The sequence below is a fragment of the Fulvimonas sp. R45 genome, assembly GCF_030504985.1.
Taxonomy (GTDB): domain Bacteria; phylum Pseudomonadota; class Gammaproteobacteria; order Xanthomonadales; family Rhodanobacteraceae; genus Rhodanobacter_A.
The window spans coordinates 111,616-342,301 of record NZ_JASERU010000001.1; the positions used below are offsets into that span (position 1 = coordinate 111,616).

186 protein-coding genes, 5 tRNA genes, 2 other RNA genes and 1 riboswitch (2 of these 194 running past the window's edge) are annotated in these 230,686 nt (G+C 69.4%); of the genes, 81 read left to right on the forward strand and 112 right to left on the reverse strand.

Annotated features, from left to right (window positions below):
* Positions 1–528, reverse strand: partial view of a 30S ribosomal protein S1 gene (gene rpsA / locus QMK61_RS00520; RefSeq protein ID WP_302069706.1) — the 5' end (the start) only. It extends 1,149 nt beyond the left edge of the window; 528 of the gene's 1,677 nt are visible here — the first part of the coding sequence; it begins with the start codon at positions 526–528; its stop codon lies off the left edge, out of view.
* 178 nt (positions 529–706) lie between these two features.
* Complete coding sequence (cmk, locus tag QMK61_RS00525) at positions 707–1,387, reverse strand: (d)CMP kinase (RefSeq protein WP_302069707.1); 681 nt, start codon at positions 1,385–1,387, stop codon at positions 707–709.
* A gap of 227 nt (positions 1,388–1,614) precedes the next feature.
* Between cmk and QMK61_RS00530 the strand changes: the two genes are divergently transcribed.
* From QMK61_RS00530 to ykgO, 3 genes are all read left to right on the forward strand, one after another.
* A complete protein-coding gene (locus tag QMK61_RS00530) occupies positions 1,615–3,633 on the forward strand; it encodes an FAD-dependent oxidoreductase (RefSeq protein ID WP_302069709.1) in 2,019 nt (672 codons plus the stop codon).
* Positions 3,634–3,905: 272 nt separating this feature from the next.
* Entirely contained in the window at positions 3,906–4,811 is a 906-nt protein-coding gene (locus QMK61_RS00535) for a LysR family transcriptional regulator (RefSeq protein WP_302069710.1), read from the forward strand.
* 85 nt (positions 4,812–4,896) lie between these two features.
* Positions 4,897–5,022 carry a type B 50S ribosomal protein L36 gene (gene ykgO / locus QMK61_RS00540; RefSeq protein WP_008215056.1) on the forward strand — a complete coding sequence of 42 codons (126 nt, stop codon included), beginning with the start codon at positions 4,897–4,899 and terminating at the stop codon, positions 5,020–5,022.
* A 108-nt stretch (positions 5,023–5,130) separates the two neighbouring features.
* On the opposite strand, the gene greA is transcribed toward ykgO, so the two are convergent.
* From greA to carA, 3 genes are read right to left on the reverse strand one after another with little or no spacing between them, the layout of a single operon-like run.
* Complete coding sequence (gene greA / locus QMK61_RS00545; protein ID WP_302069725.1) at positions 5,131–5,607, reverse strand: transcription elongation factor GreA; 477 nt, start codon at positions 5,605–5,607, stop codon at positions 5,131–5,133.
* Positions 5,604–8,831: a carbamoyl-phosphate synthase large subunit gene (gene carB, locus QMK61_RS00550; RefSeq protein ID WP_302069726.1), complete on the reverse strand. Its 3,228-nt coding sequence runs from the start codon at positions 8,829–8,831 to the stop codon at positions 5,604–5,606. Before carB ends, greA begins: the two co-directional genes overlap by 4 nt.
* 1 nt (position 8,832) lies before the next feature.
* Entirely contained in the window at positions 8,833–9,960 is a 1,128-nt protein-coding gene (carA, locus tag QMK61_RS00555) for a glutamine-hydrolyzing carbamoyl-phosphate synthase small subunit (RefSeq protein WP_302069727.1), read from the reverse strand.
* A gap of 226 nt (positions 9,961–10,186) precedes the next feature.
* Between carA and QMK61_RS00560 the strand changes: the two genes are divergently transcribed.
* On the forward strand, positions 10,187–10,882 hold the full coding sequence (locus QMK61_RS00560) for a 2OG-Fe(II) oxygenase (protein ID WP_302069728.1): 696 nt from the start codon (positions 10,187–10,189) through the stop codon (positions 10,880–10,882).
* Between the two features lies 1 nt (position 10,883).
* Here the strand turns inward: QMK61_RS00560 and QMK61_RS00565 are convergent, their stop codons facing one another.
* The 8 genes from QMK61_RS00565 to hrcA form a co-directional block, all read right to left on the reverse strand.
* Positions 10,884–11,885 (reverse strand): sodium:calcium antiporter, encoded by a 1,002-nt coding sequence (locus QMK61_RS00565; RefSeq protein ID WP_302069729.1) that lies wholly within the window; start codon positions 11,883–11,885, stop codon positions 10,884–10,886.
* 66 nt (positions 11,886–11,951) lie between these two features.
* Positions 11,952–12,112: riboswitch (yybP-ykoY riboswitch) on the reverse strand.
* Positions 12,113–12,150: 38 nt separating this feature from the next.
* Positions 12,151–13,059: a pyridoxal kinase gene (pdxY, locus tag QMK61_RS00570; RefSeq protein ID WP_302069730.1), complete on the reverse strand. Its 909-nt coding sequence runs from the start codon at positions 13,057–13,059 to the stop codon at positions 12,151–12,153.
* Positions 13,060–13,067: 8 nt separating this feature from the next.
* The gene (dapB, locus tag QMK61_RS00575; protein ID WP_302069731.1) at positions 13,068–13,865 is read right to left on the reverse strand and encodes a 4-hydroxy-tetrahydrodipicolinate reductase; all 798 of its coding nucleotides are present in this window, start codon (positions 13,863–13,865) and stop codon (positions 13,068–13,070) included.
* A 71-nt stretch (positions 13,866–13,936) separates the two neighbouring features.
* Positions 13,937–15,067 carry a molecular chaperone DnaJ gene (gene dnaJ, locus QMK61_RS00580; RefSeq protein WP_302069732.1) on the reverse strand — a complete coding sequence of 377 codons (1,131 nt, stop codon included), beginning with the start codon at positions 15,065–15,067 and terminating at the stop codon, positions 13,937–13,939.
* Positions 15,064–15,642, reverse strand: coding sequence for a TMEM175 family protein (locus QMK61_RS00585; RefSeq protein ID WP_302069734.1), 579 nt, complete (start codon positions 15,640–15,642; stop codon positions 15,064–15,066). Before QMK61_RS00585 ends, dnaJ begins: the two co-directional genes overlap by 4 nt.
* Positions 15,643–15,700: 58 nt before the next feature.
* Complete coding sequence (gene dnaK / locus QMK61_RS00590) at positions 15,701–17,617, reverse strand: molecular chaperone DnaK (protein ID WP_302069735.1); 1,917 nt, start codon at positions 17,615–17,617, stop codon at positions 15,701–15,703.
* 122 nt (positions 17,618–17,739) lie between these two features.
* Entirely contained in the window at positions 17,740–18,273 is a 534-nt protein-coding gene (gene grpE, locus QMK61_RS00595) for a nucleotide exchange factor GrpE (protein ID WP_302069736.1), read from the reverse strand.
* Positions 18,274–18,353: 80 nt separating this feature from the next.
* A complete protein-coding gene (hrcA, locus tag QMK61_RS00600; protein WP_302069737.1) occupies positions 18,354–19,415 on the reverse strand; it encodes a heat-inducible transcriptional repressor HrcA in 1,062 nt (353 codons plus the stop codon).
* A gap of 136 nt (positions 19,416–19,551) precedes the next feature.
* Here hrcA and recN point away from each other — a divergent pair, with 136 nt between their 5' ends.
* Positions 19,552–21,225 (forward strand): DNA repair protein RecN, encoded by a 1,674-nt coding sequence (gene recN, locus QMK61_RS00605; protein ID WP_302069738.1) that lies wholly within the window; start codon positions 19,552–19,554, stop codon positions 21,223–21,225.
* Here the strand turns inward: recN and QMK61_RS00610 are convergent, their stop codons facing one another.
* A complete protein-coding gene (locus QMK61_RS00610; RefSeq protein WP_302069739.1) occupies positions 21,226–21,864 on the reverse strand; it encodes a response regulator transcription factor in 639 nt (212 codons plus the stop codon).
* Between the two features lie 42 nt (positions 21,865–21,906).
* Here QMK61_RS00610 and QMK61_RS00615 point away from each other — a divergent pair, with 42 nt between their 5' ends.
* A complete protein-coding gene (locus tag QMK61_RS00615) occupies positions 21,907–23,529 on the forward strand; it encodes an MASE1 domain-containing protein (RefSeq protein WP_302069740.1) in 1,623 nt (540 codons plus the stop codon).
* A gap of 300 nt (positions 23,530–23,829) precedes the next feature.
* Here the strand turns inward: QMK61_RS00615 and fur are convergent, their stop codons facing one another.
* Complete coding sequence (gene fur / locus QMK61_RS00620; protein WP_302069741.1) at positions 23,830–24,246, reverse strand: ferric iron uptake transcriptional regulator; 417 nt, start codon at positions 24,244–24,246, stop codon at positions 23,830–23,832.
* A gap of 76 nt (positions 24,247–24,322) precedes the next feature.
* Here fur and bamE point away from each other — a divergent pair, with 76 nt between their 5' ends.
* Positions 24,323–24,811, forward strand: coding sequence for an outer membrane protein assembly factor BamE (gene bamE, locus QMK61_RS00625; RefSeq protein WP_302069742.1), 489 nt, complete (start codon positions 24,323–24,325; stop codon positions 24,809–24,811).
* Here the strand turns inward: bamE and QMK61_RS00630 are convergent, their stop codons facing one another.
* Together QMK61_RS00630 and QMK61_RS00635 are read right to left on the reverse strand one after the other, a co-directional pair.
* Positions 24,812–25,090 (reverse strand): RnfH family protein, encoded by a 279-nt coding sequence (locus QMK61_RS00630; RefSeq protein WP_302069743.1) that lies wholly within the window; start codon positions 25,088–25,090, stop codon positions 24,812–24,814.
* A complete protein-coding gene (locus QMK61_RS00635) occupies positions 25,083–25,514 on the reverse strand; it encodes a type II toxin-antitoxin system RatA family toxin (RefSeq protein WP_302069744.1) in 432 nt (143 codons plus the stop codon). Before QMK61_RS00635 ends, QMK61_RS00630 begins: the two co-directional genes overlap by 8 nt.
* Positions 25,515–25,651: 137 nt before the next feature.
* Between QMK61_RS00635 and smpB the strand changes: the two genes are divergently transcribed.
* The 8 genes from smpB (at position 25,652) to QMK61_RS00675 (ending at position 30,593) form a co-directional block, all read left to right on the forward strand.
* Positions 25,652–26,143, forward strand: coding sequence for an SsrA-binding protein SmpB (gene smpB, locus QMK61_RS00640; protein ID WP_302069745.1), 492 nt, complete (start codon positions 25,652–25,654; stop codon positions 26,141–26,143).
* 75 nt (positions 26,144–26,218) lie between these two features.
* Positions 26,219–26,572: a transfer-messenger RNA gene (gene ssrA, locus QMK61_RS00645) on the forward strand.
* A gap of 161 nt (positions 26,573–26,733) precedes the next feature.
* Positions 26,734–27,114, forward strand: coding sequence for a hypothetical protein (locus QMK61_RS00650; protein ID WP_302069746.1), 381 nt, complete (start codon positions 26,734–26,736; stop codon positions 27,112–27,114).
* Between the two features lie 3 nt (positions 27,115–27,117).
* Positions 27,118–27,492, forward strand: a complete 375-nt coding sequence (locus tag QMK61_RS00655; protein WP_302069747.1) for a GntR family transcriptional regulator — start codon at positions 27,118–27,120, stop codon at positions 27,490–27,492.
* Complete coding sequence (locus QMK61_RS00660; protein WP_302069748.1) at positions 27,489–28,346, forward strand: ABC transporter ATP-binding protein; 858 nt, start codon at positions 27,489–27,491, stop codon at positions 28,344–28,346. Before QMK61_RS00655 ends, QMK61_RS00660 begins: the two co-directional genes overlap by 4 nt.
* The gene (locus tag QMK61_RS00665) at positions 28,343–29,296 is read left to right on the forward strand and encodes a hypothetical protein (protein ID WP_302069749.1); all 954 of its coding nucleotides are present in this window, start codon (positions 28,343–28,345) and stop codon (positions 29,294–29,296) included. Before QMK61_RS00660 ends, QMK61_RS00665 begins: the two co-directional genes overlap by 4 nt.
* A 31-nt stretch (positions 29,297–29,327) precedes the next feature.
* Positions 29,328–30,023, forward strand: coding sequence for a hypothetical protein (locus QMK61_RS00670; protein WP_302069750.1), 696 nt, complete (start codon positions 29,328–29,330; stop codon positions 30,021–30,023).
* Between the two features lie 51 nt (positions 30,024–30,074).
* On the forward strand, positions 30,075–30,593 hold the full coding sequence (locus QMK61_RS00675) for a hypothetical protein (protein ID WP_302069751.1): 519 nt from the start codon (positions 30,075–30,077) through the stop codon (positions 30,591–30,593).
* 24 nt (positions 30,594–30,617) lie between these two features.
* Here QMK61_RS00675 and QMK61_RS00680 read toward each other — a convergent pair whose 3' ends face one another.
* The gene (locus tag QMK61_RS00680; protein WP_302069753.1) at positions 30,618–32,000 is read right to left on the reverse strand and encodes a class II fumarate hydratase; all 1,383 of its coding nucleotides are present in this window, start codon (positions 31,998–32,000) and stop codon (positions 30,618–30,620) included.
* A 193-nt stretch (positions 32,001–32,193) separates the two neighbouring features.
* Between QMK61_RS00680 and purB the strand changes: the two genes are divergently transcribed.
* Positions 32,194–33,561, forward strand: a complete 1,368-nt coding sequence (gene purB, locus QMK61_RS00685) for an adenylosuccinate lyase (protein ID WP_302069754.1) — start codon at positions 32,194–32,196, stop codon at positions 33,559–33,561.
* A 70-nt stretch (positions 33,562–33,631) separates the two neighbouring features.
* A complete protein-coding gene (locus tag QMK61_RS00690) occupies positions 33,632–34,390 on the forward strand; it encodes a sulfite exporter TauE/SafE family protein (protein WP_302069756.1) in 759 nt (252 codons plus the stop codon).
* A gap of 86 nt (positions 34,391–34,476) precedes the next feature.
* Here the strand turns inward: QMK61_RS00690 and gstA are convergent, their stop codons facing one another.
* The gene (gene gstA, locus QMK61_RS00695) at positions 34,477–35,097 is read right to left on the reverse strand and encodes a glutathione transferase GstA (protein ID WP_302069757.1); all 621 of its coding nucleotides are present in this window, start codon (positions 35,095–35,097) and stop codon (positions 34,477–34,479) included.
* Positions 35,098–35,257: 160 nt separating this feature from the next.
* Here gstA and QMK61_RS00700 point away from each other — a divergent pair, with 160 nt between their 5' ends.
* The 9 genes from QMK61_RS00700 to pilH all read left to right on the forward strand — a co-directional run bounded on the left by QMK61_RS00700 (position 35,258) and on the right by pilH (position 45,538).
* Complete coding sequence (locus tag QMK61_RS00700) at positions 35,258–35,662, forward strand: helix-turn-helix domain-containing protein (RefSeq protein ID WP_302069758.1); 405 nt, start codon at positions 35,258–35,260, stop codon at positions 35,660–35,662.
* A 52-nt stretch (positions 35,663–35,714) separates the two neighbouring features.
* On the forward strand, positions 35,715–36,920 hold the full coding sequence (locus QMK61_RS00705; RefSeq protein WP_302069759.1) for a cupin domain-containing protein: 1,206 nt from the start codon (positions 35,715–35,717) through the stop codon (positions 36,918–36,920).
* On the forward strand, positions 36,917–37,411 hold the full coding sequence (locus tag QMK61_RS00710; RefSeq protein WP_302069760.1) for a hypothetical protein: 495 nt from the start codon (positions 36,917–36,919) through the stop codon (positions 37,409–37,411). The genes QMK61_RS00705 and QMK61_RS00710 overlap by 4 nt, the downstream gene beginning before the upstream one ends.
* A gap of 171 nt (positions 37,412–37,582) precedes the next feature.
* Positions 37,583–40,423, forward strand: coding sequence for a 2-oxoglutarate dehydrogenase E1 component (locus QMK61_RS00715; RefSeq protein WP_302069761.1), 2,841 nt, complete (start codon positions 37,583–37,585; stop codon positions 40,421–40,423).
* A gap of 79 nt (positions 40,424–40,502) precedes the next feature.
* The gene (gene odhB, locus QMK61_RS00720) at positions 40,503–41,714 is read left to right on the forward strand and encodes a 2-oxoglutarate dehydrogenase complex dihydrolipoyllysine-residue succinyltransferase (protein ID WP_302069762.1); all 1,212 of its coding nucleotides are present in this window, start codon (positions 40,503–40,505) and stop codon (positions 41,712–41,714) included.
* A 139-nt stretch (positions 41,715–41,853) separates the two neighbouring features.
* Positions 41,854–43,278 (forward strand): dihydrolipoyl dehydrogenase, encoded by a 1,425-nt coding sequence (lpdA, locus tag QMK61_RS00725; protein ID WP_302069763.1) that lies wholly within the window; start codon positions 41,854–41,856, stop codon positions 43,276–43,278.
* 217 nt (positions 43,279–43,495) lie between these two features.
* Complete coding sequence (locus QMK61_RS00730; protein ID WP_302069764.1) at positions 43,496–44,092, forward strand: TIGR00730 family Rossman fold protein; 597 nt, start codon at positions 43,496–43,498, stop codon at positions 44,090–44,092.
* Positions 44,093–44,106: 14 nt separating this feature from the next.
* Positions 44,107–45,102, forward strand: a complete 996-nt coding sequence (locus tag QMK61_RS00735; RefSeq protein WP_302069765.1) for an acryloyl-CoA reductase — start codon at positions 44,107–44,109, stop codon at positions 45,100–45,102.
* Positions 45,103–45,172: 70 nt separating this feature from the next.
* Complete coding sequence (pilH, locus tag QMK61_RS00740; protein WP_302069766.1) at positions 45,173–45,538, forward strand: twitching motility response regulator PilH; 366 nt, start codon at positions 45,173–45,175, stop codon at positions 45,536–45,538.
* 70 nt (positions 45,539–45,608) lie between these two features.
* Here the strand turns inward: pilH and QMK61_RS00745 are convergent, their stop codons facing one another.
* Positions 45,609–46,499 carry a DnaJ C-terminal domain-containing protein gene (locus tag QMK61_RS00745; protein ID WP_302069767.1) on the reverse strand — a complete coding sequence of 297 codons (891 nt, stop codon included), beginning with the start codon at positions 46,497–46,499 and terminating at the stop codon, positions 45,609–45,611.
* A gap of 148 nt (positions 46,500–46,647) precedes the next feature.
* A complete protein-coding gene (locus tag QMK61_RS00750) occupies positions 46,648–47,097 on the reverse strand; it encodes an Hsp20/alpha crystallin family protein (protein WP_302069768.1) in 450 nt (149 codons plus the stop codon).
* Between the two features lie 266 nt (positions 47,098–47,363).
* Between QMK61_RS00750 and QMK61_RS00755 the strand changes: the two genes are divergently transcribed.
* The 3 genes from QMK61_RS00755 (at position 47,364) to QMK61_RS00765 (ending at position 48,761) form a co-directional block, all read left to right on the forward strand.
* Complete coding sequence (locus QMK61_RS00755; protein WP_302069769.1) at positions 47,364–47,726, forward strand: hypothetical protein; 363 nt, start codon at positions 47,364–47,366, stop codon at positions 47,724–47,726.
* Positions 47,727–47,769: 43 nt separating this feature from the next.
* Complete coding sequence (locus QMK61_RS00760) at positions 47,770–48,252, forward strand: peroxiredoxin (RefSeq protein ID WP_302069770.1); 483 nt, start codon at positions 47,770–47,772, stop codon at positions 48,250–48,252.
* 95 nt (positions 48,253–48,347) lie between these two features.
* A complete protein-coding gene (locus QMK61_RS00765; RefSeq protein WP_302069772.1) occupies positions 48,348–48,761 on the forward strand; it encodes a DoxX family protein in 414 nt (137 codons plus the stop codon).
* Positions 48,762–48,810: 49 nt separating this feature from the next.
* Here the strand turns inward: QMK61_RS00765 and gyrA are convergent, their stop codons facing one another.
* The 4 genes from gyrA to QMK61_RS00785 form a co-directional block, all read right to left on the reverse strand.
* The gene (gene gyrA, locus QMK61_RS00770; RefSeq protein WP_302069773.1) at positions 48,811–51,384 is read right to left on the reverse strand and encodes a DNA gyrase subunit A; all 2,574 of its coding nucleotides are present in this window, start codon (positions 51,382–51,384) and stop codon (positions 48,811–48,813) included.
* Positions 51,385–51,522: 138 nt separating this feature from the next.
* Positions 51,523–51,933, reverse strand: a complete 411-nt coding sequence (locus QMK61_RS00775; protein WP_302069775.1) for a GtrA family protein — start codon at positions 51,931–51,933, stop codon at positions 51,523–51,525.
* On the reverse strand, positions 51,930–52,943 hold the full coding sequence (mtnA, locus tag QMK61_RS00780) for an S-methyl-5-thioribose-1-phosphate isomerase (protein WP_302069776.1): 1,014 nt from the start codon (positions 52,941–52,943) through the stop codon (positions 51,930–51,932). The genes QMK61_RS00775 and mtnA overlap by 4 nt, the downstream gene beginning before the upstream one ends.
* 44 nt (positions 52,944–52,987) lie before the next feature.
* Positions 52,988–53,173: a PspC domain-containing protein gene (locus tag QMK61_RS00785; protein ID WP_302069777.1), complete on the reverse strand. Its 186-nt coding sequence runs from the start codon at positions 53,171–53,173 to the stop codon at positions 52,988–52,990.
* Between the two features lie 128 nt (positions 53,174–53,301).
* On the opposite strand from QMK61_RS00785, the gene QMK61_RS00790 reads away from it, so the two are divergent.
* Complete coding sequence (locus tag QMK61_RS00790; RefSeq protein ID WP_302069778.1) at positions 53,302–54,207, forward strand: hypothetical protein; 906 nt, start codon at positions 53,302–53,304, stop codon at positions 54,205–54,207.
* 57 nt (positions 54,208–54,264) lie between these two features.
* On the opposite strand, the gene phaC is transcribed toward QMK61_RS00790, so the two are convergent.
* The 38 genes from phaC to QMK61_RS00980 all read right to left on the reverse strand — a co-directional run bounded on the left by phaC (position 54,265) and on the right by QMK61_RS00980 (position 92,889).
* Entirely contained in the window at positions 54,265–55,329 is a 1,065-nt protein-coding gene (gene phaC / locus QMK61_RS00795) for a class III poly(R)-hydroxyalkanoic acid synthase subunit PhaC (protein ID WP_302069779.1), read from the reverse strand.
* A 9-nt stretch (positions 55,330–55,338) separates the two neighbouring features.
* Positions 55,339–56,310 carry a poly(R)-hydroxyalkanoic acid synthase subunit PhaE gene (locus tag QMK61_RS00800; protein WP_302069780.1) on the reverse strand — a complete coding sequence of 324 codons (972 nt, stop codon included), beginning with the start codon at positions 56,308–56,310 and terminating at the stop codon, positions 55,339–55,341.
* 122 nt (positions 56,311–56,432) lie between these two features.
* A complete protein-coding gene (gene pnp, locus QMK61_RS00805) occupies positions 56,433–58,538 on the reverse strand; it encodes a polyribonucleotide nucleotidyltransferase (RefSeq protein ID WP_302069781.1) in 2,106 nt (701 codons plus the stop codon).
* 136 nt (positions 58,539–58,674) lie between these two features.
* Positions 58,675–58,944, reverse strand: a complete 270-nt coding sequence (rpsO, locus tag QMK61_RS00810; RefSeq protein ID WP_302069782.1) for a 30S ribosomal protein S15 — start codon at positions 58,942–58,944, stop codon at positions 58,675–58,677.
* Positions 58,945–59,129: 185 nt separating this feature from the next.
* Entirely contained in the window at positions 59,130–60,056 is a 927-nt protein-coding gene (gene truB, locus QMK61_RS00815) for a tRNA pseudouridine(55) synthase TruB (RefSeq protein ID WP_302069783.1), read from the reverse strand.
* Positions 60,057–60,076: 20 nt separating this feature from the next.
* The gene (rbfA, locus tag QMK61_RS00820) at positions 60,077–60,445 is read right to left on the reverse strand and encodes a 30S ribosome-binding factor RbfA (RefSeq protein ID WP_302069785.1); all 369 of its coding nucleotides are present in this window, start codon (positions 60,443–60,445) and stop codon (positions 60,077–60,079) included.
* A gap of 220 nt (positions 60,446–60,665) precedes the next feature.
* Positions 60,666–63,431, reverse strand: coding sequence for a translation initiation factor IF-2 (gene infB, locus QMK61_RS00825; protein WP_302069786.1), 2,766 nt, complete (start codon positions 63,429–63,431; stop codon positions 60,666–60,668).
* A gap of 123 nt (positions 63,432–63,554) precedes the next feature.
* A complete protein-coding gene (gene nusA, locus QMK61_RS00830; protein ID WP_302069787.1) occupies positions 63,555–65,060 on the reverse strand; it encodes a transcription termination factor NusA in 1,506 nt (501 codons plus the stop codon).
* Between the two features lie 124 nt (positions 65,061–65,184).
* Positions 65,185–65,712 carry a ribosome maturation factor RimP gene (rimP, locus tag QMK61_RS00835; protein ID WP_302069789.1) on the reverse strand — a complete coding sequence of 176 codons (528 nt, stop codon included), beginning with the start codon at positions 65,710–65,712 and terminating at the stop codon, positions 65,185–65,187.
* Positions 65,713–65,918: 206 nt separating this feature from the next.
* A tRNA-Met gene (locus tag QMK61_RS00840) sits at positions 65,919–65,995 on the reverse strand.
* Positions 65,996–66,086: 91 nt separating this feature from the next.
* The gene (gene nuoN, locus QMK61_RS00845; protein ID WP_302069791.1) at positions 66,087–67,526 is read right to left on the reverse strand and encodes an NADH-quinone oxidoreductase subunit NuoN; all 1,440 of its coding nucleotides are present in this window, start codon (positions 67,524–67,526) and stop codon (positions 66,087–66,089) included.
* 15 nt (positions 67,527–67,541) lie between these two features.
* The gene (locus QMK61_RS00850; RefSeq protein ID WP_302069793.1) at positions 67,542–69,050 is read right to left on the reverse strand and encodes an NADH-quinone oxidoreductase subunit M; all 1,509 of its coding nucleotides are present in this window, start codon (positions 69,048–69,050) and stop codon (positions 67,542–67,544) included.
* Positions 69,051–69,065: 15 nt separating this feature from the next.
* Positions 69,066–71,093, reverse strand: a complete 2,028-nt coding sequence (gene nuoL / locus QMK61_RS00855) for an NADH-quinone oxidoreductase subunit L (protein ID WP_302069795.1) — start codon at positions 71,091–71,093, stop codon at positions 69,066–69,068.
* Between the two features lie 4 nt (positions 71,094–71,097).
* On the reverse strand, positions 71,098–71,403 hold the full coding sequence (gene nuoK / locus QMK61_RS00860; RefSeq protein WP_302069797.1) for an NADH-quinone oxidoreductase subunit NuoK: 306 nt from the start codon (positions 71,401–71,403) through the stop codon (positions 71,098–71,100).
* Positions 71,400–72,059, reverse strand: coding sequence for an NADH-quinone oxidoreductase subunit J (locus tag QMK61_RS00865; RefSeq protein WP_302069798.1), 660 nt, complete (start codon positions 72,057–72,059; stop codon positions 71,400–71,402). Before QMK61_RS00865 ends, nuoK begins: the two co-directional genes overlap by 4 nt.
* 12 nt (positions 72,060–72,071) lie before the next feature.
* The gene (gene nuoI / locus QMK61_RS00870) at positions 72,072–72,563 is read right to left on the reverse strand and encodes an NADH-quinone oxidoreductase subunit NuoI (protein WP_302069799.1); all 492 of its coding nucleotides are present in this window, start codon (positions 72,561–72,563) and stop codon (positions 72,072–72,074) included.
* Between the two features lie 96 nt (positions 72,564–72,659).
* On the reverse strand, positions 72,660–73,682 hold the full coding sequence (gene nuoH / locus QMK61_RS00875; RefSeq protein WP_302069800.1) for an NADH-quinone oxidoreductase subunit NuoH: 1,023 nt from the start codon (positions 73,680–73,682) through the stop codon (positions 72,660–72,662).
* A gap of 5 nt (positions 73,683–73,687) precedes the next feature.
* The gene (gene nuoG, locus QMK61_RS00880) at positions 73,688–76,015 is read right to left on the reverse strand and encodes an NADH-quinone oxidoreductase subunit NuoG (RefSeq protein ID WP_302069801.1); all 2,328 of its coding nucleotides are present in this window, start codon (positions 76,013–76,015) and stop codon (positions 73,688–73,690) included.
* Positions 76,015–77,352 (reverse strand): NADH-quinone oxidoreductase subunit NuoF, encoded by a 1,338-nt coding sequence (nuoF, locus tag QMK61_RS00885; RefSeq protein WP_302069802.1) that lies wholly within the window; start codon positions 77,350–77,352, stop codon positions 76,015–76,017. Before nuoF ends, nuoG begins: the two co-directional genes overlap by 1 nt.
* 7 nt (positions 77,353–77,359) lie before the next feature.
* On the reverse strand, positions 77,360–77,887 hold the full coding sequence (nuoE, locus tag QMK61_RS00890) for an NADH-quinone oxidoreductase subunit NuoE (RefSeq protein WP_302069803.1): 528 nt from the start codon (positions 77,885–77,887) through the stop codon (positions 77,360–77,362).
* A gap of 21 nt (positions 77,888–77,908) precedes the next feature.
* Positions 77,909–79,165, reverse strand: a complete 1,257-nt coding sequence (locus QMK61_RS00895; protein WP_302069804.1) for an NADH-quinone oxidoreductase subunit D — start codon at positions 79,163–79,165, stop codon at positions 77,909–77,911.
* 1 nt (position 79,166) lies between these two features.
* Positions 79,167–79,895 (reverse strand): NADH-quinone oxidoreductase subunit C, encoded by a 729-nt coding sequence (locus QMK61_RS00900; protein ID WP_302069806.1) that lies wholly within the window; start codon positions 79,893–79,895, stop codon positions 79,167–79,169.
* Between the two features lie 13 nt (positions 79,896–79,908).
* Positions 79,909–80,466 carry an NADH-quinone oxidoreductase subunit B gene (locus tag QMK61_RS00905; RefSeq protein ID WP_302069807.1) on the reverse strand — a complete coding sequence of 186 codons (558 nt, stop codon included), beginning with the start codon at positions 80,464–80,466 and terminating at the stop codon, positions 79,909–79,911.
* Complete coding sequence (locus QMK61_RS00910; RefSeq protein ID WP_302069808.1) at positions 80,457–80,813, reverse strand: NADH-quinone oxidoreductase subunit A; 357 nt, start codon at positions 80,811–80,813, stop codon at positions 80,457–80,459. The genes QMK61_RS00905 and QMK61_RS00910 overlap by 10 nt, the downstream gene beginning before the upstream one ends.
* A 346-nt stretch (positions 80,814–81,159) precedes the next feature.
* Positions 81,160–81,516, reverse strand: coding sequence for a PilZ domain-containing protein (locus QMK61_RS00915; protein WP_302069809.1), 357 nt, complete (start codon positions 81,514–81,516; stop codon positions 81,160–81,162).
* Between the two features lie 95 nt (positions 81,517–81,611).
* Positions 81,612–82,520: a PIG-L family deacetylase gene (locus QMK61_RS00920; protein ID WP_302069810.1), complete on the reverse strand. Its 909-nt coding sequence runs from the start codon at positions 82,518–82,520 to the stop codon at positions 81,612–81,614.
* Between the two features lie 58 nt (positions 82,521–82,578).
* Entirely contained in the window at positions 82,579–83,511 is a 933-nt protein-coding gene (gene holB / locus QMK61_RS00925) for a DNA polymerase III subunit delta' (RefSeq protein WP_302069812.1), read from the reverse strand.
* On the reverse strand, positions 83,508–84,146 hold the full coding sequence (gene tmk, locus QMK61_RS00930) for a dTMP kinase (protein ID WP_302069814.1): 639 nt from the start codon (positions 84,144–84,146) through the stop codon (positions 83,508–83,510). Before tmk ends, holB begins: the two co-directional genes overlap by 4 nt.
* Positions 84,143–85,183 carry an endolytic transglycosylase MltG gene (mltG, locus tag QMK61_RS00935; RefSeq protein ID WP_302069816.1) on the reverse strand — a complete coding sequence of 347 codons (1,041 nt, stop codon included), beginning with the start codon at positions 85,181–85,183 and terminating at the stop codon, positions 84,143–84,145. The genes tmk and mltG overlap by 4 nt, the downstream gene beginning before the upstream one ends.
* Entirely contained in the window at positions 85,180–85,995 is an 816-nt protein-coding gene (gene pabC / locus QMK61_RS00940; RefSeq protein ID WP_302069817.1) for an aminodeoxychorismate lyase, read from the reverse strand. Before pabC ends, mltG begins: the two co-directional genes overlap by 4 nt.
* Positions 85,992–87,341, reverse strand: a complete 1,350-nt coding sequence (locus QMK61_RS00945; protein ID WP_302069818.1) for an aminodeoxychorismate synthase component I — start codon at positions 87,339–87,341, stop codon at positions 85,992–85,994. The genes pabC and QMK61_RS00945 overlap by 4 nt, the downstream gene beginning before the upstream one ends.
* 1 nt (position 87,342) lies before the next feature.
* Positions 87,343–88,581 carry a beta-ketoacyl-ACP synthase II gene (gene fabF, locus QMK61_RS00950; RefSeq protein WP_302069819.1) on the reverse strand — a complete coding sequence of 413 codons (1,239 nt, stop codon included), beginning with the start codon at positions 88,579–88,581 and terminating at the stop codon, positions 87,343–87,345.
* 190 nt (positions 88,582–88,771) lie between these two features.
* Positions 88,772–89,011, reverse strand: coding sequence for an acyl carrier protein (acpP, locus tag QMK61_RS00955; RefSeq protein WP_038616856.1), 240 nt, complete (start codon positions 89,009–89,011; stop codon positions 88,772–88,774).
* Positions 89,012–89,221: 210 nt separating this feature from the next.
* Positions 89,222–89,965: a 3-oxoacyl-ACP reductase FabG gene (gene fabG / locus QMK61_RS00960; RefSeq protein ID WP_302069821.1), complete on the reverse strand. Its 744-nt coding sequence runs from the start codon at positions 89,963–89,965 to the stop codon at positions 89,222–89,224.
* 43 nt (positions 89,966–90,008) lie between these two features.
* Positions 90,009–90,956, reverse strand: coding sequence for an ACP S-malonyltransferase (gene fabD, locus QMK61_RS00965; protein WP_302069822.1), 948 nt, complete (start codon positions 90,954–90,956; stop codon positions 90,009–90,011).
* A 123-nt stretch (positions 90,957–91,079) separates the two neighbouring features.
* Positions 91,080–92,066 carry a beta-ketoacyl-ACP synthase III gene (locus tag QMK61_RS00970; RefSeq protein ID WP_302069823.1) on the reverse strand — a complete coding sequence of 329 codons (987 nt, stop codon included), beginning with the start codon at positions 92,064–92,066 and terminating at the stop codon, positions 91,080–91,082.
* Positions 92,067–92,196: 130 nt separating this feature from the next.
* The gene (rpmF, locus tag QMK61_RS00975; protein WP_302069824.1) at positions 92,197–92,391 is read right to left on the reverse strand and encodes a 50S ribosomal protein L32; all 195 of its coding nucleotides are present in this window, start codon (positions 92,389–92,391) and stop codon (positions 92,197–92,199) included.
* Between the two features lie 18 nt (positions 92,392–92,409).
* Positions 92,410–92,889, reverse strand: coding sequence for a YceD family protein (locus QMK61_RS00980; protein WP_302069971.1), 480 nt, complete (start codon positions 92,887–92,889; stop codon positions 92,410–92,412).
* Positions 92,890–93,060: 171 nt separating this feature from the next.
* Here QMK61_RS00980 and QMK61_RS00985 point away from each other — a divergent pair, with 171 nt between their 5' ends.
* Positions 93,061–93,516: a hypothetical protein gene (locus QMK61_RS00985; RefSeq protein WP_302069825.1), complete on the forward strand. Its 456-nt coding sequence runs from the start codon at positions 93,061–93,063 to the stop codon at positions 93,514–93,516.
* Positions 93,513–94,097 carry a Maf family nucleotide pyrophosphatase gene (locus tag QMK61_RS00990; RefSeq protein WP_302069826.1) on the forward strand — a complete coding sequence of 195 codons (585 nt, stop codon included), beginning with the start codon at positions 93,513–93,515 and terminating at the stop codon, positions 94,095–94,097. Before QMK61_RS00985 ends, QMK61_RS00990 begins: the two co-directional genes overlap by 4 nt.
* Here QMK61_RS00990 and QMK61_RS00995 read toward each other — a convergent pair.
* Positions 94,089–95,714: a glycosyltransferase family 39 protein gene (locus QMK61_RS00995; protein ID WP_302069827.1), complete on the reverse strand. Its 1,626-nt coding sequence runs from the start codon at positions 95,712–95,714 to the stop codon at positions 94,089–94,091. The two genes, QMK61_RS00990 and QMK61_RS00995, sit on opposite strands and share 9 nt — an antisense overlap.
* A gap of 41 nt (positions 95,715–95,755) precedes the next feature.
* On the opposite strand from QMK61_RS00995, the gene QMK61_RS01000 reads away from it, so the two are divergent.
* From QMK61_RS01000 to QMK61_RS01015, 4 genes are read left to right on the forward strand one after another with little or no spacing between them, the layout of a single operon-like run.
* Positions 95,756–96,697, forward strand: coding sequence for an AAA family ATPase (locus QMK61_RS01000; protein WP_302069828.1), 942 nt, complete (start codon positions 95,756–95,758; stop codon positions 96,695–96,697).
* Positions 96,697–97,653, forward strand: a complete 957-nt coding sequence (locus QMK61_RS01005; protein ID WP_302069830.1) for a DUF58 domain-containing protein — start codon at positions 96,697–96,699, stop codon at positions 97,651–97,653. The genes QMK61_RS01000 and QMK61_RS01005 overlap by 1 nt, the downstream gene beginning before the upstream one ends.
* Entirely contained in the window at positions 97,650–99,605 is a 1,956-nt protein-coding gene (locus QMK61_RS01010) for a DUF3488 and transglutaminase-like domain-containing protein (protein ID WP_302069831.1), read from the forward strand. Before QMK61_RS01005 ends, QMK61_RS01010 begins: the two co-directional genes overlap by 4 nt.
* A gap of 45 nt (positions 99,606–99,650) precedes the next feature.
* Positions 99,651–100,244: a Slp family lipoprotein gene (locus QMK61_RS01015; RefSeq protein WP_302069833.1), complete on the forward strand. Its 594-nt coding sequence runs from the start codon at positions 99,651–99,653 to the stop codon at positions 100,242–100,244.
* Between the two features lie 55 nt (positions 100,245–100,299).
* On the opposite strand, the gene QMK61_RS01020 is transcribed toward QMK61_RS01015, so the two are convergent.
* The 9 genes from QMK61_RS01020 to QMK61_RS01060 form a co-directional block, all read right to left on the reverse strand.
* Positions 100,300–100,644 carry a histidine triad nucleotide-binding protein gene (locus QMK61_RS01020; protein WP_302069834.1) on the reverse strand — a complete coding sequence of 115 codons (345 nt, stop codon included), beginning with the start codon at positions 100,642–100,644 and terminating at the stop codon, positions 100,300–100,302.
* Between the two features lie 17 nt (positions 100,645–100,661).
* Positions 100,662–101,078 carry a GNAT family N-acetyltransferase gene (locus QMK61_RS01025; RefSeq protein ID WP_302069836.1) on the reverse strand — a complete coding sequence of 139 codons (417 nt, stop codon included), beginning with the start codon at positions 101,076–101,078 and terminating at the stop codon, positions 100,662–100,664.
* A gap of 10 nt (positions 101,079–101,088) precedes the next feature.
* Positions 101,089–101,688 carry a recombination mediator RecR gene (gene recR, locus QMK61_RS01030; RefSeq protein WP_302069837.1) on the reverse strand — a complete coding sequence of 200 codons (600 nt, stop codon included), beginning with the start codon at positions 101,686–101,688 and terminating at the stop codon, positions 101,089–101,091.
* A 280-nt stretch (positions 101,689–101,968) separates the two neighbouring features.
* Positions 101,969–102,292: a YbaB/EbfC family nucleoid-associated protein gene (locus QMK61_RS01035; protein ID WP_302069838.1), complete on the reverse strand. Its 324-nt coding sequence runs from the start codon at positions 102,290–102,292 to the stop codon at positions 101,969–101,971.
* A gap of 19 nt (positions 102,293–102,311) precedes the next feature.
* A complete protein-coding gene (dnaX, locus tag QMK61_RS01040) occupies positions 102,312–103,982 on the reverse strand; it encodes a DNA polymerase III subunit gamma/tau (RefSeq protein ID WP_302069840.1) in 1,671 nt (556 codons plus the stop codon).
* A 324-nt stretch (positions 103,983–104,306) separates the two neighbouring features.
* Positions 104,307–104,403, reverse strand: an RNA gene (gene ffs / locus QMK61_RS01045) — signal recognition particle sRNA small type.
* Positions 104,404–104,468: 65 nt separating this feature from the next.
* Positions 104,469–104,561 (reverse strand) — tRNA-Ser (locus QMK61_RS01050).
* Between the two features lie 353 nt (positions 104,562–104,914).
* Complete coding sequence (locus QMK61_RS01055; RefSeq protein ID WP_302069842.1) at positions 104,915–105,673, reverse strand: MBL fold metallo-hydrolase; 759 nt, start codon at positions 105,671–105,673, stop codon at positions 104,915–104,917.
* A complete protein-coding gene (locus QMK61_RS01060) occupies positions 105,670–106,395 on the reverse strand; it encodes a 3-deoxy-D-manno-octulosonic acid kinase (protein WP_302069844.1) in 726 nt (241 codons plus the stop codon). The genes QMK61_RS01055 and QMK61_RS01060 overlap by 4 nt, the downstream gene beginning before the upstream one ends.
* Positions 106,396–106,438: 43 nt before the next feature.
* Between QMK61_RS01060 and QMK61_RS01065 the strand changes: the two genes are divergently transcribed.
* Positions 106,439–107,482, forward strand: a complete 1,044-nt coding sequence (locus tag QMK61_RS01065) for a glycosyltransferase family 9 protein (RefSeq protein WP_302069845.1) — start codon at positions 106,439–106,441, stop codon at positions 107,480–107,482.
* Positions 107,483–107,679: 197 nt separating this feature from the next.
* Here QMK61_RS01065 and QMK61_RS01070 read toward each other — a convergent pair whose 3' ends face one another.
* The 17 genes from QMK61_RS01070 to QMK61_RS01150 all read right to left on the reverse strand — a co-directional run bounded on the left by QMK61_RS01070 (position 107,680) and on the right by QMK61_RS01150 (position 124,637).
* A complete protein-coding gene (locus QMK61_RS01070) occupies positions 107,680–108,423 on the reverse strand; it encodes a DUF1080 domain-containing protein (RefSeq protein WP_302069846.1) in 744 nt (247 codons plus the stop codon).
* 38 nt (positions 108,424–108,461) lie between these two features.
* Positions 108,462–110,900, reverse strand: coding sequence for a GH92 family glycosyl hydrolase (locus QMK61_RS01075; RefSeq protein ID WP_302069848.1), 2,439 nt, complete (start codon positions 110,898–110,900; stop codon positions 108,462–108,464).
* A 358-nt stretch (positions 110,901–111,258) separates the two neighbouring features.
* Positions 111,259–111,660 carry a DUF6165 family protein gene (locus tag QMK61_RS01080; protein WP_302069849.1) on the reverse strand — a complete coding sequence of 134 codons (402 nt, stop codon included), beginning with the start codon at positions 111,658–111,660 and terminating at the stop codon, positions 111,259–111,261.
* Positions 111,661–111,718: 58 nt separating this feature from the next.
* Positions 111,719–112,696 carry a tetraacyldisaccharide 4'-kinase gene (lpxK, locus tag QMK61_RS01085; RefSeq protein ID WP_302069851.1) on the reverse strand — a complete coding sequence of 326 codons (978 nt, stop codon included), beginning with the start codon at positions 112,694–112,696 and terminating at the stop codon, positions 111,719–111,721.
* Positions 112,697–112,705: 9 nt separating this feature from the next.
* The gene (gene msbA, locus QMK61_RS01090; RefSeq protein ID WP_302069852.1) at positions 112,706–114,487 is read right to left on the reverse strand and encodes a lipid A export permease/ATP-binding protein MsbA; all 1,782 of its coding nucleotides are present in this window, start codon (positions 114,485–114,487) and stop codon (positions 112,706–112,708) included.
* A complete protein-coding gene (locus QMK61_RS01095; protein ID WP_302069853.1) occupies positions 114,484–114,915 on the reverse strand; it encodes a biopolymer transporter ExbD in 432 nt (143 codons plus the stop codon). The genes msbA and QMK61_RS01095 overlap by 4 nt, the downstream gene beginning before the upstream one ends.
* Before the next feature lie 13 nt (positions 114,916–114,928).
* Positions 114,929–115,570 carry a MotA/TolQ/ExbB proton channel family protein gene (locus QMK61_RS01100; protein ID WP_302069972.1) on the reverse strand — a complete coding sequence of 214 codons (642 nt, stop codon included), beginning with the start codon at positions 115,568–115,570 and terminating at the stop codon, positions 114,929–114,931.
* A 119-nt stretch (positions 115,571–115,689) separates the two neighbouring features.
* Complete coding sequence (locus QMK61_RS01105) at positions 115,690–118,002, reverse strand: DNA internalization-related competence protein ComEC/Rec2 (RefSeq protein WP_302069855.1); 2,313 nt, start codon at positions 118,000–118,002, stop codon at positions 115,690–115,692.
* Between the two features lie 100 nt (positions 118,003–118,102).
* Positions 118,103–118,801: a lipoprotein-releasing ABC transporter ATP-binding protein LolD gene (gene lolD / locus QMK61_RS01110; RefSeq protein WP_302069857.1), complete on the reverse strand. Its 699-nt coding sequence runs from the start codon at positions 118,799–118,801 to the stop codon at positions 118,103–118,105.
* Between the two features lie 4 nt (positions 118,802–118,805).
* The gene (locus QMK61_RS01115; protein WP_302069858.1) at positions 118,806–120,050 is read right to left on the reverse strand and encodes a lipoprotein-releasing ABC transporter permease subunit; all 1,245 of its coding nucleotides are present in this window, start codon (positions 120,048–120,050) and stop codon (positions 118,806–118,808) included.
* A 115-nt stretch (positions 120,051–120,165) separates the two neighbouring features.
* Positions 120,166–120,585, reverse strand: coding sequence for a protein YgfX (locus QMK61_RS01120; RefSeq protein WP_302069859.1), 420 nt, complete (start codon positions 120,583–120,585; stop codon positions 120,166–120,168).
* Positions 120,557–120,799, reverse strand: coding sequence for a succinate dehydrogenase assembly factor 2 (locus tag QMK61_RS01125; RefSeq protein ID WP_302069860.1), 243 nt, complete (start codon positions 120,797–120,799; stop codon positions 120,557–120,559). Before QMK61_RS01125 ends, QMK61_RS01120 begins: the two co-directional genes overlap by 29 nt.
* A gap of 203 nt (positions 120,800–121,002) precedes the next feature.
* The gene (locus QMK61_RS01130) at positions 121,003–121,782 is read right to left on the reverse strand and encodes a succinate dehydrogenase iron-sulfur subunit (RefSeq protein WP_302069861.1); all 780 of its coding nucleotides are present in this window, start codon (positions 121,780–121,782) and stop codon (positions 121,003–121,005) included.
* Positions 121,783–121,802: 20 nt separating this feature from the next.
* Positions 121,803–123,590 carry a succinate dehydrogenase flavoprotein subunit gene (gene sdhA, locus QMK61_RS01135; RefSeq protein WP_302069862.1) on the reverse strand — a complete coding sequence of 596 codons (1,788 nt, stop codon included), beginning with the start codon at positions 123,588–123,590 and terminating at the stop codon, positions 121,803–121,805.
* A 4-nt stretch (positions 123,591–123,594) separates the two neighbouring features.
* Positions 123,595–123,990: a succinate dehydrogenase, hydrophobic membrane anchor protein gene (gene sdhD / locus QMK61_RS01140; protein WP_302069863.1), complete on the reverse strand. Its 396-nt coding sequence runs from the start codon at positions 123,988–123,990 to the stop codon at positions 123,595–123,597.
* Complete coding sequence (gene sdhC, locus QMK61_RS01145; RefSeq protein ID WP_302069864.1) at positions 123,987–124,382, reverse strand: succinate dehydrogenase, cytochrome b556 subunit; 396 nt, start codon at positions 124,380–124,382, stop codon at positions 123,987–123,989. The genes sdhD and sdhC overlap by 4 nt, the downstream gene beginning before the upstream one ends.
* A gap of 87 nt (positions 124,383–124,469) precedes the next feature.
* Entirely contained in the window at positions 124,470–124,637 is a 168-nt protein-coding gene (locus tag QMK61_RS01150; RefSeq protein ID WP_302069865.1) for a DUF1674 domain-containing protein, read from the reverse strand.
* A 124-nt stretch (positions 124,638–124,761) separates the two neighbouring features.
* Between QMK61_RS01150 and QMK61_RS01155 the strand changes: the two genes are divergently transcribed.
* Both QMK61_RS01155 and QMK61_RS01160 read left to right on the forward strand, forming a co-directional pair.
* Positions 124,762–125,562, forward strand: coding sequence for a folate-binding protein (locus tag QMK61_RS01155; protein WP_302069866.1), 801 nt, complete (start codon positions 124,762–124,764; stop codon positions 125,560–125,562).
* A 456-nt stretch (positions 125,563–126,018) separates the two neighbouring features.
* Positions 126,019–126,453 (forward strand): cell wall hydrolase, encoded by a 435-nt coding sequence (locus tag QMK61_RS01160; protein WP_302069867.1) that lies wholly within the window; start codon positions 126,019–126,021, stop codon positions 126,451–126,453.
* A 90-nt stretch (positions 126,454–126,543) separates the two neighbouring features.
* Here QMK61_RS01160 and QMK61_RS01165 read toward each other — a convergent pair whose 3' ends face one another.
* Together QMK61_RS01165 and QMK61_RS01170 are read right to left on the reverse strand one after the other, a co-directional pair.
* Entirely contained in the window at positions 126,544–127,026 is a 483-nt protein-coding gene (locus tag QMK61_RS01165; protein ID WP_302069868.1) for a glycine zipper 2TM domain-containing protein, read from the reverse strand.
* Between the two features lie 56 nt (positions 127,027–127,082).
* Positions 127,083–127,670, reverse strand: coding sequence for a glycine zipper 2TM domain-containing protein (locus tag QMK61_RS01170; RefSeq protein ID WP_302069869.1), 588 nt, complete (start codon positions 127,668–127,670; stop codon positions 127,083–127,085).
* Between the two features lie 219 nt (positions 127,671–127,889).
* Between QMK61_RS01170 and QMK61_RS01175 the strand changes: the two genes are divergently transcribed.
* The 24 genes from QMK61_RS01175 to QMK61_RS01290 all read left to right on the forward strand — a co-directional run bounded on the left by QMK61_RS01175 (position 127,890) and on the right by QMK61_RS01290 (position 149,667).
* On the forward strand, positions 127,890–128,678 hold the full coding sequence (locus QMK61_RS01175; RefSeq protein WP_302069871.1) for a TatD family hydrolase: 789 nt from the start codon (positions 127,890–127,892) through the stop codon (positions 128,676–128,678).
* Positions 128,679–128,751: 73 nt separating this feature from the next.
* The gene (locus QMK61_RS01180; protein ID WP_302069872.1) at positions 128,752–129,276 is read left to right on the forward strand and encodes a MarR family transcriptional regulator; all 525 of its coding nucleotides are present in this window, start codon (positions 128,752–128,754) and stop codon (positions 129,274–129,276) included.
* A complete protein-coding gene (locus QMK61_RS01185; RefSeq protein ID WP_302069873.1) occupies positions 129,273–130,814 on the forward strand; it encodes an efflux transporter outer membrane subunit in 1,542 nt (513 codons plus the stop codon). The genes QMK61_RS01180 and QMK61_RS01185 overlap by 4 nt, the downstream gene beginning before the upstream one ends.
* Positions 130,811–132,007, forward strand: a complete 1,197-nt coding sequence (locus tag QMK61_RS01190; protein WP_302069874.1) for an efflux RND transporter periplasmic adaptor subunit — start codon at positions 130,811–130,813, stop codon at positions 132,005–132,007. The genes QMK61_RS01185 and QMK61_RS01190 overlap by 4 nt, the downstream gene beginning before the upstream one ends.
* Before the next feature lie 24 nt (positions 132,008–132,031).
* A complete protein-coding gene (locus tag QMK61_RS01195; protein ID WP_302069875.1) occupies positions 132,032–133,582 on the forward strand; it encodes a DHA2 family efflux MFS transporter permease subunit in 1,551 nt (516 codons plus the stop codon).
* 76 nt (positions 133,583–133,658) lie between these two features.
* Entirely contained in the window at positions 133,659–134,159 is a 501-nt protein-coding gene (gene phaR, locus QMK61_RS01200; RefSeq protein ID WP_302069876.1) for a polyhydroxyalkanoate synthesis repressor PhaR, read from the forward strand.
* A gap of 73 nt (positions 134,160–134,232) precedes the next feature.
* On the forward strand, positions 134,233–134,994 hold the full coding sequence (gene phbB / locus QMK61_RS01205; RefSeq protein WP_302069877.1) for an acetoacetyl-CoA reductase: 762 nt from the start codon (positions 134,233–134,235) through the stop codon (positions 134,992–134,994).
* Positions 134,995–135,223: 229 nt separating this feature from the next.
* Positions 135,224–135,994, forward strand: coding sequence for an ATP-binding cassette domain-containing protein (locus tag QMK61_RS01210; protein WP_302069878.1), 771 nt, complete (start codon positions 135,224–135,226; stop codon positions 135,992–135,994).
* Complete coding sequence (locus tag QMK61_RS01215) at positions 135,991–137,484, forward strand: glycine betaine ABC transporter substrate-binding protein (RefSeq protein ID WP_302069879.1); 1,494 nt, start codon at positions 135,991–135,993, stop codon at positions 137,482–137,484. The genes QMK61_RS01210 and QMK61_RS01215 overlap by 4 nt, the downstream gene beginning before the upstream one ends.
* A 111-nt stretch (positions 137,485–137,595) precedes the next feature.
* A complete protein-coding gene (locus QMK61_RS01220) occupies positions 137,596–138,966 on the forward strand; it encodes an NAD(P)/FAD-dependent oxidoreductase (protein ID WP_302069880.1) in 1,371 nt (456 codons plus the stop codon).
* On the forward strand, positions 138,959–139,369 hold the full coding sequence (locus tag QMK61_RS01225) for a DUF3293 domain-containing protein (protein WP_302069881.1): 411 nt from the start codon (positions 138,959–138,961) through the stop codon (positions 139,367–139,369). Before QMK61_RS01220 ends, QMK61_RS01225 begins: the two co-directional genes overlap by 8 nt.
* Positions 139,370–139,427: 58 nt before the next feature.
* The gene (gene ccmA / locus QMK61_RS01230) at positions 139,428–140,063 is read left to right on the forward strand and encodes a cytochrome c biogenesis heme-transporting ATPase CcmA (RefSeq protein WP_302069882.1); all 636 of its coding nucleotides are present in this window, start codon (positions 139,428–139,430) and stop codon (positions 140,061–140,063) included.
* A gap of 129 nt (positions 140,064–140,192) precedes the next feature.
* On the forward strand, positions 140,193–140,879 hold the full coding sequence (gene ccmB, locus QMK61_RS01235) for a heme exporter protein CcmB (protein WP_302069883.1): 687 nt from the start codon (positions 140,193–140,195) through the stop codon (positions 140,877–140,879).
* Between the two features lie 7 nt (positions 140,880–140,886).
* A complete protein-coding gene (locus QMK61_RS01240; protein WP_302069884.1) occupies positions 140,887–141,642 on the forward strand; it encodes a heme ABC transporter permease in 756 nt (251 codons plus the stop codon).
* A 5-nt stretch (positions 141,643–141,647) separates the two neighbouring features.
* Positions 141,648–141,854: a heme exporter protein CcmD gene (gene ccmD, locus QMK61_RS01245; RefSeq protein WP_302069973.1), complete on the forward strand. Its 207-nt coding sequence runs from the start codon at positions 141,648–141,650 to the stop codon at positions 141,852–141,854.
* 32 nt (positions 141,855–141,886) lie between these two features.
* Positions 141,887–142,354: a cytochrome c maturation protein CcmE gene (gene ccmE, locus QMK61_RS01250; RefSeq protein WP_302069885.1), complete on the forward strand. Its 468-nt coding sequence runs from the start codon at positions 141,887–141,889 to the stop codon at positions 142,352–142,354.
* Positions 142,351–144,330 carry a heme lyase CcmF/NrfE family subunit gene (locus QMK61_RS01255; protein ID WP_302069886.1) on the forward strand — a complete coding sequence of 660 codons (1,980 nt, stop codon included), beginning with the start codon at positions 142,351–142,353 and terminating at the stop codon, positions 144,328–144,330. The genes ccmE and QMK61_RS01255 overlap by 4 nt, the downstream gene beginning before the upstream one ends.
* Positions 144,327–144,869, forward strand: coding sequence for a DsbE family thiol:disulfide interchange protein (locus QMK61_RS01260; RefSeq protein ID WP_302069887.1), 543 nt, complete (start codon positions 144,327–144,329; stop codon positions 144,867–144,869). The genes QMK61_RS01255 and QMK61_RS01260 overlap by 4 nt, the downstream gene beginning before the upstream one ends.
* The gene (locus tag QMK61_RS01265) at positions 144,866–145,336 is read left to right on the forward strand and encodes a cytochrome c-type biogenesis protein (protein WP_302069889.1); all 471 of its coding nucleotides are present in this window, start codon (positions 144,866–144,868) and stop codon (positions 145,334–145,336) included. Before QMK61_RS01260 ends, QMK61_RS01265 begins: the two co-directional genes overlap by 4 nt.
* Positions 145,333–146,397, forward strand: a complete 1,065-nt coding sequence (locus tag QMK61_RS01270) for a tetratricopeptide repeat protein (protein ID WP_302069890.1) — start codon at positions 145,333–145,335, stop codon at positions 146,395–146,397. The genes QMK61_RS01265 and QMK61_RS01270 overlap by 4 nt, the downstream gene beginning before the upstream one ends.
* 10 nt (positions 146,398–146,407) lie before the next feature.
* Positions 146,408–147,532, forward strand: coding sequence for a homoserine O-acetyltransferase (locus tag QMK61_RS01275; RefSeq protein WP_302069891.1), 1,125 nt, complete (start codon positions 146,408–146,410; stop codon positions 147,530–147,532).
* A 58-nt stretch (positions 147,533–147,590) separates the two neighbouring features.
* The gene (locus tag QMK61_RS01280; RefSeq protein WP_302069892.1) at positions 147,591–148,172 is read left to right on the forward strand and encodes a cysteine dioxygenase family protein; all 582 of its coding nucleotides are present in this window, start codon (positions 147,591–147,593) and stop codon (positions 148,170–148,172) included.
* A gap of 25 nt (positions 148,173–148,197) precedes the next feature.
* Positions 148,198–148,283: transfer RNA gene (locus QMK61_RS01285), tRNA-Leu, on the forward strand.
* A gap of 163 nt (positions 148,284–148,446) precedes the next feature.
* On the forward strand, positions 148,447–149,667 hold the full coding sequence (locus QMK61_RS01290) for a PQQ-dependent sugar dehydrogenase (protein ID WP_302069894.1): 1,221 nt from the start codon (positions 148,447–148,449) through the stop codon (positions 149,665–149,667).
* A gap of 65 nt (positions 149,668–149,732) precedes the next feature.
* On the opposite strand, the gene QMK61_RS01295 is transcribed toward QMK61_RS01290, so the two are convergent.
* Positions 149,733–151,682, reverse strand: a complete 1,950-nt coding sequence (locus QMK61_RS01295; protein WP_302069895.1) for an SUMF1/EgtB/PvdO family nonheme iron enzyme — start codon at positions 151,680–151,682, stop codon at positions 149,733–149,735.
* Between the two features lie 101 nt (positions 151,683–151,783).
* On the opposite strand from QMK61_RS01295, the gene QMK61_RS01300 reads away from it, so the two are divergent.
* From QMK61_RS01300 to QMK61_RS01315, 4 genes are all read left to right on the forward strand, one after another.
* Positions 151,784–152,896 (forward strand): HRDC domain-containing protein, encoded by a 1,113-nt coding sequence (locus QMK61_RS01300; RefSeq protein ID WP_302069897.1) that lies wholly within the window; start codon positions 151,784–151,786, stop codon positions 152,894–152,896.
* Between the two features lie 59 nt (positions 152,897–152,955).
* Positions 152,956–153,031 (forward strand) — tRNA-Ala (locus QMK61_RS01305).
* A gap of 291 nt (positions 153,032–153,322) precedes the next feature.
* Positions 153,323–154,141, forward strand: coding sequence for an efflux RND transporter periplasmic adaptor subunit (locus tag QMK61_RS01310; protein ID WP_302069898.1), 819 nt, complete (start codon positions 153,323–153,325; stop codon positions 154,139–154,141).
* A 103-nt stretch (positions 154,142–154,244) separates the two neighbouring features.
* Entirely contained in the window at positions 154,245–191,396 is a 37,152-nt protein-coding gene (locus QMK61_RS01315; protein WP_302069900.1) for a tandem-95 repeat protein, read from the forward strand.
* Between the two features lie 149 nt (positions 191,397–191,545).
* Here the strand turns inward: QMK61_RS01315 and QMK61_RS01320 are convergent, their stop codons facing one another.
* Both QMK61_RS01320 and QMK61_RS01325 read right to left on the reverse strand, forming a co-directional pair.
* A complete protein-coding gene (locus QMK61_RS01320; protein WP_302069902.1) occupies positions 191,546–192,325 on the reverse strand; it encodes a glycosyltransferase family 9 protein in 780 nt (259 codons plus the stop codon).
* Positions 192,326–192,401: 76 nt separating this feature from the next.
* Positions 192,402–192,716: a hypothetical protein gene (locus QMK61_RS01325; protein WP_302069903.1), complete on the reverse strand. Its 315-nt coding sequence runs from the start codon at positions 192,714–192,716 to the stop codon at positions 192,402–192,404.
* A 302-nt stretch (positions 192,717–193,018) separates the two neighbouring features.
* Here QMK61_RS01325 and QMK61_RS01330 point away from each other — a divergent pair, with 302 nt between their 5' ends.
* From QMK61_RS01330 to QMK61_RS01345, 4 genes are read left to right on the forward strand one after another with little or no spacing between them, the layout of a single operon-like run.
* The gene (locus QMK61_RS01330; RefSeq protein ID WP_302069904.1) at positions 193,019–194,419 is read left to right on the forward strand and encodes a TolC family protein; all 1,401 of its coding nucleotides are present in this window, start codon (positions 193,019–193,021) and stop codon (positions 194,417–194,419) included.
* The gene (locus QMK61_RS01335) at positions 194,416–196,251 is read left to right on the forward strand and encodes an HlyD family efflux transporter periplasmic adaptor subunit (protein ID WP_302069905.1); all 1,836 of its coding nucleotides are present in this window, start codon (positions 194,416–194,418) and stop codon (positions 196,249–196,251) included. The genes QMK61_RS01330 and QMK61_RS01335 overlap by 4 nt, the downstream gene beginning before the upstream one ends.
* A gap of 13 nt (positions 196,252–196,264) precedes the next feature.
* A complete protein-coding gene (locus QMK61_RS01340) occupies positions 196,265–198,409 on the forward strand; it encodes a site-2 protease family protein (RefSeq protein ID WP_302069906.1) in 2,145 nt (714 codons plus the stop codon).
* Positions 198,402–200,390, forward strand: coding sequence for a hypothetical protein (locus tag QMK61_RS01345; protein WP_302069907.1), 1,989 nt, complete (start codon positions 198,402–198,404; stop codon positions 200,388–200,390). Before QMK61_RS01340 ends, QMK61_RS01345 begins: the two co-directional genes overlap by 8 nt.
* A gap of 55 nt (positions 200,391–200,445) precedes the next feature.
* Here QMK61_RS01345 and QMK61_RS01350 read toward each other — a convergent pair.
* A tRNA-Arg gene (locus tag QMK61_RS01350) sits at positions 200,446–200,522 on the reverse strand.
* A gap of 114 nt (positions 200,523–200,636) precedes the next feature.
* On the opposite strand from QMK61_RS01350, the gene QMK61_RS01355 reads away from it, so the two are divergent.
* The 5 genes from QMK61_RS01355 to murB all read left to right on the forward strand — a co-directional run bounded on the left by QMK61_RS01355 (position 200,637) and on the right by murB (position 206,126).
* Positions 200,637–202,172: an aldehyde dehydrogenase family protein gene (locus QMK61_RS01355; protein WP_302069909.1), complete on the forward strand. Its 1,536-nt coding sequence runs from the start codon at positions 200,637–200,639 to the stop codon at positions 202,170–202,172.
* A gap of 103 nt (positions 202,173–202,275) precedes the next feature.
* The gene (locus tag QMK61_RS01360) at positions 202,276–203,049 is read left to right on the forward strand and encodes an SDR family NAD(P)-dependent oxidoreductase (RefSeq protein WP_302069910.1); all 774 of its coding nucleotides are present in this window, start codon (positions 202,276–202,278) and stop codon (positions 203,047–203,049) included.
* Between the two features lie 4 nt (positions 203,050–203,053).
* Positions 203,054–203,818, forward strand: coding sequence for a class I SAM-dependent methyltransferase (locus tag QMK61_RS01365; RefSeq protein ID WP_302069912.1), 765 nt, complete (start codon positions 203,054–203,056; stop codon positions 203,816–203,818).
* Between the two features lie 234 nt (positions 203,819–204,052).
* A complete protein-coding gene (locus QMK61_RS01370) occupies positions 204,053–205,090 on the forward strand; it encodes a quinone-dependent dihydroorotate dehydrogenase (protein ID WP_302069974.1) in 1,038 nt (345 codons plus the stop codon).
* Positions 205,091–205,100: 10 nt separating this feature from the next.
* Positions 205,101–206,126, forward strand: a complete 1,026-nt coding sequence (gene murB, locus QMK61_RS01375) for a UDP-N-acetylmuramate dehydrogenase (RefSeq protein ID WP_302069975.1) — start codon at positions 205,101–205,103, stop codon at positions 206,124–206,126.
* Positions 206,127–206,282: 156 nt separating this feature from the next.
* Here the strand turns inward: murB and QMK61_RS01380 are convergent, their stop codons facing one another.
* From QMK61_RS01380 to QMK61_RS01395, 4 genes are all read right to left on the reverse strand, one after another.
* Positions 206,283–206,591 (reverse strand): hypothetical protein, encoded by a 309-nt coding sequence (locus tag QMK61_RS01380; protein ID WP_302069913.1) that lies wholly within the window; start codon positions 206,589–206,591, stop codon positions 206,283–206,285.
* 8 nt (positions 206,592–206,599) lie between these two features.
* Positions 206,600–206,929 carry a YbjQ family protein gene (locus tag QMK61_RS01385; RefSeq protein WP_302069914.1) on the reverse strand — a complete coding sequence of 110 codons (330 nt, stop codon included), beginning with the start codon at positions 206,927–206,929 and terminating at the stop codon, positions 206,600–206,602.
* Positions 206,930–206,960: 31 nt separating this feature from the next.
* A complete protein-coding gene (locus QMK61_RS01390) occupies positions 206,961–207,716 on the reverse strand; it encodes a Bax inhibitor-1/YccA family protein (protein WP_302069915.1) in 756 nt (251 codons plus the stop codon).
* 96 nt (positions 207,717–207,812) lie between these two features.
* Entirely contained in the window at positions 207,813–209,075 is a 1,263-nt protein-coding gene (locus QMK61_RS01395; protein WP_302069916.1) for an MFS transporter, read from the reverse strand.
* A gap of 120 nt (positions 209,076–209,195) precedes the next feature.
* On the opposite strand from QMK61_RS01395, the gene QMK61_RS01400 reads away from it, so the two are divergent.
* Positions 209,196–209,975 carry a helix-turn-helix transcriptional regulator gene (locus QMK61_RS01400; RefSeq protein WP_302069918.1) on the forward strand — a complete coding sequence of 260 codons (780 nt, stop codon included), beginning with the start codon at positions 209,196–209,198 and terminating at the stop codon, positions 209,973–209,975.
* A gap of 344 nt (positions 209,976–210,319) precedes the next feature.
* On the opposite strand, the gene QMK61_RS01405 is transcribed toward QMK61_RS01400, so the two are convergent.
* The 6 genes from QMK61_RS01405 to QMK61_RS01430 form a co-directional block, all read right to left on the reverse strand.
* On the reverse strand, positions 210,320–210,880 hold the full coding sequence (locus QMK61_RS01405; RefSeq protein ID WP_302069920.1) for an NADPH-dependent FMN reductase: 561 nt from the start codon (positions 210,878–210,880) through the stop codon (positions 210,320–210,322).
* Between the two features lie 98 nt (positions 210,881–210,978).
* Positions 210,979–211,518: an Ivy family c-type lysozyme inhibitor gene (locus tag QMK61_RS01410; RefSeq protein WP_302069921.1), complete on the reverse strand. Its 540-nt coding sequence runs from the start codon at positions 211,516–211,518 to the stop codon at positions 210,979–210,981.
* Between the two features lie 59 nt (positions 211,519–211,577).
* Entirely contained in the window at positions 211,578–213,839 is a 2,262-nt protein-coding gene (locus QMK61_RS01415) for a thiamine pyrophosphate-dependent enzyme (protein ID WP_302069922.1), read from the reverse strand.
* 49 nt (positions 213,840–213,888) lie between these two features.
* Entirely contained in the window at positions 213,889–214,374 is a 486-nt protein-coding gene (locus QMK61_RS01420; protein ID WP_302069923.1) for a hypothetical protein, read from the reverse strand.
* Positions 214,371–214,913: a GNAT family N-acetyltransferase gene (locus QMK61_RS01425; protein ID WP_302069924.1), complete on the reverse strand. Its 543-nt coding sequence runs from the start codon at positions 214,911–214,913 to the stop codon at positions 214,371–214,373. The genes QMK61_RS01420 and QMK61_RS01425 overlap by 4 nt, the downstream gene beginning before the upstream one ends.
* A 143-nt stretch (positions 214,914–215,056) precedes the next feature.
* Entirely contained in the window at positions 215,057–216,229 is a 1,173-nt protein-coding gene (locus QMK61_RS01430; protein WP_302069925.1) for an acyl-CoA dehydrogenase family protein, read from the reverse strand.
* Positions 216,230–216,358: 129 nt separating this feature from the next.
* Between QMK61_RS01430 and QMK61_RS01435 the strand changes: the two genes are divergently transcribed.
* Positions 216,359–217,234, forward strand: a complete 876-nt coding sequence (locus QMK61_RS01435) for a DMT family transporter (RefSeq protein WP_302069926.1) — start codon at positions 216,359–216,361, stop codon at positions 217,232–217,234.
* 5 nt (positions 217,235–217,239) lie between these two features.
* Here QMK61_RS01435 and QMK61_RS01440 read toward each other — a convergent pair whose 3' ends face one another.
* Positions 217,240–217,971, reverse strand: a complete 732-nt coding sequence (locus QMK61_RS01440; RefSeq protein ID WP_302069928.1) for a sulfite exporter TauE/SafE family protein — start codon at positions 217,969–217,971, stop codon at positions 217,240–217,242.
* 45 nt (positions 217,972–218,016) lie between these two features.
* On the reverse strand, positions 218,017–218,415 hold the full coding sequence (locus QMK61_RS01445; protein WP_302069929.1) for a hypothetical protein: 399 nt from the start codon (positions 218,413–218,415) through the stop codon (positions 218,017–218,019).
* 160 nt (positions 218,416–218,575) lie between these two features.
* Here QMK61_RS01445 and QMK61_RS01450 point away from each other — a divergent pair, with 160 nt between their 5' ends.
* Entirely contained in the window at positions 218,576–219,460 is an 885-nt protein-coding gene (locus tag QMK61_RS01450) for an aldo/keto reductase (RefSeq protein WP_302069930.1), read from the forward strand.
* A 14-nt stretch (positions 219,461–219,474) separates the two neighbouring features.
* Here the strand turns inward: QMK61_RS01450 and QMK61_RS01455 are convergent, their stop codons facing one another.
* The 4 genes from QMK61_RS01455 to QMK61_RS01470 form a co-directional block, all read right to left on the reverse strand.
* Positions 219,475–219,906 carry a hypothetical protein gene (locus QMK61_RS01455; protein ID WP_302069931.1) on the reverse strand — a complete coding sequence of 144 codons (432 nt, stop codon included), beginning with the start codon at positions 219,904–219,906 and terminating at the stop codon, positions 219,475–219,477.
* Positions 219,903–220,829 carry a 5'-nucleotidase gene (locus tag QMK61_RS01460; RefSeq protein ID WP_302069932.1) on the reverse strand — a complete coding sequence of 309 codons (927 nt, stop codon included), beginning with the start codon at positions 220,827–220,829 and terminating at the stop codon, positions 219,903–219,905. The genes QMK61_RS01455 and QMK61_RS01460 overlap by 4 nt, the downstream gene beginning before the upstream one ends.
* Before the next feature lie 125 nt (positions 220,830–220,954).
* A complete protein-coding gene (locus QMK61_RS01465; RefSeq protein WP_302069934.1) occupies positions 220,955–221,716 on the reverse strand; it encodes an NAD kinase in 762 nt (253 codons plus the stop codon).
* Between the two features lie 216 nt (positions 221,717–221,932).
* Complete coding sequence (locus tag QMK61_RS01470; protein WP_302069936.1) at positions 221,933–226,843, reverse strand: NAD-glutamate dehydrogenase domain-containing protein; 4,911 nt, start codon at positions 226,841–226,843, stop codon at positions 221,933–221,935.
* A gap of 518 nt (positions 226,844–227,361) precedes the next feature.
* On the opposite strand from QMK61_RS01470, the gene QMK61_RS01475 reads away from it, so the two are divergent.
* On the forward strand, positions 227,362–228,582 hold the full coding sequence (locus QMK61_RS01475; protein WP_302069937.1) for an efflux RND transporter periplasmic adaptor subunit: 1,221 nt from the start codon (positions 227,362–227,364) through the stop codon (positions 228,580–228,582).
* Between the two features lie 15 nt (positions 228,583–228,597).
* A protein-coding gene (locus tag QMK61_RS01480; RefSeq protein ID WP_302069938.1) for a multidrug efflux RND transporter permease subunit crosses the window boundary here: on the forward strand, positions 228,598–230,686 show its 5' portion. 1,091 nt of this gene lie beyond the right edge of the window; only the first 2,089 of its 3,180 coding nucleotides appear in the window; it begins with the start codon at positions 228,598–228,600; the stop codon falls past the right edge of the window.

Below are 230,686 nucleotides of genomic sequence, written 5' to 3' on the forward strand. Positions count from 1 at the left end.
CTCGACGACGGCGCGGCGGCTGACCACCACGTTGTTGCGCTTGCGGTCCAGCTTGATGATCTTGAACTCGAGCTCCTTGCCCTCGAGGTACACCGGGTCGCGCACCGGGCGCACGTCCACCAGCGAACCGGGCAGGAACGCGCGGACGTCCTTGATGTCGACGGTGAAGCCGCCCTTGACCTTGCCGGAGATCATGCCGGTCACGGTCTCTTCCTTGTCGAAGGCCTCCTCCAGGGTGTCCCACACCATGGAGCGCTTGGCCTTCTCGCGGGAGAGCTTGGTCTCGCCGAAGCCGTCTTCGAGGGCGTCGAGGGCAACCTTCACCTCGTCGCCGACCTGCACTTCCAGCTCGCCCTTCTCGTCCTTGAACTGCTCGATGGGGACGATGCCTTCGCTCTTGAGGCCCGCGTTGATCACGACGACGTCGTTGCGGATTTCCACCACGATGCCGGTGACGATGGCGCCGGGCTTCAGCTTGGCGATGGCCTGCTGGCTCTGTTCAAACAGTTCGGCAAAACTTTCAGTCATGTTGATTCCAGATGAGAAAAAGGCGGTTGCGATGTGCGCGCCGTCGGATGTAATGCGCACAGGCGGAACAGCCCACCGGTTGTGGGTGACTCGGCCAATCTCCCCGCAGGGAAACCCCTCGGCACCGTTGACCACCATCCCCCGCCGCGGCAGGGGCACGAAAGCCGCCGCGCAGCGTTCAGCGCTGCACGACGGCGAGAACCTTGGCGACCACGTCGGCGATGGGCATGCCGGTGGTATCCACCAGCACCGCATCGACGGCGGGCTTCAGCGGCGCGACCGCCCGCGACGCATCGCGTGCATCGCGCGCCTCGATTTCGCGCTGAAGGCCGCCTAGTGTAACGTTCAGCCCCTTTTCCTTCAACTGCTTATAGCGCCTTTTCGCCCGTTCGGCGGCACTGGCGGTGAGGAACACCTTGAACGGCGTGTCGGGGAAGATCACGGTGCCCATGTCGCGCCCGTCCGCGACCAGCCCGGGCAGCTTGCGGAAACCCAGCTGAAGATCCACAAGTGCCTGGCGCACCGAGGGAATCGAGGCGATCGCCGAGGCCGCCGCACCGCCGGTTTCGGTGCGCAGCTCGTCGGTGGCGTCGTGCCCGTTCACCAGCACCCGGGTGTCGCCGCCATCCGCGGCGGGGGCGAAGCGGATTTTCGTGGATTGCGCGCAGCGGGTCACCGCCTCGGCGTCGGACAGGTCCAGCCCCGCCGCGCCGGCCGCATAGCCCACCGCGCGGTACAGCGCGCCGGAATCCAGCAGCCGCCAGCCCAGGCGCTCGGCCACCAGGCGGCTGACCGTGCCCTTGCCCGAGCCGGAAGGTCCGTCGATGGTCAGTACCGGGGCGGACGGGTTCGGGCTCATGCGGGCACCAGGCGGCGGAAGAACGGCTATCTTAACCCGCCGCCTCCGTCAGGGCGCGCGCATGCCCCGCCGCTCCGGTCGGCAACGACCGCGCCGGAACTTCGAAGCGACGCCGTCGAGGCGCCGAGCCCCAGACATCCACGCCACGTGGCAGGCCGCACGGCCGGGCGCTTGCGTCCACGCCCGGCAACGGGCACATTCATACGGTCGTTTGAACCAGGCGCCCCATGAACTACCCCCACCTGTTCGCCCCGCTGGACCTGGGCCACGTCACCCTGCCCAACCGCATCCTGATGGGCTCGATGCACACCGGCCTGGAGGACCGGGCCGCGGACTACGACAAGCTGGCCGCGTACTTCGCCGAGCGTGCGCGCGGCGGCGTGGGGCTGATGGTCACCGGCGGCATCGCGCCCAGCATCCAGGGCTGGCTGAAACCCTTCGGCGGCCGCCTCACCATGCCCTGGCACAAGCCGCGCCACCGTCGGCTCACCGACGCGGTGCACGCCGAGGGCGGAAGGATCTGCATGCAGATCCTGCATGCCGGCCGCTATGGCTACCACCCGCTGTCGGTGGCGCCGTCGCGGATCAGGTCGCCGATCACCCCGTTCACGCCGCGGGCGCTCTCCGCACGGGGCGTCGAGCGCACCATCGGCGACTTCGTCCGCTGCGCCCGCCTGGCCCGCGAGGCCGGCTACGACGGCGTCGAGGTGATGGGCTCGGAGGGCTACCTGATCAACCAGTTCATCGCCGCCCGCACCAACCACCGCAGCGACGCCTGGGGCGGCGACGCGGCGCGGCGCATGCGCTTCCCGGTGGAGATCGTGCGCCGCACGCGCGAGGCGGTGGGGCGCGACTTCATCATCATCTACCGGCTGTCGATGCTGGACCTGGTCGAGGGCGGGCAGTCCTGGGACGAGATCGTCGCACTGGCCAAGGCCATCGAGGCCGCCGGCGCCAGCCTCATCAACACCGGCATCGGCTGGCACGAGGCGCGCGTGCCCACCATCGTCACCAGCGTGCCGCGCGCCGGTTTCGCCTGGGTGACCCGGAAGCTCAAGGGCGAAGTGTCGATCCCGCTGGTGACCACCAACCGCATCAACATGCCCGAGGTGGCCGAGCGCGTGCTGGCCGACGGGGACGCCGACATGGTCTCGATGGCGCGCCCGCTGCTGGCCGATCCGGACTGGGCCAACAAGGCGAAGGCCGGCCGCGGCGAGCGCATCAACACCTGCATCGCCTGCAACCAGGCCTGCCTGGACCACGTCTTCCTGAACCGGCGCGCGAGCTGCCTGGTCAACCCGCGCGCCTGCCACGAGACCGAGCTGGCGATCGAGCCGGCGACGCAGCGCAAGCGCATCGCCGTGGTGGGCGCCGGGCCGGCCGGCCTGGCCTGCGCCACCACCCTGGCCGTGCGCGGCCACGCGGTGACGCTGATCGACCGCGCTGGCGAGATCGGCGGCCAGTTCAACTATGCCAAGCGGATTCCGGGCAAGGAGGAATTCCACGAGACGCTGCGCTACTTCCGCCACCGGCTCGCCGACCTCGGCGTAACCGTGCAGTTGAACCAGGAGGCCGGTGCCGACGACCTGCAGGCCGCCGGCTACGACGAGGTGGTGGTGGCCACCGGCGTGGTACCGCGCCGGGCGGACTTCCCCGGCAGCGACCACCCGCGCGTGCTGGGCTACCTCGACGTACTGGCGCGCGACGTGCCGGTCGGCCCGCGCGTGGCCGTCATCGGCGCCGGCGGCATCGGCTTCGACGTGGCCGAATTCCTGGTCGAGCGGCCGCCCTCGCCCAGCACCGACGTGGCGCGCTGGACCCGCGCATGGGGCGTGGACACCACCCTGGCGCAACGTGGCGGCCTGCGCCCCGCCGCGCCGGAGCCGCCCGCCCGCCAGGTCTGGCTGCTGCAACGCAGCGAGGGACGCCCGGGCGCCCGCCTCAACAAGACCACCGGCTGGGTGCACCGCGCCACGCTCAAGCACAAGGGCGTCACCATGCTGGGCGGCGTCACCTACCGTCGCTTCGACGACGAGGGCCTGCACGTCACGGTGGACGGCCAGCCGCAGTCGCTGCCGGTGGATCATGTGGTGGTCTGCGCCGGCCAGGAACCCGCGCGTTCCCTGGCCGACGCGCTGGCGGCGCGTGGCGTGCGCGCGCACGTGATCGGCGGTGCCGACGTGGCCGCCGAGCTCGACGCCAAGCGCGCCATCGCCCAGGGCATGCGGCTGGCGGCCACGCTCTGAGAGCCTTTTGCCGCATGCACACGAATGCCACGGCACCTCAAGAAGGTCCGTGAGCTCATTGAAAGGAAAGAAGAAATAAAGCGCCCCGCGAGCGACGCGTCAGTATCGGCTCATGGGGAGAGAAGCCGGATACTGCATGAGTAGCGTCGCTGCGGGGCGAGGGCCACACCACCCGGGGGGAGGGGGTTGGTGGCGTGACGAGAGCTACTTTATGATCGACGCGATACAGAATCAAATATATATTTAGATCGATATTTATATGGATCGCATATATGTTTGACTTCCGCCAATTGCGCTACTTCGTCGCCGTGGCCGAGGAGCTGAGCTTCACCCGGGCCGCCCAGCGCCTGCACATCTCGCAGCCGCCGCTGTCGCAGCAGATCCAGGCGCTGGAACAGGACCTGGGCGCGCGCCTGCTGGAGCGCAACAAGCGCAACGTATCGCTGACCGAGCCCGGCCGGCTGTTCCTCGAGCAGGCGCGGCAGATCCTGGACCGCGCCGAGCAGGCGCGCCAGCGCGTCGCCGAGGCCGCCGCCGGCTTCAGCGGCGAATTGCGGCTGGCCTATACGGTGTCGGTCTCGTTTCATCCGGCGCTGCCGCAGATCCTGCTGCGCTTCGGCCGCAACGCGCCGAACGTGCGCGTGCGGCTCAGCGAAATGTACACCGAGCCGCAGTTCTCCGCGCTGCGCGCAGGCCAGATCGACGTGGGCTTCGTGCGCAGCGAGCCCGTCCACGAAGTGGACGCCCGTGCCCTGCGGCTGCAGGTGATCGACCGCGAACCGCTGCTGCTGGCCCTGCCCTCCGGCCACCCGCTGGCCACGCGCCGGCGCCTGCGCATAGGCGACGTGGCCGGCGAGGCCTTCGTGGCCCAGCCACGCGAACTGGCCGCCACGCTGTACGACCGCCTGGTCCAGCTGGCCGCCAAGTCGGACTTCCACCCGCAGATCCGCCAGCACGCCCAGCAGTTGAACGGCTTGCTGGCGCTGGTGGCCGCCGGCATCGGACTGGCGCTGGTGCCGGCCACGATGCGCGCGGTGCAGCTGGCCGGCGTCAGCTACGTGCCGCTGGAGGACCCGGACGCCTACCTGCTGCTGGCCGTGGCCTGCCGCGCGGACGACACCTCGCCCGTGCTGGCGCAATTCCTGGCCACGGTCGCCGGGCCCGAAGTCCGTTCATGATTCCGGGTCTCCATGGGCTTGTGACAAGCCCTTGGAATCGCTACAATTCCGTGCTTGATTTTTTCATCCGTTCCAGGAGCTGGCCGTGAAGGTGCTTTCCTCTCTGAAGTCCGCGAAGCAGCGGCACCGCGACTGCAAGGTCGTGCGCCGTCGCGGCAAGGTGTTCGTGATCTGCAAGAGCAACCCGCGTTTCAAGGCCCGTCAGCGCTGATCCCAGCCGCGACGCGTCGACGAAAAAGGCCGCTTCGAAGCGGCCTTTTTCGTGCCCGGCCTCCGTGGCCCCGCGCCCGTGCGCAGGGCGCGAAAGAGCCCGGCGGCGCTACTCGTAGCGCACGCCGGTGATCTCGTAGCGCTTCACCCCGTTGGGCGCGGTGAACTCGAAGCTGTCGCCCTCGTTCTTGCCGATCAGCGCGCGCGCGATCGGCGAGGACACCGCGATCAGGCGCTTCTTGATGTCGGCCTCGAGGTCGCCCACGATCTGGTAGGTCACCGCCTCGCCGGAGTCCTCGTCCTCCAGGTCCACGGTGGCGCCGAACACCACCTTGCTGCCCGCGCCCAGGCGCGACACGTCGATCACCTCGGCGGTGGACAGCGCCGCCTCCAGTTCCGCGATGCGGCCCTCGATGAAGCTCTGCAGCTCGCGCGCGGCGTGGTACTCGGCGTTCTCCTTCAGGTCGCCGTGCGCGCGAGCCTCGGCGATCGCCGCGATGATGCGCGGACGCTCCTCCGACTTCAGGCGGTCCAGCTCGGCGCGCAGGCGCTCCGAGCCGGTCTTGGTGATGGGGGCGCGGCTCATGCGCGGAGCTCCTTGTGCAGTTCCTGCAGGCTGTGCACTTCGCCGGCCCCGTGGAAATCCAGCGAGTGAACCAGCGCACGCGCGCCCGCAACGGTGGTGGAATAGGTAACGCGGTGCTGCAGGGCCTCGCGCCGGATCGAGAACGAGTCGGCGATCGCCTGCTTGCCCTCGGTGGTGTTGACGATGTAGACGATCTCGCCGTTCTTGATCAGGTCGACGATGTGCGGCCGCCCCTCGAGCACCTTGTTGATGCGCTCGCAGGCCACGCCGTGGCTGCTGAGGTAGGCCGCGGTGCCGTCGGTCGCCACCAGGCTGAAGCCGCGCCGCAGCACGTCCTGCGCCACCGGCAACAGGCGCTCCTTGTCGGCGTCACGCACCGAGACGAACACCTTGCCCTTGGGCGGCGTCCTGATGCCGGCCGCATCGTGGCCGCGCGCGAACGCGGCGCCGAAGTTGCGGCCCACGCCCATCACCTCGCCGGTGGAACGCATCTCCGGGCCGAGGATCGGGTCCACGTTCTGGAACTTCAGGAACGGGAAGATCGCCTCCTTCACCGAGTAGTACGACGGGATCACTTCCTTCGTGGCGCCCTGCTCCGCCAGCGACTTGCCGGCCATCGCGCGCGCGGCGATCTTGGCCAGCGGCATGCCGGTGGCCTTGGACACGAACGGCACCGTGCGCGAGGCGCGCGGGTTCACTTCCAGCACGTACACCGTGTCGCCCTGGATGGCGAACTGGGTGTTCATCAGGCCGATCACCTTCAGCTCCTTCGCCATCGCGGCGACCTGGCGGCGCAGCTCGTCCTGGATCGCCGGCGAAAGCGAATACGGCGGCAGCGAGCAGGACGAGTCGCCCGAGTGCACGCCCGCCTCCTCGATGTGCTCCATGATGCCGCCGATCAGCACGTTGCCGCCGGCGTCGGCGATGATGTCCACGTCCACCTCGACCGCGTGGTCGAGGAAGCGGTCCAGCAGCACCGGCGAGTCGTTCGACACCTGCACCGCCTCGCGGATGTAGCGCGCCAGGTCGGCGTCGTCGTAGACCACTTCCATCGCACGGCCGCCCAGCACGTAGCTCGGACGCACCACCAGCGGGTAGCCGATCTCGCGCGCCAGCGCCAGCGCCTCGTCGGCGTTGCGCGCGGTGCGGTTCGGCGGCTGGCGCAGGCCCAACTTGTGGATCATCTGCTGGAAGCGCTCGCGGTCCTCGGCCAGGTCGATGGAATCGGGCGTGGTGCCGATGATCGGCGCACCCGCCGCTTCCAGCGCGCGCGCCAGCTTCAGCGGGGTCTGGCCGCCGTACTGCACGATCACGCCCTTCGGCTTCTCCAGCTCGACGATCTCCAGCACGTCTTCCAGCGTCAGCGGCTCGAAGTACAGGCGGTCGGAGGTGTCGTAGTCGGTCGAGACGGTTTCCGGGTTGCAGTTGACCATGATGGTCTCGAACCCGTCCTCGCGCAGCGCCAACGCGGCGTGCACGCAGCAGTAGTCGAACTCGATGCCCTGGCCGATGCGGTTGGGGCCGCCGCCGAGCACCACGATCTTCTCGCGGCCGGACGGGTTGGCCTCGCACTCCTCCTCGTAGGTGGAATACATGTAGGCGGTGGTGGTGGCGAACTCGGCCGCGCAGGAATCCACGCGCTTGTATACCGGCCGCACGCCCAGCGTGTGGCGCAGGTGGCGCACCGCGGCTTCGTCGGTGCCGGTCAGCTCGGCGATGCGCGCATCGGAAAAGCCCATGCGCTTGAGTTCGCGCATGCGCGGCGCGTCCAGCGCGGAAAGGCCCTGCGCCTGCACGTCCCGCTCGGTCAGCACGATGTCCTCGAACGCGGCGAGGAACCACGGGTCGACGCGGCTGAGGCCGTACACCTCCTCCAGCGACAGGCCGGCGCGGAAGGCGTCGGCGAGGTGGAACACGCGGTCGGGCCGCGGCTCGCGCAGTTCGCGCTTCAGCCTGGCCAGCCCCTCGGCGCCGGACAGGTCCAGCCCGGTCGGGTTGAGGCCGGTCTTGCCGATCTCCAGCCCGCGCAGCGCCTTCTGCAACGATTCGTGGAAGCTGCGGCCGATCGCCATCACCTCGCCCACCGATTTCATCTGGGTGGTAAGGCGCGCGTCCGCCTGTGGGAACTTCTCGAACGCGAAGCGCGGGATCTTGGTGACCACGTAGTCGATGGTGGGCTCGAACGAGGCCGGCGTGAGGCCGCCGGTGATGTCGTTCTTCAGCTCGTCCAGCGTGTAGCCCACCGCCAGCTTGGCGGCGACCTTGGCGATCGGGAAGCCGGTGGCCTTGGACGCCAGCGCCGAGGAACGCGATACGCGCGGGTTCATCTCGATCACCACCACGCGGCCGTTCTCCGCGTTGATGCCGAACTGCACGTTGGAGCCGCCGGTGTCCACGCCGATCTTGCGCAGCACCGCGATGCTCGCGTCGCGCAGGCGCTGGTATTCCTTGTCGGTGAGGGTCTGCGCCGGCGCCACGGTGATCGAGTCGCCGGTGTGCACGCCCATCGGATCGAGGTTCTCGATCGAGCAGACGATGATGCAGTTGTCCGCGGTGTCGCGGACCACCTCCATCTCGAATTCCTTCCAGCCGAGCACCGATTCCTCGACCAGCACTTCGTGCACCGGCGAGAGCTCGAGGCCGCGCTTGACGATCTCCTCGAACTCCTCGACGTTGTAGGCGATGCCGCCGCCGGAGCCGCCCAGGGTAAAGCTGGGGCGGATGATGGTGGGGAAGCCGACCTTGGCCTGGATCTCCACCGCCTGCTCGTAGCTGCGCGCCACTTCCGCCTTCGGGCATTCCAGCCCGATGTCGGCCATCGCCTGCTTGAACAGCTCGCGGTCCTCGGCCATGCGGATGGCGTCGCGCGAGGCGCCGATCAGCTCGACGCCGTGCTTCTCGAGCACGCCGTGGTCGGCCAGGTCCAGCGCGCAGTTGAGTGCGGTCTGGCCGCCCATGGTCGGCAACACCGCGTCGGGCTTTTCCTTGGCGATGATGCGCTCGACCGTCTGCCAGTTGATCGGCTCGATGTAGACCGCGTCGGCCATTTCCGGGTCGGTCATGATCGTGGCGGGATTGGAGTTCACCAGGATCACCCGGTAGCCCTCCTCGCGCAGCGCCTTGCAGGCCTGGGCGCCGGAATAGTCGAACTCGCAGGCCTGGCCGATCACGATCGGGCCGGCGCCGATGATCAGGACGCTCTTGATGTCGGTGCGCTTGGGCATCTCAGCGGGTCTCCTGCATCAGCTGGGCGAAACGTTCGAACAGGTAGGCGATGTCGTGCGGCCCGGGGCTGGCCTCGGGGTGGCCCTGGAAGCAGAACGCCGGGCGGTCGGTCAGCGCGAAGCCCTGCAGCGAGCCGTCGAACAGCGAGCTGTGGGTGACCCGTACGTTGGCCGGCAGCGTCGCCGGGTCCACCGCGAAGCCGTGGTTCTGGCTGGTGATCAGCACGCGGCCGTCGTCGTGGTCCTTCACCGGGTGGTTGGCGCCATGATGGCCGTATTTCATCTTCAGCGTCTTCGCGCCCAGCGCCAGGCCCATGATCTGATGGCCCAGGCAGATGCCGAACAGCGGGATCCGCGCGTCGAGGAACTGCTTCGTGGCGGCGACCGCGTAGTCGCAGGCCGCCGGGTCGCCGGGCCCGTTGGAAAGGAACACGCCATCGGGCTTCATCGCCAGCGCCTCGGCGGCGGGCGTCTGCGCCGGCACCACGGTGATGTCGCAGCCCTGCTCGGCGAGCAGGCGCAGGATGTTGAACTTCACGCCGTAGTCGTAGGCCACCACCTTGAAACGCGCCAGCGGCTGCCGGAAGGCCATGCGGTCGAGATCATAGGTGCCCTCCTTCCACGGATAGGCCCTGGACACGCTGACCACCTTGGCCAGGTCCATGCCGTTCAGGCCCGGGAAGGCGCGCGCCTTGGCCAGCGCCGCGGCTTCGTCGACGGACTCGCCCGCCATGATGCAGCCGTTCAGCGCACCCTTCTCGCGCAGGATGCGGGTGAGGCGCCGGGTGTCGATGCCGGCGATCGCCACGGTGCCGTGGCGCTTGAGGTAGTCGGGCAGGCTCTCGGTGCTGCGCCAGTTGCTGGGGCGGCGCGGCACGTCGCGCACGATCAGGCCGGCGGCATGCACCGCGGCGGATTCGGCGTCCTCGGCATTGCAGCCGGTGTTGCCGATGTGGGGGTAGGTCAGGGTGACGATCTGGCGGGCATAGGAGGGATCCGTGAGGATCTCCTGGTAGCCCGTCATCGCCGTGTTGAACACCACCTCGCCGACGGTTTCGCCGGCGGCGCCCACGGCATGGCCGTGGAACACGCTGCCGTCTTCGAGGGCGAGCAGAGCGGGAATGGGCATGGGAAGGCCGCCTTTTTCGGATACAGCAAGATCCGCAAGCCGCATGAAGCAGGCTTGTGGATGCTGGGTGAAGAGAAGTCTCGGGCGGGTCGCAATGATAGGCCTGCGCAGCCGCACTGTCCACCGGAACGGCTCACGCCATGTGCGGCGACCGTATCGGCGACGTTGTCGCCCCGTCCACGCGCGCGGGCGTTAAACTGGTGTATCCAAGCCATCCGCCCGCCCCATGAACGCTGCCGTCCTGCTCGACCCCGCCCGCCTCGATCGCCCGGACACGCATGTCGGCACGCAGCCCTTCCCGTTCATGATCGCCCATGGGCAATTGCCGGACGAGGCGCGCGGCGACCTCGACCGCGACTTCCCGCGCTATGCCAGCGCCGGCTTCTTCCCCTACGACCCGGCCGATTGCGGCCCGATGGTCAATGCCCTGGTCGAGCGCCTGACCTCGCCCGAGTTCGCCAGCACGGTGGGCCAGCGGCTGGGCATCGACGACCTCGGCCAGTACCCCACCCTGGTCACGCTGTGCCGCTACCTCAACCGGCGCCACGGCACCATCCACACCGACAGCAAGTCCAAGGTCGCCACCGCCCTGCTCTACCTCAACGCGCAATGGCCGGACACCAGCGAAGGTTGCCTGCGCTTCCTCAACCGCATCGACAACATCGACGATCTCGCCGCGCCGGAGCTGATTCCGCTGTACGGCGAGTTCGCGGTGTTCAAGCGCTGCGACAACTCCTTCCACGGCCATCTGCCCTACGAGGGCGAGCGGCGGGTGATCCAGGTCGCCTGGCTGACCAGCGAAGAGGAAAAGCTGCGCAAGACCAGGCGCGGCAACTTCTCGCGCGCGTTCAAGAAGCTGGCCGGCGCGCTGGACCGCCGCTTCGGCGCCGGCCGCGACCGCAGCGCCGCGCACTGCGATTGAGCTACGCGGCGAAATACCCCGTCACGAACATCGCGAACACGCCGTACAGCAGCCCCACCGGCATCAGCCAGCGCGCGCTGGCGTGCCCGCGGCGGAACAGCCACCACAGGTAGCCCACCGCCACCACGGTGAGGGCGCCGGCCACCATCAGCGGCACGTCGAACAGCCATGGCGTGGCGAAGATCGCCAGCGCGCTGGGCACGGTGGCCTGGATCATCATTGCGCCGGAAATGTTCGCCAATGCCAGCCGCTCCTTGCCCTGGCGCACCCAGATCAGCGCGTTCACCGTCTCCGGCAGTTCGGTGGCCACCGGGCTGAGCAGCAGCGCCACCAGGTGCGGCGGCATGCCGAGGACCACGCCGATGACCTCCAGCTGGCCCACGAACACGCGCGAGGCCAGCGCAATCACCACCAGCGCCAGCACCGCCTGCAGCAGCACCCGCGCCATCGACGGCTCCGCCGCGCGCGGCTGGAACTTCAGCGGCTCCAGTTCCTCTTCCTCGGGCGCGGTATCGCCCTGCTTCACCTCGCGCCACACGTAGAGCGCGTACGCGGCGAGGAACAGCACGCCCAGCCACGGCTTCAGCGCGAACACCACCAGCCCCAGCGCGCACTTGGCCACGAAGATGGCGAGGAACCACGCCTGGTCGCGCGCCAGCCGGCGGTGATCGACGCGCACGCGGCCATCGTCGCGGCGCAGGCGGCGGCGGTTCGCCCACAACGCCAGCCCGACCACCGCATAGGCGATGGTGGCCAGCACCAGCGGACCACCCAGCGCCGCGCCCACGCCGATGTCGCGCGCCTGCGGGGTCTTGCCGAAGACCACCGCGACGAAGGTCACCGCACTTTCGGGCAGGGCGGTGCCGAAGGCGGCCAGCACGGTGCCGGTGGCGGTGGCGCCGAGGTCGAGCTTGCGACCCAGCCATTCAACGCCGTTGACGAAGTACTCGCAGGCGACATAGATCGCCCCGGCGGAAAGCAGGAACAACAGCGCAGTGGACATGCATGGGATCCGGGCCGGGCGAGCGGAAACCGATGGCGCAACGACGCCGCTCGCCCGGCCGCGGGTGAGCACGTCGTGGCCAAAGGTCTCGCCGGGCGCATGCGGCGCGGGCCGCGTGGCCATCCGCGCCATGAAGCCGACGGCTTCAAGTCTGTTGACGCGGATTCCTCGGGAATGGAAGCCGGAGCTTCCGGGAGCGAGGATGGCTACTCCCCAATGACAACGGCGCGCATGGTATCGGCAGCGGCCGGCGGCGGCAAGCGACCTACGCCGCGACGGCGGGGAAGCGCGCCCTGCCGGCCTGCCGTGCCACCGGCGCGGCGGCGTTGATGTCCAGTTCCTCGATGCCGGCCGCCAGCGTGGCCTCGAGCATCACGTGCACGGCCGACACGGCGCGCTCCAGCGCGTTCGGCAGGGCTTCGCCTTGCAGCATCAGCGCCACCAGCAGCGCGGTGAGCACGTCGCCGGTGCCGGCCACGTCGAGCGGCAGTTCGGGCGTGGCGACCTTCCAGCAGGCCTCGCGCCCCACCGCCAGGGTGAGCAGTCGCCCGCCGTCGCCGCGCACGCTGTGTGCGACCACCCAGGACGGTCCGCGCGCCAGCAGGCCACGCGCGGCCGCGATGGCCTCGCGCTCGCCACCGACGGAGCGTCCACCGAGGCGCTCCAGCTCGAACGCGTTGGGCGTGACCATCCAGGCGTGCGGCAGCAGGCGTTCGCGGAATACGCCTTCCAGCGCCGGCTCGACGTAGGGGCCGGTGTGGGTGTCACCGATCACCGGGTCCAGGCAGAAGCGCAGCTGCGGCGCCTGCGGCAGGGTCCCGTCAAGCCAGTCGGCGAAGGCCTCGCCGTTCGCCGCGCTGCCCAGGTAGCCCGACACCAGCATCCGCGCGCGCCGGTGCACGCCGCGTTCGCACAGGCCGCGCAGCAGGTCGGCGAACCAGTCCGCCGGCAGCACGCGGCCGCGCGTGGTGGGATAGAACGGCGCATTGCTGAGCAGGGTGGTCGGCACCTCGGCCACGCGCAGGCCGAGCTGGCGCAGCGGCGGCACTGCCGCGCTGTTGCCGGCATGCCCGTAGACCAGTTGGGATTGCACCGAAACGATATCCACCGGCGCGGGACCGTCCGGCCGCTGCCGGTGGCCGTGGATGATGCGTGGATCGAGGTCGTCGGTCACGCCGCCGCTCAGCCGCCGGTGCGCTCGGCCAGCATGGCGTCGAGGTCGTAGGCGCCTGGCGCACGTCCCGCCAGCCAATGGGCGGCTTCCAGCGCGCCGCGCGCGAAGATCGAGCGGTCGGTGGCGCGATGGCCCAGCTCGACCCGTTCGCCCTTGCCCAGCAGCAGGGCCTGGTGTTCGCCCACCACGTCGCCGCCGCGTACCACCGCGAAGCCGATCGAGCCGGCGCGGCGGGGACCCGGCCGCCCCTGGCGCGCATAGACCGCGGCGTCCGCCAGCACCACGCCGCGCGCCGCCGCGGCGGCCTCGCCCAGCGCCAGCGCGGTGCCGGAGGGCGCATCCTCCTTGCGGCCGTGATGCGCTTCGACGATCTCCAGGTCCCATTCTCGCAGCGCGGCCGCGGCCTGGCGCAGCAGCCGCGTCAGCACCGCCACGCCGAGGCTGAAGTTGGCCGCGCGCAGCAGCGGGATGCGCTGCGCGGCCTCGGCCAGGCGACGTTCCTGCGCGGCGTCGAGCCCGGTGGTGCCGGTGACCAGGGCGATCCGATGGGACAGGCAATGCGCCAGCGCGGTGCCGAGCCCGGCCGGGCTGCTGAAGTCGACCACCACGTCCAGCGCCGGCGCGGCCTGCCAGTCGTGCGTGCAGCGCAGGGACATGCCGGGCAGCGGCACGCCGTCGTGCTCCGAGCCGGGCGTCACCGCGGCATGCGCCAGCTCGAACCGTCGGTCCGCGCGCACCTGCTGCAGCAGTTCGCGGCCCATGCGGCCGGAGGCACCGTTGATGGCGAGGCGGAGGCTGGAGGTCATGCCGGTTCCCGGTGAAAACGCCAAGCGTAGCGCGTGCGCCGCGGGCCGGGCACGGCCGCGGCGGCCACGGATCAGGATACCTGCGAAGTCACGCGCGACCAGAACTGCTTCACGCCGTCGACCCAGGTCTTGGCCTGCGGCTGGTGCTTTTCCGCCTCGCCGTCGGCGAAGGTGGACTCGAGCTGCTCGAACAGCTCGCGCTGCGCCTTGGTGAGGCGCACCGGCGTCTCCACCACCACGCGGCAGATCAGGTCGCCGGCACGACCGCTGCGCACGGACTTCACGCCGCGCCCGCGCAGGCGGAACTGCTGGCCGGTCTGGGTCTCCGGCGGCACGGTGATCGATACCTCGCCGTCCAGCGTGGGCACCGGCAGTTCGGCGCCCAGCGCCGCCTGGGTGAAGCGGATCGGCAGTTCGCAATACAGGTCGTTGCCGTCGCGCTGGAAGATCTTGTGCTCACGCACCCGCACTTCCACGTACAGGTCGCCCGCGGGCGCGCCGCCGGGGCCGGCCTCGCCCTGCCCGTTCAGGCGGATGCGATCGCCGTTGTCCACGCCCTCGGGGATGCGCACCGACAGCGTGCGGCGCTCGTCCAGCATGCCTTCGCCGCGGCAGGCCTTGCAGGGCTTCTCGATCGCCCGGCCGCTGCCGCCGCAATGCGGGCAGGCCTGCTGGATCGAGAAGATGCCGTTCTGCATGCGCACGCGGCCATGGCCATGGCAGGTCTTGCAGGTCACGGTCTTGCCGTCGGCCGAGCCGGTGCCGTTGCAATGGTGGCAGCTGACCTGGGTGGGGATCTCGATGGTCTTCTCGACCCCGAACACCGCTTCCTCGAGATCGAGCTCCATGATGTAGCGCAGGTCGGCGCCGCGGCGCGGCTGGCGGCTGCGCCCTCCGCCGAAGATGTCGCCGAAGATGTCGCCGAAGATGTCGCCCATGTCGCCGAAGCCGCCGGCACGGCCGCCCCCCATGCCGCCTTCGAAGGCGGCATGGCCATACTGGTCGTACATGGAGCGCTTCTGCGCGTCGGACAGTACTTCGTAGGCCTCCTTGGCTTCCTTGAATTTCTCCTGCGCCTGCGGGTCGTCGGGGCAGCGGTCGGGGTGGTACTTCATCGCCAGGCGGCGGAAGGACTTCTTCAGCTCGACTTCGGTGACGGTGCGCTCGACACCCAGGACTTCGTAGTAATCACGCTTGCTCATTGCTTGATCCGCGATTCGATGCGCCGATCGGGGATGAACCAGATCGCTGCCACCGTGGCATAACACAGGCAGGACACCCACGGCGCCACGAAGGCCAGCAGGATGCCTGCCACATACATGGCGACGGCGAGCCAGCCTTTCCAGTCCGCTCCCACCGCCTGCGCCAGCAGCGAGGACTCCCCGCCATTGGCCGCGATCAGCAGGTGCTGGAACGGCTGCCAGGCCAGCGCGCACATCAGCAGCACCATGCCGTAGACCGCCACCGGCAGGGCCGCGAACTCGTTCTCGCCCATCCAGCCGGTCGCCACCGGCATCAGCGACAGCCAGAACAGCAGGAACAGGTTGGCCCACAGCACCTTCCCGTCCACCCGCTCCGCGGCGTGCAGGAAATGATGGTGGTTGTTCCAGTAGATGCCCACGTAGACGAAACTCAGCACGTAACTGAGGAACACCGGCCATTGCGCGGCCAGCACCTCCCAGCCGCTGCCGTGCGGCACCTTCAGCTCCAGCACCATGATGGTGATGATGATGGCCAGCACGCCGTCGCTGAAGGCTTCCAGGCGCCCCTTGTCCATGCTCCCCTCCAAAGGGCGCGAGCGCCCGTAGGCGCCCGCGCTCCGGCTACCGGCCCGGTCAGGCCGACTTGCCGTCGTTCTTCACTTCGGTGAACTCGGCATCCACCACGTCGTCGCCCGCGGACGGGCCCTCGCCCGGCGCCGGCGGCGGGGTAGCGCCGCCCTGCGCGGCAGCGTACAGCGCCTGGGCCACCTGCTCCAGCTTGCCGATCTTCGACTCGATGGCGTCCTTGTCGTCGCCGTCCTTGACCTTCTCCAGGTCGGACAGCGCGCCCTCGATGGTCGAGAGCTGGTCGGCCGGCACCTTGCCGCCGTGCTCCTTCAGCGCGCTGCGGGTCGCGTGCACCAGCTGGTCGGCCTTGTTGCGGGTGGCGACCAGCTCGTGGAACTTCCGGTCCTCTTCCTTGTTCGCCTCGGCATCCGCGACCATCCGCTGGATTTCCTCGTCGGACAGGCCCGAGCCGGCCTTGATCTCGATCTTCTGCTCCTTGCCGGTCTTCTTGTCCTTGGCCGACACGTGCAGGATGCCGTTGGCGTCGATGTCGAAGGTGACCTCGATCTGCGGCATGCCGCGCGGCGCCGGGTCGATGCCGGCAAGATCGAACTTGCCCAGCGACTTGTTCGCGCTGGCGCGCTCGCGCTCGCCCTGCAGCACGTGCACGGTCACCGCGGTCTGGTTGTCGTCGGCGGTGGAGAACACCTGCGAGGCCTTGGTCGGCACCGTGGTGTTCTTCTCGATCAGCTTGGTCATCACGCCGCCCATGGTCTCGATGCCCAGCGACAGCGGGGTCACGTCGAGCAGCAGCACGTCCTTCACCGAACCGCCCAGCACGCCGCCCTGGATCGCCGCGCCCACAGCCACGGCCTCGTCCGGGTTGACGTCCTTGCGCGGCTCCTTGCCGAAGAAGTCCTTCACCGATTCCTGCACCTTGGGCATGCGGGTCTGGCCACCGACCAGGATCACCTCGTCGATGTCGGACACGCGCAGGCCCGCATCATTGAGCGCGATGCGGCAGGGCTCGATGGTGCGCTTGACCAGGTCTTCCACCAGCGCCTCCAGCTTGGCGCGGGTCAGCTTGATGTTGAGGTGCTTCGGACCGGAGGCATCGGCCGTCACGTACGGCAGGTTCACCTCGGTCTGGTGGCTGGAGGACAGCTCGATCTTGGCGCGCTCGGCGGCGTCCTTCAGGCGCTGCAGCGCCAGCGGGTCCTTGCGCAGGTCGATGCCCTGGTCCTTCTTGAATTCCTCGATCAGGTAGTCGATGACGCGCATGTCGAAGTCTTCGCCACCGAGGAAGGTGTCGCCATTGGTGGCCAGCACCTCGAACTGCTTCTCGCCGTCGACCTCGGCGATCTCAATGATCGACACGTCGAAAGTGCCGCCGCCCAGGTCGTACACCGCGATCTTGCGGTCGCCGCCCTTCTTGTCGAGCCCGTAAGCCAATGCGGCCGCGGTCGGCTCGTTGATGATGCGCTTCACTTCCAGGCCGGCGATGCGGCCGGCGTCCTTGGTCGCCTGGCGCTGGCTGTCGTTGAAGTAGGCGGGCACCGTGATCACCGCCTCGGTGACCGGCTCGCCGAGGTAGTCCTCGGCGGTCTTCTTCATCTTCATCAGCACCTTGGCCGAGATCTCCTGCGGCGCCATCTTCTTGCCGTCGGAGGTCTGCACCCAGGCGTCGCCGTTGTCGTGCGCCACGATGCCGTAGGGCACGATGTGGAGGTCCTTCTGCACCTCGGCGTCGGTGAACTTGCGACCGATCAGGCGCTTCACCGCGTAGAAGGTGTTCTTCGGGTTGGTCACGCTCTGGCGCTTGGCCGGCGCGCCGACCAGCACTTCGCCGTCCTTGCTGAAGGCCACGATCGACGGCGTGGTGCGATCGCCTTCCGCGTTCTCGATGACCCTGGTGGTGGTGCCGTCCATCACGGATACGCAGGAATTGGTCGTACCCAGATCGATGCCGATGATCTTGCCCATGTGTTCTGCTCCGATGCTTGTGCGGCCCCCGCGGCCGCGATGTGTTCCAGATGGGGGTCTGGCCCCCCGATTCAATGCCGGCGCGGCTTTCGATGCCGCGCGTTCATCCGCGCGCCGCGCGCTCAGTCCTTCGCCACGGCGACCAGCGCCGGGCGCAGCAGGCGCTCGTTCAGCACGTAGCCCTTCTGCAGCACGCCGACCACGGTGCCTGCCGCGGCGCCGGGCGCCTCGACCATGCTCACGGCGTGGTGGCGCTCCGGATCGAGCGGCTGGCCGAGCGGATCGACCGGGGTCAGGCCGTGGTTCTCGCCCACCTTGAGCAGCGACTTCAGGGTGAGGCCCAGGCCTTCGCGCATCGCCGCCACGTCGGCGGTTTCCACCGCCAGGCCGCTTTCCAGGCCGTCGAACACCGGCAGCAATTCGTTCAGCAGCTTCTCGTTGGCGAAGCGGCGCGCCTGCTCCAGGTCGCGGTGCAGTCGGCGGCGCTGGTTCTCCAGCTCGGCCTTCTCGCGCAGCACGGTCTCGCGCAGCTCGGCGTTGCCGGCCTCCAGTTCGGCCACGCGGGCCTTCAGCGCCTCCAGGTCGGCATTCGGCTGCCCGGCCGCGCTCGCGTCGGCGGGCGCGCCCTGCGGCGCCTGCGGGTCAATGTTCTGCATGAATCGCTCCAAACCTCGTCCGTGGCCGGCACCCGTGCCGACCGTCCAAAAACCGCGGGGAACCCCGCCTCCCGTGGCCTCTATGAGGCCGTCGCCGCGCGATTCAAGGCATCGCTGAGCAGGCCGGCCGTGGCCTGCACCACCGGGATCACCCGCTCGTAGGCCATCCGCGTCGGCCCGATCACGCCCACCGCGCCCAGCACCCGGCCCTGGGCACCGTAGCTGGCGGTGACCACGCTGCAGCCGTCCAGCGCGGAGAACCCCGATTCCTCGCCGATGAACAGCCGCACGCCCGGCGCCCGAGCGCACACCTCCATCAGTTGCAGCAGCTCGTTCTTCTTCTGGAACGCCTCGAACAGCTCGCGCAGGCGGTCCAGGTCGGCGAGCTCGGCGCAGGCCATCAGGTTGGTCTGGCCGCTGACCAGCACGTCGTCGTCTTCCGTCTCCGGCGCGAACGACGCGGCGGCCAGCTCCATCGCGCTGGCCAGCAACCGGTTCAGCTCGCTGCCTGCCTCGCGCAGCTCGCTGCGCAGGTGGGCGCGGATGTCGTCGATGCGCAGGCCGATGAAATGGGTATTGATGTAGTTCGCTGCCTGCTCCAGCTCGCGCCCCTGCAGCGGGCGGTCCAGCTGCACGATGCGGTTCTGCACCTGGTTGTCGGCGTAGACCAGGATCACCAGCACGCGGGCCTCGGGCAGCGGCACGAAATCGATGTGGCGCAGCGGAAAGTCGGCCTGCCGCGGCACCGTCACCACGCCGGCGAAGCGGGTCATCGCCGAGAGCAGGGTCGAGACGTTGCCGAGCAGGTCGCGGGTGGTGGCGGGCCGTGGCGGCAGCTCGCGGCGCAGCCGCGCCATCTCCTCGCGCGGAAGCGGCTGCAGCTCGATCAGGCTGTCCACGAACAGGCGCAGGCCGCGCGGCGTGGGCACGCGCCCGGCGGAGGTATGCGGCGAGGCCACCAGGCCCGCGTCCTCCAGGTCGGACATGATGTTGCGGATGGTGGCCGGGCTCACGTCCAGCCCGGACGAGCGCGACAGCGTGCGCGAGCCGACCGGTTCCCCGTCGACCAGGTACTGCGCGATCAGCGTGCGCAGCAGCCGGCGCGCGCGGGCATCGAGTTCGTGGCTGGTCGGAAAGGACATGCGCTGTGGCGATCCGTGAGACGCACAAGAAATAAGGTCTGCGCGGCCGGCATGCAAGCGGCCACCGCTCGCATTGTAGCTGCCGGCCTGCCGCTACAATCGCCCCATCGATACCGGACTGCCTCCAGCCCAGCCCATGCTCACCTCGCTCTATGTCCGTCACCTCGCCGTCGTCGAGGCCGCCGAAATCGGCTTCGGCCCGGGCCTCACCGTGGTCAGCGGCGAAACCGGCGCCGGCAAGTCGCTGCTGGTCGACGCCCTGCTGCTGCTGGCCGGAAGCCGCGCCGACAGCGCCATGGTGCGCGCCGGCAGCGACCGCGCCGAACTGGCCGCCGAGTTCGACCTGGGCGAACTGCCCGAGGCCCGCGCCTGGCTGGCGCGCGAGGAACTGGACGAGGACGGCGCCTGCCAGCTGCGCCGGGTGATCCGGGCCGAGGGCAGCTCGCGCGCCTGGATCAACGGCCGCCCGGTCAGCGCCGGCCAGCTCGGCGAACTGGCCGGCCTGCTGGTGGAGATCCACGGCCAGCACGAACACCAGGCGCTGCTTTCCCGCAGCCACCAGCTCGCCCTGCTCGACGCCTACGCCGGCCACGAGGCGCTGGCCGCCCGGGTGCGCGAGCTGGCCACGCAGTGGCGCGAGCTGGGCGCGCGCATGCGCCGGCTCGGCGGCGGCGAGGACCGCGAACACCGGCTGGAACTGCTGCGCCATGAACTGGGCGAACTGGAGCAGTGGGCGCTGCCGCCGGACGCGCTGGCGGAACTGGAAGCCAGCCACCGGCGCCTGGCCAATGCCGGCCGCCTCGCCGAGGGCACCACCGGCGTGGTGGAACTGCTGGATGGCGACAGCGAATTCGCGCTGCAGCGCGCGCTGGGCCGCGCGCAGGCGGAACTGGGCAAACTGGCCGCGCTGGACGACCGCCTGGCGCCGCTGCTCGACCTGCTCGAAAACGCCCGCATCCAGCTCGACGAGGCCGCCGACGGGCTGGGCCGCTACGCCCAGGACGTGGACCTGGATCCCGAGCGCTTCGCCGAGGTCGACGCCCATCTGGCCCGCCTGCACGAACTGGGCCGCCGCCACCGCCTGGCCCCGGCCGAGCTGCACGGCCGCCTCGCCGAACTGCGCGCCGAACTGGAAGAACTGGAAGGCGCCGGCGACGCGCTGGAACAGCTCCTCGCCCAGCGCGGCCGCATCGAGGCCGACTACGCGCGCACCGCCGCCGAGCTCAGCCGCGCCCGCCGGGCCGCCGCCACCCGCCTCGGCCGCGAGGTCGGCGCGCTGATGGGCGAACTGGGCATGACCGGCGGCGTGCTGCAGGCCGAACTGGAACCGGCCGAGGGCGACGAGCCCGACGCCCAGGGCCGCGAACGCTGCGAGCTGCTGGTCAGCGCCAACCCCGGCCAGCCGCCGCGACCGCTGCGCAAGGTGGCCTCCGGCGGCGAGCTGGCGCGCATCAGCCTGGCCATCGAGGTCGCCACGCTGGGCAAGGACAGCGTGGGCACGATGGTGTTCGACGAGGTGGACACCGGCATCGGCGGCGCGGTGGCCGAGGTGGTCGGCCAGAAGCTGCGCGCGCTGGGCGCGAGGCGGCAGGTGCTGTGCGTCACCCACCTGCCGCAGGTGGCGGCGCAGGGCCACGCGCACCTGCGCGTGTCCAAGCACAGCGGGGACGCGTCCACCCGCACGCTCATCGAGTCGCTGGACGCCGCCGGGCGCCGCGACGAGCTGGCGCGCATGCTCGGCGGCGTCGAGATCACCCGCGAGACGCGGGCCCATGCGAAGAAGATGCTGGAGCAGGCGCAGGCCGGTTGATCAGCCGCGCGCGGCGCCCAACAATCCGCGCTCGCTGGCCATCCGGTAGAGGTCCAGTTCCGAACCCGCGCCCAGCTTGCCCATCAGGCTGGCGCGATGGATGTAGATGGTCTTCTGGCCAATGCCCAGTTCCGCCGCCACCTGCTTGGGCGTGCGGCCGGCGGCCAGCAACAGGAACACCTCGCGCTCGCGCGCGGTGAGGCGGTCGACCGGGTCCAGCGCCTCGTTCGGCCGTTCGGCGCGGCGCCGGCGCAGGTCCGAGCTGAGGAACTGCTCGCCCTGCATCACCGCGCGCAGGCCGGCCACCAGTTCCTCCGGCGCCACGCCCTTGGTCACGTAGCCGCTGGCGCCGCGGCGCAGCGCCTCGGACACGTAGGGTTCGCCGTCGTGCATGCTCAGCACCACGATGCGGGTGTCGGCGGCCACGCTTCGCAGGTGCTCGATCAGCGGCAGGCCGCTGCCGTCGGGCAGCGACAGGTCCAGCGCCACCAGGTCGGGACGATGCTGGGCGATCGCCTCCACCGCATCGTCCGCGTTGCGGCATTCGGCGATCACCTCCAGGTCCGGCTCCATTTCGATGAGCCGTTTGAATCCTTCGCGCACGATGGCGTGGTCGTCGACCAGAACGATGCTGTACATGCCGCCAATGTATCAGCATGGAGCCGCCGGATGCGGCGGCACATGTACCATCCGCGCATGCGCCTGTCCCTACCGCCCACGCTCGTCCGCGGCCCCCTGCTGGGACTGGGTTACGCCCTGCTGTGGGGCCTGCTCTGGCCCACCGCCGAGCCCTACTGGATGCTGCCGTTCGGCCTGCGCTTCGGCGCCCTGCTGCTGGCGCCGCTGCGCTACTGGCCCTGGCTGCTGGGCGGCGAGCTGGCCGCCACCGCGCTGATCGAGGTGCATGACGGACTGCCGCTGGGCTGGCTGGGCTTCGCCGCCGGCGACCTGCCGCAGCCGCTGGTGATCGCCCTGTGCCTGTGGCTGCTGCGTCGGGCCAGCCTGCGCCCCAGCCTGCGCGATCCCGAAGACGTGTCGCGGCTACTGCTGTCGGTGGCCTTCACCGTGCTCGCCGCGGCCGCCACCGACGCCATCGTGCTGGCCCTGCTGCACGCCTCGCCCTCCTCCGGCATGCTGCTGCGCGCGCTGGGCCAGGACCTGCTCGGCAACTACGTGGGCGTGCTGCTGGCGGCGCCGCCGTTGATCCTGCTGCTGCGCGCCCGGCCTTCGCGGCAGGCACTGCGCGGCCTGCTGATGGACGGCCTGCTGGTGATGCTGCCGTCGCTGCTGATCCTGCTGGCGCTGACCGAGCAGGCCGGCCCGCAGCGGGAATTCGCCCGGGCGCTGTCGCTGGCGCCGGTGTTGTTCTTCGCCTTCCGCCATGGCTGGCGCGGCGCCAGCCTGTCCATGCTGGTGGTCAGCCTGGGCATGGCCACCGTCGACCGCCTGGTGGCGCACGCCGTGCCGACCGCCTCGGCACAGCTGTTCCTGGCGGTGGCCGGCACCGGCGCGCTGATGCTGGGCTCGGCCACCGACGCCCTGCGCCGCAGCAGCGCCCGGGTGGCCGAGCAGAACGTGCACCTGGCCGCGGTCAACCGGCGCCTCGACCACCTCGCCCGCCAGTTGCGCGACGCCGCGCGCGGCAACCTGCAGGCCGAGGAGGACCAGCGCCGGCACATGGCCGCCGAGCTGCACGACGAGCTGGGCCAGAACCTCACCGCGATCCAGACCCACGTGAAACTGGCGCAGTCACGCCTGCAGCAGGCCGGGCTGGAGGACATCGGCACGTCGATCAACGGCATCCTCGACCACATGCGCCGCGCCCTGCACCGCCTGCTCGACGACCTGCGCCCGGCGGTGCTGGACGAGTTCGGCCTGATGCGCGCGCTGGACGAAGGCCCGATCCGCGACCTGCTCGGCACCGCCGGCATGGCCTACCACACCGACCTGCGCGGCGAGCCGCGCCTGCTGGAGGAGGACATCCGCACCGCGCTGTACCGGCTGGCCCAGGAAAGCGCCACCAATGCGGTAAAGCACGCCCAGGCCAGCGAGTTCCGGCTGCGCCTGCGCATCGGCGAGCGTCCCGGCGGCACGCTGGCACTGCTGGACATCCGCGACAACGGCGTGGGCCTGCCGGAACGGGTTTCCGGCGACGGGCGCGGCCTGCAGGGCATGCGCGACCGGGTCACCTCGCTGGGGGGGCTGTTCCGCCTGCGCACCGGCGGCGGTGGCGTCCACCTGCGCGTCCTGTTGCGCAGCAACACGCCGAACCGTGAGCCAGTTCGCCCGAATCCGGGCGACTAGGAAATTTTCCAATATCGCTTGCGTGAAGCCTTCGTTAGGATCGTCCCATCGATGTGGGGGAGCCGCCATCGCAAGATGGTGTGCCGAGCCAACCGTGGGGACGGTCGGCTCGAAGAGCGGCAGGATGCCGTTCCGCCGGAGTCGAAGGCGACAAGCACGTATCACGAGCAATTCGGGTACACCGCAGCGCCATGCGACAACGGATAAACCGCTGGGTGGACAGGAGTCCTCCCGCGGTTTTTTTTATGCCCGGCTTTCTGGCCTGCCCGGCGACACCCTGCACCCGAGGACGTGGGTGTCCTACTTCGCGCGCGCCTTGGGCCGCACGTACAGCACCAGGCTGTGATCCTCGATCACGTAGCCGTGGCGGGCGGCGATCTCGTGCTGCAGCTTCTCGATCTCCTCGCTGACGAACTCGATGACCTTTCCGCTGTCCACATCGATCATATGGTCGTGGTGCTGGCCGCGATCGAGTTCGTACACGGCCTGCCCGCCCTCGAAGTTGTGCTTGATGAGGATGCCGGCCGCCTCGAACTGGGTCAGCACCCGATACACCGTGGCCAGGCCGATGTCCTCCTGATGGGCAAGCAGCTTCTTGTAGACGTCCTCGGCAGTGAGGTGGCGTACGCCCCCTTCCTCGAAGATCTGCAGGATGCGCATCCGCGGGTGGGTGACCTTCAGGCCGGCGCGGCGCAGTTCCTGGCTTTCCTGTTCCATCGCTAGCTCCCCGATACACAGTGCGGTCAAGCCGTTAGTGTATCATCGACACCTTCACGATCCGGACGCAACACGCATGCACAAACTGATCCGCACGCTGGGTTTCGCCATGCTGGCCCTGCCACTGGCAAGCTGCCGCCTCGTGTACACACCCAACGTGCAGCAGGGCAACCTGTTCAACAAGTCGGTGGACCAGAAGGCCCTGGACCAGCTGAAGCCCGGCCTGACCAAGGAACAGGTGATCGCGCTGCTGGGCACGCCCTCGGTGGCCTCGCCGTTCGAGCATGACCGCTGGGACTACGTCTCGACCTATTCCTACCGCGGCGGCCCGATGCAGTTGCACACCATGAGCCTGTACTTCGACAACGACACCCTGGTGCGCACCGAAGGCGCCATGTTCGCCGAGAACACCAAGCAGCTCCTGAAGGAAAACCAGAAGTACCACGTGAACTACCCGGTCAACGAGACCGAGGGCGACAAGAGCGAGACCAAGAAGGACAAGCCCGCGATCAGCGTGAGCGGCACCAGCGGTCTGCCCGACAACGGCAAGAACGGCAAGCCCTGATCAACCGCCGGCCCGGCGCCGGCGGGCCTCTTTCGGATCCAGCGCCAGCGGCCGGTAGACTTCCACCCGGTCGCCGTCGTGCAGCACGTGATCCGCCGCCACCTGGCGACCGAACACCCCCAGTTGCACCGGGTCGATCGACAAGTCCGGCCAGTCCTGCGCCACCCCGGCGGCGACCACCGCCTGCCATGCGGTGGCGCCGGCTGCCAACTCCACGCGATACGTTTTCTGGCGGTCAGGCAGCGCGCAGGCCACCTCCACCATGATGCACTCAGCCATACTGGCGCTCGGCCTGGTGGCAGAAGTCGTCGACCATGCGGGTGGCCAGGCCCTGGAAGCCGAGCTTCAGCGCCATGCCGCCCAGCCGGCCGGCGTAGTCGAAGTCCAGCGCGAAGACGATCTTGCAACCCGCGTCGCCAAGCGCCACGAACTCCCACACGCCCTCCAGGCTGCGGAACGGCCCGTTGACCAGGCTGACCTGCAGGCGCCGCGGCCGGTCCATCGTGTTGCGCGTGGTGAAGCTGTGGTGCAGGCCCGCGAACTTGAGATCCAGCCTCGCCACCAGCATGTCCTCCCCGCGCTCCAGCACCTCGGCGGCGGAACACCAGGCGAAATGCTTTGGGTATGCTTCGACCTCGTTGACCAGGTCGAACATCTGCGCCGGCGAATACTTCACCAGGGCGGTGCGGCGGATCTCGATCACGGCAGCCTCGTCGGTTCCTGCATCCGTTCCCGGATGCGAAAATGCGGCATCCCATCACGGATGCCTTCAACCCAGGGTCTGGCCCGAAGGGGCCAAGCCGGCAACGTGGCCGCCCAGAGGCCCGAAGTTTAGCGGACATGGCCAAGAGCAAGGACAAAGACACCAAGGGCGGCGGCACCATCGCGCTGAACAAGCGCGCGCGGCACGAATACCACATCGACCAGCGCTTCGAGGCCGGCATCGCCCTGCAGGGCTGGGAGCTGAAGGCCCTGCGCGCCGGCCGCATCAACTTCGGCGACGGCTACGCCGTGGTGCTCAAGGGCGAGATCTTCCTGATCGGCGCCTCCATCCCGCCGCTGATCAGCGCCTCCACCCACGTCATCGCCGAGGACCGGCGCACCCGCAAGCTGCTGCTGCACCGGCAGGAGATCGACCAGCTGATCGGCGCCGTGGAGCGCAAGGGCTACACCCTGGTGCCGGTGGCGATGTACTGGAAAGGCAACAAGGTGAAGGTCGAGATCGGCCTGGCGCGCGGCAAGCAGGCGCACGACAAGCGCGAGAGCGAGAAGGAACGCGACTGGCAGCGCGAGAAGCAGCGCACCATGCGCGCCCACAACCGCGCCGCCTGAACCTTCCGCCGCGCATGCATTGATGCACCACGCGGCGCCCCCATATACTCCGCCGACCGACCTGATCTTTTCCCCGGGGGTGTTCTGGCTTCGACGGGGGTAGTGAGATGGCCAGGTGCATGCCGAGGGGGCAGCTTTCCTCGTTAATCCAGCCGCAAACTCATAGTTGCCAACGACGACAACTACGCTCTGGCCGCTTAAGGCCTAGCCCCGAACCCACTTGTGCCCGTGCTCGTGGATGTAGGGTCATCATCACGGGATCGCCGGGAATGGCCGTCTGCCAGTTTCCGGCTAACTCCTAGCAGACTGGTCCTTCGATGCGCTTCGCACGCCGTGCTGTCGCGGGACGAGATCCAACGGTGAGCTAAGCATGTAGTACCGGGCGTCAAGCGCCTTCGGACGCGGGTTCGACTCCCGCCACCTCCACCAATGCCAAGGCCATCCGGGCTCCCCGGATGGCCTTTTTCTTTTCCTGACAGGCACTTGGCAACCCCTGCCATCAGTCATGCCCACCGATGCTTGACCATCGAAAATCTAGTGTTATAGTCAACTACAACACCGGTTGACGACACCACCAAAGGAGCATCGTCATGAACACCCAGCCCGACAACGTCAACAGTCCCGTCGCCACCATGGACGACACCTTCGTTTCCGCGCCGATCCAGGCCACCTCGCTGGTCTCCCTGCTGGCCGCCCTGCTGATCACCGGCTTCGGCCTGTACGCACTGAGCCATGGCGCGCCCCGCTTCGAGCCGCACATGATCGACGGCATCAAGGTGACCGACCTGGCGCCGGTCGAAGTCCGCGCCGACGCCGCCGAACTGCGCGCCGCCACGCTGAGCGCCGGCACCGCGATCATGGCGCTGCCGCGCTCGGTGGAAACCGGCGCCGGCATGCTCGGGGCGCAGTTGGCCATGCCCTACTATTCGTTCGGCGACACCAAGGCCAGCTTCGCCAGCAGCAAGGAATAACCCATGACCATCACCTGGAACGACAGCGTCCCGATCTATCGCCAACTGCGCGAACGCGTGGTGGCGATGATCCTGGACGGCGCCTTGAACGAGGGCGACCCGCTGCCGTCGGTACGCCAGGTGGCCGCGGACTTCCAGATCAATCCGCTGACCGTGTCGAAGGCGTACCAGGAACTGGTCGACGACCAGCTGGTGGAAAAAAGGAGGGGATTGGGCATGTTTGTCATCGATGGAGCGCGCGAGGCCTTGCTCAAGTCCGAGCGCGAACGCTTCCTGCGCGAGGAGTGGCCGGCGCTGTTCGCACGCCTGCAGCGGCTCGGGCTGGACCTGAAGACCCTGATGCGCGAGGCCGAGAAGCCGGCCGGGGACACGCCATGAGCACCGTGATCGCCGCCACCGGCCTGACCAAGCGCTACAAGAACGCCACGGCGCTGGACGGTGCGAGCTTCCGCATCGAGTCCGGCCGCATCGTGGGCCTGATCGGCCCCAACGGCGCCGGCAAGACCACCGCGCTGAAGGCCATCCTGGGCCTCACCGACTTCCAGGGCGAACTGAGCGTGCTGGGCCTGGACCCGCGCAAGCAGCGCGGCAAGCTGATGGAACAGGTGTGCTTCATCGCCGACGTGGCGGTGCTGCCGCGCTGGATCCGCGTGCGTGAGGCCGTCGATTTCGTCGCCAACACGCACCCGCGCTTCGACCGCAGGAAGTGCGAAGCCTTTCTGGCCCGCACCAGGCTCACCCCGGGCCTGCGCGTCAAGCAGATGTCCAAGGGCATGATCGTGCAGCTGCACCTGGCGCTGGTGATGGCCATCGACGCGCGCCTGCTGGTGCTGGACGAGCCCACCCTTGGCCTGGACATCCTCTACCGCAAGCAGTTCTACCAGAACCTGCTGGAGGACTACTTCGACGAGGACAAGACGATCATCGTGACCACCCACCAGGTGGAGGAAGTGGAGCACATCCTCACCGACCTGATGTTCATCCGCGACGGCAAGATCGTGCTGGACGCCGACATGGACAGCGTGGGCGAGCGCTTCGCCGAAGTGATGGTGGGCGCCGACAAGGCCGCCGCCGCCCGCGCGCTGCGTCCGCTGGACGAGCGCCAGGTGTTCGGCAAGAGCATTTTCCTGTTCGACGGCGCCGACCGGGCCGTGCTGGAAGGGCTGGGCGAGGTCCGCCGCCCCTCCGTCAGCGACCTGTTCGTCGCCACCATGAAGGGTACCTACGCATGAAAACCTTCTACTGGCTCGTGAAGCGGGAATTCTGGGAACACCGCGGCGGCTTCCTGTGGGCGCCGGTGATCACCGGCGGCGTGTTCCTGTTGCTGAACCTGATGGGCATCATCGCCGGCGAGGCCATGGGCCACTTCGACGCCCATGCCGATTTCATCGGCAACAACATGGGCCTGTTCAACCACGCCCTCAATGAAGGCGACATCACCAAGGTCGGCCTTGGGCTGGACGTGATGATGTACTCCACCACGATGATCATCTGCATCGTGCTCGGCTTCGTGGTGTTCTTCTACTTCCTCGGCGCGCTCTACGACGACCGCCGCGACCGCAGCCTGCTGTTCTGGAAATCGCTGCCGCTGTCGGACTCCGCCACCGTGCTCTCCAAGGTCGCGGCCGGCACCTTGCTCGCCCCGCTGATCGCGGTGATCTGCGGCGTGCTCACCGGCATCGGGATGCTGCTGATGTATGCGATCACGCTGTCCTTCCATGGCGTGGGCGTGTGGCACCTGCTGACCTATGCCCATCCGTTCCGCGTCATCGCGAACCAGATCATCACCATTCCGCTGTATGCGCTGTGGGCACTGCCCTGCACGGGCTGGCTGCTGCTCTGCTCGGCCTGGGCGCGCAGCAAGCCGATCCGCTGGGCCCTGCTGCTGCCGGTGGCCGTAGGCATGATGCTGGGCTGGTTCAACCTGCTGGGCGCGCGCGTCATGGGCAACGGCTGGTATTGGGACATGTGCGGCCGCATCCTGCTCAGCGTGTTCCCCGGCAGTTGGCTCGGGCACAACTTCCAGTACGCGGGCAGTGGCTCGGAGCAGGCGCTGGACCTCCTCCGCGTCGGCAACGCCTACACCGTGATGGCCACGCCCGGCTTCTGGATCGGCGCGATTGCCGGCCTGGCCCTGCTCGCCGGTGCCATCTGGCTGCGCCGCTGGCGCGACGACACCTGATCTTCGATCCGACTGGATGGGGAGCATATCGATGAAAACCAACGCAATCGCCACCGGCATCCTGGCCTCCGCGCTGCTGCTGCCGCTGGCCGCCTGCAGCCAGTCCGAGCAAACCGGCACCGACGCCGGCAACGCCACGGCCCAGGCCATGAAGGAAGTCCGGGAACAGACATCCCCGTCGATAATCGCCGCGGAGGTCCGGAAAGGCATGCAAAAGGCCAAGCAGGAGCTGGTCACCAGGGACATCGACATCAACAGCGTCCATGTCGGCCACGGCCACCGCCGGGACGAAGACTCCCGACCCAAGGCCGTGATCACCCCCCAGGGCGACCTGGTCATCGCGGGCAGGAAGGTCGAAGCCACGCCGGAACAGCACGCGATGCTGCAGGACTATCGCCAGCAGATCATCGGCATCGCCGAGGCCGGCATGGACATCGGCGCGAACGGCGCCGACCTCGGCGTCAGCGCGGCCAAGGAAGCGATCTGGGGGGCGTTCACCGGCAAGAGCGACAAGGAGATCGAGGCCGCCATCAAGCCGCAGACCGACCAGATCCAGGCCGCCGCCGCCCAACTCTGCCAGCGCATGCCGGGCCTGCTGGCCTCGCAGCAGAAGCTGGCCGCGGCGATGCCCGAGTTCAAGCCGTACGCCACGATGACGCAAAAGGACGTGGACGACTGCGGCAAGGACGGGAACGGCAAGAAGGGCTTCGCCGTCTTCTCCGACTGATCCCGCCGCTGCGCCCTCCATCATCCTCTTGAGCCATCGACAGGACCATCCATGAAAGCCCCCGTCCGCTCCCTGCTGCTGACCGTGCTGGCGAGTTCCATCGCCGCCTGCCAGATACCCGACACCACCATGCAGAACGGCGCGATCACGCTGTACGGGAGCAAGGTGGTCCTGCGCGTCCTCGGTTCGCCGAAAGCCGCGATCGAGGCCGACGGCTCGCTGGCCATCGGCGACAAGGATGTCGCCGTCACGCCGGCCGAGCGCAACCTGCTGGTGCAGTACAACCAAAGCGTGCGTTCCGTGCACGAGACCGGGGTGGCCATGGGCAAGGCCGGCGGCGAGATGGCGCTCAAGGCCGTCGAGGCCAAGCTCGAGGCCAAGCCGGACAAGGCCGACCGGCAAGCCCAGGCCGGGGCCGGCCGGATGAAGAAGCTGAGCCTCGACATCTGCAAGGCCGAGGCCGGCATCAAGTCCGCCCAGGACCAACTCGCCGCGCAGCTGCCGGCCTTCAAGCCCTACGCGTCGATCGTCAGCGCCTCCGACGTGGCGAATTGCGCGAAGGACGATTGACGGTGCCGCCGCGGACGCCGCACGTCATCCTTCGCGGATGCCGCCCCGCGTCAACGCCAGTGGGTCGAGCAGCTTCTGCAGCTCGGCCTTCGACAATCCGGTGGTCTCCAGCGCCACGTCGATGATCGGCCGCTTCTCCTTGTACGCCCGCTTCGCGGTGGCGGCGCCCTGCTCGTAGCCGATCACCGGGTTCAGCGCGGTGACCAGGATCGGGTTCAGCGCCAGCGCCTGGTTCACCCGCGCCTTGTTGACCCGGAAGCCGGCGATGGCCTTGTCGGCCAGCAGGCGCGACACGTTGGCGAGCAGGTCGATGGACTGCAGCAGGTCGTAGGCGATCAGCGGCAGCATCACGTTGAGCTGGAAATTGCCGGACTGGCCGGCGACCGCGATCGCCGCGTCATTGCCGATTACCTGCGCCGCCACCATCGCCACGGCCTCCGGGATCACCGGGTTCACCTTGCCCGGCATGATCGACGAGCCCGGCTGCAGCGCCGGCAGTTCGATCTCGCCCAGCCCCGCCAGCGGACCGGAATTCATCCAGCGCAGGTCGTTGGCGATCTTCATCAGCGCCACCGCCAGCGTCTTCAGCGCGCCGGACAGCTCCACCGCATCGTCCTGCGCGGCCATGCCCTCGAAGGGGTTGGCCATCGCCTCGAAGCGCACGCCGGTGAGCTTCTTCAGCTCGCGCGCGATGGTGGCGCCGAACTTCGGATCGGCGTTGATGCCGGTGCCCACGGCGGTGCCGCCCTGCGGCAGGCGGCGCATGCGCTTCAGCGCGTCCTCGATGCGGCCGATGGCCGAGTCCAGCTGCGCCGCCCAGCCGGACAGTTCCTGCCCGAAGGTCACCGGCATCGCGTCCATCAGGTGGGTGCGGCCGGTCTTGGCCACGTTGCGCAATGCGCGGGCGCGACGCTCGATGGCCCGCTTCAGGTGTTTCAGCGCCGGCAGCAATTGCCCGTGCGCGGCGAGCGTGGCGCTGACGTGGATGGTGGTGGGGATCACGTCGTTCGAGCTCTGCCCGTAGTTGACGTGGTCGTTCGGGTGCACCGGCGTGCCCGTCTGCGCCGCGAGGTGGGCGATCACCTCGTTGGCGTTCATGTTGGTGCTGGTGCCCGAGCCGGTCTGGAACACGTCGATGGGAAATTGGTCGTCGTGCCGCCCCTCGGCCACCGCCAGCGCGGCCTTGCGGATCGCCGCGGCCTGCCCTTTCCTCAGATGCCCCAGCGCCAGGTTCGACTCGGCCGCCGCCGCCTTGACCAGCCCCAACGCGCGGATGAACCCGCGCGGCAGGCGCAGGCCGGAGATCGGGAAGTTGTCGATGGCGCGCTGGGTCTGCGCGCCGTACAGCGCGTCGGCGGGTACCTTCAGCTCGCCCATGCTGTCGTGCTCGATGCGGAACTGGCTCATGGAACGGTCCTTCGGGGAAGGGAACCCGGCCACTATAGGCCCGCGCCCGTGAGTGCTGCGACAAGCGCCCGGACATGCAGCCCGCGCCTGTCCGGTCAGATGGTGATGCGCGCACGGAATAAGCGCGCCGCCGCGGCCGGTCGGCCGCGCCATGTAAACTGGCGCCCTTTCCCGCTTCTCCGGAACCTCGTCGATGTCCACACACGCCCTCACCGCCCTGTCGCCGCTGGACGGCCGCTACGCCGCCAAGGCCGAAGCGCTGCGCCCGATCTTCAGCGAGTTCGGCCTGATGCACCGTCGCGTGCGGGTGGAGATCGAGTGGCTGCTGGCGTTGGCCGCCGAACCGGGCGTGGCCGAGCTGCCGCCGTTCTCCGGCGCCCAGGTCGACCGGCTCCGCGCCATCGCCGACGGTTTCTCCACCGCGGACGGCGATCGCATCAAGGCCATCGAGGCCACCACCAACCACGACGTCAAGGCGGTCGAGTACTTCATCAAGGAACGCATCGGCGGTGACGCCGACCTGGCCCGGGCCAGGGAATTCGTGCACTTCGCCTGCACCAGCGAGGACATCAACAACCTTTCCTACGCCCTGATGCTGCACGACGCGCGCAGGCAGGTGCTGTTGCCCGCGTTCGACCGCATCATCGCGAAGCTGCGGGAGATGGCGCACGCGCACGCCGACCTGCCGATGCTCTCGCGCACGCACGGCCAGACCGCCTCGCCCAGCACCCTGGGCAAGGAGCTGGCCAACGTGGTGGCCCGCCTGGAACGCCAGCGCAGGCAGCTGGCTGCGCTCGAAGTCCCCGGCAAGATCAACGGCGCGGTGGGCAACTACAACGCCCATGCCATCGCCTACCCGGAGGTGGACTGGCGCGGCTTCTCGCAGCGCTTCGTGGAAAGCCTCGGACTGGACTACAACCCCTACACCACCCAGATCGAGCCGCACGACGGCGTGGCCGAATACTGCGACGCCGTGCGCCGCGCCAACATCATCCTGATCGACCTGGCGCGCGACGTGTGGGGCTACATCTCGCTGGGCTACTTCAAGCAGACGCTGAAGGCCGGCGAGGTGGGTTCCTCGACCATGCCGCACAAGGTCAACCCGATCGACTTCGAGAACGCCGAAGGCAACTTCGGCCTGGCCAATGCCCTGCTCGGCCATTTCGCCGAGAAGCTGCCGATCAGCCGCTGGCAGCGCGACCTCACCGACTCCACCGTGCTGCGCGCGCTGGGCACCGCCTTCGGGCACACGCTGGTGGCGCTGGAGTCGCTGCAGAAGGGCCTGGGCAAGCTCACCGTGAACGCCGAGCGCCTCGCCGCCGACCTCGACGCCAGCTGGGAAGTGCTGGCCGAGGCCGTGCAGACGGTGATGCGGCGCTACGGCCTGCCCGAGCCCTACGAGCAGTTGAAGGCATTGACCCGCGGCCAGGGCATCACGCGCGAGTCGATGCGCGACTTCATCGACCGGCTGGAACTGCCGGCGGAAGCGAAGCGGCGACTGCTGGAACTGGCCCCGGCCGGCTATACCGGGCTGGCGGCCGACCTGGCACGGACGATCTGACCGGCTCGATGGAGGAAGGCCCGGCCAGCATTCCGCGCGGCGGGCACCCGCGCACGGCGGGAGTTCGCGCGTGATCCAGATCCAGCTCGCGGACTTTCTTGTCTACGCCGCCGTGGGCGCCGCCGCCCAGCTGGTGGACGGCGCCCTGGGCATGGCCTATGGCGTCACCTCGGCCGGCATGCTGATGAGCCTGGGCATGCCGCCGGCCATGGCCAGCGCCAGCGTGCACTACACCGAGACCTTCACCTGCGGCGCTTCGGGCCTCAGCCACCTGTGGGCCGGCAACGTGCGCCGCAGGCTGTTCCTGGCCCTGGCGATCACCGGCGTGGTCGGCGCGCTGGCCGGCGCCTTGCTGCTGGTGCACCTGCCCTCGCGCTGGGTGCGCATCGTGCTGACACCGTATCTGCTGCTGATCGGCGTGTTCCTGCTGCTGCGCACCGTGCGCCGCGAGGGCCCGCTGCGCACCGAACCGCCCGCCGGCACCGCGCCGCTGGGCCTGGTCGCCGGCTTCCTCGACGCCATCGGCGGCGGCGGCTGGAGCGCGATCACCGTGACCGCGCTGGTGGCGCGCGGCATGGAGCCACGTCGGGTGATCGGCAGCGTGCACCTGGCCAAATGCGTGGTGAGCCTGGTCGCCAGCATCAGCTTCCTGCTCACCCTCGGCATGGGCAAGCTCAGCGTCATCGCCGGGCTGATCGCCGGCGGCGTGGTCGCCGCCCCGTTCGGCGCGTTGCTGGTGCGGCGCATCCCGCCGCGCGTCACCACCCTGCTCGCCGGCCTCACCGTGCTGGCCCTGGGCGTGAACAACGCCATCGCGCTGCTGCGCTGACGGCGCACGCGCGGGACGGCGGGCCCGACACACGTCCGCCGTCCCAGGGCGCCCGGCCCGGCATGCGGTAAGCAGGCGATACCGCGTCAGGCCACCGCCTTCTTGACCAGCCCCTCGGCTTCCAGCGCGGCCTGCACCTTCGGCCTTGCCGCGACGCGCTGCTGGAAGGCCTGCAGCGCGGGGAACCCGGAGAGATCCAGGTCCACGTGCCTGGCCCAGTTGGTCACGGTGAACAGGTAGGCGTCGGCCGCGCTGAACTGCTCGCCCATCAACCATGGCTGGACGGCCAACCGCTGTTCCAGCAGCGCATAGCGCTTGTGCAGGTAGGCCTTGCGCTCCTCCCTGACCTCGTCCGGCGTCTCCGGCTTGAACAGCGGGCTGTAGGACTTGTGCAGCTCGGAATTGATGTAGCCCAGCATCTCCTGCAGCCGGTAGCGCGCCAGCGTGCCGTTGGCCGGCGCCAGTCCGCTTTCCGGCTTGAGGTCGGCCAGGTACTGCACGATCGCCGGACCCTCGGTGAGCAGTTCGCCGTCGTCCAGCGCCAGCGCCGGCACGTAGCCCTTCGGGTTGATCTGCCAGTAATCCTCGTCGTGTCCGGTGCGCTTGGCCTTGGTGTCCACCTTTTCCAGCTGCAGCGGAATGCCCGCCTCGAGTGCGACGATGTGCGGGGAAAGCGAACAGGCGCCGGGCGCGTAATAGAGCTTCATGGCATGTCTCCGGTGGGGGAAATCGATGGGAGAAAACCGCGCGGGGTGGCCCGCCGCGATGCGTGTCGCATGCTAGCCAGCGCGCCATGCCCTGCCTACCGCCCGGCCCCGGGTTCTCCGTAGAATCCGGTAACCGAACGGTTACCGGCCACGTCACCCCATGGGTCTGCCCCTACGCAAAAGCAAAGTCGCGCCGCCACCCGCGTGCCCGTTCTCCGAAGTGCTGGCCCTGCTGCGTGGCGCGTGGACCGCGAACATCGTCTGGCACCTGAGCCGGGATGCCCGACGCTTCGGTGAACTGCGCCACGACATGCCGCGCATTTCGGCGCGCGTGCTCAGCGCGAGGCTGCGCGAACTGGAGGCGCGCGGACTGATCGCCCGACACGCCCTGGACAGCTCGCCGCCCTCCGCCGAGTACGCGCTGACGGAACTCGGGCGCGAACTGCTGCCGGTCATCGGCGCCATGGCCCGCGTGGGGCAGAAGCTGCTCAGCGAATGGGGCAAGCATCCGGTGCATGCGCCCCGGCGCTCCGGCGAACTCCCGGCGTATGCCCGCGGGGGCTGATCCTGTCCAGGCTCTTCGCGGACCTGTCCGACCGCACGGTTACAATGCCCGGATGACCAACCTCGCTCCCTCCCGCAAGCCGCTGCCCATCGAGGTACGCGGTACATCCAGGCTCCCGCTGGGCATGACCCCCGCGCAGTTCCTGCGCGACTACTGGCAGAAACGCCCCCTGCTGATCCGCAACGCGTTCCCGCATTTCACGCCGCCGATCGCGCCCGAGGACCTGGCCGGCCTGGCCTGCGAGGAAGGGGTGCTGGCCCGGCTGATTCGCCACGACGAGGCGCGTCGGCGCTGGCAGGTGAAGACCGGCCCGCTGGCCGAGGCCGACTTCGCCAAGACCGGCAATGCCCACTGGACCCTGCTGGTGCAGGACGTGGACAAGTGGGACGCCGACGTCGCCGCCCTGCTCGAGCCGTTCGCCTTCCTGCCCAGCTGGCGCGTGGACGACATCATGGTCTCCTACGCCGAGCCCGGCGGCGGCGTGGGCGCCCACGTGGACCAGTACGACGTGTTCCTGCTGCAGGGCCTCGGCCAGCGCCACTGGGCGATCAGCACCGACCCGCACGCGCCGAAGGACTTCCGCCCCGACGTGGAGCTGAAGCAGCTCGCGCGGTTCGAACCCACCCACGAGTGGCTGCTGGAGCCGGGCGACATGCTGTATCTGCCACCCGGCGTGCCGCATGACGGCGTCGCCTTCGGGGGACCGTGCATGACCTTCTCGGTCGGCATGCGCGCGCCTTCGCGGGCGGAACTCACCGGCGACCTGGCCGACTACCTCGCCGAGCGCCTCGACGAAAACCAGCGCTACGCCGACCCCGACCTCGCCCCGGCGAAGGCCGCGGGCGAGATCGACCGCACCGCACTGGCGCGGCTGCGTGCCGCCCTGCCGTTCGCCGCGCCCCTGGACGAGGAAACCCTACGCGACTGGTTCGGCCGCTTCATCACCCGCTACCGCAATGCGCAGACGCCGGCACCGCCCGCCAAGCCGCTGGGCGAAACGGCCCTGCTCAAGCGCCTGCGGGACGGCGCGCAGCTGCTGCGCCATCCCTGGTCGCGCATGGCCTGGAGCCGCGGCAAGGCCACCGCCACGCTGTTCGCCAACGGGCAGGCCTGGCCGGCCCCGCCGGCACTGGCGCAGCGGCTGTGCGCGCAACGCGGTTTCACCCCCGACCTGCCGCTGGCGCAGGACGAACTGGCCCTGCTGCTGGCGCTGGTGAACGAGGGCCACCTGCTGCCGCACCGGCCGCGACACCGATGACCCCGGAGGAGGACGCCCCGTTCTCCTTCGACGGCCACGAGGCGCTGGCGCAGGCACGGCTGCGGCTGCTCGCCGGCGCACGGCGCCGGCTGTGCCTGCACCTGCCGCGCCTGTCGCCGGACGCCTGGGCCAGCGCGGCGGAGCTGGCCGAGCTGCGCCGCATCGCCACCGCCGGCCGCGGCGCGGAGATCCGCCTGCTGCTGCACGAGCCCGAGGCGGCGGCGCGCGACGGGCACCGCCTGCTGGAGCTGGCTCAGCGCCTGCCCAGCGTGTGGCGCCTGCGCACCCCGCTGGAAGCGGCCGACCGCACCTGCGCCTCGGCCTGGCTGCTTACCGACGCCGGCGGCTACCTGTTCCTGCCCGACCCCAGCCGGCCGCAGGGCCGCGCCGCCGGCCGCGACCGCGCCGCCCAGGTGCCGCTGCAGCAGCGGTTCGACGAGGTGTGGGAGCGCTCGGCTCGCGCCACCGGCCTGCTGCCGCTGGACCTGTAGCCCCGGCAGCCGTGGCGGACTGGCTGAATCGCGCCTCCATGCGAAGGGCATTCGACGATCCTCCGGGTTGTCGCGGCGCAGCAGCCGCGGGCTATAATTAACGGGATTTTTCGCCAGCGGCCTTTCCCCGAACCCGGCCGTTGCAAGCCTCCCTTCCCTGCCGGTGGTGACGTGAGCACACATCTGATCCGCGAGTTCTTCGAGTCGTCCCAACTCGCTGGCGGCAACGCCGATTACGTCGAATCCCTGTACGACACCTGGCTGGCCGATCCTGCGTCGGTCCCCGCCGAATGGGGCCGCTACTTCGAAACCTTCAAGGGCCGCGAGTCGGGGGACGTCTCCCATACCGCGGCCATTGCGCGCATAGAGGCCGCGCAGAAGCAGCGCCGCGGCCTCGTCGCGGCCGCGCCGGTCAGCGACGAGCATGCGCGCAAGCAGGCCGGCGTGCTGCGCCTGCTCACCGCCTACCGCTCGCGCGGCCACCTGGCCGCCGACCTCGACCCGCTCGGCCTCGTCGAGCGCCTGCCGCCACCCGACCTGGGCCTGGCCTTCCACGGTCTGTCCGACGCCGACCTGGACACCGAGTTCGACTGCGGCACCTACGCCGGCGGCGGCCAGCGCATGAAGCTGCGCGAACTGTGGGCGCGGCTGAAGAAGGTGTACACCGGCACGGTGGGCGCCGAGTTCATGCACATCAGCGACCACGCCCAGCGCAACTGGGTCTACAGCCGCCTCGAACAGGCCAACGGCAGCGCCGGCCTCGACGCCGCCGGCAAGAAGCGCGTGCTGGCCGAACTGACCGCGGCCGACGGCCTGGAACGCTACCTGCACACCAAGTACGTGGGCCAGAAGCGCTTCTCGCTGGAAGGCGGCGACAGCCTGATCCCGCTGATCGACGACGTGGTGCGCGCCGCCGGCGACAACGGCGTCAAGGAGCTGGTGATCGGCATGGCCCACCGCGGCCGCCTGAACGTGCTGGTCAACATCCTCGGCAAGCCGCCGAAGACCCTGTTCGACGAGTTCGAGGGCAAGTTCGAGCATCCCGACGATCCCGCCCATTCCGGCGACGTGAAGTACCACATGGGCTTCTCCGCCGACGTCAAGACGCCCAAGGGCGGCGTGCACGTGGCGCTGGCGTTCAACCCCTCGCACCTGGAGATCGTCAACCCGGTGGTGGCCGGCTCGGTGCATGCACGCCAGATGCGCCGCCACGACGCCGAGCGCCAGCAATCGCTGGCCGTGCTGGTGCACGGCGACGCCGCGCTGGCCGGCCAGGGCGTGAACATGGAACTGTTCCAGATGTCGCAGGCGCGCGGCTTCAAGATCGGCGGCACGCTGCACGTGGTGGTGAACAACCAGGTGGGCTTCACCACCTCGAACCCCCAGGACGCGCGCTCCACGATGTACTGCACCGACCTGGCCAAGATGGTCAACGCGCCGGTGTTCCACGTGAACGGCGACGACCCGGAAGCGGTGATCGAGGTCACCCGCCTCGCCTACGAGTTCCGCAAGACCTTCCGCAAGGACGTGGTGATCGACCTGGTCTGCTACCGCCGCCACGGCCACAACGAGGCCGACGAGCCGTCGGCCACCCAGCCGGTGATGTACCAGGTCATCAAGAAGCGCCCCACCGCGCGCGAGCTGTACGCGCAGCAGCTGGTGAAGGAAGGCGTGATCGCCGAAGGCGACGGCCAGAAGCTGTTCGACGCCTACCGCGACCGCCTCGAGGCCGGCAAGCCGATGACCGAGCTGGACCCGGCGCCGCAACGCGACATCCACATCGACTGGACGCGCTTCCTCAACGGCCGGCTGTCGGACAAGGTCGACACCGGCGTGCCGAAGAAGAAGCTGGTCGAACTGGCCAACAAACTGCTCGACCTGCCCGCCGACCTGACCCTGCAATCGCGCGTGGCGAAGATCTACGGCGACCGCGCCAAGATGGCCGCGGGCGAGCTGCCGGGCGACTGGGGCTTCGCCGAGAACCTGGCCTACGCCACCCTGGTCGACCAGGACTACAACCTGCGCCTGGTCGGCCAGGACTCCGGCCGCGGCACTTTCTTCCACCGCCACGCGGTGCTGCACGACCAGAAGGACGGCCACACCTTCATGCCGCTGGCCGCCGTGCGCGAGGGCGCCGACGTCGAGGTGATCGACTCGCTGCTCAGCGAGGAGGCGGTGATGGCGTTCGAGTACGGCCACTCCACCACCGATCCCGACACGCTCGACATCTGGGAAGGCCAGTTCGGCGACTTCGCCAACGGCGCCCAGGTGGTGATCGACCAGTTCATCAGCTCCGGCGAAGCCAAGTGGAACCGCCTGTGCGGCCTGGCGCTGTTCCTGCCGCACGGCTACGAGGGCCAGGGTCCGGAGCATTCCTCGGCCCGCCTCGAGCGCTTCCTGCAGCTGTGCGCGCTGGACAACATGCAGGTCTGCGTGCCGACCACGCCGGCACAGGCCTTCCACATGATCCGCCGCCAGATGCTGCGCGACGTGCGCAAGCCGCTGATCGTGATGACGCCGAAGTCGCTGCTGCGCCACAAGCTGGCGGTGTCCTCGCTGGACGAACTGGCCAGGGGCGGTTTCCAGCTGGTGATCGGCGAGCATCGCGAGTTGCCCGCCAAGAAGGTCAAGCGCGTGGTGCTGTGCTCCGGCAAGGTCTACTACGACTTGCTGGAGGATGCCGAGAAGCGCAGCCAGAGCGATGTCGCCATCGTGCGCGTGGAGCAGCTCTACCCGTTCCCGCGCCCCGAGGTCGCCGCCGAGCTGGAGAAGTACCCGGCCGCGAAGGAAGTGGTGTGGTGCCAGGAGGAGCCGATGAACCAGGGCGCCTGGTTCCAGATCCGCCACCACCTGCAGGCCTGCATCGGCAGCAAGCACAGCCTCTCCTACGCGGGGCGCGCGCGTTCGCCGGCGCCGGCGGCGGGCCACCTCAACACGCACAATGCCGAACAGGCGGCGCTGGTCGAGCAGGCGCTGGTCGCCCCGGTCGGCACCGACCACTCCGCCGAGTAAGCTTCCCGAATCACGCGGCCAGGACGGCCGCACCCCGATCCTTAGCGTTCAACGAGCGCGACAAACCCAAGGGCCATTTATGTCCACCGAAGTCAAAGTCCCTGTCCTGCCCGAGTCCGTCTCCGACGCCACCATCGCCACCTGGTACAAGAAGGTCGGCGACGCGGTGAAGCGCGACGAGAACCTGGTCGACCTCGAAACCGACAAGGTGGTGCTGGAAGTGCCGGCCCCGGTCGACGGCGTGATCAAGGAGATCAGGCACCAGACCGGCGACACGGTGAACAGCCAGCAGGTGATCGCGGTGATCGAGGAAGGCGCCGCCGCGCCGGCGCCCGCGCCGGCCGCGAAGGACGAGCCCAAGGCCGCCGCGCCCGCTCCCGCCAGGGCCGAGGCGCCCAAGGCCGCCGCCGGCGTGGACGAGCTGTCCCCGGCCGGCCGCCGCGTCGCCACCGAGGAGCACATCGACCCGTCCAAGGTCGCCGGCACCGGCCGCGACGGCCGCGTCACCAAGGAAGACCTGGTCAACTACGGCAAGGGCGGCAGCGCCCCGGCTCCCGCCGCCGCGCCGGCCGCGAAGCCGACCCCGGGCAGCCGCCCGGAAGAGCGCGTGCCGATGACCCGCATGCGCGCCCGCATCGCCGAGCGCCTGATGCAGTCGAAGAACTCCATCGCGATGCTCACCTCCTTCAACGAGGTGAACCTCGCCGAGGTGGTGAAGATGCGCAAGTCGCTGGGCGAGCAGTTCCAGAAGACCCATGGCATCAAGCTGGGCTTCATGAGCTTCTTCGTGAAGGCCACCGCCGAGGCGCTGAAGCGCCACCCGATCGTCAACGCCTCGGTCGACGGCAACGACATCATCTACCACGGCTACCAGGACATCTCGATCGCCGTGTCCACCGACAAGGGCCTGGTGACGCCGGTGCTGCGCGACGTGCAGGACATGAGCTTCGCCGACATCGAGCAGGGCATCGCCGACTACGCGAAGAAGGCGCGCGACGGCAAGCTGTCGCTGGACGACCTGCAGGGCGGCACCTTCACCATCACCAACGGCGGCACCTTCGGCTCGCTGCTCTCCACCCCGATCGTGAACCCGCCGCAGAGCGCCATCCTCGGCATGCACACGATCAAGGAACGCGCCGTGGTCGAGAACGGCCAGGTGGTTGCCGCGCCAATGATGTACATCGCGATCAGCTACGACCACCGCATCATCGACGGCAAGGACGCGGTGCTGTTCCTGGTCGACATCAAGGACCAGCTGGAGAACCCGCAACGCATGCTGCTGGGCCTGTAAGCGCCCGAGCCCCTCTCCCGCCGGGAGAGGGGTGGGGCGAGGGCCCGCCGGCACCGCCGCGACGCCTCGCTCCGCACGCACCCTCACCCGGCCTTCGGCCACCCTCTCCCGGCGGGAGAGGGACAAAGCGAGAAACGACATGAGCGACAAATTCGACGTCATCGTCATCGGCGCCGGCCCGGCCGGCTACGTGGCCGCGATCCGCGCCGCGCAGCTGGGCCTGAAGACCGCCTGCGTCGACGCCTTCGCCGGCAAGGACGGCAAGCAGGCGCTGGGCGGCACCTGCCTCAACGTGGGCTGCATCCCGTCCAAGGCGCTGCTGGATTCCTCGCGCCAGTACTGGAACATCGCGCACAACTTCCCGGTGCACGGCATCAGCGTGGAAGGCGCCAAGGTCGACATGGCCGCCTTCATCGGCCGCAAGGACAAGATCGTCAAGCAGTTCACCGGCGGCATCGGCCAGCTGTTCAAGGCCAACAAGGTCACCCCGTTCTTCGGCACCGGCAAGCTGCTGAAGGGCAACCAGGTGGAGATCACCGCGGCCGACGGCAGCAAGCAGACGATCAGCGCCACCAACGTGATCCTCGCCTCGGGTTCGGTGCCGATCGAGCTGCCGTTCGCCAAGTTCGACGGCAAGCACATCGTGGACAACGCCGGCGCGCTGGACTTCACCGAAGTGCCCAAGCGCCTCGGCGTGATCGGCGCGGGCGTGATCGGCCTGGAACTGGGCAGCGTGTGGAAGCGCATGGGCGCCGAGGTCACCATCCTCGAGGCGCTGCCCGATTTCCTCGCGGTGGCCGACGCCGACGTGGCCAAGATCGCCAAGAAGGAATTCGAGAAGCAGGGCCTCGCCATCAAGCTGGGCGCCAAGCTGACCAAGGCCGAGGTCAGGAAGAACGAAGTCGCGCTGACCTACGAGGACAAGGACGGCGCGCACGAGCTGGTGGTGGACAAGCTGCTGGTGGCCGTGGGCCGCCGCGCCTACACCACCGGCTTGCTGGCCGACGACACCGGCGTGAAGCTGGACGAGCGCGGCCGCATCGTGGTCGACGAGCACTGCCACACCGGCGTGGACGGCGTGTGGGCGATCGGCGACGCGGTGCGCGGCCCGATGCTGGCCCACAAGGGCTCCGAGGAAGGCGTGGCGGTGGCCGAGTGGATCGCCGGCAAGGCCGGCCACGTCAACTTCGACACCATCCCGTGGGTGATCTACACCGAGCCGGAGATCGCCTGGGCCGGCAAGACCGAGAAGCAGCTCAAGGACGAAGGCGTGCCCTACAAGGTCGGCACCTTCCCGTTCGCCGCCATCGGCCGCGCCGTGGCGATGAACGAGGCCGTGGGCCAGGTGAAGATGCTCGCCCATGCCGAAACCGACCGCATCCTCGGCGTGCACATGGTCGGCCCGGGCGTGTCCGAGCTGATCGCCGAGTGCGTGGTGGCGATGGAGTTCAAGGGTTCCTCCGAGGACCTCGCCCGCATCGTGCACGCCCATCCGACCCTGTCGGAAGCCGTGCACGAGGCGGCGCTGTCGGTGGACAAGCGCGCCATCCACAAGGGCAACTGACGCCCCTGGATGGCCATAACGGCCCGCTCGTGGCGACATGGGCGGGCCGTGCCGTTTGAACCACCCGGAACCTTCACCGCCGTCATTCCGGCGCAGGCCGGAATCCAGTTTCAATACGCCGTGCGAAGCACTCAAAAGGGTTTTGTGTCCTTCGGACGCATCACTCGAACTGGATTCCGGCCTGCGCCGGAATGACGAGCAAAAAGCGAGTCCCGACATGCCCCAACCCACCGCCCTCTGCGTCTACTGCGGCTCCAGCCCCGGCAGGCATCCCGAATACGCCGACCAGGCGCGCGCCTTCGGCGCCGGAATGGCGAAGCGCGGCATCGCGCTGGTCTACGGCGGCGGCAACGTGGGGTTGATGGGCATCGTCGCCGACGCGGTGCTGGCCGGCGGCGGCAGGGTCGTCGGCGTGATCCCCCGCCAGCTGGTCGAGCGCGAGGTGGCGCACGCCGGCCTCACCGAACTGGTGGTGGTGGACACCATGCACCAGCGCAAGACGCGCATGTTCGAGCTGTCCGACGCCTTCGTCGCCCTGCCCGGCGGCTTCGGCACCATGGACGAGATGTTCGAGATGCTGACCTGGGCCCAGCTCGGCCTGCACCGTTATCCCTGCGCCTTCCTCGACGTGCGCGGCTACTACCGCAACCTGCGCGCGATGATGGACCACATGGTCGCCGAGCGCTTCGTGCGCCCCGAGCAGCGCGAAAGCGTCTGGTTCGGCGAGGACGCCGGCGCGCTGTTCGACTGGATGCAGGCCTACGAGGGCAGCTACCAGCCCAAGTGGATCGACCGCGACAGCGTGCACGCCTGAGCAGGAGGAACCGCATGACCCGTTTCCGCGCCTTCCGCATCCACGACGACGACGCCGGCTATCGCGCCGGCATCGAGGAGATCGACGCCGACGCGCTGACGCCCGGCGAAGTGCTGGTGAAGGTCGCGTACTCCTCGGTCAACTACAAGGACGCGCTGGCCGGCACCGGCAAGGGCAGGATCCTGCGTCGGCATCCGCTCAACGGCGGCATCGACCTCGCCGGCCACGTGGTCGCCTCCACCGATCCGGCGTTCCGGGAAGGCGACGCGGTGCTGTGCACCGGCAGCGGGCTGTCCGAGACACGCGACGGCGGCTACGCCGAATACGCGCGGCTGGATGCGCGCTGGACGATCCCGCTGCCGCCCGGCCTGTCGCTGCGCGAGAGCATGTTCCTGGGCACCGCCGGCTTCACCGCCGCGCTGGCGCTGCTGCACATGCAGGACAACCGGCAGACGCCCGCGCTCGGCCCGGTCGCGGTCACCGGCGCCAGCGGCGGCGTGGGCCAGCTCGCCATCGACATCTTCAGCCGCGCCGGCTACGAGGTGCATGCGATCAGCGGCAAGGCCGACCACTTCGACCACCTGAAGTCGCTGGGCGCCGCCGCATGCATCGATCGCCACGCGCTGGTCTTCAGCGGCAAGCCGATGGATTCGGCCCGCTTCGGCGGCGCGCTGGACAACGTGGGCGGCGCGATGCTGGCCGGGCTGCTGCCGCTGGTCGCGCCCTACGGCAACGTGGCGATCTGCGGCAATGCCGGCGGCATCGGCTTTGAAAGCACCGTGATGCCCTTCATCATCCGCGGCGTGAACCTGCTCGGCGTGGCCTCGGCCGGCACCGCGCGCGACATCCGCGATCGCGTCTGGCGGCACCTGGCCGGCGACTGGAGGCCGCGCCACCTGGAGCGCATCGCCACCCGCGAGGTCACGCTGGACGGACTGCCCGGGGTGTTCGCGCGCATGCTGGCCGGAGATTCCTTCGGCCGCACCGTGGTGCGCGTGGCGGGCGGCTGAACCGCCGCGCTTGGAAGCGCCGTCCGGGCGGCTTAGAATCCATCTGAACAACAAGGGGACACCCAATCTTATGGCACGCATCCTGATCGTCGACGATTCCCCGTCGCAGCTCCTGGGCCTGAAGCGCATCGTCGAGAAGCTTGGCCATGAGACCCTGACCGCCGAGGACGGCGCCGCCGGCGTGGAAGTCGCCAAGCGCGAGCTGCCCGACCTGATCCTGATGGACGTGGTGATGCCGAACCTCAACGGCTTCCAGGCCACCCGCACGATCAGCAAGGACCCAAGCACCTCGCACATCCCGGTGGTGCTGGTGACCACCAAGGACCAGGAGACCGACAAGGTATGGGGCATGCGCCAGGGCGCCAAGGCCTACGTCACCAAGCCGATCAAGGAAGACGAGCTGGTCAGCACGCTGAAGGAACTGCTGCCGGCCTGACGGTCCGCGCTTCCCGCATGCAAACGGCGCCTGGAGGCGCCGTTTTCGTATCGGTCCGGCCGCGCACCGCTCAATGGCGCGGGTCGTAGCCCTCGAACCGCTGGCGCAACGCCTCGTAGGCCTCGCGCTGTGCATCAGTGTCCGCTGGCGGCGTGCGGATCGACAGTTCCACCAGTTGGTCGCCCGGCGGCGTACCAGGCATGCCGCGGCCCTTCAGGCGCAGCTTGCGGCCCGACTGCGAACCGGCCGGAATGCGCAGGTCCACCGCGCCGGCCAGGGTCGGTACCGGCACCGTGGCGCCCAGCGCCGCTTCCCACGGCGCCACCGGCAGCACGTGCAGCACGTTGCGCCCGTCCAGCCGGAAGCGCGCGTCGTCGCGCATGCCCACTTCCAGCAACAGGTCGCCGCTGGGGCCGCCGCCCATGCCGGGATGGCCCTGCCCCGCCAGGCGGATCACCTGCCCCGGCTGGATGCCGGCCGGGATCTTCACTTCCAGCACGCGCTCGCCGCCGCCGTCGTGCATGGCCAGCCGCGTGCGGCCACCATCGAAGGCGGTCTGCAGGTCGATCTCCACCCGCGCCTGCACGTCCTGCCCGCGGCGCGCGCGCGGTTGCCCGCGTGCGCCGCCGGCCGCGCGGCCGAACAGGCTCTCGAAGAAGTCGCTGAAATCGCCGCCCTCGCCGAACTCGAAGTGCTGGCCCTGCCCCCAGCCCGGCGGCGGCCGGAACTGCTCGCCGCCGCGGTAGCCGCCGGCGCGCAGCTGGTCGTAGGCGCGGCGCTTCTCGGGATCGAGCAGCACCTCCTGCGCCTCGTTGGCGGCCTTGAATTTTTCCTCGGCCCCGGCTTCCTTGTTCTTGTCCGGATGGTACTTGCGCGCCAGCTTGCGGTAGGCGGTCTTGATCTCCGCCTCGCTGGCCCCGGGCTTCACGCCCAGGATCTCGTAATAGTCTTTGAACTCCACAGCCACTCCTGACCGGAGACCGGAAAAGACAGTCGGCACCGCGTCCCCGTTGTGCGCGGACCGCGCAGGCATGCGCCTGCCGGCAGACGAAACGAACGCGCGGCCCACGGAGGATCATCGTCCGCCGTGGGCCGCGCCTGCAACCCGCTCAGTGCGCGGTATCGATCGCGATGCGGCGCGGCGTGGTTTCCGGCTTCTTCGGAATGGAGATTTCCAGCACACCATGACGGCCGCTGGCAGTGACGTTCTCCGCGTCGGCGCTGTCGGGCAGGCTGAAGCGGCGATGGAACACGCCATGCAGCCGCTCCTGCCGGGTGAAGCGGCCGACCTGCTCGCTCTGCTCCATCGTGCGCTCGCCCTTGATGGTGAGGATGCCCTTGTCCATGCTCACCTCGATCGAGGCCGGATCCACGCCGGGGATGTCGGCGAAGATCACGAAGCGCTTGTCTTCCTCCCTGATGTCCACCTGCGGCGCCCACTGGCTGGTCACCACGTTGGACTGGTCGCTCTCTTCCTGTCCCAGGAAGCGGTCGAAGGCCTGGCGGAACGCCTGGATCTCGCGGGGCATGCCCCAGCTCACGTGACGGGTCACGGTCATCTCGGATCTCCTCTGCAATAGGCGCGGCACCCAACGCCGCTTGCCTCCGAGATAGGTGTCCTGCGCCCCGATTCAAGGCGTCTGCCGGGTCCGCCGATACCCGTGCTGCAGCCGTCATTCACCTCTGCGGCAATCGCGGGCTGCTGGCAACGTGACGTTCCGCGCAGTTTCTTCACATGACCTTCACATAGACTGAAAACATGAGAAGAATCAGCACCTTTCTGGGAATATTCCTATCCGCTTCGACGCTTGCCGGCTGCGGTGGCGTGCCCGTTGCCAGCGCGCCCCGGCCCAGCCTCGCGCATGCGGATTTCGGCCGTTACCCGCCCGACTACAAGGCGCTGGTGCGCACGTGGAGCGAGAGCAACCTCAAGGGCGCCGGCGAACTGCAGTTCGGCCATGTCTCCCGGCCACGCCGCGATTGGGCGCCGGACGGCGCGGGCACGCTCTACGGCTGGTCGGTGTGCGCGATGATCAGCGCCCCCAACACCTACGGCGAGTACACCGGCCCGCAGACCTTCTGGTTCCTGATCCACGGCGACCGCGTGGTGACCATCCGCCAGAGCGACGTCATCTCGCCCGGCCACCGCGTCGACTGCAGCGACGGCCTGGCGCCCGCCACCGGTTGAGGCGGGCTGGCGCTACGATGCGCGTTCCCCCTCGGAGAACGCCATGAGCATCCAGCCCGGCCAGCCCCTGCCCGACGTCGAGATCCGCGTAATCGACGGCGATATCCAGACCGCACGCACCGGCGCCCTGTTCGCGGGGCGCCGGGCCGTGCTGTTCGCGGTGCCCGGCGCCTTCACGCCCACCTGCTCGAACCGGCACCTTCCCGGCTACGTGGCGCACCACGATGAATTCCGCGAGCGTGGCATCGAGGTGATGTGCCTGGCCGTCAACGATGCCTATGTGATGCAGGCCTGGGCCACCGCGCAACGGGTGCCGCCGGGCCTGAAGCTGCTCGCCGACGGCAACGCGGCCTTCGTCCGCGCATTGGGACTGGAACTGGACGGCAGCGCCTACGGCATGGGCCTGCGTTCGCGCCGCTTCGCGCTGTACGCCGAGGACGGTGTGGTACGCCAGCTGCACGTGGAGGCGCCGGGCGAATTCCGCGTTTCCAGCGCGGAGGCGATGCTGGCCGCCGTCCCTGCCTGAGCCGGGCGCGCGTCCGGCCGCTCGGCGTATAGTCGTCCCGTGGCGCCCGCTGCGGGTCGACGATACGGCCAACCCGGGCGCGGGAGGAGAACGCCATGCGCTACGCGCTGCTCGAAAGCCGCAGGAACGAGGTCCTGCTGCTGGCCCGCATCCTGCTGATGGTGCTGTTCGTGCTGTTCGGCTGGAACAAGCTGACCGACTTCCACGGCACCGCCGCCTACATGGGGGCGGAGGGCTTGCCGCTACCCGCCGTGGCGGCGATCGTCGTGATCCTGATGGAATTCGTGGTGGGCCTGGCGATCGTGCTCGGTTTCTGGACGCGCCCGTTGGCCCTGTTGATGGTGCTGTACACGCTGGGCACCGCGCTGGTGGGACACCACTACTGGAGCATGGACGGCGCCGAACGCATGGCCAACATGATCAATTTCTACAAGAACCTCGCCATCGCCGGCGGCCTGTTGCTGCTCTGCCTCACCGGTCCGGGCAGGTATTCGGTCGATCGCCGATAGGCTACAGACGAAAGCCCCGCCAGGCGGGGCTTTCGTCGTGACGGCAGACTCAGGCGGCGTCCGTCTCCGGCTCGGGCGCCGCGCCGTCGTCGCCGACGTCTTCGTCCGCCTCCAGCCGCACCACGCTGACCAGCGATTCCTCGGCCGGCAGCCGGATCAGGGTAACGCCCTGGGTGTTGCGGCCAAGCTGGGAGATTTCCGCCACGCGGGTGCGCACCAGGGTGCCTTGGTTGGAAATCAGCATCAGCTCGTGCCCCTCGGTGACCTGCACCGCGGCCACCAGCGCGCCGTTGCGTTCGGAGCACTGGATGCCGATCACGCCCTGGGTGCCGCGGCCTTTCTTCGGGAACTCGTCCAGCGCGGTGCGCTTGCCGTAGCCGCGCGCGGTGGCGGTGAGCACGTCGCCCTCGGCCGCCACGATCAGCGAGACCACTTCCTCGCCCTCGGCCAGGCGCATGCCGCGCACGCCGGTGGCGGTGCGGCCCATCGAGCGCACGGTGTTCTCGTCGAAGCGGTTCACCTTGCCGTTGGAGGCGAACAGCAGGATGTCGCTGTTGCCGTCGGTCAGCTCCACGTTGACCAGCGCGTCGCCCTCGTCGAGCTTGATCGCCTGCTTGCCCTTCTGCAGTTGGAAGGCGAACTCGGTGAGCGGGGTCTTCTTCACCGTGCCGTGCCGGGTGGCGAAGAACACGTAGCGGTCCCCGGCGTACTCGCGCACCGGCAGCACGGCCTGCACCTTCTCGCCCGCGGCCAGCGGCAGCAGGTTGATGATCGGCTTGCCGCGCGCGCCCGGGCCGGCCTCGGGCATCTGGTAGACCTTGAGCCAGTAGACGCGGCCGGTGCTGGTGAAGGTGAGCAGGGTGTCGTGGGTGTTGACCACCCACAGCTGCTCGACCACGTCCTCGTCCTTCAGCGCCGAGGCCGAGCGCCCCTTGCCGCCGCGCCGCTGTGCACGGTAGGCGCTGGCCGGCTGGCGCTTGATGTAGCCGGTGTGCGACAGCGTCACCACCATGTCCTCGGGCGCGATCAGGTCGAGCACGTCGAGGTCTTCCTGCGAATGCTGGATCTCGGTGCGGCGCGCGTCGCCGTACTCGGCCTTGATGGCTTCCAGTTCCTCGCGGATCACCTTGAGCAGCACGTCGGGGTTCTCGAGGATCTCGATCAGGCCGCGGATGGTGTCGAGGATCTGCCGGTACTCGTCGGACAGCTTTTCCTGCTCCAGCCCGGTCAGGCGGTGCAGGCGCATGGCGAGGATCTCCTGCGCCTGCGCGTCGGACAGCTGGTAGCCGTCCGGCTTGAGGCCGTCGCGCGGGTCCATGTCCTCGGGACGCGAGGCTTCCGCGCCGGCCGCGGCCAGCAGCGCGGCCACCATGCCGGGCTCCCACTTGCGCGCCAGCATGCGCTCGCGCGCCTCGGCCGGCGAGGCGGAATTGCGGATCAGCTCGATCATCGCGTCGATGTTGGCCAGCGCGACGGTCAAGCCTTCCAGGATGTGCGCCCGGGCGCGCGCCTTGCGCAGCTCGAAGATGGTGCGGCGGGTCACCACCTCGCGGCGGTGGCGGATGAAGGCCTCGAGGATCTCCTTGAGGTTGAGCAGGCGCGGCTGCCCGTCGACCAGCGCCACCATGTTCACGCCGAAGGTGACCTGCAGCTGGGTCTGCTGGAACAGGTTGTTGAGCACCACGTCGGCCATCGCGTCCTTGCGGATCTCGATGACGACGCGCATGCCGTCCTTGTCGGACTCGTCGCGCAGCTCGCTGATGCCCTCGATGCGCTTTTCCTTGACCAGCTCGGCGATCTTCTCGATCAGCCGCGCCTTGTTCACCTGGTACGGGATCTCGTGGACGATGATCGTCTCGCGGCCGTTCGGCTCGGTCTCGATCTCGGTCTTGGCGCGCACCAGGATGCGGCCGCGCCCGGTGCGGTAGGCCTCGACGATGCCGGCGGCGCCGTTGATGATGCCGGCGGTCGGGAAGTCCGGCCCGGGGATGTGCTGCATCAGGTCGTCGACCGAGAGCGCGGGCTCGTCGATCAGCGCAATGGTGGCCGCGATTACTTCGTTGAGGTTGTGCGGCGGCACGTTGGTGGCCATGCCGACCGCGATGCCGGCCGAGCCGTTGATCAGCAGGTTCGGCACGCGCGTGGGCAGGACCAGCGGCTCCTGCTCCGACTCGTCGTAGTTCGGCCCGAAGTCGACCGTCTCCTTGTCGATGTCCGCCAGCAGCTCGTGGGTGAGGCGCGACATGCGCACCTCGGTGTAACGCATCGCCGCCGCGTTGTCGCCGTCGACCGAGCCGAAGTTGCCCTGGCCGTCGACCAGCATGTAGCGCAGCGAGAACGGCTGCGCCATGCGCACGATGGCGTCGTACACGGACGCGTCGCCGTGCGGGTGGTACTTACCGATCACGTCGCCGACCACGCGGGCCGACTTCTTGTAGGGCTTGTTCCAGGCGTTGCCCAGTTCGTTCATCGCGAACAGCACGCGGCGGTGCACGGGCTTGAGGCCGTCGCGCACGTCCGGGAGGGCGCGGCCCACGATCACGCTCATGGCGTAGTCGAGGTAGCTCTGGCGCATCTCGTCTTCGATGTTGACGCGGATGACTTCTTTGGCGAGTTCTGCCATCAATCGGCTTCCCTGGGGATGGAAAAAGACCGCCTAGCGCGCGCCTCGTGCATGCGCGCAAGCGGGCTGGAGGCAATTGCGGAAGGGTACCACGAACGGCGTCAAATTGACAGTCTTTGCGCCTTGAGAATCAACGACTTACGCGCCACTTTCCGGATGCCGGAAAAGCACTCCCCGCGCGGTGCCGAAGTTCACTGCCGCGGCCACCAGCGAACCGGCGGCCACCGCCGCGGCCGGCCAGCGGTGCGCAAACGGGAAACCCAGCAGCAGGGCCGCGTATACCCCGTAATTGACCAGCGCGCCCAGGCTCATCAGGCCCAGCCAGTGCAGCCATTCCGAGCCCGCGGAACGGCCGCTGCTGCGTCCGGCGAAGGTGTGCCGGCGGTTCCACCACCAGGTGGCGCTGGCCGCGCACATGAAGGACAGCACGCGTGCCAGGTACGGGTTCCAGCCGGCCAGCGAGACCAGCGCCTGCACCACGCCGGCGTCCACCACCAGCCCGATCGCGCCGCCGAGCGCGAACAGCGCGATCTCGCGGCGCAGCCTCACCGGCCGAACATCGCCTGCATGGCGGCCGCGTTCGGCCGCTCGATCACGCCGCGCTCGGTGACGATGGCATCGATCAGTTCCGCCGGCGTCACGTCGAACACCGGGTTCCACGCCTCCGCGCCCTCCACCACCGTGCGGCGCCCCGCGGTCGAGAGCAGTTCGGCCGGGTCGCGCAGCTCGATCTCGATGGCCTCGCCGTCGGGCGTGGCCATGTCCACCGTGGACGACGGCGCCGCCACCATGAACTTCACGCCGTGGTGACGCGCGGCGATGGCCAGCTGGTAGGTGCCGATCTTGTTGGCGGTGTCGCCGTTGGCGGCGATGCGGTCGGCGCCCACGATCACCCATTGCACCTCGCCCGCACGCATCAGGTGCGCCGCCGCCGAGTCGGCGATCAACTTCGCCGGGATGCCGTCGCGCACCAGTTCATACATGGTCAGCCGCGCGCCCTGCTGCCAGGGGCGCGTCTCGCCGGCGTACACCCGCGCGATGCGACCGGACGCCACGCCGGCGCGGATCACGCCCAGCGCGGTGCCGAAGCCGGCGGTGGCCAGCGAGCCGGTGTTGCAGTGGGTGAGCACGCCCGCGCCCGGCTCGATCAGCGACGCGCCGAGTTCGCCCATGTGGCGGTTGGCGGCGAGGTCCTCGTCCTGGATCGCCTGCGCCTCGCGCGCCAGCGCGGCGGCATCGGCGCCGGCGGCGATGCGCGCCTTCATGCGGTCCAGCGCCCACATCAGGTTCACCGCGGTGGGCCGCGCGGCGCGCAACATCGCCAGCGCGGGCTCCAGCGGCTCGCCTGCCCGCGCGGCCAGCACCACGCCCCAGGCGGCGGCGATGCCGATGGCCGGGGCGCCGCGCACCACCAGGTCGCGGATCGCCTGCGTCACCGCGGCGGCGTCGCGGCAGTCGATCCAGTGTTCCTGCTGGGGCAGCAGGCGCTGGTCCAGCAGGCGCAGGCGGTCGCCGTGCCATTGCACGGCACGGACGCGGTCGTAGCGGTCGTAATCCATCGAGTGGTTCGTGCTCGTCGGGGCGGGAAGGCGTCGCGGCGGAATCAATGCTGCGGCATCACCAGCCACAGGATCAGGTAGATCAGGATGCCCGAGCCGCCCAGCAAGGTGAGGATGATCCAGCCGATCCGCACCATGGTGGGATCCCAGCCGAGATAGTCGGCGATGCCGCCGCACACGCCGGCCAGCATCCGATCGCTCGAACGGCAAAGTCGCTTCTGGACGTTCATCGCCCCTCCGGATCGGGCCATGGCGCGCTGCGCGCCTCCGCTCGCAAGCCTAGCATGCGGCCGGCACATCCGCCCGCTCGATCGCTGGCTTAGAGTGCGCTTTCACCCGCCACGCCATGGAGTACGCCATGCCACCACGCGCCCGCGGAAAAGCCCGCCGACACGGCCTCGCCACGCTCGTCGCCGTCGGTGCGGCGGCCTGTTCCGTCACGCACGCCGCTGCGCCCGGATCGGTGCGCCACTGGGCGCCGCCCGGCATCTCCACGCCGATGTTCGAATCGCACGGCGCCTTCGACCCGCGCCACGGCGATTTCTACTTCGTGCGCAGCTCGCCCGCGTTCAGGGGCTGGCGGATCATGGTGAGCCATTGCGGCAAGCACGGCTGGGGCACGCCGGTGGATGCCAGTTTTGCCGGCGACGGTGTCGAAGCCGACCCCTTCCTCACGCCGGATGGCAGATGGCTCTACTTCATCTCCACCCGCTCCACCGATGGCGCCCGGCACAAGGATCTCGACCTCTGGCGCGTGGAGCGCGGGGCCGACGGCCACTGGGGCGAACCGCAGCGCCTGCCCGCACCGGTGAACTCCCGCGCCCAGGAATGGTTTCCGCGTCCGGCGACGGACGGCTGGCTGTACTTCGGCTCGGACCGCCCCGGCGGACTGGGGCGCACCGACATCTGGCGCGCGCGTCCGGACGCCGCCGGCCACTGGCAGGTGGAAAACCTGGGGTCGGCGATCAACGCGGCCGGCGACGAGTACGAGGCCCTGCCCTCCCCCGACGGCAAGCGGCTGGTCGTGATGGCGTCCGACGGGCTCTACCTGAGCCGGCGCCAGCCGGACGGCCGCTGGGGGCCGAAGCAGAGGCTGGGCCCCGAGGTGGACGCCAACGGCAGCGAGATCGGCGCGGCCTTCTCGCCCAGCGGCAAGTCGCTGCTGTTCGCGCGCGACACGAAGGGACCGTTGTCCGGCGAGTTCTTCGTGTGGCAGCCGGAAGGCGCGGAGGACTGGCCGCCCTCCTGCCCGGCAAAGGGATGATGAGAGCGCGCGCAAACAGCTCCCGGCGCGGGCCACGGGGAGACTTTGAACAGGCTCTCAGCGCTGCGCCAGCCAGCGATGGATGGCCGGCGCCACCTCGCGCTGGGCGCGGCCGGAGACGTAGATGCCGATGTGGCCGCCCTTGAACGGCAGCTCGGTGTAGTCGGTGCTGCCCACGTGGCGGGCCAGCGCACGCGAGGCGTCGGGCGGCACCAGGTGGTCCTGCTCGGCATAGATGTTCAGCACCGGCTGGGTGACCATGCCGAGGTCCACCGGCCGGCCACCGATCTCCAGCGTGCCCTTCACCAGCTTGTTGCCCTGGTAGAAATCCTTGATGAACTGGCGGAACGCCTCGCCGGCCTGGTCGGGCGAGTCGAAGATCCAGCGCTCCATGCGCAGGAAATTCTCCAGCTCCGCCGGCTTGTCCAGGATGTCGACCATGGCCACGTACTTCTGCTGCAGCAGGCGCACCGGCTTCAGCGTGAGGTAGACCCAGTTCATCAGCGCCGCCGGCACGTTGCCCAGGGTGTCGACGAACAGGTCCGCGTCCACGTCCTGCACCCAGTGCGAGAGCATGTTGTCCGGCGTGCGGAAATCCACCGGCGTGACCATGGTGACGAGGTTCCTGACCTTCTCCGGGTGCATCGCGGTGTAGCACAGCGAGAATGCCCCGCCCTGGCAGATGCCGAGCAGGTTGACCGCGTCCAGGCCGTGGCGGGCGCGCACCGCGTCCACGCAGCGGTCAAGGTAGCCGTTGAGGTAGTCGTCGAGCGTGAGCCAGCGGTCGGCGCCGTCCGGGTAGCCCCAGTCGATCAGGTAGACGTCCTCGCCCTGCGCCAGCAGGTTGCGCACCAGCGAGCGGTCGGGCTGCAGGTCGGTCATCCACACCGTGTTGACCAGGGCGTACACGATCAGCGTGGGCGTCTTCGCCGTGGGTTCGCGTTCGCCCAGCATGTGCCAGACGGTGAGCTTGTCCTCGCGGTAAACGGCTTCGCGCGGCGTATCGGCGTAACCGGGCTCGGACAGGCCGCGCAGCCGCGGCAGGCCGGCGGCGAGACGGCGCTGGAACTCGGCCATTTCCTGCAGCGCGCGGGCGGGGTCGATGCGCAAGGGACTGGACATGACGGCTCCTTACTTGCGACCGCGCGGCGCGGGCCGCTTTGCGGGGGGCGCAGCGCGCCTCGCGGCGGGCGGTGCCTTCGCCCGTTTCGCCACCGGGCGGCTGGCCGTCTTTACGGCCATGTCGCGGCGGCCTTCCAGCGCGTCCAGGCGCCGGGCCAGCGCATCCAGTTCGGCGCGCACGGCAGCCAGTGCACCGGTGCCGGCATCGCCGCGGACAGTACGCAGTTCGCGACGCACCTGCTGCAGTCGCTGCCCCAGGCTGTCCACCTCGCCGCGCGTGGGCACGCCGAGTTCGCGGCTGCACTGCTCGACCAGTTGGCGCTGCAGGCGGCGCAGCTTCATCTGCGCGTTGGACATCGCGCCGTAGGCTTCGCGGAATTCGTCGGTGAGCGCGATCTCGGCATAGGCGTCCTCGGCGGCGTCCACCCACAGGTCGTACAGCGCCTTCAGCGAATCCACCGCCTGTCCTGCCGCGGCCATGTCCGCCAGCTTCGCCTGCAGGCGCGCGACGCCCTGGCTGCCGGCACGCTGCAGCAGGGCCTGGTAGCGCGCGCCGGTTTCCCGGCATTCCGCCATCGCCGCGGCCAAGGCCTGCTGCTGCAGTTGCTGTTCGCGGGTGTAGCCGAAGGCGGCCACCGGGGCGGCGCCGGCCGGCTGCGCCAGCGCCTGCTGCCACCAGGCCAGCCATGCCGCGCCCGGATCGGCGCCAGGCGGAGGCACGGCGAACGCCGGCCCGCCCGGGAAGGAAGCGTGCGGAAACGGGCCGCCCTGCGCCGGCCAGGCCGGTGCGGCATGGGTCGTGCCCGCGGCCATGCCCTGCAGCCAGTCCAGGTAGGGTTTCAGGCTCGCCATGTGCGGAAGCGGTTCGTCCGCGGCGCCGCCCGCCGGCGCCGGCGGCTGCAGGCCGCGCAGCCACGCGTCCCACGAATCCCGGGCCAGCGCCTGCCAGCCCTGCAGGAATTCGTCCGCCTGTCCGGCCATGCCGGTCTCCTCGATGCGTGGGTGCGACGGACATCGTAGCAAATGCGCCCCCGTACAAACGCGCGGGGCCCGGTCATGCCGGGCCCCGCATGGAACGTTTCGCCGCCGCGGCGGCGCGCCGGTCAGGCGCCGGCGGCCTCGTCCTCGGCCACCGCCTTCATGGACAGGCGGATGCGGCCCTGCTTGTCCACTTCCAGCACCTTGACCTTGACGATGTCGCCTTCCTTGAGCTTGTCGGACACCTTCTCGACGCGCTCGTTGGAGATCTGCGACACGTGCACCAGGCCGTCCTTGCCCGGCATGATGGTGACGAACGCGCCGAAGTCCATCAGCTTGGCGACCTTGCCTTCGTAGATGCGGCCCGGCTCGACGTCGGACACGATCTGCTCGATGCGCTTCTTCGCTGCCTCGCCCGCGCCGCGGTTGACCGAGGCGATGATCACGGTGCCGTCGTCGTTGATGTCGATGGTGGCGCCGGTCTCCTCGGTGATCGAGCGGATCGTGGCGCCGCCCTTGCCGATGACCTCGCGGATCTTGTCGGGGTGGATCTTGATGGTGATCAGACGCGGCGCGTACTCGCTCATCTCGGTGCGCGCGGTGCTGAGGGCCTTGGCCATCTCACCGAGGATGTGCAGCCGGCCGCGCTTGGCCTGGGCCAGCGCCACCTTCATGATCTCCTCGGTGATGCCGTCGATCTTGATGTCCATCTGCAGGGCGCTGATGCCCTCGGACGAACCGGCCACCTTGAAGTCCATGTCGCCGAGATGGTCCTCGTCGCCCAGGATGTCGGACAGCACGACGAAATCGTCGCCTTCCTTCACCAGGCCCATCGCAATGCCGGCCACCGGCGCCTTCAGCGGCACGCCGGCGTCCATCATCGCCAGCGAGGAGCCGCACACCGAGGCCATCGACGAGGAGCCGTTGGATTCGGTGATTTCCGACACCACGCGCAGCACGTAGGGGAACTCCTCGACCGAGGGCTTCACCGCCTGCACGCCGCGCTTGGCGAGGCGACCGTGGCCGATCTCGCGCCGCTTCGGCGCGCCGAAGCGGCCGGCCTCGCCCACCGAGAACGGCGGGAAGTTGTAGTGGAACAGGAACGGATCCTTGGACTCGCCGGCCGGCGCGTCGATGATCTGCGCGTCGCGGGTGGTGCCGAGGGTGACCGTGACCAGCGCCTGGGTCTCGCCGCGGGTGAACAGCGCCGAGCCATGGGTGCGCGGCAGCACGCCCACGCGGGCGGTGATCGCACGGATGTCGTCCAGCTGGCGGCCGTCGATGCGCACCTTGCTCTTCAGCACGCCGTCGCGCAGGGTGCGGTACTCGATTTCCTCGAACGCATCGGAGATCTCCAGCGCGCTCCAGCCACCGGCCTCGGCCTGGGCCGCCACGGCGGCCTTGACGTCGGACTTCAGCGCGGCGATGGCGTCGCGGCGCTCCAGCTTGTCGCGGATCGCGAAGGCTTCGACCAGGCGGTTGCCGATGGCGCCGTTCAGCGCGGCGAACAACGCCTCGTTGCGCGCCGGGGCTTCCCACTTGAACGGCTTGCGGCCGGCCTCGGCCACGAACTCGTTGATGGCCTTGATGGCGGCCTGCATCTGCTGGTGGCCGAACATCACCGCGCCCAGCATCACGTCCTCGGAGAGCAGCTCGGCCTCGGACTCCACCATCAGCACCGCGCTGGCGGTGCCGGCGACCACCAGGTCCAGCTGCGAGCCGGCCAGGGCGGACGTGTCGGGGTTCAGCAGGTACTGGCCGTTGGCGTAGCCCACGCGGGCGGCGCCGATCGGGCCCTTGAACGGGATGCCGGCCAGGCACAGCGCGGCGGAGGCGCCGAGCAGCGCCGGGATGTCGCCGTCGACCTCGGGGTTGAGCGAGACGACCTGGGCGATCACCTGCACTTCGTTCTTGAAGCCGTCAGGGAACAGCGGGCGCACCGGGCGGTCGATCAGGCGCGAGGTGAGCGTTTCCTTCTCGGTGGGACGACCCTCGCGCTTGAAGAAGCCGCCGGGGATGCGGCCGGCGGAGTAGAACTTTTCCACATAGTCGACGGTGAGCGGGAAGAAGTCCTGCCCCTCCTTCGCCTTGGCCGCCGCCACCGCGGTGACCAGCACGACGGTACCGCCCATGCTGACCATGACCGCGCCGGAGGCCTGGCGGGCGATTTCGCCCGTCTCCAGCGTGACTTCGTGATTACCGTACTGGAATGACCTGGTTACTTTCGCCACGATGATTTCCTATTGAAGAGTGCGGCCACGGATGGCCGCTTTTTGATCTCCGCGTTCATGCACGAACGCATAAATCAAACAGTGCGGCCATGGATGGCCGCTTCTCGATCCTCGCGTTCATGGACGAACGCAGAAATCACCTACGCAGGCCGAGGCGCTCGATCAGGCTCTGGTAGCGAGCCAGGTCGTTGTCCTTCAGGTAGGCCAGCAGGCTCTTGCGGCGGTTCACCAGCTGCAGCAGGCCGCGGCGGGAGTGGTGGTCCTGCTTGTGGGTCTTGAAGTGGTCGGTCAGGTGGTCGATGCGGGCGGACAGCAGGGCCACCTGCACTTCCGGCGAACCGGTATCGTTCGGCACGCGGCCGTAATCAGCAATGATCTTGCTGGTCTGTTCTACAGTGAGAGACATGGTTACTTTTCCTCGAAAGCGACACGAAGCTTGCGCAACATCACCACAGCGATGCCGTTGCGCAAGCTTCGTCCAGTTGATGAAACGCGACAATACAAGCGGCATATTCTAGCTAGAGCGGGCGCACCGCAACAAGACCGCGGCCCGGCGGCGCCCGCTCCGGGGCCGGAAACGTGGACTGCCGCTCATGCGGGGGGCAGGTTGAAGCCGCGCAGGATCTGCATCCGCCCCCCCTCGTCCAGCTCGCCCAGCGCCAGCAGGCGGCCGTCGCTGGCGAAGGCGGCGCAGCGGCCCGGCGCCCGGCCCGGCAGCTCGATCCGGCGCCCCTGCACCACCGCCAGGCTCTGGGCCGCGTCCAGGTGCAGCGCGGGCAGGTCCGCCACCGCGACGTCGATCGGCAGCAGCAGCCCCTGCAGCGCCTGGTCGCCCTGCGCCATGGCCTGTTCCAGCTGCTCCAGGGTGGTCATCGACGGTTCGCGGAACGGCTCCACCCACAGCCGGCGCAGGGAGGCCAGGTGGGCGCCGCAGCCCAGCGCCTCGCCCAGGTCCACCGCCAGGCTGCGGATGTAGGTGCCCGAGCCGCATTCCACGTACAGGTCCAGGCGGTCCGCGGCGTGGCCGCGCGCCTCCAGGCGGAAGATATCCACCTCGCGGGGCGGCACGTCCACCGCCTCGCCGCGGCGTGCCTTCACGTACAGCGGCTCGCCGCCCTGTTTCAGCGCCGAATACGCCGGCGGCACCTGCACGATGCGCCCGCGGAAGCGCGCCAGGGCGGCCTCGACCCGGGCCTCGTCCAGCACCGGGACCGGGCGCTCGGCGACGATGTCCCCCTCGCGGTCCGCCGTGGTGGTGGTGATGCCGAGGCGGCATTCCGCCAGGTAGGCCTTGCGCGAGCCCAGCAGGCCATGGGCCAGCTTGGTCGCCTCGCCGAAGCACAGCGGCAGCAGGCCGGTGGCCAGGGGGTCCAGCGCGCCGGCGTGGCCACCCTTGGCGGCGCGCAGCGTGCGGCGCGCCGACTGCAGCGCCTGGCTGGAGCTCAGCCCCTCGGGCTTGTCCAGCAGCACGATGCCGTGCAGCTCGCGGAAACGGATGCGATGACGGTACTGGCCCACGGTGTAGCGGTATCCGGCGCTCAGGCGCCTTCGTCGTCGCGCGGGGGCGTGCCCTCGCGCAGCAGGGCGTCGATGCGTTCGCCCTTGTCCATCGAGTCGTCGTACTTGAAGCGCAGTTCGGGCACCCGGCGCAGGCGCATGCCGCGTGACAGCGCACGGCGGAACTCGCCGGCGAGGCCGTTGAGCGCCTTCACCGCCTCGGCCGACTGCTGCGGCAGCAGCGCGATGACCCACACCGTGGCCCAGTCCAGATCGCGGGTGACCTCCACGTCGGACACGCTGCACGACGGCAGCCCGTGGTCGCGCACGGCCGCATGCACCAGCAGGCCGAGCTCGCGGCGGAGCTCGGCGCCTACACGGTCAGTGCGTTTGAAGTCGCGGGAGGGCATCAGAAACTCCGAAAGACGAAATCCCTTCTCCCTCGGGAGAAGGTGCCCCGACCTGCAAACGCCTGGAGCGTTTGCGGAACGGCGAAAGCCGGCCCCGCCAGGGGTAAGCACCGTGGATGGTGCGAATAAGGGTGGATGAGGGTTCACGGCCCATGCGAAGTTCCACGCAAGCCCGGAACCCTCGACCCAACCCCTCTCCCGGGGGAGAGGGGCCCGAACATCACAAGGTGCGGGCGACTTCGATCCTTTCGAAGCACTCGATCTGGTCGCCGACCTTGACGTCATTGTATTGCTTCACGGCGATGCCGCATTCCATGCCGTTGCGCACCTCGTCCACGAGTTCCTTGAAGCGGCGCAGCGATTCCAGCTCGCCCTCGAAGATCACCGTGTTGTCGCGCAGCACGCGGATCGGCTTGCTGCGCTTGACGTGGCCCTCGGTGACCATGCAGCCGGCGACCGCACCGAACTTGGAACTGCGGAACACTTCGCGCACCTGCGCGATGCCCAGGATCTCCTCGCGCACTTCCACGCCCAGCAGGCCGGAAGCCGCCTGCTTCACCTGGTCGATCACGTCGTAGATGATCGAGAAGTAGCGCACGTCCAGGCCGGCGGTGTCGATCACCTTGCGCGCCGAGGCGTCGGCACGCACGTTGAAGCCGATCACCAGTGCCTTGGAGGCCGCGGCCAGCGTCGCGTCGGACTCGGTGATGCCACCGACGCCGGCGGAAATCACATTGACCTTCACGTTCTCGTTGCCGATCGCGCTGAGCGAATCGCGCAGCGCCTGCACCGAACCCTGCACGTCGGCCTTGACCAGGATGTTGAGCGTCTGCTGCTCGTTGCCCTGGCCCATCTGCGCCATGATGTCCTCGAGGCGGTTGGCCTTGCTGACCAGGCGCGTCTCGCGGCGCTTCTGCTGGCGCTCGGCGGCCACTTCGCGGGCCAGCCGCTCGTCGGCCACCACCACGAAGTCGTCGCCCGCCTCGGGCACGCCGGACAGGCCCAGCACCTGCACCGGGATCGACGGACCGGCCTCCTGCACGGTCTTGCCGGTCTCGTCGACCAGCGCGCGCATGCGGCCGTACTCCACGCCGCAGACCACGAAGTCGCCGCGCTTCAGCGTGCCCTGCTGCACCAGCACCGTGGCCACCGGGCCGCGGCCCTTGTCCAGGCTGGATTCGATCACCACGCCCGAGGCCGGGCCGTCGTGCACGGCGGTCAGCTCCAGCACCTCGGCCTGCACCGAGATCGCGTCGAGCAGCTCGTCGATGCCCATGCCGGTCTTGGCCGACACCGGCACGAACATGGTGTCGCCGCCCCAGTCCTCCGGGATGACCTCGAGGTTGGCCAGGCCCTGCTTGACGTGGTCCGGGTTGGCGTCGGACTTGTCCATCTTGTTCAAGGCCACGATCAGCGGCACCTTGGCGGCGCGCGCGTGCTGCACGGCCTCGGCCGTCTGCGGCATCACGCCGTCGTCGGCGGCGACCACCAGCACCACGATGTCGGTGGACTGCGCGCCGCGGGCGCGCATCGCGGTGAACGCGGCGTGGCCCGGGGTGTCGAGGAAGGTGATCACGCCCTTCGGCGTTTCGACATGGTACGCGCCGATGTGCTGGGTGATGCCGCCGGCCTCGCCCGCCGCCACCTTGGTGCGGCGGATGTAATCCAGCAGCGAGGTCTTGCCGTGGTCGACGTGGCCCATGATGGTGACCACCGGCGGACGCGATTCCTTCTCGCCCTCCAGTTCCACGCTCTGGGTGTGCGCGGCCAGCGCGGCCTCGGCGTTGTTTTCGGTGGCGTCGACCGGCGTGTGGCCCAGCTCTTCCACCACCAGGGTGGCGGTGTCGCGGTCGATGGTCTGGTTGATGGTGGCCATCACGCCCATCTTGAACAGGGTCTTGACCACCTCCGAGCCCTTGACCGCCATCTTCTGCGCCAGCTCGGCGACCACGTTGGCCTCGCCGATCGCCACCTCGCGCACCACCGCGGCGGTGGGACGGGTGAAGCCGTGCGGACCGGACGACGAGGCGCCGCGCGACACTTCGCGCGCCGCGCCACGCCCCGGCTTGCCGCGGCGGTTGGAGCGACGTGCGCGATCGGCGTCGGACAGGTGCAGCTCGCCGCCGGCGAAACGCTTGCCGCCGGGGCCTTCGTCGCGGTCCCGGCCATGGCGGGCCTTGCCGTCGCGGCCGCCACCCGCCGACGGGGCCGGCGCCGGCGCGGGAGCCGGCGCGGGCGCCGGCGCCACCACTTTCTTCTCGCGTTTGCGCGGCTCGTGGATGCGCGGCACGATCAGGCCGAAGCTGCTGTGGTCGGTGCTGCCCGAGGCCGGTTCGGCCTTGGTCTCGGCAGCGGCAGGAACCGCCGGAGCCGGTGCCGCGGCCGGCACATCGGGCTCGGCGACCTCGGCCGGTGCGGCGGAGGCCTGCTGTGCCTCGTGGGCGGCGCGCTCGGCGGCGAGGCGCTCGCGCTCCTGGCGCGCGGCTTCCTCGGCCTGGCGCCGCGCTTCCTGTTCGTGCGCTTCCTGCTGGCGACGCTGCTCGGCCTCGTGCCGCTCGCGCTCTTCCTGCTCGCGCTGCTGCTGCGACTCGGCGAGGCGGCGTACGGCCTCCTCGCGCTCGGGCTCGGCGCTGGCCTCCTCGGCGATCACGCTGCGCTTGACGTAGGTGCGCTTGGCGCGCACTTCCACGTTCACCGTCTTGGCGCCGCCGGTGGCTCCGCGGCCGCCGGGCGTGGCGACCTTCAGCTCGCTGACCTTGCGGCGTCGCAGGGTGATCTGGCGCGGCGCGCTGTCCTCGACCTCGGCCACGGCGTCGCCCTTGCCGTGCGTGCGGCGCAGGAAGCCCAGCAGCTTCACCTTCTCGGTGCTGCTGATCACCTGCTCCGGATCGGAGAATTTCATGCCGGCCTCGCCAAGCTGGCCGAGCAGCTTGTCCACCGGCATGCCCAGTACCTGGGCGAGTTGTTTGATCGTGACTTCCGACATCGTGTTCGTTCTCCGCCGTTCCCGCGCTCATCGCCCATGCGGATCTCCGCATGGCCACCACCCTCCCTGGCGGGAGGCTCCCGCCTCCCCCGGCGCGCCCGTCCCGGGCGCTGCCGCCCGCGGTTAGCCGCCCTTCTCCAGGCGCGCGATCATCGGGGCGCGCGCCGCCATGATCAGCGCCGCCGCCCGTTCCTCGTCCATGCCCTCGATGTCGATCAGGTCGTCGACCGCCTGGTCGGCCAGATCGTCCACCGTGGACACGCCTCGGCCGGCCAGCGCATAGGCCGTGCCTTCGTCCATGCCCTCGAGCGCCAGCAGCTCCTCGCTCGGCTGGTGCTCGTCGATGTCCTCTTCCACCGCCAGCGCCTCGGTGAGCAGCGCATCGCGGGCGCGGGCGCGCAGCTCCTCGACGATGTCCTCGTCGAAGCCTTCCACCGCCAGCAGCTCGCCGCTGGGCACGTAGGCGATTTCCTCGACGCTGGAGAAGCCTTCCTGCACCAGGATGTTGGCGATCTCCTGGTCAACCTCGAGCTTGTCCATGAACAGCTGGCGCGCGGCCTCCTGCTCGGCCTCGCTCTTGGCGGCGACCTGGTCCTGCGTCATCACGTTGAGCTGCCAGCCGGTGAGCTTGCTGGCCAGGCGCACGTTCTGGCCGCCGCGGCCGATCGCCTGGGACAGCTTGTCCTCGGCCACCGCGATGTCCATCGAGTGCTTTTCCTCGTCCATGATGATGGACTGCACCTCGGCCGGCGCCATCGCGTTGATCACGAACTGCGCCTGGTTCTCGTGCCACAGGATGATGTCGACGCGCTCGCCGTTGAGCTCGTTGGACACCGCCTGCACGCGCGAGCCGCGCATGCCGATGCAGGCGCCGATCGGATCGGTGCGGCTGTCGTGCGCGATCACCGCGATCTTGGCGCGGTCGCCCGGGTCGCGGGCACAACCCTTGATCTCGACCAGGCCCTGGCCGACTTCAGGCACCTCGAGCTTGAACAGCTCGATCATGAATTCCGGCGCGGCGCGCGACACGAACAGCTGCGGGCCGCGCACTTCCGAGCGCACCTCGTACAGGTAGCCGCGCACGCGGTCGCCGACGCGGGCCGATTCGCGCGGGATGGACTTGTCGCGCGGGATGAAGGCCTCGGCGTTGCCGCCCAGGTCGAGGTAGACGTTGCCGCGCTCGACGCGCTTGACGATGCCGGTGATCAGCTCGCCGATGCGATCCTTGTAGGCATCGACCACCTGCTGGCGCTCGGCCTCGCGCACGCGCTGCACGATCACCTGCTTGGCGGCCTGCGCCGCGATGCGGCCGAACTCCGCGTTCTCGATCTGCTGCTCGATGTACTCGCCGACCTGGGCGTCCTCGCGCTCGTCCAGCGCGTCCATCAGGCGCAGCTGCCAGAACGGGGATTCCATCTCGCCGTCGTCGGCGATGATTTCCCAGCGGCGGAAGGTCTCGTAGTCGCCGCTGTCGCGGTCGATCGCCACGCGGATGTCCGGGTCCTCGTCGGGGTAGCGCTTCTTCGCCGCGGAAGCCAGCGCGGCCTCCATCGCCTCGAAGATCACTTCGCGCGGCACGCCCTTCTCGTTGGCCACCGCGTCAACCACCAGCAGAAGTTCTTTGCTCATTGCTGCCACTCCAGCGTTTGTGCATCCATCCATGCATGCAAGAGAGTCAAAAAGCGGCCATCCGTGGCCGCACTCTTCAATTCTTCCGGCTTCTGCTCCGTCTTCCGGCCGCCGGCCTGTATGCTTACTTCCTGCCGCCCTTGGCGTTCTTGCCGCCGGGCTTCGGCCGCGGCACGTAGCCCAGCGCGGCCCAGTCCGGCACCACGCGCGCACTCTCGACGTCGGCATGCGCGAAGTCGAACGTGCGACCCTCGGCCTCCAGCGCGATGCGCCCGTCGTCCGCCGAGACGAGCTTGCCGCGCAGGCGGCGACGGCCCTCGACCGGCGCCTTCAGCAGGACCTTCACGTCCTGCCCGACGACCCGGGCGAACTGCTCCGCGGTGAACAGCGGCCGGTCCAGGCCCGGCGAGGAGACTTCCAGCACGTAGTGGCCGGGAATCGGATCGTCCACGTCGAGCAGTGCCGAAAGCTCGCGGCTGGCCGCCTCGCAGTCGTCGAGGGTGACCTCGCGGCCTTCCGCCCGGTCCAGCACGTCCAGGTAGACGCGCAGGGTACTCTGCCCCTGCGCCGGGGTGAACTCCAGGCCGAGGCATTCCAGGCCGAGATCGCCCAGTGCCGCGCTGAAACGTTGTGCCAATGCTTGCGTGTCCATGGGCTCCGCCTTGGATGCCTTCCGTCAATCGTCGCCAGAAACAAAAAATGGGCTCGAACGGCCCATTTCCCTGTTCCGCCGATGTCCCGACTCCAGCCAGCGCCGTTCCGGCATCCGGCGCGACCTGGGTCGCGCCCGTCGATGCGACGCATCCTTGCGCCCAACAAAAAAGCCTCACGAGGAGGCTTTCTTGTCCAAGAAAGACCTGGTAGCGGGGGCAGGATTCGAACCTGCGACCTTCGGGTTATGAGCCCGACGAGCTGCCAGACTGCTCCACCCCGCATCAGAGTCCGCAAAGTTTAACGGGGTAACCGGTTTACTGCAAGCCCGCCGTCGCACTTTATCTTCATGGAAGCATCCACGCGGCGTGAAGCTCAGCCCGCGAACGCCTGCCGGCACCAGCCCAGCAGCGGCCCCCAGTACAGGCCCAGCGCCACCAGCACCAGCGCGTTCAGCGACAGCACCACGCGCAGGCCGGCATCCGGCTGCACCACGACATGCGTGCCCTCTTCCGGCTTGTCGAAGTACATCACCTTCACCACGCGCAGGTAGTAGTACAGGCCGATGATGGCGAACACCACGCCGACGACGGCCAGCCACAGCATGTTGGCGTCGATCGCCGCCTGCAGCACCAGGTACTTCGCGAAGAAGCCGTACAGCGGCGGCACGCCGGCCAGCGAGAACATCGCCAGCATCATCAGGAAGGCCATCCACGGCGAGCGCTGGTTGAGGCCCTTGAAGTCGTCGATCTCCTCGCACTCGAAGCCCGCGCGCGCCAGCGCCAGGATCACGCCGAACGCGGCCGTGCCCATCAGGGCGTAGCTGATCGCGTAGAACATGGCCGAGGCGTAGCCTTCCGGCCCGGCGTTGACCAGGCCGATCAACAGGTAGCCCATGTGCGAGATGGTCGAATAGGCCAGCATGCGCTTCAGGTTGCTCTGCACGATGGCGACCAGGTTGCCGATCGCCAGCGACAGCACCGCGATCGCGGCCAGCATCGGCTGCCAGTAGTGCGACAGGTCGCCCAGCCCCGCTTCCAGCAGGCGATAGGCCATGCCGAACGCGGCCAGCTTGGAGGCCGAGGCGATGAAGGTGGTGACCGGTGTGGTGGCGCCCTGGTAGACGTCCGGGATCCACATGTGGAACGGAGCGGCGCCCAGCTTGAAGGCGATGCCCACCAGCATGAAGATCAGGCCGAACAGCATCAGGTGCGGCAGGCCGCTGTGCGACGCGGCGCCGTGCAGCGCGGCCAGGTCCAGCGTGCCGGCGGCGCCGTACACCATCGACATGCCGTACAGCAGCATGCCCGAGGACAGCGCGCCCAGCACGAAGTACTTCATCGCCGCCTCGGACGACAACGGCGAGTCGCGGTTCAGCGCCACCAGGCCGTAGGACGACAGCGTGAGCAGCTCCAGGCCCAGGTAGACCATCACCAGGTTGCCGGCCGAGACCAGCAGCATCACGCCGATCACCGCGAACAGCATCAGCGTGTAGAACTCGCCCTGGAACTGCTTGCGGTCCACCAGGTAGGGGCGCGCGTAGACGAACACCAATGCCACGCACAACAGCGCGAACACCTTGAGGATCTCGGCCGCGCGGTCGCGCACGAACATGCCGTCGAAGGCGGTGACGGTGCCCTGCGGCTGCCCGGCGACCACCAGGTAGATCGCCACCAGCAGCACGATGATGGACAGCCAGTGCAGCGCGCCGCGCTGCTCGGGCTTCATGAAGGCGTCCACCAGCAACAGCAGGCACGCCGCGGCCACCAAGTAGAACTCCGGCAGCAGGACAAGGATGTCGTTCAAAGTCGGCATGTGTGTCGCTCTCGATCAGATCTTGTGGGTGCCCAACTGCTGCACCAGCTGCGCCACCGAGCTGTCCATCAGGTGCACCAGCGGCTCGGGCCAGATGCCGATCAGCAGCACCAGCGCGGCGAACGCCGCCAGCACGAAGGTCTCGCGGCCGTTGATGTCCTTCATCTCGGCCACGTGGGCGTTGCCCACCTCGCCCCACAGCACGCGCTTGACCATCCACAGCGTGTAGGCCGCGCCGATGATCAGGGTGAACGCGGCGAACAGCGCGATCCACGGGTTGGCGCTGAAGCTGGCCAGGATCACCATGAACTCGCCCACGAAGCCGCTGGTGCCCGGCAGGCCGCAGTTGGCCATCGCGAACAGCACATAGAAGAAGCCGAACCAGGGCATCACGTTGATCACGCCGCCGTAGTCCTTGATCAGGCGGGTGTGCAGGCGGTCGTACATCACGCCGATGCAGGAGAACATCGCGCCGGAGACGAAGCCGTGCGAGATCATCTGCACCATCGCGCCCTGCATGCCCAGCTTGGCGGCGTCGACGTTGCCCGCGTCGCGCACCAGCAGGTAGCCGACGAAGATGCCCAGCGTCACGAAGCCCATGTGGGCCACCGAGGAATACGCCACCAGCTTCTTCATGTCCTCCTGCACCAGCGCCACGTAGCCGATGTAGACCACCGCGACCAGGCTCAGCACCACGATCAGCCACACGTAGTGGGCGGCCGCGTCGGGCACGATCGGCAGGGTGAAGCGCAGGAAGCCGTAGGCGCCCACCTTCAGCATCACCGCCGCCAGCACCACCGAGCCGCCGGTCGGCGCCTCCACGTGGGCGTCCGGCAGCCAGGTGTGCACCGGCACCATCGGCACCTTGATCGCGAAGGCGATCAGGAAGGCGAAGAACAGCCAGCTCTGCTCCTTCAACGACAGCGGCAGCGCCGCCAGCGCGTGCAGGTCGAAGGTGCCCGCCTTGTGGTACAGGTACAGCAGGCCAATCAGCATGAACACCGAGCCGAAGAACGTGTAGATGAAGAACTTCAGCGTGGCGTACACGCGCCGCGGGCCACCCCAGACGCCGATCAGGATGAACATCGGGATCAGCATCGCCTCGAAGAACACGTAGAACAGCAACGCGTCCGTGGCGCAGAACACGCCGATCATCAGGCCCTCGAGCACCAGCATCGCGGCCATGTACTGGTGCGGCCGGTTCTGGATCACCTCCCACGCGCCGACCACCACCAGGATGCCGACGAAGGTGGTGAGCAGGATCAGCGCGACCGAGATGCCGTCCACGGCCAGGCCGTAGTGCACGCCGAGCGAGGCGATCCAGACGTGGCTTTCCACCAGCTGCAGCCCGCCCGCCGCCGCGTCGTACCGGGGCAGCAGGAACAGGCTCGCCGCGAAGGTGAGCACCATGAACAGCAGGGCGAGCCAGCGCGCCGCGTTGGGCCGGCTGGAGCCGGCCAGCAGCACCGGCACGGCGCCGACGATGGGTAGCCAGATCAGCAGGCTGAGCAAGTGATTGAACATGTGTGCTTGCTTCCCTTATTGCCCGATCAACCAGTACCCGCCCAGCAGCAGGATCAGGCCGACAATCATCGCGAAGGCGTAGTGATAGAGATACCCGGACTGCAGCCGGCGCACGCCGGCGGCGACGCGGTCGACCAGTCGCGCCGAGCCGTTGACCAGCACGCCGTCCACCACCGCGGCATCGCCCGCCTTCCAGAACAGCCGGCCCAGCTTGACGCCGCCCCTGGCGAACAGCGCGAAGTACACGTCGTCCACCCAGTACTTGCGGTCCAGCACCGTCCACAGCGGCTTCAACGCGGACTTGATGCGGCCGGCCAGCGCCGGGTTGAACAGGTAGATGTAGGTCTGGATCGCGAAGGCCAGCAGCACCAGACCGAACGGCACGCTCCAGAAGCCGTGCAGCGCCATCCCCACCGCGCCCTCGAAGTGCGCGCCCATCTCGCCGAGCACGTTGTTCGCCTCGTCCACGTGGATGGCCGTGCCGAACCAGCCGCCGAACAGCATCGAACCCACGGTGAAGAAGCCCACCAGCAGCGACGGGATCGCCAGCAGCACCAGCGGCAGCGTCACCACCCACGGCGACTCGTGCGGCGCGTGCGCCAGTTCGCCCGGCTTGTGGTGACCGTGGTCGTCATGGTCGTGATGGCCATGGCCATGGTGTTCCACCACCGTGAAGCGTTCCTTGCCGTGGAAGGTCAGGTACATCTGGCGGAAGGTGTACAGCGCGGTGACGAAGGCGCCGGCCATCACGCAGAAATAGGCATAGCCCGAACCCCAGCGGTGCGATTCGCCCACCGCCTCGATGATCGCATCCTTCGAATAGAAGCCCGAGGTGAACGGCACCGCCACCAGCGCCAGCGAGCCGATCCACATGGTGATCCAGGTGACCGGCATGTACTTGCGCAGGCCGCCCATGTAGCGCATGTCCTGCTCGTGGTGCATGGCGATGATCACCGAGCCCGCGCCCAGGAACAGCAGGGCCTTGAAGAAGGCGTGGGTCATCAGGTGGAACACCGCGCCGGCGTAGGCCGACACGCCCAGCGCCACCGTCATGTAGCCCAGCTGCGACAGCGTGGAATACGCCACCACGCGCTTGATGTCGTTCTGCACGATGCCGATCAGGCCGGTGAACAGCGCGCCGGTGGCGCCGATGACCATCACGAAGCTGAGCGCGCCCTGCGACAGCTCGAAGATCGGCGACATGCGCGCCACCATGAAGATGCCCGCGGTCACCATGGTCGCCGCATGGATCAGCGCGGAGATCGGCGTGGGGCCTTCCATCGAGTCGGGCAGCCATACGTGCAGCGGCACCTGGGCGCTCTTGCCCATCGCGCCGATGAACAGCAGGATGCAGATCACCGTGGCGGCGTCCCAGTGCGTGCCCTGGGTGATCGCCAGCGTCTTGCCGGCCAGGGTCGGCGCCGCCGCGAACGCGGTGGCGTAGTCCAGCGTGCCGAGGAAGTACAGCACCGCGGCGATGCCCAGCAGGAAGCCGAAATCGCCCACGCGGTTGACCAGGAACGCCTTGAGGTTGGCGAAGATCGCGGTCGGCCGCTTGAACCAGAAGCCGATCAGCAGGTACGACACCAGGCCCACCGCCTCCCAGCCGAAGAACAGCTGCAGGAAGTTGTTCGCCATCACCAGCATCAGCATGGAGAAGGTGAACAGCGAGATGTAGCTGAAGAAGCGCTGGTAGCCCGGGTCGTCCGCCATGTAGCCGATGGTGTAGACGTGCACCAGCAGCGACACGAAGGTCACCACCACCATCATCATCGCGGTGAGGCGGTCGACCATGAAGCCGACGCTGGCGTGCAGGCGGCCGATCTCGAACCAGGTGTACAGGTCGTGGTTGTAGGCCGGCGCGCCGGCGAAGGCGATCTGGTACAGCACGTAGAACGACAGCGCGCAGGAGATCACCAGGCCGAGGATGGTCGCGCTGTGCGCGCCCGCCCGGCCGATCTGCCGGCCGAGGAAGCCGGCCAGCAGGCAGCCGGCCAGCGGCGCCAGCGCGATCGTCAACAGAATGGAGGTGGACAATTCCATCGGATCAACCCTTCATGCTGTCGATTTCGGCGACGTTGACCGTGCTGCGGTTGCGGAACAGCAGCACCAGGATCGCCAGGCCGATGGCGGATTCCGCCGCGGCCACGGTGAGGATGAAGAACACGAACACCTGCCCCGCCACGTCGTGGTTGAAGCGGGAGAACGCCACGAAGTTGATGTTCACCGCCAGCAGCATCAGCTCGATCGCCATCAGCAGCACGATCACGTTCTTGCGGTTGATGAACAGGCCGGCGACGGCGATGCAGAACAGAACCGCGCCGAGCACGATGAAGTGCGAGAGGGTGATCATGGCTTGGTCTCCTGGGCCGGCTGTTCGGTCGCCTGCGGCTCGACGGGGCGCACGGCCTCCATCTTCAGCACGCGGATGCGGTCGCGCGGGTTCACCCTGACCTGCTCGCTCGCCGACTGGTACTTGGCGCCGCGGCGATGGCGCAGCGTCAGCGCCACCGCGACGACCACGCCCACGGTGAGGATCAGCGCGGCGATCTCGAACGGCAGCAGGTAGTGCGTGTACAGCGCCGTGCCCAGCCAGGCGGTGTTGGACTGGTCGGCGGCGGTGGCCGGGTTCGCGCCCATCGTCTGCGCGTGCATCGCGCGCACGCCGATCAGCGCAAGCATCTCCACCAGCATCACCAGGGCCACGATCAGGCCCACCGGCAGGAACTTCACGAAGCCCTCGCGCACCCGTTCGAGGTCGATGTCCAGCATCATCACCACGAACAGGAACAGCACCATCACCGCGCCCACGTAGACCACGATCAGCGCGATGGCGAGGAACTCGGCCTCCGCCAGCATCCAGATGCAGGCCGTGCTGAAGAAGGTCAGCACCAGCGCCAGCACCGCGTGCACGGTGTTGCGCAGGGTGATCACCGCCAGCGCGGCCCCCACCGTGACGATGCCGAAGGCGTAGAAGCAGACGAGTTGGAACAGGTTCGGATCAATCATGACGTTCCATCCTCAGCGGTACGCCGCGTCCTGCGCGCGGGCGGCGGCGACCTCGGCCTCGAAGCGGTCGCCGATGGCGAGCAGCTGCGGCTTGGTCACCACGTTCTCGCCGCGCTGCTCGAAGTGGTACTCGTGCACGTGCGTCTCCACGATCGAGTCGACCGGGCAGCTTTCCTCGCAGAAGCCGCAGAAGATGCACTTGAACAGGTCGATGTCGTAGCGCGTGGTGCGGCGCTGGCCGTCGCTCTCGCGCGGCGCCGAATCGATGGTGATCGCCAGCGCCGGGCACACCGCCTCGCACAGCTTGCAGGCGATGCAGCGCTCCTCGCCGTTCGCGTAGCGGCGCAGCGCGTGCAGGCCGCGGAAACGATTCGACTTGGGGATGTGCTCCATCGGGTAGCGCATCGTGTACTTCGGGCTGAACATGTAGCGCAGGGTCAGGCCCATGCCCTTGAGCAGTTCGGCCAGCAGCAGGCTGTTGAAATAGCTGATTATGCGTTTCATCAAAAAGCTCTCGGCATACTGCCCTTCTCCCCTGCGGGGAGAAGGTGGCCCCGAAGGGGTCGGATGAGGGGCGGGTGCTCGCGGCGAGTTCTCATCTCAGGCCCCTGCGACCACCAGGCCGTAGTACTTCAGGCACCCGGCCACCAGCACCCAGACGATGGCGATGGGGATGAACACCTTCCAGCCCAGCCGCATGATCTGGTCGTAGCGGTAGCGCGGGAAGGTGGCGCGGAACCACAGGAACATGAAGGCGAACACGAAGGCCTTGACGAACAGCCACAGGAAGCTGCCGTGGCCGATGAAGCCCCAGGTTTCCGGGAACGGGCTGAGCCAGCCGCCCAGGAACAGGATCGAGGCGAGGAAGCTCACCAGGATCATGTTGGCGTACTCGGCCAGGAAGAAGATGGCGAACGCCGAGCCGGAGTACTCCACGTGGAAGCCGGCAACGATCTCCGACTCGCCCTCCGCCACGTCGAACGGTGCGCGGTTGGTCTCGGCCACGCCGGAGATGAAGTAGATCACGAACACCGGCAGCAGCGGCAGCCAGAACCAGTCGAACAGGCCCTTGTGGCCGGCCTGCGCGTGCACGATGTCGGTGAGGTTGAGCGAGCCGGCCAGCACCAGCACGCAGACCAGGCACAGGCCCATCGCCAGCTCGTAGGAGATCACCTGCGCCGCCGAGCGCATCGCGCCGAGCAGCGCGTAGCGCGAGTTCGAGGCCCAGCCGGCGAGGATGATGCCGTACACGCCCAGCGAGGTCATCGCCAGCAGGTACAGCAGGCCGGCGTTGGCGTTGGACAGCACCAGCTTGTCGTTGAACGGGATCACCGCCCACGCCGCGAACGCCGGCACCAGCGCCAGCATCGGCGCGAGGTAGTACAGGAACCGGTTCGCGTTGGTCGGCAGGATCACCTCCTTGACCAGCAGCTTGACCACATCGGCGAAGGCCTGCAGCAGGCCCAGCGGGCCGACCTTGTTCGGCCCCATGCGCACGTGCATCCAGCCGATGACCTTGCGCTCCCAGTACACGAACATCGCCACCGCGAGGATCACCGGGACGGCGATGCACAGGATGTAGATGACCGGCCAGATGACCTGGTTGAGGATCTGTTCGCCCATGGGCCTTATGCCTTGCTCAGGGTGATGGCTGCGCCGTAGGGCGGCAGCGTGGCGGTGGAGTCCTGCGCGGCCTCGATCCACGCGGCGCCGTCGGGCAACGCGCGGTCGACGACCACCGGCAGCGTCGCGTCGCCGACGCGCACCTGTGCGCCGTCGGCGAGGCCCTGCCGGGCGGCTTCGGCGGCATTGATGCGCACGGCCGGCGCCCGGTTCAACGGATGCGCGTTGAGCGCGGCGGCCCGGCGCAGCACCGCGTCGCTGCGGTAGATCGGCCAAGTGGCGAGGCGGACCAGGCCAGCCGCCGGCGACCGGACGGCCAGGCCCTCGCGGCTCGCTACCGGGCGGGCCGCGATGCCGTCGCGCAAGCCGGCCAGGTCGTTGAACTCGAAACCGGCCAGGTTCATCGCGCCGCCCAGCGCGCGCAGCACCTTCCAGCCCGGGCGCGCCTCGGCCGGCGCCTTGGCGCCGGCCAGCACTTCCTGCGCCAGACCGTCCACGTTCACCAGCGTGCCGTCCATCTCGGGCAGCAGCGCGATCGGCAGGATCACGTCCGCCACCTCGCGCAGCGCGGCGCTGGCGTAGGCGCTGAACGCCACCACCTGCCGGGCGCCACGCAGCGCGGCCAGCGCCTGGGCGCCGTCGGCGAAGTCGTGCGGCGGCTCCACGCCGTAGAGCACGTAGCCCTGGCGCGGCTGCGCCAGCATCGCCTGCGCGTCCAGGCCGCCGTTGCCCGGCGCCACGCCGAGCTGGGCCAGGCCCACAGCATTGGCGCCCACCGGCAGCTCGTCGTAACCGGCGCCGGTGGCTTCGGCGACGAAACGGGCGAGCGCGCGCAGCCAGGACGCCTGCGGGTGGGTGACCGCCGCCTCGCCGAGAATCACCACCGCCTTGCCGGCCTTCAGCGCGGCGATGGCGTCGCTGTCGCCCTGGTCGCCGGATGCGCCGGCGATGGCGTCGGCCAGCGCCGCCGGGGCCGCGGCCCCGGACGCCACGGCGGCCTTGGCCAGCGCCAGCAGCGCGTCGACCATGCCCTGCGGCGGCACGATCTCGGCACCGGCCAGCGCGTAGTTGAACTCGAAGTCGGCCGGGTTGACCGCGAACACCCTGGCGCCCTTCTTCACCGCCTGGTGCAGGCGATGGTTGAGCAGCGGCATCTCGCGGCGCAGGTCGGAGCCGACCAGCAGCGCGGCGCGCACCTGCGACACCTCGGCCACCGGCACGCCGAAACGCACGGCCGCGGCGTTGTCGGCGAAGTCGAGCTGGCGCAGGCGGTGGTCGACGTGGGCGCTGCCCAGGCCGCGCGCGAGGCGCAGCAGCAGGTCAGCCTCCTCGTTGGTGGTGGCCGGATGCACCAGCACGCCCAGCTCGCTGCCCGGCACGCTCTTCAACGCTTCGGCGGCGGTGCCCAGCGCGTCCTCCCAGGTGGTCGGCTGCCACTGGCCGTTGCGCTTCACTTCCGGCACGCCGGCACGGTCGGCCGCGTACATGCCCTGGTGGCTGTAGCGGTCGCGGTCGGACAGCCAGCACTCGTTGATCGCTTCGTTGTCGCGCGGCACCGTGCGCAGCACCTCGCCACGGCGGGTGTGCAGCCACAGGTTCGAGCCCAGCGCGTCGTGCCAGGCGACCGACGGTTTGGCGATCAGCTCCCAGGCCCGCGCCTTGAACTGGAACGGCTTGTTGGTGAGCGCGCCCACCGGGCAGACGTCGATGATGTTGCCCGACAGCTCGGTCTCCACCGTCTTGCCGATGTAGGTGCCGATCTGCAGGTTCTCGCCGCGGCTCATGCCGCCCAGCTCGTAGCTGCCGGCGATCTCGCTGGTGAAGCGCACGCAACGCGTGCACTGGATGCAGCGGGTCATCTCGGTGGCGACCAGCGGCCCGAGGTTCTCGTCGGCAATGGTGCGCTTGCGCTCGGTGTAGCGCGACACGCTGCGTCCGTAGCCCAGCGCCACGTCCTGCAGCTCGCACTCGCCGCCCTGGTCGCAGATCGGGCAATCCAGCGGGTGGTTGATCAGAAGGAACTCCATCACGTCCTTCTGGAACTTCAGCGCCTTGTCCGAACGCGTGGTGACCTTCATGCCCTCGCCCACCGGCGTGGCGCAGGCCGGCTGCGGCTTGGGCATCGGGCGGCCGCCCATCTCCACGTCGACCAGGCACATGCGGCAGTTGGCGGCGATCGGCAGCTTGCGGTGGTAGCAGAAGCGCGGGATGGCGACGCCGATGGCGTCGGCCGCCTCGATGATCATCGCGCCCTTGCGGACCTGCGTGGGCTTGCCGTCGATCTCGATGTTGACGAGGTCGGGCGCGGCATTGCTGGTTGGCTGCGCACTCATCAGGCAGCGACTCCACGGTTGGCGGCGAGCCGGTCCTCGGTCATCGAGCGACCATGCTGCACGTAGTATTCGAATTCGTTCCAGAACTTGGCGAGGAAGCCCTGCACCGGCCACGCGGCGGCTTCGCCGAACGCACAGATGGTGTGGCCTTCGATCTGGCCGGCGATGGCCTTGAGGCGGTGCAGGTCGTCCTGCGTGCCCTTGCCTTCCACGATGCGCGTGAGCACGCGGTACATCCAGCCGGTGCCTTCGCGGCACGGCGTGCACTGGCCGCAGGACTCGGCCTTGTAGAAGCGCGCGATGCGATGGCAGGCCTTGACCATGCAGGTGGTCTCGTCCATCACGATCACCGCGCCGGACCCCAGGCCCGAGCCCGCCTTCTGCAGGCAGTCGTAGTCCATGGTGGCCGCCAGCATTTCCTCGGCGTTGAGCACCTTCATCGAGGAGCCGCCGGGGATCACCGCCTTCAGTGCGTGCCCATTGCGCACGCCGCCGGCCATCTCCAGCAGATCCTTGAACGGGGTGCCGAGGCGGATCTCGAAGTTGCCGGGCTTGTTGACGTGGCCGGAGACCGAGAAGATCTTCGGGCCGCCGTTGTTCGGCTTGCCGAGGTTGAGGAACCAGTCGGCGCCGTTGCGCAGGATCGCCGGCACCGAGGCGTAGGTCTCGGTGTTGTTGATCGTGGTGGGCTTGCCGTACAGGCCGAAGTTGGCCGGGAACGGCGGCTTGAAGCGCGGCTGGCCCTTCTTGCCTTCCAGCGACTCCATCAGCGCGGTTTCCTCGCCGCAGATGTAGGCGCCGGCGCCGAGCGCGCCGTAGATGTCCACGTCGATGCCGCTGCCCTGCACGTTCTTGCCGAGCAGGCCGGCCGCGTAGGCTTCCTTCAGCGCTTCCTCGAAGTGCTCGAACGGCTCGTGGTGGAACTCGCCGCGCAGGTAGTTGTAGGCCACGGTGGAACCGGTGCAGTAGCAGGCGATCGCCAGGCCCTCGATCACCGCGTGCGGGTTGTAGCGCAGGATGTCGCGGTCCTTGGCGGTGCCTGGCTCGGATTCGTCCGAGTTGCACAGGATGTACTTCTGCATGTCGCCCTTCGGCATGAAGGACCACTTCAGGCCGGTGGGGAAGCCCGCGCCGCCGCGGCCGCGCAGGCTGGATTTCTTGACTTCCTCGACCAGGCCGGCGGGATCGGGCTTCTCGGCGAGGATCTTGCGCCACGCCTTGTAGCCGTCCACCTGCTCGTAGCTGGCCATCGCCCACGGCTTGTCGAAATGCAGCGTGGTGTAGACGACCTGGTGGTCCTGGGGGGCGGGTCCGACCGGACCGGTAGTGCTTGCCATGTCGCGCTTACTCCAGGCCGTCCAGAATCTGGTCGAGCTTCTCGGGGGTGATCCGCTCGTGGTAGTGGCCGTTCACCGTCATCGCCGGCGCGTACACGCAGGCGGCGATGCATTCCTCCTCCTGCTTGAGGTAGACGCGGCCGTCCGGGGTGCTCTCGCCGAGCTTGATGCCCAGCTTCTTCTCGCAGTGCCTCACCAGGTCCTCGGCGCCGTTGAGCCAGCACGAGATGTTGGTGCAGATCGCCACGTTGTTGCGGCCCACCGGCTTCGTCTCCAGCATCGAATAGAAGCTGGCCACCTCGTAGGCCCACACCGCGGGCAGGTCGAGGTACTTCGCCACCGCCGTGATCAGCTCGTCGGTGAGGAAGCCCTTGTTCTGCTCCTGCGCGGCGAACAGCGCCTGGATCAGCGCCGAGCGCCTGCGGTCCGGCGGGAACTTGGTCAGCCAGTGGTCGATGTGCTGGCGCGTGTGCTCGTCGAGCACGACGAGCGGATCGACGTTCTTGACCTGGTCGTAATGTCCGGTGGCTTTCATGCGTTTCTCCGTCGTGCCGGCTCAGCGATCGACTTCGCCGAACACGAGGTCATAAGTGCCGATCATCGCCACCACGTCGGCCAGCAGGTGGCCGCGCACGATGGCGTCGATCGAGGACAGGTGGGCGAAGCCCGGCGCGCGCAGGTGCACGCGGAACGGCTTGTTGGCGCCGTCGGAGACCAGGTAGCAGCCGAACTCGCCCTTCGGCGCCTCGACCGCGCAGTAGGTCTCGCCGGCCGGCACGCCGTAGCCCTCGGTGAACAGCTTGAAGTGGTGGATGAGCGCTTCCATGCTCTCCTTCATCTCCTCGCGCTTCGGCGGGGCGACCTTGTAGTTCTCCACCATCACCGGCCCGGGGTTGGTCTTCAGCCACTGCACGCACTGCCGGATGATGCGGTTGGACTGGCGCATCTCCTCGACGCGCACCAGGTAGCGGTCGTAGCAGTCGCCGTTGACGCCCACCGGGATGTCGAAGTCCATCTCGGCGTACTTGGCGTAGGGCTGCTTCTTGCGCAGGTCCCACGCCACGCCGGAGCCGCGCAGCATCGCGCCGGTCATGCCCCACTGCTGGGCGACTTCCGGCGGGATCACGCCGATGCCCACCGTGCGCTGCTTCCAGATGCGGTTGGTGGTGAGCAGTTCCTCGTACTCGTCCACCTTGGTCGGGAAGTCGGCGGTGAAGGCCTCGAGGTAGTCGAGCATGGAACCCTCGCGCCAGCGGTTCAGGCGCTTCAGGTCGTTGCCCTTGTGCCAGGGCGACTCGCGGTACTGCGGCATCTGCGCCGGCAGGTCGCGGTAGACGCCGCCGGGGCGGTAGTAGGTGGCGTGCATGCGCGCGCCGGAGACCGCCTCGTAGCAGTCCATCAGCTCCTCGCGCTCGCGGAAGGCGTACAGGAACACCGCCATCGCGCCGAGGTCGAGCGCGTTCGAGCCGATCCACATCAGGTGGTTGAGGATGCGGGTGATCTCGTCGAACATCGTGCGGATGTACTGCGCGCGCTCGGGCGCCTCGATGCCCAGCAGGGTCTCGATCGCGCGCACGTAGGCGTGCTCGTTGCACATCATCGACACGTAGTCGAGGCGGTCCATGTAGCCGATCGACTGGTTGAACGGCTTGGACTCGGCCAGCTTCTCGGTGCCGCGGTGGAGCAGGCCGATGTGCGGGTCGGCGCGGACGATGGTCTCGCCGTCCATCTCCAGCACCAGGCGCAGCACGCCGTGCGCGGCCGGGTGCTGCGGGCCGAAGTTCATCGTGTAGTTGCGGATTTCCTGGGCCATCTCAATTCTCCCGCCAGTGGTCGGCGGCTTCGGCCTTGGCCTGGGCGAGGTCGGCGTCGTCGCGGATGGTGCGCGGCACCAGCACGCGCGGCTCGATCGACACGGGTTCGTAGATGACGCGCTTCTGCTCGGGGTCGTAGCGCACTTCCACGTTGCCGATCAGCGGGAAATCCTTGCGGAACGGATGCCCCACGAAGCCGTAGTCGGTGAGGATGCGGCGCAGGTCCGGATGGCCTTCGAAGATGATGCCGTACATGTCGAACGCCTCGCGCTCGAACCAGTTGACGCCCGGCCAGATGCCAGTGACCGAGGGCACCACCGGCAGCGCGTCGTCGGCGCAGAACACGCGCAGGCGCAGGCGCCGGTTGTTCTCCACCGACAGCAGGTGGATCACCGCGGCGTAGCGGCGCGGCTGGCCCACGTCGCGCGGGCGGTCGTCCCAGCGGAAGCGGCCCACCGCCTCGCCTTCCACGCCGCGCGAGAAGCCGGTCCAGGAGACGTCGCTGGTGTCCCACTCGGTCTGGCCGTAGCCCAGGTAGTCGACGCCGCACAGATCGATCAGCTCGCCGAAGCGGAACTCCGGCTCGTCGCGCAGCGCCGCGGCCACCGCGAGCAGGTCGGCGGCCGCCAGCTCGGCGGTGGTCTCGTTGCGGACGACGCTGATCTTCAGCGTGTCGCCGAACCGCGCGGCGAGGCGCCCGGCCAGCGAGGTCTTGGAAGTATCGGTCATGATGGCTCGTGCCTCAGCCGCGGGCGATGGTGCTGGTGCGGCGGATCTTCTTCTGCAGCTGCAGGATGCCGTGGATCAGCGCCTCGGCCGTGGGCGGGCAGCCTGGCACGTAGATGTCCACCGGCACGATGCGGTCGCAGCCGCGCACCACCGAATAGGAGTAGTGGTAGTAGCCGCCGCCGTTGGCGCAGCTGCCCATCGAGATCACCCACTTGGGGTCGGGCATCTGGTCGTAGACCTTGCGCAGCGCGGGCGCCATCTTGTTGACCAGGGTGCCGGCCACGATCATCACGTCGGACTGGCGCGGCGATGGGCGGAAGATCACGCCGTAGCGGTCGAGGTCCAGGCGCGCGGCGCCGGCGTGCATCATTTCAACGGCGCAGCAGGCCAGGCCGAAGGTCATCGGCCACATCGAGCCGGTGCGCGCCCAGTTCATCAGCGCGTCCACGCTGGTGGTGACGAAGCCGCGCTGCACCACGGGATTGTCCCCGGCCGGACGCAGGATGTCGTCCACCAGGTTCAGCGGCTGCGGGTTGTGCATCACCCGATCGATGGCGGACATCACTCCCATTCGAGCGCTCCCTTCTTCCAGACGTAGGCGAAGCCGATCACCAGCAGCAGCAGGAACAGCGCCATCTCGATCAGCGCCACGATGCCGATCTGCTTGAACACCACCGCCCACGGGAACAGGAAGGCGATTTCCAGGTCGAAGATGATGAACAGGATCGCCAGCAGGTAGTAGCGCACGTCGAAGCGCATGCGGGCATCCTCGAACGCCTCGAAGCCGCACTCGTACGGCGAGAGCTTTTCCGACTCGGGACGACGCGGACCGGCAAGCATGCCGATCACCAGCAGCGCGATGCCGAGGCCGGCGGCGACGAGGATGAACAGGAGAACTGGCCAGTATTCGGCAAGCACGATGAAACTTACCTCCGCGCCGCGGGGCGCATCAGCGACCGTCGGGGAAACGGTCCGGAACCTCGGGACAGGCCTTGCGGCCACGATCGTCCGCACGCGCCGCGGCGGACATCCGGAATTCCACGATACAAATTCGGGAATCCCGGCATTGTACCAGCGCGTATAGGTATGCCGACAAGCCTTGACTGTCGTGGCAGCGTGACGGATGCGCCGCGGCGGCCGAGGCCGCGGGCCCGCCGCAACCCCTGTCCACGGATGCGCCGCACTGCCGGGCGCGCAAGTGCCTGATCGGCTGACGCGAATTCCTTCCGGGGCCGGGACGAGCGCGGGCGACGGCCGCGGACGGCTACATGGTGAGCGTGGGTCGCTCCGAGCCCAGCAGGCCGGCCAGCAGCGCCTCGATGCGGCTGCGCGCGGCCTCGCCGTCGGGCGATTCGTTGAACTGCACGCCGATGCCGGCCACGCGGCCATTGCCCTGCGCGCTGGGCGGCGTCACCCACGCCACCTTGCCCGCCACCGACAGGCGCTCGCCCGCGCTTTCCAGGTTGACCAGCAGCACCACCTCGTCGCCCAGCGCATAGCTCTGCGTGGTGGCCGCGAACAGGCCGCCCTGCTTGAGGAACGGCATGTAGGCGCCGTACAGCGCGTAGGTGTCCTTGAATTTCAGCGAGATGATGCCCTGGCGGGCAACGGCGGGATTCATGCCTGTTCCTGTGCGTGGCGGCGAGGGCCTGCCGGCATCCTAGCGACGCCCCGCGTCCCGCGCAAAGACGCGTGCGCCGCGGTGCGAACGGCGGCTCACAAGCGGCACCAGCCCCAGTGGTCGAAGATCCACGGCGAACGGGCGTCCAGGTACAGCTTGGCGAAGCGCGGCCCGTCCGCCGGCGGCAGTTCCAGCCGGTAGCCGCCGGCGTCGCGGCGCAACGGAGCGGCGCGCCAGGCCAGGTCGCGCACGCCGCCGGCCTCGGCCACCAGCAGGCGGAGGAACGGGTGCAGCAGGACCGGCGGTCGCCATGGCAGCCGGCCGTCGCCGGCCGCCGGCGCGGCATCCACCGGCTCGTGGCGTTCCGGCCGCATCGCCAGGCGGCGCAGGCGGCCGCCGCTCAGCGCGGTCTGGCTGGCGTGCTCGGCCAGCGCGGCCAGCTTGCGCCGCTGCTGCGGCGCGCCGCCCGCCCCGTCTCCGCCGGGCGACGCGGCACGCGGCGCGTGCACGGGATAGGCCAGCAACTCGGGCATGGCCGCCCGGCCGGCCAGCGCCAGCCGGCACAGCACGTGCGCCGCGCCGTGGTCGGGATGGCGGTCGTCCAGCGCGGGCAGCAGCAACAGGCCGGGCGCGAAGGCCCCGATGGCCGCGCCCAGCGACGCCAGCGCCTCCGGCGCCCGCTCGCGCAGCAGCCCGGTCAGGCCCATGTCGGGCCAGCCCATGGCCTCGAGCGCGTCCACCCGCACGCCCAGCCGCGCCAGCGCACGGACGGCCTCGCCCCGGCGCCGCAAGCCCCAGCGCTGGCGGTCTCCGGCACGGATCCGCCAGCGCCGTTCCAGCCAGCGCTGCGGCCAGGGATTGTCATCGCCGTCGGTGAGCAGCAGCACGCGCACCGCGCCGCCGGCCGCCAGCACCTGCTGGATCAGCAGGCCGGCGGCCAGCGTCTCGTCGTCGGGGTGCGGTGCCACCACCAGCAGGCGGGTTTGCGGGGAGAAGGCAGGCATCGGCATCAAGGTAAGCGCCGGAGCATCCCGAAAGCGTGACGGCCGTGCGCCTGGGTGCTCAGCGCCAGTCGCCGAGCAGTTCCAGCAGCAGCAGGTCGCCGCGCAGCGGACCGCGCAGGGCGTCGCGGGTGCGGTTGGCGCGGTCGTACCAGTGGCCCAGCGCCTCCGCGTCGAGCGCGCTGGCCAGCGGCCCGGTCCCGCCGCCGGCACGCGCGCGCAGTTCGTCGGCCACCGCCTGGGCGGCGAACCACAGCCGCTGTGCCGGTTCGCCTTCCAGCCAGCGCCGGACCACGTCCATCGCTTCGCCGCGACCGGCCGCCAGCGCGGCCAGGTCCTTGCGCACGTCCTGTCGCCGCGCCAGCGCACCTTCCTGCGCCCAGGCGCAGGCCAGGCCCGGGTTGCCGCCGGCCGCGTCCAGCGCCGCCGCGGCGTCCTGCACGCCTCCGGCCTGCAGCCAGTCCAGCGCCTGCGCCCGCGGCGGCAGGTTGAACTCGATGCGCTGGCAGCGGCTGCGGATGGTCTGCGGCAGGCGCCACGGCGCGTCGGCGACCAGCACCAGCAGGGTCTGCCGCGCCGGCTCCTCCAGCGTCTTGAGCAAGGCGTTGGCGGCGGCGGCGTTCATCGCGTCGGCGGGGTCGATGCTGGCCACCTGCCAGCCGCCGAACTGGCTCGACGTGGCCAGCCGCGCGGACAGTTCGCGGATCTGGTCGACCACGATCTCGCTTCGCTGCACGCCGTCCTTGCGCAGGCCATAACCCAGTTCCACCCGGTCGGGATGGGTGCCGGCATCCAGCAGCAGGCAACTGCGGCAGCGCCCGCAGGCGTCGCCGTCGACCGGCCGTTCGCACAGCAGGCCGCGCACGAAGCGTTGCAGGAAATCGCGCTTGCCCAGCCCCGCCGGCCCGGCCAGCAGCAGCGCGTGCGGCAGCGCATCGCGCGTGCGGCGCGCCTGCAGCCGCGCCCAGGCGTCGGCATGCCAGGGCGGCGTCATCGCGGAGTCTCCAGCAGGGGCGCCACCGCATCCCGCGCCGCCTGCAGCACCGCCGCCGGCGGCAGGCCGGCGTCGAGTACGCGGAAGCGTCCCGGCTCGGCGGCGGCGCGGGCGCGGTAGGCCGCACGCACGCGCTCGAAGAAGGCGTCGGCCTCGGTCTCGATTCGGTCCGCCTCGCCGCGGCCCGCGGCGCGGGCGCGGCCGGTGGCCACCGGCAGGTCCAGCAGCAGGGTGAGGTCGGGCCGCAGGCCCGCGCAGGCCCATTGTTCCAGCGCGGCGATGCGTTCGGCCGGCTGGCCGCGCCCGCCGCCCTGGTAGGCGTAGCTGGCGTCCACGTAGCGGTCGCACAGCACCCAGCGACCCGCCGCCAGGGCCGGCAGGATCGCCTCGCGCACCAGCTGCGCGCGCGAGGCGAACATCAGCAGCAGCTCGCTCTCGGCGCACAGGCCGCGATGCGCGGGGTCGAGCACGATGCCGCGCACCGCCTCGCCCAGCGGGGTGCCGCCCGGCTCGCGGGTCAGCAGCAGGTCGACGCCGGCCGCCGCGAAGTGCTCGCGCAGGCCGGCCAGCAGGGTGCTCTTGCCGGCGCCTTCGCCGCCCTCGAGGGTGATGAACTTGCCGCGTGCGAGGGTCATGGGCAGCGCTTCAGCTGGTAGCAGGCCACGTTGCGGTTCTGCTGGTCGAGGGTGTCGGCGAACACGTGCGTGCCGTCGCCGCGCGCCACGAAGTACAGCGCGGTGCCCGCCGCCGGATGCAGCGCCGCCTCGATCGCCGCCCTGCCCGGCAGCGCGATCGGCGTGGGCGGCAGGCCCGGCCGGACGTAGGTGTTGTACGGCGTGTCGGTGGTGAGGTCGCTCCTGCGGATGTTGCCGTGGTAGCTATCGCCCATGCCGTAGATCACGCTGGGGTCGGTCTGCAGCAGCATGTGCTTTTCCAGCCGGCGCACGAACACGCCGGCGATCTTCGCCCGCTCGTCGGCGCGGCCGGTTTCCTTTTCCACGACGGACGCGAGGATCAGCGCGTCGTAGGGCGTGGCCAGCGGCAGGTCCTTGTCGCGCTGCGGCCACAGCTCGGCCAGCGTCTTCGCCATCGCGGCGTGCGCGCGCCGGAGGATGTCGAGGTCGCTGTCCCCCTTCACGTAGGCGTAGGTCTCGGGCAGGAAGCGGCCCTCGGCGCGTTCGCCGGGCGCGCCGATGCGCTGCATGATCGCCGCCTCGTCCAGCCCCGTCGTGTCGTGCTTCAGCTTGGGCGCCTGGCGCAGCAGGTCGAGCATCTGGCGGAAGGTCCAGCCGTCGACGATGGTGAAGTCGTGCTGCAGCACCTTGCCGCGCGCCATGTCGTCGAGCAGCTGGCGCGGCGTGATGCCGGGCGGCAGCGCGTACTCGCCCGCATGCAGGCGGCCGGCCACGTGCATGCGCTCGGCCTGCAGCCGCCAGACGAACGGCGCGGCGCGCGTGAAGCCGCGGCGGCGCAGCTCGCGCACGATCTCCTTGAAGCTGGCGCCACGGCCGATGTCGATGCTCTGCCCCGCCGCGCTCACCTGCAGCGGCGCGACGGCGAAGCGCTGCAGCGCGAACCAGCCCCAGCCCAGCGCGCCGGCCAGCGCCAGCAGCAGGAGCAGCACGACGGCCCCTGCCCGCACCCTGCCCCGGTTTGTCTTGCGACCCGTCATGCCTGCTCCGTCGGAAAGCCCAGCGCCGCCCAGTGCGCCTGCAGGGCGCGCGCGACAGGACCGGGAACATACACGTTATCGCCCACGGCCTGAACCGGCAGGATGCCGCGCACGCTGGAGGTCAGGAACAGCTCCCCGGCGCGCAGGCATTCGTCCAGCGGCAGGTCGCGCACCTGCGCCCGCGGCAGCGCGTCCAGCACCTCGGCGCGCGCCACGCCGGCCACGCCGCAGCGATCCAGCGCCGGCGTCGCCGGTACGCCGTCGACCACCGCGAACAGGTTGGCCGAGACCGCCGAGACGACGCGCCCGCGCGCGTCGCACAGCAGGCCCTCGGCGACCGCCGGATCGTCCCACTCGGCGCGCGCCAGCACCTGCTCCAGCCGGTTGAGGTGCTTGAGCCCGGCCAACGCCGGCTGTTCGGCCAGGCGCGTCGCGCACAGGTGCAGCCGGATGCCGTCGCGGTACGCCGACGCGTCCAGCGCCGGCATCGGGAAGGCGGCCACGACGCGGGTGGCGTGCGGCGTGGCCGGCATCGCGTAGCCGCGCGCGCCCGTGCCGCGGGTGAGCGTGATGCGCACCACCGCCTGCGCCATGCCCTCGCCCGCCGCCAGCGCCTCGCGCCACAGCAGCGCAGGATCGGGCATCGGCAATCGCAGGCGCTCGCAGCCATGCGCCAGCCGCCGCATGTGCCGCGGCCACAGCGGCGCGGCGCGGCCCACGAGGCGGACCGTCTCGAACAGGCCGTCGCCGTACAGCAGGCCGCGGTCCTGCGCGGACACGCGGTCCTGCGGCTGGCCGTCGACCAGGATCATGCGTCCGCCGCCCCCAGCGCGCGCAGCAGGCCGCGCGCCTTGGCGCGGGTCTCGGCCAGCTCGAGCTCGGCCACCGAGTCGGCCACGATGCCCGCGCCGGCGCGCAGCGATACCCCGCCACCGGTGAGGGTCAGCGTGCGGATCAGGATGTTGAGGTCCATGTCGCCGTTGCGGTCGAGGTAGCCCAGCGCGCCGGTGTAGGCGCCGCGGGGGGCATTCTCCAGCGCGGCCACGATTTCCATGCAGCGCACCTTGGGGCAGCCGGTGATGGTGCCGCCGGGGAACACCGCGGCGATCGCCTCGCCCGGCGTCACGTCCGGACGCAGGCGACCGCGCACGTTGGAGACGATGTGGTGCACGTGGGCGTAGCTCTCCACCGTCATCAGCTCGTCCACCGCCACCGTGCCGGGCACGCAGACGCGGCCGAGGTCGTTGCGCTCCAGGTCGATCAGCATCACGTGCTCGGCGCGCTCCTTGGGATGCGCGGCGAGCTCGCGGATGCGCGCGGCCTCGTCGTCGCCCGCCACGCGCGGGCGCGTGCCGGCGATCGGGCGCGTCTGCGCCACGCCACCGCGCACCTCCACCAGCCGTTCCGGCGAGGAACTGACCACGGCCCAGCCCGGCTGCTGCAGCAGGCCGGCGAACGGTGCCGGATTGGCCCGGCGCAATGTCGCATGCAGCGCGGCTGGCATTGGCGGCTCGGCGTAGCGGGCGCGCCAGGCGCGCGACAGGTTGGCCTGGAAAATGTCGCCCGCGCGCAGGTGTCCGTGGATGCGCGCGACGCCGTCGAGGAAGCGTTGCGGTTCGTCCTCCTCGATGGCGACGGGTGCCGGCGGCGAAGGCGGCGGCGCCGCGACGGCGAGGTCGGCCTCCAGCAGGTCGAGCAGGTGTTCGCTGCCGGCCTCGGCTACCAGCACGGTGCAATCGCGCGCGTGGTCGACGATGGCGGCCGCGGGACAGCGCAGCGCCAGCGCCAGCGGCAACCCGTCCGGCGGCGGCAGGCGCAGCGAAGGCTCGACCTCGCCCGCCAGTTCGTAGCACAGCAGCAGGGCCCAGCCACCGTGGAACGGCAGGCCGTCGTCTTCCCGCGGCAGCTGCTCGGCGCACCAGGCCGCATCCAGCGCGTCGAGGAAACGGGCACCGGCGATGCGGCCGCCGCCGTCTCGCACGCGCCCGTCGGCATCCAGCCGCAGGCTGGCGCCGGGAAACGCGAACAGGATGTCGTGGCGTGCCTGCGGTGTGCCGCGCACCACGCTTTCCAGCAAGGCGGGATAGCGCTGCGGAAACGCGGCGGCCGGCGCGAGCAGGTCGCGCCGGCCGCCCAGGGTGCGGCGATGCGGCGTCACGTCAGAGGCGACGGAACGCCAGCGTGCCGTTGGTGCCGCCGAAGCCGAAGGAGTTGGAGATCGCCACGTCGATCTTCGACTCGCGCGCCACGTTCGGCACGAAGTCGAGGTCGCAGCCCTCGCCCGGTTCGTCCAGGTTGATGGTCGGCGGCAACACCTGGTCGCGCATGGCCAGGATGGTGAAGATCGCCTCCACGCCGCCGGCGGCGCCGAGCAGGTGGCCGGTGACCGACTTGGTCGAGCTGACCGCCAGCTTGTACGCGTGGTCGCCGAACACGCGCTTGGCGGCCAGCACCTCGCCAAGGTCGCCCAGCGGCGTCGAGGTGCCGTGCGCGTTGATGTACTGCACCTCGGCCGGGTTGATGCCGCCGTCCTTCAGCGCGCTCTCCATGCAGCGCGCCGCACCCTCGCCGCCCTCGCTGGGCGCGGTGATGTGGTAGGCGTCGCCGCTCATGCCGAAGCCGACCAGCTCGGCGTGGATGTGCGCGCCGCGCGCCTTCGCATGCTCGTACTCCTCCAGCACCAGCACGCCGGCACCGTCGGACAGCACGAAGCCGTCGCGGTCCTTGTCCCACGGACGGCTGGCCCGGGCGGGCTCGTCGTTGCGGGTGGACATCGCCTTGGCCGAGCAGAAGCCCGCCATCGCGGTGCCGGTGGTGGCGAACTCGGCGCCGCCGGCGATCATCGCGTCGGCGTCGCCGTACTGGATCATCCGCGCGGCCAGGCCGATGTTGTGCGTGGCCGTGGTGCAGGCGGTGACGCAGGCGATGTTCGGGCCCTTCAGGCCGAACATGATCGACAGGTAGCCCGAGACCATGTTGATGATGGAGCTGGGCACGAAGAACGGCGACACGCGGCGCGGGCCCTTCTCGTGCAGCTCGATCGAGGTGTCCTCGATGGTGTTGAGACCGCCGATGCCGGCGCCCACCGCCACGCCGATGCGCGGCGCGTTGGCCTCGGTGATCTCCAGCCCGGAATCGCGCAGCGCCTGGGTGCCGGCGGCGATGCCGTACTGGATGAAGTGGTCCATCTTCTTGACGTCCTTGGGCGACACCCAATCGGTCGGCTCGAAGCCCTTCACCTGGCCGGCGATGCGGGTGGCATAGGCGCTGGCGTCGAAATGGGTCACCGGGCCGATGCCGCTCTCGCCCTTGAGGATGTTGCCCCAGGCGGTGGCGATATCGTTGCCGACCGGCGAGATGATGCCCATGCCGGTCACTACCACGCGTCGCTTGCTCATGCTGTTTTCCTTCGTGTTCCGGGGAAGCGCCGGCCCGCGGCCGCCTCCCGCAATTCGCGGATGCCCGCCGCCGCATACCATACGGGTTCGGACGTTGCAGATTGCAGAAACGAAAACTGCGCCGTGTCGGCGCAGCTTCCGGTATCGCCACGTGGGCGGCAGCGCAAGGCGCCGTCCCGCCCTCGCCCGATCACTCCTTGGTGTGGGCCTTGATGTAGTCCACGGCCTGCTGCACGGTGGTGATCTTCTCGGCTTCCTCGTCCGGGATCTCGGTCTCGAACTCTTCCTCGAGGGCCATCACCAGCTCGACCGTGTCCAGCGAATCGGCGCCCAGATCGTCCACGAACGACGCATTCGCCGTGACTTCATCCTCCTTCACGCCCAGCTGCTCGACGACGATTTTCTTGACGCGCTCTTCGATGGTGCTCATGTTGCCAAACCTCCCACGGGGAATTTGCTTGATCGGCACCGGCCATCGGCCGGCGTAGGACCGGCGGATTGTAGTGGCTAAGCCGTGAGGCCGCCACGTTCCGCCGGCGAGAATCGTGGCGCCGGCCCTGTGGCCGACGCGAAGGGTCAATTGTCGCCCAAAACGCAGCCGCTGGCGACAACCGTTTGAATACGCTCCCGAATGGCCCGCTCAGGGCATGTACATGCCGCCGTTGACGTGCAGCGTCTCGCCGGTGATGTAGGACGCCGCCGGCGACGCGAGGAAGGCCACCGCCCTGGCGATGTCCGCCGCCTCGCCCAGGCGGCCCAGCGCGATCTGCCCGAGCAGCGCCTGCCTGGACTCCTCCGGCAACGCACGCGTCATGTCGGTGTCGATGAAGCCCGGCGCCACCACGTTCACCGTGATGCCGCGCGAACCGATCTCGCGCGCCAGCGACTTGGAGAACGCGATGATGCCGGCCTTGGCCGCCGCGTAGTTGGCCTGGCCCGGGTTGCCGGTGAGGCCGATCACCGAGGCGATCGAGACGATGCGGCCCTTGCGCGCCTTCATCATGCCGCGCATCACCGCCTTGCTGGCGCGGTACACCGAGGTGAGGTTGGTGTCGAGGATGGCCTGCCAGTCCTCGTCCCGCATGCGCATCAGCAGCTGGTCGCGGGTGATGCCGGCGTTGTTGACCAGGATCGACACCGCGCCGAACTCCCTGGCGATGCCGTCCACCAGCGCCTCGATGGCGCCGGCGGCGGTGACGTCCAGCACGCGGCCGTGGCCGCCGTGCGCGGCCAGGCGCTCGCCGATGGCCCTGGCGCCGTTCTCGCTGGTGGCGGTGCCGACCACGGTGGCGCCCTGCGCCGCCAGCTCGTCGGCGATCGCCGCGCCGATGCCGCGGCTGGCGCCGGTGACCAGCGCGACCTCGCCCTGCAGTGGGTTGCTCATGGAAGCGTTTCCTCGGGTGTCGGGGATCGTGGGATGGGCGGGCTCAGGCCCACTCGGCCAGGGCGGCGTCCAGCTCGGCCGGCGCGCCGATGGCGCGGGCCTCCAGGCCCTTGTCGATGCGCTTGGCGAGGCCGGCCAGCACCTTGCCGGGACCGCACTCGGCGAGGCGGCTGGCGCCGCCGGCGGCCAGCGCCTGCACGCACTGGGCCCAGCGCACCGGCAGGTAGAGCTGGCGCTGCAGCGCGCCGCGGATTTCGTCCAGCGTGCCGTAGCTCGCCGCCTCGGCGTTCTGCACCACCGGGATCGACGGCAGTTGCCATGCGATCGAGGCCATGCGTTCGCCCAGCCGGTCGGCCGCCTCGCGCATCAGCGCGCAATGCGACGGCACCGACACGGCCAGCTTCACCGCTTTCTTCACGCCCAGCTCGGCCAGCCGCGCCAGCGCACGGTCGACCGCCTCGGCGTGGCCGGCGATCACCAGCTGGCCCGGCGAGTTGTAGTTGGCCGGCGCCACCACCTGGCCTTGCGCGACCTCGGCGCAGACCTGCGCGATCTGCGCGTCGTCGCCGCCCAGGATCGCCGCCATCGCGCCCGTGCCCGCCGGCACCGCGGCCTGCATCAGCCGGCCGCGCTCGGCCACCAGCGCGGCCGCATCGTGCAGCGACAGCGCGCCGGCGCAGACCAGCGCGCTGTACTCGCCCAGGCTGTGCCCGGCGAGCTGCGCCGGCCGCGCGCCGCCGAGCTTCCGCCACACGCGCCACGTCGCCACGCTGGCGGCCAGCAGCGCGGGCTGGGTGTTCTCGGTGCGGTTGAGCCGCTCGTCCGGCCCCTGCTGGCTGAGCACCCACAGGTCCGTGCCGGCGCCCTGCGAGGCCTCGTCGAACGTGGCCTTCACCTCGGCGTGCGCGGCGGCCAGGTCGGCCAGCATGCCCACCGACTGCGAGCCCTGGCCGGGGAAGACGAAAGCGAGCGAGGCGACGGTGTCGGTCATCGATGGAAATCCGTGGATGCGAAAGGACAATGATGCCAGCAGCACGCGGCGTACGCAGCCGTATCCGCGCGCCGGAAACGACGATGCCGCCCGCAGGCGGCATCGCGCGGCACGCGCGGAAACTCAGTAGCGCAGCAGCGCCGAGGCCCAGGTGAAGCCGCCGCCGAAGGCCTCCAGCAGCAGGTTCTGGCCGCGCTGCACCTTGCCCGAGCGCACCGCGTAGTCCAGCGCCAGCGGCACCGAGCCGGACGAGGTGTTGGCGTGCTTGTCGACGGTCACGATCACCTGCTCCATCGACATGTTCAGCCGCTTGGCGGTGGCCTCGATGATGCGCAGGTTGGCCTGGTGCGGGATCAGCCAGTCCAGTTGCGAAGCCTCCAGGCCGGCGGCCGTGAGGGTCTGCTCGACCAGCGAGTCCAGCGTCTTCACCGCGACCTTGAACACCTCGCGGCCGGCCATCTTGATGCGCACGCCGTGGTTGGGCTCGTCGCGGAAGCCGGCGGACACGCCGACCGGGTTCCACAGCAGCTCCTTGTAGCCGCCGTCGGCATGCAGGCAGGTGGCGTAGATGCCCGGCTCACTGGCGGCTTCCAGCACCACCGCACCGGCGCCGTCGCCGAACAGCACGCAGGTCTCGCGCTCGCTCCAGTCGATCATGCGGGTCAGCGTCTCGGCGCCGATCACCAGCACCTTCTTCGACTGGCCGCTGCGGATGAACTTGTCGGCGATGCCCAGCGCGTAGACGAAGCCCGAGCAGGCGGCGTTGACGTCGAACGCGGCACAGCCGTTGGCGCCCAGGCGCGCCTGCACCAGGCAGGCAGTGGACGGAAAGATGATGTCGGGCGTGGTGGTGCCCAGCACGATCAGGTCCAGCTCGGAGGCCTTGACGCCGGCCGCCTCCAGCGCGCGCTGCGCCGCGAGGAAGGCGAGGTCGCCGGTGGTCTGCCCTTCCGCCGCCACGTGGCGCTGGCGGATGCCGGTGCGGGTGCGAATCCATTCGTCGCTGGTGTCGACGATCTTTTCCAGATCGGCGTTGCTCAGCACGCGCTCGGGCAGCGCGCTGCCGGTGGCGATGATACGGGAGTAGATCGGGGCCATTCGCCTTTCCATCAGCTGGGTCGGTGATCGACGCGCCGCCTGCGGCGCGCACGGGAACGCCAACGGTACGGGCTCGGCCCCTGCAAACGCAAAGCGGCGCGTCGCCGCGCCGCCTGCGGTACGAGCCTGGCCCGGACCGGGATCAGTCCTCGTCGACCACCGCCGAACCGGTGTCGATCACCTTCTTGCCGCGGTAGTAGCCGTCGGCGGTGACGTGATGGCGCAGGTGCACCTCGCCGCTGGTCGGGTCGGTCGCCAGCTGCACGGTCTTCAGCTTGTCGTGGGCACGGCGCATGCCGCGGGTGGACGGGGTACGGCGGCTCTTGGCAACGGCCATGATGGTTCTCCGGGTGAATCAATGGTTCTTCAGTTCGCGCAATACCGCGAACGGGTTGTCTTCGCGCTCCGCGGCGGGCGTTTCGTCCGCCGCGGAACCGGTCGCTTCGTCGGGCAGGCGGCTGTCCGGGTTCACCGGCACCAGCGGCAGCGCCAACAGCAGTTCGTCCTCGATCACGTCGGCCAGGCCCAGCTTGCCGTCGCCGGCCACCAGCAGGGGCTCGCAGCCGGCAGGCAACGCCGCCTCCTCGCGCTCGTGGCGGATCAGGCCCAACCGGGTCTCGACCCGCACCGGCAGCACGAACGGCTCGAGCGTGCGCTGGCAGGTCAGCGTCAGCGGCGCCTGCACACGCACGTCCAGATAAGCCGTATCGAAGCCGTCGCGGCCGAAATCCAGCTCGTAGCCGGCCTCGCCCGCATCCGACGCCAGCACCTCGCACAGGCGCGGCATGGCGGAAACGGGCATGGCCCCTGCGAAGGAACGCCGCGCCGAGACCATGCGCCAAGCGTCCACGGACTCTGGCAGTGTCACGGACATAACCGGGAAATAGTAGGAGTGCGGGCATTCCAAAGTCAAGCCGCGCGCGGCCTGCGCCGGAACGCGACAGCCTTTGCCTCCGGCCGCCGCATGCGTCAGACTGCCTTCCCCGCCGACTGCCCCGGGATGCCCGTGGATGCCTACCTGACGATCGGCGTGGCCGTCCTGCTCGCGTTGCTGGTCGCCGCGGCCATGCTGGGGCTGCTGCTGCGCCGGCGGTTGTCGCGCCGCGCCGCCAGCATGCGCCGCCTGCTGGACCTGGCCGACCGCCTGGAAGCCGACCTGAAGACCTGCCGCAGCGAACTGCGTCAGGCGCACGCGGTGATGTCGCTGAACCCCGACCTGCCCGCCGCCGGCGAGCAGGAAGCCGCCCAGGCCATCGATGCGGGACTACGCTCATTGTTGCAGCAGCGCATCTGGATCCGCGATCGCGCCCCGCGCGCCGGCCAGGCCGAGCTGGACGACGCCATCCGCACCATGGACGCCACCCGCGAGCGCCTGCGCCCGCTGCTGCTGGCGCTGGGCCAGGCCCAGCGCGAGCTCGACAGCGCGATGCGCGAGCACATCCGCCGCGAGCCCGAGGCGTGAACACGCCGCGGCTGCTGCTCGGCTCCACCTCGCGCTACCGCGCCGAACTGCTGCGCCGGCTGGCCGTCGAGTTCGACACCTGCGCCCCGGACACCGACGAGACCCCGCGGCCGGGCGAGGCGCCGGCGGCGCGCGCGTTGCGGCTGGCGGTCGCCAAGGCTACCGCGGCGGCCGGCGACCGCCGCGACGTGCTGGTGATCGGCTCCGACCAGGTGGCCGAACTGGGCGGCGAACTCCTGCGCAAGCCCGGCGACGCCGCACGCGCCCGCGCCCAGCTCGCGGCCAGCGCCGGGCGCGAAGTGCGCTTCCATACCGCGCTGTGCCTGCTCGACACCCGCAGCGGGCTCGCGCGCACCCACGTCGACCACACGCGGGTCGCGTTCCGCCCGCTCGACGCCGGCGAGATCGCCCGCTACGTCGAGCGCGAGCAACCGCTGGACTGCGCCGGCAGCTTCAAGTGCGAGGGCCTGGGCATCAGCCTGTTCGAGCGCATCGACAGCGAGGACCCCACCGCCCTGGTCGGCCTGCCGCTGATCGCGCTGGCGCGGCTGCTGCGCGAGGCCGGCGTCGTCCTACCCTGATCCGCCGGCTTCGGCTGCATGGGCCCGCCGCCAGACCGGGCAGGCGTCGCGCACTGCCACCGCGGGCGGCGCTTCCGGCGGCGCCTGCGCCGGCACCCGGCCCAGGTAGAACGCCACGCGCTTGCGCCCCCGGTACATATCCAGCCGGCGCAGCGGGCGCGGCTCGTCGATGCGCTCGCAGAGGCCGCCGAGCCAGTCGGGACGATCCCTCACGCGCATGGCATCCTCGCCCACCGCCAGCAGCATCGGCGCGCCCGCATGCGCGGCGCGCAGGCCGGCGCCGTCCAGGCGCCACACGGCCAGTTGCGGGGCGCGGCCATGGAAGATGTTGCGCGGGCTGTCCAGCGCGTACACCGGCACCTGGCCGCCGAGCTGGAAGTCCAGTTCCGCCGCGAGCATGAAATTGTCCGCCACCAGCACGGTGCCTGGCGGCGCGGCGCGCAACAGGTCGCGCGCGGCCGCGCCGCTCTCGCGCCAGCCCACGAAGTTGTACGGGAACGCCTTCGCTCCGGCCAGCACGCCGGCGCCGCCCGGCACCGCCGCCAGCCCCAGGTAGGCCAGCCCGGCCGCCTGGCCCAGCGCGGCCAGCATGAAGGCGAGCCACGCGAACAACCGCCAGCCCCGCCGCCGCGCCAGCGGTCGCCACAACACCGGCAGCGTCGCCAGCAACGGCAGGTAGCCCGGCAGCGGCCAATGCGCGCGGAAGCGCAGGTCGTCGGCGAACAGCCCGGCGACGAAATACACGGCGATGAAGGTAGCCGGCACCACGGCGAGCACGTCCCATGGCGCGCCGTCGCCACGACGCCGCCAGCAGCGCCACGCGGTCCACAGCAGCATGCCGTACAGCAGCGGCGTGCAGGCCAGCGCCTGTTCCAGCGGCTGCACCAGCGCGTCGGCATGGAAGCGCCACGGGTTGCGCTCCACCAGTTGGAAGGCCAGCCCCGCGCCATGCTGCTGCCAGTTCGACACCAGCAACGGCAGCAGCCCCGACGTCGCCACCGCCAGCGCCAGCCAGAAGCCGCCGCGACGCCACAGCGCGCGACCGCGCGGCGTCAGCACGCACAGAAGCAGGCCGGCCAGCATCGGCATCGCGGCGCGGTAGTGGGTCAGCCAGCCCACGGCCAGCGCGACGCCCAACAGCAGCCAGTCGCGCCGGCGGTCCGCGTCCATCGCACGCACCAGCGCGAGCAGCGCCAGCATGATCGCCACCGTCAGCGGCACGTCCGGCAGGGCCAGCACGCCGAGGCTGCCGGCCAGCGGCAGCGCCAGGCACAGCAGGCCGGCCTGCCAGCCGGCGCGGGCATCGAACAGCCGCCGCGCGAAGGCCACCACCAGCCACGGCAACGCGGCGCCGAGCAGCAGGAACGGCCAGCGCATGCCCAGCAGGCCATGCCCCGCCACGCCCTCGCCCAGCCGGATCAGCCAGGCGGTGAGCGGCGGCAGGTCGCTGTAGCCCCAGGCGAGGTGCCGGCTCTCCTGCCAGTAGAACGCCTCGTCGCCGAACGGCGACAGCGCGGCGGCGATCGCCAGCTTGGCCGCCTGCTCGATCGCGAAGCCCGTGACGAAGGCCGCTCGCCAGCGCGCGAGCGGCGTCGCTACACTGCCGCGGTCAGGCATGGGCCACCGGCCGCGCCGTCCACTTCCGCTCCCAGGGAACCATGTCCGCCACCACTCCGCTCCGCGACGAGATCCTGCACCAGCGCCTGGAAGCCGCCCTGGCCCAGGTCAACCGCGTGCTGCTGGGCAAGCCACGCCAGGTGAAGCTGGCCTTCGCCTGCCTGATCGCCGGCGGCCACCTGCTGCTGGAGGACGTGCCCGGCGTGGGCAAGACCACCCTGGCGCGCGCGCTGGCGGCCAGCTTCGCGCTGGAATTCCAGCGCGTGCAGTTCACCAGCGACCTGCTGCCCTCGGACATTATCGGGGTCGGCGTGTACGAGCGCGAGACCGCGCAGTTCCGTTTCCACCCCGGCCCTATCTTCTGCGGCCTGCTGCTGGCCGACGAGATCAACCGCGCCACGCCGAAGACGCAGAGCGCCCTGCTGGAGGCGATGGCCGAGGGCCAGGTCACCGTGGACGGCCAGACCCGCGCGCTGCCGCGGCCGTTCTTCGTGGTCGCGACGCAGAACCCGCTGGACCTGGCCGGTACCTTCCCGCTGCCCGATTCGCAACTCGACCGCTTCATGCTGCGGCTGTCGTTGGACTACCCCGACGCGGCCGCCGAACGCGCCCTGCTCGCCGGCGACGACCGCCGCGACCTGCTCGACCAGCTCGCGCCGCAGCTCGACGCCGCCGCGCTCGCGGCGCTGAACCGGCAGGCGCAGGGCGTGGTCGCCAGCAACGCCCTGCTCGACTACCTGCAGGCGCTGCTCGCCGCCAGCCGCCGGCACGCCGACATCCGCACCGGGCTGTCGCCGCGCGCGGGCCTGGCCCTGCTCGCGGCGGCGCGCGCCTGGGCGCTGCTCGGCGGGCGCGCCTACGTGCTGCCGGAAGACCTGCAGGCGCTGTTCGTGCCGCTGGCCGCGCACCGGCTGGTGCCGTCGCGCGGCGCCAGCGGCGACAGCCTGGCGCGTGCCCTGCTGGCCGAGGTGGCCGTCGACTGATGCGCGACGCCCTGCGCCGGGCCCAGGAGTACGCCGAGCGCCGGCTGCCTGCGCTGACCCGCTACCGCCGCCCCGAGCCGCTGCCGGTGGCGCTGCACCGGCGCCGCATCTACATCGTGCCCACCCGCTTCGGACTGGGCTTCACCGTGCTGTTGCTGGTGATGCTGGCCGGCGCGCTGAACTATTCCAACAACGCGGCGCTGCTGCTCACCTGCCTGCTCGGCGCCGCCGGCGCCGCCAGCATGCTGGTGGCGTTCCGCACGCTCGACGGGTTGCGCCTGGAGGACATCCGCGCCGGCCATGCCGTGGCCGGCGAGGCGCTGCCGCTCGGCTTCCGCTTCACCTCGCGGCGCACGCGCTGCGCGGTGCGGCTGGACCTCGGCGACGCCAGCGCCGCCTTCCTGCTGGAAGCCGCCCGCGGCGAAGTCATGGTGGCGATGCCCCTGCCCACCGAGGCGCGCGGCTGGCAGGCGCTGTCGCGGGTGCGCGTGTGGACCACCTGGCCGCTGGGCCTGTTCCGCGCCTGGAGCTGGCTGCACCCGGCCCAGTCCGTGCTGGTATGGCCGCGACCCGAGGCCGGCGGCCCGCCGCCGGGCGGCCACGCCGACGACGAACGGCGCCAGCGCCTGCACCGCGGCGAGGATCCGGCCGCCCTGCGCGACTACCGCCGCGGCGATCCGCTGCGCCACGTCGCCTGGAAGGCCAGCGCGCGCCACCACGACCTGCTGGTGAAGGACTTCGAGGAGCCGGAAGCCCGCCGCGACTGGCAACTGGACTGGCGCCAGCTCGGCCGCATGGAGCACGAGCGCCGCATCGCCCGCCTGGCCCGCTGGCTGGGCGAGGCACAGGCGCAGGATCGCCGCTGCAGCCTGTGGCTGCCGGACGAACGCATCGAGGCCGGCAGCGGGCCGGCCCACTACGCGCGCTGCATGGACGCGCTGGCGAAGCTGCCGTGAGCGCCGCCCGCACCGACGCCCCGCTCGACGCGCGCGCCTTCGGCCTGCTCTGCCTCAGCGTGGCCGCGGTGCTGGCGCTGCACGCGCCACATCTGCCGTGGTGGCTCAGCGCCGCGCTGGCGCCGCTGCTGTTCTGGCGCTGGCGGCAACGGCGGCGCCGGCCGGAGCGCGTGCCGGCCTGGCTCAAGCTGCCCCTGCTCGGCGCGCTGGCGCTGGCCATCGTGGCGTACTACGGCAGCCTGTTCGGCCGCGAGGCCGGCGCCGCGCTGGCGGTGGGCCTGCTGGTGCTGAAGATGCTGGAAAGCGAACGCCCCCGCGACGCGCGCGTGGGCGTGGGCTTCGCCTGCTTCGCGCTGATGGCGGCGCTGCTGTTCGGCCAGGGCATGGCCGCCACTTTCGCGGTCGCGCTGGGCCTGCTGCCGGCGCTGGCCACGCTGCGTGCGCTGGAGCCGGCGCAGCCGGTGCCGGCGGCCGGGCCACGCCTGCTGCTGCCCGGCCTGGCCCTGCTCGGCGCAGCGCTGCCGCTGGCGCTGCTCGCCTTCCTGTTCGTGCCGCGGCTGGGCTCGCCGCTATGGGGCGCCCCCAATACACACGAGCAGCGCACCGGCCTCGACGACACCATGTCGCCCGGCGGCTTCACCCAGTTGCTGCTGGACGACAGCCCGGCGATGCGGGTGAGCTTCGCCGGGCCGCCGCCGCCCCCCGGCCGGCGCTATTTCCGCGCCTACGTGATGAGCGACTACGACGGCACGACATGGCGATACCGCGACGTCGCCGCGGCGCCGGCCCCGCTGGAGGCCGTCGACACCGTCCGTTACCGGATCGACCTGGAACCCAGCCACCAGCGCGTGCTGCCGATGCTGGACGTGCCGCTGCACGCGCCGCCCGGCGCGCAACTGCTGCGCGACCGCGTGGCGATGGCCGGCAAGCCGGTGAACGATCCCTTCGGCTACGATGCCGTGTCGGCCACCCGCTACCGCCTGGAACCGCAGCCGATCCGCCACCGCCGGCGCTGGCTGCAACTGCCCGACGGCTACGACCCGCGCACGCTGGCGCTGGGCCGCGCGTGGCGCCAGGGCCACGGCACCGACGACGCGGCCATCGTGCAGGCCGCGCTGGCGCTGTTCCACGACGGCGGCTTCCGCTACACGCTGGCGCCCGCGCCGCTGGGCCGCGACGCGATGGACGATTTCCTGTTCCACACCCGCGAGGGCTTCTGCGAGCACTATGCCTCCGCCTTCACCGTGCTGATGCGCGCGGCCGGCATCCCCGCGCGGGTGGTCACCGGCTACCAGGGCGGCTACTGGAACGCGCTGGGCGGCTACCTGCTGGTGCGCCATTCCGACGCCCACGCCTGGAGCGAAGTGTGGCTGGCCGGGCGCGGCTGGGTGCGCGTCGATCCCACCGCCGCGGTGCGCCCGCAGCGCGTGGACCTGGGCGCCGCGGCCGCCGCCGGCGACCAGTTGCCATGGACCCAGCGCAGCTGGCTGCAGTCGCTGCGCAACCGCTGGGACATCGTCAACCGCTGGTGGAACGAAGGCGTTATAGGGTTCGATACGCTGCGCCAGCGCGGCCTGCTGACGCCGTTCGGCATCCGCCAGGCCGATCCGGCGCTGCTGGGCGCGTTGCTGGCGGCGAGTTGCGTGCTGTCCGGCGCGGTGGGCCTGTTCTGGGCGCTGCGCCGGCGCGACGGTGCCGATCCGGCCCGCGATGCGCTGCGCGAGCTGGAGCGACGGCTGGCGCGCCGCGGCCTGACGCGCCGGCGAGGCGAAGGGCCGCGGAACTACCTGCGCCGCGCCGCCCGCGCCCTGCCGGCGCAACGGGCAGAACTGGAACGACTGACGGATTGCTATCTTGAATTGCGCTACGCCTGCCGTGAACCGTCTCCTGAACTGCTGCGTCGCTTTCGACGCGCGGTGCGGGATTTTCGGGCCGCCCGCGTGGTCAAATGAACGTGCGGCGCACGACGCCCTTGACCTCCCACAGGAGAAACCGCGATGTCTCCCCGTTACCGACTACTGATCCTGGCCGCGGCCAGCGCCGCGCTCGGCGCCTGCGCCACCATGCCGCAGCCCCTGCAGGGCAATTACGCCAACGTGTCCACGATGTCCGCCCAGCAGGGCGGCGCCGGCGGCACGCAGGTGCGCTGGGGCGGCGAGATCATCAAGACCGAGCCGGGCCCGCAGGACACCTGTTTCTACGTGCTGGCTCGCCCACTGGACAGTCAGGCGCGCCCGAAGCTGGGCAACTCGGGCGAGACCCTGGGCCGCTTCGTGGCCTGCCACGCCGGTTTTTATGACCCCGAGGTGTTCACCCGCGGCCGCGAGCTGACCGTCACCGGCACGCTGCACGGCACGGTCACGCGCAAGGTCGGCGAGTACGAGTACGCCTATCCGCGCGTGGAGGCCAACGTGGTGTACCTGTGGCCCAAGCGCCCGGTCTACGTGAACACCCCCTACCCGCCGGGCTTCTACGACCCGTTCTGGGGGCCGGGCTGGGGCCCGTGGGGTTACGGCTATCCGGGTTACTGGGGTGGCCCGCGCGTGATCGTGGTGCGCCGCCCGCCGCCGCCCCCGCCGCCGCACAAGTGAGCGGACAGGAAAACGCCGGCCCGAAGCCGGCGTTTTCCTTTGCGGGGCGGGTCGCTCAGCCCGGTGGCCATTGCATCGTGCGCCCGGCCAGCAGGTGCACGTGGAGGTGGAACACGGTCTGGCCGCCGTGCTCGTTGCAGTTGACCACCGTGCGGTAGCCCTGCTCGGCGAAGCCTTCCTGCTTCGCGTAGGCGGCGCAGGCCAGCAGCAGCCGGCCCAGCAGCGCCGCATCCGCCGGGGTGGCGTCGTTCAGGGTGGCGATCGGCTGCTTCGGGATGAACAGCACATGCACCGGCGCCTGCGGGTTCACGTCGCGAAAGCCGAGGATGTCGTCGTCCTCATAGACGATTTCCGCGGGAATCTCGCGCCGGATGATCTTGCCGAAAAGGGTGTCGCCCATGGATGGTCTCCTCCGTGTCAGAGGCGCAGCAGCATGCCGTGCGCGCCCGGCGCCGTCAGCCTGAAGCCGAACTGTTCGTAGAGGCGGGAGGCGGTGCCGTCGGCGATCAGCCCCACCATCGTGCGCGGGCAGGCGCGCGCATGCACCTGCTCCATCAGCGCCGCCATGATGCGCCTGCCCCAGCCGCGCCCTTGCCACGCGGGCGCGACCGCGATATCGACCACGAACAGGAACAGGCCGCCGTCGCCGACCACGCGGCCCATGCCGACCAGTTCGTCGCCCGCGCGCACGCAGACCGAGCACCAGCTCGCCGGAAGGCCCGCCGCGGCGCCTTCCGGGCTCATCGCGCTGAGCCCCGCGGCGACGCGCAGGGCGCGGTATTCGTCCGCGGCCGGGATTTCCAGGCGCAACACGGGCTCGGCGACGGCGCTCATCGCGGCATCCTCATTCCACCGCCGAGCGGCTGCCGAAGGCGTGCGCCAGCGTGCCGCGGTCCACGTATTCCAGTTCGCCGCCCAGCGGCACGCCATGCGCCAGCCGGGTGGGCCGGATGCCCGCGGCGCGCGCCAGCTGCGCCAGGTAGTGCGCGGTGGCCTCGCCTTCGACCGTGGGATTGGTGGCGAGGATCAGCTCCTCCACCTCGCCTTCGGCCAGCCGCTCGCCCAGCCGGTCCAGCCCCAGTTCCTGCGGACCCAGCCCGTCCAGCGGCGACAGCCGCCCCATCAGCACGAAATACTGGCCGCGGTAGCCGGTGGCCTGCTCGATCGCGGCCAGGTCCACCGGCGATTCCACCACGCACAGCAGGTGGCGGTCGCGGCTGGCGCTGGCGCAGATCGTGCACACCGGCTCTTCGCTGAAATTGCGGCAGCGCGAGCAATGACCGATGCGCTGCATCGCCTCGCGCAGCGCGTCGGCCAGCTTCAGGCCGCGCTCGCGCTCGCGTTCGAGCAGGTGGAAGGCCATCCGCTGCGCACTCTTGCCGCCCACGCCGGGCAGGCAGCGCAGCGCCTCGATGAGGTTGGCGAGAAGCGGCGATCCGGTCATTGGGAAAGCCTGAAGAACACCTTGGCGTCGTTCCCGCGAAAGCGCACTGCTGTCCGGGATGATTTCGAACACCCGCAAGCTGTGCGGCACCTATCCGCCTTGCGCATTTGCTCGTCATCCCGGCGCAGGCCGGACAAGCGCGCAGCGCGCAGAACGCCCGCAGGTCGACCCCGAAGGGGCGAGCGCAGCGAGTCATCCAGTAGCGACCACGACGCAGGCAATGGATTCCCGCCTTCGCGGGAACGACGGCTCTTGCGAGGATGCAGGAAAAACCTTTCCATCAAAACGGCATCTTGAAACCGGGCGGCAGGCTCATGCCGGCGGTGACATTGCCCATCTTCGCCTTGCTGGCCTCGGCCACCTTGTTCACCGCGTCGTTCACCGCGGCGGCGACCAGGTCCTCGGCCATCTCCGGATCGTCGGCGAACAGCTTGCGGTCGATGTTCACGCGGCGCACCTCGTGGCTGCCGCTCATCACCACGCTGACCAGGCCGCCGCCGGCGCTGCCGGTGACTTCCAGCCGGGCGATCTCCTCCTGCGCACGCTTCATGTCTTCCTGCATGCGCTGCGCCTGCTGCATCAACTGGCCGATCTGACCTCTCATCTCGCGTACTCCGGGGTTCTCAATGTTCGACGGGCTTGATCGAGCCGGGCACCACGCGCGCGCCGAAATCGCGCTTCAGCGCCTGCACCAGCGGATCGTCCTCGATGGCTTGTTCCGCGGCGGACTGCGCCGCGCTGCGCGCGCTGGCGGCGCGGGCGGCCGGCGTATGCGCACTGCCTGCGGCGTCGCTGACGAAGCGCAGCCGCACCGGTTCGCCCAGCGCCTCGCCGATGCGGTCGGCCATCTGCCCCACCATCGGCTCCACTGCCAGGTGCATGTGCGCCGGTTGCAGGGCCAGTACCAGGGTGTTGCCCTCGCGACCGCACAGCGCCGAATTCTGCGCCAGCTGGCCCAGCGGACCGCGCAGGTTGGCCTGCTCGATCATCGCCTCCCAGTCCGGCAGGCCGTCTGCGCGCAGGGCGACCGGCGCACGGGCCGGCGCGGGCGCAGGTGCCGCCGGCCGGGGCGGCGGCGCGGCGGGCGAAGATGCCGCGCGCGGGGCGGCCACAGGCGCCGCCGCCGGCGATGGCGGTGCGGCGCGCGATGGCGACGGCATGGGCGCCGCGGCGGCCGGTGGCCGGGCCGGACGCGAAGCCGCCGCGCCCTCGCCGTCGTCCGGGCGGAACGCCAGCATGCGCAGCAGGGCCATCTCGAAGCCGGTGCGCGCGTCCGGCGCCAGCGCGAGGTCGCGCCGGCCGGTGGTGGCGATCTGGTAGTAGAGCTGCACGTCCTCGGGCGCCAATCGTTCCGCCAGCGCGGCCAGCGCGTCGTCGCCCTCGTCCGGGCGGTAGCCGGGCACCAGCTGGACCAATTGCACCCGGTGCAGCACGCCGGACAGGTCGTCCAGCACGCCGCCGAAGTCGGGCGAGAACGAGGCAATGCGTTCGCACTCGGCCAGCAGCCGCGCGCCGTCGCCGTCGGCCAGCGCGTCGAGCACGCCAAGCACCTGGCCGCGTTCCACGCTGCCCAGCATCGCGCGCACGTCCTCGGCCTTCAGCGCACCGCCGCCGTAGGCGATGGCCTGGTCGAGCAGCGACAGGCCGTCGCGCAACGAGCCGTCGGCCGCATGCGCCAGTTCGCCGATCGCGGCATCCTCGAACTCGATGCCCTCGGCGCCCAGGATGTGCCGCATCTGGCCAGCGATCTGCTCCGGCAGCAGGCGCTTGAGGTTGAACTTCAGGCAGCGCGACAGCACCGTCACCGGCAGCTTCTGCGGGTCGGTGGTGGCGAGCAGGAACTTCACGTGCGGCGGCGGCTCCTCCAGCGTCTTCAGCAGCGCGTTGAAGGCCGGCTTGGAGAGCATGTGCACCTCGTCCACCAGGTACACCTTGAAGCGGCCGCGCGACGGCGCGTACTGCGCGTTCTCGATCACCTCGCGCACGTCGTCCACGCCGGTGTTGCTGGCCGCGTCGATCTCCAGCAGATCCACGAAGCGGCCCGCGTCCACCGCGGTGCACACCGGGCACTCGCCACAGGGATCGGCCGACTCGCCGCGCTCGCAGTTCAGCGACTTGGCGAAGATGCGCGCGATGGTGGTCTTGCCCACGCCGCGCGTGCCGGTGAACAGGTAGGCATGGTGCATGCGCCCGCTGTCGAGCGCGTTGGTGAGCGCGCGCACCACGTGTTCCTGCCCCACCAGCTCGGCGAACTTGCGGGGGCGCCATTTGCGCGCGAGGACCTGATAGGACATGGGCGACTACCTTGGGGCGAAGTCCGATTGTGCCAAGGCGGGGGCTGCAAGTCAGTAAAGGCGCTCCGGATCCGCGCAGCTTTGGCTTCCTCTCCCCGCCGGGGAGAGGACCGAGGTGAGGGGTGGGTGCTCGCGATGGCGCTGATCGAGGCGCACTTCGATGCTGGACTGGGGCGAGATTGGCCCCTCATCCCAACCTTCTCCCCGGAGGGGAGAAGGGGCGAAGTGCCAGGCGGGTTCGTTCCTGCCAGCGATTGGCAACCGGAATATTTCAGGCTGCAGTACAAGGCTGGTTCCAGACGGGCTGGTCGCAAATGGCGGCGGCCCCGCCAGCCACACCCCGGCACCCGAATCATCCGCTACCGTTGCTCCCTTCCGGGCCTGGCGGGGTTTGCGGACTATCGTCGCGGGGGGACCGACGGGGCCACCATGGACGTTGGGCTTCAAGCCCCGCGCCGGCCGAAGCCGTCGCGTCTTTCAATCAACTGGCGGAGAGGGCGGGATTCGAACCCGCGATACGGGGATAAGCCGTATACACACTTTCCAGGCGTGCTCCTTCAACCACTCGGACACCTCTCCGCACGCAAAACCTTTGTCGCATCCATCCGCGCCGGGCGGGATGGTTCGGCTCCTCCTGAGCCTCACCCCTCACTTTCGTTCGGGGCCAGCCTGGCGGCTGTCCAAATTCGTTCCAGACGAATTTGTCGAACCCGCGATACGGGGATAAGCCGTATACACACTTTCCAGGCGTGCTCCTTCAACCACTCGGACACCTCTCCGCACGCAAAACACCTTCACCGGCCAAACCGCTCCGGTCAAGAGGCGAAAGGATAACGGCCGGCACGGGAACTGACAAGGGATCGGAAGCCTTCCGACCGTTCGTGTTGAGCGTAGCTCGCGCCAGCGAGCGGAGTCGAAACGCCGCGCGGACCTCAGCCAGCATCCTCGCGCGGCGCCGAAGGCGCCTCCAGGGCGATGCGCTGGCCCGCGACGGCGATGCGATAGCCGCGCGCGGCCAGCGCGGCGCCGTCCGCGGCGCTGCCGTAGTGATACAGCAGCAGGCGGGCGCGCAGGGCCGCATCGTATTCGCGCTCGATGTCCTCGATGCCGGTGTGCGACGGGTTGCCGTGCAGGCCGCAATCGTGCGCCACCAGCTCGTCGCCGCCCGCATGGCGGCCCAGGACCTCGGGGATCGGCCGGGTGTCGCCGGTGAAGGCGAAGCTGCCGGCCAGCGCAAGCCCGAACGAGGTGTCGGGACGGTGGTGGCGGGTGGCGAACACGTCGAACCACAGCCCGTCCAGCCAGAAGCCGCGCGCGCACGGCACCAGCCGGAACGCCTCCCAGTAATTGGCGCCGCCCTCGGCCAGCACGCCGGGATAGTCCGCCACGCGCGCCTGCAGCCACGGCACCAGTGCGGCATGGCAGAACACCCGGATGCGCCCGCGCAGCGCCTCGTCGAACCACACCCGGGTGAACAGCCGCTCCATGCCGCCCACGTGGTCCAGGTGCGTATGCGTGATGTACAGCGCCCGCGGCAGGTCGCCGTAGGCGGCGCGGTAGCGGTCCAGCGTGTCCGGGCCGCAGTCGATCAACAGCAACGGTTCGCCGTCGCGTTCCAGCACCGCTGCCGACGAACCCAGCTCCGCCGCGTGCGCGGCGCCGGCGCCGAGGAAATGCAGATGCCAGTTCATGCCTGCCATGCCCGTTCATAGCCGCGTTGCAGCGGCGCCCAGATCGACGACTCGAAGGCCGCCTCGCCCTGTGCCGCCGCACCCAGCTTGAGCAGCGAGCGGCGCAGCCGTCGCAGGTTGCCCTGCCGCCAGCCTTCGGCCGGCGCGCGAAAACGGCCGCGATCGAAATCGATCAGGTGCAGCCCCGAAGGCGCCACCAGCACGTTGTGCGCGTTGAGGTCGGCATGCCAGACGCCGGCGCGGTGGAAGCGCGCGACCAGCGCCCCGGTCGCCTCCGCCACCGCGGCGTCGAGCGTCCCGGCGGCGAGGCATTCGGCCAGCGTGCGTGCGTCGGCGATGCGGCGGGTGATCAGGTCGGCGGCGTAGAACGCGCCGTGCCGCACGTAGCGCGCCGCCACCGGCGGCGGTCCGGGCAGGCCGCGGCGCGCGATCCCGGCCAGCAGGCGGAACTCGGCGAACGGCCGCGTGCGCGCCGCGCCGCGCCACAGGTAGCGATCGCCCATCAACCGCGCGACCATGCCGCCGCGGCGATAGTGCCGCAGCACGCATTCGCCCGCCGGCGTGTCGATCACCGCGACGCCGCCGCGGCCGCCCGCCTGCGCACGCAGCGCGCCCTGCCCGCGCCAGTGGTCCGGCGCGAACCAGTCCGCATCGACTTGTGGCGAGGCCGCGGCGTCGAACAGAATCGCGCCATCGGTCGCTTCGCGCAGTTGCTCTCGCATCGGTGCTTCGGCGGCTCCGTCATTCATTGCCAGGCGATTCTACATGTCCGCTCCCGCTTCGATCTGCCTGCTGCGCACGTCCGCCATCGGCGACGTCACCCACGTGGTGCCGCTGGTGCGCACGCTGCAGGCGGCGCTGCCTGCCGCGGCGCTGACCTGGGTGGTGGGCACGCTGGAACGCCGGCTGGTCGGCGACCTGCCCGGCGTGGAGTTCGTCACCTTCGACAAGGCCGCCGGCCGGGCCGGCATGCAGGCGGTGTGGAAGGCGTTGCGCGGCCGCCGCTTCGACGCGCTGCTGCAGATGCAGGTGGCGATGCGTTCCAACCTGCTCAGCCTGGGCATCCGCGCCGACCGGCGCATCGGCTACGACCGCGCGCGCTCGAAGGACCTGCACGGGCTGGTCGTCAACGAGCGCATTCCCGCGCGCAGCGGCGAGCACGTGCTGGACGCCATCGGCAGCTTCTGCGAACCGCTGGGACTGGAGCAGACCGAGGTGCGCTGGGATATCCCCATTCCCGACGAGGCGCACGAATGGGCCGCCACGCAGCTGCCCGGCGACGCCCCCACGCTGCTGGTCAGCCCCGCTTCCAGCCACGCGCTGCGCAGCTGGCGGCCGGAGCGCTACGCCGCGGTGATCGACCACGCCGCCGGGCGCGGCTGGCGCGTGGCGCTGGTCGGCGGCCCCTCGCCCGGCGAGCGCGCGCTGGCCGACGCCGTGCTGGCCGCCTGCCGCAGCGCGCCGCTCGACCTCACCGGCAAGGACACGCTGAAGAAGCTGCTCGCCATGCTGGCGCGCGCGCAGCTGCTGCTGACGCCGGATTCCGGCCCGATGCACATGGCCAACGCGGTCGGCACGAAGGTGCTGGGCCTGCATGCCGCCAGCAACCCGGACCGCTCCGGTCCCTACTCCGACCGTCGCTGGTGCGTGGACCGGTACGACGAGGCCGCGCGCACGTACCTGCACAGGCCGGCCAGCGAGCTCGCCTGGGGCCGCAAGATCGAATACCCCGGCGTGATGGACCTGATCGGGATTGATGACGTGGTGGAGCGTTTCGAGGCCGCCAGCGCCCATCTCGGGATCGGCTGACGCCGCGGGCATTACTCGGGCCTGTTCTCCCGTCGTTCCCGCATAAGCACACGCTCGTCATTCCGGCGCAGGCCGGAATCCAGTAACCGTATGGCCTGAACGAGCGTGGTCTGCCGGATGAACAGACCTTCGTCTGTTGAAAAGCGCCTCCGGCCTACGCCGGGATGACGAGCTGCCTGGAAGCCGCGAACAGACCCCTACAGCTCCCGCAACTTGATGTCGCGGAACTGCAGCCGGATCGGCGTCTCGCCCTTGTCCTCCGTGCCCTGCAGGGAAATATGCCCCCTGCGGAAGCTGCCGAAGTCCGGCCACGCCTTGAACTTGGTGGTGGCGACCCGCTGCTTCCATTCGTCCGTCCACAGCATGGTGTCGAGCACCTTGTGGCCGTTCTGGAAGAACTGCAAATGGCCGTGGTCGGCGACGATCTCGAAGCGGTTCCACTGCGGCGCCTGCTCGACCCATTCCACCGGCGAGGAGATCAGGTCAAACAGGTCGCCCGAGCGCTCGTTCAGCACGCGGCTGTCCGGCTTGGTGCAGGCCAGGTCGGCGATCTGCATCTCCGGTCCGGTCTCGTAGGGCTGCGCGTACTTCGGCGACTCGTTCACGCGGAACATCACCCCGCTGTCGGCGCACGGCGTCATCCGCCATTCCAGCTTCAGGTCGAAATTGGCGTATTCGCCGTCGGTGACGAGGTCGGCGAAATCCTCCGCGCGACCGGTGCGCCCGCGCTGCAACTGGATAGTGCCGTCGTGCACCGACCAGTCCTTGCCGGGCGCCTTCTGCAGGTAGGAATGCCAGCCGTCGAGGTTGCGGCCGTTGAACAGCAGGTGCCAGCCCTGCGCCTTTTCCCGGGGCGTGAGCGTATTGGGTGCCTGTGCGTTTGCCATCCCGCAGGCCAGGCAGGCCAAGGCCGCGGACAGCATGCGTTGCTTCGTGGACATCAGGTGGTTTCCCAGGTGGAGATCGCGTGTGGCGCCGCTCAGGAGCCGGCGTGCCCGGCACCGGGCGGGAAGGACGGTGGCGCGTCGCGCAGGTCGCTGCCCCAGGCCGTGTCGGGCGTCGCCTGCAGCGAGAAGCGCAGCGTGCCGCCACGGGTGGCGAACGTCGCCGGCAACCACGGGCGAGCGTACGGCTGGCCGTCGACCCGCAGGGCATGCACGTAGGGCGTGCCGGCCGACGCGCCCGGCGCGTCGATCACCACGTCGCCGCCGCTGCGGTGGACGACGGCGTGGTCGAACAGCGGGCTGCCCACGACCAGTTCCGCGCGGCCGGGAATCTCCGGGTACAGGCCCAGCGCCGACCACACGTACCAGGACGACATCTCGCCCAGGTCGTCGTTGCCCGGGATGCCGTCGGGCGCGTTCTTCCACAACGCGTTCACCACCGCGCGCACGGTCGCCTGGGTCTTGTACGGCTGGCCGGCGAAATCGTAGAGCCAGGGTGTTTCCACCGACGGCTCGTTGTTGAGCTCCGCATGCAGCGGTCCGGCGTTGGTGAAGGCCCAGTGCCCATCGGCGTCATGGAAGAAGCGGTCCAGCCGCGCGATCGCCTTGTCGTAGCCGCCCATCGCGTCGAACAGGCCGTGCAGGTCGAACGGCACCATCCACACGTAGACCGCCGCGCTGGCCTCGACGAAACCGTCGTCGGTCGACGGCGTGAAGGCCGGCCAGCTGCCGTCGGCATTGCGGTTCTGGATGTAGCCGCCGTCGGGCGCGGCCTTCGGATTGAACAGGTTGCGCCAGTAGCCGGCGCGGGCGAGGAAGCGCTGTTGCCCCGCCCGGTCGCCCGCGTCGGCGGCGAGTTCGGACAGCGCGAAATCGGCCGTGGCGTCCTCCAGCGTCTCGGCGGCGCCGCCCCAGGCGTGGGATTTCGTGGCGATGTAGTGCAGCTTCAGCCACTGGTCGAGCGAGGGCCGCTCGCCCACGCATTCCACGTTGCAGCCGGCGTCGGACTCGTCGTGCGCGGTCGGCACGGTGGCGGCGCGGACCAGCGAGGCGTAGGCGCCGTGCAGGTCGAAGTCGCGCCCGCCGAAGGCGTGGATGGCCGCCAGCGCCGGCACCGCGGGATCGCCGCTCATCACGTGGGTGCCGCCATTGTTGTGCGTCCAGCGGTCCCACTCGCCATTGTTCTGCCGCGCCTGGTTGAAGAGCGACTGCGCAATGTCGCTGCCCACCTTCGGCATCAGCCAGGTCACCAGCTGCAGTTGCGAGCGGTACACGTCCCAGCCGGAGAAGTTGGCGTACTGCGCCTGCTGGCCGCCCTGCACGCGGTGGATCTTCCCGTCGAAGCCGCGGTATTCGCCGTCGACGTCGCTGAACACGTTCGGATGCAGCAGGCTGTGGTACAGCGCGGTGTAGAACACCGTGCGCTGGTCGGCGCTGCCGCCATGGACCTGGATGCGACCCAGCGCCCGGTTCCAGGCGTCGCGCGCCTTGGTGCGCACCTGGGCCAGCGTGGCGTCCTGCGGGATCTCGGCGTCGAGGTTGGCGCGCGCGTTCGCCAGGCTCACGTAGGAAATGCCCACGCGCATCACGACCGGACCCTTGGCCGGGTCGAACGACACCCATACGCCCGAGCCCCTGCCCGCGGTCGGGAAGCCCTTGGCGTCGTAGCCGGTGCCACCCTCTGCGGCGGTGGCGCCAGCGTGCACCGCGGCGTCCCGCCAGGCGCCGGTAGCAGCGAACGGCCGGTCGAAGCGGGCCACGAAGTAGAGCGTGTAGTAGCTACGCTGGTCGGCCTTGGCCAGGTAGCCGCAGAAGTTGCCGCTGGTGACCGAGCCGCTGATCGTGCGCTGCGCGGGGTCGATCCGGGCCTCGGCCGCGCTGCTGCCCACTTCCGAATCGGAGGTGCGCACCAGCAGGTTCGCCGGCTGGCCCGCGGGAAAGGCGAAGCTTGCGATGCCGCTGTGCATCGCCGCCGCCAGTTCCAGCCGCACGCCGTTGGCCAGCGCCAGCGTGTAGTCGCCCGGCGCCGCGTGCTCGTCGGCGTGGCGGAAGTCGACGGCGTAGCGCGTGTCGTCGGTGTCCGCCGAGGGCGAGCTCGTGACCGGACCGGTGACCGGCATCACCGGGATGTCGCCGCTCGCCCCCGCGCAGCCCGCGCCCGACAAGTGGGTGAGGCTGAAGCCGCGGATGCGCCGTGCGTCGTACTGGTAGCCGCTGGGCGAGGCGGTGCGCACGTGGTGCCCGCGCGTGTTCTCCGGGCTCCACTGCAGCATGCCGAACGGCACGACGGCGCCGGGATAGGTGTTGCCGCCGTTGCGGCTGCCGATCAGGGGATTGACCGCGTCGGCCGGCGCGGTGTCCGCCGCCGTCGCGCACGCCGCGGCCAGGGCCAGCAGGCTGCCCGATACGAGCACGCAGACGCGGGACAGGAGTTTCGGGCCGCTGGCGTTCCGCTTCCGCTTGCGATTGGACATGGTGACGGCATCCCTTAGGTAGTTTTAGATCGATCTAAATAGAGACCGGAAATCTATCCCAAGGACTGCGGGGAATCCAGTTGCAGAGCAGCATCGCAGCCGCATCGTGGGATCGAAAGCGATCGGGACCGCCATGACTCGACATCGGCGATGTCTCGAAAGTCCCTCCCTGCTTGCGGAAGAGGGGTTGGGAAAGGCACGGCGACGTCGCCATGCCGCTCCGCACAGGCCCTCTCCCGGCTGCCGCCACCCTCTCCCGCAAGCGGGAGAGGGATTCATCGGCGACATCGCGGTGACCCGTTATCCCGGCCTTCGACGAATGGCGAGGCCATCCCGGGCGCAAGGGTCGAAACAGGCGTCAGGCGCCGGCGCGGTAATCCTGGTACGACTTCTCCTCGACCAGCTGCGAGCCGAGCTTGAGGTTGATCTCGCGCTTCACCGCCGCGCGCTCGTCGTTGCGGAAGTACACCGAGCGCGCCAGCTCGACGAACTCGGCATCGAAGGCCTGCGCCTTTTCCTTCAGGCGGATGCGGTCCTCGATGTCCCACAGCGCCTCGTTCACCGCCAGCAGGCGCGCGCGCTCGTCCGCGATGTCGACCTGCGCGGCGGCGTCGTTGGTCCAGGTGGCGTTGAGCAGGTCCAGCTCGTTGCGCACGTTGGCCAGCTTGGCCGCGTCGGCGATGCGCCGCGACTTGATCTCCAGGATGGTGATCTTGTCGATCAGCTCGCCGTGGGACACCGGTACCTGGATCAGGCTCATGGAAACTCCGCAATGGACGACATGGTGCCCATGATAGCCGCGCCGTGCCGCCGCACGCTCATCTCCGGCCGCCAAGCCGCTGGCATACCGCGTCGAAGAAGTCGTCCGGCAGCACCGCACGCACCGGCACGCTCCACCAGCCGTCGCGCGCGAAGGCACGGCATTTCACCGCGTCCTTGGCAGTCATCAGCACCGGCAGGCCGTCGCCGAAATCGAGGTCGGCAGGCGCGTAGGCGTGGTGGTCGGGAAAGGCATGCTCGACCACGTCGACGCCGAGCGCGCGCAGGCTCTCGAAGAAACGCCGCGGATGGCCGATGCCGGCCACCGCGTGCACGCGCCGCCCGGCGAAATCGGCCAGCGGGCGCTCGCGGTCGTCCACCAGGGACACGGCGCGGCCGCCTTTCAGTCTCATCGGCACCTCGCCGGCAGCGGGATCGCCGCCGTTGCAGACGCGGAAGTCCACCGTGTGCAGGCGGTCCAGCGGCTCGCGCAGCGGCCCCCGCGGCAACAGGCGGCCGTTGCCGAAGCGGCGCGCGCCGTCGATCACGCAGATCTCCACGTCGCGCGCCAGGCGGTAGTGCTGCAAGCCGTCGTCGGCCACCACCACGTCGCAGCCGGCATCGAGCAGCAGGCGCGCCGCCGCCGGCCGGTCGTGGCCCACCGCCACCGGCACGCCGGCGGCGCGGATCAGGCAGGGCTCGTCGCCCACGTCGGCGGGATCGGGCGCGTCGCCCAGCAGGCGCGGCCCACGTTGCCGGCCGCCGTAGCCGCGGCTGACCACGCCGGGATGGCGTCCACGCGCGCGCAGCGCCTCGACCAGGGCCAGGGTCAGCGGGGTCTTGCCGGCGCCGCCGGCGGTGAGGTTGCCCACCACGATCACCGGCGCCGGCAGGCGTTCGCTGCGCAACCAGCCGTGCCGGTAGCCAGCCCGGCGCAGGCGCACGACCACGCCGTACAGCGCCGCCAGCGGGCCGCACCACCACGGCAGCCTGCCCGATCCGTACCAGCCCGCCGCGAGGGTGTCGGCCAGCGCCATGCCGTCGGCTCAGTCGGCGCCCAGCTGCGGCGGCTCGCTGAACTGCATGCGGTGCAGCGCAGCGTAGTGGCCGCCCAGCGCCAGCAGTTCGGCGTGCGTGCCGCGCTCCACGATGCGCCCCTGGTCCATCACCGCGATCTGGTCGGCATGCTCGATGGTCGACAGGCGGTGCGCGATCACCAGCGTGGTGCGGTTTTCCATCAGCTTGTGCAGGGCCTGCTGGATCAGCCGCTCGGATTCGGTATCCAGCGCGCTGGTGGCCTCGTCCAGCACCAGGATCGGCGCGTTCTTCAGGATCGCGCGCGCGATGGCGATGCGCTGGCGCTGACCGCCGGAGAGCATGCCGCCGCCCTCGCCGATCGGGCTGTGGATGCCCTGCGGCAGGCGCGCGATGAACTCCATCGCGTTGGCAGCCTCGGCCGCGGCCGCGATGGCCTCCTCGCTGGCGCCGGCCAGTTCGCCGTAGGCAATGTTCTCCGCCACCGTGCCGTCGAACAGGACCACGCTCTGCCCCACCCAGGCGATCTGCCGGCGCAGCGAGGCCAGCGTGTAGTCCTGGTAGTCCTCGCCATCCAGCACGATGCGCCCGGCCGAGGGTTCGTAGAAGCGCGGCAGCAGGCTGACCAGGCTGCTCTTGCCGCTGCCCGAACGACCCACCAGGGCGGTGACGCTGCCCGACGGGCAATGCAGGTCGATGCCGCGCAGTGCCGCGCTCTCGCTGCGTGGGTAGCTGAAACGCACGCCCTCGAAGCGCAACTCGCCGCGCGTGCGTTCCAGCACGTGGCGGCCGTGGTCGGTCTCGGGCGCCATGTCCATCACCTTGAACAGGTCTTCCGCCGCGGAGACCCCTCGCTGGATGTTCGCCTGCACGTTGGTGAGCCGCTTCAGCGAAGGCACCATCGCGCCCATCGCGGTGAGCACGGCGACGAACACGCCGGAGGAGATGTGGTCGATCACGCCCGGGCGCGTACCCAGGAACACCAATGCGGCCAGCGCCAGCGCCGAGACGGTCTGGATCGCGGTGCTCGAGGACGCATTGGTCGCGGCGATCTTGAGGTTGAGCCGGCGGGTGCGGTGGGTCACCGCGTCGAAGCGCTCGGCCTCGTGCGGCTGGCCGCCGTAGATGCGCACCTCACGGTGAGCATTCACCGACTCCTCCACGGTGCCGGTGACCGAGCCCATCGAACCCTGGATACGGCGGCTGATCTGCCGGTAGCGCCGGCTGACCACGGTGGCGATCAGCGCGACCGGCGGCACCATCACCAGCAGCACCAGGGTGAGGTAGGGACTGGTGCTCAGCATCACGTACAGCATACCGGCCACGGTCACACCTTCGGTGATCGCCACCTTCACCGCGTCGGTAGAAGCCGCGGCGACCTGCTCGCTGGTGTAGGTGATGCGCGAGATCTGCTGGCCCGACGGCTCTTCGCCGAAGAACGCGGCCGGCAGGCGCAGATAGGCGCCGAACACGTCGCGCTGCATCGCCTGCACCACGTTGCGGCCGATGTAGGAGATGCCGTAGCTACTGACGAAGGTTCCGACGCCGCGCACAGCAAAGATGCCGATGATCCAGATCGGCATCCAGAAGATCAGGTACGGGTCCTTTTCCGCGAACAGCCGGTCGATCATCGGCTTGAGCAGCTTGGTGAATGCGGCGAGCCCGCCGCCGTCCACCGCCATGCCCAGCATGGCTATCACGCCCACGACCCAGTAGCGCTTCGTGTAGCCCAGCAGCCGCTTGTATACCCGCCAGGTCTGCGCGTCCCAGATGGCGGTCTTGCCGTTGCTCATTGCCTGCCGTCCGGGTGGTCCGGCGTGGTGGCGATGGCCAGGTGGCTGAAGCCGAGCTGGCCGAGCGCGTCCATCGCGGTCACCACGCTCTGGTGCGAGGACTGCGCGTCGGCGCGGATCGTCACCTGGCGGCTGCGGTCGTCGCCGGCCACGCGGGCGATGGCCTGCTTGAGCTGGTCGACGCCGGTGCCGGCCACCTCGTCGCTGCCCACGTAGAAATGGCCCTCGCGGTCCACCATCACGGTGAGCGCGGGCGGCTGCATGTCGCGGTCCTCGGCGCTGGCCTGCGGCAGGTTCACCTGCAAGCGCGAATGCTGCACGAAGGTGGTGGTGAGCACGAAGAACATCAGCAGGGTCAGCAGCACGTCGATCAACGGGATCACGTTGATCTCGAAGTCGTCGCCGCGGCGGTCGTTGCCTATGCGCATGGAAGCGGCGGCCTCAGGCGGTGGCGGGGCTGGCCGGCGCGCGGCGGGCGCGCGGCGCGGCCGCCGGCGCCGCGGGAGTGAGGTCGTCCAGCAACAGGATGGCCTGCTTCTCCATCTCCACGCAGTAGCCGGCCACCCTGGAACGGAAATAGCGATGCAGCACGTAGGCCGGGATCGCCACGGTGAGGCCGGTCGCGGTGCACACCAGCGCCTCGCCGATGCCGCCGGCCATCCGGGTCGGGTCGGCCATGCCGCCGCCCATCACTTCCATGAACATGCGGATCAGGCCGATCACGGTGCCGAACAGGCCCAGCAGCGGGCCGATCAGGGCGATCGTGCCCAGCGTGTTGAGGTAGCGCTCCATGCGGTGCACCACGTGGCGGCCGGTGTCCTCCAGGCGCTCCTTGATCTGTTCGCGCGGGCGGTGGCGCACGGCCAGCGCCGAGGCCAGCAGCTCGCCCAGCGGCGAGCCGGCGGCGAGCTGCTCCAGGTGCGCCGCGTCGAGCTTGTCCGAGCGCGCCCATTCGCGCACTTCCTGGCCCAGCCCCGGCGGCAGCACCGAGCGGCGGCGGAGGGTCCAGCAACGCTCCAGCACGATCGCCAGCGCGATCGCCGAGCAGATCAGGATCGGCAGCATCGCCCAGCCGCCCGCCATCAGGATGTCCAGCACGCCAACCCCCGTCTTCTCGCACTCCGGAAACGCGCATCATAGCAGCGTCGTCCGCCGCTACCGTGCGGGCGGTGGCAGTTGCGCACGGTGCTCTGGCGGATCGCTCATTCCCGCCAGTAGCGCGCCTGGCGGCGACGCCAGCGGGCCACCACGCGCGGCGGCGCGGCGGCGGGGAAGGCCAGTTCGACGGCACCGGCCTCCGCGGTATTCAGCAACGGCACGCCGGCCTCCGCGTAGCGCCGCACGACCTGCGGCCGCGGATGGCCGAAGCGGTTGCGCCAGCCGGCCGAGACGATCGCCAGCGGCGGTCGCAGCGTGGCGATGAACCCCGCGCCGGACGACGTGGCGCTGCCATGGTGCGGCACCAGCAGTACCGGCGGCGGGCCCGGCCCCACCGCCGCGGCCACGCGCGGTTCTACTCTCCGGCTGATGTCGCCGGTCAGCAGCAGGCGGCCTCCCGTGCCCTGCACCAGCACCACGCAGGAGCGGTCGTTGTCGTGCCGGTCGGGCCGTGCCGACGGCGGGTTCAGCACGCGGAAGCGCACGCCGTCCCATGTCCAGGACTGGCCCGCCAGGCAGGGTGCCATCGGCACGGCCATCTTCTCCGGCTCGCCGGCATAGCGGCGAGCCCCTGGAAAGGCGGCCGCCACCGCGGCCGCGCCGCCGGCATGGTCGTTGTCGGCATGGCTGATCATCAGCACATCCACCCGGCCGATGCCCAATGCGTGCAGCGACGGCGTCACCACCGCCTCGCCCAGGTCGAAGCCGGACGGGTAGCGCGCGCCCGCGTCGTAGACCAGCACGTGGTGGCGGGTGCGCACCAGCACCGACAACCCCTGCCCCACGTCCAGCACCCACACGCGGAACGCGCCGTGCGGGGGCGGCGACAGCGACGGCCACAGCAGCGGCAGGAACAGCAGCAGTCCCAGCGCCCGCGCCGGCACGCCGCGCGGCAGGAACAGCCACAGCGCACCCAGCATCGCCAGCAGCAGCGCCCACGGCTGCACCACCGGCAGGAACCAGTGCGCGCCCGGCCAGCCCGCCATGCGCTGCAGCAGCCACCATTGCGCGTGCGCGATGCTGCCAGCCAGGCGCAGCGGCAAGGCCGCCAGCGGCGGGCACAGCATCAGCAGCAACAGGCCCGCCAGCACGCAGGGCACGATCGCGAAGCTGACCACCGGCACCGCCACCAGGTTGGACAGGGCGCCCACCAGCGAGGCCTGGCCGAAGAACCACAGCCCCAGCGGCAGCAGCGACACCGTCATCACCAGCTGGCCCGCGGTCAGCTCGTGCAGGAAGGCGCGCCAGCCGCGCCCGCGAGCGTCCAGGCACAGCATCAGGAAGGCCACGCCCACGAAGGACAGCCAGAAGCCCGCCGACAGCACCGCCAGCGGGTCGAACAGCAGCATCGCGACCATGGCCAGCGCCAGCACGTGCGCGCCGCCAACCCGGCGACGCCGGCAACGCGCCAGCGCCACCACCGCGATCATCAGCAGGGTACGCACGGTGGGCAGGCCGAAGCCGGCCAGCGCACCATAGGCGAACGCGGCGACCAGGGCCGTCGCGGCCTGTGCCGGCGGCCGCGGCCAGCGCAGCGCCAGTCCCGGCCAAAGCATGTACGGAAGCCGCGCCAGCAGCACGCCGAACACCGCGGCCATGCCCACGTGGAAGCCGGAGATCGCGATCAGGTGCGACACGCCGTTGGCGCGCGCCACGTCCCAGTCGTCCTGGTCCAGGCCGCGCGTATCGCCCACGCCGAAGGCGCGCAGCAGGGAGGCGTCGTGCGGGTCCGCCACGCGCGCGGCGATGCCGTCGGCCAGGCGGCCACGCAACCGGTCCACGCAGAGCGCGGCGTCGCCCAGCGACGCGTTGGCGTGGTCCTCGCGCACGTAGCCCACCGCCACGATGCCTCGCTCGAGCGCCGTGCGTTCGCCATCGGCGCCGCCGGGATCGAGCATGCCGCGCGGGCGCTTCAAGCGCAGCGTGAGCCGCCAGCGGGAACACGGCGCCAGCGTCGGCGGGTCGCCGTACCAGGCCAGCCGCAACAATCCGCGCAGGGGAATGTCGCGGCCGTCCAGCGACGCCCGTTCCACGCGCAGTTGAAAAGCGGTGTCATGGACGCGCGCCTGCGGCAGGTCGACCACTTTCCCGACCACCGCGAAATCGCGTCCTTCCAGCGTGCGCGGCAAGCGCGCATCCATCGCCAGGCTGCCCCGCCACGCGCCCCAGGCCACGCCGAGCAGCAACACCGCCAGCCAGCGCATGCGCGGCCAGCGCCAGCCGCAGGCCAGCGCCGCAACTCCCAGGGCGAACATGCTCCAGCGGGGAGGCAACGCCGGCCACCATTGCACCGCCAGCACGCCGGCCAGCAACGCCAGCGCGACACCGACCGCTCCCTGCCGCGTGACCTGCGCCATCCCTGCACCCGCTGCCGACCCGCGCCCAGCCTAGCGTGCCGCGGCCCGCCGGCCTGTAGGCGCAGGCCGCGGGCTCATGTAGCCGCGCGGTCGTCGCGTCTTACCCGTGCGGGCGCAGCGTGCCGTTGTGCAGTTCCAGCGTGCGGTCCATGCGCGCGGCCAGGCGCGGGTCGTGGGTGACCAGGATGAAGCTGGTGCCGATCTCGCGGTTGAGTTCCAGCATCAGTTCGTACACCTGCGCGGCGTTGCCCTCGTCGAGGTTGCCGGTGGGTTCGTCGCCCAGCACGCAGGCCGGGCGCGTCACCAGCGCGCGCGCCACCGCGCAGCGCTGGCGTTCGCCACCGGACAGCTCGGACGGCTTGTGGTGCGTGCGCCGGCCCAGCCCCACCCGCTCCAGCAGCGCGTGGGCGCGTTCCTGCGCCTCGGCGACCGGCGTGCCGCGGATCAGCAGCGGCATGCACACGTTCTCCAGCGCGGTGAACTCGGGCAGCAGGTGGTGGAACTGGTAGATGAAGCCCAGCGAGCGGTTGCGCACGCGGCCGCGCTCGGCGTCGGACAAGCTGGACAGCAGGCGCCCGTCCACCTCCACCTCGCCGCGGGTCAGCGTGTCCAGCCCGCCGAGGATGTGCAGCAGGGTGCTCTTGCCCGAACCGGACGCGCCCACGATGGCCAGCGTCTCGCCGCGCTTCAGCTCGAAGCTGGCGTCGGCGAGCACTTCGGTCTTCAGCCCGTCCTCGTCGTAGGTCTTGGCGATATGGCTGGCGCGCAGCACGATGCCGGCGGGCGTCTTCGTCGTCATGGGCTTACTCATAGCGCAGCGCCTGCGCCGGCTGCGTGCGCGAGGCGCGCCACGCGGGATAGAGGGTGGCCAGCAGCGCGAAGGCGAAGGTGACCAGGGTCACCCACACCACGTCGCCCCACTCCAGCCTGCTGGGCACCTGGCTGATGTAATACACGTCCGGCGACAGGAACTGCACGTGGAACACGTCCTGGATCCAGTCGACGATGGCCGGCAGCTGCCACGAGAGCAGCGAGCCCAGCACCACGCCGAGCACGATGCCGACCAGCCCCACCAGCACGCCCTGCACCATGAAGGTACCCATCACGCTGCGCGGGGTGAGGCCGAGCGTGCGCAGGATGGCGATGTCGGCCTGCTTGTCGGTGACCAGCATCATCAGCATCGAGACCAGGTTGATCACCGCCACCAGCACGATCAGCGACAGGATGATGCCCATCACCTTCTTCTCCATCGAGATGGCGGAGAAGAAGTTGGCGTTGTCCTGCATCCAGGTGCGCACCTGGTAGACGTCGCCCAGCCGGTCGGCGAGCTGGTGCGCCACGATGCCGGCATTCCACAGGTTGTCCAGCTTGAGGCGGATGCCGGTGGGGCCGGCGAGGCTGGACAGCTTCTCGGCAGACTGCATGTCGATCAGCGCCAGGTTGGCGTCGTAGTCGTGCATGCCCAGCGAGTAGATGCCGGTGACATGGAAGCTGCGCATGGTGGGCACCGAGCCGAACGGCGTGGCGCGCAGCTGCGGCACGATGGCGACGACCTTGTCGCCCACCGCCACGCCCAACTGCATCGCCAGCTCGTTGCCCAGCAGGATGTTCCAGCTGCCCGGCGCCAGCGAGTCGTAGCTGCCGGACGTCATGTGCAGGTTGAAGTTGGACACCTGCGGTTCGAGCTTCGTGTCGATGCCGCGCATCATCACGCCGGAGGAACCGCGCCCCTGCAGGAAGGCCTGCACGTCCACGTAGGGTGCCGCGCCGCGCACGTGCGGGTTGGCATGCGCGGTCGCCAGCGCGCGCTGCCAGCCGGACATGCCGGCAGGTTCGACGCTGGCGACGGTGGCGTCCGCCACCGCGCCCAGGATGCGGGAGCGCAGCTGGAAGTCGAAACCGTTCATCACCGACATCACGGTGATCAGCGCCATCACGCTGATCGTGATGCAGACGATGGAGACGCCGGAGATGAAGGAGATGAACTGGTTGCGCCGCTTGGCGCGGACATAGCGCAGGCCGATGAAGAGCTCGAGCGGTCGGAACATGGGCAGTCGCTTGTGGGAGTCGCTGGGCGGGCTGCCCGGAAAGCCATTATCAGGCATTTCGGCACAGACCGCGGCGGCGCGGCAAAGTTGCGCCGGCTCAGGCGTGGGACGGTGCCTACGCGGATTTCGCCAGCGCCAGCCGCATGCGCAGGCGGCGGCGGATGTCGGCGTCGCTGTTGTCCGGACCCAGCAGCAGCGTGGCGGTGCGCCGTTCGCCGTCGCGCAGGCGCAGCAGCACGAAGGCACCCAGCACGCGCGAGGACGACAGGATGGTCGCGACGTCGCCCTCGCCGGCACGGCGCAGCGTCCAGCCGCCGTCGCCGGCCCAGCCCGCCGCCGTCACGCCGGTATCGCCCGGCCGCAGGATGGCGCGAAGCCAGCATGCCAGGGCCGCCACGGCCAGCAGCAGCTTCGCCCACCCGGCCAGGCCGCAGCCGGCGATGGCCAGCAACGCCAACATCAAGGCCGCCGCCAGCAGGCGCGGCAACAACCGCGACGGCCGGTACTCAAAGCCGATGGCGGGCGCGGATGTCATCGATGATCGCCTGCCAGTCCGCGCGTGGTGCGCGCGCATGGCCCATCACCCAGTCCCACAGATCGGGATCCTGCACGTCGAGCAGTTCGTCGAAGGCCTGCTGCTGCGCTTCGCTGGCGTGCGGGAAGACTTCATCCAGCCAGCCACCGAACAGCGCATCGAGTTCGCGGGTGCCGCGGCGGGTGCGCCAGCGCAGGCGCCCGCTCTTATCCATGACAGTTGGCGCGCAGCGCCGCGTTCGCTTCCTCTCCCCTGCGGGGAGAGGATTGAGGTGAGGGGCCAATCTTGCCTCGAGCCATCATCAAGCCTTCCTCGGTCAGCCTTCCCGCGAGCACCCGCCCCTCATCCGCCCTTCGGGCCCCTTCTCCCCGGAGGGGAGAAAGGAAAACGGTGTCGCCGCTTGGCGGCGACGCTTTCCTAGGAGCGCCGCTCCACGATCAGCTTCTTGATCTCCGCGATCGCCTTGGCCGGGTTGAGGCCCTTCGGGCAGGTGCGCGCGCAGTTCATGATGGTGTGGCAGCGGTACAGCTTGAACGGGTCTTCCAGGTCGTCCAGGCGGGCGCCGGTGTCCTCGTCGCGGCTGTCCACGATCCAGCGGTAGGCCTGCAGCAGGATCGCCGGGCCGAGGTACTTGTCGCCGTTCCACCAATAGCTGGGGCAGCTGGTGGAGCAGCACGCGCACAGGATGCACTCGTACAGGCCGTCGAGCTTCTTGCGGTCTTCCGGCGACTGCAGGCGCTCCTTGTCCGGCGCGGCGCTCTGCGTGCGCAGCCACGGCTTGATCGAGGCGAACTGGGCGTAGAAGTGCGTGAGGTCGGGCACCAGGTCCTTCACCACCGGCATGTGCGGCAGCGGGTAGATCTTCACGTCGCCCGAGGCCACCTTGTCGATGGCGCAGATGCAGGCCAGCGTGTTGGTGCCGTCGATGTTCATCGCGCAGGAGCCGCAGATGCCCTCGCGGCAGGAACGGCGCAGCGTGAGCGTGGGGTCGATCTCGTTCTTGATCTTCAGCAGCGCGTCCAGGACCATCGGGCCGCACGCGGCCAGGTCGACCTCGTAGCTGTCGATGCGCGGGTTCTCGCCGTCGTCCGGCGACCAGCGGTAGATGCGGAAGGTGCGCGGCCTCTTCGCGTCCTTCGCCGGCCAGTGCCTGCCCGGCTGGATCTTGGAATTCTTGGGTAGCGAAAACTCTGCCACAGGGGTTCTCCAGTCCGGGGTCAGTAAACGCGCTTCTTCGGCGGCACCACCTCGACCTCGTCGGTCAGGGTGAACATGTGCACCGGGCGGTAGTCGAAGCTGGCCTTGCCGTTCTCGTCCACCTTGACCATGGTGTGCTTCATCCACTCGGCGTCGTTGCGGTCCGGGAAGTCCTCGCGCGCATGGGCGCCACGGCTTTCCGTGCGCTGCTCGGCCGAATGCATGGTGCCCACCGCCTGGTCGAGCAGGTTGGCCAGTTCCAGCGTTTCGATCAGGTCGGAGTTCCACACCATCGAACGGTCGCTGACGCGCACGTGCTTGAACGAGGCGTGCACCGCGTCGATCTTGCCGCAGCCTTCCTTGAGGCTCTCGCCGGTGCGGAACACCGCGGCGTCGGTCTGCATGGTGCGCTGCATGTCGAGGCGGATCTTCGCCGTGGGCAGCTCGCCGTCGGCGTGGCGCAGGCTGTCGAAGCGGGCCAGCGCCTGGTCCAGCGCGCTGGCCGGCAGGTCCTTGTGCGCCATGCCCGGCTTGATGATCTCGGCGCAGCGGTGCGACACCGCGCGGCCGAACACCACCAGGTCGAGCAGCGAGTTGGAGCCCAGGCGGTTGCCGCCGTGCACCGACACGCAGGCCGCCTCGCCGATGGCGAACAGGCCCGGCACCACGGCGTCGACGTCGTCGCCCTTCTTCTGCACCACCTCGCCGTGGTAGTTGGTCGGGATGCCGCCCATGTTGTAGTGCACGGTGGGCAGGATCGGGATCGGCTCCTTGGTCACGTCCACGCCGGCGAAGATGCGCGCCGACTCGGCGATGCCCGGCAGCCGCTCGTGGATCACCTCGGGGCCGAGGTGCATCAGGTTGAGGAAGGCGTGGTCCTTGTGCTCGCCCACGCCACGGCCTTCGCGGATCTCGATGGTGATGGCGCGGCTGACCACATCGCGCGAGGCCAGGTCCTTCGCGCTGGGCGCATAGCGCTCCATGAAGCGTTCGCCCTTGGAATTGGTGAGGTAGCCGCCCTCGCCACGCACGCCCTCGGTGATGAGGCAGCCCGCGCCGTAGATGCCGGTGGGATGGAACTGCACGAACTCCAGGTCCTGCAGCGCCAGGCCCGCGCGCAGCACCATGCCGCCGCCGTCGCCGGTGCAGGTGTGCGCGGAGGTGGCGCTGAAGTAGGCGCGGCCGTAGCCGCCGGTGGCCAGCACCACGGCCTGGCCGCGGAACAGGTGCAGCGTGCCCTCGTTCATGTCGAGCGCCAGCACGCCGCGGCAGACGCCTTCGTCATCGAAGATCAGGTCGATCGCGAAGTACTCGACGAAGAACTCGGCGTCGTGCGCCAGCGCCTGCTGGTACAGCGTGTGCAGGATGGCGTGGCCGGTGCGGTCGGCCGCGGCGCAGGTGCGCTGCGCGGTGCCCTTGCCGTAGTGCGTGGTCATGCCGCCGAACGGACGCTGGTAGATGCGGCCTTCCTCGGTGCGCGAGAACGGCACGCCGTAGTGCTCCAGCTCGTAGATCGAGGGGATGGCCTCGCGGCACATGTACTCGATCGCGTCCTGGTCGCCCAGCCAGTCGCCGCCCTTCACGGTGTCGTAGAAGTGGAAGCGCCAGTCGTCCTCGCCCATGTTGCCGAGCGCGGCGGCGATGCCGCCCTGCGCCGCCACGGTGTGCGAGCGGGTCGGGAACACCTTGGTGATGCACGCGGCCTTGAGGCCCTTCTCGGCCAGGCCGAAGGTGGCGCGCAGGCCCGCGCCGCCGGCGCCGACCACCACCACGTCGAACTTGTGCTGCTGGATCTTGTAGCTTTCCACGGTCTCAAACTCCCAATGCGATGCGCAGCACGGCCAGCACGCCCGCGAGCGCGCCCAGCACCGCGAGGAACTTGATCGCCACCAGCAGGACCACTTCCTTCCAGCGGGTGTGCACGTAGTCTTCGATCACCACCTGCAGGCCCAGCACGGCGTGCCAGAACATGGTGACCACGAACAGGATCAGCAGCAGCGCGTTCCACGGCTTCGTCACCATGGCCTTGGCGGTGGCGAAATCGGCGTGCAGCAGCGACAGCACGGTGGCCACGAACCACAGGCCCAGCAGGACCAGCGCCGCGGCGGTGACGCGCTGGGTCCACCAGTGGCCCACGCCCGACTGGGCCGAACCGAGGCCGCGCGCGCGCTTCAGCGGATTGCGCAGGTCTTTCGCATTCGTGCTCATGCGGCACCTCCGGCGGTCAGCACCCAGGCCCAGACGACAATCACCAGCACGACGCTGACGATCACCGACAGCCAGCTCGAACGCACGAACTGCGGAATGGTGTAACCCGCGCCGGTATCCTGCAGAAGGTGACGGATGCCGTTGCACAGATGGTAGAACAGCGCCCAGCTCCAGCCGACCAGCAGGATGATGCCCACCGGGCTGCCCATGCAGGTCTTGAACTGGTCGAAGGCGGCCGCGCCGGCGGCCAGCGAGAGCAGGCCCCAGACCACGAGCAGCGTGCCCACGGCCAACGCGATGCCGGTGGCGCGGTGCAGGATGGAAGTCACCATCTGCACTTGCCACTTGTAGATCTGGAGATGCGGGGAGAGCGGTCGTCGCGTGTCTGCCATGGCGGCTATCCTGGGGTGGAATCGCTTGGTGTCCTCGCCGCCCTTCCGCTCCATCGCCGGCCGACGCGCGCGCTCCGCGCGCGGGCATCAGAAATCGATGCAGCGCCCGTTCTTTTCCCAATCGCCGTAGCGCGTCGGGTCCGGCGCCGGCCGCTCGACCTTCGGCTCGTCCTCTGCCCTTCGCGCGGGAACGGCAGGGCGTTCCGGCGTGCCGGCAGGCGGGGTGGCTTCGGGTCGGGAGGGCGTGTTGGACATGGTTTGTTTAGCCGCGAAAGCGTAATACTTGCCGCAATGCCGCACAACCGTTGACAGGCAGCCGGAGCAGCGCGCACGCCCTTGCCCGGCGCACTGCGCATCACCATTTCCGCATGTGATGATTATGCACTCCACCGCCGAAACGCTCGCGATCGAAGGCCCCGACGCCCTCGCCTTCGCGCAATCCCAGTTCAGCAACAACGTGGCCACGCTGGCCGATGGGCGCTGGCAGTTCGGCGCCTGGCTCGATGCGCAGGGGCGCGTGCGTTCGCTGTTCCACCTGGCCCGGCTGGATGGCCAGCGGCTGCTGTTGCTGCTGCGTGGCGGCAAGGCCTCGACCTTGGTCGAAGAACTGCGCCGCTACGTCTTCCGCTCGCGCGTCACGCTGTCCGCACATGCCACGCATTCGATAAGCCACGGCGAAGCGTTGCCGATGTTCGTCGTCCAATGCGTGGACGGCACGATCGCGCTCGGCTGCGGCGGACACAGCATGCGCATCATCGATGATGCCGGCAGCGATGACGGCTGGCGCCTGCCGCAAGTGCGCGAAGGTTGGCCCTGGCTGCCCGTCGACGCATCGACCGCCTGGCTGCCTCCCGCCCTTTCGCTGTACCGCCTGCATGCCGCGGCCCTGGACAAGGGCTGTTATCCGGGCCAGGAGATCGTGGCGCGCCTGCACTATCGCGGCGGACACAAGCGGCATCTGCACCGTGTCGCGCTGTCCCGCGTCATGCCCGACGGCACGACGTTGCACGTCGACGGCAACGAAGCCGCGCAACTGCTGCAGACCGCACACGACAACGAAGCCGGCATCGAGGCGCTGGCTGTGCTCGGCGACGACTTCGCCGCCCGCGTCGCGCACGCTTCAGGCATCGATACCGACGAAGGCGCGCAGTTGCGCATCCTCGCCGGTTGGCCCGATTGAACGATCCGTCGAACGGCTCACGCGGCCGACGACACCCTCTGAGGAAAACGTGAAACGACCGTGAATACGACCGGCACGGCACTTGCACCCGGGCGGAACCGCCACTAGTCTCCGCCGGTCATTTGCAAGCGCCCGTTTCGCCGAGGCGCTGAAGTACGCGACGAACCGGAGGGGTCCGGATCGGCGCGACCCGGCCAAAGAACGCCGGATGGAGGACCCGTCGCACGGCGGAAACAGTTGCAGGCAACGGGGCACAGCAGCCCCTGCAGCGCCAGGCAGCACAACCTCGGCCGGCATCGGATCAGCCGGCCGAACGCCACAATCCCGTGGCAAAGCACCCGACCAACAAGTTTCGGTTCGGAGTGATCAATCCAGGTGGAAGGGCCTGCCCGTCCTCCACCGCAACGGCGCGTGCGACAGCAAGAAGTCGCCCGCGTACAGCACGCTGGAGGCAGAATGAAACTTGCAATGCTGTTGTGGTTGGCGTCCGTGCTGCCCCAACATCTCGCCGACCAGACCTGTCTGGCGACGACCGTCTATCTCGAAGCGCGCAGCCAGCCGACCATCGGCCAGCTCGCGGTGGCGGAAGTGGCGCTGCGTCGCCGCGACCAGGGCCAGTGGGGCGACACCGTCTGCAAAGTGGTGACCGCGCCGCACCAGTTCGCCACGGCCACCACGCCGAGGTCCTACGAGATCGCCAACCTGCCCGCGTTCCAGAAGGCGTGGCAGATCGCCGGCGACTCGATCAGCAACTGGGGCCTGCCGGCGAACCAGCGCCGGCTGGTGGTGCCGCACGCGAACCATTTCGCCACGGCCGCGGTGTCGCCATCCTGGGAACGCAACCGCACCGGCATCACCATCGGCGCGCATACGTTCTACGCGGTCAACTGATTCATCCGGCCACCCCGCACATAAAAGAAAAGGCCCTCGCAAGAGGGCCTTTTCTTTTTCTACAAATGGACGTCTGGACGTCCATGGATATCAACGCTTGTATACGTGGTCGCCGCGCACTTCGACGTAATCGCCACGACGCACGCCCGGGTCCTCACGCTGCGTGACGGTGGCGTACTGGCCGTTGTCCAGCCGCACCGAGACCTGCCAGGCGACATCGGTACCGCTGCCGGAACGCTGGCCCACCTGGTTGCCCACCACGCCGCCGGCCACCGCACCGGCCACGGTGGCGGCCTTGCGGCCGTCGCCCTTGCCCACGGTATTGCCCAGCAGGCCGCCGGCCACCGCGCCGAGCACCGCACCCAGCGTGCCGTTGCCGTTGCGCTGCACGTAGACCTGCTGCACGTCCTGCACCACGCCGCAGCTCTGGCAACGACCGCCCTGGCCGTAGCCTTGCTGATAGCCGTAACCGTCCTGGCGCGTTCCATAGGGCTGCTGTGTCGCGCAGCCGGCCAGGGCGATGCCGGCGGTCATCGCCACGATCACGAGCGGTTTGCGGGTGCGGATGTTCATGCGCGTTCTCCCTGGGAGGTGGGTCATCGTTTGCCTGGGCCGCCGCGGACGCCCGCTCAGCGGGCGTCGGAAACGGCGATCACGCCCTGCTGCACCTGCACTCGATCACCCGGGTCGTGATCCATGCGTGTGGTGCGGGTCACGCCGTTGTATTCGTACTTCACGTCGTAGCCGACGATCTTGGTGGAGCTGTCGTTGACGGTCTCGCAGCGGCGTTCCACGCTCGACACCACCTGGCCCTGCTGGTGCGCAGCCTCGATGCGGTTGCCCGCGTAGCCGCCACCCACCGCGCCGGCCACCGTGGCCAGGGTCTTGCCCTTGCCGCCGCCGACCATGTGGCCGAGCAGGCCGCCGGCCACCGCGCCGATCGCCGTGCCGGCGATGCGATGCTGGTCCTTCGGCGGCTCGGTATGGTTGACCACCACGTCCTTGCAGACCTGGCGCGGGTTGTTCGTGGTCGAGCGCACCGGCGTCACGCTGACGACCTTGGCGTATTGCGGACCGCTGTTCGCCGGCGCCGCGGCCGTGCTTGCCGCACCGGCCGCCCCGGCTTCCGCGCTCGCATCGCGATTGCAGGCGGCCAAGCTCACCGCGAACGTGGCCGCGATCCCCATGTAAAGCGCATTGACTAGCAACCTGTTCATCGCTGATCTCCTGTGTGGTAAGGATGGCCACGCCCTGGAAACCCTCCATGCGTCGTGCCCACCTGGATGCATTGATAACCCCGCCAAACTGAATCCGGCCTAGACTGGACCGCATCGGTACGATGATCGTCACGCCCGGTTCACGTCGACCTCGAGGCCCGCCCAGATTAGCGCCAAGCCGTCGCACCGCGGAAGAAATCCACTTCACGAAAATTCCACATGCCGCCGATCGCCGACAGCCACCTGCACCTGGACGATGCACGCTTCGATGGCGACCGCGACGAGGTGGTCGCGCGCGCGCGCCGCGCCGGCGTGGCGGCGTTCGTGGCCCCGGGCATCGATGCCGCGGGCTGGCCGCGCCTGCGCGCGCTCTGCCACGCCACGCCCGGCGCCTACCCGGCCTACGGCCTGCACCCGCTGTTCGTGGCGCGGCATCGTCCCGGGCACCTCGACGAACTGCGCCGCCTGCTGGCCGACGCCCGACCGGTCGCGCTGGGCGAGATCGGGCTGGACTTCCACAGGGAGGACGCGCAGGCCGACACGCAGCGGCACTACTTCCATCGCCAGTTGGAGCTGGCGCGCGAGTTCGACCTGCCGGTGATCGTGCACGCCCGGGACGCGCTGGAGGAGGTGATCCACACCGTGCGCCGCATCGGCGGCCTGCGCGGCGTGGTGCACAGCTTCTCCGGCAGCGAGCAGCAGGCACGGCAGCTGTGGGAACTGGGCTTCATGCTCGGCATCGGCGGCCCGGTCACCTACGAGCGCGCGCAGCGGCTGCGCCGGATCGTGGCAGCGATGCCGGTCGAGCACCTGCTGCTGGAGAGCGACGCGCCGGACCAGCCCGGCGCCGACCATCGCGGCCAGCGCAACGAACCGGCCTGGGTCGCCGACACCCTGCGCTGCGTCGCCGGCTTGCGCGGCGAAACGGAAGCCGCGCTCGCCGCCGCCACCATGGCCAACCTGCGGCGGCTGTTCGGCATCGACATCGCCCGCCTGGCCCCCCGCTGACTGCGCGGCACTTGCATCCGCGCACGGCACATTGCTAGCCTTTCATTTCATCGATGAAATATGCCTTGATGAAATGAATCGCCTGAACGACTGCATCGCGATGATGGAAGCCGGCATCGAGCGGATGAGCCAGGCACTGCCGCGCCTGCCCACCGCCGACGCCAAGCTGTGCCGCCTGACGATGATGGTCGGCACCAGCATGCAGCGCGGGCTGGAGGAGAAGCTCGCCCCGCACGGGCTGGGCCACAGCGAGTTCCTCACCCTGGTGATCCTCTACACGCACCCGGATGGCAGCCTCTCGCCCGGCGAGCTGTGCGATTTCGCCAGCCAGGGCGCCACCAACATGACACGCATCGGCAATGCCCTGGTGAAGCGCGGGCTGATCGTGCGCGGCGCCAGCGAGACGGACCGCCGCCGCGTGCTGATCCGCATCACGCCGGCTGGACGGCGCTTCGTGCAGAAGATCCTGCCGCCGATGTTCCCGCACGTCGACGCGATGTTCGCGGGCTTCAGCGATACCGACAAGCGCCACCTGTCCCGCCTGCTGCGCAAGCTGGCGAACAACCTCGACCAACTGGATGCGGATACCGCGCCATGAACCTGCCCACGCCGCGGCGCGCTCCGCCCGCACGCACGCTCGCCCTTTCCGCCGCGCTGGCGGTCGCCCTCGCCGGCTGCGCGTTCGCGCCGGCGAAGGTGCAGCACCCCGCCCTGCGCGACGACGTCCCGCTGGCCGGCCTGGACGCGCCCACCCGCGCCGGCTGGCCGGCCAGCGACTGGTGGCGCGCCTATGGCGATCCGCAGCTCGACGAACTGGTGGCGCTGGCGCTGAAGCAGTCGCCCAGCCTGGCCCAGGCGCACGCCCGCGTGCAGACCGCCGAGCAGTCGGTGCGGGTGGCGGCGGCGCAGGCCGGGCTCAGCATCAACGGCAGCGCGCAGGTCAGCCGGCAGCGCATGAGCGAGCACGGCCTGATGCCGCCCAAGCTGCTCGGCTTCACCTGGTACAACCAGGCCGACCTCGGCGTGCAGTTCCAGTACGAGTTCGACTGGTGGGGCAAGAAGCGCGCCGCGATCGAGGCCGCGCTGGACCAGGCGCACGCCGCCGAGGCGCAGCGCAGCGCCGCCGCGCTGACCATCGAAAACGCCGTCGCCGATACCTATTTCGGCTGGCTGGCCGACCAGGCCCGGCTCGCCCTGGCGCGCAAGGCCGTGGACACCCAGCAGCAACTGCTGCATATCGCCGGGCTGCGCGTGGCGCAGGGCGTGGACCTGCCCGACACCGAGCAGCAGGCGAAGTCGAACCTGGCCGCGGCGCAGCAGATGCGGGTGGCGATCGACAGCTCGGCAAAGATCCGCAAGGTGGCGCTGGCCGCCCTGCTCGGCATCGCCCCGGCCGAGCTGCCTCCACTGGCGCCGCGTCCGCTGCCGGACGTCAGCAGCGGACTGCCGCAGGATGCGCGGCTCGACCTGATCGCCCGCCGTCCGGACATCGCCGCCAGCCGCTGGCAGGTGGAGGCCGCGCTGAAGCAGACCGACCAGGCGCGCGCGCAGTTCTTCCCCGACATCAGCATCGGCGCGATGGCCGGCCTGTCCAGCACCAACCAGGCCGCGCCCGCGCTGTTCGGCGGCGGCGGCAGCGGCGACCTCGGCAACGTGTTCAGTGCCGGCAGCCGCGTGTTCAACCTCACCCCGGCCATCCACCTGCCGATCTTCGAGGGCGGCCGGCTGAAGGCGGCCTACGGCGTCAGCCGCGCCCAGCTCGACGCGGCGGTGGCGCAATACGACGCCGCGGTGTCCGACGCCGCGCGCGACGTCGCCACCCAGGCGCTGGGCGCCGAGCAGGTCGCCGCGCGCCGCCAGCGCCAGGCGCAGCAGGTGGATGCCGGCCGGCGCCTGCTCGCCAGCGCGCAGGCGCGCGCGCGCCAGGGCGTGCGCGACGCCCGCGAGAGCCTGGCTGCCACCGCGCAGCTGCTGCAACAGGAAGACACCGCGGTCAGCCTGCACGCGCAGGCGCTCTCCACCGACCTGGCGCTGGTCAAGGCGTTGGGCGGCGGCTACCGCAGCACCGCACCCGATGCCGGCGACAGGACCGCCGCCGCTTCCACCTCCCCGACCTCCGGAGCCCCCACCCCATGAGCGCGAACGAATCCGCCGCCGCCCACGGCGACAACGACAGCGGCATGGCCGCGAAGAACCCGGCCAAGCGCCGCCGCGCGCTGCTGATCGTCGCCGGCGTCTTCGTGCTGGTCGCCGTGGTGTGGTTCCTGCTGTGGTTGTTCGTGTTCTCCACCCGCGAGAAGACCGACAACGCCTATGTGGGCGGCAACCAGGTGGCGATCTCCGCCCAGGTGCCCGGCACCGTGGTGGCGATCCTCGCCGACAACACCGAGCACGTGAAGGCCGGCCAGGTGCTGGTGAGGCTGGACCCCACCGACGCCGACGTGCGCCTGCGCCAGGCCCGCAGCGCGCTGGCCCAGGCCGTGCGCCAGGTGCGCGGGCAGACCGACAACGCCGACAGCGCCGACGCCGCGGTGGCCGCGCGCAAGGTACAGCTGCAGCAGGCGCAGGCCGACCTGAAGCGCCACCTGCCGCTGCTCGCCGCGCACGCCGAATCGCCCGAGGTCGTGCAGCACCTGCGCGACGGCGTGGCGCAGGCGCAGGCCGCGCTGGACACCGCCGAGGCGCAGGCGCGCGCCGCGCATGCCGCCATCGCCGGCACCGACGTCGCCGACAACCCGGCCGTGCAGCAGGCGCGCGCCAACTTCCGCGCCGCCTGGGTGGCCGCCCAGCGCAACACCATCGTGGCGCCGGTGTCCGGCTACGTGGCCCAGCGCAGCGTGCAGCTGGGCAACAGCGTGGCGCCCGGCCAGCAGCTGATGACCGTGGTGCCGCTGCACGACCTGTGGGTGGACGCCAACTTCAAGGAGAACCAGCTGCGCCACATCCGCATCGGCCAGCCGGTGAAGATCACCACTGACCTGTACGGCGGCGGCGTGGACTTCCACGGCAAGGTGGTCGGCCTGGGCGCCGGCACCGGCAGCGTGTTCTCGCTGCTGCCGGCGCAGAACGCCACCGGCAACTGGATCAAGGTGGTCCAGCGCGTGCCGGTGCGCATCTCGCTGGACGACAAGGAGCTGGACAAGCACCCGCTGCGCGTGGGCCTGTCCGCCGATGCCACCGTGGACATCCGCGACGACCGCGGCCCGGTGCTGTCCACCGCCGAGGCGCTGCCGGCCGCCAGCACTGACGTGTACGACCAGGTCGCCAGCCAGGCCGACGCCGAGGCCGACAAGGTGATCCGCGCCAACCTCGCCCCGACCGCGCGCTGACCCCGCGCCACCGGACCGCCCGCCATGGCCGCCACACCCGAGAACGCCGCACCGCCCAAGCCGTTGCACGGCATGCCGCTGGTGCTGCTCACCATCGCCGTCGCGTTCAGCACTTTTATGGAAGTGCTGGACATGACCATCGTCAACGTGGCGGTGCCGCACATCTCCGGCAGCCTGGGCGTCAGTCCGAACGAGGGCACCTGGACGATCAGCTCCTACGCGCTGGCCAGCGCGATCATGCAGCCGCTGACCGGCTGGGTGGCGCGCCGCTTCGGCGAGGTGCGCACCTTCGTCGTCTCGGTGCTGCTGTTCGTGGTGTTCTCGATGCTGTGCGGCCTGGCCATCAGCATGCCGATGCTGGTGGTGTGCCGGCTGATGCAGGGCGCCGGCTCCGGCCCGATGGTGGCGCTGTCGCTGACCCTGCTGCTGACCAGCTACCCGAAGGAACGCCAGGGCATCGCGCTGGCGCTGTGGGCGATGACCGTGGTGGTGGCGCCGATCTTCGGCCCGATCCTGGGCGGCTGGCTCACCGACAACTTCTCCTGGCCCTGGATCTTCTACATCAACCTGCCGGTGGGCCTGGCCGCGGCGGTGATCACCTGGTCGATCCTGCACAAGCGCGAGACGAAGATCGTGAAGGCGCCGATCGACGTGATCGGGCTGGCCCTGCTGGTGGTGGGCGTGGGCTGCCTGCAGTTCATGCTGGACAACGGCAACGACCACGACTGGTTCGCCTCGCCGCTGATCCTCACGCTGGGCATCGTCGCCCTGGTCTGCCTGACTTTCCTGATCGTGTGGGAAATCCACGCCAAACATCCGGTGGTGGACCTGTCGCTGTTCAAGCAGCGCAACTTCACCGTGGGCGTGCTGGCGCTGACCCTGGGCATGTTCGCCTTCTTCGGCATCAACGTGGTGTTCCCGCTGTGGCTGCAGGTGGACCTGGGCTACACCGCCACCTGGGCCGGCCTGGCCACCGCGCCGGTGGGCGTGCTGGCCTTCATCATGTCGCCGATCCTGGGCAAGAACATGCACCGGCTGGAACTGCGCGCGGTGGTGACCTTCGCCTTCGTGATCTTCGCCATCACCTCGTACTGGTTCGCCAGCTTCGACAGCAACGCCTCGTTCGGCACCCTGGTGCTGCCGCGCTTCGTGATGGGCCTGGCGATCCCCTGCTTCTTCATCCCGCTGAACCAGATCTACCTGTCCGGCCTGCCCGCCTCGGAGATCGCCAGCGCCTCGGGCCTGTCCAACTTCTGCCGCACCATGGGCTCGAGCATGTCCACCGCGATCACGGTGACACTGTGGCAGCACCGCAGCGAGCTGCACCACGCCAACCTCACCGAGTCCGTCAATGCGGCCAACCCCGCGGCGACGCAGTTCCTGGGGCAGCTGTCGCACGGCGGGCTGTCGCACACGCAGGGGCTGGGCCTGGTCGACCAGTTGGTGAACCGCGAGGCGCTGACCCTGGCGGTGAACGACGTGTTCTGGGGCTGCGCGGTGCTGTTCGTGCTGCTGATCCCGGTGCTGTGGTTCGCCCGGCCGCCGTTCGGCAGCGACGGTGCCGTAGGCCACTGAGCCGGCGGGAAATGCTGCACCCGGCGGTGCAGCATGGCGACTGGTGCGGCGCAATAAGTTCTGCTAGTTTGCCCGCATGGCACAAACGACCCGCATCATCAAGAAGTACCCGAACCGCCGGCTCTACGATACGGAAATCTCCAGCTACATCACGCTGGAAGAAGTCCGCCAGCTGGTGCTGGACGGCGAGACCTTCGAAGTGCGCGACGCCAAGACCGGCGAGGACCTGACCCGCGCCGTGCTGCTGCAGATCATCTCCGAGCACGAGGAGAAGGGGCAGCCGATGCTGTCGCCGCAATTGCTGCGCCAGATCATCCGCTTCTACGGCGATTCCCTGCAGGGATTCATGGGCCCGTACCTGGAACGCAGCCTGCAGGTCTTCCTGGACCAGCAGCAGCAGTTCCGCACCCAGCTCAACAGCCTGATGGGGCAGACCCCCTGGTCGATGCTCAACGAGCTGACCGAGCGCAACATGGACGCCTGGAAGTCGATGCAGCGCGGCTTCCTCGACGCCGCCAGCCAGGTCCAGTCCGCCACCGGCGGACCGCACGGCCGCGGCGGCAAGAAATCCGGCTGAGCGTCTCTCCTTATCCCCGGCGCGCTGCGACACAGCACGTGTTGCTGCGCGCCATGAGCGACACGGACACGCCATGGCTTCCAGCACTCCTGACTCCCGCCTCGCCGTGGTCACCGGCGGACTCGGCGGGCTCGGCACCGGGATCTGCCGCCAGCTCGCCGCCGCCGGACGACGCGTGGTGGCGCTCGACCTCGCCGCCCGCCAGGAACGCCTCGCAGCCTTCCGCCGCGAACTGGCCGACCTCGGCGACGCGGTAAGCTTCGAGCCCGCCGACGTCGCCGACTTCGACGCCTGTGGCGCCGCGCTGGCACGCATCGAGGCCGCGCACGGCGGCATCGGCATCCTGGTGAACGCCGCCGGCATCACCCGCGACGCCAGCCTGCGCAAGATGACGCCGCGGCAATGGCAGGAGCTGCTGCGGGTGAACCTGGACGGCGTCTTCAACACCTGCCGCCACGTGGTCGAGGGTATGACCGCACGCGGCTTCGGCCGCATCGTCAACATCAGTTCGGTGAACGGCCAGACCGGCCAGTTCGGCCAGACCAACTACGCCGCCGCCAAGGCCGGCGTGCACGGCTTCACCATGGCGCTGGCGCGCGAGACCGCACGCAAGGGCGTCACCGTCAACACCGTCTCGCCCGGCTATTGCGACACGCCGATGGTGGCCGCGGTGCCGGAGGAGATCCGCGCGCAGATCGTGGCTGGCATCCCGGTCGGCCGGCTGGGCACGCCCGCCGACATCGCCCGTGCGGTGGTGTTCCTGGCCGCCGACGACGCCGGCTACATCACCGGCGCCAACCTGCCGGTGAACGGCGGCTACTTCATGAGTTTCTGAGCATTCAAATCCCGCGCGTCCCATGGCACGCCGGAGCCCGCCTCGTAAGAGCCTGTTCACGATCTCCGCGTAGCCCGCGTTGCCTTGCTTTGGCCGGGTATTGCGGAAACCTTTCGCGCACGAGATGCGCTCCTGCGCGTTGCGCTAGAGTCGGGGCGACGTCCATCGTGACCGCCGGGGAGGATCATGCCGCCCGCACCTGTCTGCCGCCGCAACGCCGAGGCTCGCCTTGCCGGGCCCTGAGGCCGCCGCGAGCGTGGCCTTCGCCATCGACCACGCGAGCAAGCATTACGGCAACGTATGCGCACTCGACGGGCTCAGCCTGGATTTTCCCACCGGCACCACCACCGCGCTGATCGGCAGCAGCGGCTCGGGGAAGTCCACCGCGCTGCGCCTGTTGCTGGGGCTGGAATGGCCCGACCGCGGGCAGGTGCGGATCGACGGCGAAGTGCTGCGGCCGGCGCACGTGCTGGCGCTGCGCCAGCGGGTCGGCTACGTGATCCAGGAAGGCGGCCTGTTCCCCCACCTCTCCGCGCTGGGCAACCTGGCCCTGCTGCCGCGCCACCTGGGCTGGGACATGGCGCGCATCCGCGCCCGCGCCGGGGCGCTGGCGGACTTCGCCCACCTGCCGCGCGCCGCGCTGGAACGCTATCCGGCCGAGCTTTCCGGCGGCCAGCGCCAGCGCGTGGCGCTGATCCGCGCACTGATGCCCGACCCCGACGCGCTGCTGCTGGACGAGCCGCTGGGCGCGCTCGACCCGATCGTGCGCCACGAGCTGCAGGAGGAACTGAAGTCCATCTTCGACGAACTCGGCAAGACCGTGATCCTGGTGACCCACGATCTCGCCGAGGCGGCGTGGTTCGCCGAGCGGCTGGTCCTGATGCGCCGCGGCAAGGTGGTGCAAGACGGCCGCTACGAGGACCTGCGCGACCATCCCGCCGACACGTTCGCCGAACGCTTCGTCAAGGCGCAGCGCCGGCTGCCGGAAGCCGCGCGATGAGGCTCACTCCGGCCTGGCTGACACTGGCCGCGTGCCTGCTGCTGCCGTGGATGGCGCGGGCCGGCGACGCCCCCGTGCGGATCGGCTCCAAGCAGTTCACCGAGTCGGTGATCCTGGGCGAACTGGCCACGGTCACGGCCCGCCGGGCCGGCGCCGCGGTGACGTACCGGCCCCAGCTCGGCGGTACCCGCATCCTGTGGCAGGCGCTGCGCGACGGCGACATCGACGTCTACCCGGAATACACCGGCACGATCACCCACGACCTGCTCAAGGACCTGCCCGCCGACGCCGGCATCGACGCCCTGCGCGCACGGCTGAAGCCGCTCGGCATCGGCATCACCGACGCGCTGGGCTTCGACAATACCTACGCCATCGGCATGCGTGCCGACGAAGCCGGGCGCCTCGGCATCGCGCGCATTTCCGACCTGGCGAAACACCCGGAACTGCGCTTCGGCTTCTCCAACGAATTCATGGATCGCGACGATGGCTGGCCGGGCCTGCGCCGTCGCTACGCCCTGCCGCAGACGCAGGTGAACGGCATGGAGCACGTGCTCGCCTACCGCGCGCTGGCCAGCGGCGCCGTCGACGCCACCGACGTGTACAGCACCGACGCCGACATCCTGTACTACCACCTGCGCACGCTGGACGACGACCGCCACTACTTCCCGCGCTACCAGGCGGTCTACCTGTACCGGCTGGCGCTGGAGCGCAGCGCGCCGGACTTTGTCGCCGCCCTGCGCAAGCTGGCCGGCCGCATCGACGCAGACGCGATGCGCCGGATGAACGCGGCCGTGAAGCTGCAGGGACGCCCAGAAAGCGCGGTGGTCGCCGACTTCCTGGGCGTGCCGGTCCGTGCCGCCCGCGGCGGGTTCTGGCCGCGGCTGCTCCGGCGCAGCATCGAGCACGTCGAACTGGTCGCCGTGTCGCTGGGGCTGGCGGTGCTGCTGGCGATCCCGCTGGGCGTGCTGGCCGCCCGGCTGCAGCGGCTGGGCCAGCTGGTGATCGGGCTCACCGGGATCCTGCAGACGGTGCCGTCGCTGGCGATGTTCGTGTTCATGATCCCGCTGTTCGGCATCGGCGCGGGGCCGGCGATCGCCGCGCTGTTCCTGTACAGCCTGCTGCCGATCGTGCGCAACACGCACGCCGGTCTGGCCGGCATCGCGCCGGAGCTGCGCGAATCCGCCGCCGCGCTGGGCCTGCCGCCCGGCGTGCGGCTGCGCCGGGTCGAGCTGCCGCTGGCGATGCGCTCGATCCTGGCCGGCATCAAGACCGCCGCGGTGATCAACGTGGGCACCGCCACGCTGGCGGCGCTGATCGGCGCCGGCGGCTACGGCCAGCCCATCCTCACCGGCATCCGGCTGGACGACATCGGCCTGATCCTGCAGGGCGCCGTGCCGGCGGCGCTGCTGGCGCTGCTGGTGCAGGGCATCTTCGAAGCCGTCGAGCACTGGCTGACGCCGCGCGGGCTGCGCCTCGAAGCCAGGCTCTGAGCGCCCGCCCAAAGCCTCCGTACATTCCCCACCGACCGTCACCCCGGCAAAGCGCTTGCGGCCGGACGCCGCTTGCGGAACAGTGAGGCATTCGTCCCCACGGAACGCGACATGGCGCAGCGGCAGCCCATCACCCTCATCGGCGGCGGCCTGGTCGGCGCCCTGCTCGGCACCCTGCTGGCGCGCCGCGGCTTCGCCGTGGAGCTGTTCGAGAAACGCGCCGACCCGCGCCTGGCCGGTTTCGCCGGTGGGCGCTCGATCAACCTGGCGCTGGCCGAGCGCGGCCTGCATGCGCTGCGCCAGGCGCAACTGGCCGACGACGTGCTGCAGCGCGCAGTGATGATGCGTGGCCGCATGGTGCACCCGCAGGGAGGCGAGCCGGGCCTGCAGCGCTACGGCGTGGACGACGGCGAGGTGATCTGGTCGGTCTCGCGCGGCGCGCTGAACGTGCTGCTGCTGGACGCCGCCGAGGCGGCCGGCGTGCGCCTGCATTTCGGCCAGTCGCTGGCCGGCGCCGATTTCGACGCGCAGCGGATCCGTCTCGCCGACGAACACGGCACGCAGCGCGAGCATGATGCCGGCGTGCTGGTGGGCGCCGACGGCGCCGGCTCCGCGCTGCGCGCCGCGATGGAGGCGCGCGTGCCGCTGGGCATCCGCGTGGAGCCGCTGGGCCACGGCTACAAGGAACTGGAGATCCCGCCCGCCGCCGGCACCGGCCGCGGGCGCTTCGCGCTGGAGCCGAACGCGCTGCACATCTGGCCGCGCGGCGGCTACATGTGCATCGCGCTGCCGAACACCGAAGGCAGCTTCACCGTCACCCTGTTCCTGCCCGCGCAGGGCGCGCATCCCAGCTTCGCCAGCCTGCCCGATGCTGCCGGCGCGGCGGCCTTCTTCCGCGAGGACTTCCCCGACCTGCTGCCGCTGATCCCGCGCTTCGCCGAGGACTACGACGGCCACCCGGTCGGTTCGCTGTCCACGCTGTACCTGGACCGCTGGCACCTCGGCGGTCAGGCGCTGCTGATCGGCGACGCCGCCCATGCCATCGTGCCGTTCCACGGCCAGGGCATGAATTGCGGCTTCGAGGACGCGGTGGCGCTGGCCGGCCTGCTGGCCGAATCCGGCGACGACACCGCCGGTGCCTTCGCCGAGTTCCAGCGCGTCCGCCAGCCCAACGCCGACGCCATCGCGGCGATGGCGCTGGAGAACTACGTCGAGATGCGCGACTCGGTGGCCGACCCGCACTACCTGGCCAAGCGCGCGCTGGGCGCCCGGCTCGCCGGGCGCATCCCGGGCCACTACATGGCGCGCTACCGCATGGTCACCTTCACCCACTTGCCCTACGCCTATGCGCTGGAGCGCGGACGGGCGCAGGACGCGCTGCTGCAGCGCCTGCTGCGGGGCGGTACCGATGCGCAGGCGGTCGACCTGGACGCCGCCGCCGCCCTGTTCGAGCGCGAACTGCCGCCGCTGGCGCATGGATGAGGCGCTGCTCGCCGCCTATCGCGCCACCGAGTACCGCGTGCGGCTGCCCGGCGGCGGCTGGGCCGCGATCCGGATCGGCGCACCGCCGCCTGCCGTGCTGCGCACGCTGATCGACGCGCGACCGTGGGGTTTCGTCACCGCATGGAACCCGTATTCGCGGCCGCTGCCCCGCGACGCCAACCGCCTCGCGCAACGCGCCCTGCTGGCCGAGTTGCGCGCACTGCCCGGCATCGCGGCGATCCGTGCGGGCTGCGGCGCCGGCCCGGACGGCTGGCGCGAACCCAGCCTGTTCGTGTCCGGCGCGAGGACGGGTGCGCTGGACACACTGGCCCGGCGGTACGAACAGAACGCCTACGTGCACGGCCACGGCGCCGCGCCGGCACGGTTGCGCCTGCCGCGCTGACGGAAGCGGCAGCACGCCGCATGGACAAGCTCGCCGGGCATTGCGGAGAATGCCCGGGATGACCGCGACCGCCCCCGCCACGCCGCTGCTCGAGGCCCGCGCCCTGCGCTTCCACCGCCAGGACGAGCCGGTGTTCGGCCCGCTGGATTTCCGCCTGCACGCGGGCGAGCTGACCCTGATCGAGGGCGACAACGGCAGCGGCAAGACCACCCTGATGCGCCTGCTCACCGGCCTGCTGCGCACCGAGCACGGCGAGCTGCTGTGGCGCGGCGAACCGTTGCGCCATGAGCGCTGCGCCGGCGAGGTGGTCTTCCTCGGCCACCAGCTCGGGCTGAAGGCCGAGCTGAGCCCGCGCGAGAACCTGCGCGTGGCGATCGGCCTGTACGGCCGCCGCGAAGGGCCCGACATCGATGCCGCGCTGGCCCGCGTGGGCCTGGCCGGCTACGGCGACGAGGCGGTGCGCCGGCTCTCCGCCGGGCAGAAGAAGCGCGCCGCGCTGGCGCGGCTGCTGCTGGTGCCGGCGGTGCTGTGGCTGCTCGACGAACCCTACGCCAACCTCGACCGCACCGGCATCGAGCTGGTCAATCGCCTGCTGGAGGCGCACGTCGCCGCCGGCGGTGCCGCGCTGGTGACCAGCCATGGCGCGGTGAGCTTCCACGGTGGCGCGCCGCAGCGGATCCGCATGCATGGCTGAGTCCTGCCGCACCGCCGCCGCGAAGCCTCTCCCCCTGCTTGCAGGGAAAGGCCGGGAGGGGGTGCAACCCCGCGGCACGGCCTCGCCCCTCCCCGACCCTCCCCTGCTCGCAGGGGAGGGAGCAAGACCATGAGCCGCGCACCGCTTTCCCGTGCCTGCGCCGCGCTGCTGCGGCGCGACCTCGTCCTGGCCTGGCGCCAGCGTGGCGACATCGCGCTGCCGGTGCTGTACGCGCTGATCGTGGCCACGCTGTTCCCGTTCGCGCTGGGACCGGACCTGGCCCTGCTGCAGCGGATCGCCGGCGGCGTGGTGCTGCTCACCGTGCTGCTGGCGATGCTGCTGGCGCTGGACGGACTGTTCCGCGGCGACCTGGAGGACGGCTCGCTGGAGCAGCTGGTGCTGTCGCCACAGCCGCTGGCGCCGATGCTGGGCATGAAGATCCTGGCGCACTGGCTGACCACCGCGCTGCCGCTGATCGTGATCGCGCCGCTGCTGGCCAGCCTGCTGCACCTTCCGGCCGCGGCGATGCCTGCCCTGCTGCTGGCGCTGCTGCTGGCCACGCCGCTGGTCAGCTTGCTCGGCGCGGTGCTGGTGGCGCTGACGGCCGGCACGCGGCGCTCTGGTATGCTGCTGGCGCTGATGCTGCTGCCCTTGTGCGTGCCGGTGATGATCTTCGCCGCCGGCGCCCTCGCCGCCGCCCAGCAGGGGCTGCCGTGGACCGCCCCCATCGCCTGGCTGGGCGCCGCGCTGGCGCTGGCCGTGGTGCTGGCGCCACTGGCCTGCGCCGCCGCCCTCCGTATCGCCCTGGACGCCTGAGATCGCCATGTCCACCTGGATCCCGCTCTGGTTGCACCGCCTCGGCTCGCCGCCCACGTTCTACGCTTTTGCCGGCAGGCTGCGCCCCTGGGCGATCGGGCTCGCGCTGCTGCTCGGCATCGTCGCGCTGTACGGCGGGCTGGTGCTGGCGCCGCCCGACCGCTACCAGGGCGACGACTACCGCATCATCTTCATCCACGTGCCCAGCGCGTGGATGAGCCTGTTCATCTACGCGGTAATGGGCGTGGCGTCCTTCGTCGCGCTGGTGTGGCGGATCAAGCTGGCCGAGGTGGTGGCGATGGAGTCGGCGCCGGTCGGCGCGGCGTTCACCTTCATCACCCTGGCCACCGGCTCGCTGTGGGGCGAGCGCATGTGGGGCACCTGGTGGACCTGGGACGCGCGGCTCACCTCGGAACTGGTGCTGCTGTTCCTGTACCTGGGCGTGATCGGGCTGTACCACGCCTTCGAGGACCGCCGCCAGGGCGCGCGCGCCGCCGGCTTCCTCGCCATCGTGGGCGTGGTCAACGTGCCGATCGTGCATTTCTCGGTGAAGTGGTGGAACACCCTGCACCAGGGCAGCACGGTGAACCTGTTCGGCCAGTCGCACATCGCCGGCGACATGCTGTGGCCGCTGCTGACCATGATGCTGGCGACCAAGTGCTACTACGTGGCCAGCCTGTGCGGCCGCGCCCGCGCCGACCTGCTGGCGCTGGAGGGCGGCAAGGACTGGGTGCGCCGCATTGCCGCCGGGGAGGCCCGATGAGCGGCCTGCGCGACTTCCTCGCCATGGGTGGCTACGCCGCCTACGTGTGGCCGGCCTACGCGGTGTTCTTCCTCGTGCTGGCCGCCGACTGGCTCGCCCCCGCGCTGCGCCGCCGGCGCCTGCTGCGCGAGCTGCGCGGCCGCATCGCCCGCCAGGAGGCGCGTGAACGACGCGGCACGGACGCCTCCACCTCCCTTCCGCCCGCGACCTGAGCGCGGCCGCAGCACGGCATCACGGCATCGACATGAACCCCACGCGCAAACGCAGGCTCGTCATCGTTCTCCTGGTCGTCGCCGCCGCGGTGGTGGCGGTGGGGCTGGCGGTGTTCGCGCTGTCGCGCAACATGAACTACCTGTTCACCCCCAGCCAGGTGGAGGCCGGCCAGGCCCGCGACTACCGCAGCTTCCGCCTCGGCGGCATGGTCAAGGCCGGTTCGATCCAGCGCAGCAAGAGCTCGCTCGAGGTGCGCTTCACCGTGGTCGACGCCGACGGCTCGATGCCGGTGCGCTACGACGGCATCCTGCCCGACCTGTTCCGCGACAACCAGTCGGTGATCGCCACCGGCCACATGGACGGCGACCATTTCGTCGCCACCCAGGTGCTGGCCAAGCACGACGAGACCTACATGCCGAAGGAACTGAAGGACGCGATGGCGAAGGCGCACGCGGGCCAGCACGTCGACGCGGCCGCCACGCCGGAGACGATGCCATGACCCCCGAACTCGGCCAGCTCGCGCTCATCCTCGCCCTGCTGCTGGCGCTGGCGCAGTCGGTGCTGCCGCTGCTCGGCGCCTGGCGCGGCAACCGCGCGCTGATGGCGGTGGCGCGGCCCGCCGCGGCCGGACAGGCGGTGTTCGTGGCGCTGGCCTTCGCGATCCTGGCCTGGTCGTTCCTGCACTTCGACTTCTCGGTGCGCTACGTGGCCGACAACTCGAACCTGGAACTGCCCTGGTACTACCGCATCGCCGCGGTATGGGGCGCGCACGAGGGATCGCTGCTGCTGTGGATCCTGATCCTCAACGTGTGGACGGTCGCGCTGGCGATCTTCGGCCGCAACCTGCCGGAAGCCTTCGCCGCGCGCGTGCTGGCGGTGCTGGGGCTGGTCTCGGTGGGCTTCCTGTCGTTCACGATCTTCACTTCCGACCCGTTCGCGCGACTGCTGCCGATGCCGATGAACGGCGCGGACCTCAACCCGGTGCTGCAGGACCCGGGCATGACCTTCCACCCGCCCATGCTGTACATGGGCTACGTCGGTTTCTCGGTGGCCTTCGCGTTCTCCATCGCGGCGCTGCTGGGCGGCTCGATGGAACAGGCCTGGGTGCGCCAGGCGCGGCCGTGGACCAACGCGGCCTGGGGCTTCCTCACCTGCGGCATCGTGGCCGGCAGCTGGTGGGCCTACGCCGAACTGGGCTGGGGCGGCTGGTGGTTCTGGGATCCGGTGGAGAACGCCAGCTTCATGCCGTGGCTGGTGGGCGCGGCGCTGATCCACGCGCAGGCGATCACCGAGAAGCGCGGCTCGCTGCGCGCGTGGACCATCCTCTTGTCGATCTTCGCCTTCTCGCTGTCGCTGCTGGGCACCTTCCTGGTGCGCTCGGGCGTGCTGACCAGCGTGCACGCGTTCGCCTCCGACCCGCGCCGCGGCCTGTACATCCTGTGCTTCCTCGCCGTGGTGGTGGGCGGCTCGCTGCTGCTGTACGCGCTGCGCGCGCCGAAGGTGGTCGGCGGCAAGCCGTTCGCGGTGGTCTCGCGCGAGACCGCGCTGCTGGTCGGCAACCTGATGCTCGCGGTGGCCGCGGCGATGGTGCTGCTGGGCACGCTGTTCCCGCTGCTCGGCGACGCGCTGCACCTGGGCAAGGTCTCGGTGGGGCCGCCCTACTTCGGCCTGCTGTTCCCGTTGCTGATGACGCCGGTGGTGCTGCTGCTGCCGCTCGGGCCCTGGCTGCGCTGGGGCAAGGGCGACGGCGGCCTGCTGAAGGGCGTGCTGGCGCGCTGCGCCGTCGCGGCGCTGGCCTGCGCGGTCGTCGCCGCCTTCTTCGTGCACGGCGAGCCGAAGGCGATCCTCGGCGTGGCCGCGGCGGTGTGGGTGGGCGCCGGCGTACTGCTCTACGTGATCAAGCGCTGGCGCGAGATGCCGCGCGGCCGCCGTTACCCCGCCGAGATGGCCGGCATGCTGCTGGCGCACCTCGGCGTGGCGGTGTTCCTGGTCGGCGTGCTGCTGTCCGAATCGCTCAGCGTCACGCGCGACGTGCGCATGGCGCCCGGCGACACGCAGACCATCGCCGGCTACCGGTTCCGCTTCGACGGCATCAAGCAGACCGTCGGTCCCAACTGGCACGCCGAGCAGGCCACGGTGACGGTGAGCCGCGACGGCAGGCCGTACGGCACGATGCACCCGCAGAAGCGCACCTACCCGCACGACCGCGTGCAGACCGAATCGGCGGTGGACGCCGGCCTCACCCGCGACCTGTACGTGGCGCTGGGCGAGCCGATGGACGCCGGCAACCTGCAGGGCGCCTGGGCGCTGCGCCTGTACTACAAGCCGTTCGTGCGCTGGATCTGGGGCGGCGGCCTGTTCATGATGCTGGGCGGCTTCGTCTGCGCCTGCGACCGGCGTTTCCGCGGCAAGCGCGTCGCCGCCGCCGAAGGCACCGATGAAGCCGTACCGCTGCCGCGGGAGGCCCGCGCATGAGCCGCCTGCTGCCCTTCATCGGCTTCGTGCTGCTGGCCGCCCTGCTCGGCTTCGGCATCTGGTGGAACACCGGGCACGATCCGCGCACGGTGCCCTCGCCGCTGATCGACAAGCCCGCGCCCGACTTCGCCCTGCCCGAGCTGGACGACCCGTCGAAGACGGTCAGCAAGGCCTCGCTGCTGGGCAAGCCCTACCTGGTCAACGTGTTCGCCAGCTGGTGCTATGTCTGCGGCGAGGAACACCCGGTGCTGATGACCCAGGCGAACAGGCTCGGCGTACCGCTGGTCGGCTACAACTACAAGGACGCGCCGGGCGACGCCAAGGCCTGGCTGGCCGACCATGGCAACCCGTACAGCGTGGTGATCGCCGACCGCAGCGGCCGCACCGCGATGGACTTCGGCGTGTACGGCGCGCCGGAGACCTACCTGATCGACGCGAAAGGCGTGATCCGCTACAAGCGCATCGGCCCGCTCACGCCCGAGGTGATCCGCCAGCAGCTGGAACCGGCCATCGCCGCGCTGAAGAAGGAAGCGCCATGAGCCGCGCCCGGTTGCGCGCGCTGCTGGCCGCGCTGCTGCTGGCCTGTGCCGCCGGCGCGGCGGCGCAGGCGATCGACCCGCTGCCATTCAGGGACCACGCGCAGGAACTGCGCTTCCAGCACCTCACCCAGCAGCTGCGCTGCCTGGTCTGCCAGAACGAGACCCTGGCCGATTCCAACGCCGACCTGGCGCGCGACATGCGCCACGAGGTGTTCCGGCTGATGCAGCAGGGCAAGAGCGACGACGAGATAAAGCAATATCTGGTCGATCGTTATTCCGATTTCGTGCTGTACAAGCCGCCGCTCCAGCCCAACACTTGGCTGCTGTGGTTCGGGCCGTTGCTAATCCTGGCCGCCGGCGCCGTGGTGGTGGCGGTGAACGTGCGCCGGCGCGCCCGCGCCGGTGCGTCGGGCGGCGACGCTGCCGACGGCCCCGCGCCCGACAACAACACTGAGGACGACTGGTGAGAGCTGTTTTCTTCGTCGCCGCCGCGGCCATGATCGCCACGGCGCTGGCCTTGCTGCTGCTGCCGTTGCTGCGCCACGGTCGCCGGCAGGGCCACTCGCGCGGCGTGTTCGCGCTGGCGCTGGGCATCGCCTTCGTGCTGCCGCTGGCGTCGGCCGGGCTGTACCTCGCCGTGGGCACGCCGGCGGCGCTGCGCGGCGTGGCGGCCCAGGACCAAACCACGATGGACATCGACCAGGCGCTGCACAAGCTGCGCGCCCACCTGGCCGAGCATCCCGACGACGCCCAGGGCTGGATGCTGCTGGCCCAGGCCGCCACCGCCATGCAGCAGCCGGACGAGGCGCGCGACGCCTACGACCGCGTGCTGAAGCTCTCCCCCAACGACACCGTGGCGATGGTGGGCTGGGCCGAGGCCGATTCCATGCTGCGCGCCGACCACCGCATCCAGGGACGCGCCCGCGAGCTGCTGGACCGCGCGGTGCGGCTGCAACCGGACAGCCAGCGCGGCCTGTGGCTGCTCGGCATCAGCCAGTACCAGGACGGCCATTACGCCGAGGCCGCCGCCACCTGGCGCCTGCTGCAGCCGCAGCTCGAACCCGGCTCGAAGGTGGCGCAGGCCGTGGCCGGACAGATCGCCATGGCGGACGCGCGCGCCGGTGGCCAGCCCGCCCCGGCCGCCAGTGCCGCCGCATCCGCGCCTTCCGCGGCAGCGGCCGGCCCCACCCTCACCGTGCAGGTCTCGCTGGCGCCCGCGCTGAAGGACCGGCTGGCCGCAGGCGATACCCTGTTCGTCTACGCCCGCGCCGAGCAGGGTCCGCCGATGCCGCTGGCGGTGGCGCGGCTCGATGCCTCCCGGTTGCCTGCCACGGTCACGCTCACCGACGCGATGGGCATGCTGCCGCAGATGAAGCTGTCTTCGGCCAGGCGCGTCTTCGTCGGCGCACGCATCAGCAGGAGCGGCCAGGCCGTCGCGCAATCCGGCGACCTCGAAGGCGATGCCGGCGTGGTGGCGGTGGACCGCAAGGCGCCGGTGAAGATCGTCATCGACACGATCCACGGATGAGTCCCGCCGCATGAGCCACGACGCGCGCCGCTACTTCGACCTGCCCTCGCCGTTCCCGATGAAGCGCGGCGGCGCCCTGCACGGCGCGCGCGTGGCCTACGAGACCTGGGGCACGCTGAACGCCGCGCGCGACAACGCGGTGCTGATCCTCACCGGGCTCTCGCCCAGCGCACACGCCGCCTCCAGCGCCGGCGACCCCGGCCCCGGCTGGTGGGAAGGCATGCTCGGCCCCGGCAAGGCCATCGACACCAACCGCTGGTTCGTGGTCTGCGTGAACTCGCTGGGCAGCGACAAGGGCTCCACCTGCCCCGCCTCGATCGACCCCGCCACCGGCGAGCCCTACCGGCTGAGCTTCCCCGAGCTGTCGCTGGAAGACGTGGCCAACGCCGCGCACGCGGTGGTGGCCGCGGGCCTCGGCATCGAGCGGCTGGCCTGCCTGATCGGCTGCTCGATGGGCGGCATGGGCGCGCTGGCCTACATGCTGCTGCACCCCGGCAGCGTGCGCACCCACGTCAGCGTGGACACCGCGCCGCAGGCGCAGCCGTTCGCCATCGCCATCCGCTCGCTGCAGCGCGAGGCGATCCGGCTCGATCCGCAGTGGAACGACGGCGACTACGACATCCACGCGCCGCCCGGCGAAGGCCGCCATCCCGACATCGGCATGAGCATCGCGCGCAAGCTCGGCGTGATCACCTACCGCTCGGCGATGGAATGGAACGGCCGCTTCGCGCGCATCCGGCTCGATCCCGAGCAGCGCGACGACGATCCGTTCGGGCTGGAATTCCAGGTCGAGTCCTACCTCGAAGGCCACGCCCGCCGCTTCGTGCGCACCTTCGACCCCAACAGCTACCTCTACCTCTCGCGCGCCAGCGACTGGTTCGACATCGCCGAATACGGCCACGGCAGCGTGCTGGAGGGCCTCAAGCGCATCCGCGTCGAGCAGGCGCTGGTGATCGGCGTCAGCACCGACATCCTGTTCCCGCTGGAGCAGCAGGAACAGATCGCCGAAGGCCTGCGCGCCGCCGGTGCCGAGGTGGAATTCGTGGCGCTGGATTCGCCGCAGGGGCACGACGCCTTCCTGGTCGACATCGACAACTACAGCCGCGCCATCGGCGGCTTCCTGGCGCGGTTGTGATGGCCCGCCGCCCAACGCGGTACCATAGGGCGATACAGGCAACATCCCCGAGAACGCCATGCTCACCACCGAATTTCCCGGCTGCCGCAAGTTGATCGACGCCATCGACGCGGCGGTGGCCAAGGGCGCCACGCCGGCCATCACCGACAGCCTGCGCCACAGCCTGTGCAAGCTGATCCGCGACGACGACGTGCAGCTGCCCGGGTGCGTGTTCGAGACCGCCGAGGGCCGCTACGCGCGCCGCGAGCTGTACCGCAGCGACGAACACGGCTACTGCGTGGTGGCGATGACCTGGGCGCCCGGCCAGGGCACGCCGATCCACGACCATTGCGGCATGTGGTGCGTGGAAGGCGTATGGAGCGGCGCGCTGGAAGTGGTGCAGTACGAGCGGCTGGACGACCAGGGCGGCCATTGCCGCTTCCAGGCGGTGGGCTCGATCCAGGCCGGCCCCGGCTCCGCCGGCAGCCTGATCCCGCCGCACGAGTACCACACCATCCGCAACCCCAGCGACAGCGACGTCGCGGTGAGCCTGCACATCTACTCGGGCAACATGACCCACTGCGCGATCTTCCAGCCCCTGCCCGGCGAAGCCGGCTACCAGCGCTGCGACCGCCAGCTGGGTCTCGACCCGGTGCACTGAAGCCGGCATAATCCGTCGGCTGCATGCCGGTGTGGCGGAATGGTAGACGCGGCGGACTCAAAATCCGCTTCTGGCGACAGAGTGGAGGTTCGAGTCCTCTCACCGGTACCAGGAATCGAGACACCCCGCCTCGCGCGGGGTTTTTCATGCCTGCGCCGCGCGCCGCGACCCGCGCGCCACAAGGGCGCATCCCGTGGCGTACGTTGTGGAAGGAGCGGTGGACGTGTGCTACTACTGGCGCGTTCCCGGTCGTTCGGGCGCGAGGAGCACACGCATGGCGAAGCTGGCAAACGCGGCGTTTCTCATGGCTGTGCTGTCAAGCACGGTCCAAGCGCAGACCAACGCAGGCGGGCAGAAAGCCGACCCCGACCTGCCCTTCGCCATCACCCGGGTGGCGAGTCTCGAGCTGCCCTGGCGCATCGCCTTCCTGCCCGATGGACGCATGCTGGTGACCGAGAAGGTCGGCCGCGTCGACCTGGTCACCCCGCAGGGCGCCAAGACCGGGATCAAGGGCGTCCCGCCCAGCTACTTCGAAGGCCAGAACGGCATGCTGGGCGTCTTCCTCTCGCCCCATTACGCCACCGACCACGATGTGTACCTCACCTACGCCGAACCGGGTGACTACGGCGGCGGCCTGGCGCTGGGACGGGGCCGGCTCGTACTGGACGGCAAGCAGCCCCGGCTGGACGGCTTCCAGGTGCTGTGGCGCCAGATGCCCAAGGGCAAGGGCGGCCAGGAAGGCGCGCAGGTCGCCTTCTCGCCGGACGGCAAGTACCTCTTCCTCACGGTCGGCGACCGCCAGCGCTTCACGCCCGCCCAGGATCCCGACCAGCCGGAAGGCAAGATCCTGCGGCTGACGCTGGACGGCAAACCCGCGCCGGGCAATCCGTGGGCCGGCAAGGTCGGGGCCCGCACCATTCCATTGATCGACCCGCCGGCCGATACCGAGGCGGCCAAGACGGCGCCGGTGATCAGCACCTATACGTTCCCCGGGCGCAACCTGACGCCGGCCGAAACCTGGAGTACCGGCCACCGCACGCCCTACGGCCTCGCCTTCGCTCCCGACGGCCGGCTGTGGGAGCTCGAGCACGGCCCGCGTGGCGGCGACGAACTGAACCTGATCCGGCGCGGCAGGAACTACGGCTGGCCGCTGGTCTCCTACGGCGTCAACTACGACGGCGTGCCCATCCCGAGCCCCGACACGCGGCCCGACCTCGCCAAGCCCGTGATCTACTGGGTGCCGGTGATCGCGCCGGGCAATCTCATGTTCTACAAGGGCCACGCCTTCCCGCACTGGAACGGCAGCGCCCTGATCAGCGGCCTGGCCGGCGAGACCATCGTCCGCATCACCTTCGACGGCAAGGGCGGCGCCACCGCGGTCCAGCGGTGGAACATCGGCAAGCGCGTCCGCGATATCGAGGAGGCGCCGGATGGCTCGCTGTGGATGCTGGAAGACGCCAATCCCGGCGGCCTGTACCACCTCACGCCGAAATAACCCGATACCGCGCGAGGCACGGTTGTGCCGGCGCCGCGGGCGGCGTTCGGCCGGCGCGAGACGGCCTACAGCTCGCGCACGACACGGAAACCCACGCGCCCGCTGCGCACGTCGCCATCCGCGCCCTGGCGGAACGCCGAGCGCACCTGTTCCGGCGAGCTGCCCCAGGAACCGCCGCGGATCACGTGCACTGAACAGCCCGGGTTGATCCATGCACTGCCGTCGGCAGGCGCGCGGACGTAGTTGTCGTGCCAGCAGTCGGCCACCCATTCGGACACGTTGCCGCCCATGTCGTAGAGGCCGAACGGGTTGGCCTCGAAACGCATCACCGGCGCCGGTCCCCAGTAGCCGTCGCGGTAGCCGCGGAAGGCGTGGCTCCAGCGCCGGCCGTTGCTGGAGCGGTCCAGTCCGCCGGTGATGTTCTCCACCTTGCGCGTGGGCGTGCCGTCGCCCCACCAGTAGGCGGTGGTGGTGCCCGCACGCAGGGCATATTCGAACTCCGCCTCGCTGGGCAGGCGATAGGGCTTGCCGGTGCGCTGGCCCAACCAGTCGGCGTAGGCCTTGGCGTCGCGCCAGGAGACGTTCACCACCGGCAGGTCGTCGCTGGCCGGATGGCCGGCGTAGTCGTCCTCCCAGGTGGCTCGGGAATCGTCGCGCATCGCGCCGCTGCGGGCGTCGTACACGCTGGCCCCGCCCAGCCGCACCGAGTCCGGACGGTAGCCGCTGGCCTTCACGAACTCGCGGAACTGGCCCACGGTGACGTCGCTGCGTGCCATCGCGAAGCCCTTGGCGATGGTGACCCGATGCTGCGGCGTCTCGGCGTCGCCGTGGCCATGTTCGTTGTCAGGCGCGCCCATCAGGAAGCTGCCGGTGGGCACCACCACCATCGCCGGCGCGTGGCCGGGCAGGTCCACGTAGCGGTCGGTGAACACCTGGCCCGGCTTGTAGCTGGCGTACAGGCGCGCATTGGTGAGGTGTTCCTCGAACGCCTGGATGCCGTCCAGGTCGGGGCTGATCGCCTGCGCCTGGCCGGCCAGCTGCCGCGCCAGCGCCAGGTTGCCGGCGTCCAGCGCGGAACGCGCCTGCGCCAGCACGCCGGCGGCGCGCTGCTGGCGGATGCCGTCCACGCGCGCACGCACGCTCTGCAGCTGCGGCGAGTCGGCCTCGATCGCCTGCGCCTCGGCCAGCGCCTGGTCGGCGCCGGCGAAGTCGTTCTGCGCCACCGCCGCCAGCGCGCGGTCCAGCACCGCGCGCTGCACCTGCAGGATGCCCTGCGCCGCCACCGCGTTGTCGGGATCGAGCTGCTGCACTTGCCGGTACAGATCCAGCGCGCTGCCACCCTTGGGCTGGTCGGCCTTGCCCTGCGCCAGCAGGCCGGCGGCCTGGGCCAGGATCGGCCGTACCTGCTGCAGGGTCTTCAGGCTGGCGTCGAGCGTGGCCACGTCGTCGGTCGTGTCCGGCAAGGTCTTCAGCTGGTCGAGCAGGGTGCCGGCCGATTCGGCGTCGCCCACCGCGATGTCCTGGCCGATCGCCGCGATCAGGCGCGAGCGCACGCGGTCCAGCCCCTGCGCCGCGGCGCGGCTGTCCGGCTTCTGCTTCAGCGCCTCGGCGTACAGCGCGCCGGCGCTGTCGTCCGCGCCGCCCAGCTTGCCGGCGTCGAATGCCTTGTCCGCCCGCGCCAGCAATGCCCGTACCGCCGGCGGGTCCGCGCTGAGCTGGGTCGGCAGGGCGGCGTCCTGCCGGCGCAGGCGCGCGGCGATCACCTCGGTGGGCGCCAGGGTCAGCGGCGGGCCGGCGTTCAGTTCGCGCTGCGCGGCGTTCGCCGACGCTGATGGCGAGGCCACGGACGGCGCCGCCGCGCGCGCCGCCTGCTGCGTGCGGCGCGCCGCCTCCTCGTCCGGGTTGATGTGGAACCAGCGCGGAAAGAAGTGGTAGGACAACGCGAACGCCAGCACCAGCATGCCGAGGCCACCGCCGAGAGTGCGCTGGCGATTGACGGATTGCTTGCTCGGCATGGTTGGGGTTCCGGGGGCGGCCTGCTATGGTGCGCCGCCTACCTTATGGCACAGCCCGTGGCGGGGCAATTGCGACACGCGCCCGCCCTTCGAGGAACCGCATGCTTTCCCCCGCACCCACCGCCGAATGGATCGACCAGCGCAGCGCACTGGAGCGCTGGCTCGCCGAACTGCCGCCCGACGCCTCGCCCGGGCTCGACACCGAGTTCATGCGCCGCAACACCTTCCACCCGCAGCTGGCGCTGCTGCAGCTGGGCTGGAACGGGCGCCATGCACTGGTGGACCCGCTCGCGTTCGACCTCGGCGATGCGCTGCGCGCGCGGCTGGCCGCGCCGGGCACCACGGTGGTGATGCACAGCGCCGGCGAGGATCTCGAAACCCTCGCGCCGTGGCTGCCCGACGGCCCCGGCACGCTGTTCGACACCCAGCTCGCCGCGGCCTTCGCCGGCCTCGGCCTGGGCGTGAGCTACCGCGCGCTGGTCGCCGAGCTGGCCGGCGCGGAACTGGACAAGGGCGAGACCCGCTCGGACTGGATGCAGCGCCCGCTCACCGAATCGCAGCGCAGCTACGCCACCCTCGACGTGGTCTACCTCGACACCTTGCACGCGCAGCTCGCCGAACGCCTGCGCCAGCGCGGCTACGCCGACTGGCACGCCGAGGATTGCGCGCGCCTGAAGCAGCGCGCCAGCCATCGCGAGGGCGAGCCGCAGCCCCAGCGCGGCTTCCGCAGCGCCGCCGAATGGCCGCGTGCGCAACAGGCCCTGCTGCGGCGCATCCTGCTGTGGCGCGACCGCAGCGCGCGCACGCTGGACCGTCCGCGCCCCTGGCTGCTGGAAGACGCGCTGGCCCTCGCCCTGGCGCAGCAACCGCCGGCCAGCCTCGCCGAACTCGACCAGCGCGGCCGCGGCCAGCGCGCGCTGCGCGCACCGCAGCGCGCGGAACTGTTCGACCTGCTGCGCGTCCCGGCCGACGACGCGGAGCAGGCCGCCACCGCGCCCATCCCCGCCCTGCCCTTCGGCGAGACGAAGAAAGCCTTCGCGGCGATGAAGCAGGAAGTCGACCGGCGCGCCGCCGAGCTCGACCTGCCCCCCGGCCTGCTCTGCCCGCGCAAGGCGCTGGAGGAATACGCCGTCACCGCCGAATGGCCGGAGCTTCTCGACGGCTGGCGCCGCGAGGTCCTGCACGACGCCCTTTCCGCCCTGCTCCCCGCCTGAACGCACACGCCGGGGTCTTGGCGAGGCCCCGGCACGCTGCTAAGATGCGTAGCTCGCGTGGGGCGGTAGCTCAGCTGGGAGAGCGTCGCGTTCGCAATGCGAAGGTCGGGAGTTCGATCCTCCTCCGCTCCACCAATTGCTTCAACGATTCAGGCCGCCTCGCAAGGGCGGCCTTTTTCGTTGGTGAATACCAACCTTCAGGGAGATCTGACGGTACAGCCCTGTGCCGGTACCCGCAATTTCTTCTTGCCACCCAGGCCGGGCCTATCTTAACTTAGCAGGTCACAGGGGCTGCGACGGTTGGATTCGTCGCACGCAGGATTGGGGCAAGACACGCAGGGATAAGGAATGACGCGCATATCCGCAACAGATGCGGTGTCTGGGCGTGCGGCGAGTGGGCGAAGCTGGGCTAATGGCCTGGCTTGCATGTTGCTGGCCGCATATGCGTCGCCACTCTACGCTGCGTCCCCACCGTCGTACGACTGCCTCATCGAACCGGCTGAGACCGTCGAACTCGGCACTGCCGTCGGTGGCGTACTCGGTTATGTCTACGTACGGCGTGGCGAACGGATCAAGCGTGGGCAGGTCTTGGCCATGCTGGATTCCCGAGCGGAACAGGCTGCCGCCGACTTGGCCCGCTACAAGTCCCAGCTCGTCGGCCCCTCCGAACTGGCCGAGGCGAAGATCGAGTTCTCGAAGCGCAAGTTCGAGCGCCGCAAGGACATGGCCACCGAGAAGCTACTGGCGCAGCAGGACAGCGACGACGCCGAATCGGAGTTGCGTCAGGCACAAGCTGATTTCAAAGTGGCGCAGGAAAACCGCAGGGTGGCGCAGCTCGAATACGCGCAGCAACAGGCCCAGCTCGCCCTACGCACGATTCGCAGCCCTTTCGATGGTGTCGTGGTCGACCAGATGATCTGGCCAGGCGAAACCGTCGAGCCGGGCGCAGCCAAGCACGCCATCCTGAAACTTGCGCGACTCGACCCGCTGCATGTGCGCGTGGTCATGCCCATGCAGGCCTTCGGCAAGTTCAGGGCTGGAATGAAGGCTGCCGTTGTGCCCGAGATACAGCCGGGCAAGAGCTATACGGCCAGCATCTCCAGCGTCGATCCCACGATCGATCCCGCAAGTGGCACCTTCGTGGTGTTTCTCGATTTGCCGAATCCTCGGTTCGATACGCCGTCGGGTGTGAAATGCCGGGCGACGTTCGGTGCCGCCCCCTCTCGCCAGCAAGCTAGCCAGTAGCACGCCCGTATTTCCACCGCGCAAGGCATGAATGCCCTGCCCTCACGCGGTCGTCCGAAGATCAATCCGGGAACCTGCGCAGGTTCCCGCTCAGGGGAACAACATGGAACAGTCGAACGACAACGCCTCCGTCCAGGAACCCGCCGAGCAGAATACCCCGATAATCCGCGACATCGTCGAGGCGAATGTCCCGGCCATCCGGTTCGAAGCACTGGAACCTCGCGTCCTGCTGTCGGGCGACGTCAACCCCTCCGCGATTTCCATCAGCGGCACGCTGGACCAGCCCGGACAACAAAACCATTACCAGTTCACGGTGCAGGACACGCATCGCGTCGTGTTCGACAGCCTCACCAACCGGTCCGATATCGAGTGGGCACTGACGAACTCGGCCGGGCAGCAAATCGCCAGCCAGTCCTTCAACTCGGACACCGGTTCGTACGTGCCGGCATTCGACCTCGCCCCCGACACCTACACGTTGACGGTGGACGGCGTTGCCGATGCGGTGGGCAGCTATGCGCTACGCATCATCGACGCCGCGGCGGCGGTCCCCCTCACGCCGGACACGGCCGTCCATGACACGCTCGCCCAAGGCAACGAGACCGCCGTCTACCGCTTCGATGCCACGGCGGGGCAGAAGCTCTACTTCAATCACGCGGGCATGACAGGCGGTTCCGCCACCTGGCAGCTCCTCGATCCGTATGGACGGCTGGAGGGCGGCAGCTACGACGTGAACAGCGACAGGGACACCTTCACCGTGCAATGCACGGGCGAATACCTGCTCATGGTCGAGGGCCAGGCAAGCAATTCCAACCCGGTCGATTACGGCTTCACCCTGGCCAATGTCGTGGACAGCACCCAGGTGCTGACCCTGGACAACACAACCACCGCCCACATCGGCTCCGCGGGCGCGACCGCCAACTTCACCTTTACGCTCGACGACACGACGTCACTGCTGCTGGATCGGCTTTCGAACACGAACCTTTACTGGTCGCTGAGCGGGCCGCGCGGCCAGGAAGTGGCGCGCACCGGCCTCGACGAAACCTCCAGCACGGCAGTGCTATCCGGACTGCCCAAAGGCGACTACACGCTCTCGATCGATGCGGCCGGCGCCACAACCGGCGACTTCCAGTTCCGCCTGCTGACTTCCGCCTCGACGCAGGCATTGACTCCGGACCAGGCCACCAGCGGCACGCTTGACCAGCCGTGCGGTACTCGGCTCTACCGGGTGGATCTGGCCGCTGGCGAAAAGCTGAGCCTCGGGGGAACCGTCACGGGTGGCAATGCTTCATGGCGACTGGTCGATCCCTACGGTGCAACCACGGCCCAGGGCAGCCTCGACAATACGTCTGCCGTATTCACGGCGGGCGCGGCTGGAACCTACTGGCTGGCGATGGACGGCGCCGACTCGAACGCCGCAAACGCGGCGGTGGGCTACCAGTTCACCCTGCATCAGGTTCCCGACCTCGTCCAACTGCTGACGCTGCGCGCGCCGGTATCCGGCAACCTCGCCCTGCCAGGCCAGGATCAGGTCTACACCTTTTCCCTCGCCACCGCGACGCAACTTGCCTTCACTTCGCTGTCCAACCGCACGGACGTGGACTGGTCGCTCACCGGGCCTGGCGGCAAGCTGGTCGACCAGCGCACGTTCGCGCAGGGCGACGGCAATGCGCTGGTGGCCCCGGCCGGCGACTATACGTTGCGCGTCAGCGGCAAGAACGGCGCCACAGGCGCGTTCAGCTTCTTCCTGCAGGATCTGGCCCAAGCCGCCGCCATGGCCGTGGGCGACGAGATCTCCGGCAACGTGGGTCCGGACCAGCCGTCGGTGGCCTACTGCTTTGCCGCGAATGCGGGCGACCAGGTCGATCTCTCCAGCCTGTCGAGCACGGCCACCGGAACCTGGCGCATCGTCGATTTGTACGGCCGCACTGTCACGAGCGGCGCGCTCAAGAGCGGTGCAACCGGCATCCAGTTGTCCTCGACGGGGCAATACACGCTGCAGATCACCGCCGCTTCCCAAGATACAACCGCATCGGCATACGACCTGAAGCTGGTGGCCAAAGGCAACAGCGCCCCGGCACCGCTGCCGGATGGCGACGCACTGACATTCGGTACCGCGGTTGCCGGCGCAGTGGCTTCGGGCGATTCGAAGGTCTACCGATTCTCGCTGGCGCAGAACCAGTTCCTACTGATGGACTCGCTGATCTGGAACAGTTCTGTCACCTGGTCGCTGGTCGGCCCACGCGGCAGCGAGGTGTCCGGGCGCAGGCTCGAGGAAAGCGATGCCGATTACGGCACCCCTTCGATTCCGCTGGTTGCCGGCGATTACGCACTGGTCCTCAAAGGCTCGGGAAACTACAACTTCCGCCTGCTGGATCCTTCGCAAGCGATGGTGTTGACGCTAGGCCAGCAGGTGTCCGCCACGCGCTCGCCGTCCAACTCCACGTTGAGCTACCAGTTCGACGGGACAGCCGGCACCGACGTGTACTTCCAGGCCAGCAACGCCAACGATGGAAACTCCGATTGGCGCCTTTATGATCCCTATGGGCAACAGCTTCAGATCGGCAGCGACAACCTCACCTACCACCTCGCCGCCACGGGTCGCTACACGCTGGTCAACGAAGGCGACCCCTACATGTCGGGTTCGGCGTCCTTCAGTTTCAGCGTCCTGCCCAAGACCACCACGCAGCAAACCGCCGCCCTGAACCAGGTCTACGCGGGCGAGCTGGCGAGCGGCCAGGTGACCCAGTACGCGCTCCATCTCGACACCGCGCAGCTGGTCGACTTCGACGCGCTCAATTCGCTGTCTTCATCCGCCCAGTGGAGCCTGCAGGGGCCGGCAGGCTCCGGTTTCGGCTGGCTGAGTTCGTTCAGCGGCAACAACAGTCAGACACCCAACGCCCGGTGGCTGCGGGAAGGCGATTACGTGCTGTCGGTCCGCAACACCAGCACGGGCACGGCCAACTACCAATTCCAGCTCCAAAACGCCGACAGCGCCGTCGGCGCCCAGATCGGCACGCCCCTGACGCTGGATGCCGCCACCAGCCACGACACGCTCCTTCGATTGGACTTGTCCGCCAACGATCAGCTCTACTGGACGAGCAGCGACTATTACTCTACGTACACGCTGATCGATGGCTATGGCAAGCAGGTCTCTTCGGGTTATTTGACCAATTCACAATCCGTCCAGGCGCCAACGACCGGCACGTATTTTCTCGTGCTGGGCAAGCACAGCAGTTCGCTCGCCCTGAGCTTCGGCATCAAGCGCACCCTGGTCGCCCCCTTCACCTTGGGATCGACGGTCACCGGCGAAATAACCCAACCCGGCGACACGGTGAACTACACCTTTACCCTGGCGCAGGCGACCGTGCTGAGTTTCAACAGCACCGTCAGCAGCGGTAACCCCTACTGGACACTGGTCGGGCCGCGCGGAACCGAAGGCTCGACCAGCCTGGGAAGCGGCTACGAGCCCTACATCAAGGCACTGCCAGCGGGCACGTACACGCTCAGCATCAGCTCCTACTACCTTTCGACGGCGAATTACTCGTTCACCCTTTCCGACCTGGCCCAGGCCCCCGCCCTGCCTTCGCTCGACGCCACGGTGACGGCGACGCTCCCGCCGAACGCGGTCCAGGCGTTCCAGTTCGACGTCGCCGAAGCCGGCCAGTTCGCCTTCGACGCGCCGGCGTACAGCAATTGCAACTGGAAAGTCATCGACGACACCGGAAGGCAGGTCGCCGGAAGTTACGTCTCCACGATGGAAACGCCGTTCACGCTGGCGACCGGTCACTACGTGCTGATGTTCGACCACAACTATTCGGGCAACAGTTTCAGCTTCGCACTGCGCACGATAAAGACCCTGGACGCGCCATTGCCGCTGGATACCGCGGTCGACGCCCAGGTCGTCCGCATCGGCGATCGGCTGAGCTACCACTTCACCGTCGACGCGCCCACGCATGCCATGCTCGAATCCCTGGCCGACCGTGACGACATGTCGTGGACACTGACCGGTCCCACCGGCACGATCGGCAGCGGCACGCTCCAGGCCCAGGCCGACGGCAACCTGCTCGACCTGGTGGCTGCAGGCGATTACACCCTGACGATCACGCCGCAGACGGATGCCATCGGCGCCATCAAGTTCAAGCTCGATGCCTTTGCCGATGCCACGGCCCTGCCCTTGGGCACCGCACAATCGTTCACCGCCACAGCCCACGACGGCACCACGCTGTACCGCGTGGACGGCCAGGCCGGCCAATACCTGGCGCTGGACATCGGCAGCCTCGCGGGAACCGCGAAGCTCTGGATCCGGGACGCGCAAGGCAACACCATTGTCGGGGACACGACGCTGGCCGCGGATACCTCCTACGGTTTCGCCCTGCCCCATGACGGGCCATACCTGATCGGCCTTCGCACCGACGATGAAGGGGCGGCACAATTCGCCGCAACGGCATTGCTCGTCTCGCCGGAAAGCCAGGCGCTCGCCATCGGCGGAATCGTGACCGGCCCCCTCGACCACGTGGGGGTGCCGTCCGAGTTCAGCTTCGATGCGCCGGTCACGCGCCGGCTCCTGCTCCAGGACGTCCAGGGCACGACCGCCGGGTGGTCGATCGTGGACGGCAGCGGCGCGGTCGTGGCCCAGGGCTCCTCTGCCCAATCCGCCGCCGTGGTACTGCAGCCCGGCACCTACCGTCTGTACGTGACAGCCGTCGACAAGAGCCAGCTGGGCGATTTCTCCCTGCGCGTGCTGGACCTGGATGCGGCCCCGGTACTGGATCCCAACGGCACGGTGTCCGGCCACCTGCAAGGCCCGGACGACTTGGCAGTGTACCGGGTCGCTGCGGATGCTTCCGATGCAAAGCTTTCGTTGTCGGGCACCGCGGGCGCGCCTGTTTCATTGACGGTGCTGGACGCCGCGGGAACGACGCAGGGCAGCTATACCCTGCCGACCGGCACGGTTGTCCTCGCCGACGGGGTTTCCAAGGGGACCGAACGCATCCTGCTGGTCTCGGGTGCCAGCACCGCGGCCGATTACAGCCTGACCAGTACCGAGCAGGCGCAAACGGGGACCAGTGATGCACTTTCGCTGGGCACCGCCATCACGGGAACGCTGGCCCAGGCCGGCAACTACGCTTCCTTCCCGGTTGTGGTGGCTTTCGACCAGAAACTCAGCCTAACCGACCTGATGCAGGACTCCGGCTCGACCGGCACGAGCTGGGAATGGCTGCGCGCCACCGACGGCAGCGTTGTCGACCCCACCACGGTACTTGATGCCGGCGACTACATCCTGAAGGTCACCGCCACCGCCGACAATGCGCGCTATGCCTTCGACCTGCTTAACTCAGCCGATGCGCCACCGCTGGGCGCCGCTGGCTGCGACTCCACACTCGCCACCGACAAGCGTGCGTTTGCCTACACCTGCAACTTGCCGAAATCCGGCATACCGGACCTGACTGTCAGCGGCATCGACGCCTCGCAATTCTCCTGGCAAATCTTCGATGCAAACGGCAAGGCGGTCGCACAGGGGCTCGATGCGTCCCATCCCGACATGCCGGTATTGGCGGCAGGACAGTACACCCTGGTACTGCGCGCCACGGCCGCCGATGCCGTCGGCGCCTTCCACGTCGGCCTCGCCCTGCCGCCGCCGGTGCTGATCCCGCTGAAGGGCGACATCAGCGGCGACCTCGTGGCGAACGCGAGCGACGTCTATCGCCTGCACGTGCCTGCCGGGACGGCCGTGCAGATCCACGACCTCGGCTCGGATGCGTCCATCCAATGGACGTTGACGAATGCGAACGGCTATTCCGAGCTTTCCGGCAACGGCGCCCAGGGCGCGGCATTCGAACAGGCCAGTTGGCTGTCGGCCGGCGACTACCTGCTCACGGTTTCGGCCAGCGCGGTGGCTCATTTCGACCTGCAGGTGCTCGACCTGACCCAGGCGACCGCATTGCTGTCCGGCAACGCCACAGGCAGTTTCGACAAGGCGCGGCGGGAGATTGCATACCGGATATCGGCGGGCGAAGGACAACGGCTTGCGTTCGCCTTGCAAGGCGACAGCAGCCTGGCGTGGGCGCTGTTCAATGGCAATGGCCTACAGGTCGGCGGCGGTGGTTCGGATGCATCGAGCGAAGCCCTGTCATCCGGCAGCTACACGCTGCTGGTCATGGCCGCCGACCGGCAAGCCACTGATCTCTCGTACACGCTGGGCATGGCCGTCGTCCAGCCGGTGACAGCCGATGCGAACACGACCATCACCGGCACGTTCGATTCGAGCGGCCACGCGTCCTACCGGATAAATCTGGACCAGGGCCAACCGGTAGAGCTGATTAACGTGCTGGCCGGTGATGTACGACTCAGTCAATCGGGCAACGAATTCGACGCGTCCTACCACCCGGCGTATCTGGAGGAAGGCCCCTGCGACATCGACCTGTTCGGCACGGCCGGTACGAGCTTTTCCTTTGAACTGGCGGCGTTCAAGAACGTGCCGGCCATCCCCGATACCGGCGTGGTGTCCCTCAGCGCCGGGCAGGAGGCTGCGGTCTACCGCTTTTCGGCCCAGGACGAATTCGGCACCGTCGATGTGGCGCCTGTCGACACAGTGAACCTCCAGTACGCCGTGTATGACCCGAATGGCAACGAGGTATGGTCCGACACGGCAGGCAACCTGGGCCATCTGCTCGATGCCGGCGACTACTACCTGGTCATCGAACGACGCGAATCCCCCATCGATACGGACGTCGTCACCACGGTCACGCTCGGGGCGCAGGTCTCCGCGATAAGCCTCGGAACGACGACAACCGTCGACACCCAGGCCTCGGAGTACGGCGAGGCCTATACATTCACGGTACCGTCGGAAACGCTGTTCCAGCCGCTGCTCGGCGGGGACGTATCGCAATGGCAGAACTATAGCCTCACCGACGATGCGGGCAACGTCGTCGCCTCCGGCGGACTGCGCAATCTGGCCCCCGTCCTGCTCGCGGCCGGCAACTATCGCTTCACGGTCGCAAGCCAGTCCTCGGGTGGCGGGGAAGCTTTTGCCGAAAGCAGCACCGAGAACACCAGCGATACCTGGAGCATCCAATGGATGGATCTGGGCCAGGCCACGGTGCTCTCCACGGATGCCCCCGTGGCCGCCAACTGGGCCTCCACCTACAACCAGCAATCGGCCTACCGCTTGAGCGTGGCGGCCGGAGACACGTTGTCGCTCCAGTTCACTCCGGATGCCGATACCGGCAATGGCGACGTGGAGTGGGACGTGTTTGATTCCCAGGGCCACTTCCTGGGTTACGGCTCCTCCGGTTACGACGGCACCCTGCCGTCGATCCCCTTCGTCGCCAGTACCGACGTCTATGTGATCGTCAGCGGCTACCGTTACAGTTCGGAGGTCCCCTATACCTACAGCGGGACGTTCGGGGCAACCATCGATCATGTGGCCCCGGTTCCAGTCACGCCGGTCACCCCCTACACCCTGGGACAGACCGTCGACACCCAACTGCCCGTATCCGGGAGTTGCGCCTACGGCTTCAGCCTGTCCAAGGCCGGATCATTGTTCGTCAGCCTTGCCGATGGCGGGAACAACGGGGACGATTTTGGCTGGAGGCTGCGCCTTGGCGACGCGATAGTCGCCGACGGGAACGTCAGTGCCGACGGTGTCAAGATCGTCAATGGCCTGGCCGCCGGCGACTATGTCCTGGAGGTATTCAACCGGGACACCGGCGGCAGCGAATCAGGCTACAACGACCTGAAACTGTTCGTCAGCGACACGGCCAGCGTGCCGGCGCTGGATGCTTCCGATGCTTCGGGTGCACCTGTGGTGCAGGCAACGCTCGCCACCGGAACCGCGTACTATTTCAATCCGAACGATTGGGGCACCTGGGATGTCTACCGCCCCGACCTGTCGTTCTTCGGCACCATCGTCATCGGCAATGGCAACGGCCCCCGTGGCGGTGGCGAAGAAGCTTTCACATCCCTGGACAATGGCCCGACCGGGCCCGATTTCACTGCCGATGCCCCGGGCACCTGGTACTTCGCCAGCAGTGCAGGAGCGCCGTCGGTCCTCGTTTCGACCGCCTTGCAGATGGGCAGCGAAGTCACCGGCACCGTGAGTGCCGGGAATGAATCGTCCCCCGGTTCCAGCGCCTTTTACGGCTTCCATCTCGATTCGGTCCAGCTGGTCGATCTCTACCTGGGCGCCGCTGCCGGCCAGAGCAGCAGTCCCGATGTGGAACTCTCGCTCGGTCACGACGGGCAGTGGACCTCCGTCGAGCCGGGCCTGCTGTCGCTCGAAGCCGGCGATTACCAGCTCCGGGTGGATGGTGCCGATTCCGGCAACTCCGAAGCCTATCGGCTGGAGCTGAAGGATCCCGCCGCCACGGCCCCGGTGCTCGTCGATGGCTCGGCGCCGACGGTGATGCCGCTGGGCGACCTGGAGACGAACGGGAGCGACACGTTCGCCATCGACGCGAATGCAGGCGACACGTATGGCTTCATCCCCGGAGACAGCCTGCAGGGTTCGGAGGTGACCTGGACCCTCTTCGATGCAAGCGGCGCGGTCGTGGAGGAAGGCGGTGCCGACGGACTACAGGCGATCCAGTTCGCGCAAACCGGACGCTACTACCTGCAGTTCGCCAATTTCGATTCGAACGCCGCCCTGAACGACGGCTCCGTGCCGCTGAGCTTCCAGTGGATGCGCGCGCCAGGCGAATCCGCGACGCTGGACCGCGGTGGCGTGTCGGTGCTGTCCGCGGGCGCCCCCCCGGTACTCAAGCAATACAGCGTCACGCTGGCCGCGGACTCGAGCCTGGTGTTCTCCGGTCCGTCCGTTTTCGGCCTGTGGTCGCTTTCGGACGGTACGACATCCACCGGCTGGTATGGCTCCATCGATTTCGGATACCCCGATTCGCTGGGCATCGCCCCCGGTACGTACACCCTCAGCGTCTGGGCCTTCACCAACGACGGCTCCGACGCCGACCTGAACATCCAGGTGGAGGACCTGAGCGCCGCGCCCACCCTCGCCCTCGACCAGACGGCCTCCATCCAGACGGGGGCCACGCAGACGTCGACGTTTTACCGGGTGACGCTGGCCACGCCGGATCTCGTGTTGCTGGACGCACTGGCAAGCACGAGCGGCGTCTCCGCCTACGCATGGCTGCTCGGCCAGGACGGCCAGTGGCACGGCACCAGCCTTACGGGCAACGGGAATCCAGTAGCGCTCGACGCAGGAAGCTACCTGCTCGAGATCGACGCCCACTCCACCGACAGCGCCGAGCACACGCTGCCCTTCCGCCTGCTCGGCATGGCCCAGTTGCCCGAACTCGCGCTCGGCGCCATGACGACACCAGGCGCCAATCAGGGAGCGACGCCCTCGTACCACGTGCATATCGACGAACCCACTTCACTCGCGCTGGATGCCAGCGGCGCCAACGGCAGTTGGGAACTCACCGGCACCAACGGGAAAGCCTTCCGCGGTACCCTGGGCGATGTCCAGATCGAAACCGTGCCCCCGGGCGATTACGTGCTGTCGTTCTCCTTTGCGACCGGCGACGCGAGCCAAGGCGACTTCCACTTCCGCCTGGTGGACGTCGAGAAAGAAGCGCCGATCGTCGTCGGACAGACGGTGACGGACACGATCGCAGCGGGGGCCAGCCACTTCTATGGACTGGATGGAACCTCGGGCGAAACCATCCATATCGTGCCGACGCCGGGCAGCGGTACCTGGACATGGAAACTGCTGGATGCCATGGGCAATCCTGTGGCGCTTGCCAGTGGCAGCGGCTCCGGGGAGCTCACCGCGACACTGAACTCCACCGCACACTACATTCTGGTGGCCACCGCCAGTGGCACGAATACGACATCCGAGACGCTGCAGTTCACTTGCCGGACCGGGGTAAGCCTCGGCGATCGACTGAGCGGAACCCTCTACGGCGGCAACAGCACCAGCTACTCGCTGCAGCTCGACCATGCCACGGACGTGCTGTTCGATCTGGTGCAGGAAGGAAGCTACGTCCCCAGACTGACCGTAAGCCAGGGGAACACGATGATCTACAGCGGCTACCCATCGAGCAGCACCCTGGTTCCGCTGGGAGCCGGCACCTACACGGTCACCGTCGCAAATACCTCCTACTACTGGTACACGACGGCGTTCGCCCTGGACATGATCGATGCCGGCCAGGCGGCGGCGCTGGCTGCAGGCGACAGCGCGAGTGGCACGGCAGCCCAGGGCGCGGCCCAGGTCCGCCGATTCCAGGCGAAGGCCGGCCAGATCTTCCAGTTCACCGGCAGCACTTCCGGCACCTGGCAGGTATACGACGCATTCGGCCGCCTGATGACCACGAGCGACCTGTCGTCGCTTCCCCGCAGCGGCGACTACACCCTGGTATGGGACAGCTCGACCGCCAACTATGGGTCGACGGCGACCACGCCATACGTGCTTTCCTTCTCCCTGACGAATCCCGAACTGCCACTGGCGCTGGACACGCAGATCACGGTCACCTTCCCTGCGACCGGAATCGCCACCTATTCGTTTGACATAACGCAATCCGGGCTCTACTGGTTGGACCAGATCAGCGGCTCCATCGGCTCGGCGAAAGTCACCGACGCCCGCGGCGTGGTGGTCTTCGACTGCAGCGACCTCAGCCAGGGCGTACCCGCGATGTCGCTCGGCGTCGGCAGCTATACCCTCGTCCTCAGGCACAGGCAGTACTACAGCAACACCCTTTCCTTCCAGCTCAAGACCCTGGCGGCCGCCGCCGCGCTCGCCTTCGACACGCAAGTCTCCGGTGGCCCGCAAACCGGCACCGTCGCCTACCAGTTCGATCTCGACCAAACCAGCAACTTCCTGCTTGCCCATGGCGATTCGCCGTCCGTCACGTGGACGCTGATCGGTTCCTACGGCAAGGTCGTATCGACCGGCAATTTCGACACCTACAACACCAGCTCCAGCTATGCCAACCTGGCCTCGCTGAAATTGGGCGCCGGGCATTACGTCCTGCTCGTATCCGGCAACCAGGCCTTCCAGTTCGAAGCGACCAAGACCATCGCGCCTCTGACGCTGGACAGCACGATCAGCGGAAGCCTGCCGACCGGCGGCGTCCCCGTGCAGTACGCGCTCCACCTGGACGGTGCGGAGCAGCTGACCTTCGACAACCTGAGTTCGAGCTCGACGCTCTTCTGGACGCTCACGGGCCCCGATGGCGTGGTCTTCGCCCAGAGCATGCAGAAGACCGGGTACGGCTATACGCGCGAGGACAGCAGCGGCCTGCTGCCCCCGGGCGACTACGTGCTCTCCATTTCCAGCTTCAGCGGCAGCGAGCCTTATTCATTCCGGGTGCTGGATCTCGACCACGCCACCCGGATCCAGACCGATACGCCCGTCAGCGTCACCGCATCGCCCGTCAATGGCCTTCAACTTTTCCGTTTCGATGCCGAGGCCGGTACGCACTACTACCTCGATGCGATCAGCCTCGTCGGTACGGCGACCGCGCCCTACCAGAGCCTGACAGCTCCCGAGTGGACCCTGCTCGACCCGCTGGGCCGCGTCGTGTTCGGCCCGACGCGTATAGGCAACGCATACGACCAGTACGTCAGCTCCAACGCCTACCGCGAAATCTTTAACGGCTACGACCAGGAAAAGGTCTTCGCGCTGTCCGGCACCTACACCCTCGTCATCGGCGGCAGCAATACCGACAGCGGAGTCCCGGCCCCGGTGTCCTTCAACGTGGTGACGGTACCCACGCCTCCCACCGTGTTCCTCAACAGCCTGGTGACCCAGCCGTCGCCGGATCTGGTGGTCGGTTCGTTCCAGCTGACGCCGGCGCAAAACCTTTCAACCGGCGAATCGGTCACGGCCGACTGGATCGTGGCCAATCAGGGCGCCATGCCGACCTCGGGCAACTGGAACGACCGCATCCTGGTGCGCAACACCGACACCGGTGCGATCGTCGCCGACCTCATCGTGCCGTACGACGGCACGACCGACGGCGCCATCGGCGTTGGGGAAACGCGCACCCGCTCCGTGACCTTCACCCTGCCGAACGGCTCGCAGGCTGCCGGCCACCTGAGCTTCACGCTCTACCTCGACAGCGACAACGTGCTGGCGGAAAGCAACGACTCGGGCACCGCCGAAGGCAACAACACCGCCAGCATTGACGCGGACGTCACGCTGGCGCCGTACGCGGACCTGACCATCAGCGACCTGACCCTGGATCCGGCCGCCGGCATCCAGCCGGGCAGCACCGTCAACGCCAGCTGGATCACGCACAACGACGGCAATATCGATATCGACGCGCCTTGGAGCGAAACGCTGCAGGTGCTCAACCTGTCCACCGGCAACGTCGTCGCCACCGTCACGCTGCGCGACGACCTGGCCGCCGGCGCCCTGGCCGCCGGCGCGACACGCACCCGCCACGCCAGCTTCACCTGGCCGACCGGGCTGGACGCCTCGGGCCGCTATGCGATCACGGTACTGGCCGACAGCGCCAACGACATCGCCGAAGGCAACGGCCAAGGCACCGGCGAGACCAACAACAGCACCCAGCAGATCGTGGCGGTAGGCCCGGACCTGATTACCCGCAACCTGCAGGTGACCAGCCCGCAGATCATCGCCGGCGGCACGGTCACGATCACCTGGGACGACGTCAACCAGGGCGGCAGCGCCACCGGGATCGGCTTCAATGACCGCATCGTGGTGAAGAACCTCGACACGGGCCTCGTCCTGCTCGACAGCAGCGTGTTCTACGATCCGGCGCTCGGCGGCAACGGCCCCATCGCGCCCGGCGAAACCCGCAGCCGCAGCTTCACCTTCCGCCTGCCCGACGGACTCAGGGGCACGGGCAACATCGGCATCACGGTCACCGCCGACCAGAACAGCGCGGGCACCGGCGTCCTCTACGAGACGAACCTGGACAACGACGCCGAGAGCAACAACAGCACGTCCACGCAAACGATTTCGACCGCACAGAAATACGCCGATCTGGAAGTGACCAGTTTCACGGCGCCGGCCCAGGCGGTCGGCGGGCAAACGGTCGGCGTGAACTGGAGCGTCACCAACCACGGCCTGACCTCGACCAGCGCAAGCTGGTCCGACGAGATCGTCTTCAGCACCGACGCCATCATCGGCAACGCCGACGACGTCGTGATCGGCACCGTGGAACACGACGGCGCACTCGCCGTCGGCGACAGCTATACGGAGCAGGCCAACGTGGCGCTGCCGATCCGGGGCGACGGACACTACTACCTCGGCGTCATCACCGACGCCAAGCAGGACGTGACCGAGCCGGACACACGCGCCGACAACGCAAGCTCCGCCCAGGCGCTCGCCATGGCGGCACCCTACGCCGACCTCGGCGTCAAGTCCGTCATCATGCCGGCAACCGCGCAGGACGGCGAGAACATCCTCGTCACCTGGCAGGTCGACAACACCGGCAACGCGCCGACCGACCTGGCGCTGTGGAACGACAGCGTGGTGCTTTCGAAGGACCCCACCGCGAGTTCCGACGACCTCGTCCTGGCCGGCTCGGTCACCCACGCCGGCGTGCTGGGCGTCGGCGACAGCTACACCGGCCGGGCGACGATCACCCTGCCGCGCGGCCTGACCGGCACCTACTACGTCATCGTCACCACCAACCGCAACAACACGGTGACCGAGCTGGGACACACGGCCAACGACACCGCGGCCTCGGTGGGTACGCTCACCGTGGCCCTGGCCCCGACCGCGGATCTCGCGGTGGACAGCGTCACCGGACCGACGGCGCTGCGCCCCGGCGACGCCGCCACCGTCACCTACGTAGCCAGCAACCTGGGCGGCGCGGACGCCACCAATGCCTGGCGCGACCGCATCTTCCTGGTGGATGACTCCGGCAACCGCTTCGAAGTGGCCAGCGTGCTCAACACGAGTCCGCTGGCGGCCGGCGCCAGCGTCACGCGCAGCGTGGCCGTCAAGGTGCCCGGCTCGCTCGCCAGGGGCAGCTATTACTGGGAAGTCCAGACCAACACCGACAACAGCGTGTTCGAGCGCGATGCGACGGGCAACAACCAGGCGCTTTCGGACGCCCCGGTCGCCATCGCCAAACCGGACCTGGCGGTTACCGCACTGACCGGCCCCGGCCTGGTCGTCTCGGGCAACACGCTGCACGTCCAATGGACCGTGGACAACAACGGCGGGGCGGCACTCGGGACCTGGGTCGACCGCGTCTACCTGAAGCAGGGGAACACCACCACGCAGGTCGCCGAGGTGGCCGAAAGCGGCCCGCTGGCGACCGGCGCCAGCTACTCCGGCAGCGCCGACATCCAGATCCCCCTCGCCTACTCCGGCGAGTACCAGGTGATCGTGGTCACCGACGCGGTCAAGGCGCTGGACGATGCCTCGCGCACCGACAACACGCAGTCGACCGGCCTGACCGTGCAGACCGCCCCGCATGCGGATCTCGCCGTATCGGCCATCGTGGCCCCGCAAACCCTGATCGCGGACCCGGCCACGCTCGACGTGAGCTGGACCGTGACCAACCAGGGCAACGGCAGCAGCAATGCCGACGGGTGGACCGACCGCGTGGTGCTGTCCACGGACGACAACGTCGCCGACGGCACCGTGCTCGGCGAGTTCCACCGCGACGGCGCGCTGGCGCAGGGCGAGAGCTACACCGGCCAGCTGTCGGTGATGCTGCCCCCGGGCACCTCGAAGCACTACAAGTTGTTCGTGGTCACCGACGCGACCCACGCGGTGTTCGAGAACGGCGCGACCGCCAACGACACGCTGGAACTCGACCACGCCGTCGACGTGATGCCCAAGCCCTACGCCGACCTGCAGGTGCAATCCGTCACCACGCAGGGCACCGCCACCAGCGGCCAGCCGCTCACGGTGAGCTGGAGCGTGGCCAACAACGGCATCGGCATCACCGACACCGCGCAGTGGAGCGACCAGGTCTGGCTGAGCAGCCATCCCGACGGCACCGGCTCGGTCGTGCAATTGGCCTCGGCCGACCACATCGGCCAGCTCGCCGTGGGCGACGCCTACACGCGCAGCATCACCGTCACCCTGCCTAACGGCATCCAGGGCAACTACTACCTCAACGTGCGCACGGGCGGTCCGTTCGAATTCATCTACGGCAACAACGACGTCGGCCACAGCGCCGCCGTGCCGGTGCAACTGGCCCCCTCGCCCGACCTGGCCGTGCAATCGGTCAGCGTGCCGCAGGCGGCGCAGGAAGGCGCTCTGGTGGACATCGCCTGGACCGTCGTCAACCAGGGCGCGGCTGACGCGGTCGGCCCGTGGGTCGACACCGTCAAGCTGGTCCCCGCCGACGGCGGCGGCCAGGCGGTCGTGCTGGGCAACTTCACCTACGACCGCCCGCTCTCGCCCGGCATCACCTACACCCGCACCGAACAACTGCGCCTGCCTTCGAAGATCGAAGGGCTCTACCGGATCGAGATCGTCACCAACTCGGGCGGCAACAACGACGTCTACGAATACGGCGCGGCAAGCCAGAACAACACCCTGATCTCCACCGATGCGTTCCAGGTGAGCCTGCTGAGCCGCCCGGACCTGCAAGTCGGCAGCGTGGTCGTGCCCGACCACGTGGCGGCAGGCACCAGCGCGGGCATCCAGTACACCATCACGAACCTCGGCTCGGTCGCGGCCAATGGCCACTGGCGCGACAAGGTCTACCTCTCGCTCGACGGCACGCTGAGCGCCGACGACCAACTGGTCGGCGTCTACGACAACAACAGCGCGCTGGCGCCGACCGAGAGCTATTCCAACACCACCGCGTCCGTCAACATCCCCATCACCTGGCGCGGCGATGCCTACCTGATCGTGGTGGCCGACGGCGACTACAACGTCGACGAGTACCCCAACGACAACAACAACATCAAGGCGGCGCACTTCTACGTCGACCCGCAGCCCTTCGCCGACCTGGTGACCAGCGACGTGGTCGCGCCCGACCAGGCCGTGCACGGCGCCAGCATCGACGTGCGCTACAAGGTCAGCAACCTGGGCAGCGCGCCCACCCGCGGCCTCACCGCCGACGTGGACAGCTGGACCGATACCGTCTGGCTGGCTAAGGACCCACGCCGGCCGGGCGCCAACAAGGGCGACGTGCTGCTGGGTTCGGTCAAGCACACCGGCAACCTCGCGGTGGGCGAGGACTACCTGGGCGACCTGCAGGTCACCGTTCCCGACGGCACCCTGAGCGGCCAATACTACGTCACGGTCTGGTCGGACGCCTACGACACCATCCTCGAGGACACGCTCGCCTCCAACATCAATCCGGACGATCCCACCCAGGTCGACAACAACAACTACAAGGCGCGGCCCATCAGCGTGCTCGGCATCACCCCGCCCGACCTGGTGGTGACCAAGGTGGACGCGCCGGCGACGATCGACGCCGGCACCAGCCTCAGCTTCAGCTACACGGTCCAGAACCAGGGCGACCTGTTCAACGGCGCCTGGGTCGACACGGTCTACGTGGCCGACAACGCCGACCTGAGCAAGGCCAAGCACGTCTGGACCCTCGGCAGCTATACGCAGAACCGCGCGCTGAACAACGGCGAGTCGTACACCGTCAGCCAGACCGTCCAGCTGGCGCCATCCATCAGCGGCAACTACATCATCGTCAAGACGAACGCCGATCCATGGACGCACGTGCACGAGTCGGACGAGAGCAACGACACCCTGGCCAGCGCCGAGCTGGTCACGCCGCACCCCGCCGACCTGCAGGTCACCGCCGTGCAGTGCCAGCCGCAGAACTATTCCGGCGAGCTGACGCCGATCACCTGGACGGTCACCAACAGCGGCGATGCCGTGTGGGCGTCGACGGCCAGCTGGCAGGACTCGGTGTTCATCAGCACCGACCCCACCTTCATCCCGAGCCGCGCCACGGCCCTGGGCGCGTTCGAACACAAGAACACCGGCGGCCTGGCCGCCGGCGCCAGCTACACCGTCACCGCCAATGTGCAGTTGCCGGCAGGCACCGGCGGCCGCTATTACATCTATGTCATTACCGACAGCGCCCGAAGCAGCTACGGCTTGCCGGCGAAGGCTGCGGACGAGATGGTCTCCGGCGGTTACAACAACGACGCGGCAAGCTACTACGGCCGCTCCGTCTACGAAGGCGCCAGCAACACCAACAACATCGGCGGTGCGCCGCTGAACATCACCTATCGCGAAGCCGACCTGCAGATCGGCGCCATCACGATCGACAACCCGGCGCCGCAATCCGGCGACCTGGTGACCGTCACCTGGACGGTCACCAACCAGGGCACCCGCGCCACGCGCGTCAGCGACTGGTACGACGGCGTCTACCTGTCCAACGACGACTCGCTCGACACCGGCGACTATGCCCTGGTCGAGAACCGTTCCGGCCTGCAGCCGGTCCATCTGACCGACGCCAACGGCAATCCACGCTTCCTGCAACCCGGCGAGTCCTATACGCAGTCGGCCACGTTCCACCTGCCGCAGTCGATCAGCGGCAACTTCCACATCATCGTCAAGGCCGACACTTCCACCGCACCGGATGTCTACGAGGCCAGCACGATCCGCTCCGACCTGATCGGTATCAGCGGCAGTGGCCCCGGTGCAGTGCTGGAATTCAAGGACGAAGGCAACAACGTCGCCTCGCTGGCCCTGCCGATTACCCTGGCCACCCCGCCCGACCTGCAGGTGGCCCAGGTCACCGCGCCCGACTCGGTGCTGGCCGGCCAGAGTTTCGGCGTGGACTACCGCGTGGTGAACGCCGGCGGCGCGACGCCCAGCGGACAATCCAACTGGAACGACCTGGTCTACCTCTCGCGCGACCGCTTCCTCGACGTCAACAAGGACTACTACCTCGGCTACCTGGGCCACAGCGGCGGCCTCGCCGCAGGCGGCAGCTATGACGGCCATTTCCAGGTCACCGCCCCGAGCGACCTCGATGGTCCGTATTACGTCTTCGTGATCACCGACCCGGCGCAGGCTTTCGGCAGCGGCGTCTTCGGCAAAGTGCGCGAATTCGGCAACGACCAGAACAACGCCACCGCTGCGGCGCAGCCCATGCTGGTGGAAACGCCGCCGCCGGCCGACCTCCAGGCCGTCGACGTCAGCGCGCCGGCCCAGGCCACCGTCGGCAGCCCGGTCACCATCACCTACTCGGTCACCAACAACTCGAGCAACACCGCCCACGGCCAGTGGACGGACGCCATCTACCTGTCGCAGGACAACGGCTGGGACATCGGCGACATCCTGCTCGGCAAGGTCGGCCACGTCGGCGACCTTGCCGGCGGCGCCAGCTACTCCGGCACGCTCACCGCCGACCTGCCGCCGCTGAAGGACGGCAGCTGGCGCATCATCGTCCGCCCGGACCTGTACAACGAAGTCTACGAGGGCGACATCAGCTACGGACCCACCGGCCTGGTGATGGCCCCGGGCGAGGCGAACAACCTCACCGCCTCGGCCGCGACCATCCAGACCCAGGTGCCGCAGATCGCCGTCGCCAGTCCCACGCCGATCACCCTGTCCGACGGCCAGACCCTGCTCTACAAGGTCAGCGTGGCCGCCGGCCAGACCCTGCGCGTGCTGCTCGATTCCAGCGCGACCAACGGCGACAACGAGCTGTTCGTGCGCTACGGCGACATTCCCACCAGCTTCGCCTACGACGCTGCCTACACCGACGCGGCCTCGGCGGACCAGCAGGCGCTGATCCCCAGCACCCAGGCCGGCGACTACTACATCCTGGTGCGCTCGCGCAGCGGCAACGCCGTGCCCGCCACCCTGCGCGCTGACCTGCTGCCGCTGTCCATCACCAAGGTCACGCCGGACAACGGCGGCGTGGGCGACGACGACCACCGCTGGGTCACGCTGGACATCTACGGCTCAAGCTTCCAGGCCGGCGCCATCGTCAAGCTGACCCGGCCGGGCGTCTACGAGGCTGAGCCGGACCGCTGGCAGGTGCTGGACGCCACCCACATCCGCGCCGTGTTCGACACGCGCAACTTCCCGCTCGGACTGTACGACGTCACCGTCGTCAATCCCGATGGACAGAGCGTCACCGAGGCCGACCGCTACCTACTCCAGCGCGGCATCGAGGACGACGTCACCATCGGCATCGGCGGCCCGCGCAACCTCGAACCGGGCGACGCAGCCACCTATTCGGTATCGCTGCAGAGCCTCACCAACGTCGACACGCCCTACGTGCGCTTCGACATCGGCGCGGTCGAGATGGGCTACAACAAGTACCTGCTCGACGAACTGAACCTGCCCTACGCGATATTCGGCTCCAACGTGGGCGGCTCGCCGTTCGGCAACACCGCCGGCGCACCGGCCAACACGCAGGGCTACGGCCAGACGCCCGGGACCCAGCCGCGCAGCGACATCCCGTGGGCGTCGCTGGACGGCACGGAAAACACCAGCGGCTACAACCTGGCGCCGGGTTACGCCTTCGACGTGGCCGACCACGGCTTCGTCGGCATGACCTTCCAGCTCCAGACCTACCCGGGCCTGACGGCATGGGTGAACGGCGACTTCGACGCACTGCGCGACGCGCTGTACGCCACCCATCCGGACTGGAAGGCGCAAGGCATCCTCGACGGGGGCGTCAGTGGATTGGACAAGATCCAGAAAGGCCTTACGGCACGCTTCCTGGATCCGGACCTTCGGGCCTTGACCGATGTCGAAGCGATGTCCGAATCGTTCGAGATGAACATCGTGGGTGCGGCCACGGCGCTGACGCGCGACGAGTTCGTCGCCGAGCAGACCGCGTACGCCCTGCGCCTGCGCAATGCCGTGCTCGCGGATGCGGACGCGCCCAGCGCCCTGGCCGTGCTCGCCGCCGACCCGACGCAATGGGTCGACGGCTGGCTGGCCGCGCTGGAAGCCTCGGGCATGCTGCTCCCGGCCGACCAGGCGCCACCGATCTCCACCAACCCGCAGGTGGTCAGCCTCAACGCCACGCTGGCCGCCGGCATCCTGATGTCCAAGGGCGGCGACAGCTATCGTACGCAGGCCGACATCCTGGGCTTCTTCGCCAAGGTGCAGCAGTGGTATGGCGACACCGCGACTTATGCGGGCGATCCCGACGCGGCTACCGGCGCGATCGATCACTACGAGACGCGCACGGACCCGGCGAGCGGGGCACAGGTCCAGGTTCCCGTACCGGCCATGGCCAACCCGGCCGACTACGACCAGCACGCCGGCCGTACCCTGCAATTCGAGAACTTCACCGTCTTCGTCGGCAGCCAGGCCGAACTCGAGTACCTGCGCAACGAAGGCCTGCTCGACCAGGACTTCAACCCACTGCCCGCCAAGGGCCTGAACCTGGCACAGTACCTGCAGCTGGTGGCGGGCCAGAGCAACGTCGACGACACCGCGATCAGCGTGCAGGGTCCGCAAGGCCAGAGCATGGCCAGCGACGGCAGCGTCTACGTGCCCGCCGCCACGCCCCTGCCCTACAGCTTCGCCTTCAGCAATCCCGGCACGCAGGGCGTGGGCCAGATCCGCATCGTCTCACAGCTCGACCCGAGCCTGGACCCGCGTTCGCTGCGCCTGGGCGACCTGAAGATCGGCGACATCAACATCCACGTGCCGGCCGACCGCGCCAACTTCCAGGGCGACTTCGACTTCACCGGCAGCAAGGGCTTCATCCTGCGCGTGAGCGCGGGTATCGACGTAGCATCGCGCACGGCCACCTGGCTGCTGCAGGCCATCGATCCGGCCACCGGCGAGGTGATGAAGGACCTCACCCGCGCCTTGCTCGAGCCGACCGGAGGCTCGCAACCGGCCAGCGGCTTCGTCAGCTACACGGTGGCCGCCGCGAGCGGCGCCGTGTCGGGCGCGCACATCGTCACCGGCGCGCGCATCTTCTTCGACGACACGCCGCCGATCGACAGCGCCGCCGTCACCACCACGCTGGACGCCACCGCGCCGACTACCAAGGTGGACGTCACCGCCACCGGCACCGACGCCCAAGGCAACCCCACCTACGACGTCAAGTGGACCGCCACCGACGACGCCAGCGGCATCCGCTACGTCACCGTCTACGTCGCCACCGACGGCGGCGACTTCAAGATCTGGCAGCGCCAGGTCGGCCCCCGCCAGACCGAAGCCACCTTCACCGGCGAAGCCGGCCACCGCTACGAATTCCTCGCCGCGGCCACCGACAACGCCGGCAACCGCGAGGCGGCGATGGTCACCAACGCCGTGCTGCCCGACGACGGCAGCCGGCAGCAGGTGCTCGACGGCCTGGGCGTCACGCCCGGCGTCGAGCAGACCGCGCAGGTGCCGCAGGCGCCGGCCGACCGCAGCTACCCCGACAATGCGCTGTTCCAGCAGGCCACCCAGCTCGTGCCGGGCCAGGTCGCCAGTGTGGGCGCGGGCGACCTGCGCAACGTGCTGGCGCCGTTCGCCGCGCGCGGCTTCGCCGATGGCTTCGCCACCGGCGCGGCCGACATCGGCGCGATGGCGATGGTGCAACTCCCCGACGGCTCGGTGCTGGTCAGTGCTGGTGCCGAACGCAACGAGGTCTACCATTACGATGCGCGTGGCGGCCACGACACCACGCCACTGTTCACGCTCGATGCGCCGGTGCTCGACATGGCGGTCGATGCGCTCGGCCAGTTGTGGGTCATGACTGGCGACGAACTGGTGCAGGTCGATCCGTCCAGCGGCGCGATCCTGCGCCACCTGCAGGGACCGGACGGCCAGCCACTGACATATGCGCTGGCGATCCAGCCGGGCACGGGCGACATCTACGTGTCGGCCAGCGACGGCATCGACGTCTTCAACCCCAACCAAGCCGATCCCAGCCTGGCTTGGCAGCACTTCAGCAACACCCGCGTGGGCGACCTCGCCTTCGGCCCGGACGGCCGCCTGTGGGGCATACGCTGGACCGGCAGCGACATCACCGCCGCCGATCCGAACGGCACCACCGACATCGTGAGCTTCCCGATGAGCGGCACCACGCTCGGCCGCGCGGAACTCGAATACCGCCTGGCCGGCGTGGTCGACTCGATCGCCTTCGGCCAGCCGGGCAGCCTGCTCGACGGCCTGCTGTTCGCCTCGGGCGGCCTCGACCAGCACGTGCAGGTGGACGGAGTCGCCGACACCACCCACGGTTCCTCTGTGTGGATGATCGCGCTCGACTCCCGCCGCGTGCTGCAGGTTGCCGGTGGCGGCACGCAGGGCGAGGCGCTGCTCACCACGGCCGACGGCCGCATCCTGGTGGCGCAGACCCACCACGTGGACGAGATCACGCCCGCCCAGGCACCCAAGGTCGTCGCCACCAGCGTGCCCGACGGCGCCCTGGTGCCGCTGCCGCTGAACCAGATCGCCGTGCAGTTCGACCAGGCCATGTGGCTGGGTACGGACCCGCAATCGGCGCTGGACGACGCCTCCAGCATCTTCGACGTCGCCAACTTCAGCCTGACCCCGGACGGCGTCGGTGCCACCGCCATCCACCCCGCCAGCGTGCGCTGGGATGCGGCCACGCACACCGCCTACCTCGACGTCAGCGGCCTGGCCGCCGGCCACTACCAGCTCACCGTCAGCGGCGGCCTGCGCAGCGGCATGCAGCTGGCGATCGGGCAGGACACCGTCACCGGCTTCACCGCGCTGCTCGATATGAGCTCGCAGGTACACATCGCCTTCAGCCACACCCGCTCCGACCAGGCCACCGGCGAAGTCAGCTACGACGTCAGCCTCACCAACGTCGGCACCGACGACATCGACGGCCCGCTGATGCTGCTGCTCGACCCGGGCGCGTACTTCGGCGACAGCATCACCGGCGCCAGCCAGGGCGGCGGCGACCAGGCGAACCTGTGGGTACTCGACCTCACCGGCGCGCTGCAGGCCCTCGGCGGCAAGCTGGCCGTGGGCGCCACGCTGGCCGACCAGACCATCAGCGTGGTGCCGGCCAGCGCCTTCAGCGGCCCCGGCGGGCTGCCGGACCTGGCCAAGTTCAACCTGGGCCACGGCATCTACGCCGTGCCGCAGGCCAACCTTCCGCCGAGCCTGGGGCTGGTGATGCCGGCGACCGACACCAGCGGCGACGGCAGCGACGATGACGGCAGCAGCGGCGGCGACGGTACGACCGACAGCGGCAACGGCACCCTCTCCACCATCGACTACAGCGCCGACACCTTCCCGGTCGCCGCCGCGGTCGGCCAGCCGTGGAGCGCCCAGGTCGACGCGCTCGACCCCGACGGCACCGTGTTCCACTGGCAGCTCGTGCAGGCCCCCGCCGGGCTCACGCTGACGCCCGAAGACGGCTACACCACCGACGACGACGGCCACTACCACGCCACCGCCACCCTGAACTGGACGCCCGGCGCCAATGCACCGGCCGACAGCCTGGTGGTGCTGCGCGTGCAGGACAGCCGCGGCGGCGTCGCCCTGCGCACCCTCCACCTGCCCGTCGCGGGCGGCAACCACGCGCCCACGCTGGCGCCGATCGACACGATCACGCTCGACGAAGGCCAGGCGTTGTCGCTGCCGCTCGTCGCGGCCGACGCCGACGGCGACCTGCTGACGCTCGCCGTCGCCAACCTGCCGCCGGGCGCCAGCTTCGACGCCCGCACTGGCCTGTTGTCCTGGACGCCGGGCTACGACCAGGCCGGCACCTACCACGACGTCACCGTCACCGTCAGCGACGGCAAGACGACCACCCGGCAGCAATTCGACATCGTGGTCGCGCAGGCCCAGCCGGCCCCGGTGCTGGCCCCCGTCGCGGCGCAAACCCTGCGCGAGGGCGACGCCTTCGGCCTGCAGCTCAACGGCCGCCTGCCCGGCGGCGCGAGCTTCGCCGACGGCACCACGGTCGCCCTGAGCTACAGCGCCCCGCTGCTGCCAGGCGGCATGACCCTCAACAGCGACACCGGCTGGCTGGCCTGGACGCCTGGCTACGACCAGCACGGCAGCTTCAGCGTCGCGGTCACGCTCACCGCCACCTACACCCTGCCCGACGGCAGCACGGTGGTCCGCAGTGCCACGCAGACGCTCGCCCTCGACGTGCTCAACGCCAACGGCGCACCGGTGTTCGACGCCAGCCTCGGCGATACCTGGAACCTGCTCGAAGGCCAGCCGCTGCGCATCAGCGTGTTCGCCTTCGACCCGGACAACCCCGGTTTCGTACCCAAGATCCGCCTGGCGCCCGGCGGCCAGCCCGTGCAGCAGGACGCCACCACGCCGGCCACCGTCAGTTACCAGGTGCTGGGCCTGCCCGCAGGCGCCACGTTCGATCCGGACACATTGGAAATCCAGTGGACGCCGGGCTACGCCCAGGCCGGCACCTACCACGTCACGGTGGTCGCCACCGACGACGGCGACGGCACCGGCTCGCCGGCCGTCAGCCAGGTGACCATCCCCATCGTGGTGGCCGACACCAACCGCGCCCCGGTGATCGCGCCGATCGGCAACGCCTTCGTCGACAAGGGCGCCACGCTCGACATCCCGGTCGACGTCACCGACGTGGACGGCAACCCGCTCCAGCTCACCTTCGACGGCCTGCCCCGCTTCGCCACCTGGACCCAGGACCCGGCCAGCGGCGACGGCCACGTCACCGGCACGCTGCACTTCGCCCCTGGCGACAACGACCGCGGCGACTACACCGTCACCGTGACCGCCCGCGACAACGGCGACGGCGACCCCAGCCGCGTGCTCACCAGCGCGGTCAGCTTCGTGCTCACCGCCCGCAGCACCAGCGAGCCGCCGGTGTTCGCCCTGCCCACGCAGATCGTGGCCGTGGCCGGCCAGCCGATCAGCCTGCCGATCTCGGTCAGCGACGCCGACCAGGACGCGCTCACCTTCGGCGCCACCGGCCTGCCGGTCGGCGCCCAGCTCACGCCGCAGGTCCAGTACGGCCAGGCGCTGTTCACCTGGACGCCGACCGCCGACGACGTCGGCGGCCACGACCTCGTGTTCACCGTCACCGACAGCGGCCTGCCCCCGCAGGACGCCGGCTACGCCAACCCGGCGGACCCGGTGCCCAACGTGGTCAGCCATACCGTGCGCATCGTGGTGCGCGCGGCCGACACGCCGCCGCAGCTGCTCGGGCTGCAACTCAACGGCCAGACGGTCGCCGACAGCGCCGATCCGGCCACGCCCGTGCAGTTGACCGCCACCGAGGGCACGCCGCTCGCGCTCGACCTGTTCGCCAACGATCCCGACACCGACCTGGTCAGTTGGACGGCCACCGGCCTGCCGCCGGGCATGACCCTGGCGGTGCCCGCCAGCGGCGGCGGCAACCGCGCCACGCTGAACTGGACGCCCGGCCTGTTCGCCGCGCAGAGCGACAACGTCGGCGGCACCAGCCCCGGCACCTACCGCTTCGATGTCATCGGCAGCGACGGCTACGCCAGCTTCGTGCGCCACTTCGAGGTCCACGTGGGCAACGTCGACCAGGCGCCGGTGATCCTGCCGGTGCCGCTGCAGCTGGCGAACGAGGGCAGCACGCTGTCCTTCACCGTGCGCTCGCTCGACGCCGACGGCGATCCCATCCAGACCAGCCTGGTCTACGACGACGGCACGCCGCCCGGCGTGAACTTCAACCCGGCCACCGGCGCGTTCGAATGGACGCCCGGCTACGACGTGGTGGACAACGCCACCGCCGGCAACCGTGACTTCAGCTTCACCTTCAAGGCCACCGACGGCACGCTCACCACCACCCAGACCGTCGACGTGCGCGTGTTCGACAGCAACCGCGCACCCACGCTCGGCGTGGGCAACCACCTGGCCGTGGTCGGCCAGACGCTGAGCCTGCCCATCCACCTCGGCGGCAACGCCAGCGACGGCATCACCGTCAGCGACCCCGACGGCGCCGCGCAGACGCAGGCGCTCACGGTCAGCTTCCTCGGCCTGCCCGAGGGCGCGCAGTACGACGCCCAGGCCCACGCCCTGACGTGGACACCCGGCCCCGGCCAGGTGGGCGACGTCGTCATCACCGCCCAGGTCAGCGACGGCCACGCCACCACGCAGCAGACCTTCGTCGTGCGCGTGGGCGCCGACGGGAGCGCCAACGCCCCCAGTGTGCTCATCGACAGCGTACCCAGCACCCCGGCCCTTCCCGGCCAGGCGGTGCTGGTCACCGTGCGCGCGAGCAGCTTCGGCCGCATCGCCAGCCTCACCGCGCAGGTGCGCGGCACCGGCATGGGTACCGATACATGGCAGACCGTGGCGCTGGACAGCTCCGGCCGCTTCCACGTGCAGGCCACCCAGCCCGGCCTGGTCGACGTGCGCGTGATCGCCACCGACGCGGACGGCAACACCACCACGCAAGACCAACAGCTGCGCATCAAGGACCCGACCGACACGACCGCCCCCGCGCTCGTCTGGACCGGCGCCCTGCAGGGCGCCACGCCGGACGGCCGCCCGCTGGACATCACCAGCCCCACCGACCTGCAAGCCACGCTCGACGAGCAGCAGGCCATGGGCTACCGCCTGCAGATCGCGCCCGCCGGCAGCGACCAGTGGCAGACCCTCGCCGACCCATCGCTGGCCGCCGCGGCCGTCGACCAGTCGCTGGCCCTCGCCACCCTCGACCCGGCCGACTTCGACAACGGTGTGTACCAGTTGCGTTTCACCGCCTGGGATCTCGCCGGCCGCACCAGCGAGATCGACGCACGCATCATCGTCGACACCGCGCAGAAGACCGCACCGGTCGCTTCCGCCATCGACGCCACCTACACGCTCGGCGGCCATGACTTCGCCGTGGCGCGCACGTTCGGCGGCCAGGGCGGCGGCTTCGGCAACTGGAGCCTCACCGGCTTCGACAGCCACCTCACCACCGACCAGAACGCCACCACCGCCAGCGGCGCCACCGCCGCCTGGACGGTCGGCGCGCGCGTCTGGCTGACCCTGCCCACGAGCCTCGCCGCGTCGCACGACCTGACCCACCTGAGCTTCACCCTGGGCACCGTCGGTACGCCGCTGGATGCCTCGCCTTCCTCGCCCATCGTCTACCGAGCCAGCTTCGGCAGCGACCAGGGCTGGCAGTTGCAGGCCATCGACGGCGACCACCTGCAACGCATGGGCGGCCACCTGTACGACGAGCTCACTGGCCTGCCCTGGGTGCCCTCGGGCTACCAGTTGACCGCACCGGACGGCACCGTCTACACGCTCGACGCGGCCGGCAAGGTCACCGGCGTCGCCTTCGCCGACGGCGTGCAGTGGCTGGTCTCCGACGCCGGCATCGCCCTGGTCGGCGGCGACGCCTCCGCGCGCATCGACATCCTGCGCGACACGCAGGGGCGCATCGCCCGCATCATGGGGCCCACGGACGCCACCGGTGCGACACGCACCATGGTCTATCGCTACGACGACGCGGGTCGCCTGACGCTCGCCCGCGCCCTCGACGGCAACGACTTCGGCACACCGTACGGCTACGACAGCCAAGGTGCGCCCTTCACCGACACGCTCGCCGCCAACCTCGGCACCGCCGCGAACTGGCTGGGCAGCAGCACCGCCAACAGCTGGAGCGGTACGCTGAGCGCCGGCCAGACCACGGCACTGGGCTTCACCGTGCGCGACAGCGAGCTGGCCTCCACCGTCAAGGTGCCGGGCGCGCAAGGCGCGCTCATCCTGTCGATCAGCGCCACCCTGAGCGACCCCGGCGCCCACCTGCAGGTCGTCGGCGCCGACGTGCTCGGCAGCACCGTGCACGACGGCGTGCAGACCTGGCTAGTGCGCGTCACCGAGGCCGGCCTCAAGCTGCTGCGCCTCACCGGCACCGGCACGGCGACCGTCAGCATCGTGGTGGCAGGCGACCTCAACCGCGACGGCAGCATCGACGGGGCCGACAGCGCCGCCTTCGAGCAGGATCTCGCCGCCGCCAACCTCGCCGTCGACCTCAACGGCGACGGTGTGGTCGACGGCAGCGACCGTCAGGTGCTCTACGCCAACTACGGCTGGCGCGCCAACCTGCCGCCGGTCGCCGCCGCCAACGCCCCGGAGACGCTGACACACACCGGTCTCGCCGTGCGCATCCCGCTGGCCGCCGTCGCCCAAGACGACGAAGGCGACGACGTGTTCTGGCGCATCCTCGGCGCCACCCACGGCACCGCCGTCCTGAGCAGCGACGGCCAGGCCGTGATCTTCACCCCGGAAGCCGGCTACAGCGGGGCCGCCACGTTCACCCTGGGTGCCGATGACGGCTACGCGTCCAGCGCCCCGATCACGTTGAGCGTCGATATCAGCTCTGCGGCGCTGACCGCAATCCATGTGGAACGCATCCCGGCCATGGCCGTGGGTGATCGCCAGCAACTGGTGGTAACGGGCGATTTCGCGGATCAGCAAAGCGTCGTTCTTCCCATCAACTACCTCGACATCGTTTCCTCCGATTCGTCCGTCGTCGCGGTGATGGATGGCGGGATACTGCACGCACAGAAAGACGGCACGGCTGTGGTCACCATTTCGGCACATGGCATCAGCGCCTACAACGCGCTGATCGTCAATACCGATGGTGCTGCCCCCTTGGCGGTGCAAGGCAACGAGCTGGACGTCTTCCCGCCGCAGATCAATCTGGCCGAGGCGGTCGGACAGCGGCAGATCGACGTCTCGTCGCTGGACAATGGGGACAGCCTGTCGGCGGCTTCAACCGGAACCCTCTACTACTCGAGCAATCCATCCGTCGTGACGGTGACACCCGACGGGCTGCTCGAGGCACACGGTGTCGGGGTCGCCCTCGTCACCATCATCAACGCCGGACTCCAAGCCGAGATCCATGTGACGGTGAATGTGCCAGTGACCGGTCCGGTAGCCATGAACGCCGCAACCGGGGCCGTCACCCAGGACACGCAGGGAGATATCCTGATGGTGTCTGGTGGCAGTGTCGCCAAAGACACCGACGTATCGATCCAGCACGTGGATGCGACATCGGTAGGCATGCCTGCGCCCGCGCCGGACATCCTCGACGTCATTTCAACGGTCAAGGTAGACATCGGTGACGAGAAGGCCGGCAATCCCCTGCAATTCGCCCTGAAGATCAATGCCCCCATCGACCCCGCCACTGGCGAGCCGAAGCAGCTCGAAGCCGGTACCACCGTGTATTTCTGGCGCCTTGGTACGGTCGCCCTGGCCGACGGCACCGTCCATCAGACGTGGTGGCTGGCCGACGACGGCGTCATCGGTGCCGATGGATTGGCACACACGGCCAGCCCGCCCTACGGTGGTGCAACGGTAGGCGGCATCTACTACGCGACTGTTTCTACAAAAACGGTAGCCAATGGAGGCGTGCAGGATACGCACCTGCGGGGCGTCGCAATGGATTGGCAGGCGTACTGGGTCGGCATGGGGAACATCGCTTTCCGCGGCGTAACCTCGCCCAGCCTGGTGGGATTGCTGACCCAGATGGCATCGAATGCCGCGGTATCGCTGGTGGCGCTCGACTACACCATTGCCGGAACCGCACAAGCGACGATCCCCGTGAGCGACTTGCTGTCCACCAGCAATGCAACTTTCCCAGCGCCTGCCGATTACCTTCAAAACTCGAACGCGGCTCCCTACATCACCAACCTGTCGTACAAGTCCGATACGCACGAACTGACCATCAGCGGAAACTTCGGCACCGGGAGCCTGCTCGTCAGGCTGCTCCCCAATGGTTCGCAGTTGGTCAAGCCGGGCGATTTCGACGATGGCCAATTGATCCCGGACAGGGGGCTGGTGTGGGATGAAGTTGTTGCCAGCCAGCCGGGTTCGGGCGGCCTGGGCCAAACCATCACCATCCACATTCCTGATGGCGTTGCATTGAGCCAGGAAGCCATAGAGGTCATTCGACAGGCGCCCGTGATGGCGAGCGACGGCTCCGTCGATCACTATGAAAATGTCGGCAGCAACGTGGTTGCCGCATTCACGGGGAACGAAGGCGAAACCATCGCCACCTCGGATGACTCAATCTACATCTTCAAGGGCACCGGGCAGGCCACCGCGGACAGCAGCGCGCCGATCGAAACCCGCGCTGTGATCACCAAGGATGAACATGGGAACCCCATCACCCCCGCGCGCCGCCAAGGCGCGAGTTTAGTGGCGTACTCGCAAAATGGTGCGCTCGCCTTCGTTGCTGCCTGGAATAACCCCGATATCTATGTCGTCGACATGATGACGCGATCCATCGTATACACGATTCCGGTTGCCTCCGGCCAAGGCAAAATCAGCGGATTGGTTGCCCACAACGGCTGGCTCTACGTTTCACTGGAGTCGAATGGTGCCTACCTCGGCGTTTATTCAGCCTCTGCACCCGATATCGGCGGCGGTTTGATGCGCATCAATATCGACCGGACATCCACCCAATTCCTGGAAGAAGAACAGGAGCTGAGCGGCTTGCCGGGTGGCAACCAGGTAAAGGGTGGGTTCGCATCAATCGCGATCAACGATAACAGTTACATGGCAGCCACGTCGCTGAGCGGGCACATCGATTTCATCGATCTCAACAGCATTGGCAGTGATGGGACCGTTACCGATGCCATTTCGGTTGGTGCAGAAATTTATGGGAGACCGTCAGATGACAATGCAACCTGGAGTGTAGTCAGCGGCAAGAAGCCCGGCCAATTCCTTGTCACCAACGTATATGCCGTGGATAACGGCGTCTCGGCTATCCAGCTGCCGCTGGATGATAACGGCTTCATCGACAAATCGAAAAGCGTCCAGGCCAAGACCATTTCCACTGCGGAAAAAATGGAGACGACAGGTATCCGTCGCAACCACTTCCGAGAAAATGTTCGTGCATCTTCGGATGTGGTGATCGTGGAATACAACGGTAACGAATATGCCCTGGTATCCGATTGGAATTTCTGGTACCACGACCCCTCGGTTACCGATCTGTCAACACTTCCGCCTTACCAGATCGGCGGAAAAATTGGTGTCATTGAAGACCCGTTTGGGGAAAGTGGTTCGCCTGTCTTCCTTGGCGCAACGAGCGCCATCGCAGGAGCAGCCATCAGTGATCTTACGATAGGCGCGGACGGACTCTTGTATGCCAATGTCTGGAATTACGAGCCAGGCTATGACATGTTTGCCGCCTCGTATTTCTCTATGTATACGTGGGACGCTGCCGCACTCGTCCAGGCAGCGATCAATGCCCACGCCAACGCAGGCGCCTGGGTTGCCAAGGGCATCGACCCATTGAGTCGCCCAATTGATCGGTACTATGACGGCACGTCGAGCGGCATCGGCACCATGCTGCCGGTATTGACCCCGTCCGAATACCGTGGAGCATCCGACACGCAACCGTTTAACGCCCTATGGACGGTCGCTGGATACAACCCCTCCGAATTGCCCGTAACGCTGGCCTCGGCTGCTGGAAGGGTTCCGGTATTCGAAATTCACTACACGCCAATAACGCCCACATTGAAACCGGTGGACATGGTTTCGGAAACAAGCCCCGTAGGATCGGTCGTATGGGGAATTTTCGACTCCGTTTTTAACGATGGCCTCTCATCCGAGCTTCACGACAACATCGAGAAGATGACCACGGAAGGCTGGACGCTGGACAAGGTTCACAAAGAAAACCTACAGAAGATAACCGATTCAATCATCGAAAGCATATTTGAAAGCGCTAACAAGGCAGCGGCGGGCATAGCGCTTGCGCGCTCAGGCCTGTTCACGAAGCTCGAATTAGACATCAGCGTTCAACTCCAAAGCCGTTTCACCGTGTCCATAGAGGGATGGGCAGCATCGCACTCAATCACAATCACCATGCTTCCTCATTACAAAAATGACATGGAAGCGATTAAGCAGTTTTCTGAAGTAATAGCCAATGCCGTGAGTGCGATGTATAAGTACGGAAGCGGCGAAGGCAAAATATCTGATTTGCTGTCCGCGATATCCCCATTGGCAGGAAAATGGATCCGGATACCGGACAAAGCCATCGAAGACATCACCAGCCCGATCATGCAAGAAGCGGCAAAATGGTTTAATGATGTCCTTGACAAGACGCTAAGCAAGTCGCCCAAGATAATTGCCGAATATCTGGACAACCGCGCCGAAGGCGGCGGCGATGGAGTTGCAAGTCCCGGAACCACTGTCGCGCCACACGACCATCAAATCCCAGCGATCCAGCCAGGCACAGGTGTGACCAACGATCAAGGTACGGTGTTGTTTACGGCGCCGGCGCTTGCCTCGATGGATGCGGCCCAGGCGATTGCCTGGTACTCCGATCAGATAAGTCGATTGGGCGACATGACGGCAGGCCCAGCCACCTCTCACATGCGTGCGCAGCAGTCCGTGCAATTGATGGGCATGCTGAACCAGGCAGCGGCCAATGCCATCGGCGACCCGATCGAGAAGCTGCTCTTCAGCCTCAATTTCCCAATGCACTCCCTTGAAGATCTGACACTCCATTACAAGGGCCAGTACAGCGGCGACAAGCTTTACGATGCTGTCCAGAACGAGATCGTATCCATCGTCCAATCCAAAGCATCGGAGCTTGTAAGCAACGGGGCAATCGCTATTCCGCTTTCGGATGTGGCCATGACCATGGGATCCGGTGCCCAACAATCACTCTCGTCCAACGACATAGCGGCGCTGTTGCCGGTCGCCATTTCCTACTGGACGGATCTTGGCGTCCCCAGTTCAGTCTTCAAGGACGTGACGGTATCAATCGCCAATCTGGAAGATCGATTGGTGGGGAGCACCAACGGCAGCGCCATCACCCTGGATGTGACTGGTGCCGGCTGGGGCTGGTACACCGGTATCCCCGGAGCGGGGGCTTTCGACCCGGTCGACGGCTCCAGCTCCAGTTTCATCGCCAAGGAAGCAGGCCCGGCAGACGGAAAGATGGATCTGCTGACCGTGCTGATCCATGAGCTGGGCCACGTGGCGGGCGCAAACGACGTGCTGAATGCATCGGATTGCATGTACCCGTACATGGCACCCGGCGAACGTCGTCTCCCGACAAGTTCGGACAAGACGATGGTGCCAATGTCCGCCGGCACCCAGGCGATGATGACGCAGTCCGCAATAACGCAATCGACCGAGTCCGGCGCCCGTACACCGACGCAGGCAGCGCAGGCGGATGGCGTTCGACTGTTCGCCCTTCAAACCCCGGGCCTCATGCTCGCACGAGCCGATACGCAAGAGAGTCTTGTTGGCGGGCTGGCCAATTCCGATTTCAACGGCACGGACGGCTGGAAAGTCGACGGCAAGGTAGCCACGGGGAACGGCTCGGTGGTGCTCGACGAAACCCCAGACAGCCAGACCCGCATCAACCAGGTCTTCACCGTCGGCCCCAACGACAAGTTCCTGCGCTTCACCATAGCCGGGGCCTCGCTGGACAACCCGGGCGACCTGCCCGAGGACGCCTTTGAGGCCGCCCTGGTCGACGCCAACACGGGCGCCTCGCTGCTCGATCCGATCAGCCTCGGCCACACCGACGCCTTCCTCAACCTGCAAGGCGACGGCCAGGTGTTCCTGTCCGACGCGGTGCGCGTGATCGCCAACGCCGACGGCAGCCGCACCTACGTGGTGGATTTGAGCAGCATCGCCACGGGCACCGCGGTGAACCTGTCCTTCGACCTACTCGGCTTCGGCGAGGCGCGCAGCCACGTCACCATCCGCGACCTGCATATCGGCGTCCCCGAGACCCTGGCCGACAGCGCCACCACGGCCGAGGACACGCCGGTCACGATCGACGAGAAAGCCAACGACATCGCGGCCGACCAGCCCGGCTTCGCACCGGTGATCGTCGACGGGCCCGCACACGGCAAGGTCACGATCAACGCCGACGGCAGCTTCGGCTACCTCTCCGACCTCAACTACAACGGCACCGACAGCTTCACTTACAAGCTCAGCGACGGCCAGGTCGACTCGAACGTCTCGACAGTCAGCATCGTCATTACGCCGGTCAACGACGCACCGGTTGCCGGCGACATCCAGCAGACCACGCTGGAAGACGCTCCGCAGGCGATCGACCTGCTGAGCCAGGCCAGCGACGTGGACAGCCCGGTGCTGACGCCGACCATCGTGCAGGGACCGGCGCACGGCCAGCTGGCGCTCAACACCGACGGCACCTACACCTACACGCCGGACGCCAATTTCAACGGCAGCGACAGCTTCAGCTACAAGGTGAACGACGGCGAGTTGGACTCCAACATCGCCACCGTGCAGATCGCGGTCGCTTCGGTGAACGACGCCCCGACCGGCACCAGCGCCACCGTCACTACACTGGAAGACACCCCATACGTGTTCCAGGTAGGCGACTTCGGCTTCAGCGATCCGAACGACGCGCCGGCCAACGGCTTTGCGGCCATTACCGTGGGCGACCTGCCGCAAGCCGGCAACCTGACCCTCGACGGCCAGGCCGTCGTGGCCGGCCAGCGCATCACGGTGACCGACATCGCCGCCGGTCTGCTGCAATTCGCTCCGACCGCCAACGCCAACGGCGCCGGCTATGCGTCCTTCACCTTCCAGGTGCAGGACGATGGCGGCACCGCCAATGGCGGTGTCGATATCGATCCCACAGCCAAGACCCTCACACTCGACGTGACTTCGGTCAACGACGCACCGACCGGCGCCAGCACCACCGTCACCACGCTGGAAGACACGCCGTACGTGTTCCAGGCGGGTGACTTCGGCTTCAGCGATCCGAATGACACGCCGGCCAACGCCTTTGCGGCGATCCTCGTGGGCGACCTGCCGCAAGCCGGCAGCCTGACCCTCGACGGTCAGGCCGTCGCGGCCGGCCAGCGCATCACGGTGACCGACATCGCCGCCGGCCTGCTGCGCTTCCTGGCCGCGCCCAACGCCAACGGCGATGCCTATGCCGGCTTCACTTTCCGCGTGCAGGACGACGGCGGCACGGCGAATGGTGGCATCGATACCGATCCCACGGCCAGGACCCTGACCATCAACGTCACCCCGGTCAACGATCCCCCCGTAGCCGCGCCCACGACCCGGATCACCGGCGTGGAGGACACCCCCTACGTCTTCGCCTGGAGCGACTTCCCGGTCAGCGACATCGACAGCACCGCGCTGTCGATCGTGCTCGCCTCGCTGCCGGCGGACGGCGCCCTGCAGGTCTACGACGGCACCGCCTGGGTCGCCGCCACGATCGGCCAGACGGTGACGGCAGACGACATCGCCGCCGGCCACCTGCGCTTCGTGCCCGCCGCCAACGCTTCGGGTTTCAGCGGCTTCGGCGGCGACGGCACCGGCAACCTCCAGTCGCACTACGCCCGCTTCGACTACCGCGCCAGCGACGGCGAACTGCTGAGCGACCTAGCCAGCGTGGTCATCGACATCACGCCGGTAGCCGACGCGCCCACACTCACCCTTACCGATCGCCCCGGAGGCACCCAAACGCTGTTCCGCACCGACTGGGAGGACGTGGCCGACCACAGCCCCACCTCCACGCTGGTGCACGGCACGAGCCTGGACGGCTGGGACCTGGTCAAGCAACCCGACCACACCTGGGGCGGCTGGAACGGCTTCGAGGTATGGTCCGAGGGCGACAAGATGGATGGCCCGCACGGTCGTCCGGTAAGTGTCCACGCCGCCGCCGACGGTGGCCGCAACTGGCTGGAGCTCAACGACGCCCAAGGCCTGGGCCACCAGACTCTCGGCATCGAACGCCAGGTCGACACCGTGGCCGGCGCCACCTACACGCTGAGCCTCGACTACGCCGGCCGCATCGGCTACAGCACCGACTACACCGCCATCGGCATCTACGTCGACGGCGTGGAAATTGCCCACTACGCCGGCACCAGTCCGGCCGATGCGCTGAACTGGCAGGCACTGAGCTTCAGCTTCGTCGGTACGGGCGGGCCACAGACCCTGCGCATCGTCACCGAGGCGACGAAACAGGACGCCAACGGCCGCGGCGCCATGCTGGACAATCTCGTCCTCACCCAGACGTTGTCGGCCAACACGGGGCTCGAAGACACCGCCATCCCGCTGTCAGCCATCCGCGCCGGCCTGACCGATACCGACGGTTCCGAAGTGCTGGGCCTGTCCATCCTCGCCCTGCCCGTCGGTTCGACCCTGAGCGACGGCACGCATAGCTTCACCGCTACTGCCGACGCCACCACCGCTGACATTACCGGCTGGACGCTGGACACGCTCACCCTGTTGCCGCCCGCGAACTTCAACGGCCAGATCGCACTGACTGTCGAAGCCACGGCCACCGAGACGGCCAACGGCGACACGGCCACGACCACGGCCCCACTCACGGTCACCGTGCTGCCGGTCGACGACGCACCCGTGGCGCAAGCCGACAGCGTCACCGTGCGCGAGCACAAGACCGTGGTCATCGACGTGCTGGCCAACGACACGGACATCGACAGCCCCACGCTCACGGCCGAGGTACTTTGCGGCCCGCGCCACGGCTGGCTCACGCGCAACGCCGACGGCACTTTCAGCTACACGGCCGCCTGCGGCTACGTGGGCACCGACACGTTCACCTACCGCGCCAGCGACGGCGAACTGGACTCGGCGCCCACCACCGTCACCATCACCGTCACCGCCAACCACCCGCCCATCGCCAACGACGACACGGTGAACGCCCTGGAAGACACGCCGGTGACGATCGACGTGCTCGCCAACGACAGCGATGCCGACGGCGACGCGCTGACGGCCTACGTGGTCTGCGGTCCCGAGCACGGCCGTCTGTGCCTCAACGACGATGGCACCTGGACCTATCTGGCCGATCGCAACTGGTACGGCACCGATACCTTCACCTATCGCGCCTGGGACGACCTGGACGGCTCCCGCCTGGCCAAGGTCACCATCACCGTGGCCCCGGTCAACGACGCCCCGATCGCGCGCGACGCCACCTTCCAGGTGCGCAAGGACGGTGCCGCCTGCATCGACTTCGCCTGCCTGGTCGCCGACGTCGACGGCGATGCGCTCACCCTGTCGTTCGCCAGCCCGAGCCACGGCACGCTCACCCGCACGGACGACGGCCGCTACCTTTACCGCCCGGCCCAGGGTTTCAGCGGTACCGATACCTTCACCTACACAGTCAGCGACGGCCAGCTCAGCGCCACCGCCACCATCACGCTGGCGGTCGGCGGCTGGGCCTGCGGGAACGGCGCCAGCGTGCAGGTCACGTCAGGCTGGGCGTCCGCCGGTCAAACAGGCCACGGATGCCGCTACATCGTGGTGAACCAGAGCCAGGGGCGCAGTTCGGGCCGTCCGGAGTCGGATACGACGACGGGCGACCTGCCGACGGTGGATTGGAGCGCGCAAGCCGAGGCGCAGGCCTATGCCGCCGCCAACGCCAATGGCTCATGGTGGGGAGCGTTCGGAGAAGAACCGGTACCGGGGTCGAACGACTTTGCGCAGCAATGCGGCTTGAAGGTGAAGAAGCCGCATTGATCTCAAGTGGCGTGGCGGACCTTGGTCCGCCACGCCATACACCATTGCAACGGGAATCTCAGCTTAAAAATGGCTCTCCGGCATGGCACCCGCTTTCGGGGCGCGCCTAACCCGGTGCACGAAGGCCGCGCATCCGACCCAGCCGGAAATCATCGCGCATAAGGCGCGCCTGCGTGCTTGATCCCAGCAAGCGTTTCGAGAACACGGTCCACCGAGATGGCACGCATGCACTCCCCAGGCAGATGCCTCGCGCTGTCGTAGGCACGGGTACGCGCCTGGCCGGCATGGACGTCCACGCACAGCGTACGGTCCCGGTACGGTCCGTAGGTCAGGCTGCTGGTGGCGCCATAGAGACCGACGGCAGGGACGCCCAAGGCATCGGCCAGGTGAAGGTGGCCACTGTCCGGGCCCATGAGGGCCGTGGCGGCGGCCACCAGGGATGCCAGGTCCGCGATTCCCAGGTCCAGGTGCGCCGCGCCTTCCGGCGCCGGAAGACGGTCACGCCCCGGCATGCCGCAGACGAACACCTCGTACCGGCGCGACAGGAGATGCTCGACGACCGCGCCCCACCGCTCCCGCGGCCATTCCTTGTAGGCGGCGCCGGCATCGGGGCAAATGACCACGTACGGCCCGCCCGGCCGACGCGAAGGCAGGGCCAGCCTGAACTTGAGAAGGCCGCGGTCGCGCACGCCGGCTGCCATGGCCATGGTATCGCGCACGTGCTCGCCATGCCGCGGACCACGGAACGGGCATGCATCCGGCCTCCACTGGGTTCCCTGGTCGCTGGCGGAAACATGCAACGGGCCATGGGCGAAAAGCGGAGCAAACGGCCGGTAGGCCACGAAATCGCCTGCCGCTCCTTCCGCGGCCATGGCGGCCATCACCGCGTAGGCGTGGATGCTGTCGCCCAGGCGCCGGGTGACGCGCAAGGCGCCGGAAGGTCGCCGCGGAGCGGCTCTACGTGCGGAGGAACGCACCGGTAAGCGACACCGCCGCCATCCGCGCTCAGGAGACCGGGGGTACGATCGTGAGGCTGTGCAGCCCTTCGCGCTGGGCGTGGCCCGGCCCGAACTCGACCACCTTGCCGTCCTTCAGGATGACCGTGTAGTCGGTATGGCCCAGCGAGCGGCGCTTCCGGTGCCGTCCCAGGTAGGTGTAGACCTGATAGTCGTCGACGACCCGCATGGCATCGGGCCGCCCCAGCGCCAGGAGCACGTCCGCGCGATCGCTGCCGGGCCCGAGATACGTGACTTTTTCGCCGGTAGTGCGGCAAGCCGAAAGCGCGACCGCAAGCAGGGCCGCCACCACGAGATACTTCATTGTCCTTCCCCTGTTCCGTTCCGTGACCGGATTCCACCCGGACAGTGATCATAACGCATGCACTTGGCATGGCGAAGCGCCGGATGCAAGAATCCATGGCGGGGGAACTGATCGGAGTTCTGACGACCCGGAGCCGTGCTTCTGCGTCTCCAGGTCGCCGCGTGTCGATCAATGGATCGCGGTTCCCTTGTCCATCGCCAAGGGATCGAGGTTCGCAGCATGTCATGCCTTTCCGCGCAGCATCGGCCAATAGGCCGATCGCCCGCCAGTCTCGCCACTACCGCCCATCATCCGCGTCTACCGTGAAGGGCTGGTTCCGCGCAACGCTGCTCTGCCTGCTGGTGGCCGCCCACGCGCATGCCGCCACGGTGGACACACGGCCGACCAGCCTGGGCGAGGTTTTCGACGCCGCGCAGGAAGGCGAGCCGAACTACCGCGCGGTCAAGGCCAACCTGGCCGCCTCGCAGGCACGCGAACGCCAGGCGTTCGGGGCCATGCTGCCGCAGATATCCCTCACCGCGAGCGCGAACGGCAACCGCCGCGCCTACAACACGCATGACGCCACGACGGACACTATGCATGACCGCTACCACAGCCACAGCGACCAGCTCAACCTGACCCAGCCGCTCTGGCGTCCCGCCGACGTGGCCTCGTGGCACGAGGCGGAGGACAGCACGGCCCAGGCGCAGTACCAGCTGGCGGATGCCCAGCAGAAGCTGTACGCGAAGCTGGCGGTGGCGTGGTTCGACCTGATGGAGGCGCGCGACGAGATCGACTTCACCACGGCGCAGCGGAACGCACTGCAGGCGCAATGGAAGATCGCCCGCCGCGGCGCCGAGCTGGGCACCCAAAGCCCGCCGCAGGCAGCCGACGCCGAAGCCAAGTACCGCGAGGCGGCCGCGGATGAGGCATCCGCCGAACTCGACCGCGAAACCAAGCTTGCTGCCCTGGAGCAGCTCACCGGACCGGCCGACGGGCTGGTACAGCCCTACCTGCGCGACGATGCCAGGCTCCCCGACCTGGTCGGCAACGACGTGGACGCCTGGCTGAACCTAGTGGACACCCATTGCCCCAGCCTGCGCGCGGCGACCCAGGCCATCTCCGCCGCTGACGACGAAGTGCGCAAGCAGCGCGCGGGCGGCCACCCGACCCTGGACCTGGTCGCCAGCTACGGGAACAACGACCAGGCGGTCGGCAACTTCCCCGGGCAGGCCGGCTACGGCATACGCACGTTTACCGTAGGGTTGCAGCTGAACGTGCCGCTGTACACCGGCGGCACCCAGTCGGCCAAGGTGGCCGAGGCGCTCGCGGCGCGCGACAAGGCGCTGGCCGAGCGCGATGCGGCGCGGCGGCAGGCGATCCTCGACATCAGGACGGCCTTCCTGGAGTGGCAGTCCGGCCAGGCCAAGGCCAGGGCCGCGCTCATCGGCATGACCGCGGCCGGCGACGCGTGGCGGGCCGCCCGTCGCGGCGAGGCGCGCGGCCTGAAGACGCACGCGGACGTGCTCGCCGCCCGCCAGCAGTGGGCCGCCGCGCGCAGGGACATGCACAAGGGGCGCTACCAGCAGATCACCGCCTACGTGAAATTGCGCACCACGCTCGGCGAACTCAGCAGCGACGACGTGGCCGAGCTCGACCGCCTGTTCGGCCCGTCCGACGATGCCTCATTGCAGGTGGCCGACGCGCGGAGCAAATCGCCATGAACACGCAGGCTCCGGTGCCCCAGGCGCGGGAAGCCCGGCCAGCCGGCGCGTGGGAGCGCTTCCTGGCGGCCGGCACGTCGGACACCTTCTGTTCGGCCTGGCTGGCGCTGCTGTGCGAGAAGTTCCCGGCCGTGCAGCAGGCTGCCGTGCTGGTCGAGGCGAGCGACGGGCAGAGCTTCGTACCGATCGCGGTATGGCCTACGGCCAGCACGGACATGGGCCGCATGGGCGCGGCCGTGCAGCAGGCGCTCGGCGGACGCCGCATCGTCGTGCAGCCGGTACCCGAGCATGCCGGCCTGACCCACGTGGCCATGCCGCTGCGCTCGGGCGAGCGCCTCGTCGGTGCGGTCGCCCTGGAAGGAGCCTTCGACGAGGCCGCGAGGCCGGCGCTGCTGCGGGAACTGCACTGGGGCAGCGCCTGGCTCGCCAACATGTTCGGGCAGCGCGAGCTGGAAGCCGCGCAACAGGCCAGCGAACGCTCGCTGGGCGTACTGGAAACCATCGCCGTCGCGCTTCGCCACCCACACTTCCAGCAGGCCCTGTTCGAGCTCTGCAACACGCTGCGCCAGCGCTTCGGCTGCTCGCGCGTCGCCATCGGCCTGGTCCGCGATGCTCGCGCGCGCCTGGCCGCGCTGTCGGAAACGGCGACGTTCGAGAAGTCCTCGCCGATGGTGCGCGCCTACGCGGAAGCCATGGACGAAGCCTGCGACCTGGGCCAGGCCGTGCATACCCTGGCCGCCGGGGGGGGCGACAACTACCGGGCGCACAACGCCCTGCTGCAGCGGGTCGGCGCCGGCGCGCTGATCTCCATTCCCGTCGACCACCAGGCACGGACCATCGCGGTACTGCTGCTGGAGCGCGAGGACGCCGCGCCCTTCGACGACGCCGAGCGCCGCTGGCTGGAGACGTTCTCCAGCCTGTTCTCCCCCGTGGTCGCGCAGCGGCGCGATGCGGAGCGCCATTCCCTGCAACGGCTCGGCGACGAGATCCGGCGCGGCTGGGCCGCCGTGGTCGGGCCACGCTACCTGCTGTGGAAGGCCGGAGCCCTGCTCGCGGCGATCGCGGTCGCCCTGCTGGTCTGGCTGCCCGTGCCTTACCGGGTCTCCGCCAAGACGGTGACCGAGGGCGCGATCCAGCGCGTGGCGGCGGCGCCGTTCGAGGGCTACCTGGCGGCCAGCTTCGCCCGCGCGGGCGACGTCGTGCGCAAGGGCCAGACGCTGGCCAGGCTGGACGACCACGACCTGCGGGTGGAGCAGGCCCGCTGGTCCAGCGAGCGCGACCAGTACCGGAACAAGCTGCGCGAGGCGATGGCTGGCCACGACCTCACCGCCATCCGCGTGGTCACCGCGCAGCTGGACGAGGCGCAGGCACAGCTAGACCTCACCGACGACAAGCTGGCGCACGCCAGCGTCACGGCCCCCTACGACGGCGTGGTGGTGACCGGCGACCTCAGCCAGCAGATCGGCACGCCGGTGGAGGCCGGCAAGAAGCTGTTCGAGATCGCGCCGCTGCACAGTTACCGGATCATCCTGGAAGTGGACGAGCGCGATATCGGGCAGGTGCGCGTCGGCCAGTCCGGCGAACTGGTCATGAGCGGCCTGGCCGGCGATCCCATGCCCTTCACCGTCGCCAAGATCATGCCCGTGGCGACCACCCAGGACGGCAAGAACTTCTACCGCGTCGAGGCGCGCCTCAAGCACGACTCGTCGCTGCTGCTGCCCGGCATGGAGGGGGTCGGCAAGGTCTCGATCGGGAAGCGCACGCTCGGCTGGGTGCTGCTGCACAGGCTGTTCGACTGGCTGCGCGTCGCCCTGTGGCGCTGGAGCCCCTAGGCGGTGCCGGGCGATGTCGCGTAACCCGTTCAGCCCGTCCTGGCACAGCGTCGCCGCACTGCGGCCGCGCCTGATGCCCTACGCCACAGTGCAGCGGGTAGTGTTCCGCGGCAAGCCCTGGTACGTGGTGCAGGACCAGACCGGCGGGCGCGTCTACCGCTTCTCCGCCACCGCCTATGCGTTGATCGCGGGCATGGATGGCCGGCAGACCGTGCAGGCCTTGTGGGAGCGCGCCAACGCCTCGGAAGTGCGCGATGCCTGCACCCAGCCGGAAGTGGTCGACCTGCTGGTGCAGCTGCACGCGGCCGACCTGCTGCAGACCGACGCCCAGCCCGACTCGGCCGCCGCGCTGGACCACCACAAGAAGAAGCGCTCCGAGTTGCTGCGGCAATGGCTGCTCAATCCGATGAGCCTCAAGCTGCCGCTGTTCAATCCCGACCGCCTGCTCGACCGGCTGCTGCCCCTCGTGCGCTGGTGCTTCGGTCCGCTCGGCGCGGTGCTGTGGCTGGCCGCCGTGCTTCCGGCCATCGTGCTGGCCGCGCAGCACTGGCCGGAGCTGACCCGCAACCTGTCCGACCGCGTGCTGTCGTCGAGCAACCTGCTGGTGATGCTGGCGGTATATCCGGTGGTCAAGCTGCTGCACGAGCTCGGCCATGGCTTCGCCGCCAAGCGCTGGGGCGGCGCAGTGCGCGAGCTTGGCCTGATGTTCCTGATCTTCGCGCCGGTGCCCTACGTGGAGGCGTCCTCGTCGGCTTCCTTCCCGTCCAAGTACCGGCGCGCCCTGGTCGCCGCGGCGGGCATGATGGTTGAACTGCTGCTGGCCTCGCTGGCGCTGTACGTGTGGCTGCTCGCCCAGCCCGGCGTGGTGCGGGCGGTCGCCTTCAACGTCATGGTCATCGGCGGCGTCTCCACCCTGGTGGTGAACGGCAACCCGCTGCTGCGCTACGACGGCTACTACATCCTGGCCGACCTGATCGAGATGCCCAACCTGGCCCAGCGCGGCCAGGCATGGTGGACCTGGCTGCTGGACCGCTACGCCTTCGGCGCCACCGACGCGGCCAGGCCCGACGAGATGCCCGGCGAGCGCAACTGGCTGATCCTCTACACGCCGCTGGCGTGGTGCTACCGCACCCTCGTCACCGTCTCGATCATTTTCCTGGTGGCAGGCAAGTTCTTCATTGTCGGTGTGCTGACGGCCGCGTGGAGCGCGGTCAGCCTGCTCGGCGTGCCGCTCTATCGCGGCTGGAAGCACTTGCATTCGTCGCCGACCCTGCATCGGCGACGCGCGCACGCCATGCGCCGCACGCTCGCCGCATTGGCCTGCGCGCTTCTGCTGCTGGGCCTGCTGCCGCTGCCGCTGCGCACGCGCGCCGAGGGTGTGGTGTGGCTGCCGGACCAAGCCATGCTGCGCGCGGGCGAGAACGGATTCTTCGTGCACTGGCTGGTCGAGCCCGGGCACGAGGTGGCGGCCGGCCAGCCGCTCTACACGCTGGCCAACCCGCAGTTGACCGCCGAGGTCGCGATCGATCGCGCCAAGCTGGCGCAGGCACAGGCGCATTTCGATGCCGACCGTTTTTCCGCCCCCGCCAAGGCCGCGGTGTCGTCGCGCCAGCTCGACGAGGCCAACGACATCCTGCGCCAGGCCGAGGCCCGGGTGACGCGGCTGACCGGTTATGCGCAAGGCGCCGGCCGGTTGATGGCCGCCACGCCGCAGGACATGCCGGGGCGCTATTACAAGAAAGGCGAGCTGGTCGGCTACGTGCTGCGCGACGAGGAACTGCTCGTGCGCGTGATCGTGACGCAGGACGACGTCGATCTGGTGCACCAGCGGCTCCGCGGCGTCTCCCTGCGCCTGGCGGGCGCACCGGACCGGGCGTGGCCCTCCCGCGTGATACGCGAATTCCCCGGCGCGGTCGACGAGCTGCCGACGGCCGCGCTGGGCCTGAACGGCGGCGGCACCATCCCGACCACGCCCGGCGACCCCAAGGGCCTGAAGACGCTGCAGCGCGTCTTCGTCGTGGACATCGCCCTCCCCTCCCGCATCCGCCCCGCCTTCGGCGAGCGCGTCCAGGTGCGCTTCGACCACGGCAGCGAGACGCTGGCGCGGCAGGCGCTGCGGGCCCTGCGGCAGGTCTTCCTGAGCCACTTCGGTGTCTGACGTACGCGCCCTGCTGGCGGGCCGCGACGTCGCCCTCGGCGACGGACCCTACCTGGAGCGCCTGGACCCGGTGCGCCGGCCGTGGGAGGAACACCTGCGCGCCCTGCTGGACCGCCTGCCGCGCATGGAAGAGCGGCGCTCGCGCGCCTTCCTGCGCGCCACCAATGCGCTCGAGGACACCACCAGCCGGCTTGCGGACGACCAGTTGCGCCCGCGGCTGGACGACGTAGTGCGCCGGCTCCGCCGGGACGGCTTTGGCGATCGCGTCCTGCCGCAGGCCTTCGCGCTGGTCCGCGAGGCGTCGCGGCGCACCCTCGGCATGCGCCACCACGACGTGCAACTGCTCGCCGGCCGCACGCTGCTGCGCGGGCGCCTGGCCGAAATGTCCACCGGCGAGGGCAAGACGCTGGCCGCCACGCTGGCCGCCTGTACCGCGGCGGCCACCGGCGCCGCGGTACACGTGGTCACGGTGAACGACTACCTCGCCGAGCGCGACGCGGAGCACAACCGCCCCCTGTTCGACCTGCTCGGCCTCAGCGTGGGCGTGGTGCTGCAGGACATGGAAGTGCCCCGGCGGCGCGAGGCCTATGCCTGCGACATCACCTACGTATCGAACAAGGAACTCACCTTCGACTACCTGAAGGACTGCATCGCCCTGGGCGAGGCGTCGCTGACCCAGCAGCGCCTGCGGGAACTCGCCGGCGGGCGCCGGGGCGAACCGCCCATCCTGCGCGGGCTGCACGTGGCCATCATCGACGAGGCCGACAGCGTGCTGATCGACGAGGCCGGCACGCCGCTGATCATCTCCGAAACCCTGCCGGACGACCTCGACCCGGCGATCTACACGCAGTCCATCGCGCTGGCCGGTTCGCTGCGCGCCGGCACGGACTTCGTGCTGGGCGAACACCGCGACATCTGGCTCACGCCCAGGGGCAAGCAGATCGTGCGCAAGGCCGGCGCACTCCACGGCGGACTGTGGCGGTCGCCGCTGTGGCGGGAGGAGTTCGTCCAGAAGGCGCTCTCGGCCATCCACGGCTTCCAGCGCGACCAGCACTACATCCTGGCCGACGGCAAGGTGCAGATCGTGGACGAATCGACCGGACGGGTCATGCCCGACCGCACCTGGGAGCGCGGCCTGCACCAGATGATCGAATCGAAGGAAGGCTGCGAGGTCACCGGGCAGCGGCGCACCTTGGCGCAGATCACCTACCAGCGGTTCTTCGGCCGCTACCTGCTGCTATGCGGCATGACCGGCACGGCGCAGGAAGTCGCGGCCGAGGTGAAACGATGCTACGACCTGTCCGTCACCCGCATCCCCACCCACAAGCCGAGCCGCCGGCAACGCTGGGCCGACCGCATCTGCACGGGCTCCGGGCCGCGCTGGCATGAGGTCGCCCGCCGCGCCGCCGAGGTGGCCGCGACCGGCCGCGCCGTCCTCGTCGGCACGCGCTCGGTGGAAGCATCCGAATACCTGGCCGCGCTGCTCGACGAGGCCGGCGTGCCGCATGCCGTGCTCAATGCGCGACAGGACAAGAGCGAGGCGGAAGACGTGGCGCAGGCCGGCCAGCCGGGGCGGATCACCGTGGCGACCAACATGGCCGGCCGGGGTACCGACATCAAGCTTGCCCCCGGCGTCGAGCAGGCCGGCGGGCTGCACGTGATCCTGACCGAGTTCCACGAATCGGCCCGCGTCGACCGCCAGCTGTTCGGCCGCTGCGCCCGCCAGGGTGACCCGGGCAGCGTCGAGGCCATCGTCAGCGTCGACGACGAGCTTTTCCGCCGCTTCATGCCTGCCGCCGGCTACTGGCTGATGCGTACCGTCGTCCGCAGGCAACGGTCCAGCAGCCGCTGGCTGCGCCGTTGGGTCAAGTACGTGCAGGGCCGTGCGGAGCGCCATTACCGCAGGCAGCGCACCGATACCATGCGGCGCGACGGCGAATGGATCCGCGCACTGGGTTTCGTGGGCAAAACGCGCAAGTAGAGCCCTGCCATCGGAGCCGCCACCGGCCCGTGCGTCCGGGGCTGGCCTCTGGAACTGGTGCCCCCGATACGATTCGAACGTACGACCTTCCCCTTAGGAGGGGGACGCTCTATCCAACTGAGCTACGGGGGCGAGGCGCGGATTCTGGCATGGATCGCCGCCGCGCGCGAACCGGCCGCAAGCGTACCCCTGCTAGAATCGGCGTTTTGAACAGGGCGCCACGCGCGTCCGGCAGAAGGAGCCCGCATGTCCCACAGCATCCTCACCGCCCTCGGCCTGGCCGACGTCAACTCCGGCACCTACCTCGGCAACGGCGAGTGGTCGAAGACCAGCGACGCCGGCACGCTGGCGCCGACGAACCCGGCCACTGGCGAGGTGATCGCGCGCGTGCATGCGAGCAGCGCGGCCGACTACGCGACCATCGTGCAGCGCGCCCAGGAAGCCTTCAAGGCCTGGCGCGCCACGCCGGCGCCGAAGCGCGGCGAGGCGGTGCGCCTGTGCGCCGAGGCGCTGCGCCGGCACAAGGATGCGCTGGGCTCGCTGGTCGCGCTGGAGATGGGCAAGATCAAGCCCGAGGGCGACGGCGAAGTGCAGGAGATGATCGACATCGCCGACTTCGCGGTGGGCCAGAGCCGCATGCTGTACGGCTACACCATGCACTCCGAACGCCCCGGCCACCGCATGTACGAGCAGTGGCACCCGATCGGCCTGGTCGGCATCATCAGCGCGTTCAACTTCCCGGTGGCAGTGTGGTCGTGGAACGCCTTCCTCGCGGCGATCTGCGGCGATGTCTGCATCTGGAAGCCCTCGCCGAAGACCCCGCTGTCGGCCATCGCCACGATGAGGATCTGCAACGAGGCGCTGAAGGCCGGCGGCTTCCCCGACATCTTCTTCCTGTTCAACGACGCCGGCACCGAGCTGTCGCAGGCCTTCGTCGACGACAAGCGCATCCCGCTGGTCAGCTTCACCGGTTCCACCAAGGTGGGCCGCATGGTCGGCGAGCGCGTGGCCAGGCGCATGGGCCGCTCGCTGCTGGAGCTGGGCGGCAACAACGCCATCATCCTGGACCGCAGCGCCGACCTGAAGCTGGCGATCCCCGCCATCGTGTTCGGCGCGGTGGGCACCGCCGGCCAGCGCTGCACCACCACGCGCCGGCTGTTCGTGCACGAATCCATCGTCGACGACGTCACCGCCAAGCTGGTCGCCGCCTACAAGCAGGTCGAGGGCAAGATCGGCGATCCCACCGACCCGAAGACGCTGATGGGGCCGCTGAACAGCGCCGAAGCGGTGCAGGCCTACCTCGCCGCCATCGAGAAGGCCAAGGCCGCGGGCGGCAGGGTGCTGACCGGCGGCGCCGCACTCACCGACCGCAAGGGCCATTTCGTGCTGCCGACCATCGTCGGCGGCGTGAAGAACAGCGACGAGGTGGTGCAGGCCGAGACCTTCGCGCCGATCCTCTACGTGATCCCGTTCAAGACCCTGGACGAAGCCATCGCGATGCAGAACGACGTGCCGCAGGGCCTGTCCTCGGCGATCTTCACGCAGGACCTGAAGTCGGCCGAGCAGTACCTGTCGGCGGCCGGCAGCGACTGCGGCATCGCCAACGTCAACATCGGCACCTCCGGTGCCGAGATCGGCGGCGCCTTCGGCGGCGAGAAGGAAACCGGCGGCGGCCGCGAGTCCGGCTCCACCGCATGGCAGGCCTACATGCGCCGCCAGACCAATACCATCAACTACTCCGACGCGCTGCCGCTGGCGCAAGGCATCAAGTTCGAGTTCTGACCGACCGACGCGTGCGCCGTCCGTGCGGCGCACGCGTCACCCGCGACCGGCCTGCCGGCGCCGCACGCCACGGGCCGTCCCGGACCGCACGCGAGGATGCCGCATGAACCCGCCTGCCTTGCCTCCCTTCGATTTCCACGGCTACCGCGTCGCCGTCGCTGGCGGCAGCAAGGGCATCGGCCGCAGCATCGCGCTGGCCTTCGCCGATGCGGGGGCCGCGGTGTCCGTCTGCGCACGGGGGCAAACCGCACTGGACGGCGTGGCGCGCGAGATCGGCGCGCGCGGCGGCACCGTCCACGCGCGAAGCGGCGACCTCGCCAACGCGGACACCATCCGCGCCTGGATCGACGCCGCCGCCGGCGCGCTGGGCGGCCTCGACGTGCTGGTGAACAACGCCAGCGGCTACGGCTTCGGCGACGACGACGCCGGCTGGCTCGCCGGCTTCGAGGTCGACCTGATGGCCGCCGTGCGCGCCTCGCGCCAGGCGCTGCCGCACTTGCAGCGCTCGCCGCACGCCAGCATCCTGCATACCAGTTCCATCGCTGCCTTCCACCCGCGCCGCCACGGCGCGCCGTATGCCGCGGTGAAGGCCGCGCTCAGCCAGTACACCACCTCGCAGGCCCTCGCGCTGGCGGAGCATCGCATCCGCGTCAACGCCATCGCGCCCGGCTCGATCGAGTTCCCCGACGGGCTGTGGGATCGCCGCCGGCGCGAGGAGCCGGGGCTCTACGCCGCCACGCTGGCGAAGATCCCGTTCGGCCGCTATGGCCGGCCGGAGGAGATCGCCCACGCCGCGCTGTTCCTCGCCTCGCCCTGGGCCGGCTGGATCACCGGCCAGACCCTGTGCGTGGACGGCGGCCAGCAACTGAACGGATGACCCCATGAGCACCCTGCGCAGCACCGAACGCTTCAGCGACCGCGTCGCCGACTACGTGCGCTATCGGCCCGACTACCCGTCCGCCATGCTCGATTGGCTGCACCGCGAGCACGGCGTGATGCCCGACTGGCAGGTCGCCGACGTGGGCGCCGGCACCGGCATCTCCAGCAAGCTGTTCCTCGACGCCGGCCACGCGGTGACCGCGGTGGAGCCGAACGCGGCGATGCGCGAGGCGGCGGTCGCCTGGCTGGGCGGCAACCCGCGCTTCCGCGCCGTCGACGGCCGCGCCGATGCCACCGGCCTGTCCGACGCCAGCGTCGACCTGGCGACGGTGGCGCAGGCCTTCCACTGGTTCGACCCCGACACCACGCGGCGCGAGTTCGCACGCATCCTGCGCCCGGGCCGGCTGGCGGCGATCTTCTGGAACTCGCGCCGGCTCACCGGTACGCCGTTCCTGGAGGGCTACGAAGCCCTGCTGCAGCGCTACGGCACCGACTACACCAGCGTGGCCGAGCGCTATGCCGACGACGACGGCATGCGCGCCTGGTTCGGCGCCGGCTGGCGCGGCACCGCGCGCTTCGAGCACAAGCAACGGCTCGACTTCGACGGCCTGCGCGGGCGGCTGATGTCGTCCTCCTACGCGCCGAAGGCCGGGCACCCGCGGCACGAGCCCATGCTCGCCGCGCTGCGTGACCTGTTCGAGCGCTGCCAGCAGGACGGCCGGATAAGCTTCGACTACGACACCCGCATCATCGTGGGCACGCTTTAGCTTTAACCCGTCATTTCGACGGGATCGGCGACAACGTTCAGCTGTCCCCACGCCGTTCGCCCTGAGCGTAGGCCCGCAGGGTCGAAGTCGAAGGGTGACTGCCGCCGGGCGCTCCGACTTCGCTTGCTGTCGCAAGCTACGCTCAGCACGAACGGAGTTTTCCAGCTGAGTGTCGTCGCCAATCCGGTCGTCGGGATGACGAGCCAAATCAAACCGTTCTTCACCGAGGCACCCATGTACGACCTGCTGCGCCCGCTGCTGTTCGCGCTCGACGCCGAGACCGCGCACGGACTCACCCTGTACGGCCTCGACGTGGCCCACCGCAGCGAGCTGACGCGCTTCGTCGCCAGGCCCGCCGCCGAGCTGCCGGTGGAAGCCTTCGGCATCCGCTTCCCCAACCCGGTCGGCCTGGCCGCGGGGCTGGACAAGAACGCCGAGCACCTCGACGCATTGGGCGCGCTGGGCTTCGGCTTCGTCGAGGTGGGCACGGTCACGCCGCGTCCGCAGGCGGGCAACCCGAAGCCACGCCTGTTCCGCCTGCCGCGACACGAGGCAATCATCAACCGCATGGGCTTCAACAACGCCGGCGTGGACGCGCTGGTCGACAACGTGCGCAAGTCGAGCTACGCCGGCGTGCTGGGCATCAACATCGGCAAGAACAAGGACACCCCGAACGAGCGCGCGGCGGACGACTACCTGTTCTGCCTGGAGCGTGTCTATCCGCACGCCGGCTACGTCACGGTGAACATCTCCTCGCCCAACACCCAGGGCCTGCGCGACCTGCAGCAGGAGGAATCGCTGCGCCGCTTCGTCGGCACGCTGCGCGAGGCGCAGGAACGGCTCGGTTCGCAAAGCGGCGCGCGCACGCCGATGCTGCTGAAGATCGCGCCCGACCTCGCCGAGGCCGAGCTGGACGCCATCGCCGAGGTGTTGCTGGCCAGCGGCATCGACGGCGTGATCTGCACCAACACCACCGTCGAGCGCACCGCGGTGGCGGACGACCCGCACGGCGGCGAAGCCGGCGGCCTGTCCGGCAAGCCGCTGTTCGAGCGTTCCACCGCCGTGCTGCGCGGCATGCGCAAGCGACTGGGCGAGCGCGTCGCCATCGTCGGCGTGGGCGGCATCCTCGACGGCGGCGACGCGGCCGAGAAGCTGGCCGCCGGCGCCGCGCTGGTGCAGCTCTACTCCGGCCTGATCTACCGCGGCCCGCGGCTGGTCGCCGAATGCGTGGACGAGATCCGTCTCCAGCGGGAACAGGCCGATGCAGCCTGAGCGCATTGATATGGGCGGCTACACGCTGAGCGACGACGCCCCGCTCGCCCACCGCAACACGCTGCGCGTGGCGGCGAAGGCCAGGCTGCTGGCCGAGGTGCGCGACGCGGCGAAGCTGCCCGAGCTGCTCGCCTACCCCGCCGTGCGCAACGGCGAGGTGCTGGTGCTGGGCGAAGGCAGCAACGTGCTGTTCGCCGGCGACTACGCCGGCACCGTGGTCGCCATGGCGACGCAGGGCGTACAGGTGGAGGCCGACGGCGAACGCGCGCGCATCGCCGTGGCCGCCGGCGAGCGCTGGGACGACTTCGTGCGCTGGACCCTGGGCCAGGGCTACGCCGGCCTGGAGAACCTGATCCTGATCCCCGGCACCGTGGGCGCCGCGCCGATCCAGAACATCGGCGCCTACGGCACCGAAGTGGCCGAATTCATCGAGAGCGTGGAAGCCTGGGACACCCGCGAACGGCGCGTGGCCACGCTGGGCGCCGCCGCCTGCGCCTTCGCCTACCGCGATTCCGTGTTCAAGCGCGAGCCCGGCCGCTACGTCGTCACCGCGGTGCGCTTCGTGCTGCCGCGCACGCGCGAGCTGCGCCTGGACTACGCCGGCATCCGCGAGGAGCTGGCGCGGATGGGCGTGGCCCGGCCGGCGCCGTTCCACGTCGCCGAGGCGGTGATCCACCTGCGCACGCGCAAGCTGCCCGACCCCGCGGTGATCGGCAACGCCGGCAGTTTCTTCAAGAACCCTGTCGTCGATGCCCCGCAGGCGGAAGCGCTCAGGCGCGCGCATCCGGAACTGCCCGCGTGGCCGCAGCCCGACGGCCGCCACAAGCTCTCCGCCGCCTGGCTGATCGAGGCCGCCGGCTTCAAGGGCCTGCGCGAGGGTGACGCCGGCATCTCCAACCGGCATGCGCTGGTGCTGGTGAACCATGGGCGCGCCAGCGGCGCCGAGCTGTGGGCGCTGGCGCAAAAGGTGATCGCCGGCGTGGAAGAGGCATTCGGCGTGCGGCTGGAGCCGGAGCCGCGGGTGGTGGGCGGCTGAGCGCCACCCACGCTTGCATCATCCCGAGCTACCCCCTCCCAACCTCCCCCTGCACGCAGGGGGAGGAGCCAGAGCAGCGTACGGGCGATCCAACTCCCTGCTACAAGGCGAGGCCACAGCTCCCTCCCCTGCATGCAGGGGAGGGTTGGGGAGGGGTCACGCAACCTCGCGACCACCCGCCACGCGCACGTAATGCCGGCTGCCGTCGGCGGGATCGTGGTAGACCGCCACCAGCGCGTTGCTCTCCGGATCGACGAAGCGCTCGCCGGTATCCAGCCAGCGCGGATCGGGCCGCGCCTCGCGCAGCGGCTTGTAGCGCCAGCGCTCGATCGCCAGCCCCACCACCAGCAGCAGGCCGCCCACCAGCAATTGCGGCAGCAGGATCGCCAGCCAGCCGGTGATCGCTGCCAGCACTGCACCCAGCAGCAGCACGCCGCCGACGACATACAGCACGATCGGCAACATGGCCCGGCTCAGCGCGGCGCCGGCGGCTCGAGCACCACGGCGGTGCCGTAGGCCACGATCTCGCTCATCGTCTGGCCGATCTCGGCCGAGTCGAAGCGCATCATCACCACCGCGTTGGCGCCCATCGCGGTGGCGTTCTGCACCAGCCGGTCCAGCGCGTGGCGACGCGCCTCCTCCAGCATCTGCGTGTACTCGTGGATCTCGCCGCCCACGATGGAGCGCAGGCCGGCCATCAGGTTGCCGCCGATGCCACGGCTGCGCACCACCACGCCGAACACCTGCCCCTTCACCTCGCGCACCTGGCGACCGTGCACGTTCTCGGTAGTCACTACGATCATGCCCTGCCCCTCCGCAGTGGAAATGCCGCAATCAGCGCCGCGCCTTCGACAGCAGGCGCAGGATCTCCATGTACAGCCATACCAGCGTCACCATCAGCGCGAACGCGCCATACCATTCCATGTACTTCGGCGCGCCCTGCGCGGTGGCGCGTTCGATCATGTCGAAGTCCAGCACCAGGTTCAGCGCCGCCAGCCCCACCACCAGCAGGCTGAAGCCGATGCCCAGCGCGCCGGTCTCGTGGATGAAGGGGATCTGGATGCTGGTGAAGGCGCGCAGGCCGATGTCGACCAGGTAGAGCAGCGCGATCGCGCCGGTGGCGGCCACCACGCCCATGCGGAACCTGTCGGTGACCTTGACGATGCCGGAGCGGTACAGCAGCAGCATCACCGCCAGCACGCCGGCGGTGAGCATCACCGCCTGCATCACGATGCCCGGGTAGCGCAGGTTGAGCATCACCGAGATGCCGCCCAGCGCGCAGCCCTCGGCCATCGCGTAGAGCGGCGCGGTGAGCCCGGCCCAGCGGCTGGCGAACGAGGTCACCAGCGCCAGCACGAAGCCCACGATCAGGCCGCCCCACAGATAGGGCGAGATCGCCGCCATGCCGGCCGGCAGGCCCCCTTCCTGCGCCACCTCGACGAAGTGATGCCAGGTCCAGCCGCCGGTGATCAGCGCCAGCACCAGCAGCAGACCGGTGCGGGCGATGATGCCGTTCATCGTCATCCGCTCGCCGGTGGCGGGCAGGCCGCGGAAGGCCTTGTCCTGAAGTACGGGGTTGCTGGAACGCATCGTGGGACTCCGTGCAGTAGAACGCGCCGCGCCGTACGCGGCATCGGTCCATGCTACCCCGCGGGACGCGCGCCGTCACATGCGCGGAATCGCCGCTCAGCCGCGCGCCTTCGCCCGCTTGCGCCCAGGCTCGACGTCCGGCAGCAGCAGCGCCACCACGCCGATCAGCGGCAGGTAGGCGCACAACCGGTAGACGTGGCCGATGCCGTCCAGGTCGGCCAGCCGGCCCAGCAGGGCCGCACCGAGGCCGCCCATGCCGAAGGCCAGGCCGTAGAACACGCCGGAGATCATGCCGATCCGCCCCGGCACCAGTTCCTGCGCGTAGACGATGATGGTGGTGAAGGCCGAGGCCAGCACCAGGCCGATCACCACGCTCAGCACGCCGGTCCAGAACAGGTTGGCGTGCGGCAGCAGCAGGGTGAACGGGGCCACGCCGAGGATCGAGCCGAGGATCACCCACTTGCGCCCCACCTTGTCGCCCAGCGGGCCGCCGATCAGCACGCCGCAGGCCACCGCGGCGAGGAACACGAACAGGTGCACCTGCGCGTTCTGCACCGACACGCCGAAGCCGTGCATCAGGTAGAAGGTGTAGTAGCTGCTGATGCTGGCGATATAGAAGTACTTGGAGAAGATCAGCACGCCCAGGATCAGCAGCGCCGCCAGCACCGTGCGCGGCGGCAGCCCGTGCGCCTCCGCGTGGCGCACGCGCCTGGCGCCGTGCGCGGCATGGTGGCGCGCATACCAATGGCCCACCTGCACCAGCACCACCATTCCCAGCAGCGCGGCCAGCGAGAACCAGGCCACGCTGCCGCGCCCGTGCGGCACGATGATCCAGGCCGCCAGCAGCGGCCCCAGCGAGGCGCCGAGGTTGCCGCCCACCACGAACACCGACTGCGCCAGCCCGGGCCGGCCGCCCGACGCCATCCGCGCCACCCGCGAGGATTCGGGATGGAACACCGACGAGCCGGTACCCACCAGCGCCGCCGCGGCCAGCAGCACGGCGAAGTTCGGCGCCCACGCCAGCAGCAGCAGGCCGGCCAGGGTGAAGCCCATGCCCACCGGCAGCGAATACGGCAGCCGGCGGCGGTCGGTCAGCATGCCGACCAGCGGTTGCAGCAGGGACGCGGTGAGCTGGTAGGTCAGCGTGATCAGGCCGACCTGGGCGAAGCTGAGGTGGAAATCGCCCTTGAGCAGCGGGTAGATCGCCAGGATCAACGACTGGATCATGTCGTTGAGCAGGTGCGAGAAGCTGATCGCACCGAGCACCGGGTAGGCGGTGCCCTCCTGCGCCGCGGGAGCGGGCACCGGCGCGGGGACATCGCCGGTGGGCAGCGGCAGGGTTTCGACGCGAGTTTGCATGGGTAGCCGTTCTCGTTGGGGAAGGCCGCGCGGTTGCGCGGCGGGGGTGCCCAACATAGAGTGTCCGGCCACGGCCCGCATATGTCGGCGGGTCAACCTTCATCGAATCCGGGCCATCGCATGCGCAACACCCGCGTCGACGCCTATGAGGACATCCCGCGCGACGTGGTCGCCACCGGCAACGACTACGCCCCGCACCAGGTGCTGCCGCCGCATGCGCACCGCCGCGGCCAGTTGCTGTACGCCGCCACCGGCGTGGTCACCGCGATCACCGCCGAGGGCAGCTGGGTGGTGCCGCCGCAGCGCGCGCTGTGGATCCCGCCGGGCGTCACCCACGAGGTGCACATGGACGGCCAGGTCTCCACCCGCAGCGCCTATGTCGCCCGCGCGGCCGTGGAAGCCGCCGGCCTGCCGCCGCACTGCCGGGTGATCGGCGTGTCGCCGCTGCTGCACGCGCTGCTGCTGGAAGCGGTGGACCTGCCGCCGCATTACGCGCTGGACGGCCGCGACGGCCGGGTGATGGCGTTGCTGGTGGACGAGATCCGCCGCATGCCTGCGCTGGCGTTGAACACCCCGCTGCCGCGCGAGCGCCGGCTGGCCGCGCTGTGCCGCGCCCTGCTCGACGCGCCCACGCTGGACGCGGACATCGACGACATGGCCGCGCACGCCGGCATGAGCCGGCGCCACTTCACCCGCCTGTTCCGCGAGCAGACCGGCATGAGTTTCGGCGCCTGGCGCCAGCAGGCCTGCCTGCTCGCCGCGCTGACCCGGCTGGGCCGCGGCGAGCCGGTGACCCAGGTGGCGCTGGACCTCGGCTACGCCAGCCCCAGCGCGTTCACCGCCGCCTTCCGCCGCGTGCTGGGCGCACCGCCCAGCCGTTACCTGGGCGGTGTGGTGTAATCGCTTGCCCACCCTCGCCGTCATTCCGGCGAAGCCCACTGCTGTCCGGACTATTTCCTGCCGCTGGATGCGCTCCTCCCCCTGCTCGCAGGGGGAGGTTGGAGGGGATAACGCTCTTGCTTTCAAGCCAAAAGCACCCCACCCCAACCCTCCCCTGCGCGCAGGGGAGGGGGCTGCCCCGCCCTTCGAAGCAGATGGCGATCTAACCCGCACGCCTGTTTGCCGATCTTCGGTGCAAGCGCTTGACCGGCCTCAACACCTATTCCGGCCTGCGCCGGAACGACGAGCAAGCGCCGTGTGCGCCCGGGATGGCGTGGTCAGTGACGCGCCCATCTGCGCATGCCTCAAGTACGCAGGTGCGTGCGCACCCAGTCCGCGTAGCGGTCCACGAAGCCCTGCAGGAATTTCCGCGTGCCGTCGTTGGTGATGTTGCCGTCGGCGTCGACCGGGCCATCGTCCTTGAATTGCACGAACACCTCCGGCTGCGCCAGCACCGCCACGTCCAGGTAGGCCAGCACGTTGCGCAGGTGCTGCTGCGCCAGCGCGCTGCCGGTGGCGCCGATGGAGGCGCCGATCACGGCGCCGGGCTTGCCCTTGAAGGAATTGGTGCCCCACGGCCGCGAACCGATATCCAGCGCGTTCTTCAGCACGCCGGGGATCGAGCGGTTGTACTCCGGCGTGGCGAACAGCAGCGCGTCGGCCGCTTCCACCGCCTGCTTCAGGCGACGCCCTTCGGCGGGATAGTCGGCGTCGAACTCCTGGTTGTACAGCGGCAGGTCGTCGATGCGCACGGATTCGAACGTGAACTCCGGCGGCGCCAGCTTCTCCACCGCCAGGGCCAGGCGCCGGTTGAACGACTCCCTGCGCAGGCTGCCCGTGAATACCGCCACCTTGATCGTGCCCATGTGCGCTGCTCCCGTGTGGAAAGGCCAGGCCGCCGCCGCGGCGCATCGGTGCATTGAAGATCGACCGCGGTCAAGCCCGCGTGATGCGCGGCGGTATCTCAGCGCGGATACAGCGCGTCGTGCAGCAGTTGCTGCCGTTGCGGGTCCGGATGGCCCAGCCAGGTCAGCGTGTCGTGCGAATCGTCATCGGGATCGACCGGTGGCGACAGGTCTGCCGGACGCTGCGCGTACAGGCCCCACATCGCATGGCCCGCCGCGTCGTACAGCAGCGCCACGCGCTCGCCCGGGCAATCGTGCGGTTTGCAGGCCGAGGCCAGCAGCATCGGCCTGCCTTCCACCTGCACGGTCCGCGCCGGCGTGGCCGTGCCGCCTCCGCGCACCCAGGCCGGCAACGCACGGGCGCCGGCCAGGTCGTCGAGGGCGCTGGCGAAGTCCGGGCGCTTCAGCAGGTCGAACAGGTAGACCTGCGCCGCGCCTGGCGACGCGGCGCCGTGGCTGGCCGATGCGGACGTGCCGGCCGGTGCGGGCATGGCCGCGGAGGCATCATCCGCCGGCGCGGCAGGCGGCGCGCCCTGCGGCGAACACGCGGCGCAGGCCAGGATCGCGACCATCGCGCAGGCAAGGCTGGATAGCTTCATGGCGCACTCCCGTCGTGGTGGCAGGCGTCCATCCTGCCGCAACGGGGGTGAATCGCCCATCAAGCCAGCTTGCGCGCGGCCGCCACCACGTCCGCCTCGCCCGGCAGCACCAGGAAGGCCGCGCCGGCCAGCGGGGTGAAGGTGTCGGCGCCGACCACGCGCTCCAGCGGCGTGGCGCCGAGGCCTGCCTCGACGATGGCGGTGATCACGCCCTCGCCCACGCCGGCGCTCTTGCGGCCCTCGTCCAGCACGATGATGCGCTTGGCGCCCTTCGCCTGGGCCGCGATGAAGGCGTCGTTGAGCGGCGCCAGCCAGCGCAGGTCGACCACGCGCACCTTCCACTTCAGCTCGGCCTCGATCGTGCGCGCGGCGCGCAGCGCCATCGGCACGCCGTTGCCGAAGGTGAACACCACCAGGTCCTTCGCCTTGTCGTTGTAGACGCGGCCCTCGCCCAGCACCATCGCCTCGCCCGGCGCGGGATAGGCGAACTGCCACTGCCCGTCGCCGGCCTCGTACAGGTCCTTGGTCATGTACAGCGCGATGGGTTCGAGGAAGGCACAGACGCGGCCGTCCACCTTGGCCAGCGCGGCGAGCGTGCGCAGCATGGTCGCCGCGTCGTCGCCGCGCGATGGGCAACCCACCACCAGGCCCGGGATGTCGCGCAGCGCGGCGATCGAGTTGTCGTTGTGGAAATGCCCGCCGAAACCGCGCTGGTAGCCCAGCGAGGCCACGCGCATCACCAGCGGGTTGCGGTACTGGTCGTTGGAGAAGAACTGCAGGCTGGCCGCCTCGCCGCGGATCTGGTCGCCCGCGTTGTGGAAGTAGGCCAGGTACTGGATCTCGGGGATCGGCAGCATGCCCATGTTGGCGTAGCCCTGGGCCAGGCCCAGGATCACCGTCTCGTCCAGCAGGGTGTTGAACACGCGCGTGTTCCGGAACGCCTTGTGCAGGCCCTTGGTCACCGTGTACACGCCGCCCTTCTGCGCCACGTCCTCGCCGAACAGCAGCGATTCGGGGTACTTGGCCATGATGTCGTGCAGCGCCTGGCCGATCTGGATCGCCAGATGCCGCGGCGGCTGGTTCTCGGGCAGCCTGTCCTCGCTGCCGAAGGCCTTGAGGCGTGCGTCGGCGTAGTCGGCGCGCTCGGCTTCGGTCTTCACCTTGGCCGGCGTGTACGGCGCCAGCGGCTTCATCACGTCGTCCAGGCGCTCCAGCTTCGGGCGGCGGTCGGCTTCCTCGGCGGCGGCGAAGCAGCGCTTGCGGATGGATTCGTTGAGTTCGAGCAACGCATCCTTCGTGTACAGCCCCGATTCCAGCGCGATGGCCGCCGAGCGCAGCAGCGGGTCGGTGGCTTCCAGCGCCACCAGTTCCTCGATGCTGCGCCACTCGATCTCGAAGTCGGTGCCGGCGTGGCCCATGATGCGGGTGGTACGCAGGTGCAGGAAAGTCGGCCGGCGCGTCGTGCGGCAATGCTCCACCGCGCGCCGCACCTGGGCGTAGCCTTCGGCGAGATCAAGGCCGTCGGCGTAGAAATAGTCGAGGTTGGCGCGCGACTGGAAATTGCTCGCCACCCAGCCGGTCGGCGTCTTCACCGAGATGCCGATGCCGTTGTCCTCGCACACGAACAGCACCGGCGCGGGCAGCTTCTGGTAGGCCGTCCACGCCGCCGCGTTGAACGCGGTCTGCGCGGTGGCGTGGTTGCTGGAGGCATCGCCGAACGAGCAGATCGCGATGGAATCGTCCGGCACCGGCAGCGTGTGGCCGATGCGCCGTGCGTGGTCGATGGCGATCGCCGTGCCTAGCGCCTTGGGCAGATGCGAGGCAATGGTCGAGGTCTGCGGCAGCACCCAGAGCGGCTTGCTGCCCCACACCTTGTGGCGGCCGCCGGAGGCCGGGTCTTCCGCGCTGGCGGCGAAGGACAGCGCCGAGTCCATCACCGGGTCCATGCCCGGCAGCTTGCGGAAGCGCTCGGCCATGAAGCCGCCGGAGCGGTAGTGCAGGAAGGCCGGGTCGGTGTGGCGGGTCAGCCGCGCCACCATCGCGTTGCCTTCGTGGCCGGACGAGCCGATGGTGTAGAACACCTTGTTCTGCACGCGCAGCACGCGCGCCATCAGGTCGAGATGGCGCGAGATCAGCTGCGATTCCAGCAGCTCGCGGAAGCCGCGCGCGTCGAGCGCGCTGCCCGGCAACACCGGCGCGTCGTCGCGCGGCGCGGCGCGCGCCTCGCCCTGCCACTGCTGCACGAACTCGGTGAAGTTCTGGTCGACGATCTCGGCGCGGTTGAAGCCCTTGTGGCGGGCGGCGATGGGCGTGGCGGACATGGTGGCGGGAGTTTCCGTGGCTGGGGCCGTGGCACGGCGCAAAAGGGGATTATCGGTCGGGGCGCGACGAGGCCGCCAGCGCGCGCAGCTGCGCGGCGCGCTGCAGGTCCTTGGGGCGGGCGAAGCTTTCCAGAATGCGCACCTGCTCCACCGACGCGGGTACCGGCACCGCGACGCCGCCGCAGTCCACCAGCACCCTCTCGCGCACCTGCACCGCCTGCCAGCCCTGCGGGCCACGCAACTCCAGCCCGCCCATCACTTCCAGCGGCAGGCCGGGAAAGCGGAAGCGCGCGAAACGCGAGCGGAAGCGGTCGCCGTCGGCGGCATGTACGTACGCGGCATCGAGCCGGTCGCGCCACAGCGCGGTCAAGATTTCCGCATCGCGGATGCTGCACAGCACGTCGAGGTCCGCCACGCTGACGTCGGCGCCCGCGAGTGCGGCGGCGGCGCTGCCGATCACCGTCCACGGGTCGCGGCAATGGCGCTGCAGGTCGGGCACGGCGACAGCCAGTGCTTCGCGCAGCGCCGGGTTCATGCGCGACGGCGGCGCCACTGCTCGCGCGTCTGGCCCCAGACCTCGACCGCCACGTCCTCGAACGGCGCGGGCAGCCGGCCCGGGCCGCGCAGCGCCGAGCCCAGCTTGCGCGCCACGATCTGCGAGGCGGCGTTGTCCGGCGCGATGGTGTGGATCACCTCGGTCCAGCCCAGCGTGTCGAACGCCCAGTCGATGGCGGCCGCGGCGCCTTCGGTCGCGTATCCCTTGCCCCACGCGTCGCGCAGGATGCCCCAGCCCACTTCGGTGCCGGGCCAGCCCTCGGGCTGCCAGGGACCGAGGCGGCCGATCCAGCGGCCGCTGGCCTTCTCGATCACCGAGAACATGGCGTAGCCCTGGATCGCCCAGGCGCCGGCCATGGAAAGGAACCCGCGCCAGGCCACCGGACGCGGCTGCGGGCCGCCGATGTGGCGCGAATTCTCCTCGTCGCCCATCAGCGCGGCCCAGCCTTCGAAATCCTCCGGCCGGGTCGGGCGCAGGATCAGGCGGTCGGTTTCTATGCGGATGTCTTGCAAGCTCATGCGATTCCAACCGAAGGTGTTTGGGCAACCTCGACATCATCCCGGCGAAGGCCGGGATCCAGCGGCGTCGATCCGGCCTTGGGGCGCTGGATGACCGGCATTCGCCGGAATGACGAGCACGCGAGATGCCGCGAGGCCGGTTTTCAGAACGCGTTGATCCCGGTCAGCTCCCGCCCCACCACCAGCTGGTGCACGGTCTCGGTGCCCTCGTAGGTGATCACCGATTCCAGGTTCAGCCCGTGGCGGATCGCCGAATGCTCCGTGGTGATGCCGGCGCCGCCGAGAATGTCGCGGCACTCGCGCGCGATATCGATGGCCATCCGGCAGTTGTTCCACTTGGCCAGCGAGACCTGGGTCGGCTGCATGGTGCCGGCGTCCTTCAGGCGGCCGAGCTGCAGCGACAGCAGCTGCGCGGTGGTGATGCGGCGGGCCATGTCGGCCAGCTTGAGCTGGATCGCCTGGTTGGCGGCCAACGGGCGGCCGAACAGCACGCGCTCCTGCGTGTAGTCGATCACTTCCTTCAGGCAGGCCTGCGCGGCGCCGATCGGGCCCCAGGTGATGCCGTAGCGGGCCTGGGTGAGGCAGCCCAGCGGGCCCTTCAGACCCTTCACGTTGGGAAGGCGGTTGGCGTCCGGCACGCGCACGTTGTCGAGGAACAGCGCGCTGGTGACCGAGGCGCGCAGGCTCATCTTCTTGTGCACTTCCTGCGCGGCGAAGCCCGGCGTGCGGGTCGGCACGATGAAGCCCTGGATGCCGTCCCCGGTCTGCGCCCAGACCACCGCGACGTCGGCCAGGTTGCCGTTGGTGATCCACATCTTGGCGCCGTTGATGACCCAGTCGCCGCCGTCCTTCTTCGCGTGGGTCTTCATGTTGGCCGGGTCGGAACCACCGTGCGGCTCGGTGAGACCGAAGCAGCCGATCAGCTCGCCCGCCGCCATCTTCGGCAGGTACTCCATCTTCTGCTCCTCGCTGCCGTAGGCGTAGATGGGGTACATCACCAGCGAGCTCTGCACCGAGGCGAAGCTGCGCAGGCCCGAGTCGCCGCGCTCCAGTTCCTGGCAGATCAGGCCGTAGCTCACGCCGTTCATGCCGGCGCAGCCGTACTTCTCGGGAATGGTGGCGCCGAGCAGGCCGAGGCCGGCGATCTCGGGAACCAGCTCCTTCGGGAAGCGCGCCTGGTCGAAGCAGTCGCCGATGATCGGCAGCACCTTCTCGTCGACGAAGCGTCCGACGGTGTCCTGCACCATGCGCTCCTCGTCGGTGAGCAGCGAGCGGATGTCGTACAGGTCGAGCGGGTTCAGGCGGGCAGCGGCCATGGGCGTTCCATTGAAGGACGGGAAATCGCGGATTCTACCCGGGGCGGCCGCGCCGGTCATGGCCGGGTGCAGCAGCGCCGGGGGCGCGCCGTGCGATCATGTGCGCGGTCCCACCGCCACGGATAGCCCATGATCAAGGGTGTGCTGCTGGGCTTCGCCTGCTTCGCAGCCTACGCGATCAGCGACGCCTTCGTGAAGTCGCTGCACGGCAGCCTGCCGCCCTACGAGTCGGTGTTCTTCGGCGGCGTGCTGGGGCTGGCCGCGCTGCCCTTCATCATGGACAAGGGCGACCGCTGGCGCGACGTCTTCCCGGCCGCGCGGCCGCGGCTGTGGTGGGTGCGGGCCCTGGCCGGCGCGGTCAGCAACATCTGTTCGGTCACCGCGTTTACCCTGCTGCCGATGGCAGAGGTGTTCTCGATGATCTTCCTGATGCCGGTCTTCGTGACCCTCCTGTCGGTGCTGCTGCTGAAGGAGCACGTGGGCTGGCGGCGCTGGACGGCGGTGTTCGTGGGCTTCGCCGGCGTGCTGGTGGTGCTCCGGCCCGGCTTCCGCGCATTGGGCGTGGGCCACCTGGCCGCGGTGCTGTGCGGGCTGGCCGCGGCGACCTCGATGGTGGCGCTGCGCATGGCCGGGCCGGGCGAGAAGCGCATCAGCCTGTACGGCGCCGGCGTGATCGGTCCGCTGGTCGCCGGTGGCCTGCTGATGCTGCCGCACTTCATCTGGCCCGACCTGCACCAGTGCCTGCTGCTGGCCGGCTACGGCCTGCTCGCCGCGCTGGCCGGCGTGCTGCTGATGTACGCCACCCTGCTCGCCCCCGCCAACCGCGTGGCGCCGACCCAGTACAGCCAGATGCTGTGGGCGATCGGCTTCGGCTACTGGCTGTTCGGCGACCGGCTGGACTGGCCGATGGGGGTGGGCATCGTGATGATCCTGGGCGCGGGCCTGTTCACCCTGGTCCGCGAGGAGAAGGTCACCGGCTGGTGGCGGCGGGTGCGAATGATGTGATCGGCTCAGCCGCCGATCCAGCCCATCGATTGCAGCAACAGCAGCGTGCCGACCACCACCAGTCCCACGTGCACGCAGCGCACGAAGGCCGGGCCGCTCAGCCGCCGGTTCACCGCCCGGCCAAGCACAATGGCGACCAGCACCGCAGGCAGCGCCTGCAGGTAGCCACGGGTCACCGCGGGCGTCCACAAGCCGGTGAGCCCGTAGCCGGCCATGGTCATCAGGCTGGCCGGCAGGAAATAGCCCTGCAGCGTGGCGCGGAAATGGCGCGGCGACCAGCCGCGCAGCGCGCCGTACACCACCAGCGGCGGCCCGTTCATGCCGTAGGCGCCGCCGAGCACGCCGGCGCCGAAGCCGAACGCCCAGGCGTGCCGGTCGTCGTGCAGCACCGGCTGCCGGTGGCGCGCCAAGGCGAACAGCGAGAACGCCGCCACCACGGCGCCGAGCGCCATCTTCACCAGCCGCCCGTCCAGCGCGTGCAGCGCCCACAGTCCGATCGGCGTGCCCACCGCGGTGGCGAGGAACAGCCGCCCCGCGCTGCGGACGTGGATGTGGCGCCAGTCCTGCGCGATGGCCACCGCCGCCACGGTGATCGAGACCAGCGCGGCGATCGGCGCGGCCTGCTCGACCGGCATCGCGAAGGCGAGCAGAGGCACGGCGATCAGCGCCTCGCCGAAGCCGAAGGCCGAACGGATGAAGCTGGCGATGAACAGTATCGTCAGGACGATGACCAGCACCGGCACTCCCAAGGCGCAGGCGAAAGGCCCGGCAAACCCTGGCGATTATCGCATCCTGTCCCGGCGCCGGTGCTGCTGGCCATGCACCAGCATGCACAGGCCGCCGTAGATCACGAACAACGGCCACCACGTGGCCCAGGACAGGCCGAGGATGAAGATCATCGCCACGATCGCGACTGCCAAAGCGCCCAGCAGCGGTTGCGCCACCGTCCCGTCCAACTTGCCGACGGCTCGGTAACGTGCCCAGGCCTCGGAAAGCGGCCACGCCGCACCGAGCAGGATGAACCAGGCCCACCAGTTCGCCCAGTCGAAGAAGGGAATCCGAACGCCCAGGTTGCCGCACAGGAAGATCAACCCCACCGCGACCACCAGCAGGGCCGGGATCACACGGTAATCATGCCGCGCCTTGCCGTTCGCACCGGCGCCCGTTTCGTTGTCCGCCATCGTCATGTCCTCCCCAAGGTGACGCCACGGTAAGGCGCCACCGACGGCGCATCCAGTGACAGGCGTCACCCGACGCGGCTGCGGGGAACATCTTCCCGGCCTCCTGTTCCGCCGCCGCATGTTGCATGATGACCGGATCGCGTAACCGCACCGAGCCAGCATGACGACCGTCCGCATTGAACCGGAACTCTCCCCCATCGTCGCCGGCATGTGGCGCATCGCCAGCTGGAACCTTTCCGTGCAGGCGCGCGTGCGCTGGATCGAGCAGGCGCTGGAACTGGGCGTCACCAGCTTCGACCATGCGGACATCTACGGCGACTATGGCGCCGAGGCGCTGTTCGGCGAAGCGCTGCGTGCCGCACCGGCACTGCGCTCGCGCATGCAGCTGGTGACCAAGTGCGGCATCCGCCTGCGTTCGGCGCAACGCCCGTACCGGGTGAGCCACTACGACACCTCGGCAGGCTACATCCGCGCGCAGGTGGAACAGTCCCTTCGCCAGCTCCACGCCGAACGGCTGGAGCTGGTGCTGATCCACCGGCCCGATTACCTGATGGACGCCGCCGCGCTGGCCGGGACGTTCGCGGCGCTCACCCGCGAAGGCAAGGTGGCGCACTGGGGCGTGTCCAACCACTCGTCCAGCCAGTTCGCGCTGCTGCACGGGCACCACCCGCTCGCGACCAACCAGATCGAACTTTCGCCCCTGTGCCTGGACGCGCTGGACGACGGCACGCTCGACCAGGCCCAGCGACTCGGCCTGCGCCCGATGGCCTGGTCGCCGCTGGCCGGCGGTCGCCTGATCACCGACGGAGGCGAACAGGCCGTTCGCGTGCGCGCCGAAATGGAGGCCATCGCCGCCCGCCTCGGCATCGGCCTCGCCACCCTGGCCTTCGCCTGGGTATTGCGGCACCCTTCGCGCCCCTACCCGATCACCGGCACCGGGCGCATCGAGGGCGTGCGGGAAGCCGTGGCCGCGCTGGATGTCCGGCTGGACGCCGAGGACTGGTACGCGATCTGGACGGCGAGCAAGGGGCATTCCGTGCCCTGAACCGGCCACCGCGATCATTCAAGACTTCGAAAATAGCCCTTGTTCAGCAAAGTCGCCGGAGCAAGCACGGTAATCAACTCGCTAGCCTGCTTCCGGATCGGCTTCCAGCATGGATGCAACATATCTGCCAGGTTTGCTTCAAACCGGACGCCGGGGTCGTCGTCACGCCCAGAATGATGCTTGAACGGAAGCCGTTCGACGTCGTCGAGAAAGTGGCTGATGGCGGCTTTCTGCTTGTCGGAGAGATAGCCGACATCCGAGGCCAGCAGATAGCGCCCATCTCCAGCATGGAATATCAACTCGAAAGCGGTGTTGTAATTGCCATTGAGTCGCACCTGCTGGGCGGGTTCCTGCGACAGGATTTCAAGCGTCTCGAAGAAAACCTTATAGGCGTATTCGAACGCTTCCTGTGCCGACACCCGATCCTTGCCCGCACCATCCGTCACCGGTTGCTCACCCCGTGCGGCACGTGCCCGGTGGCCACGTGCCGGCGCGCGGATTCCACGTTGGCCGGCGAATCGTCGAAGAAGATGTCGGCGCCGAAGGCATCGAGGAAGGGGCCCTTGTCGCGGCCGCCGAGGAACAGCGCCTCGTCGATGCGCACGCCCCAGCGGCGCAGGGTGAGGATGACGCGCTTGTGCGCGGGGGCGGAACGCGCGGTGACCAGGGCGGTGCGGATCGGCGAGTTCTCCGCCGGGAACGCGGCCTGCAGCCGGTGCAGCGCGGTAAGGAAGCCGCGGAACGGCCCGACCGACAGCGGCTCGTCGGCATGCTCGGTCTCGCTGCGGTGGAAGGCTTCCAGCCCTTCCTCGCGCGAGACGCGCTCGCCCTCGTCGCCGAAGATCACCGCGTCGCCATCGAAGGCGATGCGCAGCTGCTCGGTGGCGCGCGGCGGCGCGGTGCTGGGCAGGATGGTGGCCGCCGCCACGCCGGCCTTGAGCGCGCGGCCCACGTCCTCGGCGTTGGCGGACAGGAACAGGTCGGCCTTGAACGGCGCGATGTAGTCGGAGGTGGGCGCGCCGCTGGTGAAGGCGGCGCGGCTGATCTCCAGGCCGTGGTGCTGGATGGCGTTGAAGATGCGCAGGCCGGTGTCGCCGGAGTTGCGCGAGAGCAGGATCACCTCCACCGGCGGCACGTCGCCGGCCAGCTTGTTGAGGTCGAGCAGCTTCTGCACCAGCGGGAAGGCCACGCCAGGCTGGAGGATCTCGTTCTCGTGCTCGATCTGGAAGGCGCGGTAGGCATCCAGTCCGTCGCGCTCGAACAGCGCGTGGCTGTCGCCGAGGTCGAACAGGGCGCGCGAGGAGATCGCCACCACGAGACGGTTGTCGGTGGACGAGGAAGGATCGTGGGCGGTGACGGGGGCGGACATGCGGCCAGTATCGGGCGCGCGATGGCTGGAATCCAGTTGCACGGCTCTCCGCGCCAGGCCGCGAGGAAGATTGCCGCGGGGTTGCCCCTCACCCCGGAGGGGAGAGGGACAAAGCCGGCGCGCGCCTAGTCGGCGGCGAACTGCTCGTCGAGGATGCGCTGTTCCAGGTTGTGCTCCGGATCGAACAGCAGCCGCACGCCCTGTCCGGCGGCCTGCACCACCTCGACCGTGCGCACGTCGCGCACCTCGTGGAAGTCGGCGGTGGCGCTGATCGGGCGCTTGCCGGGATCGAGCACGCGCAGGCTGACCCGGGTGCGGTGCGGCAGGATGGCGCCGCGCCAGCGGCGCGGCCGGAACGGGCTGATCGGAGTAAGCGCCAGCACGTTGGCGTCCAGCGGCAGGATCGGCCCGTGGGCGGAGAGGTTGTAGGCGGTGGAGCCGGCCGGGGTGGCGACCATCACGCCGTCGCAGACCAGGTTCGGCAGCTTCACCGTCTCGTTGAGCTTCACTTCCAGGTGCGCGGCCTGGTTGCTCTGGCGCAGCAGCGAGACCTCGTTGAAGGCCAGCGCCTGGTGCGTCCGGCCGGCGGCGTCGGTGGCGCTCATCTCCAGCGGGTACAGCACCGCCGCGTGGGCGCGGCCGATGCGCTCGGGCAGGTCGTCGAGCCGGTGCTTGTTCATCAGGAAGCCGACGCGGCCGAGCTTCATGCCGTAGACCGGCACGTCCAGCGCGCGGTGCGCGTGCAGGGTGCGCAGCATGAAGCCGTCGCCGCCCAGCGCCACGATCACGTCGGCCTCGAACGCCGGCGCGTCGCCGTAGCGTTCGGCGAACTTGCGCCGCGCCTGCTGGGCGACGCTGGTGTCACTGGCGACGAAGGCGAAGCGCATGGGCGGTGGTGGCTCCCGTGGACGGTGCGGGGGAGCTTACCGCAAGGATGTGGCGGCAGGCCGGCGGGGCGTGGACCGGCGGGGATGAAGAAAAGGCACGACCCCGGGGGCCGTGCCTTGGAGGGTGTCGCGAGGTTGGTCCCTTACCCCGGCCCTCTCCCCGGAGGGGAGAGGGCGCAAGGCAAACCCCTTCCGCTCATGGGAGAGGGCGCGAGGTCAGCCCACCGGGACCTGCGCCAGTTGCGCCAGGCGGCGCACCGCCACCGAGGCGATCGGGTAGTCGGCGTTCTGGGTCAGGATCTCGGCCAGCATGCTGCGGGTGTACTGCAGCGTGGCGTCGTCGCGCTGCAGCCAGGCCTGCACCGGCGAGAGGTCCTTGCGGTCGCCGGCCAGCGCCAGCACTTGCGAGGCCAGCGCGCGATGCTGGTGGTTCAGCTCGTCCAGCAGCGAACCGCGCGCCTGGGCATGCCAGTGGCCTTCCACCGGCAGCGCCTCGATCTGGTCGCGCAGCCATTCCAGGTCCAGCGACTCGCCCAGCTCGTAGAACACGCCGGCGACCTTCTCGATCGGCTGGCCGCTCTGCTGCGCCACCTCGACCATGTCCAGCGCCGCGCGCAGCTCGGGAATGCGGGCCAGGCGCACCGCCAGCTCGGCGGGCAGGCCCAAGCCTTCCCACTTCTCCTGGCTGGACTCGAAGTCGCCCTTGCCGGTGGGCGTGAGCGCCGCGGGCAGCGCCTTGCGCAGCGCGCTGACGTGGGCGTTGTAGCGTTCCACGTTGGCGGCGATGTCCAGCGTGCCGCCGGGGCGGTTGAGCAGCCAGCGCGTCATGTGGCGCAGCAGCGACCAGATCTGCAGGACCGCGTCGATCTGCGTGCTCTCGGCCACCTTGCTGTCCAGCGCCTCGATCTGCGCCCACAGCTCGCGCGCCTCCAGGATCTCGCGCGCGGCGGTGTAGGCCTTGGCGATCGCCGCCGGTCCCTGCCCGGTGTCTTCCTGCATGCGCATCATGAAGGTGGCGCCCATGCGGTTGATGGTGGAGTTGGTCACCGCGGTGGCGATGATCTCGCGCTTCAGGCGATGGCGCTGCATGTGCGCGGCGTACTTGTCGTGCAGCGGCGCGGGGAAGTAGCGCACCAGCTCCTTCGACAGGTACGGGTCCTCCGGCACGTCCGAGTCCAGCAGCTGCTGGAACAGGCGGATCTTGTCGTAGGACAGCAGCACCGCCAGCTCGGGCCGGGTCATGCCCTGGCCGCGCGACTTGCGCTCGGCCAGCTCGGCCTCGGACGGCAGGTTCTCCACCTGGCGGTCCAGCGTGCCCTCCGCCTCCAGCGTGCGGATGAAGTGCGCCAGCGAGCCGATGCGGTGCGCCGACTGCCGCTCCATCAGGGTGATCGCCTGGTTCTGGCGGTAGTTGTCCCACAGCACCAGCTGGCCGACCTCGTCGGTCATCGCGGCGAGCTGGGTGTTGCGGCCGTCGAAGCTCAGCTCGCCGCGCTGCACGGCGTCGTTGAGCAGGATCTTGATGTTCACCTCGTGGTCGGAGGTGTCCACGCCGGCGGAGTTGTCGATGAAGTCGGTGTTGAGCAGCACGCCGTGCTGCGCCGCCTCGATGCGGCCCTTCTGGGTGAAGCCCAGGTTGCCGCCCTCGCCCACCACCTTGCAGCGCAGCTCGCCGCCGTTGATGCGGATGGCGTTGTTGGCGCGGTCGCCCACCTCGGCGTGGGTCTCGGCGGAGGACTTCACGTAGGTGCCGATGCCGCCGTTCCACAGCAGGTCCACCGGCGCCCTGAGGATGGCGCTGAGCAGCTCGTTCGGCGACAGCTGCTCCACGTCGGCCTTCAGGCCCAGCGCGGCGCGCACTTCCGGCGACACCGGAATCGACTTCACGCTGCGCGGCCACACGCCGCCGCCGGCGGAGATCAGCGACTTGTCGTAGTCCTCCCAGGTCGAGCGCGGCAGCTTGAACATGCGCTCGCGCTCGGCGAAGGATTTCGCCGCGTCGGGGTTCGGGTCGAGGAAGATGTGGCGGTGATCGAACGCGGCCAGCAGGCGGATGTGCCTGGACAGCAGCATGCCGTTGCCGAACACGTCGCCGGACATGTCGCCGATGCCGACGCAGGTGAAGTCCTCGCTCTGCGAATCGCGACCCAGCGCGCGGAAGTGGCGCTTCACCGACTCCCACGCGCCCTTGGCGGTGATGCCCATGCCCTTGTGGTCGTAGCCGTGCGAGCCGCCGGACGCGAATGCGTCGCCGAGCCAGAACTCGTGCTCGATGGAGATGGCGTTGGCGATGTCCGAGAAGGTGGCCGTGCCCTTGTCGGCGGCCACCACCAGGTACGGGTCGTCGGCGTCGAGGCGCACCACGTCGTGCGGCGGCACCACCTTGCCCTCGACCAGGTTGTCGGTGATGTCGAGCAGGCCGTTGATGAACAGGCGGTAGCAGGCGATGCCCTCGGCCTGCTGCGCGTCGCGGTCGCCTCCCACCGGCGGCTTCTTGACGAAGAAGCCGCCCTTCGAGCCCACCGGCACGATCACGGTGTTCTTCACCATCTGCGCCTTCACCAGGCCCAGCACCTCGGTGCGGAAATCCTCGCGGCGGTCGGACCAGCGCAGGCCGCCGCGCGCCACTGCGCCGAAGCGCAGGTGGATGCCTTCCACGCGCGGCGAGTACACCCAGATCTCGCGGTACGGCACCGGCTTGGGCGCGTCGGGCACCAGGTGCGAGTCGAACTTGAAGCTGACGTACGGCCGGTGCTGGCCGTCCCAGCGCTGGAAGAAGCTGGTGCGCAGGGTGGCGCGGATCACGTCCATGTAGCTCTTGATGATGCGCTCGTCGTCGAGGCTGGCGACGCCGTCGAGCAGCGCCTTCAGCGCGTCCCACAGCACCTCGACCTGGCGTTCGCGCGGCTCGGCCAGCACGGCCACCATGCCGTCGATCAGCTCGGGCTTCGCCTTCTGCGTGGCTTCCGGGATCAGCGCCGCCATCTCGCGGCGCAGTGCCTCCCCGGCCTCGGCGCGGGCGGACGCGTCCAACTGCTCGCGCGCGGGGTCGAACTTGGCGTTGAACAGCTCGATCAGCACGCCGGCGATCGCCGGGTAGCGGTTGAGCGTCTCCTCCATGTAGGTCTGCGAGAAGGCGATGCCCACCTGCTGCAGGTACTTGCAGTAGCCGCGCAGCACCGCCACCTGGCGCCAGTCCGCCTGGGCCGACAGCACCAGGTTGTTGAAGCCGTCGCTCTCGGCCTGGCCGCGCCACAGCGCCTCGAAGCCGCGCTCGAAGCGCTCGCGCACGTGCGCCAGCTCGAACGCCAGCGGCGCCTTCGGCTTCAGCTCGAAGTCGTGGATGGTCAGCTCGCGGCCTTCGGCGGTGAGCGTGTAGACGTGCTCGGCCAGCATGCGCACGCCCATGTTCTCCAGCATCGGCAGCGCCTCGGACAGCGGGATCGGCGCGCCGAAGTGGATCACCTTGAAGCGCAGGCCGCCGTCGCGCGGGTCCTGGTACAGGTGCACGTGCAGCGCGTCGTCGGCCTTCAGCGCGGCCAGGGCGCGCACGTCGGAGGCGGCGGCCTCGGGCGAGACCTCCTCGATGTAGCCGGCCGGCAGCACCTTGCCGTAGCGGTTGAGCAGCGCGGCGCCCTGGGCTTCGCCCAGCTCGCGCACCAGGCTCTCGCGCAGGCTGTCGTGCCAGTTGCGCACGATGCGCAGCAGGCGGTTCTCCAGCTCGTGCTCGTCGAACGCCGGATGGTCGCCCGGCCGCGGGCGCACGGTGACGTGCAGCCGCACCAGCGCCGATTCGCCCATCAGCACGCTGGAGTCCAGGCTCTCGCCGTGGAAGGCCTCGCGCAGCATGGCTTCGATGCGCTCGCGCACCGTGGTGTTGAAGCGCTCGCGCGGCACGAAGGCCAGGCAGGTGAAGAAGCGGCCGTAGCGGTCGCGGCGTACGAACAGCCGCGCGCGGGCGCGCTGGCGCAGTTCGAGGATGCCGAGGGCGGTGGCGAACAGCTCGTCCTCGCTGCTCTGGAACAGCTCGTCGTGCGGCAGCGTCTCCAGGATGTGGCGCAGCGACTTGCCGGAATAGGAATCGCGCTTCAGCCCCGAGCGGGTCAGCACCGCCTCCACCTTGTGGCGCACCAGCGGCACGTCCTGCGGACGCGCCATGTAGGCGTTGGAGGAGAACAGGCCGAGGAAGCGCTGCTCCGACACCGGCTTGCCCGCCGCGTCGAAGCGCAGCACGCCGACGTAGTCCATGTGGCCGGCGCGGTGCACGTGCGAGCGCGCGTTGGTCTTGGTGAGGATGATCGCATCGGTGGCGCCGGACTGCGGCAGCGCACTGGCGGCCAGGCTGCGCAGCGAGCGCGGCGCGACCGAGCGCTCGCTGCCGCGCAGGATGCCCATGCCGGACGCCTCGCGGGCGCGCAGCAGCTTGTCGCCGTCCTCGGCCACCACCTCGTATTCGCGGTAGCCCAGGAAGGTGAAGTTGTCGTCGGCCAGCCAGCGCAGGAATTCGCTGGCTTCCTGCGCCGCCTCGGGGTCGAGCGGCGGCTGGCGCTGCGGCAGCTCGTCGGCGATCGCCAGTACCTTGCTGCGCATCGCGGCCCAGTCGTCCACCGCCAGGCGCACGTCGTCCAGCGCGGCCTCCACCTGGGCGCACAGGCGCTCGCCGGCGGCCGCGTCGGCCAGGGCGTCGATCTCGAAGTGCATCACCGACTCGGCATGTCCCTCGCCCAGGCGCTGCAGGCGGCCGGAAGCGTCGCGGGCGGCCTTCACCACCGGGTGGATCACGGTGTGGATCTGCGAGCAGCCGGACACCGCCATGCTCACCGTGTCGACCAGGAACGGCATGTCGTCGGTCACCACCTGCAGCAGCTGGTGTCCCTCGCCCTCGGCCAGGCGCACCGAGGCCTGGCCGGGCTGGCGTTGCTGGATGAAATCGAGCAGGCCGGCGATCACCGCGGCCCAGCCGGCGGGCGTGTGCAGCGCCCGGTCGCCCTCGGAAACGCGCGCGAAGAAGACGCCGATAAAAAATTGCGCCTCTTCAAGGCGCTGGGTCGGGAAGCCGCTTTTCTTCAATGCATCGAGCACGTCCGTCGGGAGGGGGACGTCGCTGGCCGCTTGGATCGCATTCATGGCATTCAACAGGTAGTGGACGGGTAGGTGGAGCAAAAATCCGTTAAAGGATACGCCTCGTCATTCCTCTATTCCATAAGCGCCGGGGCGCGCGTGGCGCATGGGACGGGCATCGCGCGCAGCCGCGCCGGGCGTGGCGCGGCGCTGCCTGCGCCAGTTTCCGCGCTTGCCGTCGCACCCGCGCGACGATGGCGTGCAGCCGCCATGGTTCATGCGCTGTTCGGATTGCCGCCGCCTGCCGCAGGCACCGGCAAGGCCGTGGCCTGTCCACGTTTCGCAGGCATGCGCAAGGGCTGGATTCGCGCACGGGACAAATTGTAAACTGGCCGGTATAGTCAGCCGCGAAGCCGCGCCGTCACGGGCGAGCGCGGCTTCGGCGTAACCGGAGGCACGACGAACGACACGTGACGCGCGCGCCGCGCGCGGCGATGATCCGCCATCGATGCCGCCGGAAACCCGCGTCCTCGCCGGCCCCGCCCCCGATTCCCCCGATCACGCACGCCTCAAACGGAGCTCTCATGAAGTCAACGACATTGCGCACGCCCGCGCTGTGCCTCGGCCTGCTGACGCTGGCAGCCTGCGGCAAAGGCAAGCAACAGGGGATGCCGCAGATGCCGCCGCCGGATGTCGGCGTGATCACCGTGCAGCCCCAGAACGCCCCGCTCACCAAGGACCTGGTCGGCCGGCTCTCCGCCTACCGCAGCGCCGACGTGCGCGCGCGCGTGGCCGGCGTGCTGCTCAAGCGCGTCTATACCGAGGGCAGCGAGGTGAAGAAGGGCCAGCTGCTGTTCCAGATCGACCCGGCCCCGCTGAAGGCCACGCTGGCCGCGGCGGAGGCTTCGCTGGCACAGGCCCAGGCGACCTACACCAACGCCAAGGTCAACGCGCAACGCGCACGCGAGCTGGCGCCCAAGGACTACATCTCCAAGTCGGACCTGGACAACGCGCTGGCCACCGAGCGCACCACTGCGGCCGCGGTGCAGGCCGCGCGCGCCGACGTGCAGACCGCGCGCATCAACCTGGGCTATGCCGACGTCGTCTCGCCGATCGACGGCCGCGCCGGCCAGCAGCAGGTGACCGAAGGCGCGCTGGTCGGCAACGGCTCGGCCACCCTGCTCACCACGGTCGACCAGATCGATCCGCTGTACGTGAACTTCACCCTCGGCGTGTCCGAACTGGACCAGATGCGCCGCGCGCAGACCGAAGGCCATGTCACCCTCAGCCAGGGCGACAAGGCCAGCGTGCAGATCACCCTGCCCGACGGCACGCCCTACGCCGAGACCGGCACGCTGGACTTCTCCGACACCTCGGTGAACCCGGCCACCGGCGCGGTGAACCTGCGTGCGCTGGTGCCCAACCCGAAGCGCAGCCTGCTGCCCGGCATGTACGTGACGCTGAAGGCCCGGATGGGCGAGCAGCACGGCGTGTTCGAATTGCCGCAGGCAGCCATCCAGCGCGACACCGTGGGCGCCTACGTGATGGCCGTGGACAAGGACGGCAAGGCGGCGCGCCACGACGTCACCCTGAGCAACATGACCGGCTCGGACTGGATCGTCACCGGTGGCCTCGCCGCGGGCGACCGGGTCATCGTCTCCGGCCTGCAGAACGTGCGCGAAGGCATCCCGGTGAAGCCTTCGCCCTGGCATGCGCCGCAACAGGGCGCGCAGCAGCCCGCCGCCGGCGGCAAGCCCGCCCCCGCCGCGACGCAGGCGCTTTCCGGCGCGGCGCACGGCAAGTAAGGGAGTTCACGCGACATGCCGAGTTTTTTCATCGACCGCCCGATCTTCGCCTGGGTGGTGGCCATCCTGATCTCGCTGGGCGGCGTCCTGGCGATCCTCAACCTGGGCGTGGAGTCGTACCCGAACATCGCGCCGCCCTCGGTGACGGTGTCGGCCACCTACCCCGGCGCCAGCGCGGACACCACCGAGAAGACCGTCACCCAGGTCATCGAACAGCAGCTCACCGGCATCGATCACCTGCTGTACTTCAGCTCCTCGTCCAGCGCCAGCGGCCGTGCGCAGATCACGCTGACCTTCGCCAGCGGCACCGACCCCGACATCGCCCAGGTGCAGGTGCAGAACAAGGTGGCGCTGGCCACGCCGCGCCTGCCGTCCGAGGTGAACCAGCAGGGCGTGGTGGTGGCCAAGGCCAACGCCGGCTTCCTGATGGTGGTGGCGTTGAAGTCGGACAATCCCAACATCGACCGCGACCGCCTCAACGACATCGTCGGCTCGCAGGTGCTCGACCAGATCTCGCGCGTACCCGGCGTGGGCAGCACCCAGCAGTTCGGTTCCGAGTACGCCATGCGCATCTGGCTGAACCCGGACAAGCTGCAGGGCTACGGCCTGTCCGCCACCCAGGCGCTGGCCGCGATCCAGGCGCAGAACGTGCAGTTCGCCGCCGGCTCGATCGGCGCCGACCCGGCCGTGCCGGGCCAGGGCATCACCGCCACCGTGGCCACCGAAGGCCGCTTCACCAGCCCCGCGCAGTTTGCCGGCATCATCCTGCGCGCCAACCCCGACGGCACCACGGTGACCCTCGGCGACGTGGCCAGGATCAGCTTCGGCCCCGGCAGCTACGGCTTCGACACCACCTGGGACGGTCGCCCGATCGGCGCCTTCGCGATCCAGCTGTTGCCCGGCGCCAACGCGCTGGACGTGTCCACCGCGGTACGCGCCAAGATGGACGAGCTGGCCAGCAGCTTCCCGCCCGGCGTCAGCTGGTTCAGCCCGTACGACAGCACCACCTTCGTGCACATCTCCATCGACGAGGTGGTGCACACCCTGGTCGAGGCGATCATCCTGGTGTTCCTGGTGATGCTGCTGTTCCTGCAGAACTTCCGCGCCACCATCATTCCCACCCTGGTGATCCCGGTGGCCCTGCTGGGCACCTTCCTGGGCATGCTGGTACTTGGCTTCACCATCAACCAGCTCACCCTGTTCGGCATGGTGCTGGCCATCGGCATCGTGGTGGACGACGCGATCGTGGTGATCGAGAACGTCGAGCGCATCATGACCGAGGAGAACCTGCCGCCGAAGGAGGCCACGCGCAAGGCGATGGGCCAGATCACCGGCGCGGTGGTGGCGATCACCGTGGTGCTGGCGGCGGTGTTCGTGCCGTCGGCGCTGCAGCCGGGCGCCTCGGGCATCATCTACAAGCAGTTCGCGCTGACCATCGCAACTTCGATGGTGTTCTCGGCCTTCCTCGCGCTGTCGTTCACGCCGGCGTTGTGCGCCAGCTTCCTGCAGCCGGAGCACCACAAGAAGAAGAACATCGTCTATCGCAAGTTCAACGAGCTGTTCGACTGGACCACGAAGACCTACACCGGCCACATCGGCAGCGCGGTGAAGCATGCGCCGCGCTGGATGGTGGTGTTCGTGCTGATCGCGATGCTGGGCGGCTTCCTGTACACCCGCCTGCCCGGCAGCTTCCTGCCCGAGGAGGACCAGGGTTACGCGCTGTCCATCGTGCAGCTCCCGCCGGGCGCCACCAAGCAGCGCACCAGCGAAGTGATGGCGCAGATGCGCGCGATCCTCAAGAAGGATCCGGCGGTGGAAGGCGTGCTGCAGGTGACCGGCTTCAGCTTCATCGGCTCCAGCGAAAGCGCCGGCATGGCCTTCATCAAGCTGAAGGACTGGGACAAGCGCGACGTCACCGCGATGCAGTTCATCCAGCGTGCGAACATGCAGCTGCATTCGATCCGCGACGCGCGCATCTTCGTGGCGAACATCCCCACGGTGCAGGGCCTAGGCCAGTTCGGCGGCTTCGACATGTACCTGCAGGACCGCGCCGGCGCCGGACGCGATGCGCTGACCCAGGCCCGCAACATCCTGCTCGGCAAGG

Coding starts and splice junctions, on each gene's coding strand:
- cmk (WP_302069707.1), bottom strand. CDS start 1,387: ATGAGCCCGAACCCGTCCGCCCCGGTACTGACCATCGACGGACCTTCC.
- QMK61_RS00530 (WP_302069709.1), top strand. CDS start 1,615: ATGAACTACCCCCACCTGTTCGCCCCGCTGGACCTGGGCCACGTCACC.
- QMK61_RS00535 (WP_302069710.1), top strand. CDS start 3,906: ATGTTTGACTTCCGCCAATTGCGCTACTTCGTCGCCGTGGCCGAGGAG.
- greA (WP_302069725.1), bottom strand. CDS start 5,607: ATGAGCCGCGCCCCCATCACCAAGACCGGCTCGGAGCGCCTGCGCGCC.
- carB (WP_302069726.1), bottom strand. CDS start 8,831: ATGCCCAAGCGCACCGACATCAAGAGCGTCCTGATCATCGGCGCCGGC.
- carA (WP_302069727.1), bottom strand. CDS start 9,960: ATGCCCATTCCCGCTCTGCTCGCCCTCGAAGACGGCAGCGTGTTCCAC.
- QMK61_RS00560 (WP_302069728.1), top strand. CDS start 10,187: ATGAACGCTGCCGTCCTGCTCGACCCCGCCCGCCTCGATCGCCCGGAC.
- QMK61_RS00565 (WP_302069729.1), bottom strand. CDS start 11,885: ATGTCCACTGCGCTGTTGTTCCTGCTTTCCGCCGGGGCGATCTATGTC.
- dapB (WP_302069731.1), bottom strand. CDS start 13,865: ATGACCTCCAGCCTCCGCCTCGCCATCAACGGTGCCTCCGGCCGCATG.
- dnaJ (WP_302069732.1), bottom strand. CDS start 15,067: ATGAGCAAGCGTGATTACTACGAAGTCCTGGGTGTCGAGCGCACCGTC.
- QMK61_RS00585 (WP_302069734.1), bottom strand. CDS start 15,642: ATGGACAAGGGGCGCCTGGAAGCCTTCAGCGACGGCGTGCTGGCCATC.
- dnaK (WP_302069735.1), bottom strand. CDS start 17,617: ATGGGCAAGATCATCGGCATCGATCTGGGTACGACCAATTCCTGCGTA.
- grpE (WP_302069736.1), bottom strand. CDS start 18,273: ATGCAGAACATTGACCCGCAGGCGCCGCAGGGCGCGCCCGCCGACGCG.
- hrcA (WP_302069737.1), bottom strand. CDS start 19,415: ATGTCCTTTCCGACCAGCCACGAACTCGATGCCCGCGCGCGCCGGCTG.
- recN (WP_302069738.1), top strand. CDS start 19,552: ATGCTCACCTCGCTCTATGTCCGTCACCTCGCCGTCGTCGAGGCCGCC.
- QMK61_RS00610 (WP_302069739.1), bottom strand. CDS start 21,864: ATGTACAGCATCGTTCTGGTCGACGACCACGCCATCGTGCGCGAAGGA.
- QMK61_RS00615 (WP_302069740.1), top strand. CDS start 21,907: ATGTACCATCCGCGCATGCGCCTGTCCCTACCGCCCACGCTCGTCCGC.
- fur (WP_302069741.1), bottom strand. CDS start 24,246: ATGGAACAGGAAAGCCAGGAACTGCGCCGCGCCGGCCTGAAGGTCACC.
- bamE (WP_302069742.1), top strand. CDS start 24,323: ATGCACAAACTGATCCGCACGCTGGGTTTCGCCATGCTGGCCCTGCCA.
- QMK61_RS00630 (WP_302069743.1), bottom strand. CDS start 25,090: ATGGCTGAGTGCATCATGGTGGAGGTGGCCTGCGCGCTGCCTGACCGC.
- smpB (WP_302069745.1), top strand. CDS start 25,652: ATGGCCAAGAGCAAGGACAAAGACACCAAGGGCGGCGGCACCATCGCG.
- QMK61_RS00650 (WP_302069746.1), top strand. CDS start 26,734: ATGAACACCCAGCCCGACAACGTCAACAGTCCCGTCGCCACCATGGAC.
- QMK61_RS00655 (WP_302069747.1), top strand. CDS start 27,118: ATGACCATCACCTGGAACGACAGCGTCCCGATCTATCGCCAACTGCGC.
- QMK61_RS00660 (WP_302069748.1), top strand. CDS start 27,489: ATGAGCACCGTGATCGCCGCCACCGGCCTGACCAAGCGCTACAAGAAC.
- QMK61_RS00665 (WP_302069749.1), top strand. CDS start 28,343: ATGAAAACCTTCTACTGGCTCGTGAAGCGGGAATTCTGGGAACACCGC.
- QMK61_RS00670 (WP_302069750.1), top strand. CDS start 29,328: ATGAAAACCAACGCAATCGCCACCGGCATCCTGGCCTCCGCGCTGCTG.
- QMK61_RS00675 (WP_302069751.1), top strand. CDS start 30,075: ATGAAAGCCCCCGTCCGCTCCCTGCTGCTGACCGTGCTGGCGAGTTCC.
- QMK61_RS00680 (WP_302069753.1), bottom strand. CDS start 32,000: ATGAGCCAGTTCCGCATCGAGCACGACAGCATGGGCGAGCTGAAGGTA.
- purB (WP_302069754.1), top strand. CDS start 32,194: ATGTCCACACACGCCCTCACCGCCCTGTCGCCGCTGGACGGCCGCTAC.
- gstA (WP_302069757.1), bottom strand. CDS start 35,097: ATGAAGCTCTATTACGCGCCCGGCGCCTGTTCGCTTTCCCCGCACATC.
- QMK61_RS00700 (WP_302069758.1), top strand. CDS start 35,258: ATGGGTCTGCCCCTACGCAAAAGCAAAGTCGCGCCGCCACCCGCGTGC.
- QMK61_RS00705 (WP_302069759.1), top strand. CDS start 35,715: ATGACCAACCTCGCTCCCTCCCGCAAGCCGCTGCCCATCGAGGTACGC.
- QMK61_RS00710 (WP_302069760.1), top strand. CDS start 36,917: ATGACCCCGGAGGAGGACGCCCCGTTCTCCTTCGACGGCCACGAGGCG.
- odhB (WP_302069762.1), top strand. CDS start 40,503: ATGTCCACCGAAGTCAAAGTCCCTGTCCTGCCCGAGTCCGTCTCCGAC.
- lpdA (WP_302069763.1), top strand. CDS start 41,854: ATGAGCGACAAATTCGACGTCATCGTCATCGGCGCCGGCCCGGCCGGC.
- QMK61_RS00730 (WP_302069764.1), top strand. CDS start 43,496: ATGCCCCAACCCACCGCCCTCTGCGTCTACTGCGGCTCCAGCCCCGGC.
- QMK61_RS00735 (WP_302069765.1), top strand. CDS start 44,107: ATGACCCGTTTCCGCGCCTTCCGCATCCACGACGACGACGCCGGCTAT.
- pilH (WP_302069766.1), top strand. CDS start 45,173: ATGGCACGCATCCTGATCGTCGACGATTCCCCGTCGCAGCTCCTGGGC.
- QMK61_RS00750 (WP_302069768.1), bottom strand. CDS start 47,097: ATGACCGTGACCCGTCACGTGAGCTGGGGCATGCCCCGCGAGATCCAG.
- QMK61_RS00760 (WP_302069770.1), top strand. CDS start 47,770: ATGAGCATCCAGCCCGGCCAGCCCCTGCCCGACGTCGAGATCCGCGTA.
- QMK61_RS00765 (WP_302069772.1), top strand. CDS start 48,348: ATGCGCTACGCGCTGCTCGAAAGCCGCAGGAACGAGGTCCTGCTGCTG.
- gyrA (WP_302069773.1), bottom strand. CDS start 51,384: ATGGCAGAACTCGCCAAAGAAGTCATCCGCGTCAACATCGAAGACGAG.
- mtnA (WP_302069776.1), bottom strand. CDS start 52,943: ATGGATTACGACCGCTACGACCGCGTCCGTGCCGTGCAATGGCACGGC.
- QMK61_RS00785 (WP_302069777.1), bottom strand. CDS start 53,173: ATGAACGTCCAGAAGCGACTTTGCCGTTCGAGCGATCGGATGCTGGCC.
- QMK61_RS00790 (WP_302069778.1), top strand. CDS start 53,302: ATGCCACCACGCGCCCGCGGAAAAGCCCGCCGACACGGCCTCGCCACG.
- phaC (WP_302069779.1), bottom strand. CDS start 55,329: ATGTCCAGTCCCTTGCGCATCGACCCCGCCCGCGCGCTGCAGGAAATG.
- QMK61_RS00800 (WP_302069780.1), bottom strand. CDS start 56,310: ATGGCCGGACAGGCGGACGAATTCCTGCAGGGCTGGCAGGCGCTGGCC.
- rpsO (WP_302069782.1), bottom strand. CDS start 58,944: ATGTCTCTCACTGTAGAACAGACCAGCAAGATCATTGCTGATTACGGC.
- rbfA (WP_302069785.1), bottom strand. CDS start 60,445: ATGCCCTCCCGCGACTTCAAACGCACTGACCGTGTAGGCGCCGAGCTC.
- infB (WP_302069786.1), bottom strand. CDS start 63,431: ATGTCGGAAGTCACGATCAAACAACTCGCCCAGGTACTGGGCATGCCG.
- nusA (WP_302069787.1), bottom strand. CDS start 65,060: ATGAGCAAAGAACTTCTGCTGGTGGTTGACGCGGTGGCCAACGAGAAG.
- rimP (WP_302069789.1), bottom strand. CDS start 65,712: ATGGACACGCAAGCATTGGCACAACGTTTCAGCGCGGCACTGGGCGAT.
- nuoN (WP_302069791.1), bottom strand. CDS start 67,526: ATGCCGACTTTGAACGACATCCTTGTCCTGCTGCCGGAGTTCTACTTG.
- QMK61_RS00850 (WP_302069793.1), bottom strand. CDS start 69,050: ATGTTCAATCACTTGCTCAGCCTGCTGATCTGGCTACCCATCGTCGGC.
- nuoL (WP_302069795.1), bottom strand. CDS start 71,093: ATGGAATTGTCCACCTCCATTCTGTTGACGATCGCGCTGGCGCCGCTG.
- nuoK (WP_302069797.1), bottom strand. CDS start 71,403: ATGATCACCCTCTCGCACTTCATCGTGCTCGGCGCGGTTCTGTTCTGC.
- QMK61_RS00865 (WP_302069798.1), bottom strand. CDS start 72,059: ATGATTGATCCGAACCTGTTCCAACTCGTCTGCTTCTACGCCTTCGGC.
- nuoI (WP_302069799.1), bottom strand. CDS start 72,563: ATGAAACGCATAATCAGCTATTTCAACAGCCTGCTGCTGGCCGAACTG.
- nuoH (WP_302069800.1), bottom strand. CDS start 73,682: ATGGGCGAACAGATCCTCAACCAGGTCATCTGGCCGGTCATCTACATC.
- nuoG (WP_302069801.1), bottom strand. CDS start 76,015: ATGAGTGCGCAGCCAACCAGCAATGCCGCGCCCGACCTCGTCAACATC.
- nuoF (WP_302069802.1), bottom strand. CDS start 77,352: ATGGCAAGCACTACCGGTCCGGTCGGACCCGCCCCCCAGGACCACCAG.
- nuoE (WP_302069803.1), bottom strand. CDS start 77,887: ATGAAAGCCACCGGACATTACGACCAGGTCAAGAACGTCGATCCGCTC.
- QMK61_RS00895 (WP_302069804.1), bottom strand. CDS start 79,165: ATGGCCCAGGAAATCCGCAACTACACGATGAACTTCGGCCCGCAGCAC.
- QMK61_RS00900 (WP_302069806.1), bottom strand. CDS start 79,895: ATGACCGATACTTCCAAGACCTCGCTGGCCGGGCGCCTCGCCGCGCGG.
- QMK61_RS00905 (WP_302069807.1), bottom strand. CDS start 80,466: ATGGGAGTGATGTCCGCCATCGATCGGGTGATGCACAACCCGCAGCCG.
- QMK61_RS00915 (WP_302069809.1), bottom strand. CDS start 81,516: ATGAATCCCGCCGTTGCCCGCCAGGGCATCATCTCGCTGAAATTCAAG.
- QMK61_RS00920 (WP_302069810.1), bottom strand. CDS start 82,520: ATGCCTGCCTTCTCCCCGCAAACCCGCCTGCTGGTGGTGGCACCGCAC.
- holB (WP_302069812.1), bottom strand. CDS start 83,511: ATGACGCCGCCCTGGCATGCCGACGCCTGGGCGCGGCTGCAGGCGCGC.
- tmk (WP_302069814.1), bottom strand. CDS start 84,146: ATGACCCTCGCACGCGGCAAGTTCATCACCCTCGAGGGCGGCGAAGGC.
- mltG (WP_302069816.1), bottom strand. CDS start 85,183: ATGACGGGTCGCAAGACAAACCGGGGCAGGGTGCGGGCAGGGGCCGTC.
- pabC (WP_302069817.1), bottom strand. CDS start 85,995: ATGATCCTGGTCGACGGCCAGCCGCAGGACCGCGTGTCCGCGCAGGAC.
- fabF (WP_302069819.1), bottom strand. CDS start 88,581: ATGAGCAAGCGACGCGTGGTAGTGACCGGCATGGGCATCATCTCGCCG.
- acpP (WP_038616856.1), bottom strand. CDS start 89,011: ATGAGCACCATCGAAGAGCGCGTCAAGAAAATCGTCGTCGAGCAGCTG.
- fabG (WP_302069821.1), bottom strand. CDS start 89,965: ATGAGCAACCCACTGCAGGGCGAGGTCGCGCTGGTCACCGGCGCCAGC.
- fabD (WP_302069822.1), bottom strand. CDS start 90,956: ATGACCGACACCGTCGCCTCGCTCGCTTTCGTCTTCCCCGGCCAGGGC.
- QMK61_RS00970 (WP_302069823.1), bottom strand. CDS start 92,066: ATGGAAAGGCGAATGGCCCCGATCTACTCCCGTATCATCGCCACCGGC.
- rpmF (WP_302069824.1), bottom strand. CDS start 92,391: ATGGCCGTTGCCAAGAGCCGCCGTACCCCGTCCACCCGCGGCATGCGC.
- QMK61_RS00980 (WP_302069971.1), bottom strand. CDS start 92,889: ATGGTCTCGGCGCGGCGTTCCTTCGCAGGGGCCATGCCCGTTTCCGCC.
- QMK61_RS00995 (WP_302069827.1), bottom strand. CDS start 95,714: ATGCCTGACCGCGGCAGTGTAGCGACGCCGCTCGCGCGCTGGCGAGCG.
- QMK61_RS01000 (WP_302069828.1), top strand. CDS start 95,756: ATGTCCGCCACCACTCCGCTCCGCGACGAGATCCTGCACCAGCGCCTG.
- QMK61_RS01005 (WP_302069830.1), top strand. CDS start 96,697: ATGCGCGACGCCCTGCGCCGGGCCCAGGAGTACGCCGAGCGCCGGCTG.
- QMK61_RS01015 (WP_302069833.1), top strand. CDS start 99,651: ATGTCTCCCCGTTACCGACTACTGATCCTGGCCGCGGCCAGCGCCGCG.
- QMK61_RS01020 (WP_302069834.1), bottom strand. CDS start 100,644: ATGGGCGACACCCTTTTCGGCAAGATCATCCGGCGCGAGATTCCCGCG.
- QMK61_RS01025 (WP_302069836.1), bottom strand. CDS start 101,078: ATGAGCGCCGTCGCCGAGCCCGTGTTGCGCCTGGAAATCCCGGCCGCG.
- recR (WP_302069837.1), bottom strand. CDS start 101,688: ATGACCGGATCGCCGCTTCTCGCCAACCTCATCGAGGCGCTGCGCTGC.
- QMK61_RS01035 (WP_302069838.1), bottom strand. CDS start 102,292: ATGAGAGGTCAGATCGGCCAGTTGATGCAGCAGGCGCAGCGCATGCAG.
- dnaX (WP_302069840.1), bottom strand. CDS start 103,982: ATGTCCTATCAGGTCCTCGCGCGCAAATGGCGCCCCCGCAAGTTCGCC.
- QMK61_RS01055 (WP_302069842.1), bottom strand. CDS start 105,673: ATGAACTGGCATCTGCATTTCCTCGGCGCCGGCGCCGCGCACGCGGCG.
- QMK61_RS01060 (WP_302069844.1), bottom strand. CDS start 106,395: ATGCGAGAGCAACTGCGCGAAGCGACCGATGGCGCGATTCTGTTCGAC.
- QMK61_RS01065 (WP_302069845.1), top strand. CDS start 106,439: ATGTCCGCTCCCGCTTCGATCTGCCTGCTGCGCACGTCCGCCATCGGC.
- QMK61_RS01070 (WP_302069846.1), bottom strand. CDS start 108,423: ATGTCCACGAAGCAACGCATGCTGTCCGCGGCCTTGGCCTGCCTGGCC.
- QMK61_RS01075 (WP_302069848.1), bottom strand. CDS start 110,900: ATGTCCAATCGCAAGCGGAAGCGGAACGCCAGCGGCCCGAAACTCCTG.
- QMK61_RS01080 (WP_302069849.1), bottom strand. CDS start 111,660: ATGAGCCTGATCCAGGTACCGGTGTCCCACGGCGAGCTGATCGACAAG.
- lpxK (WP_302069851.1), bottom strand. CDS start 112,696: ATGGCGCTGGCCGACACCCTCGCGGCGGGCTGGTACGGATCGGGCAGG.
- msbA (WP_302069852.1), bottom strand. CDS start 114,487: ATGAGCAACGGCAAGACCGCCATCTGGGACGCGCAGACCTGGCGGGTA.
- QMK61_RS01095 (WP_302069853.1), bottom strand. CDS start 114,915: ATGCGCATAGGCAACGACCGCCGCGGCGACGACTTCGAGATCAACGTG.
- QMK61_RS01100 (WP_302069972.1), bottom strand. CDS start 115,570: ATGGCGGGCGGCTGGGCGATGCTGCCGATCCTGATCTGCTCGGCGATC.
- QMK61_RS01105 (WP_302069855.1), bottom strand. CDS start 118,002: ATGGCGCAGGTCACGCGGCAGGGAGCGGTCGGTGTCGCGCTGGCGTTG.
- lolD (WP_302069857.1), bottom strand. CDS start 118,801: ATGACGACGAAGACGCCCGCCGGCATCGTGCTGCGCGCCAGCCATATC.
- QMK61_RS01115 (WP_302069858.1), bottom strand. CDS start 120,050: ATGTTCCGACCGCTCGAGCTCTTCATCGGCCTGCGCTATGTCCGCGCC.
- QMK61_RS01120 (WP_302069859.1), bottom strand. CDS start 120,585: ATGACATCCGCGCCCGCCATCGGCTTTGAGTACCGGCCGTCGCGGTTG.
- QMK61_RS01125 (WP_302069860.1), bottom strand. CDS start 120,799: ATGGATAAGAGCGGGCGCCTGCGCTGGCGCACCCGCCGCGGCACCCGC.
- sdhD (WP_302069863.1), bottom strand. CDS start 123,990: ATGAGCACGAATGCGAAAGACCTGCGCAATCCGCTGAAGCGCGCGCGC.
- sdhC (WP_302069864.1), bottom strand. CDS start 124,382: ATGGCAGACACGCGACGACCGCTCTCCCCGCATCTCCAGATCTACAAG.
- QMK61_RS01150 (WP_302069865.1), bottom strand. CDS start 124,637: ATGTCCAACACGCCCTCCCGACCCGAAGCCACCCCGCCTGCCGGCACG.
- QMK61_RS01155 (WP_302069866.1), top strand. CDS start 124,762: ATGCACTCCACCGCCGAAACGCTCGCGATCGAAGGCCCCGACGCCCTC.
- QMK61_RS01160 (WP_302069867.1), top strand. CDS start 126,019: ATGAAACTTGCAATGCTGTTGTGGTTGGCGTCCGTGCTGCCCCAACAT.
- QMK61_RS01165 (WP_302069868.1), bottom strand. CDS start 127,026: ATGAACATCCGCACCCGCAAACCGCTCGTGATCGTGGCGATGACCGCC.
- QMK61_RS01170 (WP_302069869.1), bottom strand. CDS start 127,670: ATGAACAGGTTGCTAGTCAATGCGCTTTACATGGGGATCGCGGCCACG.
- QMK61_RS01175 (WP_302069871.1), top strand. CDS start 127,890: ATGCCGCCGATCGCCGACAGCCACCTGCACCTGGACGATGCACGCTTC.
- QMK61_RS01180 (WP_302069872.1), top strand. CDS start 128,752: ATGAATCGCCTGAACGACTGCATCGCGATGATGGAAGCCGGCATCGAG.
- QMK61_RS01185 (WP_302069873.1), top strand. CDS start 129,273: ATGAACCTGCCCACGCCGCGGCGCGCTCCGCCCGCACGCACGCTCGCC.
- QMK61_RS01190 (WP_302069874.1), top strand. CDS start 130,811: ATGAGCGCGAACGAATCCGCCGCCGCCCACGGCGACAACGACAGCGGC.
- QMK61_RS01195 (WP_302069875.1), top strand. CDS start 132,032: ATGGCCGCCACACCCGAGAACGCCGCACCGCCCAAGCCGTTGCACGGC.
- phaR (WP_302069876.1), top strand. CDS start 133,659: ATGGCACAAACGACCCGCATCATCAAGAAGTACCCGAACCGCCGGCTC.
- phbB (WP_302069877.1), top strand. CDS start 134,233: ATGGCTTCCAGCACTCCTGACTCCCGCCTCGCCGTGGTCACCGGCGGA.
- QMK61_RS01215 (WP_302069879.1), top strand. CDS start 135,991: ATGAGGCTCACTCCGGCCTGGCTGACACTGGCCGCGTGCCTGCTGCTG.
- QMK61_RS01220 (WP_302069880.1), top strand. CDS start 137,596: ATGGCGCAGCGGCAGCCCATCACCCTCATCGGCGGCGGCCTGGTCGGC.
- QMK61_RS01225 (WP_302069881.1), top strand. CDS start 138,959: ATGGATGAGGCGCTGCTCGCCGCCTATCGCGCCACCGAGTACCGCGTG.
- ccmA (WP_302069882.1), top strand. CDS start 139,428: ATGACCGCGACCGCCCCCGCCACGCCGCTGCTCGAGGCCCGCGCCCTG.
- ccmB (WP_302069883.1), top strand. CDS start 140,193: ATGAGCCGCGCACCGCTTTCCCGTGCCTGCGCCGCGCTGCTGCGGCGC.
- QMK61_RS01240 (WP_302069884.1), top strand. CDS start 140,887: ATGTCCACCTGGATCCCGCTCTGGTTGCACCGCCTCGGCTCGCCGCCC.
- ccmE (WP_302069885.1), top strand. CDS start 141,887: ATGAACCCCACGCGCAAACGCAGGCTCGTCATCGTTCTCCTGGTCGTC.
- QMK61_RS01255 (WP_302069886.1), top strand. CDS start 142,351: ATGACCCCCGAACTCGGCCAGCTCGCGCTCATCCTCGCCCTGCTGCTG.
- QMK61_RS01260 (WP_302069887.1), top strand. CDS start 144,327: ATGAGCCGCCTGCTGCCCTTCATCGGCTTCGTGCTGCTGGCCGCCCTG.
- QMK61_RS01265 (WP_302069889.1), top strand. CDS start 144,866: ATGAGCCGCGCCCGGTTGCGCGCGCTGCTGGCCGCGCTGCTGCTGGCC.
- QMK61_RS01275 (WP_302069891.1), top strand. CDS start 146,408: ATGAGCCACGACGCGCGCCGCTACTTCGACCTGCCCTCGCCGTTCCCG.
- QMK61_RS01280 (WP_302069892.1), top strand. CDS start 147,591: ATGCTCACCACCGAATTTCCCGGCTGCCGCAAGTTGATCGACGCCATC.
- QMK61_RS01290 (WP_302069894.1), top strand. CDS start 148,447: ATGGCGAAGCTGGCAAACGCGGCGTTTCTCATGGCTGTGCTGTCAAGC.
- QMK61_RS01295 (WP_302069895.1), bottom strand. CDS start 151,682: ATGCCGAGCAAGCAATCCGTCAATCGCCAGCGCACTCTCGGCGGTGGC.
- QMK61_RS01300 (WP_302069897.1), top strand. CDS start 151,784: ATGCTTTCCCCCGCACCCACCGCCGAATGGATCGACCAGCGCAGCGCA.
- QMK61_RS01310 (WP_302069898.1), top strand. CDS start 153,323: ATGTTGCTGGCCGCATATGCGTCGCCACTCTACGCTGCGTCCCCACCG.
- QMK61_RS01315 (WP_302069900.1), top strand. CDS start 154,245: ATGGAACAGTCGAACGACAACGCCTCCGTCCAGGAACCCGCCGAGCAG.
- QMK61_RS01325 (WP_302069903.1), bottom strand. CDS start 192,716: ATGAAGTATCTCGTGGTGGCGGCCCTGCTTGCGGTCGCGCTTTCGGCT.
- QMK61_RS01335 (WP_302069905.1), top strand. CDS start 194,416: ATGAACACGCAGGCTCCGGTGCCCCAGGCGCGGGAAGCCCGGCCAGCC.
- QMK61_RS01340 (WP_302069906.1), top strand. CDS start 196,265: ATGTCGCGTAACCCGTTCAGCCCGTCCTGGCACAGCGTCGCCGCACTG.
- QMK61_RS01355 (WP_302069909.1), top strand. CDS start 200,637: ATGTCCCACAGCATCCTCACCGCCCTCGGCCTGGCCGACGTCAACTCC.
- QMK61_RS01360 (WP_302069910.1), top strand. CDS start 202,276: ATGAACCCGCCTGCCTTGCCTCCCTTCGATTTCCACGGCTACCGCGTC.
- QMK61_RS01365 (WP_302069912.1), top strand. CDS start 203,054: ATGAGCACCCTGCGCAGCACCGAACGCTTCAGCGACCGCGTCGCCGAC.
- QMK61_RS01370 (WP_302069974.1), top strand. CDS start 204,053: ATGTACGACCTGCTGCGCCCGCTGCTGTTCGCGCTCGACGCCGAGACC.
- murB (WP_302069975.1), top strand. CDS start 205,101: ATGGGCGGCTACACGCTGAGCGACGACGCCCCGCTCGCCCACCGCAAC.
- QMK61_RS01380 (WP_302069913.1), bottom strand. CDS start 206,591: ATGTTGCCGATCGTGCTGTATGTCGTCGGCGGCGTGCTGCTGCTGGGT.
- QMK61_RS01385 (WP_302069914.1), bottom strand. CDS start 206,929: ATGATCGTAGTGACTACCGAGAACGTGCACGGTCGCCAGGTGCGCGAG.
- QMK61_RS01390 (WP_302069915.1), bottom strand. CDS start 207,716: ATGCGTTCCAGCAACCCCGTACTTCAGGACAAGGCCTTCCGCGGCCTG.
- QMK61_RS01395 (WP_302069916.1), bottom strand. CDS start 209,075: ATGCAAACTCGCGTCGAAACCCTGCCGCTGCCCACCGGCGATGTCCCC.
- QMK61_RS01400 (WP_302069918.1), top strand. CDS start 209,196: ATGCGCAACACCCGCGTCGACGCCTATGAGGACATCCCGCGCGACGTG.
- QMK61_RS01405 (WP_302069920.1), bottom strand. CDS start 210,880: ATGGGCACGATCAAGGTGGCGGTATTCACGGGCAGCCTGCGCAGGGAG.
- QMK61_RS01410 (WP_302069921.1), bottom strand. CDS start 211,518: ATGAAGCTATCCAGCCTTGCCTGCGCGATGGTCGCGATCCTGGCCTGC.
- QMK61_RS01415 (WP_302069922.1), bottom strand. CDS start 213,839: ATGTCCGCCACGCCCATCGCCGCCCGCCACAAGGGCTTCAACCGCGCC.
- QMK61_RS01420 (WP_302069923.1), bottom strand. CDS start 214,374: ATGAACCCGGCGCTGCGCGAAGCACTGGCTGTCGCCGTGCCCGACCTG.
- QMK61_RS01425 (WP_302069924.1), bottom strand. CDS start 214,913: ATGAGCTTGCAAGACATCCGCATAGAAACCGACCGCCTGATCCTGCGC.
- QMK61_RS01430 (WP_302069925.1), bottom strand. CDS start 216,229: ATGGCCGCTGCCCGCCTGAACCCGCTCGACCTGTACGACATCCGCTCG.
- QMK61_RS01435 (WP_302069926.1), top strand. CDS start 216,359: ATGATCAAGGGTGTGCTGCTGGGCTTCGCCTGCTTCGCAGCCTACGCG.
- QMK61_RS01445 (WP_302069929.1), bottom strand. CDS start 218,415: ATGGCGGACAACGAAACGGGCGCCGGTGCGAACGGCAAGGCGCGGCAT.
- QMK61_RS01450 (WP_302069930.1), top strand. CDS start 218,576: ATGACGACCGTCCGCATTGAACCGGAACTCTCCCCCATCGTCGCCGGC.
- QMK61_RS01460 (WP_302069932.1), bottom strand. CDS start 220,829: ATGTCCGCCCCCGTCACCGCCCACGATCCTTCCTCGTCCACCGACAAC.
- QMK61_RS01465 (WP_302069934.1), bottom strand. CDS start 221,716: ATGCGCTTCGCCTTCGTCGCCAGTGACACCAGCGTCGCCCAGCAGGCG.
- QMK61_RS01470 (WP_302069936.1), bottom strand. CDS start 226,843: ATGAATGCGATCCAAGCGGCCAGCGACGTCCCCCTCCCGACGGACGTG.
- QMK61_RS01475 (WP_302069937.1), top strand. CDS start 227,362: ATGAAGTCAACGACATTGCGCACGCCCGCGCTGTGCCTCGGCCTGCTG.